The sequence below is a fragment of the Acinetobacter larvae genome (assembly GCF_001704115.1).
In the GTDB taxonomy this organism is placed as follows: domain Bacteria; phylum Pseudomonadota; class Gammaproteobacteria; order Pseudomonadales; family Moraxellaceae; genus Acinetobacter; species Acinetobacter larvae.
Genome location: NZ_CP016895.1, coordinates 2883577 through 3114262, shown reverse-complemented (window position 1 = coordinate 3114262; position 230686 = coordinate 2883577). Strand labels below are relative to the sequence as shown.

The 230686-nt window shown below is 43.3% G+C and carries 181 protein-coding genes, 7 tRNA genes, 3 rRNA genes, 2 pseudogenes and 1 riboswitch (2 of these 194 running past the window's edge); of the genes and pseudogenes, 127 read left to right on the top strand and 66 right to left on the bottom strand.

The window, feature by feature from the left end; translation table 11 throughout:
* The 8 genes and pseudogenes from BFG52_RS13790 to BFG52_RS13765 all read left to right on the top strand — a co-directional run.
* Positions 1-121 carry the 3' portion of a carboxy terminal-processing peptidase gene (locus BFG52_RS13790; RefSeq protein WP_067557448.1) on the top strand. Its footprint begins 2060 nt before the window's first position, so only the last 121 of its 2181 coding nucleotides appear in the window; its start codon lies off the left edge, out of view; its stop codon occupies positions 119-121.
* Between the two features lie 647 nt (positions 122-768).
* Positions 769-1083: pseudogene (locus BFG52_RS17535) on the top strand (BapA/Bap/LapF family prefix-like domain-containing protein); the annotation flags it as partial.
* A gap of 123 nt (positions 1084-1206) precedes the next feature.
* A pseudogene (locus tag BFG52_RS13785) lies at positions 1207-13287 on the top strand (Ig-like domain-containing protein); the annotation flags it as partial.
* Positions 13276-16977: a beta strand repeat-containing protein gene (locus tag BFG52_RS17530; RefSeq protein WP_456049104.1), complete on the top strand. Its 3702-nt coding sequence runs from the start codon at positions 13276-13278 to the stop codon at positions 16975-16977. The pseudogene BFG52_RS13785 and the gene BFG52_RS17530, both read left to right, overlap by 12 nt.
* A gap of 417 nt (positions 16978-17394) precedes the next feature.
* Entirely contained in the window at positions 17395-29673 is a 12279-nt protein-coding gene (locus BFG52_RS13780) for an Ig-like domain-containing protein (protein ID WP_157758116.1), read from the top strand.
* A 283-nt stretch (positions 29674-29956) separates the two neighbouring features.
* Positions 29957-31546: a peptide chain release factor 3 gene (locus BFG52_RS13775; RefSeq protein ID WP_067557439.1), complete on the top strand. Its 1590-nt coding sequence runs from the start codon at positions 29957-29959 to the stop codon at positions 31544-31546.
* Between the two features lie 357 nt (positions 31547-31903).
* Entirely contained in the window at positions 31904-32851 is a 948-nt protein-coding gene (locus BFG52_RS13770; protein ID WP_067557436.1) for an RsiV family protein, read from the top strand.
* A 5-nt stretch (positions 32852-32856) separates the two neighbouring features.
* Entirely contained in the window at positions 32857-33675 is an 819-nt protein-coding gene (locus BFG52_RS13765) for a TatD family hydrolase (protein ID WP_067557433.1), read from the top strand.
* Here BFG52_RS13765 and ppa read toward each other — a convergent pair whose 3' ends face one another.
* Positions 33676-34218, bottom strand: coding sequence for an inorganic diphosphatase (gene ppa / locus BFG52_RS13760; RefSeq protein WP_067557430.1), 543 nt, complete (start codon positions 34216-34218; stop codon positions 33676-33678).
* Between the two features lie 39 nt (positions 34219-34257).
* Here ppa and BFG52_RS17380 point away from each other — a divergent pair, with 39 nt between their 5' ends.
* Positions 34258-34392: a hypothetical protein gene (locus BFG52_RS17380; RefSeq protein ID WP_267284027.1), complete on the top strand. Its 135-nt coding sequence runs from the start codon at positions 34258-34260 to the stop codon at positions 34390-34392.
* Positions 34393-34528: 136 nt separating this feature from the next.
* Positions 34529-34596: riboswitch (Fluoride riboswitch) on the bottom strand.
* A 161-nt stretch (positions 34597-34757) separates the two neighbouring features.
* Entirely contained in the window at positions 34758-35285 is a 528-nt protein-coding gene (locus BFG52_RS13750) for a dihydrofolate reductase family protein (protein ID WP_067557424.1), read from the top strand.
* 38 nt (positions 35286-35323) lie between these two features.
* Here the strand turns inward: BFG52_RS13750 and BFG52_RS13745 are convergent, their stop codons facing one another.
* Positions 35324-36016: a hypothetical protein gene (locus tag BFG52_RS13745; protein ID WP_067557422.1), complete on the bottom strand. Its 693-nt coding sequence runs from the start codon at positions 36014-36016 to the stop codon at positions 35324-35326.
* A 499-nt stretch (positions 36017-36515) separates the two neighbouring features.
* Between BFG52_RS13745 and acnA the strand changes: the two genes are divergently transcribed.
* Both acnA and BFG52_RS13735 read left to right on the top strand, forming a co-directional pair.
* Positions 36516-39269 carry an aconitate hydratase AcnA gene (acnA, locus tag BFG52_RS13740; protein ID WP_067557419.1) on the top strand — a complete coding sequence of 918 codons (2754 nt, stop codon included), beginning with the start codon at positions 36516-36518 and terminating at the stop codon, positions 39267-39269.
* 124 nt (positions 39270-39393) lie between these two features.
* Positions 39394-40188, top strand: a complete 795-nt coding sequence (locus tag BFG52_RS13735; protein ID WP_067557415.1) for a tRNA threonylcarbamoyladenosine dehydratase — start codon at positions 39394-39396, stop codon at positions 40186-40188.
* Positions 40189-40214: 26 nt separating this feature from the next.
* Here the strand turns inward: BFG52_RS13735 and BFG52_RS13730 are convergent, their stop codons facing one another.
* Entirely contained in the window at positions 40215-40676 is a 462-nt protein-coding gene (locus BFG52_RS13730; RefSeq protein WP_071890141.1) for a tetratricopeptide repeat protein, read from the bottom strand.
* Between the two features lie 121 nt (positions 40677-40797).
* Entirely contained in the window at positions 40798-41121 is a 324-nt protein-coding gene (locus BFG52_RS13725; protein WP_067557409.1) for an SEL1-like repeat protein, read from the bottom strand.
* A gap of 182 nt (positions 41122-41303) precedes the next feature.
* On the opposite strand from BFG52_RS13725, the gene BFG52_RS13720 reads away from it, so the two are divergent.
* The 32 genes from BFG52_RS13720 to BFG52_RS13565 all read left to right on the top strand — a co-directional run bounded on the left by BFG52_RS13720 (position 41304) and on the right by BFG52_RS13565 (position 71516).
* Positions 41304-42587, top strand: a complete 1284-nt coding sequence (locus tag BFG52_RS13720; RefSeq protein ID WP_067557406.1) for a glycosyltransferase family 4 protein — start codon at positions 41304-41306, stop codon at positions 42585-42587.
* A gap of 159 nt (positions 42588-42746) precedes the next feature.
* A complete protein-coding gene (locus BFG52_RS13715; protein ID WP_067557403.1) occupies positions 42747-43298 on the top strand; it encodes a phosphatase PAP2 family protein in 552 nt (183 codons plus the stop codon).
* Positions 43299-43386: 88 nt separating this feature from the next.
* On the top strand, positions 43387-43587 hold the full coding sequence (iscX, locus tag BFG52_RS13710; protein WP_067557400.1) for a Fe-S cluster assembly protein IscX: 201 nt from the start codon (positions 43387-43389) through the stop codon (positions 43585-43587).
* A 94-nt stretch (positions 43588-43681) separates the two neighbouring features.
* Entirely contained in the window at positions 43682-44113 is a 432-nt protein-coding gene (ndk, locus tag BFG52_RS13705; RefSeq protein ID WP_067557398.1) for a nucleoside-diphosphate kinase, read from the top strand.
* A 149-nt stretch (positions 44114-44262) separates the two neighbouring features.
* Positions 44263-45498: a 23S rRNA (adenine(2503)-C(2))-methyltransferase RlmN gene (gene rlmN, locus BFG52_RS13700; RefSeq protein WP_067557395.1), complete on the top strand. Its 1236-nt coding sequence runs from the start codon at positions 44263-44265 to the stop codon at positions 45496-45498.
* A 39-nt stretch (positions 45499-45537) separates the two neighbouring features.
* The gene (gene pilW, locus BFG52_RS13695) at positions 45538-46353 is read left to right on the top strand and encodes a type IV pilus biogenesis/stability protein PilW (protein WP_407639213.1); all 816 of its coding nucleotides are present in this window, start codon (positions 45538-45540) and stop codon (positions 46351-46353) included.
* Complete coding sequence (locus tag BFG52_RS13690; protein ID WP_067557392.1) at positions 46344-47138, top strand: helix-turn-helix domain-containing protein; 795 nt, start codon at positions 46344-46346, stop codon at positions 47136-47138. Before pilW ends, BFG52_RS13690 begins: the two co-directional genes overlap by 10 nt.
* 31 nt (positions 47139-47169) lie before the next feature.
* A complete protein-coding gene (gene ispG, locus BFG52_RS13685; RefSeq protein ID WP_067557389.1) occupies positions 47170-48285 on the top strand; it encodes a flavodoxin-dependent (E)-4-hydroxy-3-methylbut-2-enyl-diphosphate synthase in 1116 nt (371 codons plus the stop codon).
* Entirely contained in the window at positions 48282-49577 is a 1296-nt protein-coding gene (gene hisS, locus BFG52_RS13680) for a histidine--tRNA ligase (RefSeq protein WP_067557387.1), read from the top strand. The genes ispG and hisS overlap by 4 nt, the downstream gene beginning before the upstream one ends.
* Positions 49578-49610: 33 nt before the next feature.
* Positions 49611-50315 carry a YfgM family protein gene (locus tag BFG52_RS13675; protein ID WP_067557385.1) on the top strand — a complete coding sequence of 235 codons (705 nt, stop codon included), beginning with the start codon at positions 49611-49613 and terminating at the stop codon, positions 50313-50315.
* Positions 50315-51463 (top strand): outer membrane protein assembly factor BamB, encoded by a 1149-nt coding sequence (gene bamB / locus BFG52_RS13670; RefSeq protein WP_067557383.1) that lies wholly within the window; start codon positions 50315-50317, stop codon positions 51461-51463. The genes BFG52_RS13675 and bamB overlap by 1 nt, the downstream gene beginning before the upstream one ends.
* A gap of 190 nt (positions 51464-51653) precedes the next feature.
* Entirely contained in the window at positions 51654-53063 is a 1410-nt protein-coding gene (gene der / locus BFG52_RS13665) for a ribosome biogenesis GTPase Der (RefSeq protein ID WP_067557381.1), read from the top strand.
* A 162-nt stretch (positions 53064-53225) separates the two neighbouring features.
* Positions 53226-53858, top strand: coding sequence for a beta-ketoacyl synthase chain length factor (locus BFG52_RS13660; RefSeq protein ID WP_067557379.1), 633 nt, complete (start codon positions 53226-53228; stop codon positions 53856-53858).
* The gene (locus BFG52_RS13655; protein ID WP_228703845.1) at positions 53852-54658 is read left to right on the top strand and encodes a lysophospholipid acyltransferase family protein; all 807 of its coding nucleotides are present in this window, start codon (positions 53852-53854) and stop codon (positions 54656-54658) included. Before BFG52_RS13660 ends, BFG52_RS13655 begins: the two co-directional genes overlap by 7 nt.
* Positions 54659-55085: 427 nt before the next feature.
* Complete coding sequence (locus BFG52_RS13650; protein ID WP_067557374.1) at positions 55086-55346, top strand: phosphopantetheine-binding protein; 261 nt, start codon at positions 55086-55088, stop codon at positions 55344-55346.
* 12 nt (positions 55347-55358) lie between these two features.
* Positions 55359-55607 (top strand): acyl carrier protein, encoded by a 249-nt coding sequence (locus BFG52_RS13645; RefSeq protein ID WP_067557371.1) that lies wholly within the window; start codon positions 55359-55361, stop codon positions 55605-55607.
* Between the two features lie 31 nt (positions 55608-55638).
* Complete coding sequence (locus BFG52_RS13640; protein ID WP_067557368.1) at positions 55639-56160, top strand: COG4648 family protein; 522 nt, start codon at positions 55639-55641, stop codon at positions 56158-56160.
* 3 nt (positions 56161-56163) lie between these two features.
* Positions 56164-57837, top strand: a complete 1674-nt coding sequence (locus tag BFG52_RS13635; RefSeq protein ID WP_067557365.1) for an AMP-binding protein — start codon at positions 56164-56166, stop codon at positions 57835-57837.
* Positions 57838-57852: 15 nt separating this feature from the next.
* Positions 57853-58629 (top strand): glycosyltransferase family 2 protein, encoded by a 777-nt coding sequence (locus BFG52_RS13630; RefSeq protein ID WP_067557362.1) that lies wholly within the window; start codon positions 57853-57855, stop codon positions 58627-58629.
* 5 nt (positions 58630-58634) lie between these two features.
* The gene (locus BFG52_RS13625; protein WP_067557358.1) at positions 58635-59555 is read left to right on the top strand and encodes an LpxL/LpxP family acyltransferase; all 921 of its coding nucleotides are present in this window, start codon (positions 58635-58637) and stop codon (positions 59553-59555) included.
* Positions 59536-61128: an HAL/PAL/TAL family ammonia-lyase gene (locus tag BFG52_RS13620; protein ID WP_067557355.1), complete on the top strand. Its 1593-nt coding sequence runs from the start codon at positions 59536-59538 to the stop codon at positions 61126-61128. The genes BFG52_RS13625 and BFG52_RS13620 overlap by 20 nt, the downstream gene beginning before the upstream one ends.
* Positions 61113-61535: an acyl-CoA thioesterase gene (locus tag BFG52_RS13615; RefSeq protein WP_067557347.1), complete on the top strand. Its 423-nt coding sequence runs from the start codon at positions 61113-61115 to the stop codon at positions 61533-61535. Before BFG52_RS13620 ends, BFG52_RS13615 begins: the two co-directional genes overlap by 16 nt.
* Positions 61536-61702: 167 nt before the next feature.
* Positions 61703-62443 carry an outer membrane lipoprotein carrier protein LolA gene (locus BFG52_RS13610; protein WP_228703759.1) on the top strand — a complete coding sequence of 247 codons (741 nt, stop codon included), beginning with the start codon at positions 61703-61705 and terminating at the stop codon, positions 62441-62443.
* Positions 62412-64757: an MMPL family transporter gene (locus tag BFG52_RS13605; protein WP_067557343.1), complete on the top strand. Its 2346-nt coding sequence runs from the start codon at positions 62412-62414 to the stop codon at positions 64755-64757. The genes BFG52_RS13610 and BFG52_RS13605 overlap by 32 nt, the downstream gene beginning before the upstream one ends.
* A 15-nt stretch (positions 64758-64772) precedes the next feature.
* On the top strand, positions 64773-66158 hold the full coding sequence (locus BFG52_RS13600) for an NAD(P)/FAD-dependent oxidoreductase (protein WP_081408709.1): 1386 nt from the start codon (positions 64773-64775) through the stop codon (positions 66156-66158).
* Entirely contained in the window at positions 66158-66706 is a 549-nt protein-coding gene (locus BFG52_RS13595; RefSeq protein ID WP_067557340.1) for a DUF3261 domain-containing protein, read from the top strand. Before BFG52_RS13600 ends, BFG52_RS13595 begins: the two co-directional genes overlap by 1 nt.
* Positions 66703-67893, top strand: coding sequence for a beta-ketoacyl-ACP synthase (locus BFG52_RS13590; protein ID WP_067557337.1), 1191 nt, complete (start codon positions 66703-66705; stop codon positions 67891-67893). Before BFG52_RS13595 ends, BFG52_RS13590 begins: the two co-directional genes overlap by 4 nt.
* Positions 67890-68330, top strand: coding sequence for an ApeP family dehydratase (locus BFG52_RS13585; RefSeq protein WP_067557335.1), 441 nt, complete (start codon positions 67890-67892; stop codon positions 68328-68330). Before BFG52_RS13590 ends, BFG52_RS13585 begins: the two co-directional genes overlap by 4 nt.
* A 72-nt stretch (positions 68331-68402) precedes the next feature.
* A complete protein-coding gene (gene fabG / locus BFG52_RS13580; protein ID WP_067557332.1) occupies positions 68403-69128 on the top strand; it encodes a 3-oxoacyl-ACP reductase FabG in 726 nt (241 codons plus the stop codon).
* On the top strand, positions 69128-70351 hold the full coding sequence (locus tag BFG52_RS13575) for a beta-ketoacyl-ACP synthase (RefSeq protein WP_067557322.1): 1224 nt from the start codon (positions 69128-69130) through the stop codon (positions 70349-70351). The genes fabG and BFG52_RS13575 overlap by 1 nt, the downstream gene beginning before the upstream one ends.
* 28 nt (positions 70352-70379) lie before the next feature.
* Complete coding sequence (locus tag BFG52_RS13570) at positions 70380-70814, top strand: excinuclease (protein ID WP_067557320.1); 435 nt, start codon at positions 70380-70382, stop codon at positions 70812-70814.
* A gap of 54 nt (positions 70815-70868) precedes the next feature.
* The gene (locus BFG52_RS13565) at positions 70869-71516 is read left to right on the top strand and encodes a 4'-phosphopantetheinyl transferase family protein (RefSeq protein ID WP_067557318.1); all 648 of its coding nucleotides are present in this window, start codon (positions 70869-70871) and stop codon (positions 71514-71516) included.
* 232 nt (positions 71517-71748) lie between these two features.
* On the opposite strand, the gene BFG52_RS13560 is transcribed toward BFG52_RS13565, so the two are convergent.
* The 10 genes from BFG52_RS13560 to BFG52_RS13515 all read right to left on the bottom strand — a co-directional run bounded on the left by BFG52_RS13560 (position 71749) and on the right by BFG52_RS13515 (position 82515).
* Positions 71749-73107 (bottom strand): NAD(P)-binding domain-containing protein, encoded by a 1359-nt coding sequence (locus BFG52_RS13560; RefSeq protein WP_067557316.1) that lies wholly within the window; start codon positions 73105-73107, stop codon positions 71749-71751.
* A 538-nt stretch (positions 73108-73645) separates the two neighbouring features.
* The gene (locus tag BFG52_RS13555; protein ID WP_067557314.1) at positions 73646-74071 is read right to left on the bottom strand and encodes a hypothetical protein; all 426 of its coding nucleotides are present in this window, start codon (positions 74069-74071) and stop codon (positions 73646-73648) included.
* Positions 74072-74312: 241 nt separating this feature from the next.
* Positions 74313-75275, bottom strand: coding sequence for a protein translocase subunit SecF (gene secF / locus BFG52_RS13550; RefSeq protein ID WP_067557312.1), 963 nt, complete (start codon positions 75273-75275; stop codon positions 74313-74315).
* Positions 75276-75284: 9 nt separating this feature from the next.
* On the bottom strand, positions 75285-77183 hold the full coding sequence (secD, locus tag BFG52_RS13545; RefSeq protein WP_067557310.1) for a protein translocase subunit SecD: 1899 nt from the start codon (positions 77181-77183) through the stop codon (positions 75285-75287).
* Between the two features lie 53 nt (positions 77184-77236).
* Positions 77237-77572, bottom strand: a complete 336-nt coding sequence (yajC, locus tag BFG52_RS13540) for a preprotein translocase subunit YajC (protein ID WP_067557308.1) — start codon at positions 77570-77572, stop codon at positions 77237-77239.
* A gap of 102 nt (positions 77573-77674) precedes the next feature.
* Complete coding sequence (tgt, locus tag BFG52_RS13535; protein ID WP_067557305.1) at positions 77675-78802, bottom strand: tRNA guanosine(34) transglycosylase Tgt; 1128 nt, start codon at positions 78800-78802, stop codon at positions 77675-77677.
* 142 nt (positions 78803-78944) lie between these two features.
* Entirely contained in the window at positions 78945-80921 is a 1977-nt protein-coding gene (mnmC, locus tag BFG52_RS13530) for an FAD-dependent 5-carboxymethylaminomethyl-2-thiouridine(34) oxidoreductase MnmC (RefSeq protein ID WP_067557302.1), read from the bottom strand.
* 166 nt (positions 80922-81087) lie between these two features.
* Positions 81088-81585, bottom strand: a complete 498-nt coding sequence (locus BFG52_RS13525) for a hypothetical protein (protein WP_067557299.1) — start codon at positions 81583-81585, stop codon at positions 81088-81090.
* Positions 81586-81589: 4 nt separating this feature from the next.
* Positions 81590-81892 (bottom strand): YciI family protein, encoded by a 303-nt coding sequence (locus BFG52_RS13520; RefSeq protein WP_067557296.1) that lies wholly within the window; start codon positions 81890-81892, stop codon positions 81590-81592.
* 5 nt (positions 81893-81897) lie between these two features.
* Entirely contained in the window at positions 81898-82515 is a 618-nt protein-coding gene (locus BFG52_RS13515; protein WP_067557291.1) for an inner membrane-spanning protein YciB, read from the bottom strand.
* Between the two features lie 45 nt (positions 82516-82560).
* On the opposite strand from BFG52_RS13515, the gene BFG52_RS13510 reads away from it, so the two are divergent.
* Complete coding sequence (locus tag BFG52_RS13510) at positions 82561-83415, top strand: PHP domain-containing protein (RefSeq protein WP_067557288.1); 855 nt, start codon at positions 82561-82563, stop codon at positions 83413-83415.
* 203 nt (positions 83416-83618) lie between these two features.
* Here BFG52_RS13510 and BFG52_RS13505 read toward each other — a convergent pair whose 3' ends face one another.
* Positions 83619-84530, bottom strand: a complete 912-nt coding sequence (locus BFG52_RS13505) for a bestrophin family protein (RefSeq protein WP_067557285.1) — start codon at positions 84528-84530, stop codon at positions 83619-83621.
* 260 nt (positions 84531-84790) lie between these two features.
* On the opposite strand from BFG52_RS13505, the gene coaBC reads away from it, so the two are divergent.
* From coaBC to BFG52_RS13445, 12 genes are all read left to right on the top strand, one after another.
* Positions 84791-86056, top strand: a complete 1266-nt coding sequence (gene coaBC, locus BFG52_RS13500; protein WP_067557282.1) for a bifunctional phosphopantothenoylcysteine decarboxylase/phosphopantothenate--cysteine ligase CoaBC — start codon at positions 84791-84793, stop codon at positions 86054-86056.
* 207 nt (positions 86057-86263) lie between these two features.
* Positions 86264-87178, top strand: a complete 915-nt coding sequence (locus tag BFG52_RS13495) for a bifunctional transcriptional activator/DNA repair enzyme AdaA (RefSeq protein WP_067557279.1) — start codon at positions 86264-86266, stop codon at positions 87176-87178.
* Positions 87179-87337: 159 nt separating this feature from the next.
* Complete coding sequence (locus BFG52_RS13490; protein ID WP_067557276.1) at positions 87338-87973, top strand: alpha-ketoglutarate-dependent dioxygenase AlkB family protein; 636 nt, start codon at positions 87338-87340, stop codon at positions 87971-87973.
* Between the two features lie 298 nt (positions 87974-88271).
* Positions 88272-90980, top strand: coding sequence for a preprotein translocase subunit SecA (secA, locus tag BFG52_RS13485; protein ID WP_067557273.1), 2709 nt, complete (start codon positions 88272-88274; stop codon positions 90978-90980).
* Between the two features lie 206 nt (positions 90981-91186).
* On the top strand, positions 91187-91543 hold the full coding sequence (locus tag BFG52_RS13480) for a hypothetical protein (protein ID WP_067557270.1): 357 nt from the start codon (positions 91187-91189) through the stop codon (positions 91541-91543).
* 230 nt (positions 91544-91773) lie between these two features.
* The gene (gene argJ / locus BFG52_RS13475) at positions 91774-92994 is read left to right on the top strand and encodes a bifunctional glutamate N-acetyltransferase/amino-acid acetyltransferase ArgJ (RefSeq protein WP_067557266.1); all 1221 of its coding nucleotides are present in this window, start codon (positions 91774-91776) and stop codon (positions 92992-92994) included.
* Positions 92995-93132: 138 nt separating this feature from the next.
* On the top strand, positions 93133-94209 hold the full coding sequence (gene nadA / locus BFG52_RS13470; protein WP_067557263.1) for a quinolinate synthase NadA: 1077 nt from the start codon (positions 93133-93135) through the stop codon (positions 94207-94209).
* 140 nt (positions 94210-94349) lie between these two features.
* Positions 94350-94426 (top strand) — tRNA-Pro (locus BFG52_RS13465).
* Between the two features lie 46 nt (positions 94427-94472).
* Positions 94473-94549, top strand: a tRNA-Arg gene (locus BFG52_RS13460).
* A 36-nt stretch (positions 94550-94585) separates the two neighbouring features.
* Positions 94586-94661, top strand: a tRNA-His gene (locus BFG52_RS13455).
* Between the two features lie 22 nt (positions 94662-94683).
* Positions 94684-94760, top strand: a tRNA-Pro gene (locus BFG52_RS13450).
* Positions 94761-94802: 42 nt separating this feature from the next.
* Positions 94803-94879: transfer RNA gene (locus BFG52_RS13445), tRNA-Pro, on the top strand.
* Between the two features lie 385 nt (positions 94880-95264).
* On the opposite strand, the gene BFG52_RS13440 is transcribed toward BFG52_RS13445, so the two are convergent.
* The 3 genes from BFG52_RS13440 to BFG52_RS13430 are packed head-to-tail and all read right to left on the bottom strand — an operon-like array spanning position 95265 to position 97464.
* A complete protein-coding gene (locus BFG52_RS13440) occupies positions 95265-95744 on the bottom strand; it encodes an OmpA family protein (protein WP_067559560.1) in 480 nt (159 codons plus the stop codon).
* 23 nt (positions 95745-95767) lie between these two features.
* Complete coding sequence (locus tag BFG52_RS13435) at positions 95768-96979, bottom strand: sensor domain-containing diguanylate cyclase (RefSeq protein ID WP_067557261.1); 1212 nt, start codon at positions 96977-96979, stop codon at positions 95768-95770.
* Positions 96979-97464: a YfiR family protein gene (locus tag BFG52_RS13430; RefSeq protein WP_099092641.1), complete on the bottom strand. Its 486-nt coding sequence runs from the start codon at positions 97462-97464 to the stop codon at positions 96979-96981. Before BFG52_RS13430 ends, BFG52_RS13435 begins: the two co-directional genes overlap by 1 nt.
* 533 nt (positions 97465-97997) lie before the next feature.
* Here BFG52_RS13430 and BFG52_RS13425 point away from each other — a divergent pair.
* From BFG52_RS13425 to BFG52_RS13400, 6 genes are all read left to right on the top strand, one after another.
* Positions 97998-99534 (top strand): 16S ribosomal RNA (locus BFG52_RS13425).
* 161 nt (positions 99535-99695) lie between these two features.
* Positions 99696-99772 (top strand) — tRNA-Ile (locus BFG52_RS13420).
* Positions 99773-99847: 75 nt separating this feature from the next.
* Positions 99848-99923, top strand: a tRNA-Ala gene (locus tag BFG52_RS13415).
* 316 nt (positions 99924-100239) lie between these two features.
* Positions 100240-103131, top strand: a 23S ribosomal RNA gene (locus BFG52_RS13410).
* Positions 103132-103317: 186 nt separating this feature from the next.
* Positions 103318-103432, top strand: a 5S ribosomal RNA gene (rrf, locus tag BFG52_RS13405).
* Together the 16S, 23S and 5S rRNA genes with 2 tRNA genes alongside form the textbook arrangement of a ribosomal RNA operon.
* A gap of 399 nt (positions 103433-103831) precedes the next feature.
* Positions 103832-104362 carry a hypothetical protein gene (locus BFG52_RS13400; RefSeq protein ID WP_067557254.1) on the top strand — a complete coding sequence of 177 codons (531 nt, stop codon included), beginning with the start codon at positions 103832-103834 and terminating at the stop codon, positions 104360-104362.
* A 566-nt stretch (positions 104363-104928) separates the two neighbouring features.
* On the opposite strand, the gene BFG52_RS13395 is transcribed toward BFG52_RS13400, so the two are convergent.
* The 5 genes from BFG52_RS13395 to rplM form a co-directional block, all read right to left on the bottom strand.
* Positions 104929-105579, bottom strand: coding sequence for a hypothetical protein (locus BFG52_RS13395; RefSeq protein WP_067557251.1), 651 nt, complete (start codon positions 105577-105579; stop codon positions 104929-104931).
* Between the two features lie 18 nt (positions 105580-105597).
* Positions 105598-106029, bottom strand: a complete 432-nt coding sequence (locus tag BFG52_RS13390; RefSeq protein WP_067557248.1) for a ClpXP protease specificity-enhancing factor — start codon at positions 106027-106029, stop codon at positions 105598-105600.
* A gap of 9 nt (positions 106030-106038) precedes the next feature.
* Complete coding sequence (locus BFG52_RS13385; protein WP_067557246.1) at positions 106039-106692, bottom strand: glutathione S-transferase N-terminal domain-containing protein; 654 nt, start codon at positions 106690-106692, stop codon at positions 106039-106041.
* A 163-nt stretch (positions 106693-106855) separates the two neighbouring features.
* A complete protein-coding gene (gene rpsI, locus BFG52_RS13380; RefSeq protein WP_067557244.1) occupies positions 106856-107242 on the bottom strand; it encodes a 30S ribosomal protein S9 in 387 nt (128 codons plus the stop codon).
* A 12-nt stretch (positions 107243-107254) separates the two neighbouring features.
* Positions 107255-107683, bottom strand: coding sequence for a 50S ribosomal protein L13 (rplM, locus tag BFG52_RS13375; protein WP_067557241.1), 429 nt, complete (start codon positions 107681-107683; stop codon positions 107255-107257).
* Positions 107684-108044: 361 nt separating this feature from the next.
* Here rplM and pdxA point away from each other — a divergent pair, with 361 nt between their 5' ends.
* From pdxA to BFG52_RS13360, 3 genes are all read left to right on the top strand, one after another.
* Positions 108045-109025 (top strand): 4-hydroxythreonine-4-phosphate dehydrogenase PdxA, encoded by a 981-nt coding sequence (pdxA, locus tag BFG52_RS13370; protein ID WP_067557238.1) that lies wholly within the window; start codon positions 108045-108047, stop codon positions 109023-109025.
* Between the two features lie 114 nt (positions 109026-109139).
* Positions 109140-109952, top strand: coding sequence for a 16S rRNA (adenine(1518)-N(6)/adenine(1519)-N(6))-dimethyltransferase RsmA (rsmA, locus tag BFG52_RS13365; protein ID WP_067557236.1), 813 nt, complete (start codon positions 109140-109142; stop codon positions 109950-109952).
* Positions 109953-110798 carry a symmetrical bis(5'-nucleosyl)-tetraphosphatase gene (locus BFG52_RS13360; RefSeq protein ID WP_067557234.1) on the top strand — a complete coding sequence of 282 codons (846 nt, stop codon included), beginning with the start codon at positions 109953-109955 and terminating at the stop codon, positions 110796-110798.
* 162 nt (positions 110799-110960) lie between these two features.
* Here the strand turns inward: BFG52_RS13360 and BFG52_RS13355 are convergent, their stop codons facing one another.
* Genes BFG52_RS13355 through hflX form a run of 3 tightly spaced genes read right to left on the bottom strand, consistent with a single transcriptional unit; the run spans position 110961 to position 113387 of the window.
* Entirely contained in the window at positions 110961-111629 is a 669-nt protein-coding gene (locus BFG52_RS13355; protein ID WP_067557233.1) for an LrgB family protein, read from the bottom strand.
* 10 nt (positions 111630-111639) lie between these two features.
* A complete protein-coding gene (locus BFG52_RS13350; RefSeq protein WP_067557232.1) occupies positions 111640-112008 on the bottom strand; it encodes a hypothetical protein in 369 nt (122 codons plus the stop codon).
* Positions 112009-112055: 47 nt separating this feature from the next.
* Positions 112056-113387 carry a ribosome rescue GTPase HflX gene (gene hflX / locus BFG52_RS13345; RefSeq protein WP_067557231.1) on the bottom strand — a complete coding sequence of 444 codons (1332 nt, stop codon included), beginning with the start codon at positions 113385-113387 and terminating at the stop codon, positions 112056-112058.
* Between the two features lie 497 nt (positions 113388-113884).
* Between hflX and BFG52_RS13340 the strand changes: the two genes are divergently transcribed.
* Positions 113885-114658 carry a lysophospholipid acyltransferase family protein gene (locus BFG52_RS13340; protein WP_228703755.1) on the top strand — a complete coding sequence of 258 codons (774 nt, stop codon included), beginning with the start codon at positions 113885-113887 and terminating at the stop codon, positions 114656-114658.
* Positions 114659-114819: 161 nt separating this feature from the next.
* Here BFG52_RS13340 and BFG52_RS13335 read toward each other — a convergent pair whose 3' ends face one another.
* Positions 114820-116376 (bottom strand): phospholipase D family protein, encoded by a 1557-nt coding sequence (locus tag BFG52_RS13335; RefSeq protein WP_228703843.1) that lies wholly within the window; start codon positions 116374-116376, stop codon positions 114820-114822.
* Between the two features lie 177 nt (positions 116377-116553).
* On the opposite strand from BFG52_RS13335, the gene BFG52_RS13330 reads away from it, so the two are divergent.
* Positions 116554-117564 carry a metallophosphoesterase gene (locus tag BFG52_RS13330; RefSeq protein ID WP_067557220.1) on the top strand — a complete coding sequence of 337 codons (1011 nt, stop codon included), beginning with the start codon at positions 116554-116556 and terminating at the stop codon, positions 117562-117564.
* A 168-nt stretch (positions 117565-117732) separates the two neighbouring features.
* Here the strand turns inward: BFG52_RS13330 and BFG52_RS13325 are convergent, their stop codons facing one another.
* Positions 117733-119046: an MFS transporter gene (locus tag BFG52_RS13325; protein WP_067557218.1), complete on the bottom strand. Its 1314-nt coding sequence runs from the start codon at positions 119044-119046 to the stop codon at positions 117733-117735.
* A 123-nt stretch (positions 119047-119169) separates the two neighbouring features.
* Positions 119170-119832 carry a PAQR family membrane homeostasis protein TrhA gene (gene trhA / locus BFG52_RS13320; RefSeq protein WP_067557212.1) on the bottom strand — a complete coding sequence of 221 codons (663 nt, stop codon included), beginning with the start codon at positions 119830-119832 and terminating at the stop codon, positions 119170-119172.
* 99 nt (positions 119833-119931) lie between these two features.
* Between trhA and BFG52_RS13315 the strand changes: the two genes are divergently transcribed.
* The gene (locus tag BFG52_RS13315; RefSeq protein WP_067557210.1) at positions 119932-121233 is read left to right on the top strand and encodes a class I SAM-dependent methyltransferase; all 1302 of its coding nucleotides are present in this window, start codon (positions 119932-119934) and stop codon (positions 121231-121233) included.
* Positions 121234-121365: 132 nt separating this feature from the next.
* Positions 121366-121800, top strand: coding sequence for a GNAT family N-acetyltransferase (locus tag BFG52_RS13310; RefSeq protein ID WP_067557207.1), 435 nt, complete (start codon positions 121366-121368; stop codon positions 121798-121800).
* A 73-nt stretch (positions 121801-121873) separates the two neighbouring features.
* Here the strand turns inward: BFG52_RS13310 and BFG52_RS13305 are convergent, their stop codons facing one another.
* Positions 121874-122152 carry a hypothetical protein gene (locus BFG52_RS13305; protein WP_067557200.1) on the bottom strand — a complete coding sequence of 93 codons (279 nt, stop codon included), beginning with the start codon at positions 122150-122152 and terminating at the stop codon, positions 121874-121876.
* Positions 122153-122274: 122 nt separating this feature from the next.
* Here BFG52_RS13305 and BFG52_RS17115 point away from each other — a divergent pair, with 122 nt between their 5' ends.
* Positions 122275-122427, top strand: a complete 153-nt coding sequence (locus BFG52_RS17115) for a hypothetical protein (protein ID WP_157758115.1) — start codon at positions 122275-122277, stop codon at positions 122425-122427.
* Positions 122428-122441: 14 nt separating this feature from the next.
* Here BFG52_RS17115 and BFG52_RS13300 read toward each other — a convergent pair whose 3' ends face one another.
* A complete protein-coding gene (locus tag BFG52_RS13300; RefSeq protein ID WP_067557197.1) occupies positions 122442-123482 on the bottom strand; it encodes an AraC family transcriptional regulator in 1041 nt (346 codons plus the stop codon).
* A gap of 500 nt (positions 123483-123982) precedes the next feature.
* Positions 123983-125314: a Na+/H+ antiporter NhaC family protein gene (locus BFG52_RS13295; RefSeq protein ID WP_067557195.1), complete on the bottom strand. Its 1332-nt coding sequence runs from the start codon at positions 125312-125314 to the stop codon at positions 123983-123985.
* A gap of 374 nt (positions 125315-125688) precedes the next feature.
* Here BFG52_RS13295 and trpA point away from each other — a divergent pair, with 374 nt between their 5' ends.
* From trpA to BFG52_RS13275, 4 genes are read left to right on the top strand one after another with little or no spacing between them, the layout of a single operon-like run.
* Positions 125689-126486, top strand: coding sequence for a tryptophan synthase subunit alpha (gene trpA, locus BFG52_RS13290; protein WP_067557192.1), 798 nt, complete (start codon positions 125689-125691; stop codon positions 126484-126486).
* A 2-nt stretch (positions 126487-126488) separates the two neighbouring features.
* Positions 126489-127385: an acetyl-CoA carboxylase, carboxyltransferase subunit beta gene (gene accD / locus BFG52_RS13285; RefSeq protein WP_067557189.1), complete on the top strand. Its 897-nt coding sequence runs from the start codon at positions 126489-126491 to the stop codon at positions 127383-127385.
* Positions 127385-128668, top strand: a complete 1284-nt coding sequence (gene folC, locus BFG52_RS13280; protein ID WP_067557187.1) for a bifunctional tetrahydrofolate synthase/dihydrofolate synthase — start codon at positions 127385-127387, stop codon at positions 128666-128668. Before accD ends, folC begins: the two co-directional genes overlap by 1 nt.
* Entirely contained in the window at positions 128659-129642 is a 984-nt protein-coding gene (locus BFG52_RS13275; protein WP_171257348.1) for an SPOR domain-containing protein, read from the top strand. The genes folC and BFG52_RS13275 overlap by 10 nt, the downstream gene beginning before the upstream one ends.
* A gap of 133 nt (positions 129643-129775) precedes the next feature.
* On the opposite strand, the gene secB is transcribed toward BFG52_RS13275, so the two are convergent.
* From secB to rsgA, 4 genes are all read right to left on the bottom strand, one after another.
* The gene (gene secB, locus BFG52_RS13270) at positions 129776-130225 is read right to left on the bottom strand and encodes a protein-export chaperone SecB (protein ID WP_067557179.1); all 450 of its coding nucleotides are present in this window, start codon (positions 130223-130225) and stop codon (positions 129776-129778) included.
* A 55-nt stretch (positions 130226-130280) separates the two neighbouring features.
* A complete protein-coding gene (gene grxC / locus BFG52_RS13265) occupies positions 130281-130535 on the bottom strand; it encodes a glutaredoxin 3 (RefSeq protein WP_067557177.1) in 255 nt (84 codons plus the stop codon).
* Between the two features lie 13 nt (positions 130536-130548).
* Entirely contained in the window at positions 130549-130962 is a 414-nt protein-coding gene (locus tag BFG52_RS13260) for a rhodanese-like domain-containing protein (protein ID WP_067557174.1), read from the bottom strand.
* 92 nt (positions 130963-131054) lie between these two features.
* A complete protein-coding gene (rsgA, locus tag BFG52_RS13255; RefSeq protein ID WP_067557172.1) occupies positions 131055-132113 on the bottom strand; it encodes a ribosome small subunit-dependent GTPase A in 1059 nt (352 codons plus the stop codon).
* A 125-nt stretch (positions 132114-132238) separates the two neighbouring features.
* Here rsgA and orn point away from each other — a divergent pair, with 125 nt between their 5' ends.
* The 3 genes from orn to BFG52_RS13240 all read left to right on the top strand — a co-directional run bounded on the left by orn (position 132239) and on the right by BFG52_RS13240 (position 135005).
* Positions 132239-132796 carry an oligoribonuclease gene (gene orn / locus BFG52_RS13250; protein ID WP_067557170.1) on the top strand — a complete coding sequence of 186 codons (558 nt, stop codon included), beginning with the start codon at positions 132239-132241 and terminating at the stop codon, positions 132794-132796.
* 368 nt (positions 132797-133164) lie between these two features.
* Entirely contained in the window at positions 133165-133899 is a 735-nt protein-coding gene (locus tag BFG52_RS13245) for a Bax inhibitor-1/YccA family protein (RefSeq protein WP_067557169.1), read from the top strand.
* 302 nt (positions 133900-134201) lie between these two features.
* Positions 134202-135005 carry an enoyl-ACP reductase FabI gene (locus tag BFG52_RS13240; protein ID WP_067557166.1) on the top strand — a complete coding sequence of 268 codons (804 nt, stop codon included), beginning with the start codon at positions 134202-134204 and terminating at the stop codon, positions 135003-135005.
* 139 nt (positions 135006-135144) lie between these two features.
* Here the strand turns inward: BFG52_RS13240 and BFG52_RS13235 are convergent, their stop codons facing one another.
* From BFG52_RS13235 to leuS, 6 genes are all read right to left on the bottom strand, one after another.
* Entirely contained in the window at positions 135145-136608 is a 1464-nt protein-coding gene (locus tag BFG52_RS13235) for an efflux transporter outer membrane subunit (protein ID WP_067557162.1), read from the bottom strand.
* A gap of 19 nt (positions 136609-136627) precedes the next feature.
* Positions 136628-138604, bottom strand: a complete 1977-nt coding sequence (locus tag BFG52_RS13230) for a MacB family efflux pump subunit (protein ID WP_067557158.1) — start codon at positions 138602-138604, stop codon at positions 136628-136630.
* Positions 138605-138606: 2 nt separating this feature from the next.
* On the bottom strand, positions 138607-139947 hold the full coding sequence (locus BFG52_RS13225) for a MacA family efflux pump subunit (protein ID WP_067557155.1): 1341 nt from the start codon (positions 139945-139947) through the stop codon (positions 138607-138609).
* A 475-nt stretch (positions 139948-140422) separates the two neighbouring features.
* Positions 140423-141409, bottom strand: coding sequence for a DNA polymerase III subunit delta (gene holA / locus BFG52_RS13215; RefSeq protein ID WP_067557149.1), 987 nt, complete (start codon positions 141407-141409; stop codon positions 140423-140425).
* Between the two features lie 183 nt (positions 141410-141592).
* On the bottom strand, positions 141593-142147 hold the full coding sequence (locus BFG52_RS13210; RefSeq protein WP_067557146.1) for an LPS-assembly lipoprotein LptE: 555 nt from the start codon (positions 142145-142147) through the stop codon (positions 141593-141595).
* A 48-nt stretch (positions 142148-142195) separates the two neighbouring features.
* Positions 142196-144820: a leucine--tRNA ligase gene (gene leuS / locus BFG52_RS13205; RefSeq protein WP_067557144.1), complete on the bottom strand. Its 2625-nt coding sequence runs from the start codon at positions 144818-144820 to the stop codon at positions 142196-142198.
* 545 nt (positions 144821-145365) lie between these two features.
* Between leuS and BFG52_RS13200 the strand changes: the two genes are divergently transcribed.
* The 3 genes from BFG52_RS13200 (at position 145366) to ilvC (ending at position 148769) form a co-directional block, all read left to right on the top strand.
* Positions 145366-147090 carry an acetolactate synthase 3 large subunit gene (locus tag BFG52_RS13200; protein WP_067557142.1) on the top strand — a complete coding sequence of 575 codons (1725 nt, stop codon included), beginning with the start codon at positions 145366-145368 and terminating at the stop codon, positions 147088-147090.
* Positions 147090-147581 (top strand): acetolactate synthase small subunit, encoded by a 492-nt coding sequence (ilvN, locus tag BFG52_RS13195; protein ID WP_067557140.1) that lies wholly within the window; start codon positions 147090-147092, stop codon positions 147579-147581. The genes BFG52_RS13200 and ilvN overlap by 1 nt, the downstream gene beginning before the upstream one ends.
* A gap of 171 nt (positions 147582-147752) precedes the next feature.
* Positions 147753-148769 carry a ketol-acid reductoisomerase gene (gene ilvC / locus BFG52_RS13190; RefSeq protein WP_067557134.1) on the top strand — a complete coding sequence of 339 codons (1017 nt, stop codon included), beginning with the start codon at positions 147753-147755 and terminating at the stop codon, positions 148767-148769.
* A 170-nt stretch (positions 148770-148939) separates the two neighbouring features.
* Here ilvC and BFG52_RS13185 read toward each other — a convergent pair whose 3' ends face one another.
* Together BFG52_RS13185 and dusA are read right to left on the bottom strand one after the other, a co-directional pair.
* The gene (locus BFG52_RS13185; RefSeq protein WP_067557132.1) at positions 148940-149848 is read right to left on the bottom strand and encodes a lysophospholipid acyltransferase family protein; all 909 of its coding nucleotides are present in this window, start codon (positions 149846-149848) and stop codon (positions 148940-148942) included.
* Positions 149849-149911: 63 nt separating this feature from the next.
* Entirely contained in the window at positions 149912-150943 is a 1032-nt protein-coding gene (gene dusA, locus BFG52_RS13180; protein ID WP_067557130.1) for a tRNA dihydrouridine(20/20a) synthase DusA, read from the bottom strand.
* 1171 nt (positions 150944-152114) lie between these two features.
* Between dusA and BFG52_RS13175 the strand changes: the two genes are divergently transcribed.
* From BFG52_RS13175 to BFG52_RS13145, 7 genes are read left to right on the top strand one after another with little or no spacing between them, the layout of a single operon-like run.
* Entirely contained in the window at positions 152115-152942 is an 828-nt protein-coding gene (locus BFG52_RS13175) for an ABC transporter permease (protein WP_067557127.1), read from the top strand.
* On the top strand, positions 152939-153601 hold the full coding sequence (locus BFG52_RS13170) for an ABC transporter ATP-binding protein (RefSeq protein ID WP_067557125.1): 663 nt from the start codon (positions 152939-152941) through the stop codon (positions 153599-153601). Before BFG52_RS13175 ends, BFG52_RS13170 begins: the two co-directional genes overlap by 4 nt.
* Before the next feature lie 19 nt (positions 153602-153620).
* Complete coding sequence (locus tag BFG52_RS13165; protein ID WP_228703753.1) at positions 153621-154688, top strand: capsule biosynthesis protein; 1068 nt, start codon at positions 153621-153623, stop codon at positions 154686-154688.
* A gap of 3 nt (positions 154689-154691) precedes the next feature.
* Positions 154692-156392, top strand: coding sequence for a polysaccharide biosynthesis/export family protein (locus tag BFG52_RS13160; protein ID WP_067557119.1), 1701 nt, complete (start codon positions 154692-154694; stop codon positions 156390-156392).
* 15 nt (positions 156393-156407) lie between these two features.
* Positions 156408-157553 carry a non-hydrolyzing UDP-N-acetylglucosamine 2-epimerase gene (wecB, locus tag BFG52_RS13155; RefSeq protein ID WP_067557116.1) on the top strand — a complete coding sequence of 382 codons (1146 nt, stop codon included), beginning with the start codon at positions 156408-156410 and terminating at the stop codon, positions 157551-157553.
* Between the two features lie 30 nt (positions 157554-157583).
* Positions 157584-158819, top strand: a complete 1236-nt coding sequence (gene wecC / locus BFG52_RS13150) for a UDP-N-acetyl-D-mannosamine dehydrogenase (RefSeq protein WP_067557113.1) — start codon at positions 157584-157586, stop codon at positions 158817-158819.
* 57 nt (positions 158820-158876) lie between these two features.
* Positions 158877-163127: a glycosyltransferase family protein gene (locus tag BFG52_RS13145; RefSeq protein WP_169817572.1), complete on the top strand. Its 4251-nt coding sequence runs from the start codon at positions 158877-158879 to the stop codon at positions 163125-163127.
* 62 nt (positions 163128-163189) lie between these two features.
* Here BFG52_RS13145 and BFG52_RS13140 read toward each other — a convergent pair whose 3' ends face one another.
* On the bottom strand, positions 163190-164449 hold the full coding sequence (locus tag BFG52_RS13140) for a hypothetical protein (RefSeq protein ID WP_067557106.1): 1260 nt from the start codon (positions 164447-164449) through the stop codon (positions 163190-163192).
* A gap of 161 nt (positions 164450-164610) precedes the next feature.
* On the opposite strand from BFG52_RS13140, the gene BFG52_RS13135 reads away from it, so the two are divergent.
* Positions 164611-166431: a heparinase II/III domain-containing protein gene (locus tag BFG52_RS13135; protein ID WP_067557104.1), complete on the top strand. Its 1821-nt coding sequence runs from the start codon at positions 164611-164613 to the stop codon at positions 166429-166431.
* Between the two features lie 371 nt (positions 166432-166802).
* Positions 166803-167522, top strand: a complete 720-nt coding sequence (locus BFG52_RS13130) for a DUF6270 domain-containing protein (protein ID WP_067557101.1) — start codon at positions 166803-166805, stop codon at positions 167520-167522.
* 5 nt (positions 167523-167527) lie between these two features.
* Here the strand turns inward: BFG52_RS13130 and BFG52_RS13125 are convergent, their stop codons facing one another.
* Both BFG52_RS13125 and BFG52_RS13120 read right to left on the bottom strand, forming a co-directional pair.
* A complete protein-coding gene (locus BFG52_RS13125) occupies positions 167528-168499 on the bottom strand; it encodes a galactosyltransferase-related protein (protein WP_228703751.1) in 972 nt (323 codons plus the stop codon).
* Positions 168500-168516: 17 nt separating this feature from the next.
* Positions 168517-169548 carry a CgeB family protein gene (locus BFG52_RS13120; RefSeq protein ID WP_067557095.1) on the bottom strand — a complete coding sequence of 344 codons (1032 nt, stop codon included), beginning with the start codon at positions 169546-169548 and terminating at the stop codon, positions 168517-168519.
* A 203-nt stretch (positions 169549-169751) separates the two neighbouring features.
* Here BFG52_RS13120 and BFG52_RS13115 point away from each other — a divergent pair, with 203 nt between their 5' ends.
* From BFG52_RS13115 to BFG52_RS13105, 3 genes are all read left to right on the top strand, one after another.
* Complete coding sequence (locus BFG52_RS13115; protein ID WP_067557092.1) at positions 169752-171788, top strand: capsular polysaccharide biosynthesis protein; 2037 nt, start codon at positions 169752-169754, stop codon at positions 171786-171788.
* 1 nt (position 171789) lies between these two features.
* Positions 171790-173055 carry a capsule biosynthesis protein gene (locus BFG52_RS13110; protein ID WP_067557089.1) on the top strand — a complete coding sequence of 422 codons (1266 nt, stop codon included), beginning with the start codon at positions 171790-171792 and terminating at the stop codon, positions 173053-173055.
* A 453-nt stretch (positions 173056-173508) separates the two neighbouring features.
* Entirely contained in the window at positions 173509-173910 is a 402-nt protein-coding gene (locus BFG52_RS13105) for a DUF1090 domain-containing protein (RefSeq protein WP_067557086.1), read from the top strand.
* Between the two features lie 15 nt (positions 173911-173925).
* Here BFG52_RS13105 and BFG52_RS13100 read toward each other — a convergent pair whose 3' ends face one another.
* On the bottom strand, positions 173926-174702 hold the full coding sequence (locus BFG52_RS13100; RefSeq protein ID WP_067557083.1) for a DeoR/GlpR family DNA-binding transcription regulator: 777 nt from the start codon (positions 174700-174702) through the stop codon (positions 173926-173928).
* A 394-nt stretch (positions 174703-175096) separates the two neighbouring features.
* Between BFG52_RS13100 and BFG52_RS13095 the strand changes: the two genes are divergently transcribed.
* Complete coding sequence (locus BFG52_RS13095) at positions 175097-176440, top strand: aspartate aminotransferase family protein (RefSeq protein WP_067557080.1); 1344 nt, start codon at positions 175097-175099, stop codon at positions 176438-176440.
* 260 nt (positions 176441-176700) lie between these two features.
* On the opposite strand, the gene qhpR is transcribed toward BFG52_RS13095, so the two are convergent.
* Both qhpR and BFG52_RS13080 read right to left on the bottom strand, forming a co-directional pair.
* The gene (qhpR, locus tag BFG52_RS13090) at positions 176701-177741 is read right to left on the bottom strand and encodes an AraC-like transcriptional regulator QhpR (protein WP_067557077.1); all 1041 of its coding nucleotides are present in this window, start codon (positions 177739-177741) and stop codon (positions 176701-176703) included.
* A gap of 559 nt (positions 177742-178300) precedes the next feature.
* Positions 178301-179302, bottom strand: a complete 1002-nt coding sequence (locus tag BFG52_RS13080) for a phosphotransferase enzyme family protein (protein ID WP_067557071.1) — start codon at positions 179300-179302, stop codon at positions 178301-178303.
* 190 nt (positions 179303-179492) lie between these two features.
* On the opposite strand from BFG52_RS13080, the gene eat reads away from it, so the two are divergent.
* Complete coding sequence (gene eat, locus BFG52_RS13075) at positions 179493-180902, top strand: ethanolamine permease (RefSeq protein WP_067557068.1); 1410 nt, start codon at positions 179493-179495, stop codon at positions 180900-180902.
* A 230-nt stretch (positions 180903-181132) separates the two neighbouring features.
* Here eat and BFG52_RS13070 read toward each other — a convergent pair whose 3' ends face one another.
* Positions 181133-182323, bottom strand: a complete 1191-nt coding sequence (locus tag BFG52_RS13070; protein WP_067557065.1) for an MFS transporter — start codon at positions 182321-182323, stop codon at positions 181133-181135.
* Between the two features lie 42 nt (positions 182324-182365).
* A complete protein-coding gene (locus tag BFG52_RS13065) occupies positions 182366-182797 on the bottom strand; it encodes a RidA family protein (protein WP_067557062.1) in 432 nt (143 codons plus the stop codon).
* A 66-nt stretch (positions 182798-182863) separates the two neighbouring features.
* On the opposite strand from BFG52_RS13065, the gene soxR reads away from it, so the two are divergent.
* Positions 182864-183367 carry a redox-sensitive transcriptional activator SoxR gene (gene soxR / locus BFG52_RS13060; RefSeq protein WP_067557058.1) on the top strand — a complete coding sequence of 168 codons (504 nt, stop codon included), beginning with the start codon at positions 182864-182866 and terminating at the stop codon, positions 183365-183367.
* Here soxR and BFG52_RS13055 read toward each other — a convergent pair.
* Together BFG52_RS13055 and BFG52_RS13050 are read right to left on the bottom strand one after the other, a co-directional pair.
* Positions 183338-184240 (bottom strand): S66 peptidase family protein, encoded by a 903-nt coding sequence (locus BFG52_RS13055; protein ID WP_067557055.1) that lies wholly within the window; start codon positions 184238-184240, stop codon positions 183338-183340. The genes soxR and BFG52_RS13055 overlap by 30 nt on opposite strands.
* 18 nt (positions 184241-184258) lie before the next feature.
* Entirely contained in the window at positions 184259-185200 is a 942-nt protein-coding gene (locus BFG52_RS13050; RefSeq protein ID WP_067557052.1) for a DMT family transporter, read from the bottom strand.
* Between the two features lie 980 nt (positions 185201-186180).
* Between BFG52_RS13050 and BFG52_RS13045 the strand changes: the two genes are divergently transcribed.
* The 4 genes from BFG52_RS13045 (at position 186181) to BFG52_RS13030 (ending at position 190638) form a co-directional block, all read left to right on the top strand.
* Positions 186181-187308 (top strand): Re/Si-specific NAD(P)(+) transhydrogenase subunit alpha, encoded by a 1128-nt coding sequence (locus BFG52_RS13045; RefSeq protein ID WP_067557049.1) that lies wholly within the window; start codon positions 186181-186183, stop codon positions 187306-187308.
* Between the two features lie 11 nt (positions 187309-187319).
* Positions 187320-187634, top strand: a complete 315-nt coding sequence (locus BFG52_RS13040) for a proton-translocating transhydrogenase family protein (RefSeq protein ID WP_067557046.1) — start codon at positions 187320-187322, stop codon at positions 187632-187634.
* Between the two features lie 12 nt (positions 187635-187646).
* Positions 187647-189101 carry an NAD(P)(+) transhydrogenase (Re/Si-specific) subunit beta gene (locus BFG52_RS13035; RefSeq protein ID WP_067557043.1) on the top strand — a complete coding sequence of 485 codons (1455 nt, stop codon included), beginning with the start codon at positions 187647-187649 and terminating at the stop codon, positions 189099-189101.
* A 463-nt stretch (positions 189102-189564) separates the two neighbouring features.
* Positions 189565-190638 (top strand): ammonium transporter, encoded by a 1074-nt coding sequence (locus BFG52_RS13030; RefSeq protein ID WP_218921011.1) that lies wholly within the window; start codon positions 189565-189567, stop codon positions 190636-190638.
* Positions 190639-190703: 65 nt separating this feature from the next.
* Here the strand turns inward: BFG52_RS13030 and rsfS are convergent, their stop codons facing one another.
* The 3 genes from rsfS to BFG52_RS13015 form a co-directional block, all read right to left on the bottom strand.
* Positions 190704-191105, bottom strand: coding sequence for a ribosome silencing factor (gene rsfS / locus BFG52_RS13025; RefSeq protein WP_067557037.1), 402 nt, complete (start codon positions 191103-191105; stop codon positions 190704-190706).
* Between the two features lie 174 nt (positions 191106-191279).
* Positions 191280-192092 carry a hydroxypyruvate isomerase family protein gene (locus BFG52_RS13020; RefSeq protein ID WP_067557034.1) on the bottom strand — a complete coding sequence of 271 codons (813 nt, stop codon included), beginning with the start codon at positions 192090-192092 and terminating at the stop codon, positions 191280-191282.
* Positions 192093-192196: 104 nt separating this feature from the next.
* The gene (locus tag BFG52_RS13015) at positions 192197-193081 is read right to left on the bottom strand and encodes an NAD(P)-dependent oxidoreductase (protein WP_067557031.1); all 885 of its coding nucleotides are present in this window, start codon (positions 193079-193081) and stop codon (positions 192197-192199) included.
* A 51-nt stretch (positions 193082-193132) separates the two neighbouring features.
* Here BFG52_RS13015 and BFG52_RS17110 point away from each other — a divergent pair, with 51 nt between their 5' ends.
* Positions 193133-193273 (top strand): hypothetical protein, encoded by a 141-nt coding sequence (locus tag BFG52_RS17110; protein WP_157758114.1) that lies wholly within the window; start codon positions 193133-193135, stop codon positions 193271-193273.
* Here BFG52_RS17110 and BFG52_RS13010 read toward each other — a convergent pair.
* Positions 193270-194079, bottom strand: coding sequence for a crotonase/enoyl-CoA hydratase family protein (locus BFG52_RS13010; protein WP_067557028.1), 810 nt, complete (start codon positions 194077-194079; stop codon positions 193270-193272). The two genes, BFG52_RS17110 and BFG52_RS13010, sit on opposite strands and share 4 nt — an antisense overlap.
* A gap of 117 nt (positions 194080-194196) precedes the next feature.
* Entirely contained in the window at positions 194197-197001 is a 2805-nt protein-coding gene (locus BFG52_RS13005; protein WP_067557025.1) for a GacS-like sensor histidine kinase, read from the bottom strand.
* A 160-nt stretch (positions 197002-197161) separates the two neighbouring features.
* On the opposite strand from BFG52_RS13005, the gene cysM reads away from it, so the two are divergent.
* From cysM to BFG52_RS12985, 4 genes are all read left to right on the top strand, one after another.
* A complete protein-coding gene (gene cysM / locus BFG52_RS13000) occupies positions 197162-198100 on the top strand; it encodes a cysteine synthase CysM (RefSeq protein WP_067557022.1) in 939 nt (312 codons plus the stop codon).
* A gap of 132 nt (positions 198101-198232) precedes the next feature.
* Positions 198233-199051: a 3'-5' exonuclease gene (locus BFG52_RS12995; RefSeq protein ID WP_067557019.1), complete on the top strand. Its 819-nt coding sequence runs from the start codon at positions 198233-198235 to the stop codon at positions 199049-199051.
* Positions 199052-199065: 14 nt separating this feature from the next.
* On the top strand, positions 199066-200463 hold the full coding sequence (gene rlmD / locus BFG52_RS12990) for a 23S rRNA (uracil(1939)-C(5))-methyltransferase RlmD (RefSeq protein ID WP_067557016.1): 1398 nt from the start codon (positions 199066-199068) through the stop codon (positions 200461-200463).
* Between the two features lie 33 nt (positions 200464-200496).
* Complete coding sequence (locus BFG52_RS12985) at positions 200497-202797, top strand: RelA/SpoT family protein (RefSeq protein ID WP_067557013.1); 2301 nt, start codon at positions 200497-200499, stop codon at positions 202795-202797.
* An 88-nt stretch (positions 202798-202885) separates the two neighbouring features.
* Here the strand turns inward: BFG52_RS12985 and BFG52_RS12980 are convergent, their stop codons facing one another.
* Positions 202886-203680: an SDR family oxidoreductase gene (locus BFG52_RS12980; protein ID WP_067557010.1), complete on the bottom strand. Its 795-nt coding sequence runs from the start codon at positions 203678-203680 to the stop codon at positions 202886-202888.
* 210 nt (positions 203681-203890) lie between these two features.
* Here BFG52_RS12980 and mazG point away from each other — a divergent pair, with 210 nt between their 5' ends.
* From mazG to yjgA, 9 genes are all read left to right on the top strand, one after another.
* Complete coding sequence (mazG, locus tag BFG52_RS12975; RefSeq protein WP_067557007.1) at positions 203891-204667, top strand: nucleoside triphosphate pyrophosphohydrolase; 777 nt, start codon at positions 203891-203893, stop codon at positions 204665-204667.
* Positions 204668-204730: 63 nt separating this feature from the next.
* Positions 204731-205168, top strand: coding sequence for a ComEA family DNA-binding protein (locus BFG52_RS12970; RefSeq protein ID WP_067557005.1), 438 nt, complete (start codon positions 204731-204733; stop codon positions 205166-205168).
* A gap of 145 nt (positions 205169-205313) precedes the next feature.
* On the top strand, positions 205314-206768 hold the full coding sequence (gene pcnB / locus BFG52_RS12965; protein WP_067557002.1) for a polynucleotide adenylyltransferase PcnB: 1455 nt from the start codon (positions 205314-205316) through the stop codon (positions 206766-206768).
* Entirely contained in the window at positions 206765-207253 is a 489-nt protein-coding gene (gene folK, locus BFG52_RS12960; RefSeq protein WP_407639211.1) for a 2-amino-4-hydroxy-6-hydroxymethyldihydropteridine diphosphokinase, read from the top strand. The genes pcnB and folK overlap by 4 nt, the downstream gene beginning before the upstream one ends.
* A 44-nt stretch (positions 207254-207297) precedes the next feature.
* Positions 207298-208107 (top strand): 3-methyl-2-oxobutanoate hydroxymethyltransferase, encoded by an 810-nt coding sequence (panB, locus tag BFG52_RS12955; RefSeq protein ID WP_067557000.1) that lies wholly within the window; start codon positions 207298-207300, stop codon positions 208105-208107.
* A gap of 2 nt (positions 208108-208109) precedes the next feature.
* The gene (gene panC, locus BFG52_RS12950) at positions 208110-208955 is read left to right on the top strand and encodes a pantoate--beta-alanine ligase (RefSeq protein ID WP_067556998.1); all 846 of its coding nucleotides are present in this window, start codon (positions 208110-208112) and stop codon (positions 208953-208955) included.
* An 18-nt stretch (positions 208956-208973) separates the two neighbouring features.
* On the top strand, positions 208974-209825 hold the full coding sequence (gene rapZ, locus BFG52_RS12945) for an RNase adapter RapZ (RefSeq protein ID WP_067556995.1): 852 nt from the start codon (positions 208974-208976) through the stop codon (positions 209823-209825).
* A complete protein-coding gene (locus BFG52_RS12940) occupies positions 209822-210091 on the top strand; it encodes an HPr family phosphocarrier protein (protein ID WP_067556993.1) in 270 nt (89 codons plus the stop codon). Before rapZ ends, BFG52_RS12940 begins: the two co-directional genes overlap by 4 nt.
* Positions 210092-210093: 2 nt before the next feature.
* Positions 210094-210633 (top strand): ribosome biogenesis factor YjgA, encoded by a 540-nt coding sequence (gene yjgA, locus BFG52_RS12935; RefSeq protein ID WP_067556990.1) that lies wholly within the window; start codon positions 210094-210096, stop codon positions 210631-210633.
* A 76-nt stretch (positions 210634-210709) separates the two neighbouring features.
* Here the strand turns inward: yjgA and BFG52_RS12930 are convergent, their stop codons facing one another.
* Positions 210710-212335, bottom strand: a complete 1626-nt coding sequence (locus tag BFG52_RS12930) for an acyl-CoA synthetase (protein ID WP_067556988.1) — start codon at positions 212333-212335, stop codon at positions 210710-210712.
* 464 nt (positions 212336-212799) lie between these two features.
* Between BFG52_RS12930 and BFG52_RS12925 the strand changes: the two genes are divergently transcribed.
* The 5 genes from BFG52_RS12925 to BFG52_RS12905 all read left to right on the top strand — a co-directional run bounded on the left by BFG52_RS12925 (position 212800) and on the right by BFG52_RS12905 (position 217760).
* Positions 212800-213513 (top strand): hypothetical protein, encoded by a 714-nt coding sequence (locus tag BFG52_RS12925; RefSeq protein WP_067556985.1) that lies wholly within the window; start codon positions 212800-212802, stop codon positions 213511-213513.
* 452 nt (positions 213514-213965) lie between these two features.
* On the top strand, positions 213966-215888 hold the full coding sequence (gene thrS, locus BFG52_RS12920) for a threonine--tRNA ligase (protein WP_067556982.1): 1923 nt from the start codon (positions 213966-213968) through the stop codon (positions 215886-215888).
* A 5-nt stretch (positions 215889-215893) separates the two neighbouring features.
* Positions 215894-216445, top strand: a complete 552-nt coding sequence (gene infC / locus BFG52_RS12915) for a translation initiation factor IF-3 (RefSeq protein ID WP_067556979.1) — start codon at positions 215894-215896, stop codon at positions 216443-216445.
* Positions 216446-216707: 262 nt separating this feature from the next.
* On the top strand, positions 216708-217046 hold the full coding sequence (locus tag BFG52_RS12910; RefSeq protein WP_067556976.1) for a DUF7709 family protein: 339 nt from the start codon (positions 216708-216710) through the stop codon (positions 217044-217046).
* A gap of 96 nt (positions 217047-217142) precedes the next feature.
* Positions 217143-217760: a glutathione S-transferase family protein gene (locus BFG52_RS12905; protein WP_067556973.1), complete on the top strand. Its 618-nt coding sequence runs from the start codon at positions 217143-217145 to the stop codon at positions 217758-217760.
* A 169-nt stretch (positions 217761-217929) separates the two neighbouring features.
* Here BFG52_RS12905 and BFG52_RS12900 read toward each other — a convergent pair whose 3' ends face one another.
* Positions 217930-218733 (bottom strand): energy transducer TonB family protein, encoded by an 804-nt coding sequence (locus tag BFG52_RS12900; RefSeq protein ID WP_067556970.1) that lies wholly within the window; start codon positions 218731-218733, stop codon positions 217930-217932.
* Between the two features lie 229 nt (positions 218734-218962).
* On the opposite strand from BFG52_RS12900, the gene rpmI reads away from it, so the two are divergent.
* A complete protein-coding gene (rpmI, locus tag BFG52_RS12895; RefSeq protein ID WP_001096359.1) occupies positions 218963-219157 on the top strand; it encodes a 50S ribosomal protein L35 in 195 nt (64 codons plus the stop codon).
* Positions 219158-219168: 11 nt separating this feature from the next.
* Positions 219169-219528 (top strand): 50S ribosomal protein L20, encoded by a 360-nt coding sequence (gene rplT, locus BFG52_RS12890; RefSeq protein ID WP_067556967.1) that lies wholly within the window; start codon positions 219169-219171, stop codon positions 219526-219528.
* A gap of 209 nt (positions 219529-219737) precedes the next feature.
* Here the strand turns inward: rplT and BFG52_RS12885 are convergent, their stop codons facing one another.
* The gene (locus BFG52_RS12885; protein WP_067556965.1) at positions 219738-220769 is read right to left on the bottom strand and encodes a hypothetical protein; all 1032 of its coding nucleotides are present in this window, start codon (positions 220767-220769) and stop codon (positions 219738-219740) included.
* A 156-nt stretch (positions 220770-220925) separates the two neighbouring features.
* On the opposite strand from BFG52_RS12885, the gene pheS reads away from it, so the two are divergent.
* From pheS to BFG52_RS12870, 3 genes are read left to right on the top strand one after another with little or no spacing between them, the layout of a single operon-like run.
* Complete coding sequence (pheS, locus tag BFG52_RS12880) at positions 220926-221906, top strand: phenylalanine--tRNA ligase subunit alpha (RefSeq protein ID WP_067556963.1); 981 nt, start codon at positions 220926-220928, stop codon at positions 221904-221906.
* 31 nt (positions 221907-221937) lie between these two features.
* Positions 221938-224319, top strand: coding sequence for a phenylalanine--tRNA ligase subunit beta (pheT, locus tag BFG52_RS12875; protein ID WP_067556960.1), 2382 nt, complete (start codon positions 221938-221940; stop codon positions 224317-224319).
* Positions 224316-224615 carry an integration host factor subunit alpha gene (locus BFG52_RS12870; protein ID WP_067556958.1) on the top strand — a complete coding sequence of 100 codons (300 nt, stop codon included), beginning with the start codon at positions 224316-224318 and terminating at the stop codon, positions 224613-224615. Before pheT ends, BFG52_RS12870 begins: the two co-directional genes overlap by 4 nt.
* Before the next feature lie 258 nt (positions 224616-224873).
* Here BFG52_RS12870 and BFG52_RS12865 read toward each other — a convergent pair whose 3' ends face one another.
* The 3 genes from BFG52_RS12865 to trxA form a co-directional block, all read right to left on the bottom strand.
* Positions 224874-225125 (bottom strand): hypothetical protein, encoded by a 252-nt coding sequence (locus tag BFG52_RS12865; RefSeq protein ID WP_067559551.1) that lies wholly within the window; start codon positions 225123-225125, stop codon positions 224874-224876.
* A gap of 381 nt (positions 225126-225506) precedes the next feature.
* Positions 225507-226775 carry a transcription termination factor Rho gene (rho, locus tag BFG52_RS12860; RefSeq protein ID WP_067556955.1) on the bottom strand — a complete coding sequence of 423 codons (1269 nt, stop codon included), beginning with the start codon at positions 226773-226775 and terminating at the stop codon, positions 225507-225509.
* 356 nt (positions 226776-227131) lie between these two features.
* Positions 227132-227458 carry a thioredoxin gene (gene trxA / locus BFG52_RS12855; RefSeq protein WP_067556952.1) on the bottom strand — a complete coding sequence of 109 codons (327 nt, stop codon included), beginning with the start codon at positions 227456-227458 and terminating at the stop codon, positions 227132-227134.
* Positions 227459-227747: 289 nt separating this feature from the next.
* Here trxA and ppx point away from each other — a divergent pair, with 289 nt between their 5' ends.
* The 3 genes in view from ppx to tilS are tightly spaced (at most 35 nt apart) and all read left to right on the top strand, a layout consistent with a single transcriptional unit that may run on beyond the window.
* Positions 227748-229268 carry an exopolyphosphatase gene (ppx, locus tag BFG52_RS12850; RefSeq protein WP_067556949.1) on the top strand — a complete coding sequence of 507 codons (1521 nt, stop codon included), beginning with the start codon at positions 227748-227750 and terminating at the stop codon, positions 229266-229268.
* Between the two features lie 35 nt (positions 229269-229303).
* Complete coding sequence (locus tag BFG52_RS12845) at positions 229304-230128, top strand: acetyl-CoA carboxylase carboxyltransferase subunit alpha (RefSeq protein WP_067556946.1); 825 nt, start codon at positions 229304-229306, stop codon at positions 230126-230128.
* A protein-coding gene (gene tilS / locus BFG52_RS12840) for a tRNA lysidine(34) synthetase TilS (RefSeq protein ID WP_071890138.1) crosses the window boundary here: on the top strand, positions 230065-230686 show its 5' portion. It continues 731 nt past the right edge of the window; 622 of the gene's 1353 nt are visible here — the first part of the coding sequence; the start codon lies at positions 230065-230067; the stop codon falls past the right edge of the window. The genes BFG52_RS12845 and tilS overlap by 64 nt, the downstream gene beginning before the upstream one ends.

Below are 230686 nucleotides of genomic sequence, written 5' to 3'. Positions count from 1 at the left end.
AGCACAAGCAGAGACGCGTGCTAAAATGAAAGCCAATAAGCGCCCGCCACTTCCTGAAGAAGAAACTTTTGTGAATGAGGCTGCGCAAATCTTATTGGATTACGCCAAATTACAAAAGTAAGGAAATACTGAGTCATTTTGCTTGGTTGTTTCGGAAAAACCAGTGATAGATATCACTGGTTTTTTTATGCTGAGTGGTGTTTTGATAAAGCATCTTGGATGCTCAATAAAGGTCTAAGTATCTCCATGAAAGCAATGATTAGCTTTGATCTAGTAGAAAAGAACCTCGCAGAATAAACCACAATAGAAGGGCTTAGAATAAAAATATTGACAGTAACAGGATTTAGAATAAGCGCTTAGTATGATTTTAAAAGCTTGATCTATTACTTTATTATTACCTTAAATTTTAAAATAAATAATAAAGTATAATTTTGACAGAGTGTTTTATTTTATTTTTAATTTTTAACTGATTAATTGTGCGTATTTTAACGAGTTTTATTGAATGCCTAAATCTTAATTTCAGCGATATATTATTTTTAAGTCGAGCTTTATTTTTAAAAGTGTGAGATAGAGCAAAGTATGGATATCATTATGTTATAAGAAATGTAGCATTATAAGGCATTTATATTTTTAACTATTTCATTGGTTTTATTTTATTACTTTTCTATGATATTCCCGATAGCTCTATTTTATGTGGGCTTTATTTAAGTTTTTAAAAATTAATAATTTTAAATATCTAATTTATATTTTCTTGGGTTGGGAAACATTATGTCTGAGATAAAAGTAATATCAAAAGAAACACACAAAGTATTAGAGACCGTTGATGGAGATAGCGTTGCTGTATCTGAGGCCTCTGTTGTTTTGATTAAGATCAATCACCATGACGTTGAGCGGATCGCAAAAGACGGCAACAATGCCGTCATCCTCCTCAAAAACGGTGAAAAAATTGTCATCGAAAATTTCTTTCCAAATGGGCAGTACCAAACTGAAAATAGCCTTGTTTTTGAAGATGATCAGCATAAATTGTTGTGGGCACAATTTACCGATGCGCAAGGTGCAGTCTTAGAAAATGTACAATTGGGCTATATCGATAGCATAGAACCGCTGTTGTATCATGATGCAAGCAGCCCTTGGGCTTGGCTTGCTGTGCCTATCGTTGCCGGAGGAATCATCGCATGGGCGGGGCATAGCGATGGCTCTAAAGGGGATACGGAGGCACCGAATGCACCGATTATTAATCCTGTAAATGGCAAAGACCCCATTACAGGAACAGCAGAACCGGGTAGCACCATAACCGTGACTTTTCCAGATGGAAAAACGGCAACCACCGTGACCAATCCCGATGGTACTTGGACGGTACCGAATCCCGGTTTAAAAGATGGCGACAAGATTACTGTAGTTGCCACGGACCCATCAAATAATACCTCGCCGCCAGCGACGGCAATTGTTGATGCGGTAGCACCGAATGCGCCGATTATTGATCCTGTAAATGGCAAAGATCCCATTACTGGAACAGCAGAACCGGGTAGCACCGTCACCGTGACTTTCCCAGATGGTAAAACTGAAACCACTGTGACCAATCCTGATGGCACTTGGACGGTACCGAATCCCGGTCTAAAAGATGGCGATAAAATTACAGCGGTTGCCACGGACCCATCAAATAATACCTCGCCGCCAGCGACGGCAATTGTTGATGCGGTAGCACCGAATGCGCCGATTATCGATCCTGTAAATGGCAAAGACCCCATTACTGGAACAGCAGAACCGGGTAGCACCGTCACCGTGACTTTCCCAGATGGTAAAACTGAAACCACTGTGACCAATCCCGATGGAAGTTGGACGGTACCGAATCCCGGTCTAAAAGATGGCGATAAAATTACAGCAGTCGCTACGGATCCTGCCAATAATACTTCACCGCCAGCGACGGCAATTGTTGATGCGGTAGCACCGAATGCGCCGATTATCGATCCTGTAAATGGCAAAGACCCCATTACCGGAACAGCAGAACCGGGTAGCACCGTGACCGTGACTTTCCCAGATGGCAAAACTGAAACCACTGTGACCAATCCTGATGGAAGTTGGACGGTACCGAATCCCGGTCTAAAAGATGGTGATAAAATTACAGCAGTCGCTACGGATCCTGCCAATAATACTTCACCGCCAGCGACGGCAATTGTTGATGCGGTAGCACCGGATGCACCGATTATTAACCCACCCAGTGAGACTGACCCAATTACGGGTACAGCAGAGCCTGGTAGCACCGTGACCGTGACTTTCCCAGATGGCAGCACGGAAACAACCACGACCAATCCGAATGGGACTTGGACGGTGCCGAATCCCGGTCTAAAAGATGGCGATGAAATCAAAGCCACTGCGACAGATAAAGCTGGCAATACCTCACCGGAAACAACGGCTGTGGTTGATGTTGCCGTACCTTCTGCATTGGTGGAGATTGAAAGTTATAGTGATAACGTCAATCCACAAGTTGGTGACTTTACATCGGGCAGTAGTACCAATGACCCGACACCAACCTTGAACCTTGTTTTAACGGGGACGCTTGCATCTGGCGATGTTATCAATATTTATCGTGATGGCGTTAAAGTGGGTACGGCAACTTTAGGTGCGGATAATAAGTATCATTTTACCGACAGTACTTTAGCTGATGGCTTATACGAATATAGCGCTCGAGTGGAGAATGACAGCGGGAAAGTCGGTCCAATCAGTGCGGCGTTTGAAATTTTGGTCGACACCCAAGCACCAGCACAATTACAGATAGATGAAGTAATTGATGATGTGGAATACATCGTGGGTCAGATCACAGCAGGGGGCAGTACCAATGACACCCATCCAACGGTGAAGGGGCATGGTGCAGAGCCGAATGCGACCGTTACCTTAAAAGATACAGACGGTACCATCTTAGGAACTACGGTGGCAGCAGCAGATGGAACGTGGAGCATTGAACCGACCAGCCCATTGACTGAAGGTCCGCATCATTTACAAGTGACACAAACAGATCAGGCGGGCAATGAAAGTGCGCCAGAAAGCTTTGATTTGGTGGTGGATAGTGTTGCACCAACACAAGCGACGCAGATCATTGATATCTTAGATGCGGTGAGTCCTGTGATAGGCAGTGTTGCCAATAATGGCTATACCGATGACACGGCACCGACCTTACAAGGTACGCTGAGCCAAGCTTTGGGCAATGCTGAAAAGGTTGTGGTACTGCGTGATGGTCAGGTCGTCGGCGAAGCGATTGTCACAGGACAGACGTGGAGCTTTAAAGACAGCGGTCTCGAAAATGGCAAACAGTATGAGTACAGCGCACGGGTTGAAGACGCCGCAGGTAACCGAGGTGGTATTTCTAATAACTATGTGATCAATGTCGATACTATTGCCCCAACACAAACGGTGCAGATCATCTCGGCGACTGATAACGTCGGTCCAGTGACGGGTGAATTGGCATCGGGTGCGATTACAGATGATTCTACGCCAAGCTTAAACGGTAGCATTAGCAGTGTCTTGGCTGCCAACGAAGTGATTGTGATCTATCGTGATGGGGTCAAAGTAGGTACAGCGACCATCGCCAATGGTGCAACCACATGGACTTATACCGATCATGGTTTGGTCAATGGTCAAGACTATCGCTATACCGCACAGGTTGAAGATGCTTCTGGGCTGACAGGTCCAAGCTCTAATCCATTTGACCTTAGCTATGTAACGGATGGTTCAAGCAATATTGCGACCATTACCGAGATTGAAGATGATGTCGACCCTGTAGTTGGTGTTATTGCCAATAATGGTTATAGCAATGATACCGCGCCTTTGGTTAAAGGTAATTTAGCGGAAGCATTGGCAGCGGGTGAAAAAGTTGTGGTGCTGCGTGATGGTCAAGTGATTGGTGAAGCCATTGTCACAGGACAAACATGGACTTTTCAAGACAGCAACTTACAGCATGGTGAACAATATACTTATAGTGTGGTGGTTGAAAGTGCAGCGGGTATTGCAGGCACTGAGTCCAATAGCTATACCATTCATATTGATACCGTAGCGCCGAGTCAAAGTGTCAGCATTACCGAGGTGGTGGACAATAAAGCCCCAGTCACAGGTGTGGTGGCGAATGGTGGCTTTACCAATGATGATACCCCAGAAATTAAGGGAACATTGAGCAGTGCCTTAACGGCAGGTGAAGTGCTGGTGGTCTATCGAGATGGGGTGAAGATTGGTACAGCAACGGTGACAGGAAATAACTGGAGCTTTAGTGATGCCAGTTTGGCCAGTGGTCAAAGTTATACTTATACCGCACAAGTTGAAGACTTGGCTGGCAATACCTCAGCCCTGAGCAATAGCTATAACATCAACACCAACTTTGATGGTGCATCACAAAGTGTTGCGATTGTACGGGTATTGGATAATGTCGATCCAGTACAAGGTGTGGTGAGCAACAAAGGCTATACCAATGATCAGACACCGACCTTAGAAGGTTCGATTGCTTCGGCATTGTCAGCTGGTGATGTTGTGGTGATCTTCCGTGATGGTGTTGAGGTGGGAACGGCTACGGTAACAGGTACCACATGGCAGTTCACGGACAACTTAGGCAGTGATGGTCATTATAGTTATACCGCTGCGGTTCGAACTAATACCGGTGATACTGGTGCACCTTCCGCGGTCTATGAGATTAATTTAGACACCCAAGCACCCTCGCAATTACAGATAGATGAAGTAATTGATGATGTGGAATACATCGTGGGTCAGATCACAGCAGGGGGCAGTACCAATGACACCCATCCAACGGTGAAGGGGCATGGTGCAGAGCCGAATGCGACCGTTACCTTAAAAGATACAGACGGTACCATCTTAGGGACCACGGTGGCAGCAGCGGATGGAACGTGGAGCATTGAACCGACCAGCCCATTGACTGAAGGTCCGCATCATTTACAAGTCACACAAACAGATCAGGCGGGCAATGAAAGTGCGCCAGAAAGCTTTGATTTGGTGGTGGATAGTGTTGCACCAACACAAGCGACGCAGATCATTGATATCTTAGATGCGGTGAGTCCAGTAATAGGCAGTGTTGCCAATAATGGCTATACCGATGACACTGCACCGACCTTACAAGGTACGCTGAGCCAAGCTTTGGGCAATGCTGAAAAGGTTGTGGTACTGCGTGATGGTCAGGTCGTCGGCGAAGCGATTGTCACAGGACAGACGTGGAGCTTTAAAGACAGCGGTCTTGAAAATGGCAAACAGTATGAGTACAGCGCACGGGTTGAAGATGCCGCAGGTAACCGAGGTGGTATTTCTAATAACTATGTGATCAATGTCGATACTATTGCCCCAACACAAACGGTGCAGATCATCTCGGCGACTGATAACGTCGGTCCAGTGACGGGTGAATTGGCATCGGGTGCGATTACAGATGATTCTACGCCAAGCTTAAACGGTAGCATTAGCAGTGTCTTGGCTGCCAACGAAGTGATTGTGATCTATCGTGATGGGGTCAAAGTAGGTACAGCGACCATCGCCAATGGTGCAACCACATGGACTTATACCGATCATGGTTTGGTCAATGGTCAAGACTATCGCTATACCGCACAGGTTGAAGATGCTTCTGGGCTGACAGGTCCAAGCTCTAATCCATTTGATCTTAGCTATGTGACGGATGGTTCAAGTAATATTGCGACCATTACCGAGATTGAAGATGATGTCGACCCTGTAGTTGGTGTTATTGCCAATAATGGTTATAGCAATGATACCGCACCTTTGGTTAAAGGTAATTTAGCGGAAGCATTGGCAGCGGGTGAAAAAGTTGTGGTGCTGCGTGATGGTCAAGTGATTGGTGAAGCCATTGTCACAGGACAAACATGGACTTTCCAAGACAGCAACTTACAGCATGGTGAACAATATACTTATAGTGTGGTGGTTGAAAGTGCAGCGGGTATTGCGGGCACTGAGTCCAATAGCTATACCATTCATATTGATACCGTAGCGCCGAGTCAAAGTGTCAGCATTACCGAGGTGGTGGACAATAAAGCCCCAGTCACAGGTGTGGTGGCGAATGGTGGCTTTACCAATGATGATACCCCAGAAATTAAGGGAACATTGAGCAGCGCCTTAACGGCAGGTGAAGTGCTGGTGGTCTATCGCGATGGGGTGAAGATTGGTACCGCAACGGTGACAGGAAATAACTGGAGCTTTAGTGATGCTAGTTTGGCCAGTGGTCAAAGTTATACTTATACCGCACAAGTTGAAGACTTGGCTGGCAATACCTCAGCCCTGAGCAATAGCTATAACATCAACACCAACTTTGATGGTGCATCACAAAGTGTTGCGATTGTACGGGTATTGGATAATGTCGATCCAGTACAAGGTGTGGTGAGCAACAAAGGCTATACCAATGATCAGACACCGACCTTAGAAGGTTCGATTGGTTCGGCATTGTCAGCTGGTGATGTTGTGGTGATCTTCCGTGATGGTGTTGAGGTGGGAACGGCTACGGTAACAGGCACCACATGGCAGTTCACGGACAACTTAGGCAGTGATGGTCATTATAGTTATAGCGCTGCGGTTCGAACTAATACCGGTGATACTGGTGCACCTTCCGCGGTCTATGAAATTAATTTAGACACCCAAGCACCAGCACAATTACAGATAGATGAAGTAATTGATGATGTGGAATACATCGTGGGTCAGATCACAGCAGGGGGCAGTACCAATGACACCCATCCAACGGTGAAGGGGCATGGTGCAGAGCCGAATGCGACCGTTACCTTAAAAGATACGGACGGTACCATCTTAGGAACCACGGTGGCAGCAGCAGATGGAACGTGGAGCATTGAACCGACCAGCCCATTAACTGAAGGTCCACACCATTTACAAGTGACACAAACAGATCAGGCGGGCAATGAAAGTGCGCCAGAAAGCTTTGATTTGGTGGTGGATAGTGTTGCACCAACACAAGCGACGCAGATCATTGATATCTTAGATGCTGTGAGTCCAGTGATAGGCAGTGTTGCCAATAATGGCTATACCGATGACACTGCACCGACCTTACAAGGTACGCTGAGCCAAGCTTTGGGCAATGCTGAAAAGGTTGTGGTACTGCGTGATGGTCAGGTCGTCGGCGAAGCCATTGTCACAGGACAGACGTGGAGCTTTAAAGACAGCGGTCTTGAAAATGGCAAACAGTATGAGTACAGCGCACGGGTTGAAGATGCCGCAGGTAACCGAGGTGGTATTTCTAATAACTATGTGATCAATGTCGATACTATTGCCCCAACACAAACGGTGCAGATCATCTCGGCGACCGATAACGTCGGTCCAGTGACGGGTGAATTGGCATCGGGTGCGATTACAGATGATTCTACGCCAAGCTTAAACGGTAGCATTAGCAGTGTTTTGGCTGCCAACGAAGTGATTGTGATCTATCGTGATGGGGTCAAAGTAGGTACAGCGACCATCGCCAATGGTGCAACCACATGGACTTATACCGATCATGGTTTGGTTAATGGTCAAGACTATCGCTATACCGCACAGGTTGAAGATGCTTCTGGGCTGACAGGTCCAAGCTCTAATCCATTTGACCTTAGCTATGTGACGGATGGTTCAAGTAATATTGCGACCATTACCGAGATTGAAGATGATGTCGACCCTGTAGTTGGTGTTATTGCCAATAATGGTTATAGCAATGATACCGCGCCTTTGGTTAAAGGTAACTTAGCGGAAGCATTGGCAGCAGGTGAAAAAGTTGTGGTGCTGCGTGATGGTCAAGTGATTGGTGAAGCCATTGTCACAGGGCAAACATGGACTTTCCAAGACAGCAACTTACAGCATGGTGAACAATATACTTATAGTGTGGTGGTTGAAAGTGCAGCGGGTATTGCAGGCACTGAGTCCAATAGCTATACCATTCATATTGATACCGTAGCGCCGAGTCAAAGTGTCAGCATTACCGAGGTGGTGGACAATAAAGCCCCAGTCACAGGTGTGGTGGCGAATGGTGGCTTTACCAATGATGATACCCCAGAAATTAAGGGAACATTGAGCAGTGCCTTAACGGCAGGTGAAGTGCTGGTGGTCTATCGTGATGGGGTGAAGATTGGTACAGCAACGGTGACAGGAAATAACTGGAGCTTTAGTGATGCCAGTTTGGCCAGTGGTCAAAGTTATACTTATACCGCACAAGTTGAAGACTTGGCTGGCAATACCTCAGCCCTGAGCAATAGCTATAACATCAACACCAACTTTGATGGTGCATCACAAAGTGTTGCGATTGTACGGGTATTGGATAATGTCGATCCAGTACAAGGTGTGGTGAGCAACAAAGGCTATACCAATGATCAGACACCGACCTTAGAAGGTTCGATTGCTTCGGCATTGTCAGCTGGTGATGTTGTGGTGATCTTCCGTGATGGTGTTGAGGTGGGAACGGCTACGGTAACAGGTACCACATGGCAGTTCACGGACAACTTAGGCAGTGATGGTCATTATAGTTATACCGCTGCGGTTCGAACTAATACCGGTGATACTGGTGCACCTTCCGCGGTCTATGAGATTAATTTAGACACCCAAGCACCCTCGCAATTACAGATAGATGAAGTAATTGATGATGTGGAATACATCGTGGGTCAGATCACAGCAGGGGGCAGTACCAATGACACCCATCCAACGGTGAAGGGGCATGGTGCAGAGCCGAATGCGACCGTTACCTTAAAAGATACGGACGGTACCATCTTAGGAACCACGGTGGCAGCAGCAGATGGAACGTGGAGCATTGAACCGACCAGCCCATTGACTGAAGGTCCGCATCATTTACAAGTCACACAAACAGATCAGGCGGGCAATGAAAGTGCACCAGAAAGCTTTGATTTGGTGGTGGATAGTGTTGCACCAACACAAGCGACGCAGATCATTGATATCTTAGATGCGGTGAGTCCAGTGATAGGCAGTGTTGCCAATAATGGCTATACCGATGACACTGCACCGACCTTACAAGGTACGCTGAGCCAAGCTTTGGGCAATGCTGAAAAGGTTGTGGTACTGCGTGATGGTCAGGTCGTCGGCGAAGCGATTGTCACAGGACAGACGTGGAGCTTTAAAGACAGCGGTCTTGAAAATGGCAAACAGTATGAGTACAGCGCACGGGTTGAAGACGCCGCAGGTAACCGAGGTGGTATTTCTAATAACTATGTGATCAATGTCGATACTATTGCCCCAACACAAACGGTGCAGATCATCTCGGCGACTGATAACGTCGGTCCAGTGACGGGTGAATTGGCATCGGGTGCGATTACAGATGATTCTACGCCAAGCTTAAACGGTAGCATTAGCAGTGTCTTGGCTGCCAACGAAGTGATTGTGATCTATCGTGATGGGGTCAAAGTAGGTACAGCGACCATCGCCAATGGTGCAACCACATGGACTTATACCGATCATGGTTTGGTCAATGGTCAAGACTATCGCTATACCGCACAGGTTGAAGATGCTTCTGGGCTGACAGGTCCAAGCTCTAATCCATTTGATCTTAGCTATGTGACGGATGGTTCAAGTAATATTGCGACCATTACCGAGATTGAAGATGATGTTGACCCTGTAGTTGGTGTTATTGCCAATAATGGTTATAGCAATGATACTGCGCCTTTGGTTAAAGGTAATTTAGCGGAAGCATTGGCAGCAGGTGAAAAAGTTGTGGTGCTGCGTGATGGTCAAGTGATTGGTGAAGCGATCGTCACAGGACAAACATGGACTTTCCAAGACAGCAACTTACAGCATGGTGAACAATATACTTATAGTGTGGTGGTTGAAAGTGCAGCGGGTATTGCAGGCACTGAGTCCAATAGCTATACCATTCATATTGATACCGTAGCGCCGAGTCAAAGTGTCAGCATTACCGAGGTGGTGGACAATAAAGCCCCAGTCACAGGTGTGGTGGCGAATGGTGGCTTTACCAATGATGATACCCCAGAAATTAAGGGAACATTGAGCAGTGCCTTAACGGCAGGTGAAGTGCTGGTGGTCTATCGCGATGGGGTGAAGATTGGTACAGCAACGGTGACAGGAAATAACTGGAGCTTTAGTGATGCCAGTTTGGCCAGTGGTCAAAGTTATACTTATACCGCACAAGTTGAAGACTTGGCTGGCAATACTTCAGCCCTGAGCAATAGCTATAACATCAACACCAACTTTGATGGTGCATCACAAAGTGTTGCGATTGTACGGGTATTGGATAATGTCGATCCAGTACAAGGTGTGGTGAGCAACAAAGGCTATACCAATGATCAGACACCGACCTTAGAAGGTTCGATTGGTTCGGCATTGTCAGCTGGTGATGTTGTGGTGATCTTCCGTGATGGTGTTGAGGTGGGAACGGCTACAGTAACAGGCACCACATGGCAGTTCACGGATAACTTAGGCAGTGATGGTCATTATAGTTATACCGCTGCGGTTCGAAATAATACCGGTGATACTGGTGCACCTTCCGCGGTCTATGAGATTAATTTAGACACTCAAGCACCAGCACAATTACAGATAGATGAAGTAATTGATGATGTGGAATACATCGTGGGTCAGATCACAGCAGGAGGCAGTACCAATGACACCCATCCAACGGTGAAGGGGCATGGTGCAGAGCCGAATGCGACCGTTACCTTAAAAGATACAGACGGTACCATCTTAGGGACCACGGTGGCAGCAGCGGATGGAACGTGGAGCATTGAACCGACCAGCCCATTGACTGAAGGTCCGCATCATTTACAAGTGACACAAACAGATCAGGCGGGCAATGAAAGTGCGCCAGAAAGCTTTGATTTGGTGGTGGATATACAAGCACCAAGCCTGAGTATTTCTGTGAGTGATTTGGAACTAGCCGCGGGTGAAACAATTACTGTGACCTTTAAGTTTAGTGAAGCAGTAAGTAGTTTTGATAGCAGTGATGTACTCACAACAGGTGGTAACTTAACGGGCTTGACTACAACAGACAATATTACTTGGACTGCAAGCTTTACCCAAAGTGGCAGTGAACAACCCAGTATTAAAGTGAATGATGGAAGTTATACGGATGTTGCGGGGAATGCTGGTACTGGCGATGTTGTTGATGCAACAGATGGTTTTATTACCGATGATAGTGCGCCGACACTTGAGATCAGTGCCACTGATTTAGTACTGTCAGCCGGTGAAGTGATTACTGTCACCTTTAAATTTAGCGAGGCTGTAATTGGCTTTGATGCGAGTGATATCAGCACAGTCGGTGGTAACTTAATTGGCTTAACCACAACAGACAATATTACTTGGACAGCAAGCTTTACCCAAAGTGGTACAGATCAACCGAGCATCAGTGTTGCCGATGATAGTTATAGCGATCTTGCTGGGAACCTAGGTAAAGGTGATGTGTTGGATGGCAGCGCGGGCTTTATTACCGATACCACAGCGCCGACACTTGAGATCAGTGCCACAGACTTAGTGTTGTCTGTGGGTGAAGTGGTGACAGTGACCTTTAAATTTAGCGAGGCTGTGACTGGCTTTGATGCGAGTGATATCAGCACAGTCGGTGGTAACTTAACTGGCTTAACCACAACAGACAATATTACTTGGACAGCAAGCTTTACCCAAAGTGGTACAGATCAACCGAGCATCAGTGTTGCCGATGATAGTTATAGCGATCTTGCTGGGAACCTAGGTAAAGGTGATGTGTTGGATGCCAGCGCGGGCTTTATTACCGATACCACAGCGCCGACACTTGAGATCAGTGCCACAGACTTAGTGTTGTCTGTGGGTGAAGTGGTGACAGTGACCTTTAAATTTAGCGAGGCTGTGACTGGCTTTGATGCGAGTGATATCAGCACAGTCGGTGGTAACTTAACTGGCTTAACCACAACAGACAATATTACTTGGACAGCAAGCTTTACCCAAAGTGGTACAGATCAACCGAGCATCAGTGTTGCCGATGATAGTTATAGCGATCTTGCTGGGAACCTAGGTAAAGGTGATGTGTTGGATGCCAGCGCGGGCTTTATTACCGATACCACAGCGCCGACACTTGAGATCAGTGCCACAGACTTAGTGTTGTCTGTGGGTGAAGTGGTGACAGTGACCTTTAAATTTAGCGAGGCTGTGACTGGCTTTGATGCGAGTGATATCACCACAGTCGGTGGTAACTTAACTGGCTTAACCACAACAGACAATATTACTTGGACAGCAAGCTTTACCCAAAGTGGTACAGATCAACCGAGCATCAGTGTTGCCGATGATAGTTATAGCGATCTTGCTGGGAACCTAGGTAAAGGTGATGTATTGGATGCCAGCGCGGGCTTTATTACCGATACCACAGCGCCGACACTTGAGATCAGTGCCACAGACTTAGTGTTGTCTGTGGGTGAAGTGGTGACAGTGACCTTTAAATTTAGTGAGGCTGTGACTGGCTTTGATGCGAGTGATATCAGCACAGTCGGTGGTAACTTAACTGGCTTAACCACAACAGACAATATTACTTGGACAGCAAGCTTTACCCAAAGTGGTACAGATCAACCGAGCATCAGTGTTGCCGATGATAGTTATAGCGATCTTGCTGGGAACCTAGGTAAAGGTGATGTGTTGGATGGCAGCGCGGGCTTTATTACCGATACCACAGCGCCGACACTTGAGATCAGTGCCACAGACTTAGTGTTGTCTGTGGGTGAAGTGGTGACAGTGACCTTTAAATTTAGCGAGGCTGTGACTGGCTTTGATGCGAGTGATATCACCACAGTCGGTGGTAACTTAACTGGCTTAACCACAACAGACAATATTACTTGGACAGCAAGCTTTACCCAAAGTGGTACAGATCAACCGAGCATCAGTGTTGCCGATGATAGTTATAGCGATCTTGCTGGGAACCTAGGTAAAGGTGATGTGTTGGATGGCAGCGCGGGCTTTATTACCGATACCACAGCGCCGACACTTGAGATCAGTGCCACAGACTTAGTGTTGTCTGTGGGTGAAGTGGTGACAGTGACCTTTAAATTTAGTGAGGCTGTGACTGGCTTTGATGCGAGTGATATCACCACAGTCGGTGGTAACTTAACTGGCTTAACCACAACAGACAATATTACTTGGACAGCAAGCTTTACCCAAAGTGGTACAGATCAACCGAGCATCAGTGTTGCCGATGATAGTTATAGCGATCTTGCTGGGAACCTAGGTAAAGGTGATGTGTTGGATGGCAGCGCGGGCTTTATTACCGACCTGATACCACTCAGTTTAACCATTACAGATGATGTTGCTGCGAGTATTACCAATGATCCAGTGACCTTTACATTTAGTTTTAATAAGGATGTGGCTGATTTTGAGTTAAGCGACATTGTTGTCGCTGGTGGAACAGCGGCATCAACTTTAACCCAAGTAGATGCTCACACATATACCTTATTGGTTACACCAACAGCCAATAGTCTTGGCACCATCACGGTAAATGTGGCTGCAAATGTGGCAACAGATAGTGCTGGGAATAAAAATTCTGCCGCATCAGCAAGTCAGGATTACGATACGCTCATTCCTTTAGAAACCGTAACGATCAACACCTATACCGATGATGTAGGCGCGATTACTGGTGATTTTGCATCTAATACTAAAACAGATGATACCGCTCCTGTGTTGAATGGGACGATCAGTGCAGCACTGGGTGTGGGTCATCAAGTCGCAGTCTATGCCAGTGACAATAGTCTTTTAGGTTATGCCACGGTCGATGCCGTGAATCTAACATGGAGCTATGCACTAACAGGTCTAACTGAAGGTAGTAGTAGCTATTATGCCAAGGTGGTTTCAGCCGTGGGTAATGAGGGCGCAAAAAGTAATGATTTCACGATCATTGTTGATTTAACTCCGCCTGTTGTTGCAAGTCTCAGCACTACGTTTAGCTTAGACGTCGATACGAGTAATGGTGTGCCGCTCTCTGGTTTGACTACAACCATTACAGCGCAGAATAGTGACCTCATTACACGTGACAATACACCAACAGCGGTAAAAGGTACTTTAAGCACGGCTCTGGCAACTGGTGAAATGTTGCAGATTTCTAAGGATAATGGCGTAACCTGGCAAGATGTGAGCAGTTTGGCAGGCAGTGATTGGGTCTATAACTTATCCGATACCTATACTGCCGATACCACTTTAAACTTTAAATTTAGGGTACGTGATGAAGCTGGAAATACCACTGCATTGAGTACTGAAGATCGTGTGGTCATGATTGATGTGACTACACCAGATGCACCAACGCTTGCACCTATTGTGCCGACACAAACCAATAATGTTGCCTCAAATACATTTAACCATACCGTTTATGGTGTATTAGAGGCTGGAACAACGGTTGCATTGGTCAATGACGTCAATAAAAATGGCATGTGGCAAGAAGGTATTGATACTGTCATTGCCAGCACAGTTGTTGCTAATGATGGTACATGGAGCTTCAATACAGAGTTACCTAGTGGCGCATTAAACTTAGCCTTTATGGTTTGGGATAAAGCCGGCAATATTTCTCGTCTCAGCCCAATTACCCATACCGGTGTTGGTTCAAGTAGCGGTGGTACAGAAACAATTGTTACTGACTGGGGTGGCACAGCAACTGCAAGTGGAACGAACTTAGGGATGAACTCTGCTGCGGTTAGTATTAGTCAAAATGGTAACTGGAACTTTTTCCAAAGTGTAACAGCAACCAATGGTAATAATGCCTATGCTGGGCGTGTCTATGAAGTTAAGGGAACAACAGGATTCAGCTCTCAGTATTTAGCTGAGCCAAGTGATTTGACAAGTCATACCTATGGTGGTGTGATCACATCTACGGTGTTTGCAGATTTTAACCGTGATGGTTATAGCGATGTGGTTTCTCAGGTAAGTAGTTATAGCAACTCGGGTCGAGTACCGTATTGGACAGGAAATAGCGATGGCTCTTATACAGGACAAACCTTCGATCAGGATACTTTAAACCATATTGGTGGTGTAGTGGCTTATGACCGCACTGGTGATGGTTACCTTGACCTGGTGATTGGTGATTCTGCAGCAGATTCATTGGTCTTTATGCAAAATAATGCGGGTTCATTTGTACCCGAAGCGGGAAATGGGTCGAGTGGCGCCTATCACCGGCCCCCCTCATCGGCATTTACCGTTGTTAATGGTTTGGGAACGGGAACCGTTGCGGGAGCCGTGATCCCCAACCTTATGAATATTTTTAAAACAGTTTCTGGGGTTGATTTAGACAATAACGGTGCCGTCGATATCTTGGCGAATGTGAGTTATAACGATGCATCAAGGGACGGAAATAACTCTCGTGGTCTAGGTGTGCTATATAACTCTGGTGGCAGTGCTGGTTTTACCTACATCAATAAGGCCAATGTCTTTATGACTGGTGGTGGGGCTGATGATGAAGGGCGCTTGTTGATGTCGATGACCTATGCCGATTTTAATGGTGATGGTTGGTTAGATCTGTATATCAATCGAGGGACGAAAGCCGGTGCTGACTCTAATGAAAGCCGCATCTATCTCAATGATGGTAAAGGACAGTTAAAAGCCACTGATGCAGAAGCATTATGGTTTGGTGACAACCGTGCAGGAGGAAGTTCTTTTGCGGTGGATTGGAACCTCGATGGCAAAGTCGATGTAATCGAAGTGCCTGTAGCAACATTGGGAACTGCATTTGCACCAACACTGTATACCAATCAGGGCACAGGTGTTTGGGGCGGCGCTGGCACTGTCAGTGCTTTAAGCAGCACAGTCTATAACAATATTACTGGCGCAACGGCAGTTGATTATGACTGGGATGGTTCGGTTGACTTGGTACTCTATCGTTCGGGTGTAAATAGCAATGTAGGGTTGGGTGATGCTGCTGCACCTACCATCGTGATTCGCAATACCAATGTTGCAGCGGATGGTAGCAGTTTGCATGTGCGTATTGTCGATGCGATGGGATTCAATAGTTATTATGGCAATACCGTAAAACTTTATAATTCCGCTGGCGTCTTAGTCTCTACCCAAGTGATCAATGCGCAGTCTTCTGGTTCAAATGATAGTACGGGTATTGTCAATTTCTATGGGCTGAATCCAAACGAGACCTATTCTGTACAATTGTTGCGTAATATCAATGGTGTGGTCGACAATGTTGCTGGCGTTGCCAACCTTGGTGGCTATGCCAATAGCACAATTAACCAGAGTTGGACTGGGATCAAAGCTGGTAAAGCCAATGAAGCAATTATCTTAACGGCCGAGTCAGACAGCGCAGTCAATAATAGTGTCACGAATCCAACGGGTATTGTGGGTACGGGATATAACGATCATTTCTACGCCTCTCTCGGCAATGATCACTATAACGGTGGTGGTGGTTGGCAAGTAGATGCTGCTGGTAATCCAACCTGGGTCGCCAATGGTGGTATGGATGTATTGGACTACAGCAAACTCAATGCCAGTATTAGTGTCGATATGGCCGCTGGAACAGTGACTAAAGTCATTGGCGGTGTAAGCTCAACGGATACTTTTGTCAATATTGAGAAGTTCATTGCAGGGAATGGCAATGCTGTCTTTAATAGTTCCGCTGGTAATGATCATTTTAGTGGTGGCGCAGGCAATGATATTTATAATCTTGGTGGTGCAGGCGGTGGGCAGGATACAATTTATCTTGCGCTACATAATGCAGCAGATGCAACGGGCGGTAATGGTAGTGACATCGTCAATGGTTTCCATGTTGGACAAGTTGCCACAGACCTCAATGCAGATATTATAGATATCAATGAGTTACTTAGTGATTATAAAGGTACAGCAGGGCTGTATACGGACAGTGATGGGGTAAAACTAGATTATGCATCATCAGCTTTACATGATTACTTAAAAGTAACGAATGATGGCAGCAACACCAGCATTGCAATTGATCGTGATGGTGGCGGAGATCAGTTTACAACAGTGCTCACTTTAAATGGTGTACAAACTGATTTAATTGAATTGCTGTATAATAATCAATTAATTATATAATTAACTTTGGTTGCTAAAGTTTGATTATATTTTTATAAATAAAGGCTGCTGATGAGCAGCCTTTATTTTTTGATTTTTATTTATATTGTTTTAGATTTTATTTTAAGATTCAATTTAGTTTGTTTGCTGCTAATAATTATAATTAAATACCGTGTGTTGTTATTTTTGCTATTTTAAAATAGATGGTTTTGTTTCTGGTATTGCTGTTATAACTAATTGATTTGTAATAATTTGATTGAATATTTTTTTTATTAATTCTTTTGTTAAACAATATGTCTCATAACATGTTTTTGTTTTGTCTTTTTTTAAACTATTGTCTATGTTCAGACCGTAATGGCTGATTGTTTGGTTTGTTAGTTTATGAAAATCAATAATTTTAAGTATTGACTTCCATTAATTTAAATTTTGGGAACGATTATGTCTGAGATAAAAGTAATATCAAAAGAAACACATAAAGTACTAGAAAGCGTTAGTGGAAACACTGTAAGCGTTTCAGAAGCATCTGTAGTACTGATAAAGATGAATAAAGACGATGTTGCAGCGATTGGTCGAGAAGCGAACAATGCTGTGATTACTTTAAAAAATGGTGAAAAAATAATAGTCGAAAACTTTTTTACCGATGCAAGTGCGCAAACTGAAAATAGTTTGGTATTTGAAGATGATCAACAAAAACTACTTTGGGCACAATTTACCGATGCTAATGGTGCAGTACTTGAAAATATAGAATTAAGTTACATCAATAGTATCGAGCCTTTGCTCTATCATGATGCAAGCATACCGTGGGCTTGGTTGGCATTACCTATTGCAGCTGGTGGTGTGATCGCTTGGGCTGCGAGTGATGACGATGATGATAAAAATGATAATACTACGCCGAATATAGATACGCAGGCACCGGATGCGCCAATTGTTAAACCTGTGAATGGCAAAGATCCCATTACAGGAACGGCAGAGCCGGGCAGCACAGTGACGGTGACGTATCCCGATGGCTCCACTGAAACAGTGGTTGCCGGTCCCGATGGTAGTTGGTCGGTGCCGAATCCAGGTTTAGGTGATGGTGATCAAGTCAAAGTGACTGCTACAGATCCTGCGGGCAATACTTCACCTCCAACCAATGTTATTGTCGATGCGGTTGCACCGGCAGCACCTATTATCAATCCTATCAATAGCACAGACCCTATTAGCGGTAGCGCAGAGCCGGGTAGCACGGTGACCGTGACGTATCCTGATGGCACCACTGAAACAGTAGTTGCCGGTCCCGATGGTAGTTGGTCGGTTGCCAATCCCGGCTTAGGCGATGGCGATCAAATCAAAGCCACTGCCACAGATCCGGCAGGAAATACATCTCCGCCAACAACAGCAGTGGTTGATCTTGGCGACACCACCGCACCGGCAGCACCGGTGATTAACCCAGTCAATGGCACAGATCCGATTACAGGTAGCGCAGAGCCGGGTAGCACAGTTAAAGTGACTTTCCCTGATGGCTCAACCGAAACAGTGGTTGCCGGTTCCAATGGGAGCTGGTCGGTTGCCAATCCGGGTAACTTAGATGATGGTGACCAAGTCAAAGCCACCGCGACCGATGCCGCGGGCAATACTTCTGTTCCTGCAACAGCAGTGGTTGAGTTAATCGACACCACCGCACCGGCAGCACCAGTGATTAACCCAGTCAATGGCACAGATCCGATTACAGGTAGCGCAGAGCCGGGTAGTACAGTTAAAGTAACTTTCCCTGATGGCTCAACCGAAACAGTGGTTGCCGGTTCCAATGGGAGCTGGTCGGTTGCCAATCCGGGTAACTTAGATGATGGTGATGAAGTCAAAGCCACCGCGACCGATGCCGCGGGCAATACTTCTGTTCCTGCAACAGCAGTGGTTGAGTTAATCGACACCACCGCACCTGCAGCACCGGTGATTAACCCAGTCAATGGCACAGATCCAATTACGGGTAGCGCAGAGCCGGGTAGCACAGTTAAAGTAACTTTCCCTGATGGCTCAACCGAAACAGTGGTTGCCGGTTCCAATGGGAGCTGGTCGGTTGCCAATCCGGGTAACTTGGATGATGGTGACCAAGTCAAAGCCACCGCGACCGATGCCGCGGGCAATACTTCTGTTCCTGCAACAGCAGTGGTTGAGTTAATCGACACCACCGCACCGGCAGCACCAGTGATTAACCCAGTCAATGGCATAGATCCGATTACAGGTAGCGCAGAGCCGGGTAGCACAGTTAAAGTAACTTTCCCTGATGGCTCAACCGAAACAGTGGTTGCCGGTTCCAATGGGAGCTGGTCGGTTGCCAATCCGGGTAACTTGGATGATGGTGACCAAGTCAAAGCCACCGCGACCGATGCCGCGGGCAATACTTCTGTTCCTGCAACAGCAGTGGTTGAGTTAATCGACACCACCGCACCGGCAGCACCAGTGATTAACCCAGTCAATGGCACAGATCCCATTACAGGGACCGCAGAGCCGGGTAGCACAGTTAAAGTGACTTTCCCTGATGGCTCAACCGAAACAGTGGTTGCCGGTTCCAATGGGAGCTGGTCGGTTGCCAATCCGGGTAACTTGGATGATGGTGACGAAGTCAAAGCTACCGCGACCGATGCCGCGGGCAATACTTCTGTTCCTGCAACAGCAGTGGTTGAGTTAATCGACACCACCGCACCTGCAGCACCAGTGATTAACCCAGTCAATGGCACAGATCCCATTACAGGGACCGCAGAGCCGGGTAGCACAGTGACCGTGACCTATCCAGATGGTTCAACCGAAGATGTGGTTGCAGGTCCTGATGGCAGTTGGACCGTACCAAACCCGGGTAACTTAGGTGATGGTGATGAAGTCAAAGCCACTGCCACAGATCCAGCCGGTAATACATCACCTGAAACGGTTGCGACCGTTGATGCTACAGCACCAACAGCACCGTTGGTTGATCCAGTGAATGCCACAGATCCAATAACGGGTACTGCAGAACCGGGTAGCACAGTGACCGTGACCTATCCAGATGGCTCAACCGAAGATGTGGTTGCAGGTCCTGATGGTAGTTGGACCGTACCAAACCCGGGTAACTTAGGTGATGGTGATGAAGTTAAAGTCACTGCTACTGATGCAGCGGGTAATACTTCCCCTGAAACGGTTGCGACCGTTGATGCAGTTGCACCTGCAGCACCGTTGATTGATCCAGTGAATGCCACAGATCCAATTACCGGTACCGCAGAGCCGGGTAGCACGGTGACCGTGACCTATCCAGATGGCTCAACCGAAGATGTGGTTGCAGGTCCTGATGGTAGTTGGACCGTACCAAACCCGGGTAACTTAGGTGATGGTGATGAAGTCAAAGCCACTGCCACGGATGCAGCCGGTAATACGTCACCTGAAACAGTTGCGACCGTTGATGCAGTTGCACCAACAGCACCGTTGGTTGATCCAGTGAATGCCACAGATCCAATAACGGGTACAGCAGAACCGGGTAGCACAGTAACCGTGACTTATCCAGATGGCTCAACCGAAGATGTGGTTGCAGGTCCTGATGGTAGTTGGACAGTAGTGAATCCGGGTAACTTAGGTGATGGTGATGAAGTTAAAGTCACTGCTACTGATGCAGCGGGTAATACGTCACCTGAAACGGTTGCGATCGTTGATGCTACAGCACCAACAGCACCGTTGATTGATCCAGTGAATGCCACAGATCCAATTACCGGTACCGCAGAGCCGGGCAGCACAGTGACTGTGACCTATCCAGATGGCTCAACCGAAGATGTGGTTGCAGGTCCTGATGGTAGTTGGACCGTAGTGAATCCGGGTAACTTGGTTGATGGTGATGAAGTCAAAGCCACTGCCACGGATGCCGCCGGTAATACGTCACCTGAAACGGTTGCGACCGTTGATGCAGTTGCACCTGCAGCACCGTTGATTGATCCAGTGAATGCCACAGATCCAATTACCGGTACCGCAGAGCCGGGTAGCACGGTGACCGTGACCTATCCAGATGGTTCAACCGAAGATGTGGTGGCGGGTCCTGATGGCAGTTGGACGGTAGTGAATCCGGGTAACTTAGGTGATGGTGATGAAGTCAAAGCCACTGCCACGGATGCCGCCGGTAATACGTCACCTGAAACGGTTGCGACCGTTGATGCGGTTGCACCAACAGCACCGTTGGTTGATCCAGTGAATGCCACAGATCCAATAACGGGTACTGCAGAACCGGGTAGCACAGTGACCGTGACCTATCCAGATGGCTCAACCGAAGATGTGGTTGCAGGTCCTGATGGCAGTTGGACGGTACCGAATCCGGGTAACTTAAGTGATGGTGATGAAGTTAAAGCCACTGCTACTGATGCAGCGGGTAATACATCACCTGAAACGGTTGCGACCGTTGATGCAGTTGCACCTGCAGCACCGTTGATTAACCCAGTCAATGCCACAGATCCAATAACGGGTACAGCAGAGCCGGGTAGCACAGTGACCGTGACCTATCCAGATGGTAGTAGCGTCGATACGCTGGTAAACCCAGATGGTACATGGTCGGTCTCGAATCCGGGTAACTTGGTTGATGGTGATGAAGTCAAAGCCACTGCCACGGATGCAGCGGGTAATACGTCGCCTGAAACAGTTGCGACCGTTGATGCAGTTGCACCTGCAGCACCGTTGGTTGATCCAGTCAATGCCACAGATTCAATAACGGGTACTGCAGAACCGGGTAGCACAGTAACCGTGACTTATCCAGATGGCTCAACCGAAGATGTGGTTGCAGGTCCTGATGGCAGTTGGACCGTACCGAATCCGGGTAACTTAGGTGATGGTGATGAAGTTAAAGTCACTGCCACGGATGCAGCGGGTAATACGTCATCTGAAACGGTTGCGACCGTTGATGCGGTTGCACCTGCAGCACCGTTGGTTGATCCAGTCAATGCCACAGATCCAATAACCGGTACCGCAGAACCGGGCAGCACAGTGACTGTGACCTATCCAGATGGCTCAACCGAAGATGTGGTTGCAGGTCCTGATGGCAGTTGGACCGTACCGAATCTGGGTAACTTAGGTGATGGTGATGAAGTCAAAGCCACTGCCACGGATGCAGCGGGTAATACGTCACCTGAAACAGTTGCGATCGTTGATGCAACAGCACCTGCAGCACCGGTGGTTGATCCAGTGAATGCGACGGATCCAATTACCGGTACCGCAGAGCCGGGTAGCACAGTGACTGTGACCTATCCAGATGGCTCAACCGAAGATGTGGTTGCAGGTCCTGATGGCAGTTGGACCGTACCGAATCTGGGTAACTTAGGTGATGGTGATGAAGTCAAAGCCACTGCCACGGATGCAGCGGGTAATACGTCACCTGAAACAGTTGCGATCGTTGATGCAACAGCACCTGCAGCACCGGTGGTTGATCCAGTGAATGCGACGGATCCAATTACCGGTACCGCAGAGCCGGGTAGCACAGTGACTGTGACCTATCCAGATGGCTCAACCGAAGATGTGGTTGCAGGTCCTGATGGCAGTTGGACCGTACCAAACCCGGGTAACTTGGGTGATGGTGATGAAGTTAAAGCCACTGCCACGGATGCAGCGGGTAATACGTCACCTGAAACGGTTGCGACCGTTGATGCAGTTGCACCTGCAGCACCGTTGGTTGATCCAGTGAATGCCACAGATCCAATTACCGGTACCGCAGAACCGGGTAGCACAGTAACTGTGACCTATCCAGATGGCTCAACCGAAGATGTGGTTGCAGGTCCTGATGGTAGTTGGACCGTAGTGAATCCGGGTAACTTAGGTGATGGTGATGAAGTCAAAGCCACTGCCACGGATGCCGCCGGTAATACTTCACCTGAAACAGTTGCGATCGTTGATGCAGTTGCACCAGCAGCACCGTTGATTGATCCAGTCAATGCCACAGATCCAATTACCGGTACTGCAGAGCCGGGCAGCACAGTAACCGTGACCTATCCAGATGGCTCAACCGAAGATGTGGTTGCAGGTCCCGATGGCAGTTGGACCGTACCGAATCCGGGTAACTTAGGTGATGGTGATGAAGTCAAAGCCACTGCCACGGATGCCGCCGGTAATACGTCACCTGAAACGGTTGCGACCGTTGATGCGGTTGCACCTGCAGCACCGTTGGTTGATCCAGTGAATGCCACAGATCCAATTACCGGTACCGCAGAACCGGGTAGCACAGTGACCGTGACCTATCCAGATGGTTCAACCGAAGATGTGGTTGCAGGTCCTGATGGCAGTTGGACCGTACCAAACCCGGGTAACTTAGGTGATGGTGATGAAGTCAAAGCCACTGCCACGGATGCAGCCGGTAATACGTCACCTGAAACAGTTGCGACCGTTGATGCAGTTGCACCAACAGCACCGTTGGTTGATCCAGTCAATGCCACAGATCCAATTACCGGTACGGCAGAGCCGGGTAGCACAGTGACTGTGACCTATCCAGATGGCTCAACCGAAGATGTGGTTGCGGGTCCTGATGGTAGTTGGACGGTAGTGAATCCGGGTAACTTAGGTGATGGTGATCAAGTCAAAGTTACTGCCACAGATGCAGCCGGTAATACGTCACCTGAAACGGTTGCGACCGTTGATGCTACAGCACCTGCAGCACCGTTGATTGATCCAGTGAATGCCACAGATCCAATTACCGGTAGCGCAGAGCCGGGTAGCACGGTGACTGTGACCTATCCAGATGGTTCAACCGAAGATGTGGTTGCAGGTCCTGATGGTAGTTGGACAGTAGTGAATCCGGGTAACTTGGTTGATGGTGATGAAGTCAAAGCCACTGCCACGGATGCAGCGGGTAATACGTCACCTGAAACAGTTGCGACCGTTGATGCAGTTGCACCAACAGCACCGTTGGTTGATCCAGTCAATGCCACAGATCCAATTACGGGTACGGCAGAACCGGGTAGCACAGTGACTGTGACCTATCCAGATGGCTCAACCGAAGATGTGGTTGCGGGTCCTGATGGTAGTTGGACGGTAGTGAATCCGGGTAACTTAGGTGATGGTGATCAAGTCAAAGTTACTGCCACAGATGCAGCGGGTAATACGTCACCTGAAACGGTTGCGACCGTTGATGCTACAGCACCAACAGCACCGTTGGTTGATCCAGTGAATGCCACAGATCCAATAACGGGTACAGCAGAACCGGGTAGCACAGTAACCGTGACTTATCCAGATGGCTCAACCGAAGATGTGGTTGCAGGTCCTGATGGTAGTTGGACCGTAGTGAATCCGGGTAACTTAGGTGATGGTGATGAAGTTAAAGTCACTGCCACGGATGCAGCGGGTAATACGTCACCTGAAACGGTTGCGACCGTTGATGCGGTTGCACCTGCAGCACCGTTGGTTGATCCAGTGAATGCCACAGATCCAATAACGGGTACTGCAGAACCGGGTAGCACGGTGACCGTGACCTATCCAGATGGCTCAACCGAAGATGTGGTTGCAGGTCCTGATGGTAGTTGGACCGTACCAAACCCGGGTAACTTAGGTGATGGTGATGAAGTTAAAGTCACTGCTACTGATGCAGCGGGTAATACTTCCCCTGAAACGGTTGCGACCGTTGATGCAGTTGCACCTGCAGCACCGTTGATTGATCCAGTGAATGCCACAGATCCAATTACCGGTACCGCAGAGCCGGGTAGCACGGTGACCGTGACCTATCCAGATGGCTCAACCGAAGATGTGGTTGCAGGTCCTGATGGTAGTTGGACCGTACCAAACCCGGGTAACTTAGGTGATGGTGATGAAGTCAAAGCCACTGCCACGGATGCAGCCGGTAATACGTCACCTGAAACAGTTGCGACCGTTGATGCAGTTGCACCAACAGCACCGTTGGTTGATCCAGTGAATGCCACAGATCCAATAACGGGTACAGCAGAACCGGGTAGCACAGTAACCGTGACTTATCCAGATGGCTCAACCGAAGATGTGGTTGCAGGTCCTGATGGTAGTTGGACAGTAGTGAATCCGGGTAACTTAGGTGATGGTGATGAAGTTAAAGTCACTGCTACTGATGCAGCGGGTAATACGTCACCTGAAACGGTTGCGATCGTTGATGCTACAGCACCAACAGCACCGTTGATTGATCCAGTGAATGCCACAGATCCAATTACCGGTACCGCAGAGCCGGGCAGCACAGTGACTGTGACCTATCCAGATGGCTCAACCGAAGATGTGGTTGCAGGTCCTGATGGTAGTTGGACCGTAGTGAATCCGGGTAACTTGGTTGATGGTGATGAAGTCAAAGCCACTGCCACGGATGCCGCCGGTAATACGTCACCTGAAACGGTTGCGACCGTTGATGCAGTTGCACCTGCAGCACCGTTGATTGATCCAGTGAATGCCACAGATCCAATTACCGGTACCGCAGAGCCGGGTAGCACGGTGACCGTGACCTATCCAGATGGTTCAACCGAAGATGTGGTGGCGGGTCCTGATGGCAGTTGGACGGTAGTGAATCCGGGTAACTTAGGTGATGGTGATGAAGTCAAAGCCACTGCCACGGATGCCGCCGGTAATACGTCACCTGAAACGGTTGCGACCGTTGATGCGGTTGCACCAACAGCACCGTTGGTTGATCCAGTGAATGCCACAGATCCAATAACGGGTACAGCAGAACCGGGTAGCACAGTGACTGTGACCTATCCAGATGGTTCAACCGAAGATGTGGTTGCAGGTCCTGATGGTAGTTGGACGGTAGTGAATCCGGGTAACTTAGGTGATGGTGATGAAGTCAAAGCCACTGCCACGGATGCCGCCGGTAATACGTCACCTGAAACAGTTGCGACCGTTGATGCAGTTGCACCAGCAGCACCGCTGATTGATCCAGTCAATGCGACGGATCCAATTACCGGTACTGCAGAGCCGGGCAGCACAGTAACCGTGACCTATCCAGATGGTTCAACCGAAGATGTGGTTGCAGGTCCCGATGGCAGTTGGACCGTACCGAATCCGGGTAACTTAGGTGATGGTGATGAAGTTAAAGTCACTGCCACGGATGCAGCGGGTAATACGTCACCTGAAACGGTTGCGATCGTTGATGCAGTTGCACCAGCAGCACCGTTGATTGATCCAGTCAATGCCACAGATCCAATTACCGGTACGGCAGAGCCGGGCAGCACAGTAACCGTGACCTATCCAGATGGTTCAACCGAAGATGTGGTTGCAGGTCCTGATGGTAGTTGGACAGTAGTGAATCCGGGTAACTTAGGTGATGGTGATGAAGTCAAAGCCACTGCCACGGATGCAGCGGGTAATACGTCACCTGAAACGGTTGCGACCGTTGATGCAGTTGCACCTGCAGCACCGTTGATTGATCCAGTCAATGCCACAGATCCAATTACCGGTACCGCAGAGCCGGGTAGCACAGTGACCGTGACCTATCCAGATGGTAGTAGCGTCGATACGCTGGTAAACCCAGATGGTACATGGTCGGTCTCGAATCCGGGTAACTTGGTTGATGGTGATGAAGTCAAAGCTATTGCCACAGATCCAGCAGGTAATCCATCTGATACAACCACAGCTGTGGTTGATTTGGCGCCAATTGTTGACGGATTAACGACAACATTTATATTGGAGACGGATACAGCAAACGGTGTTCCTGCATCTGGTTTTACCACAACCATTACTGATAGCAATGATGATTTAATTACGCGAGATAATACACCAACAGCTGTAAATGGAGAGTTAAGCAATGCCTTGGCTGCAGGTGAAATGTTGCAAATTTCTAAAGATGGAGGCGTTACTTGGGATGATGTGAGTTCATTGGTGGGCACAAGTTGGAGTTATACCTTATCTGATGTATATACCGCGGATACGACATTAAACTTTAAATTGCGTGTCCGGAATGAATCAGGAGCCTCTAGTGATTTGAGTACAGAGGATCGTACAGTTGTGATTGATGTAACATCACCTGATGCTCCAACCATTGCGCCAGTTATAGACACACAAACGGATAGTTCAGTTTCCAATAACTTTAGTCATAGTACATATGGTTTATTAGAAGCAGGGACTACAATCGCTTTAATCAACGATGTCAATAATAATGGTATGTGGCAGGAAGGGATAGATACTGTAATTGCCAGTGCTATTGTGAATAGTGATGGAACATGGAGTATTGATACGACATTGCCTGATGGCGCATTGAACTTAGCCTTTATGGTTTGGGATAAAGCAGGAAATATTTCCAGTCTAAGTCCAATTACACATACTGGAGTCGGATCAAGTACGACAGGAAGTAATGAAACGCTTACAGGCTGGGGAGGAACCGCGACAAATACCAGCGATGGTATGAATTTAGCAGCTGTTGCTTTAAGTTCAGATGGTAATTGGAACTTCTTCCAAGGGGTAACAGCACCAAATGGAACAAATGCTTATGCTGGTCGTATCTATGAAATTAAAGGTGATGAGTATACTTCAACGTATTTAGCTCAACCCACTGTTGCGAATGGTGCTGGCGGTGGTTTAAATGGTGGCGCAACTACATATGGTCATTCATTAACTTCAGCTGTATTTTTAGACATTAATCGAGATGGTTTAATGGATGTAATGTCACAGGTGAGTGACTATACGACAGGACCAACAACAAGATCTACAGCATATTGGGTTGCTCAAGAGGATGGCAGTTATCAACCAATGGTTTTAGTCAAAGGACAATTAAATCATTTAGGTGCTGTTGTTGCTTATGATCGAACTGGTGATGGATATTTAGACTTCGTTTTTGGAGATTCTGCTCCAGATTCTATGACATTTATTAAAAATGAGAATGGAATATTGTCAGTAGAAAATGGTAATGGCAGTGGCGGAGCTTATGATTTGCCACCATCTAAGGCATTTGTTGTGGAAAATGGCTTAGGTACAGGAACAGTCTCAGGAACGGCTCTACCCAATAACTTTAATATGTTCAAAAATATCTCTGGTGTAGATTTAGATAATAATGGTGCTGTCGATCTCTTAGCTCATGTGAGCTATAACGATGCATCTAGAGTTGGCAATTTATCTCGCGGCTTAGGTATTTTATATAATTCAGGAGGGAGTGATGGCTTTACCTATATCAATAAACCAAATGTGTATTTGAATGATGGTGGATCACAAGATGCTCCTAATTTATTAACTTCAATGACATATGCAGATTTTAATGGAGATGGCTGGCTTGATCTTTATATCAATAAAGGAAGCAAGGGAAATGCTAACTCAGATGAAAGTCGCATTTATCTTAATGATGGCAAAGGTCAACTGAATGCGACTGATGCAGATGCTTTATGGTTTGGAGATAATTCGCCTGGAGGAACATCATTTGCCGTAGACTGGAATCTTGATGGTAAAGTGGATATTGTTGAAATTCCTGTTGCTGGCGTTGGAACTGCATTTGCACCCACACTTTATACCAATACCGGTACGAATGTTTGGGGGGCAACGGGTTCAGTAACGACTCTGGGAGCGGTTTATAGTGATATCACTGGAGCTGTTGCAGTAGACTACGATTGGGATGGTTCTGTCGATTTAGTTCTGTATCGTTCAGGTGTAAATGCACAGGTTGGAGCGACAGATAATTCAGCTCCAACAGTTCTTATTCATAATACAAATGTAGCTGCAGATGGTACCAGCCTCCATATTCGTATTTTAGATGGTATGGGATTTAATAGTTATTATGGCAATACCGTTAAACTATATAACTCTGCTGGAGAATTGGTATCGACTCAGGTGATCAATGCGCAGTCTTCAGCATCAACGGATAGTACGGGTATTGTCAATTTTTATGGATTAGATCCGAATGACACTTATTCCGTTCAGTTATTACGTAACATCAATGGTACGATCGATAATGTTGCAGGCGTTGCCAATCTAGGAGGATATGCAAATAACACGATTAATCAAAGTTGGACAGACATAAAAGCAGGTAAAGCCAATGAAGCCATTATTTTAACAGCAGAGTCTGATACAGCTGTGAATAATAGCCAAGATATTGCAACAGGTATTGTTGGTACAGGCTATAATGATCATTTTTATGCGTCCCTTGGTAATGATCACTATAATGGTGGTGGCGGATGGGAAATTGATGCTGCCGGTAATAAGACATGGGTTGCCGATGGTGGTCTAGATGTCTTGGATTACAGCAAACTCAATACCAATATTACAGTAGATATGCTTGCTGGTACCGTAACAAAAGTCATTGCCGGTGTAACGACAACAGATACCTTTGTTAATATTGAAAAAATTATTGCAGGTAGTGGTGATTCTATCTTTAATAGTTCTACGGCAAATGAAGTCTTTAGTGGTGGTGCTGGCAATGATACCTATAATTTAGCTGGAGTCGGAGGGGGGCAAGATACAATTTATCTGGCCTTACTCAATGCCGCAGATGCTACTGGTGGCAATGGTACGGATGTTGTCAATGGCTTCCATGTTGGTCAAGTTAGCTCAGATGTTGATGCAGATATCATCGATATCCACGAATTACTCAGTGATTATAACGGTACAGCTGGATTGTATACGGATAGTGATGGAGTAAAACTTGATTATGCATCATCGACTTTGAATGATTATTTAAAAGTAAGTAATGATGGAACCAATACCAGCATTGCAATCGACCGCGATGGTGGGGGTGATCAATTTACGACAGTACTCACCTTAAACGGAGTTCAGACGGACTTGGTTGAGTTACTTTATAATAATCAGTTAGTCATATAGTAAGTAGCACAAAGTCCATTGTTATAAAAAGAAGGCTGCCAATAGGTGGCCTTCTTTTTATAGGTGGCCTTCTTTTTATAAGCTTGCACCTTATAAGCTTGTAGTAAAGATTGGAGTACCTAGATTCCCGCCAATCTCCGACGCTGTGTTTTTAATTTAATAGAAGCATGCTAAGTATTGATATACAATTACGCCCATTCTCAATATTTTCATTTCGCACATTGGATTGCACTTTTATTTTTATAATGTGTACAAATGTGTGTACCAATTCAAGATTTAATATATGTCTCAAGATGAACTAAGCAAGCAGGTAAAGGCACGCAGAACCTTCGCCATTATTTCGCATCCCGATGCGGGTAAGACCACCATGACTGAAAAACTGCTGTTGTGGGGCAAAGCCATTCAAGTTGCGGGGATGGTCAAAAGCCGTAAATCTGACCGTGGTGCAACCTCGGACTGGATGGAAATGGAAAAAGAACGTGGTATTTCGATTACCACCTCAGTAATGCAGTTTCCGTATAAAAATCATGTCATTAATTTGCTGGATACTCCAGGACATGAAGACTTCTCCGAAGATACTTACCGCACTTTGACCGCAGTGGATTCTGCCTTAATGGTGATTGATGGCGCCAAAGGCGTGGAAGAGCGCACCATTAAATTGATGGATGTCTGTCGCATGCGCGATACGCCAATCATCTCTTTTGTCAACAAAATGGACCGTGAAATCCGTGAGCCTTTAGAGCTATTAGACGAAATTGAAAATGTACTCAAAATTCGTTGTGTTCCCATTACTTGGCCATTGGGGATGGGGCGTGATTTTGCAGGGGTCTATCATATTACCGAAGAAAAGCTCTATCTTTATAAAGCGGGCTTCGGTTCGACCATTACAGAGATTGAAGTTCGTGATGGTTATGATTATCCCGATATCCGTGAAAAAGTGGGCGATCTTGCATTTGCTGCTTTTGAAGAGTCCTTAGAGTTGGTGCAAATGGCGAATGAGCCTTTGGACCGTGAGCAATTTTTACAAGGTAAGCAAACACCGGTATTGTTTGGTACAGCATTGGGGAACTTTGCGGTTGACCATGTTCTCGATGCTTTCTTAAATTGGGCACCAGAACCTAAAGCTCATCCAACCAAAGAACGTGAAGTGGCTGCAACTGAATCCGTTTTTTCTGGCTTTGTCTTTAAAATTCAGGCCAATATGGACCCTAAACACCGTGACCGTATTGCCTTTATGCGTGTGTGTTCAGGTAAGTATGAAAAAGGCTTAAAAATGAACCATGTCCGTATTGGTAAAGAGGTCCGTATTAGTGATGCATTAACGTTCTTGGCGGGTGAACGTGAGCAGTTAGAAGAAGCATGGCCGGGTGATATTATTGGTCTACATAACCACGGTACCATTCAAATTGGTGATACCTTTACTTCGGGTGAAAATTTACATTTCACAGGAATTCCACACTTTGCACCAGAAATGTTCCGTCGGGTACGTTTACGAGATCCATTAAAATCCAAACAGCTACAAAAAGGCTTAAAAGAACTGTCTGAAGAAGGTGCAACACAAGTCTTTATGCCACAAGGCAATAATGACTTAATCGTTGGTGCTGTCGGCGTTTTGCAGTTTGATGTAGTGGCTTATCGTCTAAAAGAAGAATACAAAGTGGATTGTATTTATGAGCCAGTTAATATCAATACTGTGCGTTGGGTGTCTTGTGATGATGAGAAAAAGTTTAACGAATTTAAGAAGAAAGCCTATGACCAGCTGTCTGTTGATGGTGGCGGACATTTGACTTACTTGGCACCTAGTCGCGTCAATTTGCAATTGATGCAGGAGCGTTATCCAGACATTATCTTCAATGCAACACGTGAACATTAATGCGCGGGAATACGCGGATTAGATAACTTGCTATGCCCTCAACGCAACAGACAGTGCGTAATGAAGCATTCGGCAAATGTTGAGTTGATGGTCAGTAGTGGTACTAAAAAGTGAAGTAAATTCTGTGCAGTTTTGAAATTGCACAGACACAGAGCTTGTGTGCTACAGCGTTAAGTGGTTGTGTAGCGTTAAGCGGTTGGGTTTAATCAATCCAACCGCTTTTTCATATTTATGTGCCAGCTTCAATCGAGCAATAGCACTGCTTAGATCACACAAAACTGTCTTGAGTCGCTCAGAATTGTGTTCTAAGCTGTGAAAGATTTAAATACATTTGAAATTTTTTAAGAAGGTTTGCTGATGCTAAAAACACGCATGGTCATGATGCTAACGATCATTGGGACAGTGGGGCTGTTAAGTGCTTGTCAACCACAGAAAAAACAAGAGAATAAATTAGAAGAGTCTGCGGCATCCGCTGCCGAGGCTGAACAACCACGTATTATATTGGATGGACGTGCTGAGCCATTGCGTTTGCAATTACCAGAGTGCAGTGGTAAAAATTGTCCAGATTTTGCCGTGGAACGCTTACACAGCAATCAGTTTGTGTTGGATGAGCTGATCGACCAAGCGATTGTCACGCAGTTGCAACAGTCATTGGGTGAAGAAGAATCGACTAAGCCGAATGCCAGTTCGGTGGTACATACGCAGCTTGCTGCCAGTCAAGCTACTTTGGCGGTGCAATCCCCAGCAGAACAATTACAAACTCAAGTACAGCCTTATTTGACGCAGTTCTTAAAACTGAACGAAGAGCTCAATACCTTAGGGGCAAAACATAAAATGAGTCTGAGTATTAGCCCTAAGATTTTAAATTCGACCCCGCCTTTGGCGACGGTGGTACTCAATAGCAGTAGTTATTTGGGGGGAGCACATGGTGCTTCTGCACAAAATTATTATAATTTTGATTTAGAAAAGCAAAAGGTCATGAACCTAAAAGATATTGTCCTAAATAAACAATATCCAGCATTAAATAAACTTGCCTATGCCGCATTTCAAAGCTGGATCAAAGACAATAATCTGGCAAATTCTGTACAAGATTATGAGCAAACATGGTCTTTTAAAATGACCAATAATTTTTATTTGGGGAAACAGGGTTTAATTTTGCAGTATGCTGAATATGAAATTGGACCTTATGTGGTGGGGTTACCGCGTTTAGTTTTACCTTATGCACAATTAAAAGGTATTTTAAAAGAGCAATATATTCCAGCTGAGGCGAATCTAAATGCCAGTAGCGCAGTACAACCTGAGTAAGTCTAATGCTGCCTTATGCTTTATTTGATACCCATACGCACTTTGATGTCGAAGAATTTGCGCTGGATCGTATTGAGTTGGCGCAGCAGGCCAAAGCGCGTGGGGTGGAAAAGCTGTTGTTGATTGGCTTTGTGGCTGAGCGATTTCAGGCTTTACAGCAAACACAGCAACAATTACAGCAGGTCGATCAGACCCCACAATGTTTATTGGCACCAGGGCTACATCCAGTATATGTTGAACAGCATCGACCAGCAGACTTGCAAGCTTTAGAACGGTTTTTAAATCGCTATTCATGTGTGGCCATTGGTGAAATTGGTTTAGATCGTTTTTTGCCACAGCATAAAAATGCTGCTATACAAGCGCAACAACAACAGTATTTTATGGCGCAAATTGAGCTGGCGAAGCGCTATGATTTACCGGTTTTATTGCATATTCGTAAGGCACATGCTGAATGTCTAGCTATTTTAAAGCAGCTTAAATTTCAGCATGGTGGTATTGCGCATGCTTTTAGTGGTGGGGTAGAAGAAGCCAAAGCTTTGGTAAAACTGGGGTTTAAACTTGGTATTACGGGGCAGATTACTCAGCCGAATGCTAAAAAACTCTTGCAGGTGGTTCAGCAATTGGGCGCAGAGCATTTGGTGATTGAAACGGATTGTCCAGATATGACACCACGCTGTTGCTATGATCAGCATCAAAGTAGACAACGTAATACCCCTGCCAATTTACCTTATGTTTTAACGGCTTTGGCAGAGGTATTACAAATGCCATGTGCGACATTGGCTGAGATTTTATGGCGCAATAGCCATCAGGCACTGCGCTTATAATCAATGATGATCGTGTTGGGTGGCATAGGCTTGAACGGATTTTAAAATCTCTTGCTGGGCGGCGTCACGATCTCCCCAACCATTAAAGCGCATCCATTTTCCTGTTTCTAAGTCTTTATAATGCTCAAAGAAATGCTGGATTCTATCCAGTTCAAGTTTGGCTAAGTCCGTCAGGGCGTTTACCCTATCATATACTGCACTGAGTTTGGGATGGGGCACGGCAATGATCTTGGCATCGAGCCCATGCTCATCTTCCATATACATCACGCCTATAGGACGACTACGAATTACACTCCCCGCAACCACGGCATGAGGAGCCAACACCAGAACATCTAATGGATCACCATCCTCACTTAAGCTCTGTGGAATATAACCATAATTGGCTGGATAACTCATGGCTGTACTGAGAAAGCGATCAACCAATAAAGCATCATATGCTTTATTGACTTCGTATTTGATTGGACTGGCATATGCTGGGATTTCAATGATGCTATAGAAATCTTCAGGTGGGTGTATACCAGCAGAAATTTTATTAAAACTCATTCTTTATTCCTTTTTAAATTTTTACGGATTTATTTTTAAATGAAAGTTAGTCCGATTATGCCTGCAACACAACATAAAATGTACTCAGTGAAAAATAACGTCTATATGCGTTCTCTGGCTGCAGGAACATATCATGTATGCGGTCGTTATACCGAGCATCATACCGAGGGTTAAAAAAAGGCGAATGTTGATGATGCTGAACATCATAACAAGACAGAAAATGATTGATAGAAAAATGATATCGAGAAAGTGGCATAAGGGGCTCCAGTTGAATAACTGCAGAGCACGTGACTACGCACCCTGCAATGAGGGAAACGTAGGCATCATTAGCCGATCGTGGCGGTTTGTTAGAGGAGGATGACCATCTCCTGAAGAATTATCATAATCTGTTGAGCGAAAAGATCAATTATTTTTTTAGCGCGCTACAGCTTTTATTTATCGGGTCTTTATTTTCTGCCATGTAAGGAAAATAAAAGATTACTGTGCGAACTATTATTTTATAATCACTTCATAAAATTAAGCCGTGGATATTGGATAATATGTCGTTACAGATTATAGGTTATATCGCAACCAGTGCAGATGGTTATATTGCAACTGAGGATGGTCGTTTTGATTTTCTCACAGCGTACCAACATATTGATTGCGGTTATGATGCATTCATTCAGGATATTGATATTATCGTGATGGGACGAAAAACCTATGAAGTTATTTGTGCTTTTGGTGAAGCTTGGCCTTATCCGCATCAAAAAGGTTTTATTGTTAGTTCTCAGGCAGATTTACCGCTTGTGCACCCATCTTTACAACTTTGGCAACACAGCCCAGCGGCATTGGTTGACATGCTTAAACAGCAATATCATGGTCGGGTATGGGTGGTTGGTGGAACACAATTGCAGAATACATTTATTGAAAATAATCTGTTAAATCGGTTAGAAATTTATGAGATGCCAGTATTACTTGGTGCAGGTATTCCATTGTTTCCTCAGAATAAGATACAAGCAGTCGCTTTAAAATCGATCCAAGCAGAGATGATTGCCAATACGATTATTAAAAAAACCTACCTTTTTTAATATTTATTTTTGAATATTTAGTTGGTCACATTTAGTCTTTAACGTTTGGTCTTTTGGTTGGGCTGTGGTTTAATTTTTCCATAGCCGACACCACGGACGATATTGAAAAGATAAAGCATTGTCGCTAAAAAAAGAAAAATAGGCATAATACTAAAGAGATTGCGAAGCATCTCAACAATGATCACGCCAATACGATAATTATAAGCGAAATGAAAGAGTGCACCTCTACGACTCTGTTGAATTGAAATATCTGCATCGAAAAAACTCAATATTATACCGATATAAACGATACCAAAACCAGCAAACAACATGCTGTTCTGTAGCAATGGATGATTCAGCCCTGTGAATGTTTTAAACGGGCCAAATTTATTCGATGTCAGAAAATCATAACAAAATTGTTGATAGTTCTTAGTACAACCTTGTTTTCTTAAAAATAATAAAAAAATATAAGACTCAAGAATAAAGATAATAAGGACGCTATAAATGCTCGTTAATACAGTAAAAAAAGGTAAAGGACCATGTTGACCAATTCTAAGATAAAATTTTTCACTGAGTAATTTATAGATAGAATATTGCCAGTTAGAATGTGCTTCCGCAGGAAAAAATAGCAGTGGTATGATAAAAATAATAGCGGCAACAATGAGCTTAAAATGATTCTGCTTTTTAGTCTTATGCGGCTGGTTTTTTTTGTTAGCGCGGCTATTTGCTGCATTTGCTATTTTTTGTGGCATCGTGATGATCTTATCTTTGCTATTTCATTGAAACGGTATTTCACTCTCAAATATTTAATCCCCAAAGCGATTAATCAAAAAAGCATTGGATTAATCTAGCTTATCTTGCGATCAGTTCGGTCATGATCAAAGCTGAGTATATTGCAGATAAAATTAAAATAATGTTGAATCTAAAAATAATAAAGCAGACATAGCATAAATGATCTCTTGGTATTTCTCAAAAAATCTCTCATAAATTTTCATGACTATGTGGATGCTAAATTGGGATATTCAGCCAGATTCGGGATGACCCTAAATTTAGATAATTATAATAAGTTATTGATAAGAAATTGATTATTATATTATCAGTTGAAATGTGTTTTTTATGCGTTAAAAGCGATTGATTTGCAATATACTTCAAGTTAACCAATTAATAACATTACAATTTTAGATTTGGCATAAAGTGGAATAGGGTGTTTTACAAGCTAGCTTCAAAATCAGCAAGCCGGAGGACGGACCTATGTCTAAGTACAGTAAGATCAATAGTTTTAATGCATTACAACCTTTGTCTGTTGGGGAAAAGCAGTATCAAATCTTTCATTTAAAAGCTTTGGAGACTGCATTAGGTGATTGTTCTCGTTTACCCAAATCTTTAAAAGTGTTATTGGAAAATTTATTGCGCTTTGAAGATGATAAAACAGTCAAAAAACAGCATATCCAAGCGCTTGTCGATTGGCAAAAAACACGCTGTTCAGAGCAAGAAATTCAGTATCGACCTGCGCGGGTGTTGATGCAAGATTTTACCGGAGTCCCTGCCGTGGTTGACTTGGCGGCCATGCGCGCAGCCATTGCCAAAGCGGGAGGGGATCCCAATCAAATTAATCCCTTATCACCTGTCGATCTGGTTATTGATCACTCGGTGATGGTGGATTATTACGCAACAGAGCAAGCTTTTTCAGAGAACGTTGCGCTAGAAATGTATCGTAATGCTGAGCGCTATCAGTTCTTACGTTGGGGGCAGTCTGCCTTTCAACAATTCCGTGTTGTACCGCCGGGTACGGGGATTTGTCATCAGGTCAATCTTGAGTATTTGGCACAAGCCGTATGGCTGGGTGAAAGTGAAGGGCAAAGCTTTGCCTTCCCAGATACCTTGGTTGGAACAGACTCACACACCACCATGATTAATGGTTTGGGGGTACTCGGTTGGGGTGTGGGCGGGATTGAAGCCGAAGCAGCCATGCTGGGGCAACCGATTTCGATGCTGATTCCTGAAGTGATTGGTTTTAAACTAACGGGTAAGCTACGCGAAGGAATTACGGCAACAGATCTGGTCTTAACCATTACGCAGATGTTGCGGCAAAAAGGTGTTGTTGGAAAATTTGTTGAATTTTATGGTGATGGGCTAGCCGATTTAGCACTGGCAGACCGAGCAACCATTGCCAATATGGCACCCGAGTACGGTGCAACCTGCGGCTTTTTCCCCATCGATGAGGTGACGCTGGATTATATGCGTTTGACCGGTCGAGATGCACAGCGTATTGCTTTGACCGAAGCCTATTGCAAAGCGCAAGGCTTATGGCGCCATCATGGCGATGAACCTATTTTTACCGATAGCCTAAGCCTTGATATGAATACGGTACAAGCCAGTGTCGCTGGACCCAAACGTCCGCAAGACCGTGTGGTGCTTGCCGATATTCCTAAGGCTTTCCAAGCCATGCTTGATCTTGATTTAAAACCTTCTATAGAAGCTACAGAACGCATGCGCAATGAAGGCGGTGGAACAGCAATTGATGCCAAAAGCGCAGCCTTACACAGTGAGCAGCCACATTTTGAAATCGATGGACATCGCTATCCGCTACAACAAGGGGATGTGGTGATTTCAGCGATCACATCCTGTACCAATACCTCAAATCCGAGTGTGATGTTGGCGGCAGGGTTATTGGCGAAAAAGGCTGTAGAAAAAGGCTTGAAACTCAAACCTTGGGTGAAAAGCTCTTTGGCACCAGGCTCTAAAGTGGTCACGGACTATTTAACTGCCGCAGGATTATTGCCGTATTTAGATAAGCTCGGCTATAACTTAGTGGGTTATGGTTGTACTACGTGTATTGGTAACTCAGGTCCTTTGCTTAAACCGATAGAAGACGCTATTCAACGCTTCGATCTGAATGTAGCATCGGTACTGTCTGGTAACCGTAACTTTGAAGGGCGGGTACATCCTTTGGTCAAAAGTAATTGGTTGGCTTCACCCCCCTTAGTGATTGCTTTTGGATTAGCCGGCACCATTCGTTTGAATATCAGTCAGGATGTGATTGCAGTCGATAAAGACGGGCAAGATGTTTATCTAAAAGATATTTGGCCAACTCAATCCGACATTCAAAATGTATTGCAAAAAGTTGATACCGAGATGTTCCATAAAGAATATGCTGCGGTATTTGATGGCGATGAGACTTGGCAAGCAATTGCAATTCCTGACAGTCAAACCTATGTATGGCAAGAGGATTCGACTTATATTCGCCACCCACCTTTCTTTGCCGATATCGACCAGCCTGCTGCGCCAATTGAAAATATTAAATCAGCCAATATCTTGGCGGTTTTAGGTGACTCTGTGACGACCGATCATATTTCACCGGCAGGAAATATCAAAAAGGACAGCCCCGCTGGACGCTATTTGCAACAACAAGGGGTAGCGCCACAAGACTTTAACTCTTATGGTTCGCGTCGTGGTAATCATGAAGTCATGATGCGTGGTACCTTTGCCAATATTCGGATTAAAAACGAAATGTTGGGTGGAGAAGAAGGGGGGAATACGCTTTATATCCCAAGCCAAGAAAAAATGTCGATCTATGATGCAGCAATGCGTTATCAAGAACAGCATGTTCCCTTGGTGATTATTGCGGGTAAAGAATATGGTACTGGTTCATCGCGTGACTGGGCTGCCAAAGGCACCAATTTATTGGGGGTTAAGGCTGTGATTGCGGAGAGCTTTGAGCGGATCCATCGTTCTAACTTGGTGGGGATGGGGGTATTACCACTCCAGTTTATAGACCATCAAACCCGGCATACGCTTAATCTCACTGGACATGAACAATTGTCTATTGATGGATTATCCGATGATATTCAACCACATCAACATTTAACGGTAACGGTACAACGTGCAGATGGTAGTCGTGATGAGTTCCAAGTGTTATGTCGTATCGATACCCTTAATGAAGTGGAATATTTTAAAGCCGGGGGGATTTTGCATTATGTACTACGTCATATCCTGGCCGCTTAAATTATAAACTGATATTTTTATAACAAAGGTTCTATGTGTATAGAGCCTTTTTTCATGACTAGACACTTTTATGGAGTAAGTTTGTTAGAATAGCGCGGTATTTTTAACATGATATAGACTCACCATGACTGTATTAACTTCTTCAGATGAATATGATCGCCGTTTTGCGGGTGTTGCCAAAATTTATGGTGATCGTGCATTTCAATATTTTGAAAAGAGTCATGTCATGGTTATTGGCATTGGTGGCGTAGGCTCATGGGCGGTTGAAGCATTGGCACGTAGTGCGATTGCTGAATTAACCTTGGTCGATATGGATGTTTTGGCGGCATCGAATATGAACCGTCAGCTACCGGCGTTGAGTAGTAGTTTGGGGCATGAAAAAATAACGGTGATGGCTGAGCGCTGTCGTGAGATTAACCCACGTATTAAAATCAATCTGGTGGATGATTATCTAAGCGCCGATAATATACAACAGATTTTGGCTACTCCACCCGATGTGGTATTGGACTGCATTGATGATGTTAAAGCGAAGTTGGCACTGATGTTACATTGTCGTTTTAATAAAATACCTTTGATTGTTTCTGGTGGTGCCGGCGGTAAATTAGACCCTTTAAAGATCCGGGTTGCCGACTTGTCTAAAACAGAACAAGATCCAATGTTGGCCAAATTGCGCAGTCAACTACGTGCCATGGGGATTTGTAAAAAGCCCAAAGAGAAATTTGGCATTACGTGCGTGTACTCGATTGATAATCCATTTTCGAGTGCCGATGTTTGTGCCAGTGCAGGACTCCGCTGTGGCGGTTATGGTTCCGCTGTCGTAGTCACCTCTAGCTTTGCCATGATTGCTGTTGCTGAGGTGTTTAAGAAATTAGAGCAGCTCGGTCCTAAGAAACAAAATGCGGCTCCTGTATCAGATTAGCGTGTGAGACAGGATTTTTATAAGTTTTACAAAGCATTCGCTTTTTTTAAAGCATCGGGATTGCCTTGTGTTGCTGCATTTAAGTACCAAACTTTAGCATGCGCTAAGTTTTTCGTGGTACCTTGCCCTTTTTCATACATTAAGCCGAGATTATATTGAGCTGATGCTAAACCTTGCTCCGCTGCTTTTTTATACCAGTAAAAAGCACGCTTTTCATCTAGAGGGACGACAATACCTTGCTGGTAGTACTCTGCCACACGATTTTGAGCACGAGGATGATTATCTTTAGCTGCTCTATTAGACCAATAAAAGGCTTGTTTTTCATCTTTAGGCGTGCCGTTTCCGTATTTATAGCAGGAGGAAAGATTATAGGCACCTGCTATATCGCCTAGTTCTGCAGCTTTTTTAAAATATGCAAAAGCTTTTTTATGATCTTGATTGACGCCCAATCCTTTTGCATAAATAGCTCCTATTGAATTTATAGACATAGGAAGTTTTTGATCAGCAGATCTTTTATACCATTTATATGCTTCAGCGTAATCTTGATGAAGACCAAGACCAAACTGATATAGAATACCTATATTGTGTGTAGCGATTAAATGGTTTTTTTCAGCAGCAAGTAAGTAAGTAATAATCTAAAGCTTTTTTATAATCTATCGTTCCTGCTTTCCCATAATGATAGATGGTTCCTAAATTATAAAGTGCTTCACTATTTCCCTGTGTTGCAGATTGTTCTAGCGCTTTGATCGCTAAAGTTACATTTTCTACACCACCCTGTGTTAACAGTTGCACGGCTGTATCAAAATAATCATCATTTTTTTGTTGAGATATATTGCTTGCGTTTTGCTCGGACTGCTCTTTTTTTACATCGGATGTATTGGGACTACAAGCAGTGCTACCTAGTATTGATAATGCTAAAAAAATATATCGCATAATTGTCCTTCATTATTATCATTCATTCAGAGGCATGAGAGAAGTGTAGCCTATAGCAATGCAAATGTTGAGTAAGTTATTTAATACGCAGTTTGTTTTTTCAATAAACTGTCATCAAAGCAACATTAAACTGAAAGAACACCACGATATGCTCAGTAAAAATTAGCTTATTGGGTGCTTTTATGACACATCAGTATGCACAACCTTTCTTTGAAAAGGCTCATCATTTCCGTAGCCCTACGCCACTTTATTTAACCAAAAATACATCAAGTTTGGCTGCAATGACTGCTCTTGATGTACAAACCTTGACCCGACCACGACTTAAAATTGCCATTGTTACAGAAACATGGACACCAGAAATCAATGGTGTGGCAATGACATTATTGCAGTTATGCCAAGGCTTGCAGCGCCAAGGGCATCAGATTTTATTGATTCGCCCACAACAAAAACAAAGCTGTCATCGTTTTGTGCCGAATCGGGAATGTCTGGTCAAAGCACAGACTATTCCACGTTATAGTGGCTTACAGTTTGGTTGGCCACAGTACCAAAAGGTTGCAACCGCTTTAAAGCATTTTAATGCCGATGTGGTGCATATCGTGACAGAAGGTCCTTTAGGCTTGGCTGCGCTCTATGCAGCAAAACATCTGCAAATCGCTATATCCAGCGGTTTTCATTCTCCATTTCAGGATTTTAGTCGTTTTTTTGATTTGGCTTTTCTGATGAAACCAATACAACATTATTTACGTTGGTTTCATAATCAAACCCAGTTGACCTGCGTGCCCAGTCGAGATACCGAGCAGGCATTGCTGGCTTTTGGTGTGTACTGCCCGATGGTGCTTATTGGACGAGGTGTCGATACTCAGCGCTTTTCACCGCAATATCGCAGTCAACAGTGTCGCGCCGCATGGGGTGTTGATGCAGCCACCACGGTATTACTTTATGTGGGGCGTTTATCGCCAGAAAAACAAGTCGATCAATTGATTGCGCATTATTTACAGTTGCGTGACCAACGCAAAGACTTTTGTATGGTTGTGGTGGGGGATGGTCCTGATCTGGCGCGCTTACAGGCTTTGGCGCAAGGGCAGGTCATTTTTACCGGTGCTTTACGCGATCAGGCATTGGCAACAGCATATGCCAGTGCCGATGTGTTTGTGTTTGCAAGCCAAGTAGAAACCTTTGGCAATGTGGTGTTAGAAGCGATGGCAAGTGCTTTGCCTGTGGTTGCTTATGATTATGCCTGTGCTCAGCAGTATGTGCAGCAGGGGCGGAGTGGTTGGCGTATTCCCTTAAAACAAAGTCAAGCATTTCAACGCTGTTTGTTACAACTGCCTGACTTAACGCAGTTGCGAGAGATGGGTCAATACGCAGCACAGCGGGTACAGAATGTTGGATGGCAGCATGTGGTTCAGGACTTTGAACGTGCTTTATATCAGGTTAAATACGCCTATCAGATGCAACTACAATAATCGCAAAACAAGCTAATTTGTAACAACAACCTTGAAAACAACTTTGCAAGAAGTTTGCAAGAAGGTAGATGATCAACAAGTGAAACAACAAAAAACACTGTGATTGAGACCATGTCGACTCGCCAGGCAAGATCGGCAGATCGACTCAGGGAGACCGTGATGAAGCTAAAGAACGCTAAAATAAAAATATTAGATTTAGATTTAAAAGGTTGCCTATATTTTAATGATTTTCTCCATTATCAAAGAATTGCATTATTTTTCCGCTGGGTGAGTCGTTTGGGTAATGGCATATTTTGGTATGTATTATTGATGATTGCTTATGTGATGCAGGGCTGGGCTTATTGGCGGCAGATGGTATTCATTGTGTTGGGATGTAGTGTTGGAACGCTGATATATAAATGGTTAAAACAACACACCACACGACCCCGCCCATATCAAGTACACCAAGTGATTATGCGTGGTGAACATCCTTTGGATTACTTTAGTTTTCCATCTGGGCACACTTTACATGCCGTTATGCTGAGTGTGGTGCTGGGCTATATTATGCCAAGTTTATTATGGTTGATGTTGCCTTTTACGGTGCTGGTGGCATTGTCGCGTATGGTTCTAGGACTGCATTATCCTAGTGATGTTCTGGTGGGGGCTTTGATTGGTGCCAGTGTTGCCGGTTTGGTGATTTTATCTGCCAATTATCTGCAAATTAGCCTTTAAAAAAGCGCTAGCTTACATTGTCAATCATAGTCAATGTTCAATGGCTTTGTTAGAGTATAGCCATAATTTGAAATATCTAGGACGAAGTATGGGTTTACGTTGGAGTGATAGCATTGATATTGCCATTGAGTTGCTGGAGGCGCATCCGGATGTCGACCCACAGTGGGTTCGTTTTACCGATTTACACAGTTGGGTTTGTGCATTAGACGATTTTAGCGATGACCCCGAAAAGTCATCTGAGGGCTTATTAGAAGCCATACAAATGGCTTGGATCGACGAAGCAAATTAAAAAACTGCTTTTTTTACATATCAAAAGCTGATCATGGCTCATTTACTCTGTATAATGCGCCCAATTTTTCATGATATCTTTGAGGAGCCTCGTCATGGCGATTGAACGCACTTTATCAATTGTTAAACCAGATGCAGTTGCAAAAAACCACATCGGTGATATTTTTGCACGTTTTGAAAAAGCTGGTCTTAAAATTGTTGCGACTAAAATGAAGCATTTAACCCAAGCTGAAGCAGAAGGTTTTTATGCTGAACATAAAGAACGTGGTTTCTTTGCTGACCTCGTTGCATTCATGACGTCTGGTCCAGTTGTTGTGTCTGTACTTGAAGGCGAAAATGCAGTTCTTGCTCATCGCGAAATTCTTGGTGCGACCAATCCTAAAGAAGCTGCTGCAGGGACTATCCGTGCAGACTTTGCTACAAGCATTGATGAAAATGCTGCGCACGGTTCTGACTCTGTTGCATCTGCTGAACGTGAAGTTGCTTATTTCTTCACTGCTGAAGAAATCTGCCCACGTACACGTTAATACACCAAAAGCGAAAACCAAATAAGTGTTATACTCCTTATTTGGTTTTTTCTTTTCTCAATCTTTGATTTGTTGTTCGGTTTTTTATTCGGTTTTGCTGATTGCACCCGCGCAGACTATTTGTTAACTCGTCGTTTTAGGTATTCCTCATGAACACTGAAGTGCTCACTTCATCCCCAGCACAAGCCCAGCAACGCGATGCCGCGCTGGTACAGCCACAGGATGCTGTTGCCCCTAAAGTCAACCTAATGGGGATGTCACGGCAAGAGCTAGAACAATTTTTTGAAGCGATGGGTGAGAAAAAATTTCGTGCAACGCAAGTCATGAAATGGATTCATCAGTTTTTTGTGACCGATTTTAGCCTCATGAGCAATATTTCCGGTAAGTTACGAGAAAAGCTCATGGCACGCTGTGAGATTCGCGCCCCTGAAGTGGTACATCGTCATTATTCTAAAGATGGTACACGTAAATGGGTGTTTCGTGTCGGTGATGGCGCTGGCTCTTTGGTGGAAACTGTACTGATTCCAGCCGATGATAAAACCGGCGCACGTAAAACCCTATGTATTTCCTCTCAGGTGGGCTGTGCATTAGATTGCTCATTTTGTTCGACGGGTAAACAAGGTTTTCAACGTGATCTGACACCTGCCGAGATTATTGGTCAGCTGTGGATGGCAAACTACTCTTATATGGAAGAGGTTGCGATAGCAGAGCGTGAACGTACCGTGACCAATGTGGTGATGATGGGCATGGGGGAACCGCTGTTGAACTATGATGCTGTATTAAGTTCAATGCAAATTATGCTCGATGATTTTGCTTATGGGATGTCAAAGCGCCGAGTGACCTTGTCAACCTCCGGTGTGGTGCCTAAAATAGACCAGTTGGCTCAAGATATCGATGTTGCTTTGGCGATTTCGTTACACGCACCCAATGATGCACTACGAAATGAATTAGTCCCGATCAATAAAAAATATCCATTGGCAGAGTTAATTGCTGCTTGCCAACGTTATTTGGCTAAAGATGGTCATGACAGTTCACGCCGTCATGTCACCATTGAATATGTCATGTTAGATGGTGTCAATGACCAGCCTGAACATGCACAACAGTTATTGAAATTATTGAAAAATTTACCAAGTAAAATTAATTTAATTCCATTTAATCCATTTCCACATGCACCCTATGGGCGTTCGAGTCGTAATCGGATTATGGCGTTTCAGAAAACTTTATCGGATGCTGGTTTTGTCTGTACCATTCGTCAGACACGTGGTGATGATATTGATGCTGCCTGTGGGCAATTGGTGGGGCAAGTGGCTGACCGTACCCGTCGTGCTGCCCAGTGGAAGAAAAAAGTAGAACAACAACATGTGATTATGCGTAGTTCTTCATAGTTTTTATTTTTAATTATATTGTACATAGGAGTACTTTCTTTGAACCAAGCGTTAACTTTAAGTCGTATTGCAGGGTTTGCAATCGCTTTAGGTCTATGCGGTGTTCAGGGATGTCATCATAACCCGCGCGCGACATTAGGGGCGAAAGACCCAGAAAAAGCGGCTAAAATTCGTGTGCAGATGGCTGCCGAGTATATTCGCCAAGGGGATTTAGATGCTGCGAAACGAGCCTTAGACCAAGCCTTGCTTACAGCACCTAAAGATCCCAATGCCAATATGATGATGGGCGTTTTATTACAACAAGACGGTAGCCCCGAACATTTGCAACAAGCAGAACAATATTTTTTGAAGGCGATTGCGCGAGATAGCAATAACCCTCAGCTACATAATAATTACGGTACTTATCTGTTTCAGATTAAACGCTATGATCAAGCCATTGCACAACTTCAGCTCGCAGCACAGCACTTGGGCTATGAACAGCGTTATCGTGCATTGGAAAATCTGGGACGCATTTATTTGCTACAACAAAACTTCGCTTTGGCTGAAAAAAACTTTAAACAAGCCTTGCAAGTTAGACCCGATTCTAGTATTTCAATGTTAGAGTTGTCAGAACTACATTATTTGCAGCACAATAGTGTCGCTGCGACCGCATTCTATGAACAATATGTTCAGAAAACAGGTCATAATAATCAGAGTGCTCGGGCACTTTGGTTGGGCATTCGTTTAGCGCGTGCTAATCATCAGCAGAATCAGTTGCAAGTGTTGATTAATCAGCTTGCAGTTGCTTTTCCTGAGAGTCCAGAATATCAACGTTATCTAAAATTACAGTACAGTACTGAGGCCGTATGGAAGTAAATCCTAATTCACAGCAACCTACAGGTTCAAACGTAGCACCTAATGCATTAGGAAATGTTCAACGTCCTGGCGAGTACTTACGTCAAATACGGACAAAGCAAGCGCTTACAGTTGAAGATGTTGCTGCGCGCCTAAACATGCCGCTCAAAACCTTAGATGCTTTAGAACAAGATGAATACAATCGTCTGCCTGAAGCAACCTTTATTAAAGGTTACTATCGCTCTTATGCAAAATTATTAAATGTCGATGCGACTGCGCTCATACAGCGTTTTGATGAAATTTATGAAAATGACACTGGTCGCTTGCCGCATCATACTTTGCAAGATTCACCCATCAAAATTATGGGTAAATTGCCAGGTTCCAACAGTGACCGTAATAAAAAATGGTTAAAACGCATTGCTTTGGCAATCGTGCTTGTTGCGATAATTTGGATGCTGGTGATACTGGCACAAAAATGGTCTGCGAAGAAATCCGATGTCGCTGCCGATACCAACAATACTGAACAAGCGGTGCAAGTGCTGTCTTTAGGGGAGTCTAATCAGGCTGCCAGCGGTGATCAGCTGAGCTTGCAGTTTAATCATCCGACATCGGTACATATTGTGGATGGTACCGGTAAAGTTTTAGCAACGGGACGCCAAGCCGACCGTTTAAAACTCAGTGGCAGCTCGCCATTCCAAATTCGCCTTGATGATGCAACGGCTGTGTCATTAAGCCTTAATGATGAGCAGATTTCATTATCTCCATATACGGTAAATGGTAAAGCTGAATTCCGTTTATCTCGTTAATGTTGCTGATGAAAAGCTGTGGAGCACAATCATGATCGAAAATCCAATCCAACGACGTCCAACGCGTAAAATCCGGGTTGGTTCTGTTTATGTTGGTGGTGATGCACCCATATCCATTCAAAGTATGACCAATACAGAAACCTGTGATGTTGCGGCAACGGTTGCACAGATTCAACGTTGTGCCGATGCCGGTGCAGACATCATGCGTGTTTCTGTGCCCAGTATGGAAGCGGCCGCCGCTTTTGGTGAAATCCGTAAACTCGTCAATGTACCTTTGGTTGCCGATATTCATTTTGATTATAAAATTGCTTTAAAAGTTGCAGATTTAGGCGCAGATTGTTTGCGTATTAACCCAGGTAATATTGGTTCAGAAGCCAAAATTCGTGAAGTTGTTGCTGCGGCAAAACATCATGATATCTCTATGCGAATTGGGGTGAATGCCGGTTCTTTAGAGAAAGATTTACAAAAGAAATATGGTGAACCGACTGGGCAAGCATTGTTAGAGTCGGCATTGCGGCATATCGATATTTTAGACCGACTGAATTTTCATGAGTTTAAAATATCGGTGAAAGCATCAAACGTATTTTTGACGCTAGATGCTTATCGACTCTTGTCTAAGCAAATCGATAACCCCTTACACCTCGGGGTGACCGAAGCGGGGATTTATCGTACCGGTACGGTGAAGTCTGCGATTGCTTTGGGTGGGCTGTTGATGGAAGGCATTGGCGATACCATGCGTATTTCCTTGGCTGCCGAGCCTGAAGATGAAATCAAAATTGGTTTTGATATCTTAAAGTCTTTGGGGCTACGCTCGAACGGGATTAACTTTATTGCCTGTCCGAGTTGTTCACGACAAGAGTTTAATGTCATCAAAGTCATGCAAATGTTAGAAGAGCGCTTGGAAGATGTGCGCACGCCGATGGATGTTTCTGTGATTGGTTGTAAGGTCAATGGACCTGGTGAAGCCAAAGAAGCCGATATTGGCGTAGTAGGTGCGAGTCCGCGTTCACTGGTGTATCATAACGGCGAAAAGAGCCATTTAATTGATACTCACCAATTGGTTGATGAGATCGAAAATATGGTTCGTCAACGTGTTAAGGTGCTTGAAGAAGCTAAATCTAAAGAGATCATTCGTAGTTCATCATGAGTTCAATCGTCGCAATCAAAGGTTTTAATGACATACTCCCGAGCCAAACACCGGCTTGGAGACGTTTAGAGCAGCAACTGGCATCCCTCATGGATGCTTATGGCTATCAACAAATTCGTTTGCCGATGGTTGAGCATACGCATTTGTTTAAACGTTCCATCGGTGATGCGACGGATATTGTTGAAAAAGAAATGTATACCTTTTTAGATAAAGGTAATCCACCTGAGTCACTGACCTTGCGTCCTGAAGGGACAGCAGGCTGTGTACGCGCCATGCTTGAACATAATTTGCTGCGTGGTGCGACACCGCGTGTCTGGTATAACGGACCGATGTTTCGTTATGAAAAACCACAAAAAGGTCGTTATCGTCAGTTTCATCAATTTGGGGTGGAAACTTTTGGTGTGGCAACACCAGACATGGATGCGGAGCTTATTTTATTAACGGCGCGTCTATGGAAACGTTTAGGTATTTCAGATAAAGTTCAGCTGGAACTCAATAGCTTGGGTGAAAGCGATGAACGTGCGGCTTATCGTGATGCGTTGGTGAACTTCTTAAGTGCCCATAAAGCAGATTTGGACGAAGACTCGCAACGTCGTCTTGGCACCAACCCACTCAGAATTTTAGATTCTAAAGATGCCAATACGCAAAAGATTTTAGAACATGCACCGAAACTGCATGACTTCTTACAACAAGAGAGTTTGCAACATTTTGCGCAACTGCAGCAATATCTTCAAGCCGCAGGCATCGACTTTGTAATCAATCAAAAGTTAGTCCGTGGGCTAGATTATTACAACAAAACAGTTTTTGAGTGGACAACAACTCACCTTGGTTCACAAGGAACGGTTTGTGCGGGTGGACGCTATGATGGTCTAGTTGGACAGCTTAAAGGTAAAGCGGAGCAATCTGTGCCGGCTGTTGGCTTTGCCATGGGGATTGAACGTTTATTGTTGTTACTTGAGCAAGTGGCTCAGGATGAGGTACAGCGTGATTGTGAAGTCTTCTTATTGGCCGATGTCGCTTATCAAATGCAAGCCTTGGTACTTGCTGAAAACATTCGTGATCAATTAGAGCAAGCTGGTTCTAGCATCCGTTTAAAAGTGGGTTCAGCGGGTTCTATGAAAAGCCAAATGAAGAAAGCAGATCAATCTGGTGCAATATATGCCTTGATCTTGGGTGAGCGTGAATGGGATGCGCAGCAATTGACGGTGAAAACATTGGCGAATGCCGATCAAAGCACGGTGGCCATTGCAGAGATAAGCACATTCCTGCAACAACAGCTTTCTAGCAGATAATTTGACCAGAATCATAAATATAAGGGTAAATATATGAGCGCAATGACAGAGAATGAACAACTTGATGATCTAAAGTCATTTTTGAAAAAATATGGCTCAAAAGTCTTGAGTTTGATTTTGGTTGCGCTGATTGCATTTTTTGCTTGGCAATATTGGCAAAATAAAAATACTGCCAAGCTACAAAAGCAAACTGCAAAAACTGCGATGTTTATGGATGAAGCGCGCGCTTTGGGTGATCAGCCCGATGCCAAAGCCTTTGCCGCATTAGCAGCATCAGCCGAGAGTATCCTGCAAGAAGATCCAGACTCCGTACAAGCTTTGCAAGCACAATTGGTTATGGCAAAGCAAGCGTACAATAAAAATGATTATGCTTTGGCTGAGCGCATTTTAACCAAAGCTGAATCTTCAAAATTGAAAGATGAAGGTTTAAGAAGCATTTTATTGATTCAGTTGGCCGATACGCAACTGGCACAAAAGAAATTTGATGTTGCTTTAAAAACCTTAGATAAAGTTCAAGAAGATACGTTTAAAGCAACAGTAGATGAAGCGCGTGGGGATATTTATGTCGCCAAAAATGATATAGCAAATGCCAAAAAAGCGTATCAAGCGGCTTGGAATACTTTGATTGAACGTAAACAAGAACGTCAAATTTTACAAATTAAACTCGAAAGTGTTGGCGTATTAGTAGAAGATCCTGATCTTGAGCGCCCAATATTAACGCATGTGGATGAGCTTTAATGGAAAGAAAATACATAATACCCTTCGCTTTGGCGATTTTGTCTGCAGTGATTGCTGGCTGTTCTAGCAAAAAAGTGAAAGAAGAAAAGATTAAGCCCAATCCTCTGCCTAAACTTGCACAGGCAAGCAGTTTGGTGCCGGTATTTAGCCAGAGCGTTGCCTCAACCAGTCAAGAGGATCCATTGCGTTTAAGAATGGATAGTGACAATGGTGTGGTTTTTCTACTTGATCCTAAAGGCAGTGTTGCAGCGTATCAAGGTAAACAACGTCTTTGGTCACAACGCGTCAGTAAAATCGGTTTAAGCTCAGGTGTTGCAGCGGCACAAGGCTTAGTGGTTGTGGGTAACCATAAAGGTCAAGTCTTTGCAATCGATCAAAGTAACGGTCAAGAAAAATGGCTTGCGCAGATTTCAGGTGCGAGTATTAGCCCAGCTTTGATTCAAGGGAATCGTACCATTGTGATTGCCAATGACGGTACGGTCTTTGCCTTTAATACCGAAACGGGTCAACAAGTCTGGACCTATAAATTGCCGCATGCTCAGTTGAGTTTACGTGGTCATGCTGCACCTGTGGCTTTGGGTGAAGAAAATGTGTTGATCTCCACCTCAAATGGTTATGTCTATGTGATTGACAGTTTGAGTGGTGTACCTCGCATGCAGCGCCGCGTTGCTGTTAGTGAAGGGCGTTCGGATATTCAACGTTTGATTGACATCAATTCCGATCCAATCGTGGTGGCACAGTATGTGGTAACCACCAGCTTCCAAGGACAAGTGACCGTCTTGGATTTGGCGAGTCAACAAGTGGTGTGGAGTGAAAATGTCAGCAGCCTAAGTGGTCCTGGTGTCGTGGACAACAAAGTTTTTGTTGCCACAACTGAGGGTGAGCTGGTGGCTTATGATTTGCTCAGCGGTCAAGAAATCTGGCGCAATAATCAATTATTGCATCGCAATCTCAGTAACCCTGTTGCCTTTGGTCGCTATTTGGTTGTAGGGGACTATGATGGTGTATTGCACTTATTTGATCCAAACTCAGGGCAGTTACTCGGACGCTCTAAAACCAGTGGTGATGTACGCTCATTACGCGTGGTAGATGGACAATTGTTTGTCTCAACCCGTAAAGGTGCATTGACTGCTTGGAAAACGCCTTAATTTTAGCAGTGTGGTTGTGATACACTTCGCCACCCATTCAAGGGTAAAGCTTTGTCGGGGAATTTGAATCAACATTCAGATCCCCGTATTTTCGTTTTTGTTAAGCTAAAATTTAAGTTAAAACCCCGATTCAATATATACTGGTGCTCATGCCATGTGAGATGGCTGGTTTTTAAATAAAGGTTATTGTATGAAACCCGTTATTGCGCTGATTGGCCGCCCCAACGTTGGAAAATCTACATTATTCAATCAAATCACTAAAAGTCGCGATGCTTTGGTCGCAGATTTTGCAGGGCTTACACGTGACCGTAAATATGGCGATGCTGTGTTTCAAAACAAGTCCTTTATTGTGGTGGACACTGGTGGGATCGGTGAAAGTGAAGCTGGGATTGATGCCTATATGGCAGAGCAGTCAAAAACTGCTATTCATGAAGCTGATTTAATTGTATTTGTTGTTGATGCTCGCGCGGGTCTGTTGGCATCTGATGAGCAGATCGCCCGTGAATTACGGACTTTAGGCAAAAAAGTCTTCTTGGTTGCCAATAAAGTCGATGGCGTACATGCAGAAGCGGCTATTGTTGAGTTTTATAAACTTGGTTTGGGTGAGCCGATTCAAGTTGCAGCCAGTCATGGTCGTGGTGTGGCGCAGATGCTGGAAGATGTCTTGGAAGATGTTCCTGAAGACGAAAATCCAGAAGCGCTCGATCAAGCAACCGGTTTACGTTTGGCGGTGATTGGTCGTCCGAATGTGGGTAAGTCAACGCTAGTAAACCGTTTGTTGGGCGAAGACCGTGTTGTGGTATTTGATATGCCAGGTACCACGCGTGATTCGGTCTATATTCCTTTTGAGCGCAATGAACGTAAATATACCCTGATCGATACAGCAGGGGTGCGCCGCAAAGGTAAAGTTGATGAAATGGTAGAGAAATTCTCTATCGTAAAAACCCTACAAGCGATTAAAGATGCGCATGTGGTGGTGGTGGTTATCGATGCGCGTGAAGGTGTGGTCGAGCAAGATTTGCATTTGATCGGATATGCCTTAGAGGCTGGTCGTGCCATGGTCATTGCCATTAATAAATGGGATAACATGAGCGATTATGCGCGTAGCCAATGTAAGATGGATATCGAACGTCGTTTTGATTTTATTCCTTGGGCGCGTGTGCATTTAATTTCAGCATTACATGGCACGGGTGTGGGAGATTTATATCCATCGATTCACCGTGCGTATGATTCTTCTAATCTCAAAGTCACCCCCTCTAAACTGACGCAAATTTTGAATGATGCAACAGATGCCCATCAACCGCCAATGATTAGTGGGCGCCGGATCAAGATGCGTTATGCCCATATGGGCGGGCAAAATCCACCGACGATTGTGATTCATGGTAATAAAGTCGACAAAACCCCAGCGGATTATCGTCGTTACCTCGAAAACGTGTTCCGTAAAGTGTATAAACTAGAAGGTACACCAGTCAAAATTGATTTTAGAACCTCTGAAAACCCATTTGAAGGACGCAAGTCTCAAGTGGATGAACGGGTGGCAGCACGTCGTCGTCGTTATGTCCAGAAGTTCAAAAAGGCAGAGAAAAAGTTTAAACGTTAAGCTTTTTTGATCCCAATTATCATTAAAAACCAAGCAAAATGAAATGCTTGGTTTTTTTTTGCCGGCTGTTTTCTTGATATAACGATATTCTTTTAAGCCTTAGACTGCTATACTTCTGCCCCAATAAAATTCGTTTCAATAAAAATTGGTATTTGATGAATCATGATTTCAATCAACTTATCGTGTGTGCGATATCAAGTGATCACCGACAATCATTATGAAGCACTTTCATCAATTCCTGCCATGCAGCGTCGACGTTTATCGACACTTGCCAAATTAGCCTTAGATAGTGCAGCACAGTGTTTAGCCGGAAGTTCGGTCGACTACATGATTTGGGCAAGTCAATATGCTGACGAAAGTAAAACGCTGAAAATTTTAGAAGATATTTTACAGGACCAACCGGCTTCGCCTACGGCATTTTCTACGTCGGTACATAATGCAATCGCAGGTTTATATTCTATTTTATTTCAAGATGATACGCCATCAACCAGCGTGTCTGCCAGCTGGTCTGAAGCCTTAGTCGATGCGTATGCTTGGTTAAAACAACACCCTCAGGCTAAGGTTATGCTGGTGTATTATGAACAAGCCTTGCCTGAGCTCTATCAAGATGCAGAAGCTTTTGAAGGTTTTGCACTCAGTGCCATCGTCAGTTTGGAACATGCCAATTTAAGCCTTGACCTGCCTGCAGTGGCTCGGGCAAATCATCGCGCATACTATCATGATGCTCTTGATTTTTATAAGTTTTGGCAGAATGCTGCAATTCGGCAGGATCAGGCTTGGTATAAATGTTGGTAAAATTGATCAAACGAAAAATAAATTATGGCTGGCGTGTCGCTGCCACAGGCATGAGCTTTGTCAGTTTTGGGGTCGGTGGTGTGGTCATTGCTGGCTGTATTGCACCGATATTAAAACTGACTGCAAAAACACCGGCACAGCGTGAGCAACAAGCAAAGCTGGTGATCAAATATGCCTTTAAAAGTTTTGTGCTGTTGGTCAATAAACTCGGTGTGATGAGTTATCACATTGAGGGGCTAGAAAAACTACAATCTGCACCGCAAGAATTGGTGATTGCAAACCATCCAACATTAATTGATGTGGTTTTACTATTGGCTGCAATGAAACCAGCACATTGTGTGGTCAAACAGGCGTTATTGGATAATCCTTTTACCCATGGTCCGATTAGCAGTGCCGGTTATATTATTAATGCTGGTTCTGAGCAGTTTATTCAGGACTGTATTGCAACCCTTAAACAAGATGAGCAAAGCTCATTATTGATCTTTCCAGAAGGTACTCGTACCGCCAAAGCTGAGATTTTAAATGACTTTCAACGTGGTGCAGCCAATATTGCGTTACGAACACAATTGCCGATACGTCCCATTGTGATTCGTTGTACCCCGTCAACGCTGAGTAAAAATGAGAAATGGTATAAGATTCCCCAGCGTGCATTTCATATCGAGATTAAAATCATGGATGCATTACAGTTAAATGATTTACTGGAAGATTTAAGCGTGAATCCACGCAATGTTCGGGCTTTAAATCGTCAGTTGCAGCAGTTTTTTTATCGAGAGTTAAGTAAAACAGTTGCTAATGAATGATTGGTGTAGTTAAAGCATACAATTGAGTGTGTCTATAGAGATAAAACTTTATCTCTTTGGTCAATTGAGTAAAATGCACAGCAATTTAAAATAATCCGAAAGCGTAGCAGTCTGTAAACTTTATATTTTGAAAGCTTTTATATGATGCTGTGGGTGACCATCATCAAATAGCGCTTTCTGAAAGCTAAACAGACGATGAACAATGATTATCCGTTTGATTGAATGCAAGATGGCAAGGTTAAAACGATTGCGATCTTGCCGATTGGGCTAGACCTCAGTTGCACTACACCTCAGTTGGGCTAGACCGAAGTTGAGCTAGGTATAAGTTTGAAAATATGCCAATGTTTTTATAAGGCGTTGTATAACACTTTATCAAAAAGCGGCATTTTTCATTGAAGAAAATTTATTGAACAAGAGTTACACGAAGATGAGCAGTTTAGCAGATGAACTAAAACAGATGATTATCGATGTTTTAGCGTTAGAAGATATCGCCATTGATGATATCGACAATGATGCACCTTTATTTGGGGAAGGTTTGGGACTAGATTCAATTGATGCGCTAGAATTGGGCGTGGCATTGAAAAAAAACTATAATATTCATTTGAATGCGGAATCTACTGAGACGCGTGAATATTTCAAATCCGTGCATAGTTTAGTGCAATTAATCGAATCACAACGTCAAAATTAAAAGGGGGGAGCCATGTTAACGCAACAAGAAGTATTGACTCACTTAAGAGAATGGATGCAAGAGTTATTTGAAATCGAACCCAATACGATTCAATTGGACTCCAACCTATATACAGATTTAGATGTAGATAGTATTGATGCAATTGATTTGGTTGTAAAAATTAAACAACTCACCGGTAAGCAAGTACAAGCTGAAGACTTTAAAGCCGTTCGAACCATTGCCGATGTAGTGGCTGTGATTCAAAACATGACTGCTGAGTAAGGGCATTTTGCGTATCCTCAGTCTGCTGTTGATGCTCTGCTACCCTTTGGTGGTGGGCTATAGTTTGCTGCAAGGGCAATTGCTGTGGGGAAGTGTATTGCTGATCGCCTTGGCTGTATTACGGTTTTGGGATCGTAGTCAGTTGTTATTGTGGCCATTAACCGGCATTGCCTTGTTTTGTGGCGGATTGAGTTTATGCTTTCCGCAACAAGCTTGGTTAAAGCTCTATCCCGTGTTGATGAATATCGCAGCACTGAGCATTTTTGCCATAACGCTATGCAAACCACCCTCCATGATTGAGCGTTTTGCACGAATCTTACAGCCAGATCTACCAGAAACAGGTGTGATCTGGACGCGTCAAGTGACCAAGGTTTGGTGCGTGTTTTTTTTACTGAATGGCGCAATAGCCTACTATACCGTGTACTGGTGCAGTACTCAGATTTGGGTACTTTATAATGGGTTGATTGCTTATCTGTTGATGGGAATATTGCTACTTTCTGAATATATTTTACGTCGTCGCCAACAACGACGCCATGCTTTGAGTGATGAATAAGTTATGTTGTGTCATTTGAGTTCACAGTCCTATCGCAACAATATTCTATGTCTAGATGAACAGGGTAATACCATTGATTTTGCTGAGTTTTGGCAAGATGTTGCCGGGCAACAACAGGCTATTGCTGCCCTACAACAACAGACCTGGTTGTTATGGCAACAAGACAGTTATCAGTTTTTAGTGCTGTTTTTTGCTGCGTTATTGGCTGGCAAGAAATTGATCTTACCACCGCATCGTGTTGCAAGCTTGGAGCAACAGTGGGCGGCACAACAGGTTTATTTTTTGACGTGGCAAAATATTCAGTTAGATCATGCCACAGTGCAGCGTCGAGCAGATGCGATTGAACTCGATGATGCATTGATGGCTGAGAGCAGCATTTGCTTTTTTACCTCGGGTTCAACTGGTGTGGCCAAACAAATTCCGCGCAATTTGAAGCAGTTGTTGCTAGAAGTACAGGGGCTGGAAGAGCATTTTTCATTGGCAGATCACGCGATCGCTGTAGCCAGTGTGAGTCATCAGCATATCTATGGGTTGTTATTTAAATTGTTGTGGCCTCTGAGTAGCGGTCGTGGCTTTTATCGGAAACAATTGGCTTTTCCTGAAGATATTGTTCAGGCTCAAACCCAGTTACAGCAGCGTGCTTATGCAAATTATGTGGTTGCTAGTCCAGCGGTGTTAAAACGTTGGGGTGCCGATGTGCGGTTACAGCGTTGTCAATTGTTATTGAGTTCTGGTGGGCGTTTACCCAGTGGCGTGCGCGCTGAAGTTGGGCATGACATTGTTGAAATTTTAGGAAGCTCAGAAACGGGTGGCATTGCTTATCGCCAACAAGACGAGGCTTTATGGCAAGCCTTTGCCAATGTCAAGATAGCCGCACAGCAAGAGCAACTGTTGGTCAAAACAGCCCATGCTTATCAACAGGATTGGATTGCCACAGGGGATCGCATTGACCTTGTCGGTGCTGCACAAACAGGCAGCTTTCGCTTGCTAGGTCGAGTGGATCGTATTGTTAAATTGGAAGAAAAGCGTATTAGCTTAGATGAGATTGAACATGAAATTCAACAGTTAGCTGAGGTTGAGCAATGTCATGTCTTGTTATTAACACATCAGCAGCGGCAATTGCTTGCAGCCGTGGTGGTGCTGACGGCAACAGCCCGACACCAGCTGATACAAGAAGGCAAAGCTGCCTGTGTTAAGGCACTGAAACATCAGCTACAACAGCGTTTAGAAGGCATTGCGATTCCTAAAAAGTGGCGCTTTTTACAGCAGTTACCACAAAATGCCCAAGCTAAATTATCTGCGCAGCAGATGCGAGATTTATTTGTAGCACAAGATTTACCCGTGTTGTTGACACAGCAGACAAGCAGTGACGCAATCACGCTTACCCTCGAATTTCCTCCTGAATTGCGTTGTTTTGTGGGGCATTTCCCAGACTATCCCATCTATCCGGGCGTTGGGCAAATTGCTTTTATACAAAGCTTTGCCAAAAATCACTGGTCTGATCTCGGTGCTTGTTGCGCACTGGAGCAAATTAAATTTCAAAAAGTTATCCAGCCTTATGCGTTGTGCGACTTACAGTTACAACGCAAGCACAATAAAATTATTTTTAGCCTAACCCAGCATGACGATATGCTCGCCTCAGGACGTTTGGTATTTCAAACTGATGCGCTGGCATAGCGGAGCAATAGATCGATGTCTTACTGTTTTGTGGTCCCTGTTTATAATCATCCGCATTATCTCACTGCCTTATTGACGCAATTAAAGCAATATGGCTTGCCGATTTATCTGGTCAATGACGGCAGTGATGCAAGCTGTAGTGCCTTGTTGCGCCAACTCGCACAAGATTTTGATCAGGTTGCGCTATTAGAACACGCCCACAACATGGGCAAAGGTCAAGCGGTGATGACGGGCTTGACCCATGCTTATACGCAAGGGATGACGCATGCTTTACAGATTGATGCGGATGGTCAGCATCATTGGCCTGATATCGCTCGGTTTTTAGAGACTTCGGCTGCTCATCCAGACGCGGTGGTGATTGGCCAACCGATTTATGATGCGACTGTACCGAAAAAACGCTTATATGCACGCTATCTAACTCATATTTGGGTGTGGATTAATACCTTATCTTTTGACATCCATGACAGCATGTGTGGTTTTCGCGTCTATCCCTTAGCTGCGACCTGCAAAGTTTTAGCGCAAGCCAAACTTGGTGCAGATATGAGTTTTGATTCTGAAATTTTGGTGCGTTTAAAGTGGCATAATGCAGTATTTATCAATCTGCCCACTGCTGTGATTTATCCTGAACAGGGGATTTCGCATTTTCATCTTTGGAAAGATAATTTGGGTTTAACCAAGTCTCATGCCCGTTTGTTTGCGGGGATGTTGTGTCGGTTGCCACAGTTGCTCAAGCAAAAGCACAGAGCGCCGCAGCAACTGTCGTCGAGGTCACCGCGGCAGTCTGGTGAGTAACTGCGATGTCACAACAGCATAATTGGAGCCACTATCAAGAGCGCGGTAGCTTGCTGTGCTTAAATTTGATGCTATGGTTTTATCGTCGTGGCGGGCGCTACTTTTGCTTGTTCTTGCTGTATTTTATTATTTTATGGTATTGGCTATTTGCGCCTAGCGCACGTCGGGCATCACTGAATTATCTCCAACGTTTACATGACTATGCCCAAGCAGATTCACCTTTTCAAAAAGTGCCCGGATACTGTGAAAGTTATCGGCATTTTATGAGTTTTGCCGTGGCAATCTTGGACAAGATCGAAGCATGGCTCGGGCATGTGCCTGAACAGGCATTACAAATTTCTGGGCATCAATATTTTCAACAGCATTATGGCAAAGGTGCCATTATTGTGGTGTCGCATTTTGGCAATATCGAGCTGTTAAGAGCATTAAAAGCGGACCATGCCCAGCCGATCAATGTCTTGGTCTATCAAAAGCATGCAACTCAATTCAATAGTTTTTTAAAAAAACTCAATGCCAAGGCAGATGTACGACTGATCAGTGTCGATGAGCTGGGCATCGAAACGGCGGTGTTATTGCAAGAAAAACTGGCACAGGGGGAATGGGTTATTGTTGCAGCAGACCGTGTCCCCGTCGCCTCTGCGCGCGTTGTCCATCTCCCTTTCTTGGGGCATTCGGCGGCGTGGCCGCATGGGGCGTGGGTTTTGGGCAATATTTTAAAAGTGCCACTCTTGGCTGCTTTTTGTTATCGAGATGGTCAGCATTTTCAGTTGCATATTCATCACTTAAGTGACGCCTTAGCTTTGGCACGTGGGCAGCGTGAGCAGGCAATCGCAAAAATATTACGTGGTTATGTCGACCTCGTCGAAATGCATTGTATCCGTGCACCTTATCAATGGTTTAATTTTTATGAATTCTGGAACAAATAATATGTATAGCGCTACACCATTGCAGGTTGGCTTGGCGGCATTAAGCATTGAAGATGTCATTGCCGTGGCCTATCAACGACGTCCAGTTGCTTTGCCGAATGATGCAGCATGGCGCGATATGATACAGGCGGGTGCCGATTTTCTCGATCAGTTATTGCTTGAGGATGGGGTCATTTATGGCGTAACCACAGGCTATGGTGATTCTTGTTTGGTGGAGGTGCCGGTCGAACAAGCCTATGAGCTTCCGTTACAGTTATCGCGTTTTCATGGTTGTGGCATGGGCGAGCGCTTAGACATTGCAACAGCAAGAGCGGTATTGGTCTGTCGTTTATGCTCTTTGGCACGTGGCTATTCTGGCGTTTCATTGGCACTATTAGAGCGTTTGGTTTGCTTGCTCAATGAAAATATTATTCCCGTCATCCCTGCTGAAGGTTCAGTCGGCGCCAGTGGCGATTTAACGCCCTTGTCTTATGTTGCTGCGGTCATTGTTGGGGAGCGTGAGGTATATGCCGATGGTCGTATACAAGACACGGCACAAGTCTATGCAGATAAAAATATCGCGCCATTAACCTTACGCCCCAAAGAAGGTTTAGCCTTGATGAACGGGACAGCGGTGATGACGGCAATGGCGTGTATTCAGTATAAACGCAGCCAACAAGTTGCGACGGCAGCGACCATGTTAACTGCTTTGAACTTGATTGCACTGGATGGTAATGCCAGTCATTTTGATGAGGTACTGTTTGCACAAAAACCCCATCCAGGACAGCAAGCTGTCGCTGCACATTTGAGAACATTGTTAAATTATCAAGCCCAACAACAAGCGCAAAATGCACGGCTACAAGATCGCTATTCGTTACGTTGTGCGCCACACGTGATTGGGGTATGGTCAGATTCAAGTCGCTGGTTAAGACAATTCATTGAAAATGAACTCAATTCAAGCAATGATAATCCTTTGATTGATCCGATTGGGCGCCGTGTTCTGCATGGGGGGCATTTCTATGGTGGGCATATTGCACAAGCGATGGACAGTTTAAAAATCATGGTTGCCAATATCGCCGACTTATTGGATCGGCAATTGGCACAATTGGTGGACTATAAAATGAATAATGGCTTGGCACGCAATTTAACCGCGGCACAAGCTGAACGTTTGCCGCTAAATCATGGTTTTAAAGCGGTACAGATTGCTGTGTCTGCTTGGACTGCCGAGGCATTAAAGCATACTTTGGCGGCATCGATTTTTTCCCGTTCGACCGAATGCCATAACCAAGACAAAGTCAGCATGGGCACTATTGCCGCACGCGATGCACAACGGGTTGTGCAGCTGACCGAGCAAGTTGTGGCAGCACTGTGTTGTGCTGCACTACAAGCGGTCTATTTACGTGGTGCTAGCGCAGCACTTAGTCCAACATTGCAGCAATTTGCTGCTTGGATTCAGCAAGATTTTCAGTATGTTGTGGAAGATCGTCCGTTACAAAAAGACTTGGAAGCGTTGGTGGCGCGGTTTGCAGACCTACAATTTGCCGCTGCCTTTGAAATGCAAACATTGGAGCTATCAGCATGTATGCAGATGTAGAAATCGAAATCCCTTTTCATGATGTCGACCGTATGCACGTGGTCTGGCATGGACATTATTTAAAATACTTCGAAATCGCCCGTTGTGCTTTATTGAAAAAATTTGCTTATAACTACATGGATATGCAGGCTTCAGGCTATGTTTGGCCAGTGATCGAGAGCTATGTTCGTTATGCACAAGCGATTGCTTTTGAAGATAAAATACGAGTTCGTGCCGAATTAAAAGAATGGGAAAATCGGCTCAAGATCGCTTATACCATTTATGCTGCTGAGAGCGGCAAACGCTTGACGCAGGGCTTTACCTGTCAAGTTGCTGTCGATATCGCCAGCCAAAGTATGTGTTTGCAATCCCCCCCCGTGCTGCTAGAACGCTTAGCCGCCTGGCCTGATTTTGTGGCCGACTCATGATAGCTAAGGGGTTGAGATCATTGATGCTTGCCTTGATCAGCGCGTGACACATTAACCGAGTGACACATTGAAATTTGGTGACACATTGAAGACAGTACCCGTGCTGCGGTTATGGTTGGTCTAAGTTATGGTTGGTCTAATAAATAGAGAAAATAGTAGAGAAAATAATGCAACGATATGCGAATCACCACAATGCGGGTGATGAAAAAACTGCTGTACCCCAGCGCTACACAGTGCGTCATCTTGGCATGACGCATTTGGTATTGGCTTTATTCTGTTGTTCGCTGGGACTTAGCACTACAGCGCTACAGGCTCAGAGTCCAGTGCAAAGCAATGTGCAAAGCCAGATGCAAAATAATGATCTCAATAAAATTTTCCAACAACTGGCTGCGACAGCCATTGTGCGTGCCAACTTTGAGCAAAAAAAACAACTGACCGGGGTCAATAAAAGCTTTGTGTCCAATGGGAGCGTGGTGTTTAGTAAAGCCGAGGGGGTGTTATGGAAAATGCAGCGCCCAGTACAGGCAGATCTAATTGTGACCCAACATAAACTGGTGCAAAAAACCCAGCGTAGCATGAGTCAAATCGCAGTAGACAAATCGCCCTATGCATCGGTGGCGACCATGTTCTTACAATTGATGGCTGGCAATAGCCAAGCCATTGCGCAGAATTTTGATGTGGTCAGTGTGCAATATACCCCACAACAATGGAAGATTAGTCTGACGCCAAAAAGTAACTTATTTAAAAAACTATTTGTGCGTGTCGATGCGGTGGGTGGACGTTATGTCGATCATTTGCTGATTACTGAACAAGGTCAGAACAGCACCGCAATTCGTTTTACTGGACAAAGCTCACAACCGCAACAGTTGACTGCACATGAAAACGCTCTTTTCCAATTGGCCAAATAGACTCACGGTACTTTGGTTGCTGTTATTGATCATAACAGCTGTTGCCGTTGGGCAGGCATGGTGGAGCAAGACGCTTCATATTCAAACCAATATTTTTGCCTTGCTGCCGAGTCAACAGCAAGATCCCGTTTTGGATCGCGCACGTGCGCATGTCAATCAGGCGCTGAATCAAAAAGTCTTTGTTGTGCTTGATGCCAAAGATCCAGAAAAGCTACAACAGGCAACGGCTCTGCTGCGTCAACGCATGCAACAGCATCAAGAACTGTGGCATCCCTTAAAACCACAAGCCGATTTGAACCAATTGGGTAAAGTGTATTTTGAGCATCGTGCTGGTCTGATCAATGCTGAGGATATTGCCAGTATTCAACAACAAGACATCGATGCCTTGATTGAACGCAGTTTATTACAAGTGCTGAGCCCAGGTATGCCCATTACAGGGCAGTTATTGCAGCAAGATCCGCTGTTGCTATTTCCGCGTTATATGATGGGTTTACAGCAACAACATGCAGCACAAGCCATCGATATGCAAGATGGTTTTGCCACACTTGAAGATCAGCAAGGTCTATCACGTCTGCTCATTTTAGACTTGGCACAAAGCCCATATAACGTGCGTTATCAGGGACAAAGCAGCGCTTGGATTGCCGAGACACGGCAGCAATTACAACAATTGGGGGTTAACAGTGCATGGACTGGGACCTTGATCTTTTCGACGGCGGGGACGAACTCTGCCAAAGACGAGATTTCAACTATTGGTCTGGGCTCAAGTTTAGGCGTCTTGTTATTGGTTTGGTTTGGCTTTCGTTCTATTCGCCCCATGCTGACTGAGTTTATTGCGGTGAGTACTGGTTCATTGCTGGCTTTTGCAGTAACCCATTATATTTTTGGTGAAATCCATATTATGACTTTGGTGTTTGGTGCCAGTCTTATCGGGGTCTGTGTCGATTTCTCATTTTACTTTATGGCATTGCAGTCTCAGCAGCCAAAACGGACTGGCTTTGCGGTATTAAAACCGATTTTACCGAGTCTATTTATTGGGCTGATGACTACCTTAGTTGCCTATGTATTCTTGAGTTTTACGCCTTTTCCCGGCTTTAAGCAGATTGCGGTGTTTTCGATGATGGGCTTGGCTGCGGCATGGGTGAGCAGTATTTTATTATTGCCGCGATTGCCTGCACTGAATGCCGCACCGGCGATTCGACGTTTGGCATGGATTGGTCAAGCACGGCTATGGATGCAACGACAGCATACAGTACGTTATGGCATGATCGTGGTGATTCTGATCACGACGGCAAGTAGTTTGTGGTGGCTAAAAAGCAATGATGATGTGCATAACCTACAGACCATGGACCCGACATTACAGCAACAGGACCAATATATTCGTCAACGTTTCGCTCAGCAACAAGGACAAGAGTATTTGTTATTACGTGCTGACAGTGCTGAGCAACTACAACAATTAGAACAGACGCTATTGCAAAAATTACAGCAGTTACAACAAGATGGGGCATTGCAGAGTTTCCAAGCCATTGCGCAAGTTATTCCGTCAGTTGCCCAGCAACAAGCCAATATTAAAGCGCTACAAGCCCTGCCTGATGCGACCTTAATGACCTATGCCGATGCTTTACAACTTGATGTTGCTACGCTACGACAATGGCAGCAACAGCTGTCCCAGCAGCGACCGCTTAGCTTGGCAGACTTTAGTCAGCATCCCTTAGCATTTTTGCAGGTCAGTCCGACCGAGCGTTTGATCTTATTACAAGGTATTCATCTTTTACCCGCCTTAGAACAACTACAAAGTGAACAGGTCAGCCTGATTCGTCCAGTGGCAGAGTTGTCGGAGCTGTTTTATGAGCACCGCATTCAAGCGCAATACTTATTGGGCTATGCTTTGTTGGCCTTGGGATTGGCCTTGAGCTTGATCTATGGCATACGCGCCATCGTGTCTTTGATGTTGCCAGTCTGTATGGCATTGCTCAGTACCTTTGCCATACAAGCGTGGATGGGCGTTGAAATTAATCTATTTAGCATTATGGCGGCATTTTTGATTATGGGTCTAGGGGTCGACTATGCCATTTTCTACCGTCATGGGCATGACCATCCGCAAGTCGTGGGTATGGCATTGTTTCTGTGTATGATGTCGACGCTATTTGGTTTTGGCTTATTGTCCTTGAGTCATACCTACGCCATACACTGTTTTGGCTTAACAGTACTCTTGGGTGTGATTTTCTCTTTTGTTTATGCCACATTATTGACTAAAGCCGACCCACGTTATACCGCACTCACAGCAGATAGCAATCAAATTAATCCAGATGAATGAAGTTTTGGGGAAAAAATGAAGCATTCAAATAACGACAGCGCAAATGCTCAACACACAGTACATGCTGCGCCAGAACAAGCAACAACAGAAGCCCTTGCAGTAGAACAAACGGATGTGGTGATTATCGGGGCAGGACCTTCAGGCTGTTCGGCTGCTGCACTATTACGGCAAAAGGGCTATCAGGTTATTCTGCTGGAAAAACAGTATTTTCCACGTTTTAGTATCGGTGAATCACTGTTGCCGCAATCGATGGTCTTTTTAGAGCAGGCTGGTTTATTGGATACCATCCGAGACCAGCAAAAGCAGTATGCGTTCCAGTTTAAAAATGGTGCTGCATTTTTACGCGGTCAGCAGCGTAGTGCTTATGATTTTACCGAGAAATTTAGTGCAGGACCTGGAACGACTTGGCAAGTCAAGCGCGCGCATTTTGATCAGATTTTGGCAGATGCCGTGCAGCAACAAGGCGCGGACTTACGTTTTGGGCATGAAGTGCTGGCGGTCGATGTTGCTCAGCAGCATCCGTATTTGACCGTGCGAGATGCACACGGGCAGGTCTATCAACTACAGGCTAAATTTTTATTGGATGCCAGTGGTTTTGGGCGTGTGTTACCGAAAATACTCGATCTTGAATCGCCGTCTAATTTTCCAGTACGCCGTGCGGTATTTGCTCATATTGCCGATGGCATTACTGAACAACGTGCTGAACAAAGCGATTTTGACCGCAATAAAATTTTAATTACCGTGCATGAAAAAGACCATCGTGCTTGGTATTGGCTCATTCCGTTTGCCGACGGTACCAGCTCTTTTGGCGTGGTGGCAGAACAGGATTTCTTTGACCATTATGGGTTTGCCGACACCAGCCCCGAAGCTTTACAAGCCTTATTTGAACAGATTTTGGCAGATGACCCTGCTTTGAGTCAGGTGCTAAAAGACAAAAAATTCATTACCCCAGTACGCAGTCTGGTTGGTTATTCGGCCAATGTAAAATATCTGGCACAGCATAACTTTGCGTTATTGGGCAATGCGGGTGAATTTCTCGATCCGGTATTTTCTTCTGGCATCACCATCGCCTTAAAATCATCAAGCTTGGCTGTGCCGTTGGTCGAAAAAACTCTGGCTGGCGAGTCGGTCGATTGGCAACAACAATACGAACAACCGTTACGCCGAGGCATACAGGTTTTTCGTGCCTATGTAGAGGCGTGGTATAGCGGTGAGTTTCAGGACGTGGTATTTGCCACATCGCAAAATGATAAAATACGCCGTATGATTTCATCGTTATTGGCTGGTTATGCTTGGGATGAGCAAAATCCAATTCATAAAAATGCCGAACAACGCCTGCATACCTTGGCCAGTTATTGTCGTGAACAGCGTCATAGCGATCACATGCTTGAGATTTTATAATGCGTCGTCTTATTGCCATTTCTTTACTGTGTACAGGTGTTATTTTCACTGGCTGTCAAGCTCTGATTCCTGCGGCACCGGGTTTGATCAATCCGCAGTGGCAAGCCATGCAGTACCAACGTCAGGATCAGGTTGAGGTGCAGTGGAAAGACAAAAGTTTTAGCTTTTTGCTGTATCAAACGCAGCAAGCGTCGCAGCTCGAATTGTTAGCCTTAAGTTTGACGGGGCAGGTATTATTTCAGCTACAGTATGATGGTCAGCAGGTCAAGGTTATCCAGCGTATTGATGCGATGAAACTGTTGCCCTTTGACTTTGTAGTACGTGATATTTTATTTGCCACCTATCCGCAATTCGCCACAGCCACTATTGCAGATGTCGAGATGCAGCAACAAGAGCAACAGCGTGTGATTTACATCAAGCAACAGCCTGTACTGAACATTCAAGTACAAGAGGATGGCATCGATGTGTACAACCAACAGGTGCCGTATCAGATGCATTTCAGTGCGGTCGAAAATACTTTAGAAGATTTGCCCAAGGATGCTTCGTGAATAGATCAAGTCCAAGTGCGGTAGGCATTCAGTATGCTGCGAGTCTTTCTGCCTTAGGGGCAACAGCGACTCAGCTACGGCAGCAATTGACCGATCATAGTGCCCAACCCTTACAAGCGTCGAGCCAATGGATTCAAGGCGTGACCCGTTGGGTTGGCGCATATTCGGGTGAACTGTTACAAGCTGTGCCAGCACCGCTGGATTTTTGGCAATCACGCCATTTACGCTTTGCCTTGACGGCATTACAGCAGATTGAAGAGGCTGTACTGGCACATGTGGCATCTATGGACAAAACGCGCTTGGCGATTGTGGTGGGAACATCAACTTCAGGCATTGCCGATAACGAAGCTTTGATTCGGGCGCATTTACAGGGGCAGAACACCACAATCTGGCAAGCCAAACAAAATATGGGCTGTTTAGCCAAAGCCTTACAGTGTTATTTGGGCTGGCAGGGCTTGAGTTATACCGTGTCGACGGCCTGTTCATCCAGTGCCAAAGCCTTAGCCACAGCACAACGTTTATTGCATGCAGATGTTGCAGATGCGGTCTTGGTTGCTGGGGTCGATACTCTATGCCATTTGACCTTAAATGGCTTTAATAGCTTAGAAAATTTAAGTGCTGGCATTGCTCAGCCCTGTGGTGCGGCACGTGATGGTATCAACATTGGTGAGGCCGCTAGCGTTTTTCTATTGACCAAACAAAGTGCTGCGGTGCAGTTGTTGGCAGCAGGTGAAAGTATGGATGCTTGGCATATTTCTGCACCGCATCCAGAGGGACGCGGCGCAGCGCAGGCGATGCGTGCTGCATTACAACAAGCACAGCTACCAGCGACAGCCATTGATTATTTAAATTTACATGGCACTGCCACGCTACATAACGATGCAATGGAAATCAAAGCGCTGCAGCAAGTCTTTGCGCAACATCGCCCTGCCATCAGTAGCACCAAGCATTTAACCGGGCATTGTCTTGGTGCTGCGGCAGCCTTAGAAGCGTATATTTGCATGCAAGTTTTATTGGACCAAGCATGGCTACCATTACACCATGCCCATGCACTGGATCCAGCATTGGCTGAACAAAATTATGTGCATGATGCACAGATAGACCAGCATCTTCGCTATGTCATGAGCAATTCTTTTGCTTTCGGTGGCAGTAATATTAGTTTGATCTTCGCAACAGGGCACGCATGATTTCACTTCCTTATCCCGCACTTGATTTGATTCCTCATCAAGCTCCCATGGTATTTGTGGATCAAATAACAGCTTTTGATGCACAGTCTATCGAAACCAGCCTAAAGATTCGCCCAGACTTGCTATTTTGTGAGCAAGTTGGACTACCGACTTGGGTCAGTATCGAAATCATGGCGCAGACCATTAGTTGTTATGCTGGCTTACAAGGTGCAAAACAGCAGCAAGCACCTAAAATCGGGTTTTTATTGGGGAGCCGTAAGTTGCAATTGCCATGCGCATATTTTGCGTTGGGGGAAACGCTACAGATCCGCGCCGAACAGCAGTTTGTGCATGAGGGCTTGGGGCAATTTCAATGCGAAATATTCTATCGTCAGCATGTATTGAGTGCTGTATTGAGTGTCTATGAGCCGAGCGATGCTGAGCGCGCTAAGCTGTAATGCAGGCGATGTGTGACAGGTATGCTTCGACCATCAACAACCACAACGAACCAGACAAATTAGGATAGCAATGTGAATAGACGTATTTTAGTCACAGGATCAAGCCGTGGCATTGGTAAGGCGGTTGCTTTGCAATTGGCGCAAGCAGGATTTGATGTCACTGTTCATGCCCGTTCACGTGTAGAGCAAGCAGCAACGGTGGTTGCCGAGATTCAAGCTTTGGGGCGCAAGAGTCATTATGTGCAGTTTGATGTGACGGATCGTGAGCAAGTACAGGCGTGTTTAACGCAAGATATCGAACAACATGGTGCATTTTATGGGGTGGTCCTCAATGCTGGGTTAACCCGTGATGGTGCTTTTCCTGCTTTAGAACATGCAGATTGGGATGATGTACTGTCGACTTCATTAGATGGTTTTTATAATGTGCTCAAGCCCTTAATCATGCCAATGATTCGGCTAAAACAAGGTGGGCGTATTGTGACTTTATCTTCGGTTTCGGGGCTGATGGGCAATCGTGGTCAGGTCAATTATAGTGCCGCCAAAGCGGGGCTGATCGGTGCCAGTAAAGCACTGGCCTTGGAGCTGGCAAAACGTAAGATTACCGTCAACTGTGTAGCACCGGGCTTGATTGATACCGACATGCTGACCGAAGAAGTCAAGGAACATGCTTTAAAAATGATTCCTTTACAACGGATGGGGCAGCCGCAAGAAGTTGCCGATTTAGTGGCTTTCCTGTGTTCCGACCAAGCGGCATATATTACCCGTCAGGTCATTTCCATCAATGGAGGATTGATCTAATGAAACGCGTTGTGGTTACTGGTATGGCAGGGATTACGGCACTTGGCGAAGATGCCGACACTATTTTGCTGAAGATGCAGCAAGGGCAGAGTGCAGTTCGCTATATGCCAGATTGGGAAATTTACCCAGATTTACGCTGTAAAGTGGCAGCGCCTGTAGAAAGTTTTGTTGTGCCTGCGCACTTTAACCGTAAAGTCACCCGTGGCATGGGGCGTGTTGCCTTAATGTCGGTGATTGCCGCTGAACGTGCCTTACAAGATGCTGACTTAGCGCAACACCCCATTATTCAATCCGCACAAACCGGCGTGGCTTTTGGCTCATCTGCAGGCAGTGCCGATGCCGTGTTGGAATTTGGTGGGATGTTGTTACAACAGCAAATGAATAAACTCAATGCCACTACTTATATTCGAATGATGTCACATACCAGTGCGGTCAATATGAGTATTTATTTTGGTTTAAATGGCTTAACTCTACCAACCTCCAGTGCCTGCACTTCAGGCTCGATGGCGATTGGCCAAGCCTATGAAGCGATTAAATACGGCAAACAAACAGTGATGTTTGCCGGTGGGGCAGAAGAGTTAAGCGCTGCAGGCAGTGCGGTCTTTGATGTTTTACTGGCCACCAGCAATAGCAATGAACACCCAGAGCAAACACCACGACCTTTTGATCTAGCACGTGATGGTTTGGTGATTGGCGAAGGTGCGGCATGTTTGATTTTAGAAGAATATGACCATGCGTGTGCACGTGGTGCTAAAATTTATGCCGAGATCGTCGGTTATGGCAGTAATACCGATGGTCAGCATGTTACGCGTCCAGCTTCGCAGCGGATGGGGCAATGTATGCAGTTGGCATTACAAGATGCAGCATTAAGCGCTGAGCAGATTGACTATGTCAATGCGCATGGCACCTCAACCGATCAGGGTGATATCGCCGAGACGCAGGCGACCGCAGCTATTTTGGGTTATAAACCAATCAGCTCATTAAAAAGCTATTTGGGGCATAGTTTAGGGGCTTGTGGTGCCATAGAAGCTTGGCTGAGTATTGCGATGATGCAGAGCGGTCAGTTCGTGCCCACTTTAAATCTAACAACAATTGATCCACAATGTGGTGATCTTGATTATATTATTGAACAAAATAGAGAAATTTCAGCGCAATATGTTATGAGTAATAACTTTGCATTTGGTGGAATCAATACCGCCTTAATTTTTAAACGCTACAACTAAACTTCACAACAGACCATAGGGGAATCAGATGTCTATAACAAAACAAGTGATCGTGGCACTGCTTGGCTTTGCAGCAATTGCGACCGCACAAGCAGCAGATAAAGTGTATGATTTAGATTTTAACCAAGCCGTACAATCTGCAATTGCAGATGGGGTAATTGATGGCTCGGTTAAATTTTATTTAGCAGGCAATCGTTCTGGCGGTAAAGTACTGCAAAAAGGCGTCGTTTCGAATAAAAAGACCAATGGTTTTGGTAAAGCCGCAGAAACAGCCTGTGACCATGTTCTGCGTTCCGGTCTGATTCAGTTAGACGCTGCTGCAAAGGCCAAAGGTGCCAATGCTGTGACTAATATTGTGAGTTATTTCAAAGCCAATGAAAACCGTAGCAGTACGACCTATCAGTGCTATAAAGGAACAGCCATTGCCAGCGTGGCATTAAAAGGCGATTTAGTGAAATTCTAAAAGCAGCAGCAATGGGCTAGGGTCAGATCACGAGGCGAAAGTAGAGTAGCAATCATGCACATCGATATCGACTATTTTGCACTTGATCAGTTTATCCCACAAAAAGCAGACGATTTTCCGAGTCGTTCTGCTTTTTTGCATTATAAGGCACAGTGCATTGCGGCACAGCGCGATCACTTATTATCACACTGGTTACAACGTCCCGTGACCACACAGGATATTGCGCGTAGTCCTCGCGGTAAGCCCTATTGGCGAGAAGATGCCAGCATTGCGTTTAATCACTCACATAGTCAAGGGCATTATGCCTTGGCCAAGTCCAATACGGTGCTGGATCTGGGAATTGATCTAGAAGATTTAAAGCGCGAGGTGCGCTTTGAGGCTTTGGCTCAGCATGCCTTCCATGCAGCAGAATATCAACATTGGCAGGATTTAAACTGCGACCCACACTATTGGTTTAAAGTCTGGACATGTAAAGAAGCCGTGCTAAAAGCATCTGGTTTAGGCATCGGGCTAAGCCTGAAAACACTCAATACCCAAGTGATGCCAACGGCAGCAAAGGGGCAGTGTTTGCATGATGCCATTGGGCATTTTTGTTATCAGCATTTGCAGTGCGCCGCATCAATGCTGTGTGTGGCGTGGCGTTTGCCAGCAAGCGCTAGCGCAACATGGCCTGAGATCACTTTAAGGCAACATCTTGGCTAAATTGAAAACCTGTCTCAAGGTCTAAATGAAAGTAAAGCAAAAGTTAAAATCAAAGTATCGTTAAAACCAAAGCATCGTTAAAACCAGACCAAAGTTAAAACCAAAGCATCGCTAAGACCAGCCCAGAGTTAACATTTTTGTATATTTAAATAAAAATGATCCAGACCGATGTGGCATGGATCATTTAGCAATCCGACTTCTACTGGCGTGGGCAAGTGGAAGAGGGCGAGTACTACATGGCTTCGCGCTGCGGATTGTCGGCTAGATAACTCTGCAAAGAATCATCTAAGGCATAGAGCCACGGCGTATGATGTGGCTTGGCCATTTTTCCAGTGATGGCAGAACGATAGACTTTATTTCTAAAGTTCATAATATTGTCCTGCTTATCTTTTTTCCACTGCATAAAGATTTTATTGACGGCATCGATATCAAAGCTTGGATAGTCGGTTGCTGCAATCAATTGGCGAATATATTCACCTTGGAAACGCACCATTTGTTCTGCGCTTTCCAGAGTTTGCTCTTTCTCATGCCATTGTTGTATGTGTTCTGCACGCTGGGCGGCAGCGGGAACTGTGATGTGACCGAGAATGATGTCGCGTACATACCATGCTTGCGCATCAAACATATTGAAGGTATACCACTGATCTTGCATCCCGAGATAAAACAGTTGTGGATTGTCCTGCCACATCACTCCCTGATACAAGCCCTGCGGATAGAGACAGTTATGGGTGACTAAGCGTAAGTCTTCTGCCATATAGGGAAAATGGTGTTTATAGCCTGTACACAAGATGATGGCATCGATTTTGGCTTTGCTGCCATCGGCAAAATACGCATGTTCTTCATCGACACGAAGCAACTGGTGTTTTTCAGTCCAATTTTTCGGCCAGCGATAACCCATGGCTTTGCTGCGATAACAGCTATAAATCTGTTTGGCACCGTATTTATAGCATTGTGAGCCAATGTCTTCAGCAGAATAACTGCTCCCGACCAATAAAATAGATTTACCTTTAAACTCTACGGCATCGCGGAAATCATGCGCATGTAAGATCCGACCGTTAAAGCGATCAAAACCAGGATATTCGGGTACATTGGGCGTGGAAAAGTGCCCTGATGCAACCACAACATAGTCAAATTGTTCGGTGTAATGACGCTGATTGGCATAATCGGCAAGCGTTACAGTAAATAATTTACCTTCGGCATCAAAGCTGACACCCTTGACTGCGGTGTTAAATCTCACCTGATCTTTGACTTGCGCTTTTTCTGCACGCCCCTTGATATAGTCCCACAGTACTGCGCGTGGCGGATAAGAAGCGATTGGCTTTTGAAAGTGTTCGTCAAAGCTATAGTCAGCAAACTCTAAAACTTCTTTGGGTCCATTGGACCAAAGATAACGATACATACTGCCATGTACGGGCTCTCCATGCGCATCTATTCCAGTACGCCAGGTGTAGTTCCATAGCCCACCCCAATCATTTTGTTTTTCGAAACATACAATTTCAGGAACTTTTAGACCTTTGGCCTTTGCTGATTGAAACGCTCTTAATTGCGCCATGCCACTTGGACCTGCGCCAATAATTGCAATTCGAGTCATTGCTATCTCCATTAGTTCTGAGTTCTTAATTACGCCTCCTGCTTTTGCGATGAGAAATCGGATTATAAATATGCAAAATACAATCCTAAATCCCGCGGTGCTAAGCCCTTGCAAAATAGGATATGAATTAAAAAAAAGAAAAAAACAAATGTATGCTAAAGATATAAAAATAGCGTAACTATTTAATCTTTATAAAGAAACATACATTCGAAGCGCTTTGATCTTATCATATATTCTGATGAATTGTTGACATTGTTAGTTACAAAATAGAATGATTACGACAAGGGTTCAGTGCTGCGGTGGCGTATGGACGCTGATTTTGCTGAATGCTGGATTTGATCAAAAACGTGGCGATGGCTGACAGGTTATAGCTTTGCGTGCTGCTTAAAAATAGACTATAGGATGAACTAGAGAGGTTGAGGCAGGTCATAAAAATGGGCGCGTTGAGCACCCATTTTTATGCTGTAGCAATGTCTGATTGTTTAAAAAAACAACACTTAACGCGGGGGGAAGTGGATCATTGCTTGCTCAAATATGCTTATTTTACTTCTTTCACGCTAATAACTTTGTCTTTTTCGATCTCTACCGTCCCTTCATCACCTTTCAGTGAAATGTTTACGCCTTCATCACTTTCTAAGCGCATACCGCTTGCAGTGATCACTTCTTTCAATGCATAGCTTTTACCGCTGTGGTCTTTAAGGGTCGCTGTTTTGAAGTTATCTGTTGTGCTTAAGGTATATTCGCTACCATCTTGCGCTGCAAATTTAAGGTCTTTGTTTTCTTCATTTTCTATTGTAGCTACAGTAGATGCCACGGCAGTTTCTGTTTCAGCGACAACGCTAGCCACTTCTACTGCATTTGAAGCGGTTTGCTGTAGCTCTGCTTCGACATTTTTGTTTTCGGTGTTTTTATCACAGCCTGCTAAGACTGCGCCCATCGCAACTGCAAGAACAAGTTTTTTCATGCTTGACTACCTTATAAAAGTTGAAAAAAATCACATAATATGTCCAGCTATTGTATGAGCTTTTATTTAAAAGCCTAGTTTGCTTAACATTTCTATATATATTCTGTGCAGGACTTATATTGACTCGCCCTCAATATTGCTAAATCTGTCTAATTTTACTGCCCTTTTAGCGCTTTGGCGGTTTAAAAAAACCAGTCGCAATGGACTGGTTTTTAGTAGAAAAAGGAAATTTTTCTAGGCTTTAAGGAATATCATCTTCGAATTCAGGTTTAACCTGTACAACAAAGTCTTGTCGGTTAAGCCCACGCCATAAAGCATATGCTGTGCCGATATAAATCGAAGAATAGGTCCCGACGAAAACACCAACGCACATGGCTACAGAGAACCATTTCAGGCCATCACCGCCCAAGAACATCATGGCTAAAATCACCAAGAGCAAGGTCATTGAGGTGTGAATGGTACGGCGTAAGGTTTCGGTCAAGGCAATATTGACGATCTCTGTTGGGGTTGCTCCGCGAATTTTTCGGAAGTTTTCACGAATACGGTCCGATACCACGATGTTATCGTTGAGTGAGAAACCAATCAGTGCCAATAACGCTGCCAATACGGTGAGATCAAATGGCCACTGCATAAGGGCAAAGATCCCTAAGGTCACCACAACGTCATGGAATAACGAGAGTACCGCACCCATCGCGAGTTTAAACTCAAAGCGAATGGTGACGTACACCAGCATTAACAACAAAGCTAGGGCAACAGCACCGGCAGAACGCACATAGAGTTCATTACCCACTTGACCGCCTACTGCATCTACTTTGTGTACTTTGGCAGGGTTGTTATCGAGCTGTACCGCTTGAGTTAAGGTGCGGTTCAGATCATCAACTTTGAGATCCTCTTGCACAGGCATACGGATAATCAAGTCTTTTTGTGAGCCTAAGGTTTGCACCACCGCATCTTTAAAACCAGCTTTGTCGAGTGCTTTGATGACTTCAGACTGATTGACCGGTTGCTGGTAGTTAAGCTCCGCAGAGATCCCGCCAGTAAAGTCTAAACCGAGGTTAAGACCTTTGGTTGCAATAAAGAAAATACTCGCCAAGGTCAGTAGAATCGAGACAATTGCCGCTGGTTTGGCAATTTTCATGAAGTTGATAATACGTTCGTTATCCGGTCTACTGTACTGTTTTGAGGGTTGAGTCATATCTGTCATAGCGATCTCCTATATGCTCAACTTTTTCAAATTACGCTTTTTACCGTAAATGATTTGTACGATGGCACGGGTTACTGTAATTGCAGTAAACATTGAGCACATAATACCGATCATTAAGGTTACGGCGAAGCCTTTGATTGGACCTGTACCAATTGCAAACAAGATGAATGCAACCAATAGCGTGGTGAGGTTGGAGTCGAAAATGGTATTAAAAGCACGGTCATAACCGGCGATAATCGCCTGCTTGGGCGAGGCTCCCCATTTTAACTCTTCTCGTATTCGCTCACAGATCAGGACGTTGGCATCGACTGCCATACCGATGGTGATTACGATCCCGGCAATACCCGGTAAGGTCAGGGATGCGCCAATCCAAGACATTAAAGTCAAAATCATGGCTAAGTTAATCACCAAGGCGATATCTGCAATCACACCAAATAGACGGAAGAACACTACCATCCAAATGGCAACCAAGATAAAGCCAACTTGGGTCGATAGAATACCTTTGTCAATATTTTCTTGACCAAGACTCGGACCAACCACACGTTCTTCAACGAAGTACATCGGCGCAGCCAGCGCACCGGCACGTAGCATCAATGCCAATTCCGCGGCTTCTTGCGGAGACGATAAACCGGTGATTCTAAACTGTGAACCCAATACCGCTTGAATCGTCGCGGCATTGATTACCACAGATTCAGAGTAGGGGGTGCGTACTTCAGTTTGTTCGCCTGTTGCAGGGTCAGCCACATAGCTCACACGTTGTTTATTTTCGATAAACAACACGGCCATACGCTTGCCGACAGCACGACGTGTGGCATCAGCCATCAATTTACCGCCTGCGCTGTCGAGAGAGATATTTACCTCGGCACCGCCAGTATCTTGACTAAAGCCACTTGAGGCACTTTGTACGCGATCACCTGTCAGAATACGGCTACGTTCCAATAAGATTTTTTGACCGCTTTCTAGGGTGTTATACGCAAAGACTTCAGTACCAGCTGGGACTGTCCCTTGGATTTCACCCGTATAAGGATCAATCACTTGTTCATTTTGGTCTGCGACTAAACGAAACTCTAAGTTAGCGGTACGACCCAAGACACGTTTGGCTTCTGCCGTATCTTGTACCCCGGGTAATTCAACCACAATACGGTTGCTACCTTGGGTTTGTACTAAGGCTTCAGCAACCCCCAACTCATTAATACGGTTACGTAAAGTCGTTAAGTTTTGGCTTAAGGCGTTATTTTCAATCTCTTGTTTGGTTACATCGTTATAGGTCAAGTTAAGTACAGGACCTTCATCGCTCGCCAACGCTTTTAAATTGAATTTATTGCCATCAGCACGAATCACATCCATTGCCGCAGAACGATCGGTATTGTCCGCAAATTGGATGTTTATGCCTTGGTTATTATTGCTTAAGCTATTGAACTTAATTTTATGGGTGCGGAGTAAGCGGCGTAAATCGGTGGCGGAGGTTTCCATGCGTTGAGCAATGGCTTTGTCCATATCCACTTCAAGTAAAAAATGTACCCCACCACGTAAGTCCAAACCGAGTTTCATCGGTTTGGCACCAATTTTTCTCAGCCATTCCGGTGTTGTTGGCGCGAGGTTTAACGCAACCACATAGCCGTCACCGAGTGCTTGGCGCAATATTTCTTGTGCTTTTAATTGAGTGTCAGTTGAATCTAAGCGTAATAACGCAGCATTATTGTTAAAGCTACTATCATGCGCTGTAATCTGGTTTTGCTTTAAGATTTTTTCAGCTTTGACCATTACACTTTGATCAATTTGAGTACCTGCCTTGGCACCAGAGATCTGCACAGCAGGTTCATCCGGGTACAAGCTCGGCAGTGCATATAATGTACTGACGACAAGCACCACCAGTATCAGTATATATTTCCATGCAGGATAACGCATTTGCTTTCTTCTTAAAATGAAAAAAGTCGTGCTCTCACACGACTAATTTATGATTAAAGATTATTAAGGGTGCCTTCAGGAAGTACTGAAATGACACTGGCACGTTGGATTTTGACTTCGTTACCACGGTTCAATTCAACCACAGCATAATCACCTTCAAGTTTGGTGATACGGCCCATTAAGCCACCAGCAAATACCACTTCGCTGCCTACGCCTAGACTTTCAATTAAAGCACGATGCTCTTTGGCACGCTTAGATTGAGGACGCCAAATTAAAAAATAAAAAATTGCAATAAATACTGCAATCATAATCAGGTTACCCATCATTCCAGGGCCCTGAGCTGCAGCAGCAACGGGGTCAGCGTGAGCAGCAGAAATAAATAAGCTCATGGTCATTTCCTAAAGTTAAATCAAGGGAGTCACAGGGTGACATTTCATTCAATTTGTTTTGCAATTTACCTTGTCTTGGCGTTGAGCGCAAACTCTGTTGCATCAATCTTCAGGGCAAGGAGGCACCTCGAGTCCACGTCGTTGGTAGAAGTCTTGAACAAAGGCATCAAAACGATCTTCCTCTAAGGCATCGCGTATATCTTGGGTAAACCGTTGGTAATAACGTAAATTATGAATCGTACCCAACATTGAGCCTAACATCTCACCACATTTTTCCAAGTGAAATAAGTAAGCACGGCTAAAATTTTTACAGGTATAGCAGTCGCAATGTGGGTCCAAAGGCCCTTGATCAAAGCGATAACGGCTATTACGAATACGCACTAAACCATCGCTCACAAAATAATGTCCATTACGGGCATTACGGGTTGGCATCACACAGTCAAACATGTCGACACCACGACGGATTCCTTCAACGATATCTTCGGGCTTACCAACGCCCATCAGATAGCGCGGTTTATCTTCGGGCATTTTATTGGGCAAGAAATCTAATACGCGGAGCATTTCTTCTTTCGGTTCACCGACAGAAAGTCCACCAATGGCATAGCCATCAAAGCCAATCTCCAATAGACCATTTAAAGACTCATCACGTAAGTCTTCATACATGCCACCTTGGATAATGCCAAATAAAGCGTTGGGGTTGTTATTTTCCGTATGGGCCGTTTTACAACGTTTAGCCCAACGCAAAGACAGCTGTAAAGATTGTTGTGCTTGTTGGTGTGTGGCTGGATAAGGGGTACATTCATCAAAGATCATCACGATATCTGAATTGAGAACTTTTTGAATTTCCATAGAAATTTCAGGAGATAAAAAAACTTTCGATCCATCAATCGGAGAGCGGAAGGTCACACCTTCTTCTTTGATTTTGCGCATTGCGCCTAAACTAAAAACTTGGAAGCCCCCTGAGTCAGTCAAAATAGGTTTGTCCCATTTGATAAACTCATGTAAACCGCCATGGGCTTTGATCACATCGAGACCCGGGCGTAAATACAAATGAAAGGTATTGCCTAAAATAATTTGCGCTTGAATTTCTTCAATATCACGAGGCAACATCCCTTTCACTGTGCCGTAGGTACCCACTGGCATAAAGACTGGGGTTTCCACAACGCCATGCTCTAAGGTTAAGCGCCCACGACGTGCGCGCCCAGACTGAGCTAATTTCTCAAACTTCATACGACTTCCAAATCATGGCGAAAAAACAGTTCGCTGATCAATTGCTTAAAAGTCCGCTATTTTCTCTGATTTCGCTTATGAATACTAGCAAAGTTACTTTTTTTAGCAGTTTAGCTGATCCTGTGCTTAGAGCGCTTGGTGATCATTGCTGTTTCGTTTGCTGGGATGTTTCATCTATGTGGGTATGTGCTGCTGGATAATATGCTTTTTTCGGTTTGGGCTTTTTGTGAAAGCGCTGTACCGACAGTTTTGCAAAGAGTTTTTCCGGAATTGGACAGCATTGTTGACACATGATGGCAGCCAAGACCTCACTACAGAGGGGTGCAAAGAGAAAACCCTTAGAACCCAGCCCAGTTAAACAATAAATTTCAGCATTTTCATCGACTTTACCCAAGAGGGGGAAATAGTCAGGGCTTTGTGCGCGCACAGATGCCCGTCCTTGCCAAGTCGATAGTGCTGGCAGTTGCGCTGCAAGCTGGGGGAGTGCCTGCTGTAACAGTTGGGCATTGTGTTGATGATCGCTGAGTAACACCGCATCATCGGCACGGTTGGGGTGGAAGGATGCACCGATAATCATCTGTTGTTGATCAAGTGCCATGGCATAACCGCCATAACTATAGGCGATGTCTAAAGGAAGTATTGGCTTGGTTTGGGCAAAATAACTGACTTGTCCACGGATTGGTTTTAATGCTTTGATCTGAGGGTGTAAGTCTGCACTGTTGATGCTGGCACAAATCACCACTTGATCGACCGTAGCAAGCACTTGGGTCCCTGCCCAGAGGCTCACAGCCTGCGCTGAGGATTGTAGCGCAGTGATTTGCTGGCGCTGCCATTGAATGTGTGGATGTGCCAAAATTTGCTCGGCGAGCTGCTGTGGGGTTACCACACCCGCTTGGCGCAGTTCCAACGCTGGATGTTCGCTATAATCCGGTGCCGTATGTGCGGGATGTTGGTGTAACAGCCCTTGCGGATATTGCTGTACCAAAGCTAAAAGTTGTTCGCTTGCCTGACCGTGTACAGATTTTTGCCCAGTCGGTGGCAGCTGTCTGACGCCAATGGCGCGAAAAGCAGTAAAATTGGCATAGTGCTTTAAGGCATATTGCCATGCCAAAGTCATTAGGTGCTCGGCACTTTGTTCAATCGGACATAGCTTGGGATTGAGCAATGCCAGTGGGTTGCCGGATGCACCGGCCAACGGTGCGCTTTGATCAAAAATTTCAACCTGATGTCCGCGTTGTGCCAAGGCCCAGGCACAGCTCAACCCGGCAATACCCGCACCGATGACCGCAATACGCCGTTGTGCTGGTGTGCTGGTCGGGGCAGTGACTGGTATTGTGGTGGCATTGCGGTTTTCTGTATGGCTTTCAGTTATGGAGGACGGCGACGGATCTGCTGGCCAAATACCCTTGAGCATTTCACGTTTATGCCCAAAGCCACGTGGGCGACTGATTTGAATGCCATGTTGTTTTAGCCCGCGTTTGAGTACACCGGCAACGCTAAACGACGCAAAGCTTGTACCGACGCCAGATAGCCGAATGATGTGATCGAGCACTTGTTGCTGCCACATATCAGGATTACAAGACGGGGCAAAGCCATCCAGAAACCAAGCATGGATTTGCCCAGTTTTGACCATATTGGGAAAAATATCTTGTGCATCACCCAACCATAAGTCCAGTGAAAAGCGTTGTGCTGGAAAATGTAGACGATGACAACCAGCAATGGGCAAGGGATATTGTGCGATCAATTGTGCTGCTAGCGGAGCGAGTTCTGGCCAGGCGGCCAAGGCATGAATCAAATCTTCACGGGTTAAGGGATATTTTTCGACACTGACCGCATGTAAATGACTGCGATTGTTGGGACGGTGCTGCTGCCAGAGTTGCCACAAGGCTAAGATATTTAAACCGGTTCCAAAACCAGTTTCACCGACATTAAAGTATTCACCATCTTGCAATTGGCTGAGGCGTTCTGTGAGGTCGTTGCCCGCCAAAAATACATGGCGAGTTTCGAGCAAGCCATTGTCTTTAGAGAAATAAACATCGCCAAATTGTTTGGAGATAGGAATATCGATACCGTCGACCGTTTGCCATGTTAATTCGGCACATTGAATGGGATGTGACACCTGAACTTACCTAAGCCATTGTGTGTAAAACACGGATGAGAAAAATTTACGTTGTTACCTATAAAGTCTGTCTGAAGGATGCCATGTGATATAAGGGATAGGGACAGAGCGCTATACGCGCAGCTTTATATGCTCTGACCATCCTGATGACGTGGTTTAGCAGTCATTACCACTGGCGACGACGTTTGGTATAAATATAACTGGCGATCAGAAAGCCTAAAATCACCCCAAGCGCTAAAGTCATAGCACCATATAAAAACATTTGTGCACTGCTTTCGCTTTGTAATACCTGTACTTGTACCCCAAGATTGTCATTTTTAAGTTTTAGCTCTTGGTTTTGTGTCAGGGCATCGAGATTGGCTTTTTCTAACTGCTGTAAGCGCGCAGATTGGTCTTTGACCAAAGCCTTGATATTGGCTTCTTGTTGGGTTTTATCGCGTGCCAATTGCTCTGCGGTGGGGGCTTTATTGGGGGGCGTTGCAGCGATGACGTGCGGGCTGCGCGTATTTGCTGTAGTTGCGGTATTGTTATTTGCATTGGCTGTTGTTGAGGGGCTTGCTGTTGTTGGCGGTGTTGCGTTATTTTCATTGGTCGGTGTCACTGCCCAAGCACTGTGGCTCAGGAACAGCAGACTACTCAGTAAACCGCTTGCGATGACGCGCATAAAATTATCCTTGAGGAAATGCTTTATTGAATGGTTTGATATCAATATGGGCATAAACCCCTTCTTGAATAAAGGGTTCATCCTTTAGCCAAAGATCAAGCGCTTCACGGCTTGCAAAGTCTAAAATCAGGGTACTGCCATAAAAACCAGCTTGTGGATTGCTGGGGTCTTTGGGCATTGCACCCGCTGCCAGTACCCGTCCTTCAGCCGCCAATGCCTCTAGGCGAGCTAAATGTTTTGGGCGTACAGCAAGGCGTTTTTCTAGAACGTTTTCATGGTCTTGGCAAGTAATCACAAAGAATGACATGCGACTTATCCTTGATCGGTAGTTTTAAAATGACGGCGTAGACAAAATAGTATAACAGCAAGATAAGTGAGCGATACGATAATGTCACCAAAGGCGGTGAATTCACCCCAATACACGCCGCCTTTATACAGGAAGCCAAAGAAATAATGTAAAGCTGCCAATAAAAAGAACTGTCCGCACCATGCTAGATTTAAACGTTGCCAACCTTTTTGGCTCAGCTCTAACATTGAACCCAATAATTTTTGAATAATCGGCATACGCGCTTTGTTAAATAGTGGCGTCACCAGAAAACCAAAACCAATCCCGATATTTAAAATCACTGCTTTGAGTTTGATATAGGTTACATCGCTAAAGACAAGGGTAATTCCACCAAATATCAATGACATCACCACGATGAACCATTGCATTTTTTCGAGTCTAAATTTTTGTGCAAAAAACAATACGCCATACACCACAAGGGTCGAGATAATCAGTGCACAGGTAGCAACTAAAATATGGTTCTGATCTAAATTACCACTGCTGCCAATCAGCTCGAGTAAGGGATGATGGTTGTCTTTGGGGTCGGTAGTTTTATAAAAATAGAAGAAAATTATAATGGGTAGATAATCAAACAGCGCTTTCATGCTACAGTACAGTTGTGAGTTCGGTGAGATAGCATAATATAATCCATGATTGGTGTCGATTTACATACACACAGCAATATCTCCGATGGGAGTTACACGCCAGCCCAGTTGGTGCAGGCTGCACATGACAAAGGCATACATACCTTAGCTTTGACCGATCATGACAGCATGGACGGGCTGGTTTTAGCACAGCAAGCCGCACAAGATTTTCCTATAAAAATTATTTCAGGTGTAGAAATTTCTAGTCAATGGTCACGCCCAAGTACCCAAAAACAGCATGGGGTGCATATCGTGGCATTGGATATGCAGCAACCTGAACCGCTATTACAGCTCTTGGCACAACAAAAAACCATCCGTGCCGATCGTGCTGTAGAGATTTGTCAGTTATTGGCAAAAATATTAGCGCAAGATTTTTATCCTTTGGTACTAAACAAAGTTGATCAGCATCCAGATCGTATTACCCGCAGTCATATTGCCAGTGTTCTGGTGGAGCAAGGCATAGTCAAACGACCACAGCAAGCTTTTGACCATTATCTTAAAGAAGGTAAAAAAGCCTTTGTGCGCTTTCAGGGCGTTGACTTAGCGACCAGCATTGCCACCATTCATGCCAGTCAGGGCTTTGCCGTGCTGGCACATCCTACACGTTATAATATGTCTGCAACCAATGTACGCTTTATGCTGGAATTGTTTGCCCAGCTGGGTGGCGATGCCGTGGAGTTGCCTGCCAAACATGAGCCACCGGCTACTCGGCAGATGATCGATCGGCTGATCGCACAGCACCAGCTCAAAGTCTCTGTGGGAAGTGATTTTCATGGCGATTATATGCCATGGATTCAGCTGGGCAATGTTCCCACTGCCAAAGCAGAACAGTATGGCATCTGGCAAGACTTTGCCATTTAGCATGTAGTTGGTAGTTGGTAGTTGGTAGTTGGTAGTTGTAGTCGGTCGTCGCGAGGTGGTCTTTAAGCTGCCGTCGTTTAGAAGTATTTTTGGGTAGAAGTATCTTGGGTAGAAGTGCTTTGGGTAGAATCAGCTCTTTTATTGAGAGCTAATTCTTTTTAGAACAGCTTGGTTTAGCGTTGACCCTTTTAGGGCGGGTTGTTTTAGAGTAAATTGTGGTCTTGTGCCAAGATTGGTGGTGGTGTCGGTTTACCCAAGGTGCTTAACAGTTCAATTTCGATGGTACGCACCATGGCATCCAACGGTAGGTCATTGCTTTGTGTGCCAAAAGGTTCTTCAATTTCCGTGCTCAAGGCATCGAGCCCCAAAAAGGTATACGCCAAGATCCCCACCAATAATGGTGTGGCCAGACCAAGTAAGGAACCTAGACTAAAAGGCAACATAAAACAGAAAAAATAAACGGTCCGATTGAGCAGAACAGAATAGGCAAAGGGGAGCGGTGTGGTGGCAATACGGTCACATCCGGTTTGTACCAAGCTTAAATCGGTGACATAACTATTCATTTGCGTATAGATAATATCGCTAATCTCGCCTTCCTTCAGGGCTTGCATCAGCTCCCATTGCATCAGGCTCAAGGTATATTGGGGAGCATTATTTTGTTGATAAAGCTGTGCTAAAGCTTGTGCAGACATGCCACTGGTTTGCCCCAAGGCATCGGGGTTGGCGGTTTGATGACGTAAGCGATCACGAAGTACATTGGCAAAGACAATCACATGCTGAATAATACGTTCGCGGCGCCCTTGCGGCAAGATGCGGCAATCTCGGTCAAAGTGTCGTGCTGTAGCAATGAGCGATCCCCATAACCGCCGTGCTTCCCACCAGCGATCATAGCAGGCACTATTTTTAAAACCTAAAAAGATTGATAGCACCACCCCAATCAGGGTAAAGCCCACTAAGGGTAATTCTGGAAAACGATAGAGGTCAATATATTCAATCCCACCGACAATGGCGGAGATCAACATCACCACGCCCAGCGGCGGAAGAACTTTGGGCAATATGGTGCCACGCCATGACAGCAAGGTTTTTAGGGTGTTGTGTTGTTCTTGAATAATCATGTGATGCTGAACATACTATTTTTGCAGATATTGTCGTGATCTGAGGGCTTTGTCAATGTGCATACGCCGCCATGATGACCCGTGCTAGAGCATGGGTACTATTTTACGAAAAATTGTTTTACGAATTTACGAAAAATAGTTTTACCAAAAATTGTCAGTCGAAGCTAAGTTTTGTTGTGATTTTTCACTGGCTAAGCACTTGGGATCGGCAATATTTAGTGCTATTGTGAGCGCCACTGTCGTCTATAGGTGATTTGCTCGTGAGTTTTGATCTCAGCGTGATGTCTAGCAAAAATATTATTGTCGCCGTTACTGGAGGAATTGCCGCCTATAAAAGTGCAATTCTGGTTCGACGTCTTAAAGATTATGGCTTTAATGTGCGTGTGGTGATGACCCAAGGTGCGCAAGCTTTTATTACACCGCTTACTTTTCAGGCATTGTCTGGCAATACGGTGCATACCGAACTCTTAGACACCGAAGCAGAGTCAGGCATGGGGCACATTGAACTGGCACGCTGGGCTGATTTAATCTTAGTCGCGCCTGCTAGCTGTGACACGATGGCTAAATTTGCTGCGGGTTTGGCGGATGATCTCTTGAGTACCTTATATCTGGCTAGCAAAGCACCGGTGTGGGTTGCACCTGCGATGAATCAACAAATGTGGGCTGCCAAAGCAACACAACGTAATCTCAATACCTTGGTCGATGACGGGGTGCATGTGATTATGCCCAATGCTGGTTCACAGGCTTGTGGTGATACTGGGCTCGGGCGTATGCCAGAACCTGAAGCTCTAGCAGCACAAGTACAACAGTATTTTCATCAAGCGCAACGTGCCATTGCGGAAAAATTTGGCCTGTTGGCTGGTAAGCGGGTGGTGATTACCGCTGGACCGACCCGAGAAGCCATTGATCCTGTACGTTATATTTCTAACCACAGTACCGGAAAAATGGGCTTTGCCATTGCCGCGGCTTGCTATGCAGCGGGCGCGCAAGTGACCTTGTTGGCTGGTCCTGTGAGTTTGGATACCCCCAATGGTGTTGAACGCATTAACGTCAGTTCAGCCATACAAATGTTAGAGCAAAGCTTGGCGCTGCTCGATCAGGGCTGTGATATTTTTATCGCAACCGCAGCGGTTGCAGACTATCGGGTGGCACAGGTTGCTGAGCATAAGATCAAAAAAGCCGGTGATGAACTAGATGTTTCATTGGTAAAAAACCCCGATATCGTCGCCACCATTGCCCAGCAACAGCAACGTCCTTTTATGGTGGGATTTGCCGCTGAAACACGCAATATTGAAGAATATGCAACGGGTAAATTGCTGGTAAAAAAACTCGATATGATTGCCTGTAATGATGTCTCCCGCAGTGATATTGGCTTTGCTTCCGATCAAAATGCCATGACGGTGTTTTTTGCGCAGCAATATAAACTGGCACGTCGTGAGCTAGAAAAAGCCCCGAAACAAGAAATTGCTCAGCAGTTGGTCGAAGCCATCCATGACGCTTTGCAACATCATAAGACCCCGGTTTAAGTCTAAAGCGTAGTGTTCCGTCTAAAGTCTAAAGAAAGCAAAGTGGCGAGCCATTTCTTGGTATTGGGCTCGCTTCAATTCGGGTGAAACAACCATGATAAACATAAAAATAACGCAGCACAGTGCGCAAGATTTGGATTTCGTATTGTCTTGAGACTTGCTAAGCTGAGTGCATTGCTTCTGGCATTCTTGGGAGTTTGCTCGCCAATGTCTTTATCTTCTCGTTATCAACGCATTGCTGCGGCAATTTGCTATATACAACAACATTATCTCGAACAACCCAGCTTAGAGCAGATCGCAGCGCATGTGCATTTAAGCCCGCCACATTTGCAGCGAATTTTTACCGATTGGGCGGGTATTAGCCCGAAAAAATTTGTGCAATATTTAAGCCTGCAGCATGCCAAGACTTTATTACAACAGGCTCCCAATCGCTCAATCTTAAGCACCAGTCTGGCAACAGGCTTATCTAGTAGTAGTCGTTTACATGATTTGTTTGTACAGATCGAGGGTATGACGCCTGCTGAATATAAAAATGGCGGCCAACAGTTACAGATCGACTATAGTGTGCATGACAGTATATTTGGCGATTTGTTATTGGCTTCTACCGCCAAAGGCATATGCCATATGGCATTTTTAGACCAGCCGCATGTAGAAAAGTCGCATGACCAAGATGCGGTTGCATCGGCTATTTTATTGCAGCAGTTTCCACAGGCGCAGTTGCGACCATGTTATAGCGCATCGCAGCAGCCTGTGGTGGCATTGTTTTGCCAAGATCGCCAGCTGATACAAGATCATCAGCAATGGGCAAAGATCAAATTGCATTTAAAAGCCAGTGCTTTTCAGATCAAGGTCTGGGAGAGTTTATTGCGTATTCCCATGGGGCAGCTATGTCGTTATGCCGATATCGCACAGGCGATTGGGCAACCCAAAGCCAGTCGTGCGGTCGGGCATGCCATTGGGCAAAATCCAGTAGCATGGTTGATTCCATGTCATCGTGTTATTCAAGCCAGTGGACATTTCGGTCAATACCGTTGGGGAGCAACACGTAAACAAGCCCTCATTGCTTGGGAAAGTGCGCAAGCGCTATCATCGACACAATCAACAGCAGCGTTATCGACCTAAGCACGATTGCTACATGCAGGTATATGCATGAACGTAAGCTCAGCATGATGAGTAGATGCATGTAGATGCATGATCGGTATCAGCATGATCGATGCAAGAATGCTGATCTGTTCCAGCACCGTCATAACCTCAACACTCAACATAAGAAGAGGGCAGTTTATGCCACATACATTAGATTTATTTGCTGACAGCACAACGGTGATTGGCAATGCCGCTGATAATTATTTGCCTTGTGATGGTGAAGTATATTATTACGGCAAAATTCTAACCGCATCTACAGCGGCACAGTATTTACAATGTTTATTACAACAGATCGCTTGGCAACATGATCGCGCGGTGATTTATGGGCGTGAGCATATTACCGCTCGGCAAGTGGCGTGGTATGGCGATCAAGCATTTTCCTATCGTTATTCGGGTACCGAAAAAGTTGCCTTGGCATGGATAACGCCGTTATTAGAATTGAAGCAATTGGTAGAACAACAGTGTCAGAGCCAATTTAATGCTTGTTTACTCAATCTGTATGCCAATGGTAGTCAGGGGATGGCATGGCACCGTGATGCTGAAACACAGCTACAAGCTGGGGCAGCAATAGCCAGTCTTAGCTTGGGGGCAGAACGTAAATTTTCTTTTAAACATCGCTTGAGTCAGCAAAAAGTTGATCTGTATCTGGAAAATGGCAGCCTATTGCTGATGGCTGGTGCAACACAGCAACACTGGTTGCATCGTTTGCCTCCCAGTCAAAAAATTAGCCAACCACGATTGAGCCTAACTTTTCGCTGCATGCGGCTCGATTGAGATAGGGCTGGCTCAACAAAAATGATCAGCTTGCCCGATGCTTGTAGCGCTTTTATTGCAATATCTTTAAATAAATTACAAGATTATTGAATGAAATGCTACGCAAAGAAAACGTGAAATTAGATGTAATCAAAGGGTAAATTTGCTACATTAATCCGCCTCAGTGCAAAAGAGCAGGTCATGATTTTGAGATTTTTTGGTATCAATTGGGCGTTAAACCCTTGTACTTCAAAAATCTAGCTTCATAATAGTGCCTGAGAAAAAATTATTTTGACAAGCAAGATTTTAGAGAGTCTATATGTTGGCAGGTCTGATCGGAGGCATCTTCGGAACGAAAAATGAGCGCGAACTGAAGCGAATGCGAAAAATTGTTGAGAAAATCAATGCGCTCGAGCCGACGGTATCTACATTAAGCGATGCAGACTTATCTGCAAAAACTGAAGAATTCAAACAACGTTATCAGCAAGGTGAAAACCTTGCTAAATTATTGCCAGAAGCATTTGCGGTATGTCGTGAAGCTTCAAAACGGGTAATGGGCATGCGTCACTATGACGTACAGTTGATCGGTGGGATTACCTTACATGAAGGTAAAATTGCCGAGATGCGTACGGGTGAAGGTAAGACCCTGATGGCGACTTTAGCGGTTTATCTGAATGCAATCAGCGGTCTTGGCGTACATGTTATTACCGTCAATGATTATTTGGCACAGCGTGATGCTGAATTAAACCGTCCTCTGTATGAGTTTTTAGGGCTGACAGTTGGGGTGATTTATTCAATGCAATCCCCGATTGAAAAAGCTGAGGCATATCGTGCCGATATCACCTATGGGACCAATAACGAATTTGGTTTTGACTATCTGCGCGATAACATGGTTTTCTCCATGGCGGAGAAGAAACAGCGCGGCTTGATATATGCCATTATCGATGAGGTCGACTCGATTTTAATCGATGAAGCGCGTACCCCATTGATTATTTCTGGTCAAAGTGAAGACTCTTCACAGCTCTACTTGGCCATCAATAGTATTCCGCCTAAATTACATCCGCAAAAAGAAGAAAAAGTTGCAGATGGCGGTCACTTCTGGATTGATGAAAAACAACGCAGTGTTGAAATGACCGAAGTTGGTTATGAAACAGTAGAACAAGAATTGATCCAAATGGGTCTGTTGGCAGAAGGTGAGAGTCTATATTCTGCCGCCAATCTTAATTTGGTCCATCATGTCAGTGCAGCCATTCGTGCCCATTTCCTCTATCAACGCAATGTGCATTATATTGTGCATGAAGGTGAAGTGATCATTGTTGATGAAAACACGGGTCGTACCATGCCTGGTCGTCGTTGGTCAGAAGGTCTACATCAAGCTGTTGAAGCCAAAGAAGCTTTAGAGGTTCAGCCAGAAAACCAAACCTTGGCAACCACCACCTTCCAAAACTATTTCCGCTTGTATCGTAAGCTGTCTGGTATGACGGGAACGGCTGATACCGAAGCTGCGGAAATGAAAGAAATTTATGGTCTAGATGTGGTTCTTATTCCGACCCATCGTCCTATGGTACGCCAAGATCTCAATGACCTGATCTATCTCAACCGCAATGGCAAATACAACGCGATTATTCAAGAGATTCAAAAAATTCACGAACAAGGTGTTGCCCCTATTCTGATTGGTACAGCTACCATTGAAGCCAGTGAAATTTTATCGGAAAAGTTAAAAGCTGCGGGTATTCATCATGAAGTGTTGAATGCCAAACAACATGAGCGCGAAGCCGATATTATTGCACAAGCGGGTTCGCCTATGGCTGTGACCATTGCGACCAATATGGCAGGTCGTGGTACCGATATTCTCTTGGGGGGGAACTGGAAAGCTAAATTAGCTAAGCTAGAGAACCCAACGGCTGCAGATGAAGAAAGCCTAAAAGCAGAATGGGAAAAAAATAATGAAATGGTTCTCAGCTCTGGTGGTTTACACATCATCGGTTCAGAGCGTCATGAATCACGTCGTATCGATAACCAGCTACGTGGTCGTGCTGGTCGTCAGGGTGACCCTGGCGTATCGCGTTTCTTCTTATCTTTAGAAGATGACCTTATGCGCATTTTTGCGGGTGATCGAGTGATTGCCATGATGCGTGCCATGGGCTTGCAAGAAGACGAAGCGATTGAACACAAAATGGTGTCACGTTCGATTGAAAATGCACAACGTAAAGTTGAAGCACGTAACTTTGACATTCGTAAGAATTTGCTTAAATACGACGATGTCAATAACGAACAACGTAAGATTATTTATTCTCAACGAGATGAAATCTTAGAAGAAGCGTCTTTGCAAGATTATCTTGAAGAGATGCATCGTGAAGTTATTCAAGGTTTTATTGCCAACTTTATTCCACCTGAGTCTATTCATGATCAATGGGATATCGCAGGGCTTGAAAATGCATTACGTAGTGATTTCTCGATTGATTTACCGATTGCCGACTGGTTAGAACAAGACCGTCGACTCGATGAAGAAGCGTTGATTCAACGTATTTCAGATGAAGTGGTTGAGCGTTATCGTAGTCGCCGTGAGCAAATGGGTGTCGATACCGCCTGTACCTTAGAACGTCATTATATGTTGGGTGCACTGGATCGTCATTGGAAAGAACATCTTGCGGCGATGGACCATTTGCGTCAGGGAATTCACTTACGGGGTTATGCACAAAAGAATCCTGAGCAAGAGTACAAGAGAGAGGCATTTAACTTATTTGTAAATATGTTAGGTGCAATCAAGTCCGAAGTGGTGATGGACTTATCTAGCTTGCATGTTCCAACAGCGGAAGAACTCGCGGAGATGGAAGCACAACAGCAGGCGCAGCAACAAGCCTTGGCTGAGCAAATGCAGTTATCGACTTATGCGCAACAAGAGCCAGCAGAAAGTACCGATACTGAATCTGTTCAAGCTGTGCAATTTGCAGCACCGGCCAGCCGTAACGCGCCTTGTCCCTGTGGTTCAGGCTTAAAATATAAGCAATGTCATGGTAAGATCTAAGTCTTCAAGGCAAGATGACCTGATAAAACTTACGTTAAAGTAAGAACTTAAAAAAAGCAGGGCTTGGGTTCTGCTTTTTTTACAAATGATTAACAGCGCTTGACACATCATATAATGATAAGTGAAATGTCAATGAAGCGTATAAACCACTTACTTGCATAAAGTTGAATGAACTTTTGCAACAGATATGGGAACTTGGAAAGACAATGCAAAAACTTATCAAAATCGCATTATTTACAGCATGTACATTACCCCTTGCAATGCTTGCACAAGCCAAAGAAACGGTTTCACTCGACAAGGTTCAAGCGGCGACTGGTCAGGTTGTTGCACAAACTGAAGTTAAACGGGATAACACCACTGTGATTAGCCCTCGTACGGGGATTCGTTATACTTTAGGCGATACTGCTGGGCGTCCGATTAGCTTGGTTACTGCTGCGATTGTTCCTGCGACTGCAGCAACTGCGAGCCGTATCGTTGCCAATAACCCAGCATTGTCCGCACGTAGCCAAGATAAAGCCAAACAAACGCTTTTGGAACGTGTGAACAGCGCAGCAAAGCCATAAGGATTGGCGATCAAACATAATGCAAGCATAACTGCTTAACTTAGAACAGTGATCATATAGAATACAACAGCACGCTCGCGTGCTGTTTGCTTATCGAAGGCATGCTTTGAATTAAAAGTTTGAATTAAAAATTTGAATTAAAATTATAGAATTGATAAGAATTAAGCTCGATTTTTTCTGTACTTTGCACTAAGCTGATTTTTTATTAACACGATAGATGGATACTTAAAATGGCAGTTGGTGACGTCTCAATGCCACAGATGCATGTGGTTCAAGGGGTAAAATTAAGCGCAGTGGAAGCATATATTCGTTATCCCAACCGACGTGATTTAGTATTATTGCAATTTGCAGCAGATACTCAAGTGGCTGGTGTTTTTACGCAAAATGCTTTTTGTGCAGCACCTGTCACAGTGTCTAAAATGCATCTAGAACAAAGTAACCCGCGCTATTTGCTGATTAATACAGGCAATGCCAATGCTGGTACGGGACCGCAAGGCTTAAGCAATGCGCAGCAAAGCTGTTTGAAGCTATCAGAGCTGGCAGCAGTTGAGATGGCGCAGGTATTGCCATTTTCAACAGGGGTCATTGGTGAGCAATTACCCATTCAACGTTTAATCGATGGCTTACCGCAGGCGCTTGCGGCTTTGCGTGATGATGCGTGGGTGGATGCCGCGGCAGGAATTATGACCACCGATACCACGCCTAAAGGTGCTTCAGAACAATTCGAATGTGATGGTATTGTCTATAGCATGACGGGTATTTCTAAAGGTGCAGGCATGATTCGTCCCAATATGGCGACCATGTTAGCTTTTGTTGCCACGGATTTCCCGATATCTGCTGAGATATTGCAACAGCTATTGACGCGGACAGTGAATCGCTCATTTAACCGTATTACGATTGATGGTGATACCTCGACCAATGATTCTTGCATTCTAGCGGCAACAGGTCAGGCGGGTGGGGCTTGTCTAGAAAATCTGGATGATCCACGTTATGGCGTGGTTGCCGAGGTATTAGAGCGCGTCATGACGCGTCTGGCACAGTTAATTGTGCGTGATGGTGAAGGCGCGACTAAATTCATCACCGTTACTGTAGAAGGCGGTGCACATACACAAGAATGTTGTGATGTTGCCTATAGTATTGCGCATTCTCCCTTGGTTAAAACTGCTTTATTTGCTTCAGACCCCAATTGGGGGCGTATCCTTTGTGCCATCGGCTATGCTGGTGTGGTTGATTTAGACGTCAATAAAGTTCAGGTTTGGTTGGATGATGTACAAATCTGTAAGGATGGTGGTGCAGCTGAAGATTATACCGAAGCGGCAGGTGTGGCTGTGATGCAAAGGCCAGAAATGACCATCCGTGTAGATCTCGGGCGAGGCGTGGCGAAAGATACCGTGTATACTTGTGACTTATCTTATGACTATGTCAAGATAAACGCAGATTATCGTTCATAATCATTTGTTTTAAAGCCTCCCACAGGGAGGCTTTTTGCAAATACCGAGTATTTTCAAATACAGTGCTGATGAAACAGCTGAGTATTGTTATTTCATTCTCGCAAGCAAACGCAAGCAAAAGGATAGAGAAGACCTGCCATGAAAGGTTCTAGTCAAGGTATTGATGTTTTAGATCAAGATGCCAAAGCTATTGTGCAACAACACTTAGACCAGTTGGGTGCACCTCAAGGACAAGTACATACTGATGCACATAAGCAGCAGATGTTTGAACAGATTAAAGCGGAATTGTTAAAGCAAGAAGCCGTGTTGGTCGCACATTATTATTGTGATCCGATTGTGCAGGAGTTGGCTGAAGCAACGGGAGGCTGTGTTGCTGACTCGTTAGAGATGGCTCGTTTCGGTCGTGATCATCCTGCAAAAACCTTGGTGGTGGCTGGGGTGAAATTTATGGGTGAAACCGCTAAGATTTTATCACCTGAAAAAACCATTTTAATGCCGACCTTAGAAGCGACCTGTTCATTGGATTTAGGCTGTCCTGTAGATCAATTTACACAATTCTGTGATGCTCATCCAGATCATACCGTGGTGGTCTATGCCAATACCTCCGCAGCAGTGAAAGCTCGTGCCGATTGGGTGGTCACCTCAAGCTGTGCTGTAGAGATTATTGAACATCTCGATAGTCTGGGGGAAAAAATTATTTGGGCACCTGATCAGCATTTAGGGCGTTATATCAAAAATAAAACCAAAGCAGAGATGTTACTTTGGGATGGTGCTTGCATTGTGCATGAGGAATTTCGTTCGCGTGGTATTGAAAAAATGCGTGCACTTTATCCAGATGCTGCGGTATTGGTGCATCCAGAATCTCCGATGTCTGTGATTGCGGTGGCTGATGCGGTAGGCAGTACGTCACAGCTGATTCAAGCAGCCAAGACTTTGCCACAGCAAACCATGATCGTAGCAACAGACCGCGGTATTTTCTATAAAATGCAGCAAGTTGTTCCAGAAAAAACCTTAATTGAAGCACCTACAGCTGGTGAAGGGGCGACCTGTCGTTCTTGTGCACATTGCCCTTGGATGGCAATGAATGATCTGCAAGGTATCTTAGATGTGTTGCAGCATATGCACCAAGAAATTCATGTTGATCCAGCACTGCGAGAGCGTGCCAAACAACCTTTAGATCGAATGTTGGCGTTTAGTGCGGCAATGCAGCGCTAAAAATAAGCAAAATGCCTGATAAATATACATTTGAAGGCTTTTTTGATTTTTTTTTCAAGATAGGTGTTGACGTCGTACGGCGTCACGCCTAGAATGCACACCGTACCGCACGATGTGCGATATGCAAAAGCTGAGATGAACGGAGTATGGCGCAGCCTGGTAGCGCATCTGGTTTGGGACCAGAGGGTCGTAGGTTCGAATCCTACTGCTCCGACCAATTCTTCAAGGCAACGGTATCGCGTGATATTGTATATCATCGTTACGCGCCTGTAGCTCAGTTGGATAGAGCATCCGCCTTCTAAGCGGATGGTCACAGGTTCGAATCCTGTCAGGCGCGCCACTTTGGATATGCCTGATCATTAGAACCAAAATGACGGTGGATGTAGCTCAGTTGGTAGAGCCCCGGATTGTGATTCCGGTTGTCGTGGGTTCGAGCCCCATCATTCACCCCAACTTCTTTTGGAAGTTAAACATCGGAGTATGGCGCAGCCTGGTAGCGCATCTGGTTTGGGACCAGAGGGTCGTAGGTTCGAATCCTACTGCTCCGACCATTTTTAAGATTGAACTGTTTTGCCCGTCAAAAAAATAAAATTCGGAATGTAGCGCAGTCTGGTAGCGCACTTGCATGGGGTGTAAGGGGTCGTAGGTTCAAATCCTATCATTCCGACCAATCAATATTGAGTTTTCTCTCTACCCTATTATTTAATGATCTATTTCTTCTAAATCATCTATCATCTTCTTTTTAAGCCATCTTGTTTTAATACAAAGCATGTTTATTGTATATCCGCTTGTCGGTTTGTTCTATGTTGTGGCTTATTTATCCAATACACATCTATTTAGTTTATAGCTCTACATGGCATTACGTATCTTCTATGCGTGCATGTTTATAATAGGGAAATGCGAATAACCGATGATAAGCGTTATCTATTATAAGCATTAAATATAAGCGTTAAAGTTTTGAAAAAACTGAGGGCATAGATAATCCATTTATACAGTTAAAAATGGAATATCTATGCCCTCGTACAATACAGTATAAAGAGGCTGTATTGTGGTGTTTAAGGAATAATCACAATATTGACGCGGCGGTTAATGGCTCGGTTTTTGTCTGAATCATTCACCACTAAAGGTTGTTTAGAGCCCCGACCAATAATATGAATATTATTGTTGTTAAAACCCTGTTCTAAGAAAATCTGTGCTACACGTTGCGCGCGTTTTTCTGAGAGTTTTTGGTTATAGTTTGCTTCACCTAAATCATCTGTATGGCCGACAACTTTTAGTTTATTCAAGTTGTATTTGTGCAGTTGATTGGCTAAGTGAGTCAATTCATTTTGCTTGTCAGCTGTTATATCAAAGCTATCAAAATCAAAAAGTAAGCGTTCTGGTAGTGCTAATGTCCAGCCTTCATCAGTCAGAACAAAGCCTTCTTTTTTCAAAACACGTGCTTGTTTATAGCTTAAATTCCCGAGATTCATACAGGCATTTAATGCGACAGCCATAAAGATAATGGTGAAGAATTTAAAACTTTTGCTGAGCATGAGATTATTCATTTTCCATTCAATTAAGGTGATATATACCAGCGTTGTTCCATAAGTTTAGCTTTATACATTGCACTATCAGCAGCCGTGATGACATCTTCAGGTGTGCTTGCACAATGAAAGAAAGCAATGCCAATACTAAAACTAAAATAGATTTCAACACCTTCATAATTAATCGGTATTGTACAACAGCTTAATAAGTGTTCACTAATTTTTCTTAAATTATCCTCGTGTTTTATATCTTTAATGATGACACCGAATTCATCACCACCAAGGCGCGCAACAAAATCATCTTTTCTAAGATTGCGGCGTAAGCGTATCGCCATCTCTTTGAGTACGGCATCACCTGCTAAATGTCCGTAGTGATCATTAATAATTTTAAAGTTATTATTGTCGATAAACATTAATGCACTATTTTCTTTTTCTACAGTAGAAAATATATGAAAGAGTTGTTGGTAAAAATAATGACGATTGGGAAGTTGTGTGAGTTCATCATGACGCGCTTGATGAAATAATAAGTCATTTTCGGATTGTAATTGTTGATTGGAAGCCTGAATTTTTTCTAAAAGCTGGTTAAAAACAATAGTAATATCTTGGAATTCTTTGATCTCTGATGGCGGAAAGCGTAATTGATAATTCTTTTTTTCGCTGATGGCATGTGCTGTATCGACTACAGGGCGTATAGAAGTCATAAGGTATTGATATACAGTTCGTACCGACCAAAATAGCACTGCTAAAATAATCAGCAACACCAAGCATAAACTAATAATAATCTTTAAAAAGAAATCCACCAGTTGTGATGAATTACCATAGACAATAATTTGACCAAAATTTTGTTGATTATGCTGGATGTCTAGGGTAACAGGGGTATTAAAAAATAAACGGTCTAAAATATAGTTTAGAGAAATAAAAGTATTTTCCTGATGTGAAATACTCGCCAGTTCCTGATGATTGGTGTCGACAACTTGTATTGAACGAATCGGAAATTCTTCTGCATAATCATTTAAAATTTGATTAATAGTGAGTTTGTCATTAAAGACCATAGCGGGTTGAATGCGTTCACTCAGCGTGTCGGTTAAAATCATTAAGCTCTGTCGTGCATAGGTCTCCATGGTATAAGTCGAAATAACGAGAAAAACAATAGAACAGACTGTAAATGTCAGAGCGAACACAATCAGTTGTGATCTCTTAAAGATATTCTGTAATGATGTAGTGTGATAAATCCGACTAATCATTATCGCTCCGAGGTTTTTGCTAACAATAAGACTCTAGGGTCTACATGTACTTTAGATTGTCCGAGACTATCTAAATTGACTTTAAAAGCTGTGAGCTGTTTATGTTGATATAAACAAAAAGCACTACCAATCTCACATTGTTTGTTTTTAGAGCTAAATGTTAGTACTGGTGGCTTGAGTATGTTGTTTATCGCATTTTGCTCTTCTTGAGCTGATAGTGTCGAAAAAAATACGGCTTGACAAGTAGCACGTGATAATTGCTCAAAACTTAGTGCTGAAACTTGGTAATTATATTTATTTTGTTGAATTGTTTGTCTAAATTGCTGCGCAATAGCAGGGTTGTCGACTACACATAAGATGGGTCTGCTTGACGTGTTGCTATCCCACTTGGCATAACTCAAAATAGAAAGTGTGGTGATATAGAGATCATGTGTAGAAATGGCATGGCTTGTCACAGACAGCCATCCAAAGCTGCAGAGCAGCATCAGCCTTTTAATAAGTGTTTTCATTTCATTTAGAGACGATCAAATATTTAAGAATTATGAAATAAGCTTGGATCGGCATATTCGTGAACTGGATCACTTAAAATATAACACAAAATAAAAAAAATTCGAATTTTTATAAAATAATGAAAAAAGGGGCTTGCACTTAAAAATAAATAGCCTATAATGCACATCCATCGGCGGTGATGTTGATTAAAAGCTTTTTAAAATCAGATGCTTAGCAAATCCAGAGTGATGAGTTAAGCTAAGTGAATTAGAAAGTAATTCAATAAACATTAAATTTTGCTTGACTTATCTAAGATAAGGCGTAGAATAGCCGACCTAGCTTACTCCTGACGAAGTAGTAAGAAGATCATTAAGAGATTATGAAGAACAACTTGTGTGGATTTTTACTGGTTGATTGATCGAAAATATTATCATTGATTGATTGGTAGGAATTACTCGAAGTTTATTTGAGCAAATTTTTTGTCAGTAATTGATGAGCCAGAATTGTGACCTTAAGTCACTAATGATTTTAACTGAAGAGTTTGATCATGGCTCAGATTGAACGCTGGCGGCAGGCTTAACACATGCAAGTCGAGCGGGGGAAGGTGCTTCGGTACTGGACCTAGCGGCGGACGGGTGAGTAAAGCTTAGGAATCTGCCCATTAATGGGGGATAACGTTTCGAAAGGAGCGCTAATACCGCATACGCCCTACGGGGGAAAGCAGGGGATCGTAAGACCTTGCGTTAATGGATGAGCCTAAGTCGGATTAGCTAGTTGGTGGGGTAAAGGCCTACCAAGGCGACGATCTGTAGCGGGTCTGAGAGGATGATCCGCCACACTGGGACTGAGACACGGCCCAGACTCCTACGGGAGGCAGCAGTGGGGAATATTGGACAATGGGGGGAACCCTGATCCAGCCATGCCGCGTGTGTGAAGAAGGCCTTATGGTTGTAAAGCACTTTAAGCGAGGAGGAGAGTACCTTAGATAATACCTAAGTGTATTGGACGTTACTCGCAGAATAAGCACCGGCTAACTCTGTGCCAGCAGCCGCGGTAATACAGAGGGTGCGAGCGTTAATCGGATTTACTGGGCGTAAAGCGTGCGTAGGCGGCCATTTAAGTCAAATGTGAAATCCCCGAGCTTAACTTGGGAATTGCATTCGATACTGGGTGGCTAGAGTATGGGAGAGGAAGGTAGAATTCCAGGTGTAGCGGTGAAATGCGTAGAGATCTGGAGGAATACCGATGGCGAAGGCAGCCTTCTGGCCTAATACTGACGCTGAGGTACGAAAGCATGGGGAGCAAACAGGATTAGATACCCTGGTAGTCCATGCTGTAAACGATGTCTACTAGCCGTTGGGGCCTTTGAGGCTTTAGTGGCGCAGCTAACGCGATAAGTAGACCGCCTGGGGAGTACGGTCGCAAGACTAAAACTCAAATGAATTGACGGGGGCCCGCACAAGCGGTGGAGCATGTGGTTTAATTCGATGCAACGCGAAGAACCTTACCTGGCCTTGACATAGTGAGAACGATCTAGAGATAGATTGGTGCCTTCGGGAATTCACATACAGGTGCTGCATGGCTGTCGTCAGCTCGTGTCGTGAGATGTTGGGTTAAGTCCCGCAACGAGCGCAACCCTTTTCCTTACTTGCCAGCATTTCGGATGGGAACTTTAAGGATACTGCCAGTGACAAACTGGAGGAAGGCGGGGACGACGTCAAGTCATCATGGCCCTTACGGCCAGGGCTACACACGTGCTACAATGGTCGGTACAAAGGGTTGCTACCTAGCGATAGGATGCTAATCTCAAAAAGCCGATCGTAGTCCGGATTGGAGTCTGCAACTCGACTCCATGAAGTCGGAATCGCTAGTAATCGCGGATCAGAATGCCGCGGTGAATACGTTCCCGGGCCTTGTACACACCGCCCGTCACACCATGGGAGTTTGTTGCACCAGAAGTAGGTAGGATAACCGTAAGGAGTCCGCTTACCACGGTGTGGCCAATGACTGGGGTGAAGTCGTAACAAGGTAGCCGTAGGGGAACCTGCGGCTGGATCACCTCCTTAACGAAAGATTAGTGATTGGTAAGAATCCACAACAAGTTGTTCTTCAGAGTATCGAATGTCAAAGACTTTAAAGTATGACGCTTTAAATGAGGGCAGGATGGAAGCGAATATCGCTACGCTGTCTTGCGCAAGTTTTAAAGCAGCGCTTTAAAACTTTCTCAGGGTCTGTAGCTCAGTTGGTTAGAGCACACGCTTGATAAGCGTGGGGTCACAAGTTCAAGTCTTGTCAGACCCACCACTAACTATGCTTGCAAGGTATCTTGTGAGAGGGTGACGGAAGAGTAGATACGAAATAATCTCGTAGATTTAAGCTGGGGACTTAGCTTAGTTGGTAGAGCGCCTGCTTTGCACGCAGGAGGTCAGGAGTTCGACTCTCCTAGTCTCCACCACTCATTATGATGAGTAAGGCTAAGAAAGATTATAGAGCTTAGTAAGCAGAAGTTTATTAACCTCTGTGATTTATCACAGTATCTTGACCTGACGAAGGCAAGATAAATCATTAACAGATTAGAAATTGAGTCTGAAATAAATTGTTCAACTTGATTTGTTTGAAAAGACAAATTGAGAACTAGTAAATGAACACTGAATCAAGCGTTTTGGTATGTGAATTTAGATTGAAGCTGTACAGTGTTTAAGTACACGAAACTTCGAACTGCGATGTTGTTAGTGCTCCTTGTAGGTGCTTGCGACTGTTTGGGGTTGTATAGTCAAGTAATTAAGTGCATGTGGTGGATGCCTTGGCAGTCAGAGGCGAAGAAAGACGTGATAGCCTGCGAAAAGCGTCGGGGAGGCGGCAAATATCCTGTGATCCGGCGATGTCTGAATGGGGAAACCCACCTACTTTAAGGTAGGTATCAATAACTGAATACATAGGTTATTGAGGCGAACGAGGGGAAGTGAAACATCTCAGTACCCTTAGGAAAAGAAATCAATTGAGATTCCCTGAGTAGCGGCGAGCGAACGGGGAACAGCCCATTAAGTCATATTTGTTTTAGTGGAATGCACTGGGAAGTGCAAACGTAGAGGGTGATATTCCCGTACACGAAAGAGCAAATATGATGATGTCGAGTAGGGCGAGGCACGTGAAACCTTGTCTGAATATGGGGGGACCATCCTCCAAGGCTAAATACTCCTGACTGACCGATAGTGAACCAGTACCGTGAGGGAAAGGCGAAAAGAACCCCTGTGAGGGGAGTGAAATAGATCCTGAAACCGCATGCATACAAGCAGTGGGAGCTCCATTTTGGAGTGACTGCGTACCTTTTGTATAATGGGTCAGCGACTTATATTCAGTAGCGAGGTTAACCGTATAGGGGAGCCGTAGAGAAATCGAGTCTTAATAGGGCGTCTAGTTGCTGGGTATAGACCCGAAACCGGGTGATCTATCCATGAGCAGGTTGAAGGTTGGGTAACACTAACTGGAGGACCGAACCCACCGTCGTTGAAAAGCCGGGGGATGACTTGTGGATAGGGGTGAAAGGCTAATCAAACTCGGTGATAGCTGGTTCTCCCCGAAAGCTATTTAGGTAGCGCCTCGGACGAATACCATTGGGGGTAGAGCACTGTTTCGGCTAGGGGGTCATCCCGACTTACCAAACCGATGCAAACTCCGAATACCAATGAGTACTATCCGGGAGACAGACTGCGGGTGCTAACGTCCGTAGTCAAGAGGAAAACAATCCAGACCGCCAGCTAAGGCCCCAAAATCATAGTTAAGTGGGAAACGATGTGGGAAGGCATAGACAGCTAGGAGGTTGGCTTAGAAGCAGCCACCCTTTAAAGAAAGCGTAATAGCTCACTAGTCGAGTCGGCCTGCGCGGAAGATGTAACGGGGCTAAAACTATGTGCCGAAGCTGCGGATGTATACTTATGTATACGTGGTAGGGGAGCGTTCTGTAAGCCGAAGAAGGTGGATTGAGAAGTCTGCTGGAGGTATCAGAAGTGCGAATGCTGACGTGAGTAACGATAAAACGGGTGAAAAACCCGTTCGCTGAAAGACCAAGGGTTCCAGTCCAACGTTAATCGGGGCTGGGTGAGTCGACCCCTAAGGCGAGGCCGAGAGGCGTAGTCGATGGGAAATTGGTTAATATTCCAATACTTCTGTGTAATGCGATGAGAGGACGGAGAAGGTTAAGTCAGCCTGGCGTTGGTTGTCCAGGTGGAAGACAGTAGGCATGCATCTTAGGCAAATCCGGGGTGCTCTATGCTGAGAGTCGATAGCAAGCTAGTTTACTAGCGAAGTGGCTGATACCCTGCTTCCAGGAAAAGTCTCTAAGCTACAGTTACACAGGAATCGTACCCGAAACCGACACAGGTGGTCAGGTCGAGTAGACCAAAGCGCTTGAGAGAACTCTGCTGAAGGAACTAGGCAAAATGGTACCGTAACTTCGGGAGAAGGTACGCTGCTGACGGTGATTCCCCTCGCGGGATGAGCGGTTGGCAGCCTCAGAAACCAGGCCGCTGCAACTGTTTATTAAAAACATAGCACTCTGCAAACACGAAAGTGGACGTATAGGGTGTGATGCCTGCCCGGTGCTGGAAGGTTAATTGATGGGGTTAGCGTAAGCGAAGCTCTTGATCGAAGCCCCAGTAAACGGCGGCCGTAACTATAACGGTCCTAAGGTAGCGAAATTCCTTGTCGGGTAAGTTCCGACCTGCACGAATGGCATAATGATGGCGGCGCTGTCTCCAGCAGAGGCTCAGTGAAATCGAAATCGCTGTGAAGATGCAGTGTACCCGCGGCTAGACGGAAAGACCCCGTGAACCTTTACTGCAGCTTGACATTGAACTTTGACCTTACTTGTGTAGGATAGGTGGGAGGCTTAGAAGTGGTGACGCTAGTTACCATGGAGCCATCCTTGAAATACCACCCTGGTAATGTTGAGGTTCTAACTCTGGTCCCTAATCGGGATCGAGGACCATGTCTGGTGGGTAGTTTGACTGGGGCGGTCTCCTCCTAAAGAGTAACGGAGGAGTACGAAGGTGCGCTCAGCGTGGTCGGAAATCACGCGTAGAGTATAAAGGCAAAAGCGCGCTTAACTGCGAGACCAACAAGTCGAGCAGGTACGAAAGTAGGTCTTAGTGATCCGGTGGTTCTGTATGGAAGGGCCATCGCTCAACGGATAAAAGGTACTCTGGGGATAACAGGCTGATACCGCCCAAGAGTTCATATCGACGGCGGTGTTTGGCACCTCGATGTCGGCTCATCTCATCCTGGGGCTGAAGCAGGTCCCAAGGGTATGGCTGTTCGCCATTTAAAGAGGTACGCGAGCTGGGTTTAGAACGTCGTGAGACAGTTCGGTCCCTATCTACCGTGGGCGTTGGAAATTTGAGAGGATCTGCTCCTAGTACGAGAGGACCAGAGTGGACGAACCTCTGGTGTACCGGTTGTGACGCCAGTCGCATCGCCGGGTAGCTATGTTCGGAAGGGATAACCGCTGAAAGCATCTAAGCGGGAAGCCTACCTCAAGATTAGATTTCCCTTGGAGTTTATCTCCACTAAAGAGCCGTTGAAGACTACGACGTTGATAGGTTGGATGTGGAAGCATGGCGACATGTGAAGCTGACCAATACTAATTGCTCGTGAGGCTTGACTATACAACACCCAAACAGTTGTTGTATAAAGCTCATTCGATTCATTTAAAATCAAATCTACTTGATTCATGTGAAATTCTAGTTACAATACAGACCCAGTTCTAATCCGTTAATAACTCATTTGGTTAAGAAAGTATGGCACTGAATAAAAATGTTCAGATCAGACCAGAAATCACCATAAACAGTTGTGCTGGCGACAATAGCAAGAGTGAACCACCTGATCCCTTCCCGAACTCAGAAGTGAAACCTCTTCGCGCTGATGGTAGTGTGGGGTTACCCATGTGAGAGTAAGTCATCGCCAGCTCATGATTCTAAAATCCCCCAACTTAAACTTGGGGGATTTTTTTTATTTGGAAAAATAAAAATACTGATATATGGTAAAGCGGTTCATACGATGCAATTCGCCAACGTGCTGATCTGTTAGAGCGGCAATGGGCATGGTTATACTATTTGCCAATTAAAAAAGGTTTAGTGCAAGTTTTAGAATGATTACGCAAATAGGATTTAAGGATGGCGGTCGCCACATCTAAATATGTTATTTTGGGATGATGCGATTGTATAACTAATTGTTTTATATAGTTAATTTTGTGAAAAATCAACAATCACTGCTGTATTTCGCATAACATAAGTTGTATTATATTGATTGTAGAAACATTAAAAAACTAGTAGATTGCTAAAGGGATTTTTTATTTCATTAAAATCAATGAAAAATATATTAGAACAGGCTTTTCCTATTCAGCCAATAGAAGTCATTAAAAGTTTATTACCTGACATTAATGGAGCAGGGGAAAGAATAGTTTGCTTGAATGGAGGTATTCTAGAAATTCCTTATAGAATTTATAATGATATGCCTAATTTTTCACAGCTTAATAATTTATCAACGCAAGAGCTTTCGATAATTTACTGTCTTTATTCTAGACACTCTAATGGTCATATACGTCAAGAAATGATCAAAAAACTTATAGAAATCGAATTTCAAGATTTTATGATCCCTTATATATTTTTGTTAGTTGGCGAATATGTGGTAGAAATCATCAATGATATATACCCATTTATTGAAAAAAATAAAGAATTTTTTATTGAATTTATAAATAATAATCATGATCTTACAATTGTAACCTATCAAAGAATGGTAAGTTATTGGAATGAATATTATAGACATAGCCAATATAAGTACTTAAACGATTATCCTGGTAAAAGAATTTTCAACCTATTTGATCCCCATATAACATAGTGGGGGTTATGCGAAATGCTTTTGTAATCCCAAAATAAAAATGTCTAGTTTAGCCGAAGAGAAATTCAAACCATTACCGACACATTGCATGATCTACCAATCATTTTGTGAGTTACGATCATGTCTGGTTATGATTTTTTAAAATTGAACGAAACGGCTATTTTAATTTTGGATACAGCTTTTATTGTTTAAGGAAGTACAGGTATAGCTTAGGTGTGCTTGGTCTGCAAATTCGACCTGATGTGCCGTTGTAGTGAGATATCGATGTAAATTGAGCAACAACACTGTTGTTCCAAACGATGTACTGTATTTGCAGCAATCAAGAAACCTTAAGTGGTAGGGGTGAAACAAAAACTCAGTTGCTAGGCGTGATGCTGGTGTAATTGATTGTCACCCGCGAGCCCTTCAAAATAGCCTATGCCAAAACCTAAAGCGAGTCTGCCTTGGCCGTTTTTATGATGAGTAGCGTGAAGCACGATTAGATTTCAACAATTGCCCATCGCGAAGATGGGCAGATAGGTATGTTTTGGCTTAGCTAGCATTATGCATAGTAGCGCTGGGTCGCATTAGAAAACATATTTACATAAAGCATCGGCAAGAACCCATAACACCACTAACGCGACAATAGGCTCAAGCACTTTTGCCCAGGTTGGTTGTAATGGTGCACTATCTTGTATAGCTGGGCTGTGATCATCGTGATGTTGCTGAACCATTTGATTAAACTCCTTCATGGTTTCATCGAGAGAAATAGTGTCTTCAGGCACTGCTTGTGAGCCGACAAGTTCTGTTAATTCATTACATTGCCAGACCCAGTCAGGCGCTTGTCCAGCCAAATGTTCAATTTGTCCCAGTAATAATTCTTGCATACCATCTTGACCATAATGTGCAGTTTGATCCATTTGGGTCAGTTCGGCAAAATGTAATAACAATATTTCACTACAAATTGCTTCGAAATCGGCAGCAGCTAAGGGTGATTGATTGTGTGCTGAAGTGGTGAGATGGCGAACAATGTCTTGAATAAAAAGTAAATCTTGAGCATGAATTTCTGCATATAGCTGCGCTGGATTGTGCTGCCAAAGCTGAATCAGTTTGCCAAAGAGTAGTGCATTGAGGTGATCCATATGCTCAGGATCGCTAAGATCAGCTGTTTTTTTGAAAAGTTCAGGCTTTTGTATCCTGATTTGTCCAGCAAAGTATTGAACCAGATCAAAGGCCATGTTCTTCTCCCTCACATTTTAATCAAGTATTCTTAACGTTGGTTTTTTCTTCGGTTGCTCTTCAGTGTCTGTTGTTGCTGTATTTGATTCTAAAGTATTTTCTTGTGCTTGGATATGTTGATACTCTTCTGGATCAAAAAATAAACCTTGACCATTTTCTCGTGCATAAATACCCAATACCGCAGCAAATGGTACATAGATATTGGTGGAGACACCCGAAAAGCGGGCTGAAAAATGAATGGCATCATTGCTCATTTGCATTTGATGTACTGCATGCGGTGCAATATTAAGAACGATTTGTCCATCTTTAACAAATTGTGTGGGCACATCGGTATAAGCCACTGTTGCATCAACCAATAAATAGGGTGTGAGGTTATTATCACAAACCCATTGGTAAATCGCACGTGCTAGATAAGGACGGGTCGGAGTAAATTGTGTTGATTCAGACATGGCTAGTACTCATGAATTGGTGATAAATGCTGCAAAACGGTTTTTTTCTTCTGCGGTCATCGATTGGATAAATGCAGGGCGCTGAAAAATACGCTGGCAATATAAATGAATCGGACGACATGGCTTTATGGGTAAATGAATGCCCATCGCTTTTAACCGGATAAAAATTGGCGCTAACATACAGTCTAAAATTGTAAAATTTTCAGACATAAAATAAGGAAAATGTTGAAATAATGGTGTTAGTGCAATCAAAGTATCTTGTAGTTGTTGGCGTGCCTGTTGCTGCGCGGCTAAGTCTAAGGTGTCAGGATGACATAAAATATGGTCAGCCAGTTTAAACCAATCATGCTCGAAACGCCAAATATACTGTCTTTGTTCGGCACGGGCAGCTGGGCTGTCAGCGTAGAGTTTATTTTGGCGGTAACGATCATCTAAATATTCGGAAATAATCGGGCTGTGATAGAGCTTGAGATTATTTTCAATCAACATGGGGAGTTGGTTATAAGGATTGAGGCTGGCGAGATCTTCATCTTCATGATCAACAATAATAAGATGATAGCGTATCGCTTTTTCAGTCAGTACATAGCGAATCCAGTGTGAGCGAAAGTCATCACTGTGGCTATAAATAGTAATCCCTTGTGCTGGTGCGGTTTCGACGGACATATTCCCAAGATTAAACTTCGTGAATTGAATAGCATACTAAACTTGCGCTAGAAAAGCACGGTAGCAAATCAATCTTCATCGACTTTCTACGGGTAGAGCTAAAATTCTGATGAAAAAAAACCTCGGAAAATCCGAGGTTTTTCTGTCCAGTTCTGTAAACGGATTAACGTTTAGAGAATTGAGGACGTTTACGCGCTTTACGTAAACCAAGCTTTTTACGTTCAACTTCACGTGCGTCACGGGTAACGAAACCAGCTTGACGTAGAGATGGTTTTAGTGTGTCGTCAGAAGCGATCAATGCACGGGTAATACCGTGACGGATAGCGCCTGCTTGACCACCAATACCACCACCTTTTACAGTGATGTAAAGATCATACTTTTCAGTAGACTCTAAAAGCTCTAAAGGTTGACGAACCACCATTTGAGCAGTTTCACGACCGAAATATTGCTCAAGTGAACGGTTGTTGATCACGAGTTTGCCATTACCTGGTGATAAGAAAACACGTGCAGTTGCGGTCTTACGGCGACCTGTACCATAATGAGTTGCCATGTGCTGTATCCCTTAGATGTCCAAAACTTTTGGCTGTTGAGCAGTATGTGGATGCTCGCTACCAGCGTACACTTTCATTTTCTTGATCATTGCATAACCAAGAGGACCTTTAGGCAACATGCCTTTTACAGCGCGTTGGAAGATTTCTTCAGGTTTGTGAGCAACTAATTTTTCGAAATTAGTTTCTTTTAAACCGCCTGGGAATTCAGTGTGGCGATAGTATTTTTTATCAAGTGATTTGTTACCAGTCACTTGAACTTGTTCAGCATTGATTACAACGATGTAGTCACCGGTGTCAACGTGAGGGGTATAAGAAGTTTTGTGCTTACCGCGTAAACGACGAGCGATTTCAGTCGCAAGGCGACCTAAAGTTTTGCCAGAAGCATCAACAACATACCAGTCGTGTTGTACTTCAGCTGGCTTAGCGCTGAGAGTTTTCATTAACCACTACCTATTATAGTTGGTTTGGACGAATGACTTCATCCAAACAAAATGGAGTCGAGATTCTAAACGAAATTGCCACCAATCACAATGTAAATCTACCATGAGAGTATAAATATTTCTGTAATATTCACTTAATGCTGCGAATAGCAGCACTCAAACATAGGCAAAGCAAGAATTGCGCATAGCAAACTAACAATTACTCATACCATCTCTTGCAAGAAATCATTGGCAAACTACTGTGCTTTCAACGTATAGCGCTTATAATTGGGGCGAATAGCCTGATGAGATTCATGAATGTCATCATCATGAATCTCATCATCGTCAATGTCGTCAATAATGCTACGAGGGTCAACAGAATATGCTTCCTTTATATGTGACCAGTGGTGAACCAGCAGGGATTGGACCAGACATCTGTTTGGATCTGGCGAAACAATGGTATGCACGTCCAGTCGTGGTTCTTGCAGATCTAAATTTACTGCAACAACGTGCCCAGCAGTTGGGGCAACAGGTTGAATTGCTTCGTTATCATGGTCAGACAACCGCTGCGGAGAAAGGGCAGTTATATGTTGAACATATTGCACTGGCTGAGGCTGTACAGGCTGGTCAATTAAATCCAGCCAATGCGCACTATGTCTTGGCACAGTTACAACAGGCAGCAGATTATGCATTACAAGGGCGTAGTGTTGGGGTCGTGACGGCACCAGTACAAAAATCTGTGATCAATGACGCGGGCATTGCTTTTAGTGGTCATACCGAGTTTTTTCAAGCCTGTGCAGCAGTGGCACGTGTAGTTATGATGCTTGCCACCCAAAGCCTACGGGTGGCGCTTGTGACCACACACTTGCCATTGCGCCAAGTTGCCGATGCAATTACAGCACAGCGTTTGGAGCAAGTCATTGATATTTTAGTACATGATCTACAACAAAAATTTAAAATTAAATCGCCTAGAATCTTGGTCTGTGGTCTAAACCCGCATGCCGGGGAATCCGGTTATTTGGGGCGTGAAGAAATAGAGATTATCAATCCTGTTCTGGCGCGCTACCAAGCACAAGGTTTGGCGATTAGTGATTGTTTACCAGCAGATACCCTCTTTAGCCCGGAACACTTACAACATGCGGATGCGGTATTGGCGATGTATCACGATCAAGGTTTACCTGTGTTAAAATCGCAAGGTTTTGGTGAAGCAATTAACATTACACTGGGCTTGCCTTTTATTCGCACGTCAGTCGACCATGGTACTGCCTTGTCTTTGGCGGCGACGGGGTTGGCAAAGAGTTCAAGTCTTGCGATTGCGGTAGATTTAGCATTACAGCTAGCTGAACCAATGGTTATGCCTTAAAACCTGTTGTAGCGTGCTGATTTTGGTGGGCGGTATTGGCGTCGCCACGTGCATCGCCTGATCAAATCAGCACTTGCCGAGTTGGCAATTTTTTAATGAGTTTGGAAATAATATATGTATCAGATTAATGCCCTAAACCCCAAAGATGAAGGGCATCATACGCGTAAGCGTTTTGGTCAGAACTTCTTACATGATCAACAGGTGATTGCCAAAATTGTCCGTGCTGTTAGTCCGCGTTCAGGCGATCACTTAATTGAGATTGGTCCGGGTTTAGCCGCATTAACCGCACCGTTAAATGCTGAAAGTGAAGCGTTGACGGTGATTGAATTAGACCGTGATTTGGCAGCAGGTTTACCGAAGCGTGTTCCTCATCCAGAACGCTTGACGATTATTGAAGCCGATGCCTTGAAGTATGATTTCTCACAACAATTTCGAGAAAATCAACCTGTAAGAATTGTGGGGAACTTGCCCTATAATATTTCAACGCCGCTGCTTTTTCATTTATTAGAATTTGGTAGTCATATTAAAGACATGCATTTTATGCTGCAAAAGGAAGTGGTTGAACGGATTACAGCCGCTCCTAATAGCAAGGAATATGGTCGTTTATCGGTCATGATCCAATATTATTGTAAAGCCACTTTTTTATTTGAAGTACCGCGTGGTGCCTTTAACCCGCCACCGAAAGTCACCAGTGCTGTATTTCGTTTAGAACCTTATGCCGAAAAACCTATCGTGGCACAAGATGAACGAGCCTTGTCTCGTTTAGTTGGGCATGTTTTTACCCAGCGTCGCAAAACTTTACGCAATAGTCTCAAAGGCATGTTAGGTGAAGATGCTTTTGAACAGACTGGAATTGATCCGATGGCACGCCCAGAAACCTTGGCAATGGCCGACTTTGTGGCATTGTCAGACCACATGGTGAAATAAATGGCGCGTTATAACCGTTATAACTATGTCATTGGCGATGTACAAGGCTGTTTTGAAGCCTTAAAAGCCTTATTGAAACACATCGCATTTGACCCTGAGCAAGACTTTATTTGGTTTGCGGGGGACTTGGTGGCGCGTGGTGAAAACTCTGTGGGTGCATTGCGTTTTATTAAAAAACTGGTTGAACGAAATGCAGCGGCAACTGTGCTGGGCAATCATGATCTACACCTGTTGGCATGTGCGCGTGGCATAAAAAAAATCAAAGAAAAAGATCACATTGCTGATGTGATCAATGCCATTGACAGCGATGAGTTGATTGACTGGTTGAGACGACAACCCTTGTGCTTATGTCCCAATGAGCAGACTATTTTAACCCATGCTGGTATTCCGTGTATTTGGGATGTGGCAACGACGCAGCGTTTGGCACAAGAAGTTGAAGCGGTATTGCGTAGTGAAGATTATGCGGTGCTCGATGCTTTTTTGGCTGAGATGTATGGTGAAAGTCCGAATCTATGGGATGAACAGTTACAGGGACAGGCGCGTTTACGCTGTATTACCAATTATTTAACACGGATGCGTTTAACCGATGCAGTAGGGCGCCTAGAGTTTGATTTTAAAGATCAACTGGATCAGCCGATGCCAGAGGGTTTTGCTCCGTGGTTTGATTATCCGTCCTTGGCAACACAACAACGGCAGATTATCTTTGGTCACTGGGCAGCTTTGGCGGCCTTGCGTATCTCCGCGCGTATTCAAAATGTCGATGGGGGTTGTGTTTGGGGGCAGCACTTGGTGGCTTATCGTTTAGAAGATCAGCAGTGTTTTCAGGTGACCAATCCGATGAGCTAAGGCTTTTAGGTCCGTTTATTGCGAAATCGACCCAGATTTAAACATAAATTTTCACCTTGAATCTCAAAAAAATAGGCGCTTTAAACGCCTATTTTTTTGTTGTACTCAATATGATTTTGAGTCTTGATCAGATGATCTGCAATACATCCAGCAAGCTAGGCGTTATTGCAGAAAATGTATAAAGAGTGGCAGCCAAATGGCTGTAAATACTGCATTTACAGCCATGCCAAAGGCAGCATAACGTCCCGCAATTGAGCCGCGCTGCCAGGCTTGTGCAGTACCAATGGCATGTGCTGCCAGACCGAGTGCTAAACCAGATGCACGTTCATCATTGATATTTCTAAGGATGAATGGTGAAAAGGCAGCGCCAATTAAACCCGATAAAATGACAATCAAAATCGTCAGGCTGATCGGAGAGTTGAGGAGGTGTGCAATATTAATTGCAATCGGTGTCGTCACAGCACGAGTTGCATAAGCCATGATATCTGGCTGGGCAATGTGTAATAGATAAGCCAAACTCATTGGAATGGCGACCGCACTAAAGCTGGCAAAGAGTAAAATGCCCAGCATGGCTTTGAGGGGTAAATCGTCATAACGCATTGTGGCGAGTGGAATCGCCAAGGCAACAGTCACATAGCCCAATAAATGATTAAACAGTGTGTTGACGTCTTGTTGATATTGCTCATAAGGAATTTTAAACAGCAATAGCAGCACGACCACAAAGATCATACTGATCACAATGACTGGGATTTGTGGTAGTTTTTTGTTGATGGGTTTGGCACACAAATAGGCAAATAACGTGATCATAAAGCCGATCAAAGTACTGAACATGCTGAGACTCCTATAACCATTTCTTTGCCATCTGGGCATAGACCCAAAGTGGAATAAGTGTGCTGACTACCATAATAAACAGAAAGACGGGGATGTCTTTCATGTGAAAGAGTGTGATTAATGAGCCTGCACAAACCGGAAGAAAGGCAAAAGCACTTTCTTTCATGAGGGTGTTGTTGGTGTCGAGGATGCGTGTGGGAATACGTTGAAAGCGACGATAAACCAGTAAACACATCAACAATGCCAGGAGTCCCACCAGATTACCCAGTTCTGGAACATGAAATTGTGTCATGACCCATACGGCTGTTTCACGAAACAGCACGATGAGTCCTAACATAAACAGCCAAGCGGTCCAGTCGATTTTTTTTAAGTCGTCCATTATTTATTTATCTGAAAGTATTAAGCGCCTTTCAAGTTTTAACCGATTTAATCTTTCTTTTCAAACTCTTCTAGTACTGGTTCAAACTCTTTTGCGGCTGTTCCGAGCACTTGATCTAGAGATAAATGTGCTTGCCCAAGCAATTGCAGTAGTTTTTGCGGTGCAATTCGTACTGCTAGATGTAGGTTGCCTTCGTCATCATATTCTTCAGATTCAATAACTTGAAGTGCATATAGTTGATTACGTAATTTGCCATCTGCCGCTTTGAGTTTGAGTTGAAAAAACCGTAGACGCCCCAGTAAATGTTCTTGTACTGCTTGACGTAGTAGGTCTAAACCTTGCCCGTGCTGTGCCGACAGATAAACACGTTCTGGTAGGTGCGGTTTGGCATAAATAATTTTGGGCTGTTCATTGCTTTGATCGATTTTATTATAAACCTGTAAAATCGGAATATCGGCACCGATCTCCTTGAGCACGCTGTCTACTGCATCGATTTGCTCTAAGTAATCAGGGCTACTGCTATCGATCACATGGAGTAATAAGGTTGCTTCTAAGGTTTCTTCAAGTGTAGCTTTAAATGATTCGACCAAGGCGTGTGGAAGATGACGAACAAAACCTACTGTATCTGCCAACACCAGTGGGCCAATGCCTTCCCAATTGAGACGACGTAAGGTCGGATCTAAGGTGGCGAATAACTGATCGGCTGCATAGACTTCGGAATCTGCCAAGATATTAAATAGTGTAGATTTTCCTGCGTTGGTATATCCCACCAATGACACGGTTGGAATGGATGCTTTTTGCCGTGCGGCACGGCCTTGTATACGTGTCTGACGCACTTTCTCTAATTTATCTTTGAGTTGCCCCATACGGATACGCAGTAGGCGGCGGTCGGTTTCTAATTGTGATTCACCGGGACCACGTAGACCAATACCACCTTTTTGACGTTCTAAATGCGTCCAGCCTCGAACTAAACGGGTCGAGAGATGTTCAAGCTGCGCCAGCTCAACCTGTAGTTTCCCTTCATGGGTGCGGGCGCGTTGTGCAAAGATATCCAGTATGAGCCCAGTACGGTCAATGACACGGCATTTAAAAATACGTTCTAAGTTACGTTCTTGGGCGGGGCTTAAACTATGATCAAAAATAGCGAGGTCGATATCTTCTGCTGCGATGATGTGCGCCAGCTCTTCAGCTTTACCACTGCCAATAAACAGTTTCGGATCGGGTTTAATGCGCTGGGCAGTATGATGTTGCACAATGTCGGCACCAGCTGATTTGGCTAATAATCGAAATTCTTCAGTATCGAGGTCTTCTAATAATTGTACGCTGACACTGATTAAAATAGCGCGTTCACCACCTTGATGTCGATCAAAATATTCCACAGAGATCAGGACTCACTTAGCTTAAAACTTTAGTTTAAAGCATAATCTGGAATATGGCGTAATTGTTTTGCAGTATTGACAAGTTTTTAGAATATGCTTTGCTGTGAATAAGTTGTTTATAATGAGCAAACAAAGCTTTTAAGTGAACAAATTAAACAAACGATATAAGCTAATCACTGCACCCGCAATAAGAATCAGCCAACCTACAAGCTGACGCCAAGATTGTTTAGATTTACGCGGCTGTTGTTGTACTTTCATGTGATGCCTATATTATATTGCAATCGCTCGCTACGATTGGATGACCTTGTAGAGTTATTTCACAATACAAGTTTGGAATACCATTGGTTAGTTGTTTAATGTTTAAATTTATATTTGCGCTGTTTTGTCTCGTCATCGCAAATTTATACATTTGAGTATAAACATTATAATAACGCTATTTAAGCAATATTTTATAGAGATTATAATTATTTCACGACAGAAAAGAGGTGAATCTTCTGGTGGCAAAGAACGCTTTAACAAAATTATTTCTTTATACTCGAAAAGTTGGATTAATGACTCGGGTGGTGGGAGAGGGTCTTTATTTAGTCTATCGTCATGGTTTATATAAAGATCCTAATAATCCCCACAACACCAGATATGTACAATATTTCTGTCGCAGGCTGTGTGATGTCTTCAATTTAAAAGTAGAATTACATGGTGAAATTAATCGTCAACCCGCATTATGGGTCAGCAATCATATATCTTGGCTCGATATCGCGGTATTGGGTTCTGGGGCACGTATATTCTTTTTAGCCAAAGCTGAAATTGAAAAATGGCCATTATTGGGAAAAATAGCCAAAGGTGGCGGCACGCTGTTTATCAAACGCGGTTCAGGTGATTCATTACGTATTCGCGAGCAAATCGCCTCTTTTTTAAAGCAAGATATTCCAGTTTTGTTTTTCCCTGAAGCGACCACCACGGATGGAACACAAATCAAAAGAATCCATGGACGTTTATTAGGCGCGGCAATTGAAGCACAGCGTCCGGTACAAGCATGCGTGATTTGCTATGTGAATCAACACGGTGAACTCGATAAGACCGCACCATATATTGGTGATGTTGGCTTTGTCGATCATGTTTTGGCAGTTTTTGAAATGCCACAAGTGACGGCGCATTTAAAGCTATTACCTTTGATTGATGTACAAGGTCATACGGTAGAAAGCTTGACCAGCACAGTACAGCATATGATGCAACAGGCTTTAGACGAATTACATCAACAGGTATTGCATTAACGGGTATGACATCAACGGGCTCTTCATCCATAAGTTCTGTGCTGTTTTTGAGCGATCGATCAGATCACAGGGTTGTTGATCTGATAAATAGATTTTTAAGCTAAGGTTTTAAGCTAAGAATTTAAGTGCATGTTTTTAAGGCTATACAGATCAAACTTGGCTTACATGAACCCTTCTAAGGGCAGCCATGATACCAGCTTCAATCCTATTTTTTTCCACCATTTCATTTTGGGTTCTTTGTTGTAGATGATGGTTTTATCTGGAAGTTGACGTAACCACTGAATTTTATTGTCAGGGTTAAGACGCAGCTGGTAGGCATAGCGTTTTAAATTGTTGTCCATAACTTGGTGAACCAGTGTGGCTAAGTGTTCACTGTTGAGGATCACCCCAATCTCGGTATTGAGATTTGAAGAGCGTGGATCAAAATTAAAAGAACCTATAAATACTTGTTTATTGTCTAATACCATGAGTTTGGCATGCAAACTAGAGCGACTCAGCCCCTTCAGACTGACCCGTGTTTTCCTCGAGAGCTCTTCAATGGTGCCATCGATGGCCTCATCTGGTAATGCAGGTAAAAACTCATAGAGCTCCACACCATTTTCTAGCAGCTGCTGGCGGTATTTGGCGTAGAAAGCATGCACGACTGCTACATCATTGGCACGAAAAGAGTTGGTGAGGACTCGAACTTTTACACCATTTTGGGCTAACTCGGAGAGTTTGTCTGCACCACGTTGTTCTGGGACAAAATAAGCCGAAACCAAATCGACATGTTGAACCGGCGTTTGCAGATTTTGAATGAGTTGGAAATTGAGATGTTCTTCTTTTTTGGCGCGTGCTTTGATCTTGTCGGGAGCATCTTTGACCACTTCTGCTTTGACCCAGTTGAGATCGATATTTTGATTGAGCCATTTTTCAAAATCATTGGAACGATTAGAAAGATCGAGATAATTTTGTACCGTGACTTTTTGATAATGCGTAGTCAGCTGTTGTTTGAGACTATCAAAACGCAAGGCATTGTACTTCGGGTTGACCACTTGTATGACGGGATAGGCATATTCGTGGTTCCAGTATTCATCAAAAGAGTGATTGATATCATCGACGGCATCGCCCACCAGCATGACATCTAGGTCTGAAAATTGGTAGTTATCACTGATATTGTAATATTGGTTGCTCATATTACGCCCTCCAATCAGAGAAACCTGATGGTCGGCGGTAAAGGTTTTATTGTGCATACGACGATTGATACGCTTGAGATCAAGTACCATATCAATTGCGCGTAAGGTTCTAAAACGATAAGGGTTAAAGAGTTTGACTTCAATATTGGCATGTTGGCTTAAAGCCAGATAAACCCCTTCCATGGCATGGGCATTATTGTCATCAATTAATAAACGGATTTTTACCCCACGATCTGCCGCCTGTATAATTTTATACAGTACCAAGGAGCCAATTTTGTCATTATCCCAAATGTAGTATTGTAGATCTAAAGTTTTTTCAGCACGATCGATGAGGTGAATGCGTGCAGCCAGCGCATCAAGTGGATCATATAAAATATGATAGCCAGTAAGCTCTGGATTTTTAATTTTAAGTGCTTGGATGAGTTGCCCTAAGCTGGTGTCATTGGTCTCAATGTCATAGGCAAATTTAGCTGGGGTCGCGAGTCGTTTCGGCAAGGTACTGCATGCACTCAGTACACTGAGTACGCAGAGTAATATCGCCATATTTTGCAACACGACATAAAATCGTCGTGGTTGGCTTAAGGCTAAATATTTTATGGTCTGATCGTCGCTACGCTGCATAATGTATTCGGTGTAAATTTAGAGCTAGAGTATAATCATGAATGCATAAAAGATAAATATTTAAACCCTGAGTAAATTTTTACTAGATTGAGATGTGCTATGTTAAGCCCGAATGTCGTCCTATTCAGTTTTTATATCTGCTTTGCCGTATTGGCATTGTGGGGTATCGCACAAGCATGGATTAGCCAATCTAGAACAGAAACCATTCATCCGTTGAAAGCATTTTTTCATTTATTAGCATTTTATTTGTCTTATTTATTATTCCCTTTATTGGCATTTAGTGCTTATGCGGGATGGCATGATATTTTCTCTCTCAAACAAAGTATATTTATTGGCGTATTGAGCAGTGTATTGATTTATGCGCGCTTTATTGAGCCGCACTGTATTCGGGTTAAACATCGACAGTACAAACTCAGCCATGCAGAAGCATTTGCCAGACCCATTAAAGTGGCTTTGGTGGCCGATCTCCATATTGGTTTGTTTTCTGGGCATGAACGGCAGTTGAAGTCGATGGTTAAAAAAATTAATCAGCAAAATCCAGATATTATTGTAGTCGCTGGGGATTGGACCTATGAACCTGAAGATCAACTCGTCGATGAACTTGCGGTACTGAAACAGCTCAAGGCACCAGTATATTCGGTCAATGGCAACCACGATGAGCAATATCCTGGTCCTCCCATTCAACAGCTGTTATCAAATGCCTTGGCACAAAATAATGTCATAGACATCGAAGGCAAAATGGTTGAATTTGATGATTTTCGTTTGATTGGTGTGGGGGACTTATGGGCTGGAAAAAGTGATATGCGCTATATGCCAGATTTACCACAAGATAAACCTTGGCTGATTTTGTCGCATAACCCAGATACGGTTGATATGGTGCCACCGCTGTCAACACGTCCGCTGATGTTGTCTGGGCATACCCATGGTGGGCAAGTTGAACTGCCTTGGTTAACCAATTACATCATGAAAAAAGTCTCTATCTTAGGGCATAAACATGGCTTTTATCAGCATGATAATGCCGATGTCTTTGTGACTGTCGGCATTGGTATGGTGGGTATTCCATTGCGCTTTTGTGTGCCGCCAAGCATTGATATGATTGAGCTTAGTTAATCAGCATATTGCTGCAATGCATGGCAATCATGCACTGCAACACGATGACGGTTGCTCGTTAACCCTCATCGTGTTGTGGGAGAAGTATCGATAGGATCAATGTACTTAACACTGATGTTAAAGCTGATGTTAAAGCTGATGTTAAAGCTGAGTTGTTAATACTGCTATTTAAATTTGATTGTTGACGTCATCGTGTTTGGTTTCACGAATCGCAACAAATGCCAATAACGATAAGATCGATGCGGCTGTTAAATAATACCCCACAGCTGGCAGACCGTAGCTATCAGCCAATTTGGTCGCAATTAAGGGGGCAAAGGATGCACCAAAAATACCTGCCAAATTAAAGGTGAGTGCTGATCCGGTATAACGCACTGATGTTGGAAAAATCTCTGAGAGCACGGTACCAATTGGACCATAGGTCATCCCCATGATCGACAGTCCAATACATAAAAATAGAAAGACCAACCAAGGGCTGCCAGAGTTGAGTAAATCGGCAAAGACCAGACCAAAAATGGCTGAAGCAATACAGACGGCAATAGAGGTGGCTTGACGTCCAAACTTTTCAGCACAAATTGCAGACAGTGGAATAAATGCCGCAAAGCAGAAAGTGGCAACTAACTGTAGTTTCAGAAAATCATTGCGTGAATACTTGAGCTCTGTGGTTCCCCAGTTTAAAGCGAAAACGGTGGTAAGATAAAACACCACAAAAGTACAGATTGCAGCAATAGTCCCTAAAACCAACATTGGAAAATGTTTAACCATAACTTGTTCGAATGGAATATCGACTTCTTTTTGTTGGTTCAGTACTTTTTGAAAGGCGGGTGTTTCATGCAATTTAAGACGAATATATAAACCCATCATCACCAGTAAGGCACTGGATAAAAATGGAATGCGCCAGCCCCAATCCAGAAAAGCTTGTTCTGACATCAATGCCCCTAAAATGAGGAATGAGCCTGTTGCCAAAATAAAACCGATTGGTGCACCGAGTTGAGGGAACATGCCGTACCATGCACGCTTGCCTTCGGGGGCATTTTCTGTGGCGAGTAATACCGCGCCACTCCATTCTCCGCCTAAACCGAGTCCTTGTCCTAATCGGCATAAAGCCAATAAGATCGGAGCGGCTAAGCCGATTTGCGCATAACTGGGCAGTAAACCAATACAGACCGTTGAGACCCCCATGGTCAATAAGGCTGCAACCAGCGTTGCTTTACGTCCGATACGATCGCCCAAATGACCAAAAAGTGCGGCACCAATTGGACGGGCAATAAAGGCCAGGGCAAAGGTCGCAAGAGACTGAATAGTCGCTGTTTTGGGATCTGTGGTGGTGGGAAAAAATAAATGTGGAAAAATAATGACAGCAGCAGTGGCATAGATGTAAAAGTCGAAAAATTCGATGGTCGTACCAACTAAGCTGGCAAATAATACCCGAACTTTTGAATTTGTTGGTGCTGTGTGCTGTGAGTCTGATGTGATTGACGCCATAAATTTACCTTAGACTTTGTAAAAATAAACACTAGTTTCTAAAGCGTAATTTTTTTAAAAAAGGCGTAATTCTTTAAAAAAACAACGAAAGTTCCGCATATACAGGGCTTTCAGGGTCACTGATTATCCAGTAGATGCAGAATGAATTAAGTACCAATAGATCGCGAAGAAATGTGATCCTGCGCCTAATAATACAAATACATGCCAGATGGCATGGGTGTATTTTACTCGTTTTAAGGCATAAAACAATGCGCCGATGGTATAAGCTAAGCCACCGATAATAATCAGATTAAGTGTTTTTGAAGGCAGAAATTCTCGCATATCATCAATGATCAATAGTGCCAGCCAGCCCATGGCCAAATAGGCAAAGAGCGACAGCTTTTCAAATCGATTGACAAAGAATAGTTTGAGTAGGGTGCCAAGTGCAGCAATGACCCATAGTGCAATGAGTAAATAATGCGCTTTTTGTGTTGGAATTGCGATGCATAACAGGGGGGTATAGGTTCCTGCTATCAAATAATAGATTGCAGTATGGTCCATTTTCTTGAGTAAAAAGCGTTTATAGGGATTACGTGCTGCATGATAGAAGGTTGAGCTGGCAAATAATAAAACTAGACTGGCACTGTAGACCAATAGACCAATATTTTGACCAAGACTTAAACCTTGATTGTGTTGCATGAGGGCAAAGCCACCGAATAGTGCTAAAACGGCACCGATAGCATGGCTGATAGCATTTATTTTTTCTTCTAAAGGATCGTAGTCGACCGTTGGAGAAGTTGTTTTCATGCGTTTATTATCCTTTAAAGTACAAGTGTATAATAATACAGTTTTACCTTTAAGTTAAGTCGTTCTAAAATAGGTCGCTAATTTTTGTGAGTGTAATGCATGTCTACGGCGAATTCTTGGTCAGAGCAACAACAACAGTTCTTAGATGCTATTTTGCAAGCTATTGAAGAAAAAGATTTTATTAGGCTTGTGCTCAGTCAGTTTGCCACGCGTAGCGATGAACTACAAAAAGTGACTGTACGTTCTATTGTGTTGCAACAACAGCTGCAATTGTCAGTGCTTTATCGTTATCCACGTCAAGATATCACCAAAAATTATCCACTTTCTGAAGCGATAACCTGTTTAAGCGAATTGTTATTACAGGCGAAACAAGCCAATTTATTTTGTCAGCACAAAGATCTGCAATTAAAGAAAACCAAGAAATCTTGGCAGTTGACCCAGCAGCTTAAATCGGCTCAGCACACGGAGGTTGCTGCTATTCCCCCTCAACATGACCGTCGTAAAAAACGTTATGTCGATCAAAATAGTCCATTCTTAAAATACTTGGGGGTTTGCGATGCAGAAGGGCAAGTGATTCCGAGTATGGCGCGTAAATGGAAACAAATTAATAAATTTGTTGAAATATTTGCCAATGCTTGGCAGCAGCTTGATTTTTCACAACAACTTGATTCGTCACAAGCCGATTCATCACAACCCGATTCGTCACCGCTTAACTCTCTACAACAACGCTTGCATGTGGTTGACTTTGGTTCAGGCAAAGGCTATCTAACGTTTGCTTTATATGATTATTTACAGCAACAACATGCCCTTGCACAAGCACCACAAGCCGTCGTCACTGGCTTGGAGTTGAATGCACAGATGGTTGAGTTTTGCCAAAAAGCAGCGCAAGCCTGTCATTTTGAGCAACTGAAGTTTTATCAAGATGATGTCCGCCGTTATCAGCCCGAAGCCCTTGATGTGATGATTGCATTACATGCTTGTGATATTGCAACGGATTTTGCAATTCATAGCGGCATACGCTTGAATGCTGCAATGATTATGTGTGCACCCTGTTGCCATAAAGAATTGCGTCCACAGTTACGCAGCCCAGCAGTGTTACAACCCATGTTGCAATATGGGTTGCATGCAGGACAACAAGCCGAAATGCTGACCGATACCATTCGTGCCTTATTGCTTAACGCCTATGGCTATGAGTGTAAAGTATTTGAGTTTGTTGCCTTGGAGCATAGCAGTAAAAATAAAATGATTTTGGCAACCAAGCGCAAATCGCCGCCACAACCTGACGCTAAAATATTGGCAGAAATTGCGGCATTGAAAAAGATGTACGGTATTCAACAGCATAGTTTGGAATTGCTCTTGAATGATCAATGGCAAGCGCATGATATTGGTAAAAAATGCTAATATTTTTAACGTGCTAGATGAAGCGTGTTGGGTAAAAAGTGATCTTGCTAGCGCAAGAGCGGTAGCGAGCACAGCATTCAGTAGCAACGAAACGATCAGTGGCAACGAAACGATGACAAAAAGGAGCAAGGGATGACCCAGATACGTATAGTACAAGGGGATTGGCAGCAATTGGCACAAGATGCCCGATCCATTCGTGAACAGGTGTTTGTGCAAGAACAGCAGATTCCAGTTGAAGATGAGTGGGATGATCTCGACGAAGCATCAGAGCATTTTGTGGTCTATGATCAACAACAAGCTATTGCAACAGCACGTTTATTGCCAGATCACTCTATTGGGCGAGTTGCCGTTTTGGCGACATATCGCGGGCAGCAGATAGGCTATCAGTTAATGGCGTATATTATTGCATATGCGCGTCAACAGCAGCGACCGAATCTATATCTATCTGCACAAGTACAGGCACTCCCTTTTTATGAGCGCTTGGGTTTTCAAGCGACAGGAGCAGTGTATTTAGAGTGTGATATTCCACATCGTCATATGGATTTGCTCTTGAGTCAGCCATCTTAAGCTTAAGACCAGATGCAGCACAGGGAGTTATGCACTGCATCTCTGAGCACCTATTAATTTTTAGACGACGTGCTTAGTGCTCGCTGTGTGTGCTGCTATGTTGTGGAGCTTTGGCTGCTTCAGCAGCTTGTTGCTGTTGTTTTGCTGTTTCAAGTGCTTCAGGTGACATGGCAGGAGCTGTTTTAAAAGCATGTTGTTGCGTATGTTTCTGTTGTTGGCTCGGCATATAGTCAGGTTCATTGCTCATGGCAAGATAGAAAATACCGAGGAATAATACACTGAGTACAGCTGCGATACCGAGGGCTTTCCACCCCCAAGGAGATTTTTCAGGAGAAATAGCTTTATTATTCATCAGCACGGCTTCCAAAGTCTGCGTATAAAATTGCCAGTATCATAGCATGATTTTATGTGTTTCGCCGACTTTGAGGATGGCTATAGATCGCTGGCTCTAGTGGTTAAATAAGATCTAAAGCAATGAAAAAACAGCACAAAAAAATAAAATTAAAAATTAAAACAAAAAATAAAATAAAAAAAGCCCAATTTCTGAATAGAAGCTGGGCAGAGGAAAATAGCGCAATGTGGCTAGAAAACGATAACGATCAAAGCTTTATTGCAACGATAAAATAAGGACTACGCTGACATCAATGATAACCATGCAATTGACGGTAGAGTCCTGGTGTTACACCAGTCCACTTTTTGAAAGCACGGTGGAACGTACTGGTTTCACTAAATCCAACTTGTTGAGCGACATCTTCGAGGGTCAGTTTGGGATTGAGTAAGAGGTGAATCGCAGCGTCACGACGTAATGCATCTTTGACACCTTGATAACTTTTACCCTCTGTTGCCAGTCGGCGTCGTAACGTTTGTGGTGATAGATAGAGCATAGAGGCGACGTCATTTAAGGTTGGCATTTCCTCACCAATCTGACTTTTGAGCACATCGCGAATACGCGAAGTGAGTGAATTATTATTTTTAAACTTGACCAAAAGCTGAGCTGGTGCAGCTTTGAGGAACTCCTCTAAAGCCTGTTCATTTTGGCGAATGGGTAAGTCGAGATAATCAGCCGCAAAGGTAATTTCAGTACGTTGCGCATCAAACTGCATGACTGGCGCAAAGAATAGGGCATCGTATTCGTCGGCATGCTCTGGGCGTGGATAGCCAAAATGTACACGTTCCAAAGGAATACGACGTTCGATTAACCAAGAAGCCAGACCATGCCAAATCATCAACATGCTTTCAGTAATAAAATGATCGGGATCCATGCTTTTGGGAACGAGAGGGACCAAACGCGCTTCGTGTTTATCACGCTCAAGACTCACGGACCATTCATCACCGAACAATTTATAAAACTGCGAGGATAATTCTAATGCGTCACCCAATGTTTTGGCATGAATAATCAGTTGGCACATGATGGCAAAAGTGCCCAAGCGACGTGGCTGGACATCAAAGCCCACGTGTTCATCTTGAGTGACCATCCATAACATTTTGATAAAGCGCGTATATTGCTCTGGCGAAATACGGGCTTTGGGTTGACGTAATAATTCAGCTTCAATACCGACGTGGGAGAGTAAAGTCTCGATGTCCATACCTAGACGTTTAACCCCAGTCAATGCGGCATTGACGAAGTGGATACTAATCGTATCGCGATTGACATTAAATCCTTCTGTCTCTTTTATATTCACGTTTTTTTGACCTAAATGACGCTAGAAATAATTAGTTTGGCGATTTACAACGAAGCAAATCTAGTTTTTACATGGTAAATTGCCGAAATGATCAAGGTAAATGGCTGAACATGACATTGTTTCTGATGTTTTTAAAACTTTTATGCTGATCATTTTAGATGTACCGTGCAAAAATATAGTCAAATAAATGGGTTAAAGCTATTGAAATAGCACGCCTTTTTATAGCATTTTTGTTTTTTTATTATTTTTGTGCTGCAAATGCGACTAGACAAAATCTGTGAAGTCGATTTACCAAAGTGATCATTATTCGTTTTAAAATTTGTTTCAAAGTCAGAGTCTAGTGAAATGAATATAGAAAATAATGCATTGATTGCATGTGCTTTATTAAATTGTACGCATGAGTAGGTCAGATTAAAAATGACAGCTCTTTAGATCAAACCAAATGGGGCGTGTGAAACTGCATGTGCTTGAGCATTATGCAGTTTCAGCGTTAGATAGGATTAGCCTGATTTTAAACGTGGATAACGGAAAATCACTGCTACTAGACTAAAAATGGCGAGTGCCCAGCAGTAGTAAACATGCTGAATTAGGCTAAGCGGTGAGATTTGTGCAATAGAACAGGCTAAGAGCAATTGTGCACCATAAGGAATCAAGCCCTGCACAACACAAGAGAAGATATCCAGTAAAGCCGCTGCCCGTTTCGGGTTGACGCCATATTCTTTGGCGACTTCACGCGCCATATCTCCAGATAAAATAATGGCAACAGTATTATTGGCAACAAATAGATTGGAACAGCAGATTAATAAAATAATCCCCAATTCACCGGCACGTTCACGACCAATTTGAATGAGATTGGTTAGCGCATAAATCCGTGCAATTAACCATTTTAAGCCACCTTCATGTTGCATCAATGCTGAGATACCACCCAGTAATAATGACAAAAATGCCACTTCAAACATTGCTGTGAAGCCGTCGTAAATCGCGTTATTCCAGTGGGAAATGGCAAAATTATCTTGGTAAATTAAGCCAATTATTCCAGCACTGACGATGCCAATACTGAGTACAGCCAAGACATGTAGACGACTAAAAGCCAGTACAAAGACCAATAGATAAGGAATAATCAGCCAAATATTATACGCTTGATGTTGAATCTCATGCTGTGTGTGGCTGAGTAGTAAATACAGGATGATGGTGCACAGCGCAGCGGGGAGCGCAATCCAGATATTAATCCGAAACTTATCTTTGAGTTCGACATTCAGACTGCGTGTTGCCGCAATGGTGGTATCTGAAATCATGGACAGATTATCACCAAACATGGCACCACCCACCACAGCCCCAATGGCATAGACCATCGCGATATCCGTTGCATTGGCAAAACCAAATGCAATCGGCGTACAGGCAGCGATGGTGCCCATTGAGGTACCCATCGCAGTTGCAATAAATGCCGAAATCACAAACAACATGGGGAGTACCCATTGTGCTGGAATGATCGACAAAGCAAGTTGTACTGTGGCATCAATGCTGCCAATTGCTGTGGAAACACTGGCAAATGCACCTGCCAGCATAAAGACCATGAACATTAAAATCAGATTATGGTGACCTGCACCCCGCAGGAAAATGTCAATGGCACGGTTAATGGAACCGCGAAAAGTCAGCACAGCCAGCAGTATTGCGGGCAGTGCTGCTACGGGCGCTTTGGTTTGATAAAATGCGAATTCGCTACCCATCCAAGAATAATAGATGCCACTGCCTAAAAAAATCGCCAAAAATAACAGCAGGGGTAATAAAGCCAGTGCACGGGCAGGCGTGGTATTTTCATTGGGTTCGGTCATAAATACGGGGAGAAATAATAATTGCTGCGTAGTATAAGGCAGCTAATGTCAATTCATAAGTGCTCATCTTTTAAGGGGTGAAAATTAACACAATCACTCCGCATCATGCTTTGCTGTCTGGTGTCACAGGGTGTAGGGGGGTGAAGGTCGTTGCGAAAAAAATACAATTAGTAAGCTTTGATCATTGAGAAACATTGCAATTTATAGATAAATGTAGCAGTTAAAACGTGCTGCCTGTGAGCGAGTGAGTTGCGAGATGATTGCGGCCTTGGGACGAGACTTCCATCTAGAGAAAATCACGTTACAATGCAAACTCTGGTACTTTTTACTCGATACACTCCTCATCGAACAGCATTTAAGGATATCTTCAGACTATGTCACGTTTAGCCACTCGATTTGCACAGCTTAAATCTCAACAGCGAAAGGCATTGGTTTCTTATGTCATGGCTGGAGATCCACAACCACAGGTCACTGTACCGCTACTACATCAAATGGTGGATGCAGGGGTGGATGTGATTGAGTTGGGATTGCCATTTTCAGATCCAATGGCGGATGGTCCAGTGATTGCCTTGGCTGCAGAACGTGCCTTGGCGGGCGGAACCAATACCTTAGATGTTTTGCAGATGGTCAAGCGCTTTCGCGAGCAAGATCAGCAAACGCCAATTGTGTTAATGGGCTATTTAAACCCATTAGAAGTAATTGGTTATCAACAGTTTGTTGCAGCAGCACATGACAGTGGTGTCGATGGGCTGATTATTGTTGATCTTCCACCAGAGGAAGCAGGCAGTTTGGACCAAATTTTACAACAGTATCAAATGGACCAAGTATTCTTGTTGGCGCCAACCTCAACAGATGAACGCATTGCTTACGTGGCTGAACGGGCACGTGGCTTTATTTATTATGTGTCATTAAAAGGGGTGACTGGCGCTGCCAGCTTAGATACTGCTGAGGCCGCAGCACGAATAGAAAAAATTAAAGCATTGACCGATCTACCCATTGGGGTGGGTTTTGGTATACGTGATGCAGCATCCGCAAAAGCCATGGGTCAAGTTGCCGATGCCGTCATCGTCGGTAGTGCCTTGGTCAAACCTTTTGCAGAGTGTTCGATCGATCAAGCCGTTGATCAAACGGTTCAAAAAGTAAAGGAGCTTCGAGCTGCGCTCGATGAGTGAGTATGAATCAACAAGTCAAATCAGGGAAAGTTTTGAGTCCCGTAACGCCGTGGACTGAGCGTGCAGTGCCTGGCATTGATGTTGCAGATGAGCAGCAGAGTCTCAAAGCAATCTATACTGAGCCAACCATTGAGTGCCCCGAGTGCCATGCTTTGGTGACTCGTACTGCCATGTCATTTAATGTCTATGTTTGTCCGCAGTGTGATGAACACCTACGTATGAAAGCACGTGAGCGTTTGAATTGGTTTTTTGATCAAGTGAACAGTGAGCTTGGACAAGAGTTTGTTGCCAAAGATCCGCTAAACTTTGTCGATAGCAGAGCTTATCCAGCGCGAATCAAAGAAGCACAGCAAAAAACCGGCGAAACCGAAGCATTGGTGGTGATGCAAGGTCAGTTGAAAGGCTTGTCGATGGTAGCCTGTGCTTTTGAGTTTGACTTTATGGCAGGCTCAATGGGAACCGTTGTGGGGGATCGTTTTGTGCAAGCTGGCGAAAAAGCCATTGCGCTGAAACAACCTTTGGTCTGCTTTGCATCTTCTGGCGGTGCGCGTATGCAAGAAGGCATGTTGTCTTTAATGCAAATGGCACGTACAGCGGCGGTGGTTGAGCGCGTTAAAGCCGCAGGTTTACCTTATATCGTGGTATTAACCCATCCTGTGTATGGCGGTGTAACGGCATCTTTGGCAATGATTGGTGATGTGCATATTGCTGAACCTAAGGCTATGATTGGTTTTGCGGGTAAACGTGTGATAGAACAAACTGTCCGCGAAAAATTAGAAGAACCATTCCAACGTGCTGAATTTTTGCTTGATCATGGTGTGATCGATCAAATCGTTCATCGCCATGCATTACGTGATACTGTATACCGTATTGTATCGAAACTGATGAATTTACCATAATGCGAAACGCACCGCTTGCCAGCGATAATTTGGCGACATGGCTCGATTACTGGGGTCATGTTCATGTGACTGGAATTGATTTAGGTTTGGAGCGTGTGCTCCCTGTGGCAGAACACTTGGCTGTCACGCAGCCCTCTGCCAAAGTCATGACCGTTGCAGGGACCAATGGTAAGGGTTCGACCACCACAACCTTGGCGGCTATTTTAAATGCCCAAGGTTATCGTGTTGGGCTTTACCAATCGCCTCATATCTACCGTTTTAATGAACGGGTGAAGCTTGCGGGACAGGAAGTAGCAGACCAAGTGCTCATCGATGCATTTTGCCGTGTTGACCAAGCACGGCGAGCATGTGGGCTGAGTCTGTCTTTTTTTGAAGCCACCACTTTGGCAGCTTTGGTGATTTTCCAACAAGCAGATTGTGATGTCTGGGTGTTGGAGGTCGGTTTAGGCGGTCGCTTAGATGTGGTCAATGTGATTGATCCCGATGTGGCTGTGATTACCAATATCGGTTTGGATCATATCGATTGGTTGGGGGATAGCATTGAAAAAATTGCTTTTGAGAAAGCCGGTATTATTCGTCCCAATATTCCTGTGATTTTTGCTGGTTTACAAGCACTGCCACAAGCCATTGCTGATCGTGTCGCTGCCTGTAAGGCAACACTCTATCAAGCCCAACATGATTATTTTTATCAGTTCGCAGCAGATGGACAAAGCTGGAACTTTGCTAGCCCAGCTGCAACGCTAAAATTGCCATTAGGTCATTTGGCGCTTGAAAACCTTGCTGCGGCGGTCGCTGCCAGTCTTGTTTCTGGTTTAGAGATCTCCATGGCGGCAATCCGCCAAGGCGTGGCTGAAGCGCGTTTGGCAGGGCGTTTTGACTGTAGGCATATTTCAAATAAAGCCGTGATTTTTGATGCTGGACATAATCCGCACGGCGTCGAATTTTTATTAAGACAATTAGAACAATACCGACAATTAAACCCGCAATATACTGAAATCATCGCAGTATTTTCAATGTTGGCAGATAAAGACATTGAAAGCACTGTGAACTTGTTGAAAAAGCACGTTGTAAAGTGGAAAATAGCGCCAGTAATTGTGCCGCGTGCTGCATCTATTGCACAATTAAGCCAAGCTTTGCAAGATCAAAAGTTTGAGTCTTTTGCGCATGTCGCTGCAGCATTTCAGTCAGCACTTGATGAAAGCAACAATAATCAACTGATTTTAGTGTGTGGATCGTTTCATACTTTGGAAGCGGTCTGGGAGTATTTAGAAGAATGTCAATGAATAACAAACAACGTTGGCTAGGTGGTGTTGTTTTATTGGGAGGAGGCGCATTGTTGGCAGCATTACTTCTAAAAGGCAAAGAAGAGCTACACCAACAAGAAACACAAGTTCGTCATCCAGTTGAACAAGTGCGTCAAGCGAATCCTGAAAACCAGCCTGAAGCTGTGCCATTACAGCCTTTAACGGTAGACGTAGAGACTGAAAAACGATTACTCGCAGAGCAAAAACGTGCGCGTGAAAAAGCCAATGCCGAGCAAGAAGCCAAAGCTGCAGAATTTTTGCGTATGCAACAACAAGCTGAGGCTGAGGCTGCGCGTAAAGCGGCGGAAGAATATGCTGCATTAAATGCTCGTCGTAAATCGGCACAAGATAGTTCTGATAATATTCCACCAGAATTGGTGAATGATGCGAAGAATAAGGCAGCCACTGCAGCAAAGACCACCGCAGCAGAAGAAGCCAAGAAAAAGGCAGAGCTGGAGCAGAAACGTCGAGAGCAAGCTGCTGCCAAAGAGAAAGTAGACGCTGACAATAAACGTAAAGCTGAGGCAGAACAAAAAGCCAAAGCCGAGGCTGATGCCAAGCGTAAAGCTGCAGAAAAAGCCAAAGCAGAAGAAGCCAAGAAAAAAGCTGAAGCTGATGCCAAGCATAAAGCGGAAGAAGCGAAGAAAAAAGCCGAAGCCGAGAAAGCACGACAAATTATGGATGGTGACAGCGGCAGCAATAGCGGTAAACAGTGGATGGTACAAGTGGCTTTGGCTGCCAACCAAGCCAATGCCGATGCCTTGGCGGCTAAGCTACGTGCCAAAGGTTATAAGGTGACGCAAAGTAAAACCAGTAAAGGGATTCGTATCATGGTTGGACCGGCTAAGGACCGTGAAGCGGCAGATGCTACACGTAAAAAAATCAATAGTGATAGCAGCCTCAATATGAAATCAGCCTGGGTAATTGACTGGGTGCCATTGGATCAGCGTTAATCAGGTTGCAATATGGGGATGGATGTTCAATCGCTTATTGCGTTAAGCACAAGCACAAGCACAAACACAAACATACAGGCATAAAAATAGGGCGCTAGATGTGCCCTATTTTGTGGTCAGGTCGGCTTAAGATTTAAGCTTGACCTTCAGCAGCAGCCTGAGCACGTTGTAAGTTGGCTTCAAACTCTGCATCAAAGTTAATTGGGGTTAAAAGCAATTGTGGGAAGCTGCCTTTTACCACGACATCGTTCACTGCTTCACGTAAGAATGGGAACAAGATGTTCGGGCAGTAAGCACCGAGCACATACGGTAGACGGTCTTCTTCGATGGCATCGATCAGGAAAATACCTGCTTGTGTTACATCAACAATAAACGCTGTTTCACCGGCATTATTGGCTTGTACGACAACTTTTAAAGACACTTCGAAATGAGTGTCATCAATTTTTTCAGCCGCAGAAGATAAGTTAATATTTAATTCAGGTTGCCATTCTTTGGTAAATACAGCCGCACTTGGGACTTCAAAAGAAATGTCTTTGGCATAAATACGTTCTAAAGCAAGTTGCGCTTGTTGTTCTTCACTCATTGTATATTTCCTAAAGTGATGTTTATAAAAACTGAAATACTATAAAACTAAAATACTATAAATATGAATCGAGTCGTCCTTCACGCTCCAAGGCGTAGAGTTGGTCGAAACCACCAATAAACTCATCGTTAATAAAAATTTGTGGCACAGTACGATGCTTGGTTTTTTGCATCAAGGTCATGCGTACTTCCGGATCTTCATTGGATAAGTTGATTTCGGTGTAGGCAATGCCTTTACGTTCCAAGAGTTGTTTGGCACGTACACAATAAGGGCAAGAATTGGTTGAATAAACCTTTACATCAACTGCCATGATTTAGCATCCTCTAAGCTTTTTTGGCTTTAATGAGTGGAAGACCTTGAGCTTTCCAGTTACTGATCCCGCCGTCTAAACGATAGCTGTCACGATGAGCCACTTGCTGTAATGCACTACCTGCAACTTGACCTAAGTTGCAAATAAAGACTAACGGACGTTCGGCAGATTTTAACTCTTCGATATGACTCGCAATTTGACTGTATGGGATATTGCGGCTACCACTAATATGACCTTCACGAAAATCTTTGCTGTCTCGTAAATCAATCAGCATGGCATTTTTGGCTTTAATCAAGATACCCAGCGATTGTGGAGAGATTTTTCGTCCATTGCGTTGACCTTCAAAAAAGAAGAACAGTACGATCAGAACAGCCAATAGGCCAAATAAAAAGGGGTGATTCCCCATAAACTCAAACCAACGTTCCACAAATCACCTTATTACCAATCAAAAATTGCGTAGAGTATAACGCATATATATGGTGATCTAAATCACCGCTTCAAGTCTCAGTACCGAGAAATTTAATTTTTTTGTTGCGCGAGCTGAATTTCATCCAGCAGACGTAAATAGCTGTCCAAGCGCCGCGCTAAAATTTTGCCATCGGCAATAGCCTGTTTTAAGCCACAGCGTTGTTCATGTAAATGGGTGCAATTTCGAAATTGGCATTGACCAAGATGTTGCGCAATATCTGGAAAGCCTTGTTCTACTTTGTCGGCACTCAAATGCCATAAGCCAAATTCACGAATTCCCGGAGAGTCAATCAAGGCACCTTGCTCACCAAAATGAATGAGCCGTGTCGAGGTGGTGGTGTGTTGCCCCAGTGCTGAATTTTCAGAAATGATATTGGTTTTTTGCAGTGCGTCAGGCACGATGTGATTGATAATTGAGCTTTTGCCTACACCCGATTGCCCCACAAAAGCCACGGTTTCACCTTCTAAGCGTTGTTTGAGCGCACTGAGATCTGCACTCGATTGGCATTGCATCACTTCATACCCTAAATCTTGGTATTGTGCCAATAGCGTTAAAATGGGGTCTTGTGCTTGTAATAGGTCGATTTTATTGAGCAATAATAATGCTGGAATCTGTGCATCGGCACAAGCAACCAAATAACGGTCCAGCAAACCGGGGGCAACTTCTGGTAAAGGGGCGAAGACAATAACAATTAGGCTGATATTGGCTGCAACAGGTTTTACTTTATGATAGCGATCTGGACGTGTCAGTAGAGATTGTCGTGGTTGTATTGCAGTAATAATACCGAGCCCAGTATTGGGATCTGCTTGCCATTTGACGCGATCCCCAGTGACCAATTGTTCAAGGTTGGTTCGGGTATGACAACGCCAAACACTATGTAATTGAATATCCTTCCAGAATGGTGCAGCTTCACCCGCAACAGCCGTTGCTGGAATGGGGGATTGCGCCGGAATAGAGAGCGCTTCAACTTCAAGTTGACGACCATAGTGTTGTACCACTAAGCCTTCTAAATCATGTGAAGTGTCGGTTTCTTCTTGACGGTTTTGCTGTTGTTTCTGAATACGCCGTTGCTGTTGTTCAGTCAGACGTCGTTTACGAATCAGGCTCATTCAAGTCCTAGTTGTAGTCAGTTTGATGCACAAAGCAAAATAACACGCTATGCATGTTATTTACAGCAGATCACGCATTAATTTGCTACTATATTTGTTTTTATCTCTGATGAAGATTGCATTTTATGAGCAGCACCCCTGATAGTCGCCTAATATGGATTGACCTAGAAATGACTGGGTTAGATACGGACAATGATCAAATTATCGAAATTGCGACCATTATTACAGATGATCAGTTAAATGTTTTGGCTGAAGGGCCTGTGTTGGCGGTACATCAATCGGATTTGGTTTTAAATGCCATGGATGAGTGGAATACACGTCAACATGGTCAGTCTGGCTTGATTGAACGGGTACGTCGCAGTAAGTTGACAGCACGCGATGCTGAGCAACAGACTTTGGACTTCTTAAAGAAATGGGTCAATGCAAAGATTTCTCCAATGTGTGGTAATTCCATTTGCCAAGACCGCCGTTTCTTACACCGTTTAATGCCAGAGTTGGAACAATATTTTCATTATCGTAACCTTGATGTGTCTTCGATTAAGGAATTGGCAAAACGCTGGCGCCCTGAAATTATGAGTGGGCTTAAGAAAAATGCCTCACATTTGGCTTTGGATGATATTCGTGATTCGATTGTCGAGTTGAAGTATTATCGTCAATATTTCTTTATTCAAAATACCTACTAAGTTTTAAAATAGAGGTAGCTCTAAAAATAAAAATGCTGTGCCTATAAAGATGTTATGTCGATAAAAAGTGTTGCTGCCGTTGCAACCTGTTCAGCTTCATTGGTCGTCATGCGATACGATGAGGCTTTACAGCGAGCTCGGTGAGGCGCTAAGCACAGGATTTGCAGCTTTACAGTATGTGTTAACGGTCCTGTAAAAGCAGCGTGTTAATTTGTTTTTGTATGAAAAACATACTTTTTATTTGTTGAATTTTCGCTATACTCGATGGGAAATCGCATGTCAATGCATTGATGCAAGACATTTAACATTCTTGAACTTATAACGTTGTATTCTAATTTTTTGGCTTTTATCTTTTTAAGAGTATTTTTATGCAAAGTAATAATCCTATTTTAAATCGGGTCGAGACCTATAGTGATCTGAGCGATCCAATGACGGTGCAAGGTGCAGTACAAAAATCTGTGCTGTTAACCGTGATTGCTGCTGTGGTGGGGCTATCTTTATTTGTTTATAGTTTTATGACCTTAAACCTTGGCTTAGCCATGGCTGCTGCTGTGGTGGGTGCTATTGGTGGTTTAATTCTCGCTTTAGTCGCAACTTTTAAACCCAATACGGCACGTACTTTAGCCATCCCTTATGCCTTATTTGAAGGCGCATTTTTGGGCGGAATTTCAGTTATTTTCCAAGTGAAATTTCCAGGTGTACCGCTACAAGCATTATTGGCAACCTTCTTAACGACGCTGGTCATGTTTGCTTTGTATCGTTTCCAAGTGATTCGTGCCACTGAAAAATTTAAAGCTGTGGTGATGTCTGCGTCTATAGCCATTGCTTTAGTTTTTGTTGTACAAATGGTGATGAGTTTAGCTTTTGGTTCAAGCATTCCTTATATCTTTGAAAGCAATTGGTTAGGGATTGGTTTTGCTGCCTTTGTGGCAGTGATTGCTTCTTTGAACCTCATCTTAGATTTTGACATGATCGAATCTGCTGCAGCACAGCGTGCACCGAAAAACTTTGAATGGCTTTGTGGTATTGCCCTCTTGGCAACCTTGGTGTGGATGTACTATTCATTCTTACGTTTATTGGGGCTATTGCAAAGCAATGACTAATCAGCTGCAAAGCAATGACTAATTAGCCGCAAAGCAATGACTAATCAGCTTTACAAGGCTGAGCCTTTCAATAAAAAACGCGCTTTCGGCGCGTTTTTTATAGTATATATTACATCTAGTCGCATTCAGGCATAATCTAGTTGCATCTAAACATAAAGAGCTATTTTGCTTTAACGCTGCAACGCGAACGATGTAATACGATTTTTAAGCACATCGCTAAATGAAAAAAAGGTGCATTATGCAATTTAGTAATTGCCTTAAACTTGGCATTATGCATCATCATCTAATTCGAGTGAGATAGCATGGCACAAGGACTTTTAGCAGGTAAACGTTTTTTAATTGCAGGCATTGCCAGTAAACTGTCAATCGCTTATGGCATTGCCGAGGCACTACATCGTGAAGGTGCAGCTTTGGCATTTACCTATCCCAATGAAAAATTAAAAAAACGGGTAGATGACTTTGCAACACAATTCGGTTCAACGCTGGTCTTTGCATGCGATGTAGCCAATGATGCAGAAATCGAGCAAACCTTTATTGACCTAGCACAGCACTGGGATGGCTTAGATGGTGTGGTGCATTCAATTGGTTTTGCACCAGCACATACTCTAGATGGCGACTTTACCGAAGTCACTGATCGTGAAGGTTTCCGTATTGCACATGATATTAGCGCCTATAGCTTTGTGGCGTTGGCACGTGCTGCAAAACCGCTATTGCTGGCGCGACAAGGTTGTTTGTTGACTTTGACCTATCAAGGTTCAGAGCGCGTACTGCCAAACTATAACGTTATGGGATTAGCCAAAGCATCACTGGAAGCCAGCGTACGTTATTTGGCTTCAAGCCTCGGTGCTGAAGGCATTCGTGTAAATGCGATTTCAGCGGGTCCAATCCGGACTTTGGCAGCTTCGGGAATTAAATCTTTCCGTAAAATGCTAGATACCAATGCCAAGATTGCACCATTGAAACGTAATGTCAGTATTGAAGATGTGGGCAATGCAGCATTATTCCTGTGCTCACCATGGGCCAACGGTATTACGGGTGAGATCTTATATGTCGATGCGGGTTTCAACACTGTAGGCATGAGCGCAGATTTGATGCAAAGCGAATAAAGCACGCTATCAAGCTATAAGGCTTATAAATAAGGCTTTAGACTAAAGAGGCGACCCTATGCGGTCGCCTCTTTGGTTTAAGTTATGATGATGGACTGGGGTTTATAGCGATAGCATAGACCTAAATAGCGTTAAGGGTTTATTGGCTAGTGTTTTGCTGCTGTGCCTTTTGCTCAGGGTTTTCGGGTAATTGCTGAATTGGGCTACCGCCTAAAGCTTGCAATAAGGTGACATAGGCATTGTATTGGCTTTGTTTGGTTTGCACCAAACTCAACCGCGCATTACGGGTGGTTTCTTGGGCATCCAATAATTGCTTAAGTGCAATGGCACCATTCTTATAACGGACCTCGGTCAGACGTTCAGATTTTTCTGCCAAGTCCAGATTTTTCTGCTGTAAGGCAACTTGTTTGTCTAGCTCTAGCCGTTGTGATAAGGCATTTTCTGTGTCAGCAAAAGCCTGATATAAGGTATTGCGATATTGCACAATGGCTTTTTCATAATCTAACGCACTGATTTTTAAATTACGTTTCATGTCATTGTATTGCAAAAAGGGTAGCGTTAGACCTGCTCCGAGAGTTGCAATCGGGTTTTTCAGGGCATCTGCCAATGAGCTACTGCTCCCGACCAAGCCGGTACTCAAACTGCCTGTTAGGCTAATAGAAGGATAATAACTGGCTTTGGTGGCGTCTTTATTGGCAAGACTTTCTCTCAGGCGTAGCTCTGCTGCCTGTAGGTCTGGTCGTCTAGACAATAATTCGGCAGGTAGTCCAGCGGTAATAGCAGGCAATTGTGCAGATGGTAATGTTTGCGGCTCTTGGATTGTGAGTTGCTGCAATGGAATTTGTAGCAAAACAGCCAAAGCACTACGGGTTTCTACACGTTGCTGCTCAATCTGACTCAGGCTGGCTTGCTGACTCTGCACCGCCTGTTGCGCTTGGGTGAGATCTAAACCAGAGACTGAGCCCGCACGGTATTGGCTTTGCACCAACTGGTAGAGTTTTTCGGTTTTTTCAAGATTGCTTAAAGTCACTTGGTGACGTTCATTTAAATATCCCAATTGCCAATATAAATTGGCAGTGGTGCCGATCAGTGTCTGTGCTGTGGCTTGCAGGTCTTGCGCTGTTGCCAAAGCTTCCCATTTGGCTGCTTCAGTTTGCCGCGCGAGCTTGCCAAATAAATCGATTTGGTAGCTCAGTCCAGGATAATTTAAACGAAAACCGCTATCGCTATGACTGCCGCCCTCTAGCTCAAATTGATGTCCTGTACTGATTGAGGCATCACTGACACGAATCCCTTGTTGGGCTTGTGCCAGCCCGGCTTTGAGCTGTGCTTGTTGCAGGTTAATGCCAGCAACTGCCAAGTTGCCATTACGCGCAATCACTTGCTGTACCAACTGGTTGAGCTGGGGATCTTGAAATAAGGTCCACCATTGATCTGCATATTGTGCAGGATAGGCATTGGCCGTTGATGTCGCATAGGCAAATTGCTGCGGCACGCTAACATTGGGGGCTTGATAGTCGCTTTTGACGATTGCCTGACAGCCAATCAGGAGCTGGCTTAATAATGCGATACAGCCGGTGGTTTTAACATGATGAATTGACATCATAGACTCCTTATTAGACTTATTCTCGAGACAAAGCGTCGACAGGGTCGAGCTGTGCGGCATTACGGGCAGGGATAAAGCCAAAAACTACCCCAATCAAGGTTGAGCAGACAAATGCAGCAATAATCGATGAGCTGGAGTAAGCCATTTGGAAACTGGCACCAGCAAAATGACTAATCACTTGACCCACTGCCAAGGACAGTAATACGCCAAGTCCCCCACCTAAAATACAGACTAAAATTGCTTCGATTAAGAATTGCTGCAAAATATCACTTTGTCGTGCGCCTACCGCCATGCGTACCCCGATTTCTTGGGTCCGTTCAGTCACGGAAACCAGCATAATATTCATCACCCCAATGCCGCCAACTACCAGTGAAATAACAGCAATTGCTGAGATTAGCAGGGTCATGGTTGCTGTGGTTTGCTCAATGGCTTCACGAATACTGTCTGAGTTTTGGGTAAAGATATCCTGTGCGCCATGACGTTGTTCGAGTAAGGAGATAATGGCATTTTCTGCCGCCGCACTCGAGTATTCATCTTTAATGCGCACAATCACACTGCGTACATTACTTTGTCCTAGCATACGGCTCATAACGGTGGAATAGGGCAGGTAGACATTGAGGCTGTCATTGTTAAACATACCTTTTTGTGCATCGGTGACGCCAATAATACGACTCGGCACGCTGCCCAATAAAATCACTTCACCCACTGGGTTATTGGTATTGGGGAAAAAGGTATTGGCGGTGTTGGAGTCGATGACGACATCTTGGGCACGGTGTTGGACGCTGTTTTTATCAAAACTTTGCCCATATTTAAAGGTCATGCCTTTGACATAAAAATAGTCTTCACTGACACCATTGACCGTAGTCGCTGCCTCGATTTCTTTATAGCGCGCAGTGACATTACTGGTGGCAGTTGGACTGACCCCATCGACATAGGGTTGCTCAGCCAAGGCTTCGGCATCAGCGGGGATCAGAGTCTTGGCTTGAGCGGTTTTGGAGTTGTCACCAAAGCCACGCCCTTGGAATACAGTAATAGTATTGGTGCCCAAACTACTGATATTTTCTAAGATCTGCTTCTGTGAACCATTCCCCAGCGCAACCACAGAGACCACCGAAGCAATCCCGATGATAATCCCCAGCATGGTCAGAAATGTGCGCATACGATGTGCATTCATTGCCAACAATGCCATACGGAAGGCTTCGCTAAAGCGATCAATCGCAGCGCGCCAAGGCGCTGATTTTTTTTGCTGAGTTGTGGTTTCTTTGACTGCTGCCGAATCGAGATCCGCCGCGATTTCAGGAACATTGGGTTGGTCAGAAATGATTTGACCATCACTGATCTCAATGATACGCGTGGCATTCTTGGCAACTTGGTGATCGTGGGTGACCAAAATAATGGTATGACCATTTTGATTGAGTTCACGCAAAATGCGCATCACTTCAATACCACTATTTTTGTCGAGCGCACCAGTGGGCTCATCGGCTAAAATGACTTCACCACCATTCATCAAGGCACGTGCAATCGAAACCCGTTGTTGTTGCCCGCCTGAAAGTTGATTCGGGCGGTTTTGGGTTTTGTCAGATAAACCTAAGTCACTGAGTAATTGGACTGCGCGTTGCTGACGTTCGCTCGCATCTACTCCAGCATAGACTGCTGGGACTTCTACGTTGCCTGCTGCATTTAAGTCATTGAGCAAATGGTAACGTTGGAAAATAAAGCCGAAATATTCACGGCGCAATTGTGCCAACTCATCAGGACTTAAGCGTCCTGTTTCACGACCATTGACCTGATAGCTACCAGCACTGGGTTTGTCCAAGCAGCCTAAAATATTCATCAGGGTAGATTTACCCGAACCAGACTGACCAACGATGGCAACCAACTCGCCAGCATAGATGGTGAGATCGATGCCTTTGAGAATTTGTACCGTCGATTCACCTGCTGGAAATTCACGAATCAGATCTTTTACTTCCAGTAAAGCGCGTTTTTGATTCATGATTAAAATCTCATTGGACCGTTGCTGCGTTTAGCGGCATTGTTACTGGCATCTGCACCATCAGCAATGATCACTTGGTCATTTTGTTTTAAGCCACGCAGTACTTGCGCATTCACACGGTTATTGAGACCAATTAGAATTTGTTGTGGTTTGGCACTACCATCTGCTTGTAAAACACGAACTGTTGCCACAGAGGCCTTGCCTTGATCAACTAAAGCTTTTTCTTCGGCAGTAAGGTTGAGGCGTTCAAATTGTGGGGCTTTGCTGTTGTTACTATTACTTCTATCAGCACGTGCTGCAGCGCGATCACTATTGCGTGCAGGGGCTGCGCTACCGCTACGTTGACGTTGCGTATTTTGTAAAGCGGATGCGGGTACCATGAGGACATCTTTGGCTTCGGCGAGAATGATATAAACTTGTGCAGTCATATCAATACGCAGCTTGCCATCATCATTGGGGGCATCAAATAATGCGTTGTAGTAAATTGCACTACTGCTAGAGCTTGAAGAGGTGGAGTTGTTGCTGCTTTCGGTGTTGATTGAGCTCGGGGCAGGTTCGACTTGACGCAAAGTGGCATAGCGTTTTTTCTCGCTATCGCCCAAGGTGGTAAAGTAGACTTTTTGTCCCGCTTCCACTTTCATGACATCTGCTTCAGACACTTGTGCTTTGACTGTCATGGTATCGAGTTGTGCCAGCTTAACAATGGTTGGTGCGCTTTGGTTCGCGTTTACGGTTTGACCTTCTTCCGTCACGATGGCAACCACCGTACCACTCATCGGTGCCACAATGCGGGTATAACCCACATTTTCTTTGGCTGTGTCTAAGTTCAAACGAGATTGTTCAATTTGCGCATTGATCGAGGCGATATTGGCTTGTGCTGTTTTAAATGCAGCCAAAGCACTTTCATATTCTGCACGCGATGTCGCATCTTGCGCATACATATTTTTTTGCCGTTGATATTCTGCTTCAACTTTGGCTAAGTTGGCTTGATTCACGGCCAATTGCGCTTGTTGATTTTTAATATTGGCTTCAGCTGTTTTGAGGTCATTTTCTTGGCGTACCGAGTCAATTTGTGCAATCAATTGACCTTGTTCGACCTGATCGCCTAGTTTGACGTACATTTTTTTGACCTGACCAGACACCTGCGCACCGACACTGACGATTTTGGTTGCTTCAAGATTACCAGTTGCCAATACGGCATTTTCTATATCACCACGGCTAATTGGTGCCGTAATGAATTGCGGTGTTTGTGGTTTGGGTTTTAAAAAGACCCAAGCGACAATGGCTAAAATAGCGATACAGACTGCAATGATAATAACTTTGGTTGGTTTTATTTTAGGCATGATAATCAAGCATGAGCAGGTCAATAAATGTCGGCTGATTATAAAGTTTAATTAAGGATAAAGCGTGAATATTTTTTGAATAGAAAATGGAGTGATATGTAACACAAAATACAGGGATTTTTTCTTTGGCGTTGGCAGATTTTAAATGAATTTTTTGTTGCGATAAAGCATTTAAGCGGATGCTTTTTAACCCTTCAGTACAGCTTGTTTGGGTTTTAGTTGTTCTAAAGCCAACACCCTATTTAAATCCAAGTCAGCGTTTAATTAAACCCAGCTTTAAGCTCGCTTCAATTAAACCAGCGCCAGTTAAACCCAGCTTTAAGCCTGTTTCAATTAAACCAGCGCCAGTTAAACCAGCTTTAAGTCAGCTTCAATTCAACAAGCTGTTATTAAATCTGTTTAAATTCAGCTTAATTCAATTCAACCAGCTTAAACTGAAAATGCTTGGTGATGTGATTGGAGATGTGATGTTAAGTTAATGCCATAGTGGGCGCCCACAGAGTTCAGCAACGCATTGTTGTAAGAGCAATTGTGGGTTTTCAGCACGCATGCCTTTGATGGCGGCATCGACGCGTAACAGCAAACTCGGCCAGGTCAGAAACTGCTGTGCAGACAGGCGCGCTAAAGCATGTTGATACATAGCAACTTTATTACGCCAGATACCCAATTGAATCGCATTTTGTGGCTGTTCATAGAGCTGCATCAGTAAGCGCATTTCTTTACTCAGTGTCCAAAGTATTAAGCTTGCTGCTTCGCCTGACTGCTGTAAATATTGCAAAATCTTGGTGGCTTGCGCGAGATCTCCCCGGAGTACAGCATCACTCAGGTCAAAACTACTGTAGCGCGATTGATCTTGTAAGCATTGTTGCAGATGTTCGATCTCAATCTGCTGCTGTTCTGGGAAGGTATCGGCAACTCGCATTAAACTATTTTTGGCTGCCAATAGATTATGTTCATGGTGTTGCTCTAACCATTGCCAAGCATTATAGGTGAGCTGAATACCCAAAGCTTGCGCTTCGATATTTAAAATATTTTGTCGGTCACGTGCGGAGTTGGCAATGAGATTTACCAGTGTTCCGTTGGCTTCTACCGTCTGAAAGAAGCTGGATTTCAGGCTATTGCTGTCTTGTTTGGGCATCACAATCAACAATAAATTATGCTCATTGTGCTGAATATACTGCTTAAGAAGTTTTAAGCTGGCAGCATCGGGTTTGATATTGCCATGCACTTCAATGGCCAGTTGCTGGGAAAATAATGACAGACTATTGAGGGCGTTAAATACGGTTTTCCAGTCGGCAACACTATTTAAATCAAAACGTTGCCGCTCTACATTGTGTTGTTGCCAGTCTTTGCGAAAGGCTTGTAAGAGATTTTGCTCCAGCAAGGGTTCCTGACCTTGCATGAGCCAGACACCACGTGCCGCATGAATACGTTTTAACGCTTGTAAATAATCGATCTTCATATCTTAAACATCTTGCTGGGTGGCAGGAGTGATGCGACATTATCATCCATGATCTCATCATGAATAAAGAATGGCTGGATCGTATTTGATACGCCAGCCATCGTGTACAACTTTGCAGCTACCAATAGAGAACACGCCCAGCAGCTCAACGGGGTTGCTTGACTGGAACAGCGTATAGGCTGCTTATTTTTGCTCTTGCTGCACTTGTTCCGCAAAAGAGGGCAGCGTACCTTGTGCTTTAGGCAGGCGATTATTGACCACTTGGTGGGTAATCTGCCGAGCAATGTCATCAATTAAGACTTGTTGTAGGTAACGGTTTTGTTGATCTTCGGTGTTTACTGTCGCGACGTCATATTGATAGCTACGATTTGCCATCACAGTCCGTGGTTCGGTAATTAAACGACCTTGTCGATCTTCAATCTGAAAGGTTACGCTCAGTCTTAACAGCGTTTCTACCAATTTACCACTCAGTTCTAAACGACGTGGTTGGTATTCTAAAATACGCAATACATAAGCATCTTCTGCCGCGGTCATTTGAATACCGGCAGCCGTCAGATCAACGCTTAGGCGTTTTTCTAGGGGGCGTGCATCGGCAGGCAAAGCGAGTTGGAGTTTGCTATAGCTGAGCGGCGCAGTGGTTGCACTGGTCCCTTTAAGATGGAAACCAGCACAGCCTACCATGCTTGCACTCAATCCAAGCGTGATCACGATAGCGGCTATACGTTGAACAAAGTGCATGCTGAACCTCTATTTTTCTGTGCGATTGCAATAAAACAATCTTGTCGATTAAACAACGAAGTTAACCAATTTGTTGGGAACCACGATTTCTTTTTTGGTTGCACCTGTCAAGAACTGTTGTACCTCAGGCAAGGCTTTTGCCAAGGCAATCAGCTCATCCTTATCGGTATCGACAGCAACCTCTAATTTAGCACGAAGTTTGCCATTGACTTGTACCACAATAGTTTGTGTATTGCTGACCAATGCAGAAGGATCTACTTGGGGCAATTGCTGGGTGGTCAAGTCAAGACCTAACTCTGCCAATAAAACTTGGCTTAAGTGTGGTGCAAAAGGTGCGAGTAAAATTAATAAACTACGAATGGCTTCAAAGCTTACCGCGTGGTCATCCGCTGTTTTGGCTGCAAATTTATTGATGGCATTTAACAATTCCATCAAGGCCGCAATCGAGGTATTAAAGGCAAAACGACGCTCAATATCATCACTGACTTTTTCAATGGTTTGATGGGTTTTACGACGTAAATCTTGTGCAGCTGGACTGAGTTTGCTGGCATCAAAGTCACGTTGAGTTGCGCCTGTGCTCAAGAAGTTGTAAGTCATCCGCCAAACGCGTTTTAAGAAACGGTTGGCACCCTCAACTCCAGCATCTGACCATTCGAGTGATTGATCGGGCGGTGCGGCAAACATCATAAAGACACGCGCAGTATCTGCACCATAGAGATCAATAATCTGTTGTGGGTCGATACCGTTATTTTTCGATTTCGACATTTTTTCTTGACCACCAACAACGACCTCTTCGCCATCTTCGCGATAGACCGCTTTGAGGATACGACCTTTGTCATCACGGGTGAGTTCAATGTCGGCGGGGTTGAACCAAGTTTTCTTGCCATTGGCATCTTCACGATAATAAGTATCGGCCAATACCATGCCTTGGGTTAGCAAGTGACTAAAAGGTTCATTGCCTTGTACCACGCCTTCATCACGCATCAATTTATGGAAGAAACGCGCATAGAGTAAGTGCAAGATGGCATGTTCCACACCACCAATATATTGGTTTACAGGTAACCAAGTTTGTGCTGCCTCGGCAGAGACTAAGCCAGCTTGGAAATCAGGTGATGCAAAACGCGCATAGTACCAAGAGGATTCTACAAATGTATCTAAGGTATCGGTTTCACGACGTGCTTCGCCACCACAACTTGGGCACGTGGTTTGATAGAACTCAGGCATTTTATTGAGAGGATTGCCTGAACCATCTGGCACAACGTCCGTGGGTAAAATCACTGGTAATTGTTCTTCAGGCACTGGAACTTGACCACACTGTGTGCAGTTGATCATCGGGATAGGACAACCCCAATAACGCTGACGAGATACGCCCCAGTCACGTAAACGGAATTGAACCTTGCTATTCCCTAAGTTTTTCGCTTCGAGTTTGGCTAAAATTGCGCTATAGGCTGTATCGAAATCTAACCCATCAAACTCAGCAGAGTGGACCAGCTTACCGTGTTTCGCGCCATACCACTCTTGCCATACTGTCGCATCAAATGGACGATCTTCAGCACCTTGTGCATCGATCACTTGTTGGATTGGCAATTGGTATTTATTGGCAAATTCGAAATCACGTTCATCATGTGCAGGTACTGCCATGACCGCGCCTGAACCATAAGACATCAATACATAGTTGGCAATCCAGACCGGCAATTTAGCACCAGTCAAGGGATGCTCAACAAAATAACCTGTTGCCATGCCTTTTTTCTCAGCTGTGGCCAAGTCTGCCTCGGCAACAGAGCCCATACGGCATTCTTCAATAAAGGCTTTGAGTGTGGCATTGTTTTCAGCGGCTTGGAGCGCAAGCGGATGCTCTGCGGCAACTGCCACATAGCTGGCACCCATTAAGGTGTCACCACGTGTGGTATAGACCGTAATCGGGTCTGCGTAGCGGCTAGGATCGGCACTTGGGAATATAATTTCCATGCCTTGTGAACGCCCAATCCAATTACGTTGCATGGTCAAGACTTGTTGTGGCCAACCCGCTTGTAGTTGATCGAGATCGTCTAATAATTCTTGTGCATAATCGGTAATACGGAAGTAATACATTGGAATATCACGTTTTTCTACCAATGCACCAGAGCGCCAACCACGACCATTTTCAACTTGTTCGTTGGCCAAAACCGTTTGGTCTACAGGGTCCCAGTTGACCGTTGAGAGTTTGCGGTAAATCAGACCTTTTTTATAGAGCTGGACAAAGAGCCATTGTTCCCAGTGATAATACTCTGGTGTACATGTTGCAAATTCACGATCCCAATCGACAGATAAGCCCAGACGCTTCAATTGATCACGCATATAGGCGATATTTTCAAAAGTCCATTGAGCGGGCGCGACTTTATGAGCAATCGCGGCATTTTCAGCGGGTAAACCAAAAGCATCCCAACCCATAGGTTGTAATACCGCTTCACCTTTTAAACGATAAAAACGGCTAATGACATCACCAATGGTATAGTTGCGCACATGACCCATATGCAGCTTACCGCTTGGATAAGGAAACATAGAGAGGATATAACGATGTTTTTGGGTAACCGTATCCGCTACTTTAAAAACTTGACGATCTGCCCAATCTTTTTGGATTTGGGGCTCGATCGCACTCGCTTGATATTCTGGGTCAATGTGAGGAGTAGTCATAAATCTTATCGAACAACAATAGTAAAAAAGTTTGCTGCACAGCATAGCGCAAAATGGCTAGCAATGTGAAATAGAAGCGCAATAATAATAACGAAATTCTGTAGAAAATTGCCGAGGTCGGCTTGCGATGCAGCATGCCAGTCTGAATGCTCGAAACTTTTGTTTAAAAAACCTTTTTGTACAAAAAACGCCCGAGTTAAAAGTAATCAATAAAAACCCGCTGAGAAAGCTTGACTTTACTGGCAAAAATCTCTAAAAATGCTCTCTTAGTTTAGTCAGCCTGTCATCGATCACCCTTCGATTCTAGGCTAAGCTTGCAATACATTGGCACTATACTGAGTCAATGAAAATCAGCTAGATACGTTCATCCAAACCTATCTATTTTGAGATCATTTCTACCCAAACGGCTGAGATGTTATAAAAAAAATTTTATTGCAGCAAAACTAATGACGCTATGTGCTATAACACTATAGACGTATAAACGAAACTTACACGATGTATGCCTCCCATCGCATTGTGTCGAAAAAAGATTAGGGTGAATCACGTTGGAACTTTTATCTGGTGGTGAAATGCTCGTTCGCGCTTTAGCAGACGAGGGCGTTGAGCATGTTTTTGGTTATCCAGGCGGCGCAGTTTTACATATCTACGACGCTATCTTTCGACAAGACAAAGTTAAGCATTACCTCGTTCGTCACGAACAAGCCGCAGGTCATATGGCTGACGCTTATTCGCGGACTACAGGTAAAACAGGTGTGGTGCTGGTGACTTCAGGTCCCGGCGCAACCAATACCGTGACTGCAATTGCAACGGCGTTTATGGACTCAATCCCCATGGTGGTGATTTCTGGTCAGGTCGCTTCACATCTGATTGGTGAAGACGCATTCCAAGAAACCGACATGGTTGGTGTATCACGCCCAATCGTCAAGCATAGCTTTCAAGTCCGTCACGCCAGCGAAATTCCAAGCATTATCAAAAAAGCTTTTTATATCGCAGCCAGTGGACGTCCAGGACCTGTGGTCGTCGATATTCCCAAAGACACAACCAATCCTGTTGAAAAATTCGCTTACGAATATCCTGAAAAAATTAAGATGCGTTCTTATCAGCCGCCTTCACGCGGTCACTCAGGGCAGATTCGTAAAGCAATCGAAGAACTTATTCATGCCAAACGCCCGATTATTTATAGTGGTGGTGGTGTGGTACAAGGCAATGCCGCAGCATTATTGACCGAATTGGCACATCGTCTTGGTTTTCCAGTTACCAATACCTTGATGGGCTTGGGTGGTTTCCCTGGAGATGACCCACAGTTCATTGGCATGCTTGGGATGCATGGTACCTATGAAGCCAACCATGCTATGCACCATGCCGATGTAATTTTGGCTGTCGGGGCACGTTTTGATGACCGTGTCACCAACAACCCAAGAAAATTCTGTCCAAATGCACGGGTCATTCATATTGATATCGATCCAGCAGCTATTTCTAAAACCATCATGGCGCAGATTCCTATCGTGGGTGCGGTTGAGCCTGTATTACAAGAAATGTTGGTACAGTTGAAGCAGATGGATGTAGAAAAACCCAATCCTGAAGCCTTGGCTGCATGGTGGGAACAGATCAACCAGTGGCGTAAAGTACATGGTTTAGCATATCAACGTCTCGATGATGGCACCATGAAGCCACAACAAGTTGTTGAAGCTTTATATAAAGTGACCAACGGTGATGCCATCATTACGTCGGACGTTGGACAGCATCAAATGTTTGCGGCTTTGTATTATAAATACAAACGTCCACGTCAATGGGTTAACTCAGGCGGTTTGGGAACTATGGGGGTAGGCTTACCTTATGCCATGGCTGCCAAATTGGCTTTCCCCAATGAGCAAGTGGTTTGTATTACCGGTGAAGCATCGATCCAGATGTGTATTCAAGAACTGTCAACCTGTACCCAGTACGGCTTGAACGTTAAAATTTTATGCTTGAATAACCGTGCCTTGGGTATGGTGAAACAATGGCAAGACATGAATTATGAGGGACGTCATTCCAGCTCTTATGTCGAGTCATTACCAGACTTTGCCAAGTTAATGGAAGCGTATGGGCATGTCGGGATTCAGATCGATCATGCCGATGAGTTAGAGTCTAAATTGGCAGAAGCCATGGCAATTCATGATAAATGCGTGTTCATTAATGTCATGATCGACCGTTCAGAACATGTATATCCGATGCAGATCGCGGGTCAATCCATGTGTGATATGTGGTTAGCAAAAGGGGAGCGTACCTGATGAGACATATAATCTCGGTTTTGGTTGAAAACGAATCTGGCGCGCTATCACGTTTGGTCGGGCTATTTTCACAACGTGGCTATAACATTGAAACGCTCAATGTTGCACCCACCGAAGATGCCACGCTATCGCGTTTGACCCTGACCACTTATGGTGATGACCATAAGATTGAACAAATTACCAAGCAACTCAATAAACTGGTTGAAGTGGTTAAGGTGGTGGACTTATCTGAAGGTCCGCATATCGAGCGCGAGTTGATGTTGATTAAAGTCAAAGCATCTGGCGTAGCGCGTGATGAAATCAAACGCACTTCCGATATTTTTCGTGGTCAGATTGTCGATGTTACCCCGACCACCTATACCATTCAGATTACAGGGACGACTGAAAAAGTTGATGCATTTATTGATGCGATTGCGGAAAACACCATTCTCGAAGTGGTGCGTTCTGGGGTATCCGGTATCGCACGTGGCGAAAAAGTACTGACCATCTAATCGCATGTTTTGATGTGCTGAGTAGGGATTTATACGCGTGTATAGCCCCTACTTTGCAAAACACTTTTTATTCAGTACTGTATGAACAGTACCACCTTAGTAACAATACGATTTAAGCAATTACGTATCTTGTTATAGATACAGTGACACAGCATTTTAGCGGAGATAACAATGCAAATTTTTTATGACAAAGACTGTGATATATCTATCATCCAAGGCAAAAAAGTAGCCATCATTGGTTATGGTTCACAAGGGCATGCACATGCGCTTAACCTGAAAGATTCAGGTGTAGATGTAACAGTTGGTCTCCGTGAAGGTTCGGCATCTTGGAAAAAAGCAGAAAATGCAGGTCTACAAGTGACTAATGTTGCAGATGCTGTGAAACAAGCTGATTTGGTTATGATCTTAACCCCAGATGAGTTCCAATCTGAGTTGTATCGTGACGTGATTGAGCCCAATATCAAACAAGGCGCAACATTAGCATTTGCCCATGGTTTCTCAGTACTTTATAACCAAGTTGTACCACGTAAAGACTTAGATGTGATCATGATTGCACCTAAAGCACCGGGTCATACCGTGCGTTCAGAATTCCAACGTGGTTCTGGTGTACCTGACTTAATCGCAGTACATCAAGATGCGTCAGGAAATGCACGTAATGTTGCATTGTCTTATGCTTCAGGTGTTGGCGGTGGACGTACTGGTATTATCGAAACCTCTTTCCGTGAAGAAACTGAAACGGACTTATTTGGTGAGCAAGCGGTTCTTTGTGGTGGCGCAGTTGAATTGGTGAAAATGGGCTTCGAAACTTTGGTTGAAGCGGGTTATTCACCAGAAATGGCTTATTTCGAATGCTTACATGAACTTAAATTGATCGTAGACCTCATGTTTGAAGGCGGAATCGCAGACATGAACTACTCTGTTTCAAACAACGCAGAGTATGGTGAATACGTAACGGGTACTGAAGTGATCAACGCGCAATCACGTGAAGCGATGCGTCATGCCTTGAAACGTATCCAATCTGGCGAATATGCAAAAATGTTCATTCAAGAAGGTGCATTGAACTATCCTTCAATGACTGCACGTCGTCGTCAAAATGCCGAGCATGGTATTGAAGTGACTGGCGCTAAACTCCGCGCCATGATGCCTTGGATTCAAGCCAACAAGATTGTTGACAAAGAGAAAAACTAAGTTGATCTTCGTGCGAAGCGTCGTATCGCATGATGTCGTATTGCTCAGATGATGCTATCGCACCTAGACAATACGAACTCAATCTCAATAACCCGCATAAAGTGTGCGGGTTATTTTTTGCCTGTCAGCGACTTGCAATGGGTGAGCAATAATTTGGCGAGATCGCGAGACTACAATAGCTTCCGCCGCCATTGCCGAATATGCTCAATCTCTAGGGCATAGACATCATCGTGTGCGGCGATGTGCTTAAAGCGTTTATAACCCCACATATAGCTGGCAGCATTGCGTACGATCATGTGTTCTATCGCATGATTGAGTGCCGTGGTGGCAGTCTGTAAGTCGCTGTCATACAGTGCGGCATCATTCAAAGCATCACAATACACATCAAAGCCCTGACCATCCTCACGACGAAAGCAACTCAAGCCAATCAGGGCGCAGCGTGTTTTTTGTGCCATTTTGCTGGCAAGCGTACTACTTAGGGTTTCTACGCCAAAAAATGCGGCGTCAATCCCCCCGGAAGGCTGCGGCACATGGTCTGGCAAAATAACGCCAAAGCCACCTTGTTTTAAGGTCTTAAATAATGCTTTTACACCGGATGCATCGGTAGCAACCAATTGTGCATGAAGACGTTGTCGTGCTTGCAGCACAAAGGCGTTGATGTGAGGGTTTTGCATCGGCTTATATAAAATGGTGGGGGTGCCATATTGATGTACCCAAGCATTCATCATTTCCCAAACGCCCAAGTGTGGGGTAATAATCAGCGCACCATTGGGGTTTTTCAGCGCCGTGGTGAGCCGCTCTAAGTGTTCTACATGGCGAATTTGCGCCACACTCCATGCTGCTGGCATAGCCCAGCATTTTAGTGATTCAACATAAGATAGACATTGTTCTTCTATACTTTGTCGAGCCAATTGCTCTTGTTGTTGGTCGGTTCGTTCAGGGTAGGCTAATGCAATATTGACGCGCGTTTTCCAGAGCATACTTTTGTGGGGAGAGCGTTTAAGCCACCACGCAACGGCTTGTGCAGCAGCACGTAACACACTTAAGGGGAGATAGCGTAGTGCTGGCAGTATTGTCATAAGGTTTTTGCTCAAAGGGGCTATGCGATGCGATCTCAAAAATGTTGGTCGCATCGCTGTATGTCATGATGATGCGGTGTGATGGGGCTGTGCGGCAATATATGCTTCAGTGCGTTGCATCGCCAATTGAATATTCTCCAGTGCTTGTTGTACATCGGCTAACTGTTTTGCATTGCCACCACTGAGTGCTTGACGCCATTTACGTGCACCAGGCAGGTTTTGAAATAAACCTAAAATATGTCGTGTGATAATCGACAACGGTGCCCCTTGTGCCAAACGTTGTTCGATATAGGGCAACATTTTTTCCATGATCGCATAACGGTCTACGTTTGCTAATCCCCAAAGTTGACCCAATTCAGCTAAGAGATAAGGGTTATGATAAGCTTCACGCCCAATCATCACGCCATCGACATGTGCTAAGTGTTGCTTGGTTTCTGCCAAGCTCTTAATACCACCATTGATTTCAATACAAAGTGCTGGGCGTTCTCTTTTTAGGCGATAAACATCTTCATATCGTAATGGTGGGACATCACGGTTTTCTTTGGGAGATAAACCTTGTAGTAGCGCTATACGAGCATGCACAATAAAGTTACGACAGCCCGTTGCGGCAACGGTGTCGACAAAATGTAGCATTTCTTCATAAGACTGCATGTGATCGATACCGATGCGGTGTTTCACACTGACTGGAAGATCTACAGCGTGTTGCATCGCGGCAATACATTCTGCCACCAGTTCCGGTTCTGCCATCAGACAAGCACCGATTTTGTTATTTTGCACGCGATCACTAGGACAGCCTACATTGAGGTTAATTTCATCATAGCCCCAGTCTTGCGCCATTTTACTGCATTCGGCTAATTGCTGTGGATTGGAGCCACCAAGTTGTAGCACAATCGGGTGTTCTTCCTGATTAAAATCTAGATGGCGTGCAGCATCACCAAATAAAATTGCGCCAGTCGTGACCATCTCGGTATATAAAATAATGTTGGGATTAAATAGTCGCGCGAAGAAACGAAAATCTGCCGTAGTCCAGTCCATCATCGGGGCAACGCTGATGCGCACATCTCTTTTATTATCAATGGTTTGAAGATTTTTCATTTAAAATCATACTCTTACATTAAATTTAATAACCTGTGCTAACACATTTTAAGCGACTGCAATCTGTTGGATTACACCACAGTTTAGGTCTTTGCTAAAATTTGCATTGAAGGCGTAAATTGTATCGCATCAATTACTATTCGCATACTCACCGCTGGCACAACACATTTTATGCTGCAAGATGTATTTAGGTTTAGGGATTGAGAGCTCAGGGTTTTTCTGAAGACAACAAAGTAAAACTTTTGGACTCAAACAACCGCAGACAACTGGGGCAAAACACTCAAAGCTGAGACAGAAAAAAATCCCAATATTTTACTGGTTAAAGACGATACAAGATATACAGTTATCTGATGCGATAGAGATATCGTTCAATGAAGAGGGTTGTTTAAATTCCCCGAGCCGCCGCTCTAGAACCAAAAGATATACTCAATCCACTTCACTTCATTAGACACTTCTGATCGCGCCGCATATTATCACGAAATTAAATTTAAGCCATCTTGCTGAGCATGCAGCATTGCATAAAAATGACGTACCGAGGCTTCTGCCTTCGATTGCTCCGAATAGGATTTAAGCTGTCGATGCTATATGGGGAGCATTACCGAAGGATGTTGTCGTGGTTATTGGTGCTGCCTATTTAAAAAAATTAAAACAAGTATGGAGCTTGTCGATGTGATCCTAGGTAGTATTGTTTTAAGTGCCTCAATGGAAGTTTATTCTTTAGTTCGTTTGATGAGTATTTATTTTTAATAAATTAGTTTTTTTAAATAAATATTAAGTTATTTTAGTGTGGTTAATTATTAAGTTGCTAAAACTGAGTCATTATGGATGATAACGAGACGAGAATTAAAAATACTTTTTCTTAATCTATGTAGGCAAGAGTATAGCAAGTTTGTAATAAAAAATTTTAACTTGATGTATTTCATAAGGTATTTAAATTTAGTTGTGCTTATCTTGGTTTTTGTGTGAATTGCTATCTCATAAAAAATAAATTATTTTTCAATGAAATAGACAGCAAAATATGAAGTGATTTTATTCTGTTTGTAGCTAAATTATGCAAAAAATGCAATGTATAGCAAAAAACACTAAATTTAGCTTTGTTCTAGTCGGAATTATTCGAAAAATGTGTATAATCATGTAACTTTTCATTTATGTGCATTCCATAACACACTCTATGTCGGCGCAAAATCACAATAACCTTAAAAAGTTGCCTCGCCTAAAGCCGCGTAATGGCTTAATGGTGATGTACGCAGCAATTCGTGCTTTATTCTTGCGCGAGTTACAAACGCGTTTTGGTCAATATCGTTTAGGGTATCTTTGGATTTTTATTGAGCCTATGTTCAATATCGGTGTGTTGCTTATATTATTTGGCACAATAATGAAAAAAACCCTACCGGGTATTGACTATGAGATATTCCTGATTAATGGCATTATTCCTTTTTTTATGCTTCGTAAAGGACTAACGCAAGCTGTCAGTGCTTCTGATGCTAATAAAGGATTATTTGCCTATAGACCAGTTAGACCAATAGATGCTGTGTTAGCACGCAATATATTAGAATTATTTTTAAGTTTTTGTGCTTATGTGTTTTTTACTGGCTTGGTGTTATGGTTTGGTTATAGCATGAGTTTTGAGGCGATTCCTCAGTTACTGGGTTATTGGTTATCTCTATTTATATTTATGCTAGCGGCTAGTTTAGTATTTATGGTGTTAGGAAGTTTTTCAAGTGAACTGAATAAATTCCTGACTATACTTTTTTTATTATTATATTTTTTATCGGGTATTATTTATTCGATCCATATTATCCCTACACAATATCAACAGTATCTACTTTATAACCCACTGATACATATATTTGAAAATATGCGTCATGCCGTGGCGCCGAGTTATCCCTTGGTACAAGGCATTAGTCTAGGCTATTTTTGGACTTGGACCTTCATTACCTTATTGATTGGGCTATTACTGTATAAACGTTTTGAGCGTCGCTTAGTGAGGTCAAAATGATTGAATTAAAAAACCTGACTAAATCTTATGCCACGCCGAAAGGGCGTCATTATGTTTTTAAAAATCTAAATGCCATATTGCCTGAAAATAAAAGTGTCGCTTTATTGGGGAAAAATGGCGCGGGTAAAAGTACCTTGCTGCGCATTATTGGTGGGATTGATTATGCTGACTCTGGGCGGGTAATAACCAATAAATCAATTTCTTGGCCTGTGGCACTGTCTGGTGGTTTTCAGGGCAGTATGACGGCACGGCAAAATGTCCGTTTTGTGGCAAGGCTTTATGTTTCGAGTGAAGAGGAAGTGCAACAGGTGGTCGATTTTGTCGAAGACTTTGCTGAAATTGGTAAATATTTCGATATGCCGATTAAAAGTTATTCTTCGGGGATGCGTAGCCGAATCGGTTTTGGTCTGAGTATGGCATTTAATTTTGATTACTACTTGCTAGATGAAGCTGGCGCAGTAGGCGATGCGTCTTTTCGTAAAAAAAGTCAGTCTTTACTTAATGAATTAAAACAACATTCTAATATTATTATGGTTTCTCACGATCTAAATGACTTGACTCGGAATTGTGATGTGGCTTTTTTGGTACGTGATGGTCAAGCAGAATATTTTGATAATGTCGAACATGCGGTAGAGGTATATAAACAATATGCAGTCTAAACTCAATAAGCGCCTAATTATGCTCTATAGCATAGTGGTTCTACTACCGCTACTGTTGGTTATTTTATATTTAACAGTATTGGCCAAAGACCGCTATGAGTCCTCTTCTCTGGTTCTGGTGAAACAAGTTGCCGATACGACACCAGCCGATACCACTGGAATTTCGGCATTATTAGGTGTTGCCAATACCAGTACAGAAGATGCCAATATCTTAAAAGAATATGTGACATCTCGTGATATGGTGGAGAAACTTGATAAAGAGTTAAAGCTAAGACAACAGTTCCATATTTCAGGTGACCCGATTTTCTCTTTAAAGAAAGAGCCGAGTATCGAAGAATTAGTGAAGTATTTCCAGAGTCGCGTAAGTGTGAATCTGGATGAAAAAACCATGATGCTAAAAGTCTCTAGCCAAGGTTTTAGCCCTGCGTTCTCTTTAAAATTGAATAATGCCATCCTGAAACAAAGTGATGACTTTATTAACCATATCTCTCAAAGCATAGCCGATGAACAATTAAAATTTGCAGAAACACAATTAAAAGAGGCAGCGCATAAACTGAATCAGTCACGTGAAGATTTATTGACCTATCAAAATAAACATAAAATGTTTGATCCGGAAATCCAAGCACAGGCTGTGTCGACGATTGTTGCGAGTTTACAAAGTAGTTTGGCTCAGCTCCGTACAGAAGAACGTACTTTGCTGAGTTACTTAAACCCAGAAGCACCGCAAGTGGTTGCAATTCGTAGCCAAATGGAATCGGTGCAAAAGCAAATAGAAGATGAAAATGCCAAACTGACCTCTCCCGGTAATGAAAAATTAAACCGTAATATTGCCGATTTTGAAGCGTTAAAAGCGCAAGTTACTTTTGCTACGGATCTCTATAAATTGTCTTTGGCATCACTTGAAAAATCACGTCTAGAAGTCGCTCGTAAATTAAAGAAATTGATCGTCATCGAACAACCACGTTTGGCACAAGATGCATTGTATCCACGTAAAGTTTACTTAAGCATTACCGCATTTATCTTACTCAATATTTTATTTGCGATTGGGTTACTTGTTCATTCCATTGTCCGCGAGCATAGAGAATAAATCATGAAAAGAATTCTACTGTTATCTATACTAAGTACCAGCATTTCGATTGTGCACGCGGCATATAATCAAAATATGTTGCCAGATGCAGGACAGGCAATACAAAGTGCTGCAAGTGGTCAAGACCGTAGTTTAAATAATGCAGCGGATCAAACGATTTTACCTAACCAATCGGTGCTAAATCTCACGGGTCAGACTGCACAAAATTTGATTGATCCCAATGCTAAAAATATGTTCGGTGCACAGTTGTTTAAAGGTGCCTTTGCCAATACAGCTGGCTCGACTTTTAATGACAGTTATCGCATTAACCCAGGGGATCATATTAATGTGCGCTTATGGGGCGCTTATCAGTTTGCAGGGAATTTAACAGTAGATCCTGAAGGGAATATATTCTTACCCAATGTTGGTCCAGTAAAAGTTGCGGGTACCAGCAATGGTAATTTACAAGCGTTAATTAGCAGTCATGTACGTAAAATATATGTAGCCAATGTTGGTGTATATGCTGCCTTAGAAAAAGCACAACCCGTACAAGTGCTCGTGACTGGTTATGTGAGTCAACCGGGGAATTATGGTGGTGTTGCCAATGATACTGTGGTGGCCTATTTAGACCGGGCTGGTGGGGTAGATGCCGAACGTGGCAGTTATATTAATGTCGATATTATGCGCGCTGGTCGTTTGATGCAGCGTGTCGATCTATATGAGTTTTTAATATCCGGTCGCGTACAACCTTTCTCCTTCCGTGATGGCGATATTATTGTGGTGGGTCCACGTACGCATACCTTTAACATTGGCGGTGAAGTTTATAATGCCTATGATTTTGAGTTTAATGCTGGGCAAATTTCTGTTGCACAAGCATTAGCCATTGCTAAGCCTAAACCGGGCGCAACCAACGTCAGTATTTTAAGACGTCAGGGTAATGAATTCCGTAGTGAATATTATTCATTGAATGATGCGCAAAATGTCACTGTACAAGATGGTGATATTCTCAATGTCACTGCAGATCGTTATGCAGGCAGTATTCAAGTCCGGGTGGAAGGTGCGCATAATGGTCCACATGCCATTGTACTGCCTTATGGTGCCAAACTTTCGCAAGTTCTTACGCAAATTACCCCGAATGTCTTATCCAATGTCAATGCATTACAGCTTTATCGCCCATCTGTGGCAAAGCGTCAAAAAGAAATGCTCAATGTCGCACTCGATAATCTTGAAAACGCCACTTTTAATGCGCGTTCTAGCACGCAAGAAGAAGCCAACTTACGGGTTAAAGACGCTGAGTTGGTCAAGCAGTTTATTGCCAAGGCACGTAGTGTACAGCCCAAAGGACAAGTGGTGCTTAACCCTGAAAATTATAATGACGTGATTTTAGAACAAGGGGATGTGCTGGTAGTACCAGAAATTAGTTCGGTGATTATGGTCCATGGCGAAGTCGCTTTTCCAAATGCGATAGGTTTTCAGCCTAATCTAACAGCTGCTGATTATATTTCACAGGTTGGTGGTTTTAGTCAGAAGTCCAATAAATCTAAAGTGATTGTGATGCATGCCAATGGTGAAGCAGAGCTTTTATCGAAGAGTTATAAGATTCAACAAGGCGATGAGATTCTAGTATTACCGAAGGTTCAATCTAAATCGATTGAAGTGGTACGGGGTATTACTCAGATTATTTATCAAATCGCAGTTGGCGCGAAGATCGCGTTGGATTGGTAGGGGAAGAGAGAAAACATGTTAAAAGTACTCATCGTTTTTGGTACACGACCAGAAGCTATTAAAATGGCACCTTTGGTGCATGCTTTGAATGCAGAAGCAAAAATTGATGCAAGGGTATGTGTAACAGCACAACATCGTCAAATGTTGGATTCTGTGTTGCAACTATTTGAAATTACACCACAATATGATCTAAATATTATGAAGGCAGGTCAGTCTCTGACTGAAATGACCGCCAATATGTTGTTGAAACTAGATCCTGTACTCAAAGAGTTTAAGCCTGATTTGGTGTTGGTACATGGGGATACCAGTACTACTTTCTGCGCATCTATGGCAGCATTTTATAATCGAATTCCTGTTGGGCATGTTGAGGCTGGATTGCGTACTTATCAGCTCTATTCACCATGGCCAGAAGAAGGCAATAGACAACTTACTGGGGTATTGGCAAGCATGCACTTTGCACCAACCACTACCGCAGAACAACATTTAAAACAAGAATTTGTCAAAGCAGAAGATATCTATGTAACCGGAAATACAGTCATTGATGCCTTACTGACAATTAAAGCCAAACTTGAACATCATGACTGTATCGATCAAGAAATGCGTGAACACTATAGTAGTCTTGATTTGACTAAAAAGCGTGTATTGATTACAGGGCATCGTCGTGAAAACTTTGGTCAAGGTTTTGAAGATATCTGTAATGCATTGCAACAACTCGCTAGCCGTTTTCCTGAGGTTGAATTTGTTTACCCAATGCATCTCAACCCAAATGTCCGTGAACCTGTGAATCGGCTATTAAAAGGTTTTGAGAATATTAAATTAATAGAACCTCAAGAATATTTGCCATTTATTTGGCTCATGTTGCATAGCGATTTATTGTTGACGGACTCAGGCGGCATACAGGAAGAAGCTCCTTCTCTTGGCTTACCTGTGTTGGTGATGCGTGATACCACTGAACGCCCAGAAGCGGTAGCTGCTGGAACAGTGAAGCTCGTTGGAACGGATGTTGCCAATATTGTAAATAATGTGGTTGAGCTTTTAGAAAATAAAGAAGTTTATGAGCAAATGTCTAAAGCGCACAATCCATATGGGGATGGAGAAGCTTGTCAACGCATTGTCGCAGCGATTAAAAAACGTTTTTCAGCACATTTTTTTATTGATTAATATTATATAAGTTACATAGAGTTTGGTTTTATGAAAGTTTCTGTTAGTGGACTAGGATATATTGGCTTACCAACCGCAACAATGTTTGCTCATTATGGGGCTACAGTAATTGGTTTAGATGTTAACCAACATGCGATTGATACAATCAATCAAGGAAGAATCCATATTGTTGAGCCTGGCTTAGAAGAGATTGTCAAGAAAGTTGTTGCTTCAGGACATTTAAAAGCATCAAATACAGCAGAGGAAGCGGATGCATTTCTAATTGCAGTGCCTACGCCATTTAAAGGTGAGGACCATACACCTGATCTAAGTTATATTCAGGCTGCCGCTAAGGCCATTGCACCAGTGTTACAAAAAGGTAATGTAGTCATTCTGGAGTCTACTTCGCCCGTCGGTGCTACAGAGCAAATGGTAGAGTGGCTGGCTGAACAACGTCCAGATTTAAACTTTCCAAAATCTGCAACAGATGAAAATATAGACATTTACGTGGCTTACTGTCCTGAACGTGTATTGCCGGGGCAAGTTGTACGTGAACTCGTTGAAAATGACCGTACCATTGGTGGGATTACACCAGCGTGTACCCAAAAGGCTAAGGCAGTATATCAAATATTTGTAAAAGGCGATTTGCTAGAAACCAATGCACGTACTGCAGAAATGACCAAACTGACAGAAAATGCTTTCCGTGATGTCAACATTGCTTTTGCCAATGAGCTGTCATTGATTAGTGATCGTTTAGATATCAATGTTTGGGAATTGATTAAACTCGCCAACCATCATCCACGGGTAAATATTTTACAACCAGGTGCTGGGGTCGGTGGTCACTGTATCGCTGTTGATCCATGGTTTATTGTTAATAAAACGCCAGATCTTGCGCGTATGGTAGATACTGCACGTAAAGTAAATGATCATAAACCAGAGTGGGTCGTTAAAAAAATTGAGCAGGCTGTAGAGCAGCTCGGTGACTTAGGACGTAAACCTAAAGTAGCATTATTAGGTTTAGCTTTTAAACCGAATATTGATGATCTACGTGAAAGTCCTGCGATTGAAATTGCTGAGAAAGTAGTCGAGAAAAGCCTGTATGAGGTCCTAATTGTAGAACCAAATATTGACACTATTCCGCAGAAACTTAATGCAGCAAAATTAATTGAACAAAATGATGTGAATGAGGCTGACTTAGTTGCAATATTAGTAAATCATTCTCAGTTTGCTAATTTGCAGAATCAATTAGCTGAAAAGAGTATATTAAGTTTTGTATCCGATATTTAAGATCGGTCAAAAATATTAAATCGTAATTTGATAAATTGGAATATATTGGGCATGACAATGAGCTTAGAACAACTTTTAAATGGTTTATTGAACTATAGTGATTTAAATCAAAATGATAAAAATACACTGATCAATAATCTTCAAGTATTCATTGATACCCAATATATTCCCAAAGATCAGGTGATTGAACTGCAAAAAAAAGTGAATCAACTATCCAGCGAAAATAACTCAATTCGCCATCAAGTTGCAGTACGCTTTTCTCGTAAGGAACACCAAACCATTGCATTCCAATTAGGTAAAAATATCATTGATATTTTTAATGGCAATAAAAAAATAAGCCATTTACCGGTTGTAGGTCTAAACTTATTTGTAGAGGCTATGGAGCGTAAAAATAAAGAAGATTTAACTGTATTTCAAAAGAAAATTTATAATGTTTTAAGATATAAAAAACTACTAGAACAAGATAACTTTAAAAAAGGCGTGGTTTCAGCATTAAAAGAAATAGTTAAACAGTTAGATGCTACAGAACAACAGTTGTCCGAGAAAAACCCTGTTGATGGTCAGTTTGTTGAGTTAAAAAAAGAGAATAGTTTAGAGATTAAAAAAAGTAGCAATTCTACTGAGGCACAGACACCGATAGCTATCGTAAAATCCCCTCATACTCAAACTGAAAATAATCAGGCGAAAATTCTTCAAGATACAGTACTTGAAAACAATAAAAAATTAAAGATAGCTTGTATTATGGATGAGTTTACATATTTTTGCTTTGCACCAGAAGCAGATTTATTGCAGTTAACCCCAGAGCATTGGCTAGATGAAATTGTTAGCTTTAAACCTGATATATTATTTATTGAGTCAGCTTGGCAAGGTAAAGAAAGCTTATGGAAAGCAAAAGTCAGTCAGAATTCTACTGAGCTGGTTAATCTAATCAATTATTGTAAAATTAATAAAATTAAATCCTTATTTTGGAATAAAGAAGACCCTGTACATTTTGGGACTTTTATTGAAGTTGCTAAACAAGTTGATGTGGTATTTACGACAGATATAGATTGTATTGGGCAATATAAAGCTCATGTTAAACATGACCATGTTTATTTAATGCCTTTCGCAGCTCAGCCGCAAACACATAATCCTATTGAAAAGTATCAACGTAAAGATGCATTTAACTTTGCTGGATCATTTTATTTAAAATATCCAGAAAGACAACGTGATTTTGTTAATTTAACAGCTGTGGCAACAAAGTTTCGAAAACTAGATATTTATGATCGCAACTTTAATAAACCACATCCACACTATACATTTCCTGAGCAATATCAGCAGTATATTTTGGGTAGATTAGAACCACATGAGATAGATAAAGCCTATAAAGGCTATATTTATGGTATTAATATGAATACCATAAAGCAATCTCAATCTATGTTTGCACGTCGTGTATTTGAAATGTTGGCGTCCAACACCATTGTACTCAGTAATTATTCGCGTGGCGTGAGAAACTTTTTTGGTGATTTGGTTCTTTGTTCAGATAATCCTCAAGAGCTTGAAAGAAAACTCAATCAAATTGTGCATGATAAAAATACTGTAGATAAATTTAAAGCGCTGGGCTTACGTAAAGTACTTGCTGAGCATACTTATGAAGACCGTATTGAGTATATCTTAGAGAAACTGAAAATAGAGGCTGAAAATAATAAATATAAAGTTGCAGTTTTTGCAATAGTCCATACTCAGAAAGAACTTCAGCATATACTAAAAATGTTTAAGCAGCAGCTTTATACTGATAAAGTTTTATTTATATACAATCCAGATCAATTAAAACTTATAAACGAAGAGGGAGTTTATGAGCTTAATAACGGAGAAGATTTATTAAGTTCACTTGCGGATAAAAGTATTGGTTATATTGCACCTTTAAGTGTTCTGGACTATTACAGTGCACACTATCTAGTTGATATGTTACTTAGTTTTAAATACTTGAAGTACCAGAATATTGCTGTAGTAACCAAGGATAGCTTTTATGATCAGTTTAGTAATTTACAACAAGGTGTTGAATATCAGGTTGTATCACAATTTAAACTGAATCGTGCAGTATTGAGTGTCGAATATGTTCAATCACATGTAGAAAATATTACCCATCTTATTGATAATGAACAATTCGTTGTTAAGGATAGTGCTTTTGCAATTGATCGTTTTAATTATATTGAAAATGTACAGTTACCTTCTGAGCAACAACTGGACTTAATAAATACTGAAATGCCATATTTAGATTATGGTGTGCAATTAAAACAACGCTTATTGCCCTTTGCTGAAAAAATTATAGCTAAACGTAATAACGATGAGATAGTTGGGATTTATGATGGAAATTATTTCCAACAGTATGTCAAAACCAATCATAAATTGATCAATATTGTTGAAAATAATCAAGGTTTTAGTTTGCAGTCTAAGCTAGATAAAAAAACACATCGTTATGTGTTTTTGATAAAAGGTTTAGAACTGTCATCCAATAAAATTTGTGTAGAATTAATTGGGAAGGCCGAAATAGATAATCTGGTTGCAGTTGAGTTCTATAATGAAAATAAGGAAAAAATAGCATTTAAGCTATTTGAATTAAATAAATTACAAGAAATAGAAGTACCAGATAATGCTAGAAGTATAGATATTTCTGTACGGCTTAAAGGTTCTGGAAGCATCAGCTTAACGCAATTAAGTTATAGAACCATAAATGAGACGAATCCTAATGAGAGTAAAATAAAAAACAGTAGTATCATTTCATTATTGCCGACAGATTTTGAACAATATCTAGTCAAACCTACATCTAAGCAAATTCAATTTGATAAGAATGATGATCAGTTTGTTATAAAAACCACATTAGCACCAACTAAACACGCTTATATGTATATGCGTAAAATTTATACTCGAGAAGAGCTCAACCTAGTATTAAATAGTGAGTTTGAACTAAAGGCTGCAACTACTGCTGAAGATGTGCGAATTGTTTTTGAGTTCCAAGATGAAAATCAAGTAAAAATATCACATTCTATGAACTCTATTGTTGGAGGTCATGCCTTAGCTATTCCTATGCATTGTAAATATATACGTATTGGTTTTAAGGTAGTTGGTACAGGACTTACTACAATAAAATCATTAGACATCGGTGTAGTCAAAAACCAAATTAATGACTTTATTGCAAAATCCAGAATATTGGTGGTGGCAAAGCAATATCCTTCTTATCATGATCTTTATAAATATGGGTTCTTACATACTCGTTTAAAAGCATATAAAAAAGAAGATCAACTTACAGATATGTTTAAAGTTACAACTGTAGCAGATCAATTTGGCTTTTCCGAGTTTGAAGGGGTAGATATCTTTAGTCATGATCATGAAATGTTGGATAGATTATTGGCTTCGGGCACATATAGTAGGGTTTGTGTACATTTAATAGATAAGAAAATTTGGGATGTATTAAAGAAATACCAAGATACCGTGCAGATATTAGTATGGGTTCATGGAGCAGAGATACAAGTTTGGCAACGTCGTGAATTTGAATTTGAGCGTATGAGCGGACAAGAAATAGAGCGTCAAAAGAAACTAAGTAATCAACGTAGAAACTTTTGGCGTGATCTTGTGCAAAAAGAGTTAAAAAATCGTACACAATTTATTTTTGTTTCTCAGTACTTTCTTGAAGAATCAGAAGCAGATTTGGGTATTAAATTTCCTAAAAATCAGTGTCATATCATTCATAACTATATAGATACTGATTTTTTTAATTATGTGGAAAAACCAGCATCACAACGTTTTAAACTATTATCAATCCGGCCATTTGCAAGTCGCAAATATGCTAATGATTTAACGGTTAAAACAATTGAAGAGTTAGCAAAAAAACCGGGTTTTAATAAGTTTGATATTGCAATATATGGTGATGGACCATTATTTGATGAAATTACCCAACCATTGCAAAAGTTTGGAAATGTGAGTTTAAATAAAACTTTTCTGAACCATAGTCAAATAGCTGCTTTACATAAAGAATATGGTGTTTTTATTGTACCGACACGTATGGATAGTCAAGGTGTATCTAGAGATGAAGCAATGTCTTCTGGCTTAGTTCCTGTAACGACCGCAGTAACGGCTATCCCAGAATTTGTCGATGATGAGTGTGGTATCTTAGTAGCTGGTGAAGATTATACAGCAATGGCAAATGGTATTTATAGTCTTACGAAAGACTATAAAAAATATAAGAAACTTAGTGCTCATGCATCTAAACGGGTAATTAACCAATGTGGATTTGACGAAACGATTGGTAAAGAATTAAAGTTGTTCTAACTAATAATATCAAATTTTAATTATTGTAAACCGCAATATTTATATATTGCGGTTATTTAATTTTATTTGGAAATAATATAGTTTAATAGTTCCTGATGATTATTAAAATCTATTTCAGATATATTTGTATGGGTATGATGATCTTTAGAGTTATTAGATAAGTTATTTCCATGCCTATTGTAAAAGAAAGTTGGATTTTCTGATGATTCTATAATATAGTTTTCTGATGATTGTTTTGTGAAATCCTCTGTTAGTGAAAATGGTGATGTTTGTGGTATTTTATTGTAAGAGATAACAAATCTATTTCCAGTCATAATTCTTCGAAGAATTTGTTTTTTTAGTAGAATCTTACCATCAAACTTATAATAAACCAAATTACATTCAGGGAAACCAATATAAGTTTCTGAATTAGACTTAATATTACTGATATATTTTTTTACAGTATTAAAAATTTTTAAATAATGATCGTTCGATAGGAAGTCATCATCGTCTAATCCTATGCGTATAATATAGTTTTTTAGATGGAAGTTTCTAGGAAGTTTTTTTAAAAAATTTTCAAATAAACGGTTATAGTTTGGATAAAATAAATTTGGTTTGACTCTTTTATCAATACTATTTTCATTGGATTGATAAGATTTTAAGTGGTTATATATGTTGATGTAAATATTTTTTATAGAGTATTTTTTTTTAAAAATGTTGATTTTATTAATATACTTTTGTTTATCTGATGAAATATGTACTACCCAGTATATATTTTCAATATTATATTGATTTTGTGAGTATATAAATAGTTGCGCTTCTAGAAAACTTAAATATTTATCTAAAGTTATCTCATTTTTTTCTGTGTCGCAAAACAAAGTCTCAATTATTATTTTTACTTGCTTAATTGATGGCTTACATTCATTAAACTGCGCTTTGAATGAAAATAAATTTAAATAATCCTTCTCTATATTTATTTTATTGGTAAATTTAAAGTAATTAATGTTAATATTTTCAGAAGGAACTACTCTTAAACATAATTTAAAATGTGTTGCATCGATAGGAATAATTAATTCTTGAATTTTATGAGAGTAGAACCCTTGCAAACTTAGCTTTTCACTTCCATTAAAATATATAATAATAAAACTTAAATTGGTTGGGGTTGATGTTATAAAACTTAAGCATTTTCCTTTTGCATCGTCGATACTAAATTTGTCAGATTCTAGATATTTAAAAGATGCTTGAGATTTAAAACTAAAATTTATTTCATTTTCACTTTCATTAAAGTTAGAAAGCCATTTAACTTTTTTTAGGTTAAAAATGTGCTTGAGAGAGTTTAACATTAAAGTATCCTGTATTAAGTGAACTGTGCTTTAGACCTCTATCGGTCAACAGTTGTAAAGTTGTAGATGTATTATACAAAATCAATTCTTATAAAGTATATGAGAATTAAATTGTTTTACATAAAAGAATGTATTATGATATATGAATTTGGGAGTGGTATATGGTTGGCGTGGTTTGTTCGTATAATTCTTCAAAAAAAAGATATCTAATTGAAATCCAAAATTTAGAAGTAAAATCAGATGGCGATTCTTTTATTTTGTATGTGTTTGAAGGAAAAAAGAAAATTAAGATTTTTTACTTTAAATCATTAAATTTTCATTTTAACGCCTTTGATCTTTTAAATAAAAAAATTAGAATTTTAGTGTATTATGTTAGTAATGAAATATCTAAAAAAATATTTGAATCAAAAGAATTATTATTAGTCAATGATGTTAGAAGTAAATATAGAACGATAATTTTGGGTGATTATAAAATCTTAAAAGAAAAAGGGTATAAGTGTAGAAATGATGCTAAATACTTTAATGTTTTTGAAAAAATAAACTGGATAAATAAAGATAGAAACCTTGCATTTAATTTAAACTCTTGGCGTTTTCTCTCCCCAATTTGGAATGAATTTTTCAAAACTTATAATTGTAATTATATTTTGGAAATAAAAGATAAGATATTGGAATATTATGATTTTATTTATAATGGTGATAGCAGGAGAAAAGAGTTTTTATGGTATGATATGTCTTGTGCGTTAAGAGGTATTCATCTTGCTTTGTTTTTTGAAATTAATAATATTAATCTAGTAAATAATATTTTTTCGAATGTTGAAGTAGAGAAGTTACAGCATTTATATGATCTTCATATTGAAAAATTATTTAACAAAGAATTTTTATCACATGGGAATCATGGTGTATGGCAAATGATATCACTTCGAATGCTTGTTATATCATATAATGGTGAAAAATATAATGATATACTAAATTATAGTGAAGATATGATGACTTTATTACTTAATAGTCTTATCAATAAGGATGGTTTTTCAAGTGAGAACTCTCCATATTATCATCTATATTTGTGTGATCTTTTGAGTGTAATTCCTGAGGAGCTTTTTGTAAAAGATAATGAACGTATCTTAGCTATAAAAAGAAATAAAAATAAAATTTTATCATGGTTTACTGATTATGATGGCAATCTTTTTACAATAGGTGATACTGAAGGTAAAGGTGTTAATTTTGTTGGTGATAATAATTATTATGATTCTGCCAAAAAATACTATTTACTAAATTTAATTGATTCTAACTATATTGTATATAGAAAGTTTGAAGAATTGCATACTTTTTTATGTTTTAGTGCTAGTAATAAAAATCTAATTCATAAACATGCTGATAATTTAAGTTTTATATATGGTGTTTTTGGTCAAAATATTTTTGCTGATGGTGGTAAGTATAGTTACGATCATAGTGATTTTAGAAAATATTTCACCTCTGATCGTGCCCATAATGTTTTGTGTATTGAAGATAATATCTTTTATCCGCAAGATGTTCAACTTAATCAAAGTTTTGTTTTTAAAGATGAATGTCTTTCTGAAGATGTTGATTGTTCCCTAGGTGGATATTCCTCTCTATTAAATAATAAAAATATATTTAAATGGAAACGTAAAATTGATGTCTTTTCAAATGGTGAAATTTTATTTAAAGATTCTGTTGTAAAAAATGATTTTGATGGAAGAGTTTATTTAAATTTACTATTTAATCATGGTATATTTATTTCTAATAAAAATGGTGTAATAAAGGTTAAGAAAAATAATAAAGAAATTGTTGAAATAAAGTTGCATAGTGGATACGAAGATGTAGTTGTTTCTCATGGTGATAATCATGTAAATGAAGGTAGAGTAAGTCCAACTTATTATAAGAGTTTTAATGTTTTTAATTTGCGGATATATTTGAATGACCGCTTTAATCAGATTATCTGGAGTATAAAACCTCTTTTCTAATATTTTATGTTATTGATATAATGTAGATATTATTATTTAGAGATGTAGTGGACTAGAAATTATTGTTTTTATAGTGATATTTTTCTGTTGTATATGTATCTATATGTGAGCATGTATTTATCATTAAGGTGAATAAATAGGAGTTAAGATTATATGCAATTTAGTTATTATTGTTAGGTTGTAGTTGTTTTCCTAATATATTGATTTAATGTCTAGATAGAGTTTATTATCGCTCCTTTTTCCCTTAAGATCTATTTTAATGGGTCGGTTGATTATTATTCTGGAATTAATTTTTTGACCGAGGATTATTAATTTACGCTATAAAATTCGTTTGTAGCTATTACATTTAAGTTTCGTTTAAAGGCTAAATTATGAAAAATTTGAGTATATTAATATATGGTAGTTGTGTTTCTAGAGACTCTTTGGAATTTATATCTAATAGAGAATATTCATTAATTAATTATTTTGCAAGAAGCTCTTTAGCTACTCTTAACTATACTAATCCAGTAGCCAGTAATAGTTTTATAACTTCTTTAAATAACATTGAATCTAAGTTTCAAAAGCGTATTGTTGAATATGATTTACAACATTCAATTTTAAAATCTATAGTTAGTTCTGAATATGATGTTTTGTTGATGGACTTAATAGATGAACGTTTTCATTTAGCACTATTAGATAATAATCAGTTGGTAACGCGTTCAAACGAATTTTTAAAAACAAAAATTAAGCCTAAAAGTTTAATAAATACACATAGTGATAAGTTTTTTGATTTATGGAAACAGGGAGTTGATAATTTTTTTAGTATACTAGACGAAAAAGGAACTATTAATACTATTAAGTTGCAGAGAACTTTTTGGACAAATGAATTAGATAGTGGCAGTAAAATTGAAAATATTAGTGATGAACAAGTTCTTCAAGAAAATGAAAAGTTAGAACAAATGTATTTATATTTGGAGAGATATCTTAAAAAAGATCAATTTATAGAGATTCCTTTAGATTTGATAATCGCAAAGTCTGATCATAAATGGGGAGTTTCTCCATTTCATTTTATAGATGACTACTATCATTATGTCATTAAAAGTATTACTTAAGTTTCTCACCTCAACCAATGCCCCTCTAACTCAGCCCAAAGTACAGCATAATCCAAGCGATTATGCTGTTTTTCTTTGAGTAATTGAAAAAACTGTTGTAGCAAATAGGGGGGAGCACGATCTAGTGTTGATTCTGTATTGATTAAATGCTGAAATTTTTCTAAAAAATAAGCTTGATTGTTATTACGTTTTTGATAATAGCGTTCTTGTTTATTTTTTTTATGGTATAGATGAATAAAATAATTGTCTTCTAATAGTTGTTCTAATTGTATTTCAGCCATCATTGCACGGAAGCCTCTGCTCATGAGTGGCGCACGATAGGGCTCATCGATTAAGATTTCAGGGCTATAACTGAGTAACTCTTTATGATGGAATAATCGCAGCATAAAATCAAAATCCTCATATCCATGTCCAATATAAGCTGGATCAAAGCCATTAATCTTTTGAACACTTTGCATGTCACAGATAATGATGGAAGAGGGGAACGCTAAATGTAAAATTAAATCACGTTTAAAATGAAAATATGCTTTTTTAAAATCATTAGGTTTGAGTCGATTGATTTTTTTACTGCCTTTGGCACTCAGATATAAACATGGGTACATGCAAATCTGCTGGGGATGCGCCAACACATCAAGATAACTTTGCTGTATTTGTGCAAAAGAACAATAGATATCAATGTCTAAAAACATGACATATGTTGTAGTGACCTGTTGCAGTGCTTGATTGCGTAATTCAGATAGATGACTAGACTGGGTGTTGGTCTGTACGATATGAATATTGGGGCTATCTTTAAATAGATTAATTAAACGTTTATACCAAAAAGCTGGTTGTGGTACACAACCTAAAATGACCTGTACATTATGATGATTGAGTTGCGTTTTAAGTAACTTACAATGTTGATAAATATTCCATGCACGACGATTAAAATCGATTGGTATGATGATACTTAGGTCAAGGTCATTGGGTAGAGCAGTCAAAATAATGTCCTGTCACTTTAAAGTGTTAAATAAGGGTGATCGATATTACACGTACGTAGAATCTGTTGTAGCCAAGACTGTACATTAAAATTTTGTTGCACGTAGTGGCATGCGTAATTTATTTTTTCCACTTGTTCGGGTAGATAGCCATATTCTAATTGCTTAAATAGCTGTTGTGCCTGTTGTTGGTTTTCTATCACTTCGCAACACGCTTTAAAATGTTCGTTTATGGCTAAACAAGGATTACTGATTGCCAGTCGACCGCATGCCATGATTTCAAGTAAACGTCGCGAAAACATAGTGGGTGAATCTGTAATCGTATTCACATTTAATGCTTGTTGGTATTGCCGATATAAATGTCCTGTTTGCTCATATGGCACTTGAGCCAAGTAGGTGGTATTGGCTAATTGTGGAAATTGGTAGTGTTCATGAGTGTTCTGTGCATGACGATCGACGATGGTTAAACCACCATATTGAGCCGCTATTGGAAAATATGTATCTTGCCATTGTTGCCTTTCACTATGCATGTGTTTTATGTAACTTCCAATGAAGATACTGGATTTATGCTTGATATTTATGAGTGGGGTTGCATAATGAATTTTAGGTTGTATTGGAAACATAAGACTATAAATATGGGTATGATTGAGCCTTTTTTTATAATGGTTGATCATATTTTTATCGGTGGTGAAGATATAGTCAAATAAAGAAGCAGACGCTATGAATTGTTCAAAATGAAAAGGGTCTTCTTTATTCCAAAAAACGGTAGGTATGCCTTTGTTCTTTGCCCAATCGATTAGTTTTTTGAGTTTAATATTATTACGTTGTGGATGTTCAGGATAGCTTGCAACTTGATATTGCCAATGACCTTGATTTCCAAGCCACGTCGACTCAACCAATAACATGTCTATTTTAGTGCTAAATAATGGTCTAAACCTTGTTTTTGCTGGAATTAAATTAACATGGGGCTCTAAGCTTAAAGCTTGCTCTGTAAAATGATCTAAGATAGATAGAATATTGAATTGAGGCTTAGTTTTAAAGGTGAAAATCATGGATCACTTACAGTTGAATTTGAAAGATATGGAGCTTAATGTAACGGATAAGACACGCTAGTTTAGTCAATAAAAATCTAGTTACCTAATCATTTAATTTAAAGTGTTAGTGCATGAAGCATAAAAAAATTTAGAGCGGACTTTTTATAATAGTAGTAAATTTTTTGCTAAAATGCGATAAATTTCATGGTGGTATTTGCTTTATGTTGGTTAGTTCAAGAAAAATAGCACAATCAGCTAGCCTTAAGGGGCTACTCAATGATCGTTGCGATTTATGGACCAACAATTATTTGCTTAGAAAGAAACGCTTAAAACAACATCGTGAAATTGCTGGCTGGGGACGCAAAGCCAGTTTTTTTCGTGCGCAGCGCTATGCCGCACAGTATGGTCTTGACTGTATTTGCCTCGAAGATGGTTTTATCCGTTCCCTAGGTCTAGGGAAGGCGGGGTATCCCGCCTTGTCTTTGGTAATGGATCGGCGTGGTATTTATTTTGATGCCTTACAAACATCTGATTTAGAACAATTGATTGCTCAGATGCAACAGCATGACGCGCCTCGAGCCTTGTCAGCCATCGCAACGATTAAAAGCTATGGTATTACCAAATATAATCAAAAATTTGAAGCCTTTCATGCCGCGCTATTTGCGGGTCAAAAAAATATTTTAGTGGTGGATCAAACCTTTGGAGATCAGTCGATCCATTATGCGGGGGCGCGTCCAGCAACTTTTCAGTACATGTTACAACAGGCCTTACAGGACCATCCAGATGCAGTGATTTGGGTAAAAACCCATCCCGATGTTTTGGCTGGACGTGCCCAAGGACATTTCCAAGCACAAGATTTACAACATCCGCGCATTCAAACCTTAACGGCTAACTACAATCCCTTTGCCCTATTGCAAGCAATGGATGAAGTCTATGTGGTGAGTTCACAGTTGGGCTTTGAAGCTTTACTCTGTGAGAAGACGGTACATTGCTTTGGGGTACCCTGGTATGCCGCATGGGGGCTGACAGATGATCAACATGCCCCCTTACATATTTTAAAGGGGCGACGCCAACAAGCGCGGAGTCTGGCGCAGCTTTTCGATTGCGCATATCTGCAGTATGCGCGTTATGTGTCTCCCATTACTGGGCAACCTTGCACACTCGAACAGATCTTAGCGATTTTAATCCCCAATATTCAAGCCCAAACGACTTTGCCTTCAGCCTTACAAGCCTATGGTTTTAGTCGTTGGAAGCGTGAATTTATACGGGCATATCTGGCTTTTCCGCAGACTCAGGTGCGATTCCATTGTTTTTTAAAACCGAAAAAAACACAGCAGATCGTGGCTTGGGGGAAAAAAGCCAAAGCCTTGAAAGCACAAGGCTATAGCAAGGTATGTACGGTAGAAGATGGTTTTATTCGCTCCTTGGGCTTAGGTGCTGCGTTGATTCGACCTTATGCTTTGGTGTTTGATGAACTTGGCATTTACTATGATGCGACACAGCCATCGAGTTTGGAACAGCAACTTAATCAGGCGCAGTTGGATGCAGCACAGTTACAACGTGCGCGCGCATTAATTGCAACAATCAAGCAAACCGGGATTTCCAAATACAATGTTGGACAAAACAAAAGCTTATTACGTCCAGCAACTTCACAACGTGTCTTATTGGTGATTGGTCAGGTTGATGATGATCTTTCTGTGCAACTCGGTGGCGTAGACATCAAGACGAATCTAAGCTTATTGCAGCAAGTACGCCAAGATCATCCTGATGCTTATATTATTTATAAACCGCACCCCGATGTGCATGCTGGGCTTAGAAAAGGGCAACTTTCTGACAATATAGTGCTACAATATGCAAATTGTATAGAATTGTTTGCTTCAATTATTGACTGTTTTAAAATATGTGATGAAATACATACTATTAGCTCGTTAACTGGCTTTGAAGCTTTGTTACGTGGTGTAACTGTGTGTTGCTATGGTTTACCATTTTATGCAGGATGGGGATTAACACATGATCGTCATGTATGCCAGCGACGTCAGCGTCAATTGAGCTTAGAAGAATTGGTTTATATCACTTTAATAGACTACTCGGTATATAACTTACCTGTAGCAGATCATATGTGTATACCGCGTGTAGGGGTGGAGCAAGTTATTGATTATTTACAGCAAGAAAGGTTAAACCCCATCGCGCGCAAAAAATCATGGCTAGCCAAGCTTTTTACCACGATGCGGCGTTTGAGAATAGGAAAGCTTAATTAGTATGTCTGTGCATCTTGATGAACTTTTATCATCAAAAAAAGTATTATTACTGCAAGGACCAATGGGAGATTACTTCAATCAGTTGGCCCAATGGCTCGAACAGCATCAGATTGAGACTTTTAAAGTAAATTTTAATGGTGGAGATTGGTGGTTTCATCACCAATGTCAGAATGCCTATAATTTTCGTGGTCGGGTCGGTGACTTTAATCTGTGGTTACAAGATTTTATCAATGCGCATCAGATTGATGCGCTGCTGTGTTTTGGGGATTGTCGGAAGTATCATCGAATCGCGCGTGAAGTTTCTTTGAAATTAGGCATTGGTTTTTTTGCTTGTGAAGAAGGCTATATACGACCGAACTACATTACTTTTGAGCAAGATGGGGTTAATTTCTTTTCCAATTTTAAACAGTATTTAGCCGCGCAAGCCGAAACTGGAGAAGCTCGCCCTGCTGTGCATTATGATGTGGTACATAATAGCTATCGTAAAATGTTGTGCTGCGCATTTGTTTATTATTTGATGTGGATTTTAGCTAGTTGGTATTTTCCGCACTATAAACATCACCGTGGTATGCGTCCTGATCAAGAATTATATTATTGGTTGATCTCGGGCTATCGGCGTTTGAAAAATTATTTTTTGGAACCGCGACGCTTTCAAGGCTTTTTACAACAACATGCTAAGCAATATTTTGTTTTTGCCTTGCAAGTGCATAATGATTTTCAGATTCGTGTCCACAGTGATCTGAAAAAAATGGAAAGCTATATTGAAAAAGTGATTCGGTCTTTTAGTGATTATGCCGATGCAGAACATCATCTGGTGTTAAAACATCATCCAATGGATCGTGGTTATCGCAATTATGCTGTGTTAATTCAGCGCTGTGCCGCACAGTATGGCATCAGCGGACGAGTGCATTATTTCTGTGATATTCATTTGCCGACTTTATTGAAAAATAGTCGCGGTATGGTAACGATTAATAGTACGACGGGTATACAAGCGTTATATCATGAGATCCCAGTGAAGGTGTTGGGGCGGGCATTATATGACTTGCCACGTTTAACCTGTCAACATGCATTGGATCAATTCTGGATGCAACCTACAGCAGTGGATGCTGGCTATTTTCATTTTTTTCGCTATAGCTTGATTGAATATTCCCAGTTGAATGGGGCATATTATGGCTTATCTCCTTGGATGCAGCGATATGATCGTCAAGTGATCATGAGTCAAAAGCCGTGTTTTTTAAACAATATCAACAATAAAAGTGCATCTTAATTTATTTCTTAATTGACTATTGCTTAGCGCTTAGTGCATTTGAGACCTCCATGGAGGTCTTTTTTGATTTGAGTTCATGCTAGTTTGTCTTGCTGTCGTCTTTAGCATAAGCATGCAATCTAGAACAATATGGCAATGCGCAACAAGCGCTTGATGAGTTATGCGGTTTTGGCTTTGACTGACAGAGAAGTGTCCGTGCAATCATGAAGCTTTCTTGAATGTGATGTAGCATTATGGTGCCGAAACAACGGCTAAACTTGAGAAATACAAGCGCTGTGCTAGTATGCCTATGCGCTGTAAAAATTTTATAAGTTTCAGTTTGTTGTATTGTGAAAAAGAAATGAGCGCGCGATTGTGCATTGCATTGCACTGTCATGATGATCCGCAATGATCAGGATGATGTCTACATCGCGTAGTTGAGCCAAACGATATCTTGCATGAGGAGAGTTTTAGATGCTTCAGGTCAAACAAGGGTTATGCATCGTGCTGGGCTGTGTGTTGAGTAGTCCATTGTGGGCAGCACAAAGCTGTCAGGAAAAGCGGCAGAATATTCAAACCCAAATCACTTATGCTCAACAACATGGCAATAGTCAACGGCTTGCTGGCTTGCAACGTGCTTTAAGCCAAGTCGAGCAACATTGCACGGATCAACAGCTACAGCAAGATCAAGCGGATCAAGTCGCTAAACTCCAAGCCAAACAACAAGAAAAACAAGCTGAAATCACTAAGTTGCAAGGCAATATTGACAAAGCACGCAGCAAAGGTGATTTTAATAAAGTCGGCAAATACCAGCGTAAAATTCGCGATAAGCAGTTTGAGATCCAAAAGCTACAACAGCAAATTGATCAACTTTGATGTTGATGCTAGCGCTTAGGCCAAAATGACCTGTTTGAGCTGTGTTTGATAATCTGCAAAATTCGCCAGTTTTTGACTGCCGACATCGGTAATCAAAGCACTGATCTGATCCAGTCGGGCATAGTTGACCCGACTGTGGACATTGAGCTTACTATGGTCCATGAGAAGCATACAGTCACGACTGTGTTGTCGCATGGCTGCTGCAATATTGGCTTCTTCTAAATAATAACTACTTGCTCCCTGCTCTAAGTCGAGTCCTACAGGCGAAAGCATACAGAGATCTGCTTGATAACGTTCGATTTCTCTAATGACTTGCTCACCCTGACTTTGCATGCGTTGCTGTACACGCCCACCCAATAAAATCAATTCGTGATTGAGATAATCTTGCTCATTGCCCATGCTTAGGTTGAGGATAACCTGCAAGCTATTGCTGATAATGGTCAGACCTGACAGGGTTCTCAGTTCCTCTGCCAAGATGGCCGTGGTGCTGCCGGCATCGATAAACACCGTCTGCCCAGCGGATAATTGCTGGACCGCACAGCGCGCAATGGCGCGTTTTTCTTTGGCATATTGACCATGACGTATTTGTAGGGGGGCTTCAGTGGCAATTTGGGTGGTGCTGACCAGACCGCCATGCACACGTTTGGCAATGCCTTGCGCTTCCAATTCTATAAAATCACGCCGCGCGGTTTCGCGTGAAATATTCAGTTCCGCCATGACCCGTTCTGTGGTGATGTTATGGCGCTGTTGTAATAACGCTTGTATGCGATGGAGTCGTTCTTGTTGCAACATGCCTTAGATTCCTCAGCAAAATCATTCTGTCAAATCTGACTTTAGGCATCATAAAGCCAAATGAAATACGAAAGCAAATGTGTAAATAAAAGTATTTGTGTATTTTGTTGTATTTTTTAAAAAAGCAGATTATGCTTAAAGCATGAAAATTGACCACGGTGAGGCAGGAAGCCGCTGTGTCAATTTTCTAAACCAATATGAATGCAGTACGTGCTCAATGTGACAATGATTAAACGCCAGCACAGCCATCGATACATCAACCAATCGAGTCGAGGGCAAATATGCGAGGGGATTGATGCAAATGATGTACGCAAGGCAGTCGAGATAGGAAATAGCCCAAACCACATGCATCAGATCAGCAAAGGTGTAGCTTGATGCCCAAGGAGTAACAGATATGGCAACACGTTCGACCATTATGGATACCAATAGCTTTAGAGCAGAACATGCATCAGCATTGGATGCTGAAACCCGTCGTCTAACCGATAAACGTAGCCGTGTTTTAGGTGAGTCTTATCGTTTGTTTTATCGAAATCCAGTACATTTGGTCAAAGGTCAAGGCCAGTATTTATGGGATGCCGATGGCAATAAATATCTAGATGCTTATAACAATGTCGCCAGTATAGGTCATTGTCATCCGGCAGTGATTGATGCAGTACATCAACAAATGCAACAGCTCAATACCCATACCCGTTATTTACATGAAACTATTTTGGATTATAGCGAACGTTTATTGGCGACCGCGCCTGCCGAAGTTGATCGTGCCATGTATATGTGTACAGGCTCAGAAGCCAATGATCTGGCGATTCGCATGGCGCGTAGCTATAGCGGTGGGACGGGTATTATTGTGTCGCAAGAAGCTTATCATGGCACCAGTGATTTGACCTCGGGATGTTCACCTGCATTGGGGACGGGACAAGGACTTGCCAGCACCACGCGCTTGGTACCAGCCCCCGATGATTATCGTCACCAAAATGGCGATTTGGGGGATTGGTTTGCTGCACAGATTCAACGTCAAATTGATGATATGCAAGCACATGGTATTAAATTTGCTGGTTTTCTTGCCGATTCAATTTTCTCATCCGATGGTGTGATGCCCAATCCGATCGGCTTTTTGAAGAAGGCTGTAGATGTGGTTCATGCCAATGGTGGGGTGTTTATTGCCGATGAAGTGCAACCGGGTTTTGCACGCACGGGGGATGCCTTTTGGGGCTTTGCGCGACATGGCATTGTGCCCGATATCATTACCACTGGTAAACCGATGGGCAATGGTATTCCGGTGTCTGGTTTATTGGCCAAAAGTGCTGTGATGGCGTCTTTTAGTGACCATATTCCTTATTTCAATACCTTTGGGGGGAATCCTGTGGCGATGGCTGCTGCACAAGCCGTTTTGGATGTGATTGAGCAAGAACAGTTGCAAGCACATAGCCAAAAAATGGGGCAATTGCTCTTGGCTGAATTGCAAGCATTGATGGCAAAGCATGATTGTATTGGCGATGTGCGCGGGGCTGGTTTGTTTATTGGGTTTGAGTTGGTGTCAGATCCTGTATTGAAAACGCCTGATAAACAGTTGGCACTTGATTTGATTGAGGAACTTCGTAATCAGCATCGGGTATTGACCTCGGTTGCTGGTCCATATGGCAATGTATTGAAGCTACGTCCACCCTTGGCTTTCCAAGCACAAGATATTGATTGGTTGGTGGGTGCATTGGATCAAGCACTGAGCACCCTGAAAAAATAAATTGCCTCGAGCGGTGTATCACATACGCTCTATGGCAATACGCTAAATCGTTGAAATCTCCTTGGGATCTTGTAATCCGCACACTGTATATCCTTGATGTGATATACGGTGTTTTTTTTTGAGGCTCTCGATTGAAAGCGCTGCTAAGTTATCCTGATCCATCTATGGTTCCATGTGAAAAAAATCACCAAGAGCAGCTGGTAAATACACTGCTATTGGCTGGATGTGATGAAAAAAGATGGCGTATTGGTGGTGTTGGACTAGTGGCGTAGTTGCCGAGGATTGACGCCATGCCAGCGTTTAAAGGCGCGTGAAAATGCACTTAGTTCAGAATAGCCCAATAGAAATGCCATCTCAGAAATAGCAATATTTTTTTGTTGTATATAATAATTGGCAAGCTCATAGCGCACAGCGTCGAGTAAGGCACTGAAGCTGCTGCCTTCAGCTTTAAGGCGTCGCGTGAGCATACCGGCACTGAGTCCAAGATCGGCGGCAATTTTTTCTAAGCTCGGTTCGCCCTGACTGAGCTGCAATTGGATATGGCTACGGACTTGGTTGCTCAAGCTTTGTTGTGGTCGTTCTAAGTTGAGTAAATGCAAGCTTTCTAACATGACATTTAACAGCATGGGATCTTGCATGGGCATGCGATGTTGTAAGTCTTGTTTGGCGACAATAATGGAATTATAAGGTTGTTCAAAATAGACGGTTGCATGAAACAGCTTACTGTGTTCTTGCCAAGCCTCTGGGCGGGTATGTTCAAAGTGGATCGCTCGGGGGGCGTAGTGCGGTCCAAGCACTTCGCGAATCACATTGATAAACATCCCGAGCGTGAGCTCTGCATCTTGCCGTCGGGTGAGAATGGCGCCATGTTGTATTTGATAGTCAATACGCCAAGCATCCCCTAAGTCAACCATGCGTGTGAGCGTGTCTTTTTGGTGAAGATAAAAATAGCGACTCATGTGTTTGAGCGCATCTTCGAGTGTGGCTGAGCAAAGTGCAATATAGCCAATTAGCCCCAAGGATTTGGGGTGAAACTGTTGCCCATAATACAAACCAAAATTATCACAACCTGATTGTTGTGCGGCTTGTTCTAAAACGGTGCAATAGTTGGGCAATGCCAGACTGAGGGTTGGGCTGATTAGCGCTTCAGGATTGATGCCGCTATAGCCAAACACGCGATCGACATCGGCTCCTTGTTGCTGCATAAAATCACTCAAGCCTGCGGCAGCGGCGGAGAGTACCCCTTGATTACTCATTAGCATATTATCTGCTTGCCCATGCGCCAAATTGATGTGGATCATACGGACACCTATTATTGTTTTGGTGAAATCCTTAGAGCAAGATGCATACCACATGGATAAGTTGCCAACTCCGTCTGAACCGAGCTGTGCAGCGTGTTGGACTGGCTGTAGCAAGACCTGAAGATGTCACGTTGGGGCATGGATGTAGAGCTGAGGTGATGCGGTTGGCGATCATTCGGTTCTTCTTCATCATCCATGATGTTGCTGTGGCCGATATTATGACAAAGCAATGTTTACAAGATGACCAAGTCGTGATGACAAAGCTTTGTTGATGATTTTGGCTGAACAACGCGGTGTTCTGGGTCGTGGTGGCTTATCCATAAGCATCTGTGCAATCTAAATGATTATTCTGTTATTGAGCATCATCTCCATGAATGAAAATAACAGGGCTAAAATCTGTCAAACAGCATCTAAAACAATGTGCATAAACACGATGTTTAGGCACATATGATCTGTAAAAATAGCACGCCCTCCCTGTGTGACGGGTGTCGACTTGGGCTGAGGCTGGGCGTCCATTGTTGCCACAGCTCCCAGCCCATAATGTACTGACAGCGTTTTGTTATACACCGATTGGCATTTGCTTGTCTAAGTATTTTTTGCACAAACGTACAGTTTCATTGCTCCATTGATCGCCAAGACTTTGCGCCATTTCAGTTTGTGCATGTGAACCATTCCAGGCCATCATTTGAATGCGTCTTTGCATGATAAAGCTGGGCAGCATGTCATATTCGGCATCATCAATATGCCCAATGCGTTCATAGCCTTTTAGCCAATGCTCGACCCAATCGGGTGCTGCAGCCAGATGCTCATTAAAACTAATGGCGGCAGCCAAGTCATGCATAAACCAGCCCATACCACAATCATCAAAATCAATCACACCAATGTGCTGTTGATTGAGCAGTAAATTGGTAAGGCGTAGATCAGCATGAATTAAACCATAGCGATCTGCCGACTGACCAAATTGTGTTAAGCGCCGTGCAATCTCTGCGATGGCTTCTTCGATCACCACATGGTCTTCAGCTTTTAAGTGTGGCGCATGACGCCAATCGCCCCAATGTCCTTGTGGGCTGAGCATGGTCTCATGATTCCAAACGATTCGTTTAAACTGCTGCGGCGCCTGCCATTGCTTACTGTGTTGATGCAGGCGGCAGGTGATTTCACCCAATTGTTCAAAGGCGACTGGGCTAACATCGACAGTGGGCATGCTGCCTTCAATCCAATGAAATAATACAGCATAGCGTTCGATGTCCTGACCGAGATGCAGACGAATAACCCGTTCACCGTCACGACTTAAAATGGCTTGTGGGACTGCAATACCCGATTGGCTCAAGGCATTGAGCCAATCCAGCTCACTGACGATATCTTGATAACTATGATAGTGCGGTCGATGAATACGTAATGCATAGCGTTTTTGGGCGGTACGAATGAGAAAAGTGGCATTTTCAGATTGGCACAGGAGGCGAATTTCACCTTGATAATCCGTTGGGTATAAAGCCATAGCTTGTTGTGCCAATTGCCGTAATTGTGTTTGCGTTAAAAATTCATTTTGTTCAACAGTCATAGCGATGCTCCATGCTTCATAAATTGTCGCGTATCCAATATCACCAATCGCGAGCTATGACTTTGATCTTATTCAAGAAGAAAATTAACAACTTGACCCTAAACGATTTTGCAGCATTTTAAAGTCAAGTCTTAGAACTTTTTTTTGCGCAGTATGAAGACTGGTTAGCTGTATAGGATGTACAGATCAAATGAAATCTTCAGAAATTAAGCTACAAGCAACAGATTCCAGTGACTATTTTGCTAAACGACAGCTCAAACAAGGTGCTGTGGGATGGCTCTTATTGGTGGGGCTGGGGGTGTCTTATGTAATCTCGGGGGACTTTGCTGGATGGAATTTTGGTTTAGCCCAAGGTGGTTGGGGCGGTATGTTTATTGCCACGGCAATTGTCGCCTTGATGTATTTGTGTATGAGCTTGGCAATGTCGGAAATGTCGACCATGTTGCCAACGGCTGGCGGCGGCTATAGTTTTGCCCGTATTGCTTTTGGCCCTTTGGGTGGCTATCTCACAGGCACGGCGATTTTAATCGAGTACGCCATTGCACCTGCGGCTATTGCGGTTTTTATTGGGGCGTATTGCGAGTCTTTATTTGGTATTGGAGGCTGGATTATTTACTTGTTGTGCTATGTGATTTTTATCACGATTCATCTAAAGGGGGCAGGTGAGGCATTAAAAATCATGTTTGGCATCACTTCGGTCGCTTGTATTGCACTGTTTGTTTTTATTGTCGCGATGTTCCCACATTTTGACAGCAAGAATCTTTTTAATATTGCCGCAGGGACGCAAACAGGTGCCAGTAGCTTTTTACCGATGGGGTATTTAGGCATCTGGGCTGCGGTACCTTATGCGATCTGGTTTTTTTTGGCGGTTGAAGGCGTGCCCTTGGCGGCAGAAGAAGTCAAAAATCCAGCACAGGCTTTGCCCCGTGGTTTAATTGGGGCGATGTTGATTCTCGCTGCATTTGCCATGCTGATTTTGTTTTTAAGTGCTGGGGCTGCGGGTGCTGAGCAGATTAAAAACTCTGGCGCACCCTTGGTCGACGCCTTAAAAATTGTCTATGGGCAACATACCGCCTTAGCAAGTTTTGTCAATTTCGTTGGCTTGGCTGGTTTGGTCGCAAGTTTTTTTTCGATTATTTATGCCTATTCACGGCAGATTTTCGCTTTGTCTCGGGCGGGCTATTTACCGCAAAAACTTTCCTTGACCAACCGCAACAAAGCACCGACGCTAGCCATTATTGTCCCGGGGATGATTGGCTTTATTTTGTCCTTGACCGGTGAAGGTGATTTATTGATTTTAATGGCAGTTTTTGGTGCAACTATTTCTTATGTACTGATGATGCTGTCACATATACGGTTACGTTGGAAACGCCCTGATTTGGCACGCCCTTATCGCACACCTGGCGGGGTTTTAACTTCTAGTGTGGCATTGCTATTGGCGGCAATTGCGGTAGTGGCTGGGTTGATGGTCAATCCAAAAGTTTGGTTATTGGCAGCTGTGATTTATGGCGTGTTTATTGTGTATTTTCTGGTTTATAGTCGTCATCATTTGGTTGCCGGGACTCCGGAACAAGAGTTTGCACGAATTGATGATCAATAAGCTGCTTATATTTGCATGTGTTATCTGTTTGATGTTTTGAGTATGGCACTGTCCGATTGGCACAGGATGAGGCAATCGGACAGTAAATAATTTGACTTAGACAATCAGACTTCGACAATTGGACTTCGAGCAGCGATCAGTCAGTATGTGTATCGCGGAATGATTTTAAGCGGAATGATTTTATGTTGAATCGTTTTATGCTGAATGGTTTGATAGTGCGCTATAGCATGCTATAACGCATTTGCCGCTGTTGCGAGTCGTTGATCAAATAGATTGATCAGGCTGGCCAGCACAATTAACAACAAGCCAGTCATACACACCATCGACCAGCCGCCATGGTGCCATGCATAGACGCCAAGGGCTGAGCCACAAGCTCCACCAATAAAATAAATGGTCATATAAATGGCATTTATTCGAGATTTGGCATCGGGACGTAATTTAAAAATAATATTTTGATTACTGGTATGGACCATGGCAAGTCCTAGGTTGATGAGGCCATAGCCAATGATATAGCTGATCAAGTACTGCCCACCAAGGTATAAAAACAACCAACTGCTAGCCAAAATCAATAGCCCAATCCAAGCCAAGGCTTTGGTATGACCTTTGTCGGCGATTTTGCCGAATTTTGCGGTCGACAATGCACCAAATACCCCAACCAACGCTACCACACCGACCAGCACATCATTGAGCGCAAAGGGTGGGGCGGTGAGTAATACGGCAATGGTTGAAAATAAAATACTCATGGCGCCAAAACTCAGCCCACCGATTAGACCGCGTAACAATAAGCGTTTTTCACTGGCTAATAATTCTGCCATAGAACGAAAAATGGCAAAGTACGGCATTTTGCTGCTGGGGACAAAGGGCAAACGACGTTTGAGAGCAGTGGCTAATAGCAGCATGCTGATCGCACTGACCCAGTAAATCAATTGCCAATTGGCGAGATAAGACAATAGCCCCGCCAAACTGGTAGACAATAAGATCCCAACCAATAATCCGCTCATGAGAAAGCCGATCACTTCACCGGTTTTATTGGGGTGGGAGGCAAATACCGCAAGCGGAATCAGCACTTGTGCCGCCACTGCAAATAAGCCACCCATAATGGTACCCAGCCAGAGCATGGGAAGATTGACGGCACAAGCACTGATCAACAACCCCAGTGCTGCCAAGTACATCAAGAGCGGAATAAACTTGGTTTTATTGACCATGTCCCCCAGCGGTACAATAAACAGTAAGCCAAAGGCATAGGAAACCTGAGCAAAGGTGACGGTTAATGCGGCTTGAGATTCAGTGACTGCAAAATATTGTTGTATTGAGCGAATCAGTGGTTGGCAATAGTAGTTAATACCTGCACATAAGCCACAAGCCATTGCCATTAGCCATAATAAAGGTTTGTTGTTGCTAATATCTAAAGATGGGCTCATTTTCTCTCCAATTGACGCAATATCATCACGCAGCCGAAATACCTATAAGCTGTAAGCCGTGGCTTCAACTTCAATTTGCATACCGGGTAAGGCAAGCGCTGGAACAGGAATTAAGGTGCATGCAGGAAAGTCATGGTGTTGCCATAACTGTTGCATGATGGTGATGAGCTGTTGGTGCTTTTGTGAATTGTGATCAACCACAAAAATACGCAGTACAGCAATGTCATGTAGTGTAGCATCGCAATCTTCTAAGGCGAATAGGATATTTTGAAATGCTTGTTCGGCTTGTAAGGCAAAATTTTGTGCCAAGATGCCTTGGGCGTTTTCGCCGCTTTGCCCAGAAATATGTAAGATGCGTAAAAAGTGCCGAACTTCGGCGACATGACTATAGGCTAAACTTTTAGGGTTATGTAAGCTGTTTGGATTATGCAATTGGAAGCTTTTTAAGCGATGGATATGAGAGAGGTCGGACATGCGTATATTACTCAAATAAGGGATTGTGCTAGTATCAAAGCTCAACTTAACTTGAGGTCAAGTGTCATGACAGAAAAAAGTGCTGCACAGTGGTTGACGATTGGTGAGTTGGCGGTGCGTAGTGGTGTCGCAGTATCTGCAATACGTTTTTATGAAGAAAAACAGCTGATTTGGAGTGTCCGGACCACGGGTAATCAACGTCGATATCAGCGTGCCATGTTGCGCCGCGTCGCCATTGTCAAAGCAGCGCAGCAGGTGGGAATGAGTCTGCAACAGATTAAAAAGGCTTTTGCTATTTTGCCCAAAAACCGCATTGCCTCTAAAGCGGACTGGCAAAAAATGTCGGCACAATGGCAACAAGACCTCGATCAGCAAATTTTGGGCTTACTGCAAATTCGACTACAGCTGGATCAATGCATTGGCTGTGGTTGTTTGTCTTTAGCGCACTGCCCGCTGCGCAATCCTGGCGATAACATGGGGCAGCACTCGCCCGGTGCGCATTTTCAGCAGGAGTTATTGAGCTTACTCAAAGAAAAGTTCTTAGTCAGTGCCGCCGATCAAGAGTTTTGAGGGGGCAAATCGTGCTGTTTTGCCCAACCAAAAAGCTTGGTTGTGTGCACCATGCCCAAAGTCACGGCATAGATATAATGCAACGCCCAAGGCATTGAGGTGCTCTGCAAAAATTTGTGGCAATGCATGGGGAACATTTTTTTGTGGGCAGTTATAAAAATCGCCCATGACCACCGCCTTAAGATGTTGTGTATCGATACTCTGCAACAGTTGCGTTAGGCTACGTTCTAGACTGTAGTAAGCCTCACCAACATCTTCCAACAGTAATACACTCGGTCGTGTCAAGGTTAAGGCATGGGCTGTGCCTTGTAGGGTACATAATACCGTGAGATTGCCACCGAGCACTTGCACAGCGGTGTCTTGTAAAGCATGCAAATGTGCCATATGGTTAAAGGCTTCTAGCTGAAAGATCTGGATTTTTTGTGCATCTGCAATACAGTCAAGCACCCGCTCAGCATCTTGCGAGAGCAGGGCTTGCTCTGGCAAATTTTTACTGGCAATTTCTTGAAATACCGGACCATGCAAAGCCGCTGCGCCACGTTGCGCCAAAAAATGAAGTAAAGCAGTATTGTCTGAATAACCGATTAAAGGCGGGAGTGTAGACCAGTCCAGATGAGACTGTGATAAAGCAGGTAATAGCTGCGCTGCACCTGTACCGCCTCGACCACACCAGATGGCATCAACCGTGGCATCCTGCCATCCTGTATATAAGTCTTGTAGGCGTTGCTCAATACGACCCGCCAAATAGCGATGTTGTGCAAAAATGTGTTTGGATAAGCTGACCTGATGGCCACGTTGTTCGAGCTGTTGTTGTGCCAGTAAAATATCTTCTGGTTCGACACAACTACTGGGCGCTGTAATATAAAAATGCATATCAGATCCAATTCGGGCTTAGTGTGCGAGTCTATTTTTTGAAAGCGTAATCAGCATAACACCAATAATATTGAGCAAACAGCCTAGATATTGAATGCTATTCATTTGTTCACCCAGTAATAACACCGCCAGTATAATGGTCAGTACAGGACCGAGTGAGGCAATGATGGCTGAGTGAGATGCCCCCAGACGTTTAATGCTTTGTGCTAACAACAAGGTGGGTAATACCGTCACAAAAAAACCAAGCAGCAAACCATAGCACCAGATTTCTGCCGGTAAGCTTTGTAAGTGCTGTAGTGGCTGTGGTGTTGCCAGCCAAAAGTGCAGCATGGTACCAAGACAGGCAATGCTGAGTGCCAATCCCGTAAAATTCCAGCTGCCAAAGCGTTGAATTAAGCGCGGTGTGAGCAATAGATAGCAAGCAAACATCACGGCACTGGCAAAGACTAGGCTAGCACCTAACCAAAAATTGTTTTGCTTTAGCAGTTGTTGTTCTTGTTGCAGTACGATGACCGTACCACCATAGCTGAGTAGCAGTGCCAAGATCATGATGGGGCGCAAGGGCTGCCGATAAAACAGGCTAATTGCAATAACGGTTAAGGTTGGATATAAAAATAAAATAATCCGTTCCAGCGATGCGCTGATGTACATGAGTCCGATAAAGTCTAAATAACTGGCAATATAATAGCCGACTAAGCCGGCAATCAGCAGTAGAAACCAATCCATTTTTGCAATCTGTCGACTATGCTGGCGATTGAACCAAGCGATGCATAAAAAGAATGGCAGTGCCGAACTCATACGCAAGAACATTAAGATATTGGCATCAACCGTAGGAGACACAGCATAAGCCTGTTTAATCAATATGGCTTTGCTGCTAAATAGAAAAGCAGCAATCAAACCAAAAATAACGCCAAGTTGTGCAGAGGACAACAAGGGGGGAGCGGGTTGAGAGGCAGGCATAAAATAGTCGTAGGTGCGGTCGGGTATAGGATGAGTGATATAAAGCGATATCAATATAAAGTGATATAAAAAGCTGACACAGAGCTTGTGCTATATCGCGTGTCTAGACTAGAAGATTCATATAGTCCATATAGTTCATATAGAAGGTCAATTCAGAAGATCTACACAGAACACCAATACACAGTATGATCAATCTGTTATCGAGTATAAGTGCTGCAATTCTGCTGTCAATTTTAATTTTGCCATAGTATTGGGCATTTGAAGCGTATCCGCTGTGCTACGGTGCATAGATGGTTTTGCTTTAAAATGGTGCATTTTTGCACGGAATTGCCATGGTATCGGGCTAATTATCATGCTGCAAAATGGTATTTAGGTATTTTAGCAAAACTTTTTTAAAAATGACTGTCGGGTCTCTGCCACAGATTGCCATAGATGTCGCAATAGATCAGCACAACCAAGGAGGCTATTGTCGTGACAAAGAAGCTTGCTCCATTTGTGTGTAGCCGGTTGCCTACACAGGCACACAGCTGAGAGGCTGGCGTGATGGCGACTTAGGCATCATGATGAGAATCTGATTCTGCCTAGGGTCTGGCTATAAGAACGCTAGGTCTTGGCTTTGCTCGGTATTGTATGCGGTGTATTGGCTTGAAAATGCTCGGGTGAAAGATAAATAGATTGTTGTATTGATTGATTTTTTATGAGAAGAACAGCGCTCTATTGAGGCGGTGTATTCCGAGCGTGAGCTGCTAAAAATGCGCTTGATTGTGCTGGGTAAATAGACAAGGAAAATCTTTCACATTATAAATAAAAAGCAACTTTTTATGAATGGTTAAAATAAAATAAGGTCATTTATTAAATAAATATTGGGTAGTAATTTTAATTAGTTCAATTAGAATCCAAAAAATCAGTACAACCCAATGTGGGAAATATTGCCGCTGTGGCAATGTTGTCTTTAAGGATAGTTAGCTTGAGGAACGCTCATGCAGATCGGAATTCCAACAGAAACGGTTGTCGGTGAACATCGAGTTGCCGCGACACCCGAAACAGTCAAGAAATTAGTCAATGCTGGTCATCATGTGGTGATTGAACGTGGTGCTGGTATCAGAGCTGCGTATATTGATACCGCTTATCAGCAAGCGGGTGCCACCATTGTGGACAATGCTTATCAGGGAAGCCAAGTGATTTTGAAGGTTCGTGCGCCACAAGCTGACGAAATTCAAAATATTGCTACGGGGAGTATTGTGGTTGCTTTATTTGATCCATACCGTAATCCGGATTTGGATAAATTTGCGGCACAAGGGATTTCTGCATTTGCATTGGAGTTATTGCCGCGGACCTTATCTCGTGCGCAGAATATGGACGTTTTATCCTCTCAAGCCAACTTGGCAGGTTATAAAGCGGTATTACTTGCTGCAGCGGCCTATCAACGGATGTTTCCAATGCTGATGACCGCTGCGGGTACGGTAAAGCCGGCCCGTGTGGTGGTGATGGGCGTTGGGGTTGCTGGTTTACAAGCCATTGCAACGGCAAAACGCTTGGGAGCGGTGGTTGAAGCCACAGACTTACGTCCGACAGCCAAAGAGCAGGTTGAGTCTCTTGGTGGAAAATGGCTAGATGTGCCGATGTCTGAAGAAGAGCAACAGCGTGCAGCTGAGGCGGCGAAAAATGGTTATGGCTGGACACCGGGACCACAGTATATTCAGGATCAAGCTGTGATTGTCGATAAAGCCGTTGCCAATGCAGACATCGTGATTACCACAGCTTTATTGCCTGGGCGTGATGCGCCGCGTTTAATTCAGGCTGATACTGTGGCCAAGATGAAAGCGGGTTCTATTATTTTGGATATGGCCGTTGAAAGTGGCGGTAACGTTGCAGGATCACGCTGTGGTGAAAACGTGGTGACTGAAAATGGTGTGACCATTTTGGGTGTACCCAATATTCCATCGACTGTTGCAACAGAAGCATCGGCACTTTATGCGCGTAACGTTTTTAATTTCTTAGATACGCTCAGTGCTGAAGCACAGCAGTTCAATATCAACCTTGAGGATGAGATTCAGAAAGCCCTCTTGCTCACCCATAACGGTCAAGTGCTGTTAAAGCGCGGTTAAGGAGATAGATCATGGTTGAAACAATTACGATTTTTGTACTCGCCATCTTTGTTGGGTATTACGTGGTTTGGGGGGTAACGCCTGCCTTACATACCCCCTTAATGGCAGTAACCAATGCTTTATCGTCCATTATTATCGTGGGTGCCATGATTCAAACCGTCGGTATGCCGGTATTGGGGATGGAAGCACAAGTTGATTTTCAAAGTATTAACGTGGTGAGTGTGTTGGGTGCGATCGCCGTATTCCTTGCCAGTATCAATATTTTTGGCGGCTTTGCAGTGACAGCACGCATGCTGGAAATGTTCAAACCGAAAGCAAAGAAATAAGGGGATCAGACAATGGAATTGATTCGAGAGTACGCAGATTGGTTGTACTTGGTAGGTGCCATCCTATTTATTTTAACTTTGCGTGGTTTGTCTGGTCCAAAAACTGCAATTGCTGGTAACCGTTACGGCATGATTGCCATGGCTATTGCGGTACTGACGACCTTCTTTGTGGCAGAAAATCCTGTGATCTGGATGATTGTCGGAGCAATGGCATTGGGCGCTGTGGTCGGTATTGCTCGCGCACGAACTGTGCCTATGACACAAATGCCAGAAACAGTCGCTTTGATGCACTCTTTGGTGGGTTTGGCAGCAGTCTTGATTGCCATTGCTGCCATTTTGCATAACAACCAGTTGAGCACGCTATTTGCCTACAATGCGCAAGGGCTTGCTGAGGCGGGTGTACAAGCATCTCATATGAGCAAAGTTCATTTGTTTGAACTCTTTGTTGGTTGCTTTGTGGGGGCAATTACCTTCACGGCTTCTGTTTTTGCCTATGGCAAGCTGGCGGCAAAAAAATGGGCTAAAACCATTGCTGGTGCTTGGGTAAAACCCTTGCAAGCCATAGTCTTTATTGCGATGTTGGCTTGTGGTATTTACTTCTTCGGCTTTGGAAATATGCCAGCATTCTGGGCAATGACGGTCTTGGCCTTGATCTTTGGCTGGATTTGGATTGCACCTGTTGGTGGTGGGGATATGCCTGTTGTGGTGTCCTTGCTCAACTCTTTCTCGGGTTGGGCGGCAGCCGGTATCGGTTTTACCCTTGAGAACAACATGTTGATTGTTGCTGGCTCATTGGTGGGGTCGTCTGGTGCAATCTTGTCTTATATTATGTGTAAGGCAATGAACCGTAATATCTTAAACGTATTATTTGGTGGCACCATGGGCGCGACAGCGGTGGTGGCCGCAGGTGGTGGCAATCAAGTGCAGCGTAATCACCGTTCAGGTTCTGCCGATGATGCTGGTTTCTTGATGTCCAATGCCGATAGCGTGGTGATTGTACCCGGCTATGGTATGGCACAAGGTCGTGCCCAAAATGCAGTCAAAGAATTGTCTGAATTGCTCAAATCTCAAGGTGTAACGGTACGTTTTGCCATTCACCCTGTGGCTGGACGTATGCCAGGGCATATGAACGTGCTATTGGCTGAAGCAGATGTGCCTTATGAAGATATCTTGGAAATGGACGAGATTAACTCTGACTTTGCTGCTACAGATGTGGTCTTGGTGATTGGTGCCAATGACGTGGTGAACCCAGCAGCCAAAGATGATCCAAGCTCACCTATTTATGGCATGCCAATTTTGGAAGCACATAAAGCGAGAACGATTATGGTGATCAAACGTTCAATGGCAACAGGTTATGCTGGCTTAGATAATGATCTGTTCTACAATGAAAAAACCATGATGATCTTTGGTGATGCTAAGAAAGTGGTTGAGGAAATGACCAAGTCAATTAGTGGTTCTGGTCACTAGGCTTGTCATCGCTAATAGGTGTTTGTGCTTAGGCGAGCGATATCGCATGATATCCTTAGCATAATCCAGCTTTACAGCTTTAATATGAAAAAACCAACAAGCCAGTCAGGCATGGCACTGACTGGCTTTATATTTTCGTATCTTTGTAAGTTTTAAAAGTATATGATTATTTAGAATAAAAATTAATTTTTGCAAATTGTGAAGCATAAATTGTTAAAATGTGTTATTTTTGTTGGTCAAATTATTTAGCAAAAGCTAAGTAAACCGAATAACAGATTAGACCTGCTTACTTTAAATGAAATAGTGCAGCACTGAACTGAGCCAAAATGATCTAGCCATATTCAGTGTGCCGATAACTTATGCTTGTCAGGCCAAAATGCAAACAATTATTGATGATATACAATCCCTTAACAGCTCCTCAGATTTTAAATTAATGGCATTGGGTGGGCTGTGCATTTTATTTATGCAAATTGGTTTCGCCGTGATCGAAGGGCGTACTCAGCCTGATCGAAAAATTTTTACTATTTTTTGCATAAACTTATTTACCGCAATACTGGGTAATGTGCTCTTTATGAGCTATTTATTGTTTTATAGCCCCATGAGTAGCGCACAGATCAGTTTGGCAAATATTCCTACTTGGTATTGGAATATTGTGGTTTTTCATAGCTTTATGGCGCTAAACATTAGCATGTTGGTAAGCCGTGTGCTGCCCAGAGATTTGGCTTCGATTCATCATTTTTGGATTGGATTGGTCATTTCTGGGGTGATTTTTGCCTTTATGGAGCGTTGGGTCTGGGGTGAGGTTTTGTTACTCCGTGGCTATTTAGGCTTCATTGACTTCGCAGGTGCCAGTGTGGTGCACTCTACCGCAGCATGGATTATTTTAGCCGCGTATTGGGTGTTGGGACGTCGTCAATTACAAGAAGTCAATGGACAGCCATCTATTTTAAATGACTCCCATTTATTGTCGCTGGGCATTGCGACTTTTATTTTGTGGCTGGCCTGGTCCAGTTTAAATATCAGTATGATTACGGGCGAGTACATCAGTATTCAAAAAGTAGTCAAACATACTTTTATTGCCATGATTAGTACGGTGCTGGCCTATATGTTTCTGGCACTGTTATATCAAAAACGTTTTGATATCGAAGAGCTCATGAAAGCCGCATTGGGAGCACTGATTGCAATTTCAGCCAGTTGTGCGTTGGTAAGCGGTACAGTTGCCATGATGATTGGCGGAGGGGCTGCCTTGATTATCCATTTATTAACCCCTCTGGTAAATCGCTATATTGCAGTCAGAAGTATTGGCGATATTGTGGTGGTTCATGGCATGTGTGGGGTTTGGGGGACTTTGGCGCTCTGTGGTGTGGATGAAAATTTAATTGCCGGGGCGAATCAAGCACGCTTGATGACTCAGTTATTTGGGGTGTTAACCATTTTTGCTTGGAGTTTTGGCGTTGCCTATGTGCTGTTTCGCTTATTGCGGTATTTTGTTTTGGCGAAAAGAGCGATTAAAAATCATGTGATGCGTATGCGTTAAAGCGAGTGAGCGGTATTCATTGAGAATAGCTGAAAAAAAGCGACCAAGATGGTCGCTTTTTGGCTTTAAGCTACAGATTCATTGTGTGGATTGCGCCATAAGCTTTCGAGATCGTAAAATTTACGTGCTGTAGGGAGCATCACATGCACGACAACCAAGCCGAGATCGATTAAAATCCATTCGGCATCACGTTCACCTTCAATGCCTAAAGGACGAAAGCCAGCTTTACGTGCTTCATCAGCAACATTGTCGGCTAGGGCTTTAACATGGCGGGTTGATGTGCCGCTGGCAATGATAATCGCATCGGAGACATTGCTGATGCTGCTGACATCCATTTCAATAATATCTTTGGCTTTTACATCAAGTAAGGCTTCACGCACAACGTCTAAACACGCTGCGACATCTTGCTTTTGTGTTGTGGAAAGATCGTGAGAATTAGAAGCGCTGGGCGATGGTTCTAAATTCATAGAAGTAATATTTTCCTAAAAATATGCACCCTATAATATAACGGGTTTATTGCTAAAATTCAAATCTTGCCTTTTTAGGGGGATAAATAAATTAAGACCATAAAATTCAATGTCTTAAATTTGTGTATTGCACCTATGTAGCACAAGCCATGATCAGTGATGGGCTGGGGTTGATCATGACGGTGTATCTATGCCTGCGCGTGTTGATGGGGGTGGAAAAAACTGTTGTTGCCAAGCAAAGGACTGTTGCGAATGCTGCGCTGGTAAATATTCGGCGGCGACAAAGCCAGTATAGTGATATTGATCCAACAATTGAAAAAATGCGGCAAAGTCTAATGTACCAGTATTGGGTTCGTGGCGGTTGGGGTAGTCGGCAAATTGAATATGGGCAATATCGGCATGGTATTGCTGGAAGCATTGCAAGATATCTTCACCCATCATGGCGATATGAAAACAGTCGTATTGAATTTTTAAGGCTGGATGCTGAACCTGAAGCAAGACCTGCTGAGCTTGCGCCATGGTTTGCAGTAAGAAATTGGGCATGCTATGACCATTGATGACTTCGATGAGCGGGGTAATTCCTGCTGCACTGAAACGTGGACAAGCCCATTTGAGGTTATCAATTAAGGTGGTTAAACCGTGTTCGACACTTTGTTCTGACCCAACACGTCCTGCCAGAATGTTGACTTGAGGAACCTGTAGCTGGGTTGCATAGTCGATCGCCTGTGTAACGGCGTGCTGAAACGCTGCTTCACGACCGGCGACGCAGGCGAGTCCAGCACCACCTTGCATGAGGTCAGCAGCGGGCACATTGATGAGGCAGAGTTGTAGTTGATGTTGTTGTAGTTGTTGCTGAATTTCGGTTATCGACAGTGTATACGGAAACTGAATCTCAACGTTCTCGAAGCCTTGTGCCCGTGCCAATGCAAAACGTTGCAGCAAAGGGACTTCGCTAAAAATAGTGGAAAGATTGACTGCTAATTTCATGCGTGTAGCTCGCCCTTATGCCAATAAAGCTATTGCGATAGATCGCTTATTTTCTGGATCTCTATTAGATGTACTGATGAGAGATGTACTGATGATAGAGATGCTTAGGATGATTGATTCGAGTCTTTTTCAATTTGCACAATTAGACTAGACAAATCTGCTTGTGCAAAACCTTGTGCTTGATGTTGTTGCAATTGTTGCCAAGCACTTTGCGCCACAGTTAAAGTGCAACCTTGCTGTTTAGCCAGTTGTACGGCGTTTCCGAGATCTTTGGTGAGGGTTTGTACTTTCCATTGTACAGGCTCAAACTGATGGCTTGCCATACGTGGCGCAAGGATCTGCAAGGGTTTGGAGTCAGCAAAACCACCCGCCAGCGCAGCGGCAAATAAGCTGGTATCTACCCCAGCATGTTGTGCCAAATGAACCGCCTCGGCAATCAGTGCACTATTGGCTGCAACGATGAGTTGGTTGCAAATTTTAGTGGCTTGCCCAGTGCCCACAGCCCCCATACAGCTGACCCGTTGTGCCAATACTGCATATACATCGTGTAATGAGGCTATTAATGCTGCATCACCGCCAGCAAAAACCACCAATGTCCCTTGTTCAGCGCCCATGACACCACCAGAGACCGGTGAGTCAATCCACTGTACGTGTTGCATTGCTGCTTGTGCTGCCAGTTGTTGGGTCATGGCAACAGAAAGGCTAGAAAAGTCGATCCAAACTTGTGATTTTAAATAGGGCTTGACTTGATCAAATACATTTTTAACCGCGGCGTCATCGGCCAAACACGTCATGATGATGGGGTAATTGCCAATTTGTTCCAGCACTAAGGCTTCGGCACCCAGCGCGAGGAGTTCTTGACAGGCAGTCGCTGTACGATTCCACACGGCAACAGGATAATCCGCTTGTAATAGGCGTTTGGCCATGCGGCTGCCCATGAGGCCGATACCTAAAAAAGCAATTGCGGGTGTTGTATTTGCTACAGTCATGTGTCAATCCTTCTGTACACGGTGATGTCGAATCACGCCAGGGTCAGATGAGTGTCGTGGCCATCTGGTGCTGCTGTTCCAAGCCTACAGTTGTTCAAAGACCACTGTTTTTCCAAGATTATTGCCGTTCCAAGCTTACAGGTGTTTAAAGTCAGTTGTGCTGTGTTGAGCTGCACGACTGCTGGGCATTAGCGATATTGGCGTGGTCTAAATTGTATGCTTGGATCTTTATCAATTTTACGCGCCAATTGACTGTTTTTACCTGCTAATAATTTAAATTGCCAGATTTTTTCCAAAGCCAAGGCACATGTGGCTGATTTATGGATCATGGCATCCAAGACGCGTTTTGCAGCCAGTACCGCATCAGGTGAACGGGTCATGATTTCTTCCGCCAACTGTTTGGCGCGTTCGAGTGGTTGTTCATCGCTATGGGTCATTAGCCCAATGTTTTGTGCATAAGCACCATCAAAAACGCGTGCGGTAAAGGTGAGTTCTTTGGCGAGGTCTTGACCAATTAGGGCTTTTAAAGAGCGGCTCAATCCCATATCTGGTACCAAGCCCCAGCGACTTTCCATAATCGACAGTTGCGTGTTGGGATGTACAATACGAATATCTGTTCCCAAAGCCAATTGCATGCCTGCACCAAAACAATAGCCATCAATTGCGGCAATCACGGGCACGGGGAGTTGTTGCCAAATTAAACATGCTTTTTGAAAAAGATTTTGACCAGGGCGTAGCAATTCCCAAGCAGCATAAAGGCGATTTTTAGGGTCATTGAGATCTGATAAATCAATGCCAGCACTAAAGACTTGATGACTGCCAGTAAGGATCACACAGCGAATGCTACGATCTTTTTGAATTTTTCGTGCAGTCGCAATCAATTGTTGCAACATGGCAAAGCTGAGCGCATTGCGTTTTTCTGCACGATTAAGGGTAACGATTGCCAAACCACCTTGTTTTTCCAGCGTGACCAGTTGTTCTGATGCGTTTGTTGCCATGTTTGAGCTCATCCTGATAGTAAAACTTGAGCAAGCATAGCATAGCTACAAAAATTACAATTGACACAGCGGTCACCTAAAATGTGACCGCTGAGTGCTGCTAAAAAATACCTAATGTTAAGGGTTTAGCTTTTTATCAGCGGCATCTCTTAGCTGTTGCATGCTGTGCTCTAAGCTTTTAAAACGTTGCATTACATCGTGTATAAACTGCGCATCGGCTTTGCGTTGTTGCTTCCGCAGTTGAGCAACAAAGCCCTCAAATTCACCGCAGATTTTCTGGAGTTTGGGCGTACCCACATAACGCGTGGCACCATATAACCGATGCAGAACATGCTCAAGCTGTGGGAAGTCTTCCAATTCAATCAGCTGTTGCATTTCACTGAGCTCTGTGCCGAAACTCTCGACCAACATATGTAGCAGATCCAAGGCGAGGTCTTCTTTATTGGCAGCTAACTCTAAGCTGAGTGACCAATCTAAAATCTGTTGATCGTGGTCGGCATGAAAGCTGTTTTTTTCATTTAGGGCAGGTTGTTGAATGAATTTCTCGCTGCTCCAATGGGTTAAAATTTGGATAATTTGCGGCATTTGAATGGGTTTGGTGACATAGTCATCCATGCCGACTTTTAGTAATTTTTGTTTTTCATCCGCAAGAGCATGTGCTGTCAAGGCAATAATCGGCATGCGGATGCCTTCACGGGTGGATTCTAAGGAGCGAATGGCGCGGGTGGTGTCGATCCCCGACATCACGGGCATTTGAATATCCATAAAGATCAAGTCAAATGGTTTTTGCCCGCGTTCTAAACCTTGTTCAATATGTTGTAGCGCTTCCTGACCACTCAGGGCTTTGGTGGTTTTGACGTTTAATTCGCCGAGCAGCGCTTCAAGGACGATCAGGTTGGGTAAATGGTCATCGACCGCCAACACTTGTAGGTTAAGATCCTTAAAGTCATCATGCTGTTCTGGTTCTAAAACGGGTTTGTTTTCGAGTAACTGGATTAAAGCGTGTCGACTTAGCGGTTGGAATAGCGGCTGTGCTTTATATTGTTGCAACATATTGGGGTTGATCGACATTTGATAGCCATAGACCGCGACATTGCCCTGATAACGCCCACGGATTTCTTTTAATAATGCGCCTGTATCACCGCTATAGTCGACGATTACCCAGGTATGATTGCCTGCAGCTGCCAACGGTTGTAAGCGACTAAATAAATCTAGTAAGGATTGGGCTTCAGTATGTTGAACCTGATAATTTTCTAAGTAATGGCGCAGTACATTGGCTGTTGCCGGATGCGCAATATAAGACAATACCTGTAAGTCTTCAAAGTGCGGTTGTGGTGTAAGGTATTCTTGATTGATTTCAAAACGTGCCGTAAACCAGAAGGTTGAGCCTTTCTCGGTCGGGGCACGTTCTTGGTTGTCTTCAAAGCCGATTTGTCCATGCATTAAGCTGACCAATTGCTTGGAAATGGCTAAGCCCAAACCGGTTCCGCCATATTGACGTGTCACTGAAGCATCGCCCTGTGAGAAGGACTCAAATAAACGTTTACGATCAGTCCCACTCAAGCCAATGCCACTGTCCTGAACACTAAAATGTAGCTGACATTGCTTGCTATCGCGTTGTTCTAGCCGCACGCGGACAATGATTTCACCATCTGGGGTAAATTTAATCGCATTGGAGATTAGGTTGGTGAGGATTTGTTTGACCCGTAGTACATCGCCAATAATATGCTGTGGGACATTTTGGGCATAATAAAAAGCCATATGGATTTGTTTTTGCGCTGCCAGAGGGGACAGCATATCCATCACATCAAAAACGCTTTCTTCGAGATCAAATGGCGCGGTTTCCAGTTCGAGTTTGCCGGCATCAATTTTGGAGAAATCCAGTACATCGTTAATTAATGCCAATAAATGCGCTGAAGATTTGCGAATGGTTTGTAGATAGAGGCTTTGATCATGACTCAGGTTGTCTTGACGCAACATCAGATGAATAAAACCATCGATACTATTGAGTGGGGTACGGAGTTCGTGGCTGATATTGGCCAAGAAAGCAGATTTCGACTGGTTGGCCGAGATGGCTTGATCGCGTGCTTGTTTATAGGTGATATTTTGTACTTCGAGCGTGTCGAGGGTGCGACGCAAGTCATCTTCTGTTTGTTCGGTATGTTCTTTCAGTTCCAGAAAGCTGACATGTAGACGCTTAACCACATTGGCAATATCGCGCTGCAATAGGCGCAGCTCACCGGTACTGTTCACCACCATATGTTGGTTGAGGTTATCGGCATTGAGACGTTGCAATTGCATGCGAATCTCGTACATTGGTGCAATCCAGCGCCGAGAATAAAAATTAAGGCAAAGTAGCAGCAAGAGTAGCGTCAGTAAGCCTGTGGTCAGTAAAACAATCAACACCCGATACTTGGAAATCTGTAATGGCTGGCTATCCATTTCTACCACCAGCCATTGACTGCTGAGCAACTGGTCGCTCCCAAGGCGCATGCCATAGACTTGATTGCCTTGGTGTTGTATCGGACCAAAGAATGCATTGTTTTTAGGGAATTTAGGCCAAGCGCGCTGCGCGTTATAACCTACACTGACGATATTATTTTGTTGATCATCTAAGATCGCTGCGCTGAGTAAATATTTTTCATTGAGGATATTTTGCAAGACATGCTGTGCCCAACTTTTTTGATCGGGATAGTGTTTTATAATATGAACCAGTTGTTCGGTGGTATGTTGATAACGGCTCAAAATTGCAATTGCAGCAAAGCGTTGTTGTGCTTTTTCTGAATGTGAAGTTTCATACAAAACTAAGGCAGCCCCAACACATGCCAAGATGGTAATGGGTACAAAGATTAAAGCGATCAGTTGTCCATAGGCATGGTTAAGCTTTAATCTTTTAAAGATTTTGTTATTGAAATTTGACATGTCTAGCGCCGGTTTTATCCTTGCTGGCATATTAACATGCTTTAGTCAAAACGCCTGTGCATTAACCTACAATCAATATATTGCTTAAAATAACTTTGAAATGGGTGCGGTCAACAGCATTTTTTCATACAATAGGCCCACCTCGTTATAGGTGTAGACCATGAGTTTGAAACAACACGATTTTCTAGCAGATTCTTTTTTACTTGATCATTATGTCGGGCATACGCCATTGGTGCGTTTGCAGCGTATGGCGCAGCATACCCAAGCGACGGTATTGGCAAAGTTGGAAGGAAACAATCCTGCTGGTTCTGTCAAGGATCGCCCAGCTTACAATATGATTATGCAAGCAGAACGTCGTGGAGAGATTCGTCCTGGTGATACGCTCATTGAAGCTACCAGTGGCAATACCGGTATTGCTTTGGCCATGGTTGCGGCGATGCGTGGCTATAAAATGACTTTAATTATGCCTGACAATATGAGCCAGGAACGCAAAGATGCCATGCGTGCGTATGGGGCAACCCTCATTGAGGTCACTAAGGCTGAAGGTATGGAAGGTGCGCGTGATCTTGCACTAAAAATGCAACAGCAAGGTCAGGGTGTGGTGCTTAATCAATTTGGCAATCCAGATAATGTCGAGGCACATTACCTCAGCACTGGTCCCGAAATCTGGCAGCAAACAGCTGGGAAAATTACCCATTTTGTGAGTTCGATGGGAACAACGGGCACGATTATGGGGGTATCGAAATACCTGAAAGAACAAAATCCTGACATTCAGATTGTGGGCTTACAACCTGAAGATGGCGCCAGTATTGCCGGAATTCGCCGTTGGCCTGAAGCATATTTACCGACTATCTTTGAGCGTCGTCGTGTCGATCAGATTATTGATATCCCACAGATCGAAGCAGAAAGAACCATGCGCCGTTTGGCACAGCAAGAAGGCATTTGCGCAGGAACATCATCTGGTGGTGCGGTGTGGGCATCTTTGCAAATTGCACAACAACAGCCAGATGCGGTCATTGTTTGTATTATTTGTGACCGTGGTGATCGTTATTTGTCTACTGGGTTATTTTCAGTACAAGACCCCGTCGAAGGTTCTTAATTTTGCGAGCATTTGGGCAGATTATTTTGACCATCTAGATCCTTTCAATACCATACGGTCTCAGAGCAATCAGCGGATCGCTGATATCAGTCAATTGGCACTGAATTGAGATCGCTACACGCGAGGCATGCTATGAATATCAATTTGCCAGTCATGGTTTTCGATATAGAAACTGTGACCGACCTGAAGGCTGGCGCACATTTATATCATCTAGATTTGCCTCCCGCAGCGCTAGAGCAGGCTTTGATCAAGTTGCGCCGTCAAGAATCTGGCCATGATTTTCAACGTTTGGCTTTACATGAAATTGTCTGTATTTCAGGTTTATGGGTAGATGAATCAGGCAACTATACCTTGTTTTCCTTTAGCCAAGCGCAGGACAGTGAAGCACAAATTCTAAGCAAGTTTTTGTCTATTTTTGATAAGCGCCAACCCAATTTGGTCAGTTGGAATGGTTTGCAATTTGACATTCCTGTCATCATGCTGCGTGCCATGTATCACGGTCTATCTGCACCAAGTTTATTCGATCAAGGAGAAATTGATCGAAATAAACGCTATAATAACTACCAAAATCGCTATCATCAGCGTCATATCGACTTGATGGATGTGTTGGCGATGTTCCATGCCAAACAATTCCAAAAGTTGGATGATATTGCGCGTTTACTTGGCTTTCCGGGTAAAGGCGAGCTGAGTGGTCAGGACATGATGGAGCTGGTGAAGCAGCAACATTGGTCGCAACTTACGCAATATTGTGAACGTGATGTGCTCAACTGTTGGTTGATTTATTTACGTTGGTTGCTGTTAAAAGGGCAACTGAACCGAGAAAGTCATCACATGTGGATACAACACACTATTCAATATGTGCAAACTCAGCCACAGCAGCATGACTTTTTAGCGCTTTGGCAGAAGAATGCATCACAGACTGCATTTACTGCAACAGATTTCAATTTTTAAATGAGACGTTTTTTTTGAAGCATAAAGCCAAAACAGCAGCATCTTCATCCGCTCGTTATGTTTTTCGTATCGAGGGCTTATCACATGAAGGGCGAGGCATTGCTCATTATGTCGATCAAGCCGATCATCCACATGAATGGCAGGGCAAGAAAGTGTTTATTCGCTTTGCTTTACCTGGCGAATTGGTGCTTGCTGAAATCGATCAGCAGCATAAACGTTTTGATGAGGCGCATCAGGTGGACATTCTGTCTGCGCCGAGCCCCGAACGTATAGCACCTTTTTGCGATCATTTTGAAGACTGTGGTGGGTGTAGTCTGCAACATATGCATCCCGATCAACAGATTGCGACCAAGCAACAAGTTTTGGCTTCACACTTTACCCATTTTGCTGGTTTAGCGCCGCAGCAGTGGCTAAGCCCGGTGCGTGCTACGGAACGTGCTTATCGGCATAAAACCCGTATAGGGGTACGTTACCTTCCCAAGTCCAAGCGTTTACGCTTTGGTTTTCGCCAAGCACAAAGCAATTTTTTAACGGAAATTCAGCATTGTGCCATACTCGATCAGCATTTGGATCAGGCTTTGCCTGAGCTAAAGCAGTGTTTATCTCAATTACATGCTTGTGGTGATATCGGTCATGTTGAACTGATCAAAGGTGATCAACAGGTTGCCTTATTGGTTCGGCATATGCGACGTCTTAATGCCTCTGACTTAAAGCGCTTACGCGATTTTGCGGCACAGCGGCAGTGGCAGCTGTATTTGCAAGCATCCGCACATCAGCTGCAGCGGGCGGATTCTCTGCTCGATGAACATTGCTTGAGTTATACTTTGCCTGACTTCGATGTGCGTTTGCAGTTTAAACCGACAGATTTTATTCAAGTCAACCCACAAGTAAATGCCAAAATGGTCAAGTTGGCTTGCGATTTGCTTGACTTACAAGCAGGCGAGCGCGTTTTGGATTTATTTTGTGGTTTAGGCAATTTTTCATTGCCATTAGCACGTTGTGTAGGCGCCACAGGGCAAGTGATTGCTGTCGAAGCCAGTGAGGAGATGGTGCAACGCGGGCGTCACAATGCGCAACTAAATGGCATAGAAAATGTTACATTCTACTCACAAGATTTAACAAAAGACTTTTCTAGAAATCCTTGGGCAAATCAAGGATTTGATGCATTATTAATAGACCCTCCTCGAGCTGGTGCAGAGCAAGTTATGCATTATGTATCTAATTTTGGTGCAAAAAGAATAGTTTATGTGTCATGTAATCCGGCCACGCTGGCAAGAGATGCAGGAATATTAGCTGCATCTGGTTATGTGCTAAAAACGGCTGGGGTTATTGATATGTTTAGCCATACTGGTCATGTTGAATCAATTACTTTATTTGAAAAATTATTAGACACCGAAGTAAGTACTTTTTAATCATGGTGGATATACGTTTGAGAGGAGAAGGGGATGGTCACAGTACGTGAGCTTTTACCTGCACGACTCGGTGAGTTGCCTGTAGATGCGACTGTAGAACATACCGAGAAAGCGCAACAAGGCTTAGCCTCTTGGCTTGAACGGGTTCGTGAAATACAAGATGGGCAGGCATTTAATCGTTTACCTGCTGTCGCTGAATTGGTTTTACAAAGAGACTTAGAGCTCAAACAACAAACGCGTAGTTTTAGTACTGCATTGGGATTCGCCGATATTCTGGCGCATTTACATGTTGATGAAGATACCTTGTGCGCGGCATTGCTGTATCGTAGTGTGCGTGATGAGTTGGTGAGTTTAGTTGAAATTCAGCAAAGGTTTGGCACACAAATTTATAATTTGGTGCAAGGCACTTTGGCCATGGGGAAGCTGTCTGAGCTGATCGAAAAAAACAAACGTTTGGAAGATCACTTCAACAATAACCAACGTGAGCATTTGTCTGGCATTTATAAAATGCTGATCTCGGTTACAGAAGACGTGCGGGTCGTGCTGATCAAGCTGGCGGAGCGTACCCATGCGCTGCGAGATTTAGCCAAATCATCCAAAGAGCGTCAAGAGCGTGTGGCACGAGAAATTCTCACCATCTATGCGCCTTTGGCACATCGCTTGGGGATTGCTCAGCTGAAATGGGAGTTAGAAGATCTCGCATTTCGCTATCTAGCACCAGAACGCTATAAAGAGATTGCTACGCTACTCAATGAAAAGCGTTTAGAGCGCGAGCAATACATCCAGTTTGTCGTAGATAAAATTCGTAATGAGCTCGCCAGCCATCAGATTGAGGCTGAGGTCTCGGGGCGTGTCAAACATATTTATTCGATTTATCGCAAAATGAAGTCGAAAAACTTAAGTTTTGACCAGCTTTACGATATTCGTGCAGTACGGGTCTTGGTGAAAAGCGTGCCCGAGTGCTATCACGCACTGGGTATTGCACATCAGATTTGGCGGCATATTCCCCACCAGTTTGATGACTATATTACCAATCCAAAGCCCAATGGTTATCGCTCTTTGCATACGGCGGTGATTGCCGAAAACAAGTCGCTTGAAATTCAAATTCGTACCTTAGAAATGCATGAAGAGGCAGAGTTGGGGGTATGTTCGCACTTTAACTATAAAGAAGGTGCCAAGAATACCGACTATTCTTTTAACCATCGCTTGCATTCATTACGTTCGGTATTGGAGCATTATCAAGAGCGTAACGAAAGCGGTACGCATCCCAATGAAGATGATGCCGAAGAATTTGAACGTCTACATGACTTTGATAACTTTGAAAAGATTTATGTGTTTAGTCGTGATGGTGATATTAAAGAGTTACCGCGTGGCTCCACGGTCTTAGATTTTGCCTATCATGTGCATACTGAGGTGGGTAATAAGTGTTATGCAGCACGGGTTAACCAGCGTTATGTACCACTGACCTATAGTCTTAAAACCGGTGAGCAAGTTGAAATTTTAACCAAAAAAGATCGCGAGCCGAACCGTGATTGGTTGGTCAACTCGTTAGGGTATATCAAGACCGCACGTGCACGCGATAAACTACGGCATTGGTTTAGACAGCAAGACCGCAGTAAAAATATTGACGTTGGTCGGGAAATTCTCAACAAAGAATTGGCACGCCTTGCGATCCATCCGAAGAGTATCGATCTCAATGACTACTGTGCGCATTTTAATGTCAAAGCTGGTGATGACATTTTAGTGGCCTTGGTCAGTGGTGATGTCAGTATTCATGCCTTGCTCAATCAAGTGCATCGTCATATGCACAGTGATCAAGATGAGCCGGAACTGGTGCTAAAACCGACCCTCAACCCGCGCGCCAGCCATACTTTGTCGGCACACGGAATCTTAATTGATGGTCTGGATAACGTTGAACTGCACATTGCCCAATGCTGTCAGCCGGTACATGGTGAGTCAATTGCTGGTTATATTACACTCAATCGTGGGGTAAGTATCCATAAAGTGATGTGCCCAGATTATCAACGGATGATTGCACAAGAACCTGAGCGTGCCGTCGAAGCCGATTGGGAAATGCAGCCGACACGTGGTCAGCGAGTGCAGATTGTGGTTGAGGCTTATGATCGTCGCGGTTTGCTCAAAGATTTGACCCAAGTGATTTTCTCTGATCAGATCAATATTCGTCAGGTCAATACCATCTCAGAAACTGATGGGATTGCCAATATGAAATTGCTGATCGAAGTGAAAGGCTTGGCGCAGCTTTCCCGTTTGTTGGCACGTTTAGAGCAACAACCCGGCATCATTAGTGCGCGACGTCTAGTACAAGGCAATTGATTGTTATAGTGGTCGTGGATTGTTGCGGTCGCTTAAAAACAGCGTGGTTCATCACGCTGTTTTTTTTGCCAGCGATGTTGTCTTGGGATTATTTTTTGCCACGATTAAGTTTATGAGCACGATTAAAAAAGATATTTGCCCAGCGGTCCAAGCTGGCATTGAAACCAGAAAGGCGATACAGCCATTGGCTTTTTAGACCCACGGGGCGATGGCTTTGCTGCCAAGCCTGATCTTGGCGCTGTGCTAAAGTCCAGACCTGTTGAGCAACATCTTCAGGGCTCAGTTGCACCCCAAGGTGATGAATACTGTTGCTGTGCATCTGATCAATCATGGCTGTTTTGACAAATAAGGGCATGACATCAAAGACACGAATACCGTGACAGCGCCATTCGATATCTAATGCTTCAGTCAACCCCCGCACCGCAAATTTACTGCTCGAATATACTGCCAAATCGGCTTGCCCATAAATGGCTGCGGCGGATGATAGGTTGATGACCCGCGCTGTTTGGCTTTGTTTGAGATATGGAAATGCCGCATGGCAGCCATATAAGACACCGAGAACATTGACCTCAATACAGTGCTGATGATGGTGAATATCTTCGTCCACAAAAGGACCAGAGTAGAGTACGCCCGCATTATTGACCAGCACATTGAACTGTCCTGCCCAGTGATAAAAATCCTGACAAGCAGCTTGCCATTGAGCATAATCACGGACATCTAAAATACCAGCATGTGCACGTGCACCCAGTTCGCTGGCGAGTTGTTGGGCAGCTGGGTACTGTCGATCATAAATTCCAACTTTATAACCATGCTGATAAAATAATCGTGCAATTGCAGCACCAATACCTTGTGCTGCACCACTGATGAAAACGCTATTCGACATGCTGTACTCCTTGTACGGTTTGACTATTTAGGGTTTGACTATTTAAGTTTTATTGTTTGAATCCGCTTATTTAAATTTTCTTACTTAAACCTTCTTATTGAAACTTAGTTCGTGAACAATATCATTTGACTGATGGTGTGCTGTAGGTTGAGTCCATCTATGCTGAGTTTAACCATTTAAATGCAAGAGATTGAGAAAAGGATCGTTGAAATGCAACAATTATTAGCCATCATGCAAAAATTACGACGTGAATGCCCATGGGACCGTCAACAAACACCACTCAGCCTGACGCCCTATGCTATCGAAGAAGCCTATGAGGTGGAGCAAGCGATACAACAAGGTGATCCAGCAGAAATTTGTGAGGAATTGGGAGATTTGCTGTTGCAGGTAATTTTTCAGGCGGAAATGCATGCAGAGCAAGGGCTGTTTGACTTTCAGGATGTGGTCGCCGTGTTGACGCAAAAATTAATCCGCCGTCATCCACACGTTTTTCAGGCGCAAGTCGATGACGTGGATATTCAAGCCGATGATGTTGCACAGGTAAAAGCACTTTGGCAGCAAATAAAGCAACAAGAGCGTGCTGGCCAAGCCCAGTCGTTACTGAGTGCTGTCAAAGCGGGTCCCGCCTTGATGCAAGCACAAGCACTGCAACAACAAGCGGCTAAAGTTGGTTTTGATTTTGCCAGTGTCGCCGATGCCTACGGCAAGCTCGAAGAGGAGCTGGGGGAGTTGCAACAGGCCATGCAGGCTCAACAATCCGATGAAATACGCGAGGAGCTGGGGGATTGTTTATTTTCTTTGATTAACGTCGGACGTAAAATGGATATCTCTAGTGAGCAAGCCTTGCTGGCAACCGTGGCAAAATTTCGGCAGCGTTTTGCATATATCGAACAACAAGCTGCTGCTCAGCAAAAAACACTACAACAACTCGATCTATTTGAAATGGATCAATTATGGGATCAGGCTAAACAACAGCTTAAAGCATAAGCTTGTGCAGTGACTGCTCATCTGTGTCACATATCTGTTTGGTCTGGCAGCGGGAGCAGTTTAATGAAAACGTCTATGCTTTGGCGAATCCTTGCTATCTGGGGAGTGGTACTTTGTTCATCCTCAACATTGGCCATACCGTCTTTTGACCTACAATATCGACAATGGAAATTTCAACAAGAGCAATATGATCGCCAGCTGATGTCAGCTCAAGCCAGTGCATCGGCGGATGCTGTGTCTCCACGTACAGCGCATCAAGCCGTTGCGCAACCAGCATCGCCATCGACGACAGCCGTAGTGACTCGCGCAGACAAAGTTTGTGTCAACCACGCGTCCATCGAGCAATTACAACAATTGATTGGGGTAGGCAATAAAAAGGCTGCGGCGATTATTGCTTATCGCCAGCAACATGGTCCATTTCAACGTGTGGAAGATTTACTGTTGGTGAAAGGGCTTGGCGAAGTATTTTTAGAAAAAAACCGAAAAGTACTTTGTTTATAAAGCAGAAGCGTTTATGTTAGCTGGGTTTAAGTCATCATCGGCGATATTCGGGCCCAGTTCGATGAGAATAAAATTGCCCAAACTTCATGTTAGCGATATGATAATCGAAGTTATTTTTTTGTTCTGACGTGGGAGACAGCGTCTTTTGCAAACCTTGCGTGCGTCAAAGTGTGGATTATCCACAGCTCTATTACCTTCTTCAATCTTAGATGTTATTGACTGTTTAACCAAAGCGGGCTATGAGGCTTATATCGTCGGTGGTGGTGTCAGAGATCTTATGTTGGGACATCGTCCCAAGGATTTCGATGCGGTGACCAATGCGACCCCTGCCCAAGTCAAAGAGGTTTTTGGTCGTCGTTGTCGGATTATTGGTCGTCGCTTTGAATTGGCCCATGTGTACTCTGGGCGCGAGTTAATCGAAGTGGCAACCTTTCGTGCACCGCCCAAGCAACGTCAAGCGACTGCTGCGGGTATGATTCTAAGAGATAATAACTGGGGAACCATCGAACAAGATTATGCTCGACGTGATTTCTCAATCAATACTTTATATTACCAACCGCAAAAAGGTATTGTGCTCGACTTTTGTCGCGCGGTAGATGATATTCAATCGAAAACCCTGCGTTTATTGGGAGAGCCGCAAGTACGTTTTGAAGAAGATCCAGTGCGGATGCTGAGAACTTTACGTTTTGCTGCCAAGTTGGGCTTTCAAATTGACCCCGCAATTTTAGCCGTGCTGACCGCTAAACAAGCTGAATTATTGCGCGATGTGTCGCCGCATCGTCTCTATGATGAGTCACAAAAGCTATTTACCATGGGGCATTTGCATCGTGTCTTACCGATGCTGATCGAGTATGGTATTTGGAAGCAGTTATTTGCCGATATTCCCGCACAGGTCAATCCTTTTATTCAGAAAGCCGCCCAAAATACCGATCAACGTATTCAGATTGGCAAGACCATCAATCCTGCATTTTTTTATGCTGTTTTATTGTGGCAGCCTTTTTTACAACGCTGTGAATTCTACACGCAGCAAAAAGGTTTGGTGGCCAGTGAAGCACGAGCCCAAGCTGGTTTGGATGTATTAAAACGACAAGCGACCCGTACGATTATTCCACGTTTTGCTGAGACTTTTATTCGAGAAGTCTGGGAGATGCAAAGCCGCTTACTCGATCCTAAACCACAGCAAATAGAAGCATTGTCGGGGCACGCACGTTTCCGTGCTGGTTTTGACTTTTTGTTGTTGCGTGAAAAATCTGGCGATGGCAGTACGCAAGGCATGGGGCAATGGTGGGAAAGCTATCAACATTTGTCTGCCGATGAAAAAGAACAGACCATTCGTGCTTATAATCGCAAACGGCAAAGAAATCGTCGTAAAAGTACAGAGCCTGTGTTACAACAGGGAGCAGATACTGAGATAGAACCTTTAGTTGAACAACAAGAAAAACCACGTCGTGGACGTCAGCCACGCCGTACAGCATCTACAGATAATAATACCGTCTCAGTTCCGCAGTCTGGGCAACAGCAAAGCTTGGATCATCCAATTTTAAGGCGTAAACGCGTGCAACGTGATTTAAATCAAGTGGTATTTGGACCAACACAATGATGCAATGTGTGTATATCGGGATCGGCAGTAATCTTGGCGATTCGCCGAAAATTATGCGTCATGCTGTAGAACAGTTGGCGCAATGGGGTCCATTGCGCGCCTCGTCGCTTTATCACAGTGCACCGATGGGACCGCAAGATCAACCGCATTATCACAATGCAGTTGTACAATTACATACCAGCTTGGCGCCATTGGATTTGCTTGATGTCTTACAAGATTTGGAGCAACAAGCAGGGCGGGTGCGCCTCAGACACTGGGGTGAACGAACACTAGACTTAGATTTACTACTCTATGGTGATCAACAGATCTCGGTACCACGTCTGACTGTGCCACATACTGGGTTATTAGAACGAGATTTTGTGGTAATTCCCTTATTAGAATTGGATGCAACCCTATGTGTTGCAGGTCAATCCTTACAGCAATTGACATTGCTCAAAGATTCTACTTTACACCTTCTTGCAGATTCATCTTGGGTGACATGCTGAACTGTATAGAGCTGAGACAAGCCGATAGATAGAGGATTATCGTCATGATTAGTCTTAATGATTTGAGACAATTTAAACAACAAGCGAAGAAATTTTCTTGTTTAACTTGTTATGATGCAAGTATGGCAAAAGCAATGGAACAGGCTGAAGTAGATACAATTTTAGTAGGCGATTCCTTGGGAATGGTCATGCAGGGTTGTGATTCTACATTGCCTGTGAGCGTTGCAGACATGGTTTACCATACGCAAGCAGTTCGTCGTGGCAATAAACATGCTTTGTTGATAACCGATTTACCTTTCTTGGCTTATGCCACAGTAAACGATGCTATTGCCAATTCTCGTGCGGTGATGCAGGCAGGTGCGCAAGTGGTTAAATTGGAAGGTGGGGCTTGGCTGGCTGACACCGTAAACGTCTTGGCGCGTAATGGTGTTCCTGTTTGTGTGCATTTGGGCTTGACGCCACAATCTGTCCACATACTGGGAGGCTATAGACTACAAGCCAAAACACGTGCTGCCGCAGATCAGTTAATTGCTGATTGTAAAGCGGTGGTTGCTGCTGGCGCAGTTCTATTGCTGTTAGAGTGTGTGCCTGAGCAATTGGGGCAAGAAATCACCTCTTTGTTCCCAGATATTCCTGTGATTGGAATTGGCGCAGGGCGCGGTACCGATGGACAAGTCTTGGTAGTACAAGACATGTTGGGTCTCAATGCGGGGCATGTGGCGCGTTTTGTCAAAAACTTTATGGCTGAGCAGGCGGGTGAGCATGCCATACGTGATGCATTCAAAGCGTATCATCTGGCGGTACAAGCAGGAACCTTCCCCGCACCGCAACACACTTTTCAAGTTGAGCTATAACCATGAAAACTGAAACAAGTATACAGGGTTTATCTGCATCATTAGCGCCAGCACGAAGTGCGAGAAAGACAATTGGCTTTGTGCCGACCATGGGCAATTTGCATGAAGGGCATATGCAGCTGGTACGTGAGGCACGTCGAATTTGCGATGTGGTCGTGGTCAGTGTATTTGTCAATCCCATTCAATTTGGACCCAATGAAGATTTTGCCAGTTATCCTCGAACGTTAGAGCAAGATAGTCATTTATTGGCAGAAAACGGCTGCGATATTTTATTCAGCCCATCGGTTGAGCAAATGTATGGTAAGCAACCACGCCTCACCAATATCGCGGTGAATCTACTCACAGAGGGCTTATGTGGTGCACAGCGCCCAGGGCATTTTGATGGTGTTGCCGTGGTCGTGACCAAGCTATTCAATATGGTACAACCAACCTATGCATTCTTTGGTCAAAAGGATTATCAGCAACTTGCTGTGATTCAGCAGTTGGTACAGGATTTAAATATCCCTGTTGAAGTTCGCGGTGTACCGATTGTTCGTGCAGAAGATGGTTTGGCCTTGAGTTCACGTAATGGTTATTTAACCCCTGAGCAACGTCAAATCGCACCGAAAATCTATGCCAGTCTATTGGCTGCGCAGCAACAGCTCAAACAATCTGAAAGCTTAACAATTGTGTTAGAAAAGTTGCGCAAGTCGCTTACTGATGCTGGATTTGTGATAGATTATGCCGAGGCGCGTAGCCCACAGTTACAGACCGTGACAGCGTTCGATCAAGATATTGTCTTATTTGTCGCTGCAAAGCTTGGCAATACGCGTTTAATTGATAACTTACAGATTCGCTATACAGACTAAATTGGGGAAAGCGATGCCATGAAGCGTATTTTAATCGTTACAGGTCAATCAGGCTCAGGAAAATCATCTGCTTTACAAGTATTTGAGGATTTAGGGTATTACTGTATCGATAACTTGCCCTTGGCATTGCTCCCCGAGATTGTGGCGAAACTCGATCATGATAATAATCTAGAACAATTGGCATTAGGACTGGATGTACGCAGTGCACGTGAGGATTTACAAGATTTTGATGATGTACTACGCCAGTTACAAAAGTTTGGTGCGGTCGACATTATTTATCTGACCACGCAAGATCAACAATTGATTTCTCGTTTTAGCGCATCGCGACGTCCACATCCCTTGGCAACACGTTTTAAGAGTTTGTCGGAGTGTATTCAGGAAGAGAAAAATTTACTGTTACCCTTAAAATTACAGGCCACGGTAAATATTGATACTACTGACAAAAGTGTTCATGATCTTAAAGATATTTTATTGTCTAAACTTGGGCAATCCGATAATTTGATTGTGATCTTACAGTCTTTTGGTTATAAATACGGCATTCCTTTAGATACCGACTATATTTTTGATGTACGTCATTTGCCAAACCCACATTGGAATACAGAATTACGTAAATTTTCGGGCTTAGACCAACCGGTCACAGCATTTTTGGAACAGCATGCCGATGTAGAAGACATGTTCCAAGATATCTATGTTTTTTTACAGAAATGGTTGCCTGCCTTACAGCGCGGGCATCGACATTATGTCACTATTTCAATTGGATGTACGGGTGGGCAGCACCGTTCAGTATATATGGTGAATCGTCTGCAGCAGGCATTACAGCGTGATTGGCCGATTCAAGTGTTACATAGAGAAATGAAGAACTGGTCATGATTGACACGACTGTAGATGTAATCAATAAATTGGGCTTACATGCACGTGCTTCGGGTAAATTGATCGAGGTCACAACAAAATTTCGATCACGCATTGAAATTGGTAAAGGTGATAAGTTGGTAGATGCCAAGAATATTTTATCTTTACTGATGTTGGGTGCAGGTAAGGGAACAACTTTAAGATTGGTAATAGATGGATCAGATGAAGAACAAGCTTTGTCTGAAGTACAAGCGCTGTTCGCAGCGAAATTTTATGAGGCAGATTAATCGTGGCACGTCGTCCGCAACGTTATACTGAAGAAGACTTCGACTCCTTAGATGGACGTGCAAGTAAAACCGAACAAAAGAAAGCTGTGCAGCGTATGGCAGCTTTGGGTGAGCGTTTGGCTGAGTTATCCAACAAACAAATTCAAAATTTGCCCGTAGAAGAGCGTTTAATAGATGCTTTGCTTGATGTGCAATTGATTAGCTCATTTGAAGCCCGTCGTCGTCAGTTTCAGCGTATTGGTAAGTTATTGCGCAATGAAGATGAAACCACGATTTTATCGTATTTAACCCCACAGCAAGGCGCAAAAAAAACTGCCCAATTGCAACGTTGGGTTGACCGTATGATCGTACAGGGTGATCCGGCAATCAATGAATTTACTAAAATGTATAATGCAGCAGAACGACATAGTCTACGCCAGCATGTTTTACGTATTCAGCGAGATATCAGCAAAGAGGTCAGTGAAGAAGAATTGGCTGCATCAAAGTTAAAATTGTTTAACTATGCTCAGCAAGTTGCATTGATTTCAGATAACGTTAAATAATAACGAATGAAATGGGTACGCTCAAAGACCATCTAAAAAGCAGCTCAGGCTGCTCTTTAGATTTGGGGCTGCTTGCTTAAGCAACACGTTGTTCTGCCCACTGTCTTAAAATAAATTTTTGCAATTTCCCTGTTGATGTTTTAGGGATCTCGGTAATAATAACGTCTTTCGGTACTTTGAAGCGTGCTAGACGTTGCTGGCAATAGTCTATGATCTCTTCAGGGCTTGCCTGCATATCTGCTTTGAGCTCCACAAATGCACAGGGCACTTCTTGCCACCGCGCATCGGGTTTGGCGACAACAGCTGCCGTCATAATGGCTGGATGGCTATACAGTACTTCTTCAATTTCTAAGGAAGAAATATTTTCACCACCAGAAATAATAATGTCTTTACTGCGATCAATGATTTTGGCATAGCCATCTGGATGGACTACGGCTAAATCACCACTATGAAACCATCCACCAGCAAAGGCTGCCGCGGTTGCTTCGGGGTTTTTGAGATAGCCCTTCATGACAATGTTGCCACGGAACATGATTTCACCCACTGTTTTGCCATCATGGGCTACAGCTTGTAAAGTCTCGGGATCTAAAACGCACATTGCATCCTGCAAAGGGTAGGGCACGCCTTGGCGTGAGTTCAACTGCGCTTGATCATGAATCGATAGTGCCTCCCATTCGACTTGCCGTGCGCATAATGCGGATGGTCCATAGGTTTCTGTGAGCCCATATACATGATTGACCTTAATGCCGAGATCATGCATGGCGGCAATAATGGCGACAGGTGGTGCAGCGCCAGCAACCATAACTTCTACACGGTGTTGGAACACAATTTGTTGTGACTTGGGGGCGTTAATGAGCATCGACAAGACAATGGGGGCACCACATAAATATTGGATTTGATGTTGTTCAATTAACTGAAAGACCAACGCTGGATCTACTTTACGTAGACAAATATTGGTACCGGCATTGGCTGCAACACTCCATGCAAAGCACCAGCCATTGCAATGAAATAGCGGCAAAGTCCATAAGTAACTTGCACCTGGTGTCATGCCGCAAGCCAGTATATTACTGGCAGCATTGAGGTATGCCCCGCGATGGTGATATACCACGCCTTTGGGACTGCCCGTGGTTCCAGAGGTATAATTTAAACTAATGGCATCCCATTCATCTTGTGGCAGCGACCATTTGAAATCGGCATCACCTTGGGCAATCCATGTTTCATATTCAAATTCACCAATGCCTGGATGATCTGGCGCAAAGCTGTGATCGGCAACATCAATGACGATAATTTTTTCTGCGACCAAAGCAAGTGCTTCTTCAGCCAATGCTGCAAATTCTGGATCGACGAACAGGACTTTACTTTCAGCATGTTGCAACATGAAGGCAATACTTTTGGCATCGAGACGCGTATTGAGGGTATTGAGTACTGCACCGACCATTGGGATGGCAAAATGGGCTTCGATCATGGCTGGAATATTGGGCAATAATACCGAGACAGTATCATTTTTGCCGATCCCTAAACGCTGCAATTGATGTGCAAATTGGCAGCAACGGCGATAGCTTTGCTGCCAGCTAATCTGCCGATCATGATAAATAATGGCGGTTTTATGTGGATAAATCGCGGCAGCACGTTGTAAAAATCGAAGTGGTGATAAGGCTACGAAATTAGCAGGATTGGCTGTCAACTGATCATAAGCATGCATTGCTACAACTCCATTTGTTTCAGTTTTTTTATTGGCTATCTTTATGATGACTATTCCTCAGTCATGCAGTTTAAAAGATAAAGTGTTTTGCTTGGGCTGACATTTAGGCTTTAGTCGAGTATAGCGGCGAATTTAAGCAATAGCCCCATTGAAATTAAATTACTTTTCTATTCTATACCGTTTAAAGTGCGGCAACTTTTAGTGTGGTTAAGTGTTGTTATTGTCGTTGCGATGCTGTTTTATCCGTTGCAATACTCCAGCATTATACATTTTTTATTACCGCGATAAGCTGCTGCATTTGATCGAATTTCTACATACAGTATCTTCGTTCTTTGCTAGGGTTTTATAAAATGTTGCTTTTTTAAACAACTGAGTGCTGAGCTCAGCGCATATATATCAGCGCTGTCATAATTTAAGATAGAATCATAAAAAATAATTTCATTAAATAAAATGGCGGAGAACCAATGTTAATACAAATGTTACTAAGTCTCCCTAGCCCTGCTGGTAATCCGACGCAATTACATCATTTTGCGCAAAGTTTGACGTCATTTGATATCACCTTGGAAGATACGGATGAATTACTAGATATTGCGACGGATACGGCATTTTATTTTGGTGTGGATGCTGAGTATTTTGCGATGCATTATGCCTTATATGCTTTAGGTGGCTTAAAATATGTCGAAGCTTGCCCTGAAATCTTATCTTTTTTGCATCAAGTCAATTTACAAGATGATGAATGGAGTAGCAGCTATGTTTTTATATTTGAAATGATGGGGGTGAGAACAGTTCCATACTTGCTGCAAGCTTGTCGAACCATGCCATTAGAAAATATTTTTATATTAACTGAAAGTTTAGGAAAGCTGGCATTGAAGTATCCAGATTTTCGTAGTGAAATTCTTTTGGTTTTTGATGAAATATTGGAACGCAGTCAACTTGAATCGGCATCATCTACTGTGAGTATGATGTTAAGTCCGGAAACGGCAGTCCTAATAGGCTGGCTGGATATGAAAGCGACGGAACGGATAGAAAAAATACGTCAGTTGTTGCAACATAATCAAGTACAGGCATTTGTGGGGAAATTAGAGGATATAGAATATGAATTGGGGTTAAGGAATAAACCTGCTTTTAGAACGATTCATCAGTTTATTCATGAAAACCCTCAAAATCCACAGTATTAAGATGCTTGATTTATAGGGGTTTGATTTATAGATGCATGATTTATCGCTTATACGTTATAGGTTTATAGACACGTGATTCGTCCATGTGAGCTGATCTAGATATTGTACGTCGCCGAGCTTTCTGCTCGGTCATCCTAGCTAAGCAAAATTTGATTTTAGTTTAATCATTTTTAATGCGCCCAATATAAAAGGTAAAATAAATACATATTATTGTTTTTATATATTTTACCTTTATTGTGAGTTGTTCATTATGTTCTATATATCAATGACAAGATTATTTTCTTGCAGTTGATGCATATAAAATGCTGAGAAAGGTTTATTAATCTAACGTATCGTTGTAAAATTTAACCATTATTTTTCTCAACACCGATTTTATTTTTGGGTTTTCCTCGATTTTAATCTCGCGGTGATATGCTCTTATGTATGGGGCATCACTCCTTAAGGATTTTTTTATGCCTGTTATTACACTACCGAATGGCGATCAAAAAAGTTTTGATCAAGCAATTTCTGTTATGCAACTTGCACAAAGTATTGGACCAGGTTTGGCAAAGAATACTGTGGCAGGTCGCATAGATGGTCGTTTAGTCGATGCATCTGATCTGATTACAGAAGACGCTACGGTACACATTATTACTCCAAAAGACAGTGAAGGTGTAGAAATCATTCGTCACTCTTGTGCGCATCTTGTTGGGCACGCAGTGAAACAACTCTTTCCTGAAGCGAAAATGGTCATTGGTCCAGTGATCGAAGAAGGCTTTTATTACGACATCTGGATGCCACGTCCATTTACTTTAGAAGATCTTGCCGCTGTTGAAGCACGCATGAAACAGTTGATTGAACAAGACTACGATGTCATTAAGAAGATGACACCACGTGCGGAAGTGATTGAATTGTTCAGCCAACGTGGCGAAGACTATAAATTACGTCTGGTTGAAGACATGCCCGATGAGCAAGCGATGGGCTTGTATTATCATCAAGAATATGTCGATATGTGCCGTGGACCGCACGTTCCCAATACTAAATTTTTAAAAGCATTCAAGCTGACCAAAATTTCTGGGGCTTATTGGCGCGGTGATGCCAAGAATGAACAGCTACAACGTATTTATGGCACCGCTTGGGCAGATAAAAAAGAACTCGCGGCTTATATCAAACGGATCGAAGAAGCGGAAAAACGCGATCACCGTCGTATTGGTAAAGCGCTTGATTTATTCCATTTACAAGAAGAAGCACCCGGCATGGTGTTTTGGCATCCCAATGGTTGGACCATCTATCAAGTACTTGAACAATATATGCGTCAAGTGCAAAAAGACAATGGCTACCAAGAAATTCGTACCCCACAAGTGGTCGATCTCAGTTTGTGGAAAAAATCAGGTCACGCTGAAAACTATGCCGAAAACATGTTCACCACACATTCGGAAAGTCGTGAATATGCAGTGAAACCCATGAACTGTCCTTGTCATGTACAAGTATTCAATCAAGGGCTTAAGTCATATCGCGAATTACCATTACGTTTGGCAGAATTTGGTTCTTGTCATCGTAATGAACCTTCTGGTTCTTTACATGGTATTATGCGAGTGCGCGGTTTTACCCAAGATGATGCACATATTTTCTGTACCAAATCTCAAATTGCAGATGAAGTGGCAAAGTTTATCCAGCTGACTTTAGATGTATATAAAGACTTTGGTTTTGAAGAAGTACAAATGAAACTCTCAACACGTCCTGAAAAACGTGTCGGCAGTGAAGAAATGTGGGATACCGCAGAAAAAGCTTTAGCAGATGCTTTAGATGCAGCTGGATTACCATGGGATTTACAACCGGGTGAAGGTGCATTCTATGGTCCAAAAATTGAATTTTCTCTAAAAGACTGTCTAGGTCGCGTATGGCAATGTGGTACTATTCAATGTGATCCAAATATGCCAGAACGTTTGGATGCCACTTTTGTGACTGAGGATAACGATCGCGATTATCCAATTATGTTACACCGTGCGATCTTAGGTAGCTTTGAACGTTTTATTGGTATACTCATCGAACACTATGCGGGCTTTATGCCACCATGGTTAGCGCCTATTCAAGCTTGTGTCATGAATATTACCGATGCACAGGCATCTGCTGTCGAGTCTGTTGTCGCACAATTGCAACAAAGTGGAATTCGTGTAATTTCTGACTTGAGAAATGAGAAAATCGGCTTTAAGATTCGTGAACGTACATTAGAACGTATTCCTTATCTTTTGGTTCTAGGTGACCGTGAAGTCGAGGAAGGTACAGTGAACGTCCGTACGCGTTCTGGTAAAAATTTAGGGACTATGTCAATTGCAGACTTTATTGACTTAGTGAAAGCAGCCGTCGCCGAACGTGGCCGGTATATTGTGGAGTAAGAAAGATTAAACAGCCTGATCGTAACCAACAACAAGGTGCTAAAAGCAATCGTCCTGCATTAAATAACGAGATCCGTGCAAAAGAAGTGCGCCTCGTTGCAGCAGATGGAGAACAAAGAGGGATTGTTTCTTTGACTGAGGCACTTCGTGCTGCAGAAGAAGCGGATCTTGATTTGGTTGAGATTGTTGCCAATGCAGAACCACCTGTTTGTAAAATCATGGACTTTAACAAGCATTTATTTGACTTGAAACAAAAGCAGAAAGATGCGAAAAAGAAACAACATCAAGTTCAAGTGAAAGAAATTAAGTTGCGTCCTGGTACCGATGTCGGTGATTACAACGTCAAATTACGTGCCATTATTCGCTTCCTTGAAGACGGCAATAAAGTAAAAATTACTTTGCGTTTCCGTGGACGTGAAATGGCGCATCAACAATTGGGTCTAGCTCAGTTGAAGAAAATTGAAACTGACGTTGCTGAATTTGGTGTGGTAGAGCAAGCACCGAAAATGGAAGGTCGGCAGATGGGGATGTTACTTGGACCGAAAAAGAAAAAGTAACACACTCAGACAAAAGAAGCACTGCACGCAGCAGTGCTTTTTTTTCTTTCAAAAAGAGGGCTTGGTGAGTTTATGGTGTGGAAAAAATAGGTTGAAAGAAAAGATTTAGAAGGAAAAACTTAGAAGAAAAAAGTTTAGCAGGGAAAATGGTTTTAGAAAAATATAGCAGTTTATTTTTTAACAGTTTTTACTGAAATGCTTGCTGTGTTCATTTTAAATGAATTATGGTATATCGACAGATTGGTTCTAATGGGAGGTGAAGATGTCAGAAGTAACAGGTACAGCTGAATTATCACATATTAATCAAAAAGTTGTAAAAGAAGGGCAAGTACTTGCTACAGTAGAATTAAAAGATGGTAGTCGGGTGCAAACTGGTACTGTAGCGACCATGCTGATGAACATACAACTGTATAATCAAGGACAACGTGGTGAAGTCGAACATGAGTTAACTATGGCAATTCCGACTTTGGTTAAAGTAGGCTTATTTGATTTATTTTCGGTACCAGAGTGGATACAAGGGGATAATCCAGGTCGACGTTTTGTGGGCTTACAAGCGCAAAAATATTTGTTGAACGCTGCGGCACAAGGTCACAAGCCATAGCTTGCGCATCGTGTAGAGGGTGCAAGCTTGAATAGATTGACGCTGTCTGCTCGGCATGTTACAAGCAACAGCTATCATGAGAAAAAAGGTATAAGGATGATTGATTTATATTATTGGGGAACCCCAAATGGTCGTAAAATTAGTATTGCATTAGAAGAAATGAAACTGCCTTATCAAATTATTCCGATTAATATTGGTGAGAATGATCAATTCCAAGCAGATTTTTTAAAAATCTCGCCTAATAATAAAATTCCAGCAATTGTCGATCAGGATGGACCACAAGGACAAGCCATTTCAGTATTTGAATCCGGCGCGATTTTACAATATCTAGGACGAAAAACAGGGCAGTTTTATCCGCAAGATGAATTACAGCGTGTGCAAGTTGAGCAATGGTTGATGTGGCAAATGGGAGGCTTAGGACCAATGCTTGGGCAAAACCACCATTTTAATCGTTTTGCACCAGTACAAATTGACTATGCGCAACAGCGTTATATCAATGAATCAAAAAGATTATATAAGGTTTTAGAGCAGCAGTTAATTGGTCAAGACTATGTCTGCGGTGCATACTCGATTGCCGATATGGCTATTTTCCCTTGGCTGTTGTCTTATGCATGGCAAAGTATCGATCTGGCGGATTATCCCAATGTGGCGGCTTATATTGCGCGTATACAAGCTCGACCTGCCGTGCAACGTGCTTTAGCAATAGAGCTTTAGTGATTGACAGTAATAGCTATTTAGCGATAGATCTCCTTTCGTTATACTCGTTTGTTATCGGTGCTAAGCTTAGGATTCTGCTTCATAAAGCAAATGAAAAGCCATAACCATCACACGCGTTGCAGTGGTTTAATTCAAACCGAAGGATGAGTGTGGCTGTGCATGGTATTCATTCCTGTGTGATCGGCTTCGCTGAACAGTGGTGGAGTTTGAGTTGAATTTGATCTGTCATGGTGCGTTTATAAAACTGCCAAAATTTGGGTTTGGCGTTGATCTCTGCATAGTTTGCAAATATGTGCAGCACTTCTTTATCAATGGTATGGTCACCTGAGCTTTTGAGTAGTTTAACGTCCGAAATGACATTGTTACGCGACAGTTTAAATTGTAGATCAATATGACGATCTTGCCCTTGAAGCTGTTTGGGATCCAAAGAAAGTGGCAACGGTTTTTTATATCGAAAGGCTGTTGTCACACCTGCTATTTGTTGTGACCAAACCCAAGAGTTAAATGCAACATGGCAGGTTTGCCCTGATGTGTTGTCCTGCGTTGTCAATGCACTAGGGTTTTTTAAGTTAATGGGTTGTGTGACAAAGAAGGCCTGGGCAATACCATTTTCTTGATATGGCTGAAAGCTGGCACGATATACAGCGCGGACCACTTTTTGATCGACCGCAGCAAGACCAGAGCTTTTTTCAATAATAACTCGTGTGACTTTTCCCATGCCATTGGCATATATGGTGAGTGTAATATCACGATCAATCTCTCGTAAATCGTGTGAGCTTAAACGGATATTTGGCGGGGTCTGCCAGCGGATCGCCGCCGCGTTGTTCGTGTGTTGTTCCGTATCGCTGGTCTTGGCGGGGCTTTGCGCAGTGAATGTTTGCTCAGAGAATGGTTCTGTTGAAGGGGGTGACGCATGACTAACATCTGCCCAAAACAGCGCGTTACTCAAGAGAAGGTAGATTTTCTTCATTTAATAATTCAAGCTATTCATTGTGCTCGAGTTTAATCTTAGAACCTGATAGCAGACAAGAGCAAAGATCGACAAATGCAACAATGCAAAAATGAGCAGGAAAAAATTCATCTCAAGCCAGTAATGTGCTTTTGTTTTATATCAATATGCATTAGAATACTGCCTCCCTTACCTGCAGGTCGAATCGCAATGGTGCGAACGAGCCAAACAGGTGCTTAAAGAGGTTGTTATGGCAAAGTTAAAAACTCGCCGTGGTGCAGCTAAACGCTTTAAGGCGACTGCGAACGGTTTCAAGCGTAAACAAGCGTTTAAACGCCACATTTTGACCAAAAAATCTGCTAAGCGTATCCGTCAATTGCGCGGCTGTGTAATGGTTCACGTCAGTGACGTTGCTTCAGTTCGTCGTATGTGCCCATACATCTAAGGAGATTATAAATGGCTCGTGTAAAACGTGGTGTACAGGCTCATCGCCGTCATAAAAAAATTCTTGCTCGTGCTAAAGGTTACTATGGCGCGCGTTCACGTGTTTATCGTGTAGCGTTCCAAGCGGTAATCAAAGCAGGTCAATATGCTTACCGTGACCGTCGTCAAAAGAAACGTCAATTCCGTGCTCTATGGATTGCTCGTATCAACGCAGGTGCGCGTCAAAACGGTTTGTCTTACAGCCGTATGATCGCTGGCTTGAAAAAAGCACAAGTGATTATCGACCGTCGTGTTCTTGCTGATATCGCAATGCATGATGCGGTTGCTTTTGCTGCGCTTGCTGAAACAGCAAAAGGTGCATTAGCTGCATAATCATCTTGCTAGATGAAAAAAAAGATCGCTCAATGCGATCTTTTTTTATGGCTATTGCGTTTTATGGTTATTGCGCCGTTTTAGAATGGGATCTCGTTTTAGAATAGATCGGATGTACCATTAGACTCAGTACTCGCAATCAGACGGAGTATTTGTAATTGGACTCAGGACTATGCATCAGGCTTAGTACTTGCAATCAGGCTTAGGCATTACCAACCGAAATAATAGGCGAGTGCGCACAGCACAATTACGAGCAGTACCAGTTTCCAAGCATTGGATTGGCGTGGTTCATGCTTAGCTGCGGGTTGTGGCATGTTGGGATAAGGGGGATTGTGCTGTGGTTGTATTTGATCCACATTTGCGCTGCTGTTGGCATTGTTTGTGGCAGTCGCTGATGGTATTGGCTGCATGGTGAGTGTAGCGGTTTGGTAGTGGTTGGCGACTTTGACGATAAATTTTTGCTGTAATAAGCTGATTTTATCTGCAAATTGCCGCAATTGTTGTTGCTGCTCAGGTGGATAAATCTCACCAGTCTCTTGATAGGGATGTTGAATCAAATCACCTATATGTAAGCTCAAAGCATCTAAGCGATACAAGCTTTGGTGTATATACGGTACAGGATATGCTGGGGGTAACAGTGAGTTTGCATTTGCTTGGTTTAGACCGGTATAGCTATTATTTGATGCCTCAAATATAAAGTCCTTACTAAAAGGATGCTGAAATAATTCGCGTTGTAAATATTGCTCAATCTCATCCCAGTTGGCAGCTTTAAGTGCTGCATTGACGTGTTTGGAATATTTACTGGGGAGTGCATAACGCCAGAAGCATAGCTGCTGTTTGGCATTGGTTTGTGCAAGCATAAGATTTTCAGCCAGCCCTTCGCTATCCCATGCTGCCAGTTCTTTACCAATCATCCACACAAATTTTTGTTTAGGATGATGACTGATGATGATATGGGGGAGTTCTAATAGTTCCACCTGTGGATTGGGATTGGCCTCACTGGCAATTAAGCTACTGGGATGCAGACTAAGCTGGCTAACACCCTGAGCTTTTAAGTGTGTTAGCCAGATTTTAAAATGCTGTGCTAACAGTTGTGATGGCTCTAAGGATCTGAATTGTAAATCATAATTTTTAAAAATCGTATGCTCGATCCATTGTTCAATGTCTACATGCTGTGTTAAAAATTGATTGCCATAACAGACCAAGGCAAGTTGTTGTTTCCAAATTTGATCTAAAGCCATAACCCAATCTCACGCTAGACGCATAGATTTTAAACGATTTTGCCATCATAACGCTGATTAGTTTTTCTTGTCTATGATGCTTCATTCAATTGCATAAAAACTGTTAGAATAGCGGGTTAAATCAAATTAATTTAATTTCTAGCTTTGAGAGTTAATATGTCACTGGAAGCCCTGACCACAGAAGCGCTTGCTGCGATTGCAGCAGCTCAAGACCTTGCTGCACTAGAACAAGTTCGCGTGCAATTTACAGGGAAAAAAAGCCAGCTTGCGGAGCAATCCAAAGCTTTGGGTAAAATGGATCCAGAACAGCGTAAAATTCAAGGTGCAGCTTTACATGCTGTGCGCGAGAGTCTAAATGCAGCCTTGAGTCAGCGCCAAACTGAATTACAACAAGCAGCGCTGGCTGAAAAGCTTGCCCAAGAAACCATTGATATTAGCCTTGCTGGACGCGGTCAGCAGGTTGGCAGTATCCATCCAATCATACAAGTGCAGCAGCGGATTTGTCAGTTCTTTATCAAAGCTGGTTTTAATGTTGCAACTGGACCAGAAGTTGAAGACGATTATCATAATTTTGAAGCGCTCAATATTCCCGGTCATCATCCAGCACGTGCTATGCATGATACTTTCTATTTTGATGCCAATCATTTATTGCGTACACACACCTCTGGTGTACAAATTCGTACCATGGAAACACAGCAACCGCCAATTCGTATTGTCTGCCCTGGTCGTGTTTACCGTTGTGACTCAGATCAAACCCATTCACCAATGTTCCATCAGATTGAAGGTTTGTACGTTGCTGAAAATACCAGCTTTGCTGAATTGAAGGGCTTGATTATTAACTTACTCAATACTTTCTTTGAAAAAGATCTCAAAGTGCGCTTCCGTCCATCTTATTTCCCATTTACAGAACCGAGTGCCGAAGTGGATATTATGGATGAGCGTGGTCGTTGGTTAGAAGTTTTGGGCTGCGGTATGGTGCATCCTAATGTTCTACGTGCATCGGGTATCGATCCTGAAAAATATCAAGGTTTTGCCTTTGGTTTAGGTGTCGAGCGTTTTGCTATGCTCCGTTATGGTATCAATGACCTTCGAATGTTCTATCAAAATGATGTGCGTTTCTTACGCCAATTTGCCTAAAAAGATTAATCAATATTAAGGTTTTAAAGAGATGAAAATTAGCGAAAATTGGTTGCGCACTTGGGTCAATCCTGTGGTCGATAGTGCAACACTTTCAGATCAATTGACCATGTTGGGCTTAGAGGTCGATGAACTTAAACCCGCTGCAAAACCGTTTAGCGGCGTGGTTGTGGGAGAGGTGATCACTGTAGAACAGCATCCTGATGCTGATCGTTTACGCGTCACCACTGTCAATGTGGGTGAAGAGCAAGCACTACAGATCGTTTGTGGCGCACCGAATGTCCGTGTGGGCATGAAAGCACCTGTGGCAAAAGTGGGTGCTGTATTACCGGGTGATTTCAAAATCAAAAAAGGTAAATTGCGAGGAATTGAATCACACGGGATGTTGTGTGGGGCCTCAGAGATTGATCTTGAAGATAAAATCGATGGTTTGCTGGAATTGCCTGCCGATGCCCCAATTGGGCAAGATATTCGTCAGTATTTACAACTCGATGATCATGTTATTGATATTAGCATTACACCGAACCGCGGAGATTGTTTTAGTATTCGCGGTATTGCGCGTGAGATCGCAGTACGTAATGATTTAACTGTTACACCACCCGTGATAGAAGATGTGGCAGCAGATATCACTCAGCAGCTTGAGATTGAGCTCAACAGTGCAGGCTGTCCACGTTATTTAGGGCGTTTCATTCGAAATGTTAATACGCAGGCAGCAACCCCTTTATGGATGGAGCAAGCTTTAGCGCGCTCAGGTATCCGCCAGCACAGCATTTTGGTTGATATTACCAACTATGTGCTCATTGAGTTGGGACAGCCACTGCATGCGTTTGATGCGGCAAAAATTGTAGCCCCAATCCAAGTTCGTCAAGCCAAAGCTGGCGAAAGCTTGCTATTGCTGAATGATCAGGAAGTGACGCTCGCTGAAGACGTCATGGTGATTGCCGACCAAGAAAAAGTTTTGGCAATGGCGGGTATTATGGGGGGTGCAAGCTCAGCGGTATCTGAGCAAACGACAGATATCTTTTTAGAGTCTGCATTCTTTGCGCCTTTGGCAATTGCCAATCGTGCACGTCGCTATGGCTTGCATACCGATGCATCACAGCGCTATGAGCGTGGTGTGGACTTTGAGCTGCCATTCTTGGCAATGCAGCGTGCATCGCAGTTGATTCAACAATTGGCTGGCGGCGAGTTCGGTCCAATCAGTTGCCATGAACAAGCAGCTTTATTGCCGCAACGTGAACAAATCAGCTTAACGCAGCAGCATGTCGACCAACTATTGGGCTATCACATTGCGCCAGCAGTGATTGAACAGTCCTTACAGGGTTTGGGCTGTATCGTGAGTCAGCCTAGCCAAGGGCAATGGTTGGTTACACCGCCATCTTATCGTTATGATCTTAGTATTTATCAAGATCTAGTCGAAGAAATTGCTCGTATTGATGGTTATGATCATATACAGATTGCTTTGCCACAGATGTCTGTTCATTTACAAGAACATGCAGATCAATTTGAAGTGGAGCAATTACGTCAAAGCTTGGTGAGCTTGGGCTATCAAGAAGCGATTAGCTTTAGTTTTGTCGATGCCAAATTGGAACAACAATTTAATCCCAATGGTCAGCCTTTGAAATTGGCAAATCCTATCTCAAGTGATTTAGCGGTCATGCGTTCTAGTCTACTGACCAGCTTAATTCCATGTGTGCAATATAATCTCAATCGTCAACAAGCACGTGTACGTTTCTTTGAGTTGGGCTTGCGTTTTGATTATGAAAATGCTGCTAGCATCAAAGATCTCAAACAAGTGCCGACTTTGGCATTGATTGCCGTGGGGAATCGTCATGCTGAGTCTTGGCTAAACGCTGCTCAAGCGATGGACTTTTATGACCTCAAAGGTGATGTTGAAGCTGTCTTAGCATCTGCACGTATTACAGCTGAATATCAAGTATCACAACATGCTTGGCTACATCCTGGCCAGTCTGCGGACATTATTGTTGATGGCAAAAAGATTGGTTATTTAGGTCGTTTACATCCAAGTTTGGAAGATGCTTTAGATTTAGGCGCTACATGGGTCGCAGAACTGTCGCAACAGGCTGTTTTGCAAACTTATGTATCTAATTTTACAGAATTATCACGTTTTCCCTCTATAAGACGTGATATCGCCCTTTTAATTAATGATAAGATTAATGTCAGTGAAATTCAGCGACTTATCGAAAATACCGGTGGTGAGTTACTTCAGTCTACTTGGTTGTTCGATGTGTACACAGGTCAGGGGGTTGAAGCAGGTAAACGCTCTCTTGCGTTTGCACTGTTGTGGCAACATCCAAGTCGTACGCTTGAAGATGCTGAAATTAAAACGGGAATAGACCATATTATTGAAGTGTTGCAAAACACTTACCAAGCGACATTGAGGGCCTCATGACAGCATTAACAAAAGCAGAAATGGCTGATCATTTAAGTGAGCTTACGAGCTTAAATCGCCGTGAAGCCAAACAAATGGTTGAGTTATTTTTTGATGAAATCAGCCAAGCATTAATTTCGGGCGAGCAAGTAAAGCTTTCTGGCTTTGGTAATTTTGAATTACGCGATAAGCGCCAGCGCCCAGGGCGAAACCCGAAGACTGGAGAGGAAATTCCAATTTCAGCTCGTCGTGTTGTGACCTTCCGTGCTGGTCAAAAATTTAGACAGCGTGTAGGTACAGAGCTCGAACAGAATTAATTCATGCTTTAATGACATACGCTATTGCCCCGGATATTTGATATTCGGGGTTTTTTGTGTGCATTAGCAAAGTGGTTTGGCAATCTGATTGGAAAGATTGCATGTTGCGAATAGCCTCATCAGAGGGCTTGATGAAAGGATGTTTCTCTTGGATGAGTCATAAGCAGCATCAGATGAGTCATAAGCAGCATCAAAAGTAGGCATAAAAAGAGAGAACCGTTAGGTTCTCTCTTTTTTAATAACCGAAAAGGTTATTTATTATTTAGATGCTTCTGGTTGATCAACAACTGGAGCATTGTCAGCAGCTGAAGCAGCAACTTCGTTTGTAGCAGCTGCTTGAGAAGCAACTTCTACAGTTGTAGCGTCAGAAGCAGCTTGAACTTCAGAAGCAGCAGCAACTGAAGATGCAGCAGCAGATTCTGTATCAGTAGCAGCTTTTTTATCAGTACAACCAACAAAAGCTAAAGTAGTGGCAACTGCAGCAGCAATAGCGATTTTTTTGAATAACATGGCATCACTCTCGTAAAAAATAGAGATTAAAAAACCCAAATTAGTCTGTTTTGTGCTCTTATTTTTCCTAACGCTTGATAGGTTAACAACGCATGGAGCAGGCTAACTGGTCTGTGGATATGCTATCATTGGCAAATCTTAATTTCTACTATTTAAATAAAAAAAAGAATTTTTATTAACAGAAAATAACAATTAACATGGTGAAAAGCATTGGTTGTCTAAGCGTAAGCTATTAAATTGCAAGAGAAAAAAATTGTAAATACATAATTCACAAAAATATTTTTCTAAAATTAACATTTAATCCGATTCATTGTGAACATATGTAAAAAATGTCAACCAATAAAAAAGCCCTCATTTTGAGGGCCTTACGAATAAAGCGCTTTAATTTGCTGCTTTACGCTTCATTTGATCAAAGAAATCATCGTTGGTTTTGGTTTCTTTCATACGGTCGAGTAAGAATTCCATTGCAGCCAATTCATCCATTGGGTGAAGAAGTTTACGTAAAATCCAGACTTTACGTAGGTTATCTTCATCCATTAGACGTTCTTCACGACGCGTACCAGATTTCTTGATATTCATCGCTGGGAAGACACGTTTTTCAGCAATACGGCGATCTAGTGTGATTTCTTGGTTGCCTGTACCTTTGAATTCTTCATAGATCACATCATCCATCTTACTGCCTGTTTCAATCAGTGCAGTTGAGATGATGGTTAGTGAACCACCTTCTTCGATATTACGTGCTGCACCAAAGAAACGTTTCGGACGCTCTAAGGCATGCGCATCCACACCACCGGTCAGTACTTTACCTGAGGATGGAATGACGGTGTTGTATGCACGGGCTAAACGGGTGATTGAGTCAAGTAAGATAACGACATCTTTTTTGTGTTCAACCAAACGTTTGGCTTTTTCAATGACCATTTCTGCGACTTGGACGTGACGTGCTGGTGATTCATCAAAGGTAGACGCAACCACTTCACCACGAACAGTACGTTCCATTTCGGTAACTTCTTCTGGACGTTCATCGATGAGCAGAACGATTAAGAAGACTTCGGGATTATTGCGAACAATAGACTGTGCAATGTTCTGCAATAGCATGGTTTTACCCGCTTTCGGAGGGGCAACGATGATAGAACGTTGACCTTTACCAATTGGGGCAACCAGATCGACTACACGCGCGGTTAAATCTTCACTTGAACCATTACCAAGTTCCATGACCAATTGTTCGGTTGGGAAGAGCGGGGTCAGGTTTTCGAAGAGGATTTTGTTGCGTGAGTTTTCTGGTGTGTCGTAGTTAATTTGATTGACTTTGAGCAGTGCAAAATAACGTTCGCCTTCTTTCGGTGGGCGAATAGTGCCGGTAATGGTATCGCCTGTACGTAGATTAAAGCGACGAATTTGTGACGGACTCACATAGATATCGTCAGGTCCAGCAAGGTAAGAGCCCGCTGCGGAACGTAAGAAGCCAAAACCATCCGAGAGAATTTCAAGAACACCATCCCCGAAAATCTCTTCACCATTCATTGCATGGCGTTTTAAGATGGCAAAAATAATGTCTTGCTTACGGTTACGCGCCATTCCTTCAAGGCCCATAAACTCAGCAATTTTAATGAGTTCGCCGATAGGTTTTTTCTTGAGTTCAGTTAAGTTCATAAATGATCAGATAGATAATAGGGTGTGTGTGCTACACGAGTATAGATAAAGAGGTCAAAAATCGCCTGCGTTGCAAGACATGAGCTCCGCATAGTGCAAAGCACAGCGCGATATCTCAAAATCCAGTAGGTAAGTTCAAGGAGAAAATGTATGAAACAATTCCTGTTGCCGAGCGGCGATTTTATGTTTTGTGTTCTCTAAGACATATGAGTAAAAGATCTTCATATCTCTTGCTCAAGCAATATAAGTGAGTCGATTATATTTGTCAATTTTAACTGCAATGAAATGCGCTATAAATACGAAGAAATCATAGCGCAGGTTCTATTTTAGCTTGCTTTTTGAGCAAAAAAGATCAATTAGATATTTTCGTCGATAAAAGCAGCGAGTTTAGATTTAGGCGCAGCACCAACTTGCTGTGCAACAACTTCACCATTTTTAAACATGAGCAATGCTGGAATATTGCGGATGTTATAGTTCTGAGCGACGTTTTCGCAGGTAGTGACGTCAACTTTTACAATTTTGACTTTACCGTCATATTCGTCTGCAAGAACTTCTAAGACAGGGGCAATGGCTTTACATGGCGCGCACCAGCCCGCCCAAAAATCAACAAGAACAGGCACTTCTGATTTTAAAACGTCGCTTTCAAAGTTGCTGTCTGTGGTGTTGACGATGTTATTTGACATTGATGTTGCTCCAATATTCTTAAGATGAACGAAATGCAATGACGTTAAGTATTACACAGTCATCTTGTACTATGTAGTGATCGTTATAGATTTTTATGTGAAATCGGCCTTTTTGTCCAATTGATGCTCGCGATTAAGCCAATCGGGGAGCTGTATCTTTGCGTAGCTGTCATAAAAATGTCATAAAGAATTAAAATAAAAATGGTTGCAAAATGCCAGTATAAAGGGCTTTTAAAATACGGGTAGGTGAATTAATCTAGGCGAAATTTCGCATGAGTTTTTATAAATAATGTCCGATTTCTTGATTGATGATGAGCTGTTAGCTGCAATCGATATGGGTTCAAATAGTTTTCATTTGGCGATTGCACGTGTAGATCATGGCGAAGTCAAAAAAGTCGCGTCGATGTCAGAAAAAGTACAATTGGCGGCTGGTTTAGATGAACAGAAAAATTTAACAGAAGCTGCTCAGCAGCGCGGTTTGGCATGTTTAGCGCGCTTTGTGGGGCGTTTAAGTTCAGTACAGCCAAATCGTTTGAGAATTGTGGCAACCAATGCATTAAGACAAGCAAAAAATGGTCACGAGTTTATTCAACGTGCAGCAGAAATATTACCGAAGCCGATTGAAATCATTGCCGGACGTGAGGAAGCACGGTTAATTTATTTGGGTGTATCACATACCTTGGCCAATAGTGGTCGACGCTTGGTCATCGATATCGGTGGGGGGTCGACTGAGTTGATTATTGGTGAAGAGTTTGAGCCGATCCATACTGAATCGCAGCAAATGGGTTGTGTTGCCTATAGTCAAATGTTCTTTGCTAATGGTGAAATTAACAGTAAAAATTTTGAAAAAGCTTTGGTTGCAGCACGTAAGGAACTGTCAGGTATTGCCAATACCTATAAAGCAGCAGGTTGGGATACCGTGGTGGGCTCAAGTGGTACCATAAAAGCTTGCCGCCAATTAACCATTAATATGGGCTGGAGTGATGCACAAGAAAATCTAACCCGTGAAGGCTTAGAGAAATTAAAAGATAAGCTGTTAAAGTTTAAGCATGTTGCTGAAATTGATTTCCAAGGTTTAAAAGAAGACCGCCGCGCTGTATTGCCAGCAGGCTTGGCCATTTTATATGCCATTTTTGAGGTCTTTCAGATCGATAAACTGGTATATTCTGATGGGGCCTTGCGTGAAGGCGTTATGTATGACTTATTGGGACGTTTTCAGCATGAAGATGTTCGTGACCGCAGTGTGCAAGCCTTGTTAGGACGTTATGGGGCGGATCCGAGGCAGGCACGTCGTGTGGTCGATACCGCACAAAAACTGTTTGATGATGTTGCACCGCAGCTAGGCTTTAATACCGATGATCGGGATTTATTACGTCGTGCTGCATATTTACATGAGATTGGTTTAGCCATTAGTCATAGTAGTTATCACCGTCATGGGGCTTACCTATTACAGCATTCTGATATTCCCGGTTTTTCACAAATAGATCAAAACTATTTGTCACATTTGGTCGCTCATCATCGACGTAAATTGCGCCAAGATGATAAAGCCGAGGTGTTAAAAGTGGGTGCTAGCAAACTTTTATGGCTTTGTTTATTGCTGCGACTCTCAGTCACACTCAATCATAGTCGTAGCGATGAGATGCTTCCTGCCATTGAATTAGCGGTATTAGATGCGCAACAATGGCAGCTCAGTGTTTCTGGAGATGCGAAACAATGGCCTTTATTGGTTGCCGACTTGCATGATGAGCAAGTGCAATTGAAGCATTGGGATATTGATTTGACTATCCAGTCCGAACAATTTATCAGTTAAAAGCAACTGGTCATTTTAAGGATCATCATCGATATATGAAAAATAAAGCTGCTCAATCTATAGCATGGAAAACGGTTCAAATTGCACGTCACCCAGATCGTCCGCAATTTTTGGATTACGTAGGTGAAATTTTTACTGAATTTGATGCCTTACATGGCGACCGCTTATATGGTGATGATGGTGCAATGATTGGTGGGTTGGCGCGCTTTGATGGTCAACCGGTCATGGTCATTGGGCAACACCGTGGACGTAGTACACGTGAGAAATTGCAGCACAATTTTGGCATGTGTAATCCAGAAGGCTATCGTAAATCGCAACGTTTATTTGCGATGGCAGAACGTTTTAAACTGCCAATTTTTACCTTTGTCGATACCATGGGGGCTTATCCTGGCGTGGGCGCAGAAGAACGTGGTCAAGCTGAGGCGATTGCGGTCAATTTGGCACAGATGTCGAGCTTAAAAGTACCTGTTATCACAACGGTATTGGGTGAGGGTGGCTCTGGTGGTGCTATTGGGATTGCAGTTGCTGACCATGTGGTGATGTTGTCACATAGTATCTATTCGGTAATCTCACCAGAAGGTTGCGCTTCTATTTTATGGAAAACAGCAGAAAAAGCGGAACAAGCCAGTGAAGCATTGGCACTAACTGCTGATAAACTGAAAAAAATCGGTATAGTTGACTATGTGGTGGATGAAGGCGAGGGTGCTCATCTTCATCCAGAACAAGTGATGCAACAATTGAAACAAGTTTTGAAGCAATCACTTGAGCAATTACAACCGATGGATGAAAAGCAACGATGCGAGGCACGTTATCAACGTTTGATGAAGTTTGGCAGCAACAATTTAGGGCTCGCCTCTTAGCCGAGTCGACTCGACTCCCAGAAAATTGTCAATTCTTAGTGGGGTGTAGCGGCGGCATAGATTCTATGCTGCTGCTTTTTGTTTTGGCTCAGCTTTTTCCACAGCGTGTGCGCGCAATTTATATTGATCACCAGTTGCAAGCAGCAAGTTCAAGTTGGGGGCAACAGGTGCAACAGTGTTGTCAAGATTGGCAAATTGACTGTCAGATCCAAGCAGTAGATGTCGCTGCGGGTAATTTAGAAAATCAAGCACGGGAGGCACGTTATCGCGCCTTTCAACAGCATTTGCTACAGCATGAAATCTTGGTACTGGCGCATCATCAACAAGATCAAGCAGAAACCATATTGCTCAATCTACTCAGCGGCAGTGGTGTAGATGGTTTGGCTGCGATGCCAAGTATTCAATACCGAGAGCATTTTTGTATTTGGCGGCCATTGTTGTCTTTATCACGACAACAGATTGAGCAATGGGGCGGGCAATTACACCTGCAATATGTCAATGATCCGACCAATTTAGATACCCAATATGATCGCGCTTGGTGTCGGCGTGAGTTATGGC

Coding starts and splice junctions, on each gene's coding strand:
- BFG52_RS12885 (WP_067556965.1), bottom strand. CDS start 220,769: ATGGCTTTAGATCAAATTTGGAAACAACAACTTGCCTTGGTCTGTTAT.
- rsmA (WP_067557236.1), top strand. CDS start 109,140: ATGTATCAGATTAATGCCCTAAACCCCAAAGATGAAGGGCATCATACG.
- BFG52_RS13360 (WP_067557234.1), top strand. CDS start 109,953: ATGGCGCGTTATAACCGTTATAACTATGTCATTGGCGATGTACAAGGC.
- BFG52_RS13080 (WP_067557071.1), bottom strand. CDS start 179,302: ATGACTGTTGAACAAAATGAATTTTTAACGCAAACACAATTACGGCAA.
- ilvC (WP_067557134.1), top strand. CDS start 147,753: ATGCAAATTTTTTATGACAAAGACTGTGATATATCTATCATCCAAGGC.
- BFG52_RS13310 (WP_067557207.1), top strand. CDS start 121,366: ATGACCCAGATACGTATAGTACAAGGGGATTGGCAGCAATTGGCACAA.
- BFG52_RS13525 (WP_067557299.1), bottom strand. CDS start 81,585: ATGCGCGTCATCGCAAGCGGTTTACTGAGTAGTCTGCTGTTCCTGAGC.
- BFG52_RS13210 (WP_067557146.1), bottom strand. CDS start 142,147: ATGCACTTTGTTCAACGTATAGCCGCTATCGTGATCACGCTTGGATTG.
- BFG52_RS13570 (WP_067557320.1), top strand. CDS start 70,380: ATGTCTATAACAAAACAAGTGATCGTGGCACTGCTTGGCTTTGCAGCA.
- der (WP_067557381.1), top strand. CDS start 51,654: ATGAAACCCGTTATTGCGCTGATTGGCCGCCCCAACGTTGGAAAATCT.
- BFG52_RS13110 (WP_067557089.1), top strand. CDS start 171,790: ATGTCTGTGCATCTTGATGAACTTTTATCATCAAAAAAAGTATTATTA.
- BFG52_RS13245 (WP_067557169.1), top strand. CDS start 133,165: ATGCAAAGTAATAATCCTATTTTAAATCGGGTCGAGACCTATAGTGAT.
- BFG52_RS13105 (WP_067557086.1), top strand. CDS start 173,509: ATGCTTCAGGTCAAACAAGGGTTATGCATCGTGCTGGGCTGTGTGTTG.
- BFG52_RS13295 (WP_067557195.1), bottom strand. CDS start 125,314: ATGACCGAACCCAATGAAAATACCACGCCTGCCCGTGCACTGGCTTTA.
- BFG52_RS13600 (WP_081408709.1), top strand. CDS start 64,773: ATGAAGCATTCAAATAACGACAGCGCAAATGCTCAACACACAGTACAT.
- BFG52_RS12865 (WP_067559551.1), bottom strand. CDS start 225,125: ATGTTATTCAAAAAAATCGCTATTGCTGCTGCAGTTGCCACTACTTTA.
- BFG52_RS13640 (WP_067557368.1), top strand. CDS start 55,639: ATGCTCTGCTACCCTTTGGTGGTGGGCTATAGTTTGCTGCAAGGGCAA.
- rplT (WP_067556967.1), top strand. CDS start 219,169: ATGGCTCGTGTAAAACGTGGTGTACAGGCTCATCGCCGTCATAAAAAA.
- BFG52_RS13715 (WP_067557403.1), top strand. CDS start 42,747: ATGAAGCTAAAGAACGCTAAAATAAAAATATTAGATTTAGATTTAAAA.
- BFG52_RS13275 (WP_171257348.1), top strand. CDS start 128,659: ATGTCAATGAATAACAAACAACGTTGGCTAGGTGGTGTTGTTTTATTG.
- BFG52_RS13435 (WP_067557261.1), bottom strand. CDS start 96,979: ATGATTAGTCGGATTTATCACACTACATCATTACAGAATATCTTTAAG.
- rho (WP_067556955.1), bottom strand. CDS start 226,775: ATGAACTTAACTGAACTCAAGAAAAAACCTATCGGCGAACTCATTAAA.
- BFG52_RS13235 (WP_067557162.1), bottom strand. CDS start 136,608: ATGTCAATTCATCATGTTAAAACCACCGGCTGTATCGCATTATTAAGC.
- dusA (WP_067557130.1), bottom strand. CDS start 150,943: ATGAAAAATCTTCAAACCATTGATAATAAAAGAGATGTGCGCATCAGC.
- BFG52_RS13575 (WP_067557322.1), top strand. CDS start 69,128: ATGAAACGCGTTGTGGTTACTGGTATGGCAGGGATTACGGCACTTGGC.
- pdxA (WP_067557238.1), top strand. CDS start 108,045: ATGCTTCCTTTATATGTGACCAGTGGTGAACCAGCAGGGATTGGACCA.
- hisS (WP_067557387.1), top strand. CDS start 48,282: ATGAGTTCAATCGTCGCAATCAAAGGTTTTAATGACATACTCCCGAGC.
- holA (WP_067557149.1), bottom strand. CDS start 141,409: ATGAAGATCGATTATTTACAAGCGTTAAAACGTATTCATGCGGCACGT.
- nadA (WP_067557263.1), top strand. CDS start 93,133: ATGAAAGGTTCTAGTCAAGGTATTGATGTTTTAGATCAAGATGCCAAA.
- BFG52_RS13225 (WP_067557155.1), bottom strand. CDS start 139,947: ATGCCTAAAATAAAACCAACCAAAGTTATTATCATTGCAGTCTGTATC.
- BFG52_RS13030 (WP_218921011.1), top strand. CDS start 189,565: ATGCAAATTGGTTTCGCCGTGATCGAAGGGCGTACTCAGCCTGATCGA.
- BFG52_RS13520 (WP_067557296.1), bottom strand. CDS start 81,892: ATGTCATTCTTTGTGATTACTTGCCAAGACCATGAAAACGTTCTAGAA.
- BFG52_RS13020 (WP_067557034.1), bottom strand. CDS start 192,092: ATGAAATTAGCAGTCAATCTTTCCACTATTTTTAGCGAAGTCCCTTTG.
- BFG52_RS13350 (WP_067557232.1), bottom strand. CDS start 112,008: ATGGACGACTTAAAAAAAATCGACTGGACCGCTTGGCTGTTTATGTTA.
- rapZ (WP_067556995.1), top strand. CDS start 208,974: ATGAAGCGTATTTTAATCGTTACAGGTCAATCAGGCTCAGGAAAATCA.
- BFG52_RS13735 (WP_067557415.1), top strand. CDS start 39,394: ATGACTGTATTAACTTCTTCAGATGAATATGATCGCCGTTTTGCGGGT.
- BFG52_RS13645 (WP_067557371.1), top strand. CDS start 55,359: ATGTTAACGCAACAAGAAGTATTGACTCACTTAAGAGAATGGATGCAA.
- mazG (WP_067557007.1), top strand. CDS start 203,891: ATGCAACAATTATTAGCCATCATGCAAAAATTACGACGTGAATGCCCA.
- BFG52_RS17380 (WP_267284027.1), top strand. CDS start 34,258: ATGAAAGTTAGTCCGATTATGCCTGCAACACAACATAAAATGTACTCA.
- BFG52_RS13720 (WP_067557406.1), top strand. CDS start 41,304: ATGACACATCAGTATGCACAACCTTTCTTTGAAAAGGCTCATCATTTC.
- BFG52_RS13515 (WP_067557291.1), bottom strand. CDS start 82,515: ATGAAAGCGCTGTTTGATTATCTACCCATTATAATTTTCTTCTATTTT.
- BFG52_RS13050 (WP_067557052.1), bottom strand. CDS start 185,200: ATGCCTGCCTCTCAACCCGCTCCCCCCTTGTTGTCCTCTGCACAACTT.
- thrS (WP_067556982.1), top strand. CDS start 213,966: ATGCCTGTTATTACACTACCGAATGGCGATCAAAAAAGTTTTGATCAA.
- soxR (WP_067557058.1), top strand. CDS start 182,864: ATGACAGAAAAAAGTGCTGCACAGTGGTTGACGATTGGTGAGTTGGCG.
- BFG52_RS13230 (WP_067557158.1), bottom strand. CDS start 138,604: ATGAATCAAAAACGCGCTTTACTGGAAGTAAAAGATCTGATTCGTGAA.
- BFG52_RS13400 (WP_067557254.1), top strand. CDS start 103,832: ATGAAAAATATATTAGAACAGGCTTTTCCTATTCAGCCAATAGAAGTC.
- BFG52_RS13440 (WP_067559560.1), bottom strand. CDS start 95,744: ATGCTCAGCAAAAGTTTTAAATTCTTCACCATTATCTTTATGGCTGTC.
- BFG52_RS13610 (WP_228703759.1), top strand. CDS start 61,703: ATGCAACGATATGCGAATCACCACAATGCGGGTGATGAAAAAACTGCT.
- tgt (WP_067557305.1), bottom strand. CDS start 78,802: ATGAAGTTTGAGAAATTAGCTCAGTCTGGGCGCGCACGTCGTGGGCGC.
- rpmI (WP_001096359.1), top strand. CDS start 218,963: ATGGCAAAGTTAAAAACTCGCCGTGGTGCAGCTAAACGCTTTAAGGCG.
- BFG52_RS13170 (WP_067557125.1), top strand. CDS start 152,939: ATGATTGAATTAAAAAACCTGACTAAATCTTATGCCACGCCGAAAGGG.
- BFG52_RS13355 (WP_067557233.1), bottom strand. CDS start 111,629: ATGTTCAGTACTTTGATCGGCTTTATGATCACGTTATTTGCCTATTTG.
- BFG52_RS13015 (WP_067557031.1), bottom strand. CDS start 193,081: ATGACTGTAGCAAATACAACACCCGCAATTGCTTTTTTAGGTATCGGC.
- BFG52_RS13770 (WP_067557436.1), top strand. CDS start 31,904: ATGCTAAAAACACGCATGGTCATGATGCTAACGATCATTGGGACAGTG.
- BFG52_RS13690 (WP_067557392.1), top strand. CDS start 46,344: ATGGAAGTAAATCCTAATTCACAGCAACCTACAGGTTCAAACGTAGCA.
- BFG52_RS13660 (WP_067557379.1), top strand. CDS start 53,226: ATGATTTCAATCAACTTATCGTGTGTGCGATATCAAGTGATCACCGAC.
- folK (WP_407639211.1), top strand. CDS start 206,765: ATGATGCAATGTGTGTATATCGGGATCGGCAGTAATCTTGGCGATTCG.
- BFG52_RS13510 (WP_067557288.1), top strand. CDS start 82,561: ATGATTGGTGTCGATTTACATACACACAGCAATATCTCCGATGGGAGT.
- BFG52_RS12845 (WP_067556946.1), top strand. CDS start 229,304: ATGAAAAATAAAGCTGCTCAATCTATAGCATGGAAAACGGTTCAAATT.
- BFG52_RS13625 (WP_067557358.1), top strand. CDS start 58,635: ATGTCACAACAGCATAATTGGAGCCACTATCAAGAGCGCGGTAGCTTG.
- BFG52_RS13730 (WP_071890141.1), bottom strand. CDS start 40,676: ATGTCTATAAATTCAATAGGAGCTATTTATGCAAAAGGATTGGGCGTC.
- panC (WP_067556998.1), top strand. CDS start 208,110: ATGAAAACTGAAACAAGTATACAGGGTTTATCTGCATCATTAGCGCCA.
- qhpR (WP_067557077.1), bottom strand. CDS start 177,741: ATGATCCACATCAATTTGGCGCATGGGCAAGCAGATAATATGCTAATG.
- trxA (WP_067556952.1), bottom strand. CDS start 227,458: ATGTCAAATAACATCGTCAACACCACAGACAGCAACTTTGAAAGCGAC.
- BFG52_RS12900 (WP_067556970.1), bottom strand. CDS start 218,733: ATGAAGAAAATCTACCTTCTCTTGAGTAACGCGCTGTTTTGGGCAGAT.
- BFG52_RS13330 (WP_067557220.1), top strand. CDS start 116,554: ATGTTAAGCCCGAATGTCGTCCTATTCAGTTTTTATATCTGCTTTGCC.
- BFG52_RS12910 (WP_067556976.1), top strand. CDS start 216,708: ATGTCAGAAGTAACAGGTACAGCTGAATTATCACATATTAATCAAAAA.
- BFG52_RS12930 (WP_067556988.1), bottom strand. CDS start 212,335: ATGCATGCTTATGATCAGTTGACAGCCAATCCTGCTAATTTCGTAGCC.
- eat (WP_067557068.1), top strand. CDS start 179,493: ATGAAATCTTCAGAAATTAAGCTACAAGCAACAGATTCCAGTGACTAT.
- BFG52_RS13115 (WP_067557092.1), top strand. CDS start 169,752: ATGTTGGTTAGTTCAAGAAAAATAGCACAATCAGCTAGCCTTAAGGGG.
- BFG52_RS13565 (WP_067557318.1), top strand. CDS start 70,869: ATGCACATCGATATCGACTATTTTGCACTTGATCAGTTTATCCCACAA.
- BFG52_RS12870 (WP_067556958.1), top strand. CDS start 224,316: ATGACAGCATTAACAAAAGCAGAAATGGCTGATCATTTAAGTGAGCTT.
- BFG52_RS13130 (WP_067557101.1), top strand. CDS start 166,803: ATGAAAAATTTGAGTATATTAATATATGGTAGTTGTGTTTCTAGAGAC.
- ppa (WP_067557430.1), bottom strand. CDS start 34,218: ATGAGTTTTAATAAAATTTCTGCTGGTATACACCCACCTGAAGATTTC.
- rsfS (WP_067557037.1), bottom strand. CDS start 191,105: ATGAATTTAGAACCATCGCCCAGCGCTTCTAATTCTCACGATCTTTCC.
- rplM (WP_067557241.1), bottom strand. CDS start 107,683: ATGAAAACTCTCAGCGCTAAGCCAGCTGAAGTACAACACGACTGGTAT.
- BFG52_RS13185 (WP_067557132.1), bottom strand. CDS start 149,848: ATGACAATACTGCCAGCACTACGCTATCTCCCCTTAAGTGTGTTACGT.
- BFG52_RS12980 (WP_067557010.1), bottom strand. CDS start 203,680: ATGTCGAATAGCGTTTTCATCAGTGGTGCAGCACAAGGTATTGGTGCT.
- BFG52_RS13100 (WP_067557083.1), bottom strand. CDS start 174,702: ATGTTGCAACAAGAACGACTCCATCGCATACAAGCGTTATTACAACAG.
- BFG52_RS13160 (WP_067557119.1), top strand. CDS start 154,692: ATGAAAAGAATTCTACTGTTATCTATACTAAGTACCAGCATTTCGATT.
- acnA (WP_067557419.1), top strand. CDS start 36,516: ATGTCTAAGTACAGTAAGATCAATAGTTTTAATGCATTACAACCTTTG.
- ndk (WP_067557398.1), top strand. CDS start 43,682: ATGGCGATTGAACGCACTTTATCAATTGTTAAACCAGATGCAGTTGCA.
- ispG (WP_067557389.1), top strand. CDS start 47,170: ATGATCGAAAATCCAATCCAACGACGTCCAACGCGTAAAATCCGGGTT.
- BFG52_RS13630 (WP_067557362.1), top strand. CDS start 57,853: ATGTCTTACTGTTTTGTGGTCCCTGTTTATAATCATCCGCATTATCTC.
- rpsI (WP_067557244.1), bottom strand. CDS start 107,242: ATGGCAACTCATTATGGTACAGGTCGCCGTAAGACCGCAACTGCACGT.
- BFG52_RS13385 (WP_067557246.1), bottom strand. CDS start 106,692: ATGTCCGTCGAAACCGCACCAGCACAAGGGATTACTATTTATAGCCAC.
- argJ (WP_067557266.1), top strand. CDS start 91,774: ATGGCAGTTGGTGACGTCTCAATGCCACAGATGCATGTGGTTCAAGGG.
- trpA (WP_067557192.1), top strand. CDS start 125,689: ATGTCACGTTTAGCCACTCGATTTGCACAGCTTAAATCTCAACAGCGA.
- BFG52_RS13335 (WP_228703843.1), bottom strand. CDS start 116,376: ATGGCGATATTACTCTGCGTACTCAGTGTACTGAGTGCATGCAGTACC.
- BFG52_RS12970 (WP_067557005.1), top strand. CDS start 204,731: ATGAAAACGTCTATGCTTTGGCGAATCCTTGCTATCTGGGGAGTGGTA.
- BFG52_RS13430 (WP_099092641.1), bottom strand. CDS start 97,464: ATGCTGCTCTGCAGCTTTGGATGGCTGTCTGTGACAAGCCATGCCATT.
- BFG52_RS13055 (WP_067557055.1), bottom strand. CDS start 184,240: ATGCATTTTTATATTACAGCGCCCAGTAGTTGTGTCGAACCAGAAGAT.
- leuS (WP_067557144.1), bottom strand. CDS start 144,820: ATGACTACTCCTCACATTGACCCAGAATATCAAGCGAGTGCGATCGAG.
- BFG52_RS12940 (WP_067556993.1), top strand. CDS start 209,822: ATGATTGACACGACTGTAGATGTAATCAATAAATTGGGCTTACATGCA.
- BFG52_RS13495 (WP_067557279.1), top strand. CDS start 86,264: ATGTCTTTATCTTCTCGTTATCAACGCATTGCTGCGGCAATTTGCTAT.
- BFG52_RS17115 (WP_157758115.1), top strand. CDS start 122,275: ATGAAAAAACAGCACAAAAAAATAAAATTAAAAATTAAAACAAAAAAT.
- panB (WP_067557000.1), top strand. CDS start 207,298: ATGATTAGTCTTAATGATTTGAGACAATTTAAACAACAAGCGAAGAAA.
- BFG52_RS13635 (WP_067557365.1), top strand. CDS start 56,164: ATGTTGTGTCATTTGAGTTCACAGTCCTATCGCAACAATATTCTATGT.
- BFG52_RS13560 (WP_067557316.1), bottom strand. CDS start 73,107: ATGACTCGAATTGCAATTATTGGCGCAGGTCCAAGTGGCATGGCGCAA.
- BFG52_RS13005 (WP_067557025.1), bottom strand. CDS start 197,001: ATGTCAAATTTCAATAACAAAATCTTTAAAAGATTAAAGCTTAACCAT.
- yajC (WP_067557308.1), bottom strand. CDS start 77,572: ATGAGCTTATTTATTTCTGCTGCTCACGCTGACCCCGTTGCTGCTGCA.
- BFG52_RS13750 (WP_067557424.1), top strand. CDS start 34,758: ATGTCGTTACAGATTATAGGTTATATCGCAACCAGTGCAGATGGTTAT.
- BFG52_RS13780 (WP_157758116.1), top strand. CDS start 17,395: ATGTCTGAGATAAAAGTAATATCAAAAGAAACACATAAAGTACTAGAA.
- BFG52_RS13605 (WP_067557343.1), top strand. CDS start 62,412: ATGAAAACGCTCTTTTCCAATTGGCCAAATAGACTCACGGTACTTTGG.
- BFG52_RS13555 (WP_067557314.1), bottom strand. CDS start 74,071: ATGAAAAAACTTGTTCTTGCAGTTGCGATGGGCGCAGTCTTAGCAGGC.
- BFG52_RS13650 (WP_067557374.1), top strand. CDS start 55,086: ATGAGCAGTTTAGCAGATGAACTAAAACAGATGATTATCGATGTTTTA.
- trhA (WP_067557212.1), bottom strand. CDS start 119,832: ATGAAAACAACTTCTCCAACGGTCGACTACGATCCTTTAGAAGAAAAA.
- secD (WP_067557310.1), bottom strand. CDS start 77,183: ATGCGTTATCCTGCATGGAAATATATACTGATACTGGTGGTGCTTGTC.
- orn (WP_067557170.1), top strand. CDS start 132,239: ATGAGCAGCACCCCTGATAGTCGCCTAATATGGATTGACCTAGAAATG.
- BFG52_RS13775 (WP_067557439.1), top strand. CDS start 29,957: ATGTCTCAAGATGAACTAAGCAAGCAGGTAAAGGCACGCAGAACCTTC.
- cysM (WP_067557022.1), top strand. CDS start 197,162: ATGAGTTTGAAACAACACGATTTTCTAGCAGATTCTTTTTTACTTGAT.
- wecB (WP_067557116.1), top strand. CDS start 156,408: ATGTTAAAAGTACTCATCGTTTTTGGTACACGACCAGAAGCTATTAAA.
- BFG52_RS13305 (WP_067557200.1), bottom strand. CDS start 122,152: ATGAATAATAAAGCTATTTCTCCTGAAAAATCTCCTTGGGGGTGGAAA.
- BFG52_RS12905 (WP_067556973.1), top strand. CDS start 217,143: ATGATTGATTTATATTATTGGGGAACCCCAAATGGTCGTAAAATTAGT.
- accD (WP_067557189.1), top strand. CDS start 126,489: ATGAATCAACAAGTCAAATCAGGGAAAGTTTTGAGTCCCGTAACGCCG.
- ppx (WP_067556949.1), top strand. CDS start 227,748: ATGTCCGATTTCTTGATTGATGATGAGCTGTTAGCTGCAATCGATATG.
- BFG52_RS13175 (WP_067557127.1), top strand. CDS start 152,115: ATGTCGGCGCAAAATCACAATAACCTTAAAAAGTTGCCTCGCCTAAAG.
- BFG52_RS13725 (WP_067557409.1), bottom strand. CDS start 41,121: ATGCGATATATTTTTTTAGCATTATCAATACTAGGTAGCACTGCTTGT.
- BFG52_RS13145 (WP_169817572.1), top strand. CDS start 158,877: ATGAGCTTAGAACAACTTTTAAATGGTTTATTGAACTATAGTGATTTA.
- BFG52_RS13765 (WP_067557433.1), top strand. CDS start 32,857: ATGCTGCCTTATGCTTTATTTGATACCCATACGCACTTTGATGTCGAA.
- BFG52_RS12985 (WP_067557013.1), top strand. CDS start 200,497: ATGGTCACAGTACGTGAGCTTTTACCTGCACGACTCGGTGAGTTGCCT.
- BFG52_RS13480 (WP_067557270.1), top strand. CDS start 91,187: ATGCAAAAACTTATCAAAATCGCATTATTTACAGCATGTACATTACCC.
- bamB (WP_067557383.1), top strand. CDS start 50,315: ATGGAAAGAAAATACATAATACCCTTCGCTTTGGCGATTTTGTCTGCA.
- pheT (WP_067556960.1), top strand. CDS start 221,938: ATGAAAATTAGCGAAAATTGGTTGCGCACTTGGGTCAATCCTGTGGTC.
- BFG52_RS12995 (WP_067557019.1), top strand. CDS start 198,233: ATGAATATCAATTTGCCAGTCATGGTTTTCGATATAGAAACTGTGACC.
- BFG52_RS13620 (WP_067557355.1), top strand. CDS start 59,536: ATGAATTCTGGAACAAATAATATGTATAGCGCTACACCATTGCAGGTT.
- iscX (WP_067557400.1), top strand. CDS start 43,387: ATGGGTTTACGTTGGAGTGATAGCATTGATATTGCCATTGAGTTGCTG.
- pheS (WP_067556963.1), top strand. CDS start 220,926: ATGTCACTGGAAGCCCTGACCACAGAAGCGCTTGCTGCGATTGCAGCA.
- BFG52_RS13240 (WP_067557166.1), top strand. CDS start 134,202: ATGGCACAAGGACTTTTAGCAGGTAAACGTTTTTTAATTGCAGGCATT.
- BFG52_RS13675 (WP_067557385.1), top strand. CDS start 49,611: ATGAGCGCAATGACAGAGAATGAACAACTTGATGATCTAAAGTCATTT.
- BFG52_RS13165 (WP_228703753.1), top strand. CDS start 153,621: ATGCTCTATAGCATAGTGGTTCTACTACCGCTACTGTTGGTTATTTTA.
- secA (WP_067557273.1), top strand. CDS start 88,272: ATGTTGGCAGGTCTGATCGGAGGCATCTTCGGAACGAAAAATGAGCGC.
- BFG52_RS13095 (WP_067557080.1), top strand. CDS start 175,097: ATGGCAACACGTTCGACCATTATGGATACCAATAGCTTTAGAGCAGAA.
- ilvN (WP_067557140.1), top strand. CDS start 147,090: ATGAGACATATAATCTCGGTTTTGGTTGAAAACGAATCTGGCGCGCTA.
- BFG52_RS13745 (WP_067557422.1), bottom strand. CDS start 36,016: ATGCCACAAAAAATAGCAAATGCAGCAAATAGCCGCGCTAACAAAAAA.
- BFG52_RS13490 (WP_067557276.1), top strand. CDS start 87,338: ATGCCACATACATTAGATTTATTTGCTGACAGCACAACGGTGATTGGC.
- BFG52_RS13615 (WP_067557347.1), top strand. CDS start 61,113: ATGTATGCAGATGTAGAAATCGAAATCCCTTTTCATGATGTCGACCGT.
- BFG52_RS13065 (WP_067557062.1), bottom strand. CDS start 182,797: ATGTCCGACCTCTCTCATATCCATCGCTTAAAAAGCTTCCAATTGCAT.
- BFG52_RS13070 (WP_067557065.1), bottom strand. CDS start 182,323: ATGAGCCCATCTTTAGATATTAGCAACAACAAACCTTTATTATGGCTA.
- BFG52_RS13585 (WP_067557335.1), top strand. CDS start 67,890: ATGATTTCACTTCCTTATCCCGCACTTGATTTGATTCCTCATCAAGCT.
- BFG52_RS13505 (WP_067557285.1), bottom strand. CDS start 84,530: ATGATTATTCAAGAACAACACAACACCCTAAAAACCTTGCTGTCATGG.
- BFG52_RS13045 (WP_067557049.1), top strand. CDS start 186,181: ATGCAGATCGGAATTCCAACAGAAACGGTTGTCGGTGAACATCGAGTT.
- BFG52_RS13325 (WP_067557218.1), bottom strand. CDS start 119,046: ATGGCGTCAATCACATCAGACTCACAGCACACAGCACCAACAAATTCA.
- BFG52_RS12925 (WP_067556985.1), top strand. CDS start 212,800: ATGTTAATACAAATGTTACTAAGTCTCCCTAGCCCTGCTGGTAATCCG.
- folC (WP_067557187.1), top strand. CDS start 127,385: ATGCGAAACGCACCGCTTGCCAGCGATAATTTGGCGACATGGCTCGAT.
- BFG52_RS13595 (WP_067557340.1), top strand. CDS start 66,158: ATGCGTCGTCTTATTGCCATTTCTTTACTGTGTACAGGTGTTATTTTC.
- secF (WP_067557312.1), bottom strand. CDS start 75,275: ATGACAGATATGACTCAACCCTCAAAACAGTACAGTAGACCGGATAAC.
- BFG52_RS13035 (WP_067557043.1), top strand. CDS start 187,647: ATGGAATTGATTCGAGAGTACGCAGATTGGTTGTACTTGGTAGGTGCC.
- BFG52_RS13390 (WP_067557248.1), bottom strand. CDS start 106,029: ATGTCTGAATCAACACAATTTACTCCGACCCGTCCTTATCTAGCACGT.
- BFG52_RS13040 (WP_067557046.1), top strand. CDS start 187,320: ATGGTTGAAACAATTACGATTTTTGTACTCGCCATCTTTGTTGGGTAT.
- BFG52_RS13395 (WP_067557251.1), bottom strand. CDS start 105,579: ATGGCCTTTGATCTGGTTCAATACTTTGCTGGACAAATCAGGATACAA.
- BFG52_RS13010 (WP_067557028.1), bottom strand. CDS start 194,079: ATGGCAACAAACGCATCAGAACAACTGGTCACGCTGGAAAAACAAGGT.
- rsgA (WP_067557172.1), bottom strand. CDS start 132,113: ATGAGCCTGATTCGTAAACGACGTCTGACTGAACAACAGCAACGGCGT.
- BFG52_RS13315 (WP_067557210.1), top strand. CDS start 119,932: ATGTCTACGGCGAATTCTTGGTCAGAGCAACAACAACAGTTCTTAGAT.
- BFG52_RS13120 (WP_067557095.1), bottom strand. CDS start 169,548: ATGATTTTCACCTTTAAAACTAAGCCTCAATTCAATATTCTATCTATC.
- BFG52_RS13140 (WP_067557106.1), bottom strand. CDS start 164,449: ATGTTAAACTCTCTCAAGCACATTTTTAACCTAAAAAAAGTTAAATGG.
- BFG52_RS13135 (WP_067557104.1), top strand. CDS start 164,611: ATGGTTGGCGTGGTTTGTTCGTATAATTCTTCAAAAAAAAGATATCTA.
- wecC (WP_067557113.1), top strand. CDS start 157,584: ATGAAAGTTTCTGTTAGTGGACTAGGATATATTGGCTTACCAACCGCA.
- grxC (WP_067557177.1), bottom strand. CDS start 130,535: ATGGCAGTTGATGTAAAGGTTTATTCAACCAATTCTTGCCCTTATTGT.
- secB (WP_067557179.1), bottom strand. CDS start 130,225: ATGAGTGAAGAACAACAAGCGCAACTTGCTTTAGAACGTATTTATGCC.
- rlmN (WP_067557395.1), top strand. CDS start 44,263: ATGAACACTGAAGTGCTCACTTCATCCCCAGCACAAGCCCAGCAACGC.